Source organism: Streptomyces sp. 1114.5 (assembly GCF_003635085.1).
Taxonomy (GTDB): domain Bacteria; phylum Actinomycetota; class Actinomycetes; order Streptomycetales; family Streptomycetaceae; genus Kitasatospora.
The window spans coordinates 745546-972950 of record NZ_RBXE01000001.1 but is presented as its reverse complement, the minus strand read 5'-3'; the positions used below and the strand labels follow the sequence as shown (position 1 = coordinate 972950).

Below are 227405 nucleotides of genomic sequence, written 5' to 3'. Positions count from 1 at the left end.
CGACCACCTCACCGGCTACGGCGCCCGCCAGGTCCTCGACGGCCACCCGGCCCGGCTCGCCGACCTCATCCGGGCCGGCCGTCCGCGCGAACTCCTGCCCCCCGTCGCTGCGTTGGCCGGCGCCGACCGGGCCGTGGCGGGCGTCCTGACCGGCGCACTGCGCACCCCGCTCACCGTCGTCCGGGCCGCCCACCGGCTCTCCCGGGTCCGCTACGCCGAGGCGCTGGACGAGGCCGCCGCCAAGCTGACCGCCCGCCACGTCCCGGACGGCGGTGGCACGGCGGGGGACCGCTCGGCCGCCGACCTCGCCTGGTGCGTGCCCGGCCCGGCCGCCCGCTGGCTCTCCGACGAGGCGCTCTCCTCGGTGGCCCTGCGGCTGCGTCTGACGGCGCGCAGACCGGCGCCCGAGGAACACCCCGGCGCGCACCGGGCCCGGCACGCCCTCTACCGGCAGGCACGCTCCTTCCGCACGCTCGTGCACGCCGCCGAACAGCCCGGCCAGCGCCTGCACGCCCCCTTCCTCGACAACCAGGTGGTCCGCGCCGCCCGGCTGCTCCCCGACGACGTCCGGCTCCAGCCCGGCGCCCGACACGCCCTCCTGCACGCCGTCCTCACCGGTGCCGGCCGCACCGACCTGCCCCCCGACTGGGGCCGCGGCCCCCGCCCCGACCGCACCGCCCCCGCCCGCGCCGGCCTGCGCCTCGCCGCCGACGGCCTCGCCGAACTCTTCGACGCCCCCCTCCTCGCCGAAGCCGGCCTCATCGACCTCCCCGCCGTCCGCGCCGGCCTCGCCCACTCCGCCGACCCCGCCACCCCCCTCTCCCCGTCCGCCCTCGCCGGCCTCGCCGACCTCGTCTCCACCGAACTCTGGCTCCGCCGCCTCCGCGCTCGCCGCCACGGCGCCTGCTGGACCGGCCTCCCCCACCGCCAACCCCCCGCCCTGACCCCCTGACCCCCAGCGGCCCCGCCCCCGCCGTCTCGGCTTGCGGGGCCGGTGTCCTCCCGTCTCGGCCCCCTGGCCGCCCGGCTGCCCCCCGGCGCGGTTGCGGGGGCGGGGTCCCCCGGGCGGGCCATGATGGCGGGGTTGTGGATCCGGGGCGAGGAGGGTGTGCGGTGGCCGGTGGGAGCGCGGGGCGGGACGTGCCCGTGGTGCTGTCGGTGCTCGGGCGGCCGCCGACGGGGCGGCCCGCAGGGGTGCTGGCGGCGTGCGACGGGTCGGACGGGTCGCTGTGGGCGCTGGACCGGGCGATGACGGAGGCGGAGCTGTTCGGCCTGCCCTTGTACGTGCTGGCCGTGGTGAACCCGGCTCCGGCCGGCTATCCGCCGGGGATGGCGGAGCTGGTGCAGGAGAGCGTGGAGACGCTGGTCGAGAGCACGGCGGACGGGCTGCGCCGTTCGGTGACGGCCGTGCAGCGGCAGCGCCCCACGCCGTACGCGGGCGAGCTCTCGCTGCACGTGGTGCTGGGCAACGTGATCGAGGTGCTGCTGGAGGCGTCGAACCGGCAGCACACGCTGGTGGTCGGCACCCGGGGCAACGGGGGCTTCTCCCGGCTGCTGCTGGGCTCGGTGAGTTCTGCGGTAGTGCACCATGCGGCGTGCCCGGTGCTGGTGGTCCCGGCGCCGCCCGCGGGCTGAACCGGCAGCTCAGGGGGCTGCCGGGAATGTCCCAAGATGGTTCATCGTTCACCCATCTCGTACACATCTGACAAGACGCCCCCCTGGAGTCCCCCGCATGAAGGTCGAGATCTGGTCCGACATCGCCTGCCCTTGGTGCTACATCGGCAAGCGCCGCTTCGAGCAGGCCCTGGCGGACTTCCCGGGCAGGGAGCAGGTCGAGGTCGTCTACCGCCCGTACCAGCTGGTCCCGGACGCCCCCGAGACGGCGAGCCCGCACCGCGCCTGGCTGGCCGAGCGCTACGGCCCGCAGTCCGTGGCGATGGACGCGCACGTGGCGGAGCTGGGCCGCGCCGAGGGCATCACCTACGACTTCGACGCGGCGCTGCACGCCAACACCTTCCTGGGCCACCGCCTGCTGCACCTCGCCGAGGCCGAGTACGGCCCGGCCGTGCAGGGCCGGCTGAAGGAGGCGTTGCTCAAGGCGCACTTCACCGACGGCGTCGACGTCGGCGACCGCGCCGCGCTGACCGACGTCGCCGTGTCGGTCGGCCTGGACCGGGAGCGGGTGGCCGCCTACCTGGCGGGCGACGAGGGCGCCGCCGAGGTCCACGCCCAGCTGGCCGAGGGCCGCGAGCTGGGCATCACCGCCGTGCCGACCTTCGTCTTCGAGGGCAAGTGGGCGGTCCAGGGCGGCCAGGAGGCCGAGACCTTCCGCAAGGTGCTGGACCAGGTCGCCGCCGAGATCGGCGAGCGCCGGCCGGTGCCGCTCCAGGTGGCCCCGGCCGGCGAGGCCTGCGCGGACGGCTCCTGCGCGATCTGACGCAGCACCGCCCGGACCCCGCTACCCCGAGCCCTAACCCCGAGGCCCGTTTCAGTCGCACCTGAAGCGGGCCTCGGCCCAGTCCGCGACGTTCAGCGCCGACCAGATCCCGTGCACCGGGGTGACCACCAGCCGGATCGACTTCTGCCCGGCCAGCGGCACGTGCACCGGCACCGCGTCGTCGCCGGCGGCGAGCGCGCGGGAGCGCCACAGGGTGCTGCCGTCGCCGCCCTCGACGGTGAAGACCACCCCGCCCGGGGAGAGCGTGGCGTCGTCCACCCCGGCGACCGCGTCGAAGGACGTGCAGCTGCGGTTGAGGTCGATCAGGGTGGTCGCCGGGGCGTGCACGGTGATGGCGTGCGGGTGGTAGTCGCCGCCGATCCAGCCGCCCGGGCGCTGCCAGAAGTTGTCGCTGCCCTTCTGCCGGATGCTCGGCCCGGGCGGCGGCACCCGGTGGTGGCCGGGCTTGACCACGGGCAGCGAGTCGCCCCAGAACTCGGCGGGCGCGGGCGGCGTGGGCGGGGTGATGGTCGGGGTCGGCACCGGCGGCAGGGTGGGCGTCGGGACGACGGGTACCTCGGGCGTGGGCACCGGCGGCACGGTGGGGGTGGGGATGACGGGCACCGCGGGGACGGGCTTCGGGGCCGGCGGGCTGCTCGGCACGGGGGCCGTGGTCCTCGGCGCCCGGGTGGCGGCCGGGGGCTGCACGGCCTTGGGAGCCGGCGTGCTGCTGGGGCTCGGTGCCGGCTGCGCCGGGAGGGGCGCGGCGCTGTTCGGCGCCGGGGTGGGTGCGGGCGCGGGGACGACCGGGGCCGGAGCCGGGGGCGCCGGGGCGGCCGGTGCGCTGGTGGCCGGGCGAGCGGCCACCGGGGGCTGCGGCTCGGGCGAGCCGGTGAGCGCGTACGCGGCGACGGCGGCCGCGGCCACCGCGACGGCGGCGGCGATCCCGGCCTTGGCCGCGGTGCCCAGGCCCTCGCCGGCCACGGCAGCGGCCCCGCTCCCGCCCCCACCGGAGGCACCGGCAGCCGTACCGCCCGCCGCACCGGCAGCAGCCCCCGAGGACCCGGCGGTCGCCGCCGCCGTCCCCGCCGCCGCGCCGCCGACCGCGGCGACCCCGCCCACGGCGGCCGCCGCTGCGCCGAACCCGCCGACCCCGATCCAGACGAGCACGCCGCCGGGCAGCAGCGCGCGCAGACCGGTGTTGATCTCGGTCAGTTCCAGGCAGGCGGCCGTGCAGCGGTCGCACTCCCTGAGGTGGCGGCCGACCTCGGCCGAGGCCCGCTTGCGCAGCGAGCCGCGCGCGTACGCCCCGAGCCGGTTGGCGTACGCCTCGCACGCGCTGTCCTGGCTGCCGGAGACGTGCGCCTGCAGGAACGCGGCGGCGAGCCGGTCGCGGGCCCGGTGGGCCTGGACGGCGGTGGCGTTGGCGGTCTTGCCGAGCATCACCGCGACGGTCTTGGGCGACTCCCGCTCGACCTCGGTGTGCCAGAGCACCACCCGGTCGTCCTCGGGGAGTTCGGCGTAGGCCTGCATGACCATCCGCTGGTCGGCCAGCGCCATCGCCCAGGCGTCGGCGCCCGGGTCGGCGAGGTCGAAGTCGACCACGGCGGCCGAGGTCTGGGCGAACACGCTGAAGTCGTCGACGAGTTGTTCGCGCCGCTCGCTGCGGTGCCAGGCAGCGGCGACGTTGCGCACGGCGGTCAGCAGGTACGCGCGGACGGCGAACTCGGGGCCCTTGCCCGCTCTGAGCGCCTGGAGGGTGCGGGCGAAGACCTCGCCGGCGAGGTCCTCGGCGGTGAAGCTGTCCCGGCAGCAGGTGCGCGCGTAGCGGCGCACCGAGTCGGCGTGCCGGCGGTAGATCTCCTCGTACGCGGTGTCGTCGCCGGCCCGCACCCGGGCGGTCAACTCGGCGTCGGAGGCGGGGCGCTCGCCGTCCACCGGGTCGGCGGGGGCGGGCACGGTGGGGCGGGCGGGCACGGTGGGGCGGGCGGGCCGGCTGTCGCCGGTGTACGGCTCGCCGACGAACGCCTCGGGGGCGACGCCGCCCCGGCCCGCCGGGGCCTGGCCGGGCACCCGGCCCGGGGGCAGCGGGGCGGCGGCGGAGAGCGATTCGCGGCTGGGCATCCCGGCCTGGTCGGGGACGTGTCCGGCGGCCGAACCCGGTGCGGCACCCGGTACTTGGGCCGGCCCGACGGAGCCCCCGAGAGAACCCCCGACCGAGCCTCCGACGGAAGCACCGGCACCGCCGACACCACCGGGGGCGGGGTCGGCCCCGTCGGCGGTACTACCGGAGAGGCCTCCGAAGTCGAGGCCGTACCCGTAGTCGTTCTGTTCCTCGGCGCTCACAACGGACCCCAGATTCCACGACAGCCCCCGTAGTGTGGCAGGGCGCGCAGGAGTGCGTAGACGCACGGTTCCCCGGCGAACGGCGCCGACGGCGCGCGAAGGGCGCGCATCGGGACATTGGCTCCAACCACGGGCAAAGGATGGCATAGCGCAGGGACGGGCGGTAGCCGGACCGGCCGTTCCCCACTCTTCCGAGGGGTCGTCGCGGATGTGTTCGCCCAGCGTGCGGCGAAGGGTCGTGCGACGCCCGCACCCGGCGCGCGCGCCCGTTTCGCGCGCCGGTGATCCGTCCAACGCCGTTGCCCGCCGGGCGGGCGGGCCGCACCCCTCGGGGGTCTCAGCGCGCCCGCAGACCGTCCAGCAGGATCTGCAGCAGCCGGTCCGACGGCCCGTCGGCCGGCTGACCGTCCGACTGCGGGGAGACCGGCGAGAAGCCGCTCGCCGCGGGGGTCGAGACCGACGGACGGCTGGCGTGCACCGGCACCGAAGCCGTCAGCACCAGCACCACGTCCGACACCGTGACGCCCGGCCGCAGTTCGCCCGCCGCCCCGGCCCGCGCCACCAGGGCGGCCAGCAGCTGCAGCAGCAGCCGCGGATCGGCGTCGGCGGCCGACGGCTCGGCCGTCGCGCCGGAGCGGGCCTCCTCGCCGCGCAGGTCGAAGCGGACGGCGGCGGGCGGTTGCGGTGCCCGCTGTTCGGGCACCCGGCCCAGCTCCTCCGCGTACCGGAACGCCTCCGGGGGCAGCAGCCGCCCGGCGCCGCTGCTCACCGCCCGGGCCAGGTACCCGGCCAGCGCCTCCCAGGCGCCGTCGCCGCCGTACAGCGACTCCCGCGCCTGCGCGGTCAGCCAGGCCACCTCCTCGGCAGCGATCCGCTGGACCAGCACCTCCTTGCTCGGGAAGCGCCGGTAGACCGTGCCCACCCCGACCCCGGCCCGGCGCGCGACCTCCTCCATCGGTGCGCCGTAACCGAATTCGCCGAACACCTCGCGGGCCGCCCGCAGCACGCTCTCCAGGTTCCGCCGGGCGTCCACCCGCAGCCGGGCCCCGGGCACCGGCACGGCGCCCGGGGCGGGCTCGGTCCGGTACGGGACGGCGGCCCGCGCCACCCCGGCCTGCGCCAGGCCGGCTTGTGCCATTCCCGCCTGTGCCGTGCCCACCGGCGCCAGTCCCACCGGCACAGTTCCTGCCTGCGTCGGCAGGTCCACCGGGCCGCGCTGCTCGGGCACCATGCCCGGTCCGGCCTGCGGTGCACCCGCCCGCCCCAACACCTGGTCCTGTTCCATCATCCCAACTCTCCCCCGCAGGCGTCCGAATCCGGACCCTGTCGTCGCCCGCCCCTGCACCCCCCGGTGCAGCTCAGCCCGTCAGAAATGACCTGATGCCCCATCGCTCGTGCCGCCCGTCCGGTTCCGGTGACCACGGTTCGTGCCGCCGGGCCGGGTCCACGTCCGGCTCGGCGCGTCGGCACCGTCCGGGGCCCTGTCCGGGAACTACCCTTCCCCGGATGACTGCCGCCCAGTCGGGTTCTCACGCCAACGCTGGAACTGGCCGTAGTGGCCGCTCCACGGTGCGTCGCCGCCGATTGTCATGGCGACGGCCGCTCCAGTACACAATCCGACCATAGTTCACGGCTCTTCGCGGCCGAAAGTGCGTCAGAAAGTCGCCTGGCAAGCACAACTGGCCACGACGGTCACTCGCGTCGCAACCCGCACCATACGGACTGTGGACAAGACCACCCCCGCCGGTCCTTCATAGGGGGGCGTGATGGGGGACACCCCCGGCCGCGGGGCCGGGACGAAACGTCACACCGGCAGGAGGTGCACCATCAGGATCCTGATCGTCGGCGGCGGCTGCGCCGGGACGGCCACCGCGCTCCACCTCCAGCGGGGCCTGCGGGAGCGGCTGCGGCGCGGCGAGGTGGAGATCACCGTCGTCGAGCCCCAGGCCTACTTCACCTACCATCCTCTGCTCGCCGAGGTCGCGGCCGGCTCGATCGACCCCAGGCACGTGGTCGTCCCGCTGCGCCGGGTCCTGCCGGCCTGCCGGGTGCTCACCGCCCGGATCACCGCGATCGAGCACGCCGCCCGCCGCGCCCTGGCCGACGCCGCCGGCCCCGGCGAACCGCCCGCACCGGTCGAACTCCCCTACGACATCCTGGTGGTGGCCCCCGGCTCGGTCTCCCGCACGACCCCGGTGCCCGGCCTCGCCGAGCACGGCCTCGGCTTCTCCACCGTCGGCGAGGCGGTGAGCCTGCGCAACCACGTCCTGGAACAGCTCGACCTCGCCTCCGCCACCCGCGACCCCGCGCTGCGCCAGTCCGCGCTCACCTTCGTCTTCGTCGGCGCCGGCTACGCGGGCGTCGGCGCGCTCGCGGAACTGGAGGACATGGCCCGCACCGCCGTACGGGGCTACCACAACGTCCGCGCCGAGGACCTGCGCTGGGTGCTGGTCGAGGCGACCGACCGGATCCTCGCCGAGGAGTCGCCCGAACTCGCCCGGCACACCCTCGGCGAGCTGCGCGAACGCGGCGTCGACATCCGACTGGGCACCACCCTGGAGTCCGCCGTCGACCGGGTCGTCGCACTGTCCGACGGCAGCCGCTTCGGCGCCCGCACCCTGGTCTGGACGGCGGGCATCCGGCCCTCCCCGTTGCTGCGCGACACCGACCTGCCGCTGGACACCGTCGGCCGGGTCCGCTGTCTGGCCACCCTGCAGGCAGTCGGGCCGGACGGGCGCGCCCTGCCCGGCGTCTGGGCGGCCGGCGACTGCGCCGGCGTACCCGACCCGAACGCGGACGGCGCCCCCTGCGCCCCCAACGCCCAGCACGCCTTCGCCCAGGCCGAACTGCTCGCCCGCAACATCGCGGTCGCCCTGGACGGCGGGCCGCACGCGCCGGGCCTGGCCCCGTACCGGCCCGGCCCGGCCGCCTGTTCGACCTCGCTCGGCCCGCGCCGCGCCGTCGCCCACACCCGGAGCGGCGGCACGCTCACCGGTCGGCGGGCCTGGTGGCTGCACCGGGCGCGGCACCTGCGGCGGCTGCCGAGCACCGAGCGGCGGGTGCGGGTGCTGATGGACTGGGTGCTGGGCGGGGTGTTCTCGCGCGAGGCGGTCTCGCTGGGTGCGATGGAGCACCCGCGTTCGGCCTTCGAGGGCGGGTTCGACCCGAAGCCCGGCCGTCCGTCCGACGACCGGCCGGATGCTCCGCGGTGACGCCGGATGCTCCGCGCTGACCACCCCGGCCGAGGCGCGCCGGAGAGCTCTCGGGCGGCCACGCCGGGCGCGCGACTTCCGGAATCGGGCCTCCGCCTGACAGGATCAGCCCGACCTTGTCATTACCCCGTGTGCCGGTGCGTACACAAAAAGTGATGATATGCCTGGAAAACGAGGAAGCAGCCGTCGTTTGAACCTCATGCGCTGGAGCGCCCGGCTCACCGGAGCCCCCTGGCGTGCCGCCCCACCCGACGGGACCGGCACCGACGAGGGCGCGCCCTCCGCCGACGGTGTCGTCGTCCCCAGCCCCCGCGACCCGATCAGCCCCACCACCCCCGCCGCCGAACTCCTCGACCCGCACAGACCGCAGAACCTGCGCGAGGTCCTGAACCGCATCCCGGCCCCGGTCGCCGTCACCTACGGCCCGCTCCACCAGCTCGGCTACGCCAACCGCGCCTACCGCGACCTCTTCGGCGAACGCCCCACCGGCCTGCCCGCCGGCGAGGCCCTGCCGGAACTCGGCACCATGGGCGTCCTGCCCCTGATGGACCAGGTCATTCGCGGCGGCCGCCCGCGCAGCGTCAAGGCCCGGTGCATCCTCGGCCTCACCGGCAACCGCTACTACAACGTCTCCTGCGTCCCGCTCGGTCCCGGCGACACCACCGACACCCCCGCCGAAGGCCCGCCCTCCGGCGTCCTGATCTTCGCCGCCGAGGTGACCGACCAGGTCCTCGCCGCCGCGCGCCTGCGCGAAGCCGAACGCCGCCAGCGCGAAGCCGCCGTCACCCTCCAGCGCAGCCTGCTCCCGCAGAAGCTCGACCAGCCGGCGGACCTGCGGGTCGCCGCGACCTACCAGCCCGGCGGTGCCGAGGCCGCCGTCGGCGGCGACTGGTACGACGTCATCGCCATCGACGGCGGGCGGACGGCCCTGGTGATCGGCGACGTCATGGGCCGCGGTCTGCGGGCCGCCGCCGTGATGGGCCAGCTGCGTACCGCCGTCCGCGCCTACGCCCGCCTCGACCTGCCCCCGCACGAGGTGATGCGCCTGCTCGACGGCCTGGCCATGGAGATCGACGCCAACCAGATCGCCACCTGCACCTACGCCGTCTGGGACCCGCAGCGCCGCACCCTCTCCTACGCCTCCGCCGGCCACCTCCCGATGATGCTGCGCTGCCCCGACGGAACCATCCTGCGCAGCGAGGAGCAGAACGGCCCCCCGCTCGGCACCGGCGACGGCCTGCACGTCTCCCACACCCTGCGCCTGCTCCCCGGCACGACCGGCGTCCTCTATACGGACGGCCTGGTCGAACGCCGGGACGAGGACATCGACCAGGGCCTCGACCTCCTGGCCCGCACCCTCACCGGCGCCGTCGGCGCCCCCGAGGTGATCTGCGCCCGGCTGCTGCGGGCTATGGGGGTGACCTCGGAACACGACGACGACGTCGCCGTCCTGGCCTTCCACCTGCCGGCCGAGGAGAGCCCGGACCCGGGACTTGACTCGGCCATCCCCGAGGTCTAGTGTTCTTCGAGCTGCCTGGCAGGGAGCACCGGACACGCATCGGCGCGGACGGTCCCGGGGCAGCCAATCCTTCGAAACACCACTTCCCGGCTCGGGCTGGGTCGTTCATGCGTTTTTACGCTCAGCGGCTCGGCGCTATTCGGCGTGTTCGTTTTATCGGGTTGCGGCTGGATTCGCTTTTCGAAGCGGGGATCGGCTAGAGTTTGAAACGTCGGACGGGGCGTCAAGCCCCGGAAGACACCGGCGAGTTGGATGAACGAAGCCCCGGAAACGGAGCGGAAATCATCTGATAAGCTGGGAACACGAAAGAACGAAGCCCGGAGGGTCCGCTGGAAGGCGGTCCGAAGGAAGCGTCCGTTCCTTGAGAACTCAACAGCGTGCCAAAAGTCAACGCCAGATATGTTGACATCCCCGGCCTCAGGTTTCCTGGGGTTGGAGATTCCTTTTGAAATAACACTAGCGAGGACGCAGTGCGCGGGATCACCCTATTCCGGTGGTTGCCGTGCCGCTCAACGCGAGTGCCGCCCGATTACGGGTAGACATTCACGGAGAGTTTGATCCTGGCTCAGGACGAACGCTGGCGGCGTGCTTAACACATGCAAGTCGAACGGTGAAGCCCTTCGGGGTGGATCAGTGGCGAACGGGTGAGTAACACGTGGGCAATCTGCCCTGCACTCTGGGACAAGCCCTGGAAACGGGGTCTAATACCGGATATGACCCGGGAGCGCATGCTCTCGGGTGGAAAGCTCCGGCGGTGCAGGATGAGCCCGCGGCCTATCAGCTTGTTGGTGGGGTAATGGCCTACCAAGGCGACGACGGGTAGCCGGCCTGAGAGGGCGACCGGCCACACTGGGACTGAGACACGGCCCAGACTCCTACGGGAGGCAGCAGTGGGGAATATTGCACAATGGGCGAAAGCCTGATGCAGCGACGCCGCGTGAGGGATGACGGCCTTCGGGTTGTAAACCTCTTTCAGCAGGGAAGAAGCGCAAGTGACGGTACCTGCAGAAGAAGCACCGGCTAACTACGTGCCAGCAGCCGCGGTAATACGTAGGGTGCGAGCGTTGTCCGGAATTATTGGGCGTAAAGAGCTCGTAGGCGGCCTGTCGCGTCGGATGTGAAAGCCCGGGGCTTAACCCCGGGTCTGCATTCGATACGGGCAGGCTAGAGTGTGGTAGGGGAGATCGGAATTCCTGGTGTAGCGGTGAAATGCGCAGATATCAGGAGGAACACCGGTGGCGAAGGCGGATCTCTGGGCCATTACTGACGCTGAGGAGCGAAAGCGTGGGGAGCGAACAGGATTAGATACCCTGGTAGTCCACGCCGTAAACGTTGGGAACTAGGTGTTGGCGACATTCCACGTCGTCGGTGCCGCAGCTAACGCATTAAGTTCCCCGCCTGGGGAGTACGGCCGCAAGGCTAAAACTCAAAGGAATTGACGGGGGCCCGCACAAGCAGCGGAGCATGTGGCTTAATTCGACGCAACGCGAAGAACCTTACCAAGGCTTGACATATATCGGAAACGGCTAGAGATAGTCGCCCCCTTGTGGTCGGTATACAGGTGGTGCATGGTTGTCGTCAGCTCGTGTCGTGAGATGTTGGGTTAAGTCCCGCAACGAGCGCAACCCTTGTTCTGTGTTGCCAGCATGCCTTTCGGGGTGATGGGGACTCACAGGAGACTGCCGGGGTCAACTCGGAGGAAGGTGGGGACGACGTCAAATCATCATGCCCCTTATGTCTTGGGCTGCACACGTGCTACAATGGTCGGTACAAAGGGCTGCGATGCCGTGAGGCGGAGCGAATCCCAAAAAGCCGGCCTCAGTTCGGATTGGGGTCTGCAACTCGACCCCATGAAGTTGGAGTTGCTAGTAATCGCAGATCAGCATGCTGCGGTGAATACGTTCCCGGGCCTTGTACACACCGCCCGTCACGTCACGAAAGTCGGTAACACCCGAAGCCGGTGGCCTAACCCGTAAGGGGAGGAGCCGTCGAAGGTGGGACCAGCGATTGGGACGAAGTCGTAACAAGGTAGCCGTACCGGAAGGTGCGGCTGGATCACCTCCTTTCTAAGGAGCACATAGCAGCTTCGGGCGAATGTCCCGGAGTGCTCGCTCATGGGTGGAACGTTGACTATTCGGCACAGGAAGAGATCGGACTGCTAGTACTGCTTCGGCGTGGAACGCTTCCGGGATTGACTGTGTCGGGCACGTTGTTGGGTCCTGAGGGAACGGGTAACCGTTGTCTCAGTGGTTGCCGGCCTCACTTGAGGCAGCCCGGTTCGGGTTGTTGAGGGTGTGTGACTGGTCGTTGTTTGAGAACTGCACAGTGGACGCGAGCATCTGTGGCCAAGTTTTTAAGGGCGCACGGTGGATGCCTTGGCACCAGGAACCGATGAAGGACGTGGGAGGCCACGATAGTCCCCGGGGAGCCGTCAACCAGGCTTTGATCCGGGGGTTTCCGAATGGGGAAACCCGGCAGTCGTCATGGGCTGTCACCCGCTGCTGAACACATAGGCAGTGTGGAGGGAACGCGGGGAAGTGAAACATCTCAGTACCCGCAGGAAGAGAAAACAACCGTGATTCCGGGAGTAGTGGCGAGCGAAACTGGATGAGGCTAAACCGTTTTGGTGTGAGACCCGGCAGGGGTTGCCATTGCGGGGTTGTGGGAATGAGCTTCAGTCGTCTGCCGGCGGCTGGGCGAGTCAGAAACCGTATGGGTAGTCGAAGGACATGCGAAAGGTCCGGCGTAGAGGGTAAGACCCCCGTAGACGAAATCTGTACGGCTTGCTTGCTCATCTCCCAAGTAGCACGGGGCCCGAGAAATCCCGTGTGAATCTGGCGGGACCACCCGCTAAGCCTAAATATTCCCTGGTGACCGATAGCGGATAGTACCGTGAGGGAATGGTGAAAAGTACCGCGGGAGCGGAGTGAAATAGTACCTGAAACCGTGTGCCTACAAGCCGTGGGAGCGTCGTTCATCAGCTTGCTGGTGGGCCGTGACTGCGTGCCTTTTGAAGAATGAGCCTGCGAGTTTGCGGTGTGTAGCGAGGTTAACCCGTGTGGGGTAGCCGTAGCGAAAGCGAGTCCGAATAGGGCGACTCAGTTGCATGCCCAAGACCCGAAGCGGAGTGATCTAGCCATGGGCAGGTTGAAGCGCGGGTAAGACCGTGTGGAGGACCGAACCCACCAGGGTTGAAAACCTGGGGGATGACCTGTGGTTAGGGGTGAAAGGCCAATCAAACTCCGTGATAGCTGGTTCTCCCCGAAATGCATTTAGGTGCAGCGTCACGTGTTTCTTGCCGGAGGTAGAGCACTGGATAGGCGATGGGCCTTACCGGGTTACTGACCTTAGCCAAACTCCGAATGCCGGTAAGTGAGAGCGTGGCAGTGAGACTGTGGGGGATAAGCTCCATGGTCGAGAGGGAAACAGCCCAGAACACCGACTAAGGTCCCTAAGCGTGTGCTAAGTGGGAAAGGATGTGGAGTCGCAGAGACAACCAGGAGGTTGGCTTAGAAGCAGCCACCCTTGAAAGAGTGCGTAATAGCTCACTGGTCAAGTGATTCCGCGCCGACAATGTAGCGGGGCTCAAGCACATCACCGAAGTCGTGTCATTGCAGCATTGAGGGCCAACGCCTGCTGTGATGGGTAGGGGAGCGTCGTGTGCCGGGTGAAGCGGCGGTGGAAACCAGTCGTGGACGGTATACGAGTGAGAATGCAGGCATGAGTAGCGATACAAGAGTGGGAAACTCTTGCGCCGATTGACCAAGGGTTCCTGGGTCAAGCTGATCTGCCCAGGGTAAGTCGGGACCTAAGGCGAGGCCGACAGGCGTAGTCGATGGACAACGGGTTGATATTCCCGTACCCGCTTTGAAGCGCCAACGCTGAACCTCTTGATGCTAAGCCCGTGAAGCCGGCCCGGAGTCTTCGGACAAAGGGACGTGGTGGAGCCGGTGACCCAACGGGGTAGTAGGTGAGCGATGGGGTGACGCAGGAAGGTAGTCCAGCCCGGGCGGTGGTTGTCCCGGGGTAAAGGTGTAGGACGAACGGTAGGCAAATCCGCCGTTCACATAGTCTGAGACCTGATGCCGAGCCGATTGTGGTGAAGTGGATGATCCTATGCTGTCGAGAAAAGCCTCTAGCGAGTTTCATGGCGGCCCGTACCCCAAACCGACTCAGGTGGTCAGGTAGAGAATACCGAGGCGTTCGGGTGAACTATGGTTAAGGAACTCGGCAAAATGCCCCCGTAACTTCGGGAGAAGGGGGGCCATTCCTGGTGACGGGCCTTGCGCCTTGAGCTGGGGGTGGCCGCAGAGACCAGCGAGAAGCGACTGTTTACTAAAAACACAGGTCCGTGCGAAGCCGTAAGGCGATGTATACGGACTGACGCCTGCCCGGTGCTGGAACGTTAAGGGGACCGGTTAGCTCCATTTCGGTGGGGCGAAGCTGAGAACTTAAGCGCCAGTAAACGGCGGTGGTAACTATAACCATCCTAAGGTAGCGAAATTCCTTGTCGGGTAAGTTCCGACCTGCACGAATGGCGTAACGACTTCTCGACTGTCTCAACCATAGGCCCGGTGAAATTGCATTACGAGTAAAGATGCTCGTTTCGCGCAGCAGGACGGAAAGACCCCGGGACCTTTACTATAGCTTGATATTGGTGTTCGGTTCGGCTTGTGTAGGATAGGTGGGAGACTTTGAAGCGGCAACGCCAGTTGTTGTGGAGTCGTCGTTGAAATACCACTCTGGTCGTGCTGGATGTCTAACCTGGGTCCGTGATCCGGATCAGGGACAGTGTCTGGTGGGTAGTTTAACTGGGGCGGTTGCCTCCTAAAGGGTAACGGAGGCGCCCAAAGGTTCCCTCAGCCTGGTTGGCAATCAGGTGTTGAGTGTAAGTGCACAAGGGAGCTTGACTGTGAGACTGACGGGTCGAGCAGGTACGAAAGTAGGGACTAGTGATCCGGCGGTGGCTTGTGGAAGCGCCGTCGCTCAACGGATAAAAGGTACCCCGGGGATAACAGGCTGATCTTCCCCAAGAGTCCATATCGACGGGATGGTTTGGCACCTCGATGTCGGCTCGTCGCATCCTGGGGCTGGAGTAGGTCCCAAGGGTTGGGCTGTTCGCCCATTAAAGCGGTACGCGAGCTGGGTTTAGAACGTCGTGAGACAGTTCGGTCCCTATCCGCTGTGCGCGTAGGAGTGTTGAGAAGGGCTGTCCCTAGTACGAGAGGACCGGGACGGACGAACCTCTGGTGTGCCAGTTGTCCTGCCAAGGGCATGGCTGGTTGGCTACGTTCGGGAGGGATAACCGCTGAAAGCATCTAAGCGGGAAGCCTGCTTCGAGATGAGCACTCCCACCTCCTTGAGAGGGTAAGGCTCCCAGTAGACGACTGGGTTGATAGGCCGGATATGGAAGCCCTGTGAGGGGTGGAGTTGACCGGTACTAATAGGCCGAGGGCTTGTCCTCAGTTGCTCGCGTCCACTGTGTTGTTCTGAAACAACGACCGCCCTGCCGGCGGGTCGATAGTTTCATAGTGTTTCGGTGGTCATAGCGTGAGGGAAACGCCCGGTTACATTCCGAACCCGGAAGCTAAGCCTCACAGCGCCGATGGTACTGCAGGGGGGACCCTGTGGGAGAGTAGGACGCCGCCGAACAATTCTTCTGAAGAACCCCTGATCCATTCGGATCAGGGGTTCTTTGCATTTCCGGTGACGTATCGTCAGTGCATGGACGATCAGACAGCGGTCATTGCGAACGATGTGCTCCGGCCCGAGCAGCGCGACGGTGCTCTGCGTGTTCTGGCGGAGGCGCAGGCGGTGGACGGCCGGGCCGCCGTGTCCGAGCAGGGCCGACTCCGGCTGCGGACCGCGGAGACACCGCGCCCGGGCGTCATCCACCTCGTCGAGACCGAGTCCGGCCCCGCCACCGACTCCACAACCGATTCCGACGCCGTCCTCGGCTACGGCCAGCTCGAAGTCCCGCAGGCCCCGACCGCCAACCCCGCCGCCGAGCTGGTGGTCGACCCGGCCGCCCGCGGCCGGGGCCTGGGCCGTCTGCTGGTGGACGCCGTCCTGGCGGCGGCCCACGGCGCGGGCCGGGACGCGGTGGACTTCTGGGTGCACGGCGGCCACCCGGCGGCCCGGCACCTGGCCGAGTCGTACGGCGCCGAGCTGGTCCGCGAGCTGCGGCAGATGCGTCGCACCGGTCCGCAGACCGAGGAGGTGGTGGTCCCCGAGGGGATCGAGCTCCGCACCTTCCGTCCGGGGGAGGACGATGCCGAGTGGCTTCGGCTGAACGCGCTGGCCTTCGCGCACCACCCGGAGCAGGGGGCCTGGACCGAGCAGGACATGGCCGAGCGGATCGCCGAGCCCTGGTTCGACCCGGCCGGCTTCTTCCTCGCCACCCGCGGCGGCAAGGTGGTCGGATTCCACTGGACCAAGGTGCACCCGGCCACCGCCACCGAGCCGCAGCTCGGCGAGGTGTACGTGGTCGGGGTGGACCCGGCCGAGCAGGGCAGCGGCCTCGGCCGCGCGCTGACCGCCGCGGGCCTGCGCCACCTGACCGGCTCCGGTCCGGGCGAGCGCGGGCTCGGCACCGTACTCCTCTACGTCGACGCCGACAATCCGGCCGCTGTGCGGGTATATGAACGACTGGGATTCACCATTCACGAGGTGGACCTCATGTACCGCGCCCGGTACCAGAGCAACCAGAGCAACCAGACCAACTAGGTCAACCGGGCTAACCAGACCAATCAGGCCAACCACGCGAACGGGGCGCTCTGAAACAGCCCCCGACGGAACCCCGAGCGGACGCGGGCGAGGGACGGGACGGCAGCACCCCTTGCTCCGACCGACTCAGCTTTCCTCCTGGCCATGCGGTGTTTACCGTGGATTCAATTGCTGCCGCGAAGATCACAGGATGAAGTCCGTAGTGTCTCGCTCGTGCAGAGTCGACCGCCACACGCCGGCCGGTCCTGTACGGACCGCGCCCGGCGGATGGGCGCTGTTCCCGGGGTCGGTCCGGGGCGAGGGCGACGGCCCGCAGAGCCACACGCGTCCGGACACCGTCCTGCTGCTGGAGGAGCTGGAGCCCATGAGCATCCCCCGCCCCGTCTCTGCCCCGCTGTCGCCGCCGGCCAGGATGTCCAGTGCGCTGGGGGTCCCGCCGGAGCTGCCGACCGCGGACGAGCAGGAGTTCGAAGCCTTGCCGCAGGGCCGCTTCCTGGACCGCGAGCGCAGTTGGCTCGCGTTCAACGAGCGCGTCCTGGAGCTCGCCGAGGACCCGGGGATACCGCTGCTGGAGCGGGCCAAGTTCCTGGCGATCTTCGCGAGCAACCTGGACGAGTTCTTCATGGTCCGGGTGGCCGGCCTGAAGCGCCGGATCGCCACCGGCGTCGCCCAGCGCAGCTCATCGGGTCTTCAGCCGCGCGAGGTGCTGGACCTGATCTGGACCCGCTCGCGCGAGCTGATGGCCCGGCACGCCGCCGCCTTCCAGCAGGAGGTGCTGCCGGACCTCGCCACCGAGGGCATCGAGGTGGTCCGCTGGCCGGAGCTGGCGGAGAAGGAGCAGGCCCGGCTGCACACGCTGTTCCGGCAGAAGATCTTCCCGGTCCTGACCCCGCTGGCGGTCGACCCGGCGCACCCCTTCCCGTACATATCGGGACTCTCGCTCAACCTGGCCGTCGTGGTGCGAAACCCGGTCTCCGGGCACAAGCACTTCGCCCGGGTGAAGGTGCCGCAGTCGCTGGCCCGTTTCCTGGAGGCCTCGCCCCAGCGGTACGTCCCGCTGGAGGACGTCATGGGCGCGCACTTGGAGGAGCTGTTCCCGGGGATGGAGGTGCTGGCCCACCACGCCTTCCGCGTCACCCGCAACGAGGACCTGGAGGTGGAGGAGGACGACACCGAGAACATCCTCAAGGCCCTGGAGAAGGAGCTGATGCGGCGGCGCTTCGGCCCGCCGGTCCGGCTGGAGGTCGAGGAGTCGATCGACCCCTACATCCTGGACCTGCTGGTGCGGGAGCTGAACATCACCGAGGCGGAGGTCTTCCCGCTGCCCGGGCCGCTGGACCTGACCGGGCTGTTCGGGATCGCCGAGCTGGACCGTCCGGAGCTCAAGTACCCCAAGTTCGTGGCGGGTACGGCCCGCGGGCTGACCGACGTCGAGTCGGCCTCCCAGCCGGACATCTTCGCGGCGATGCGCGAGCGCGACGTCCTGCTGCACCACCCGTACGACAGCTTCTCCACCTCGGTGCAGGCCTTCCTGGAGCAGGCCGCCGCCGACCCGGACGTCCTGGCGATCAAGCAGACGCTGTACCGGACCTCCGGTGACTCGCCGATCGTGGACGCGCTGATCGACGCGGCCGAGTCCGGCAAGCAGGTGCTGGTCCTGGTCGAGATCAAGGCACGCTTCGACGAGCAGGCCAACATCAAGTGGGCCCGCAAGCTGGAGGAAGCCGGCTGCCACGTGGTCTACGGCCTGGTCGGGCTGAAGACGCACTGCAAGCTGTCGCTGGTGGTCCGCGAGGAGGGCGACACCCTGCGGCGCTACTCGCACGTGGGGACGGGCAACTACCACCCGAAGACGGCCCGGCTGTACGAGGACCTGGGCCTGCTCACCTCCGACCCGCAGGTCGGCGCCGACCTCTCGGACCTCTTCAACCGGCTCTCCGGCTACTCGCGCCGCGAGTCCTACCGCCGCCTGCTGACCGCCCCGCGCGGACTGCGCGACGGGCTGGTCTCGCGGATCCACAACGAGATCGCCCACCACCGGGCGGGCCGCCCGGCCTACGTGAAGCTCAAGGTCAACTCGATCGTCGACGAGGCCGTGATCGACGCGCTGTACCGGGCCTCGCAGGCCGGGGTGCCGGTGGACGTCTGGGTGCGCGGGATCTGCGCGATCCGTCCCGGTGTTCCGGGGCTGAGCGAGAACATCCGGGTCCGCAGCATCCTGGGCCGCTTCCTGGAGCACTCCCGGGTGTTCGTGTTCGGCAACAACGGCGATCCGGAGGTCTGGATCGGCAGCGCCGACATGATGCACCGCAACCTGGACCGCCGGATCGAGGCGCTGATGCGGATCACCGATCCGGCCCACCGCGCCGAGCTGTCCGGGCTGATCGACCTCGGGGTGTCGGACGAGACGCAGTCCTGGCACCTGGGGCCGGACGGCGCCTGGACCCGCCGCTCGCAGGACGCCGAGGGCCGGCCGCTGCGGCACGTCCAAGATCTGTTGATCGACTCGCGCCAGCGCCGCCGGGCCGCCACCTCGCGCTGACGCGTCCACTGATGCGAAGCCGCCGGGGCGGCGCGCCTGCCACACTCTCACGGGCAGCCACTCCGGCGGTCGGCCACCAGCTCCGGGGGACGGCCCCGGGGGAACGGGGATCTACCACGCCATGACCGATGCGCCGATGACGGCCCAGGCGGCCTCCACCGCGACCGCCGGGGACATCCTTTCCCGCCACCTCACCGCCCAGGCCGGCGCCTTCCTGCGCGCCCTGCCGCTGGCGGTGGGGGAGGTCGGCGCCAGACCCGGGACGGCCTCGGTCGTCCCGGCGGCGGGCACCTCGGACCTGCTGCGGGCCGTCCGGCGGATCGGTGGGCTGCTGCACACCTTCGGCGCGGTCTTCGAGCCTGTCTGGGCGCAGGAGTCGCGCACCGAGCTGCGCTGGCTGCTGAACCTGCTGGCGCTGGAGCCCGGGTACGTCCGCCGCTCGGCCCGGTTGCTGGGCGCACTGGACTCGCTCAGCGGCACCGACCCGGACGGGGCGGGCATGCTGGCCGGCCACGCGGGCGCGCCCAAGGCGCGGGCGCTGCTGGACCGCCAGCTCACCCTGGCCAGGACCCGGGCGCACTCCACGGTGCTCCAGGAGCTCCGCTCGGCCCGGCTGCACGCGCTGGCGGACCGGATGACGCTGCTCGTCGGCGAGGCGCCGCTGCTGGAATCGGCGGGCGGCCGGGCGCCGGCGGTGCTGCTGCCGCAGGCGGCCGCCGCCTTCGCGGCGCTGTCCGCGACCGCCGCGCAGCTGCCGCTGCACCGGGCCGCGACGCCGTACGGCGGGGACGGGCTGCGCCGGCTGGGCGCGGTGCCGGCGGCCCGCGGCGCAGTGGACGCGGATGCGGCGCTGGCGGCCGACGACGCGCCCTGGTCGCGGCTGCGGATCCTGGTCAAGCGCGCCCGGTACGCGCTGGAGGTGTGCGGCCGTCCGGCGTCCGAGCTGGACGAGCTGGACGCGGTGCTGGCCCGGCAGCAGGAGGCGGCGGACGCCGCGGTCACCGCCGCCACCGCGGCGCGCACCCCGCGGATCACCCCGGCGACGGCGTACGTGCTGGGCGTGGTGCACGCCGACCAGCGGCTGGAGGTGGAGTCGGCACGGTACGCCTTCGGCCGCCGGTGGCCCGACCTCCAGCCCGGCCCGGACGGCTGGCCGGACCTGTCCGCGGCGGAGGGCTGGGGGCACCCCGCCGTCCCGAGGACGGTCTGAGGTGGGCGAGCGCCCGGGCACCACGCCCACGGGCAGCACGCCCACGAGCACCACCACCAGCCCGTCCACGCCCCCGACCGGCCGCGCCCCGGTGATCCTGGCGGCGGGCGCGGTGCTGTGGGTGCCGGGCCGGCTGAAGAAGAGCGGCCGGCTTGGGCGGCCCCGGATCGCGCTGATCCACCGGCCGAAGTACGACGACTGGAGCCTGCCGAAGGGCAAGCTCGACCCCGGTGAGGGCGTGGCCGAGGCGGCGCTGCGCGAGGTGTGGGAGGAGACCGGGTTCCGCTGCCTGCTCGGCCCCGAGCTGCCGGCCCAGCACTACCGGGTGCAGGGCCGTCCGAAGGAGGTCCGGTACTGGGCGGCGGTGCCGTCGACGGGCGCCTTCCGGCCCAACCGCGAGGTGGACCGGCTGGAGTGGCTGCCGGCCGGGAAGGCCCGTGCGCGGCTCACGTACGACCACGACCGGTTGCTGGTCGACGCCCTGCTGGTGATGCTGGGGGCGAAGCCGGTGCGGACGGAGGGGTTCCGCCGGTGAAGGAACGGTGGAAGTGATCCCGCCGCGCTCTCGCCGTGACGCAACCGTTACTACCTGACGTAGTTTCCTGTCATCCTTTCGAGGTTCACTCGCCGTTCACTTGCGACCGGCTGTCGTGTCACTTACTCGGCCTAACTTCGGGACCACCGGAGGGCCGCACGGGCCCCGGACCACAGCAAAACCCGCTCTGCGCCGTACCTCGTACGGCCCCTGCACCGGGCAATGCCACAGAAAGGGACACCCCAGTGAAGCTCCAGCGGAACGGCCGCTCCAAGGCCCTCGCGATCGGTGCCATGGCGCTCGTCAGCTCGCTGTCGCTCGCCGCCTGCGGCTCGGACAACAACAACACCACCACCGCGTCCGGGTCCGGCTCCAGCGGCTCCGCCGCGGCCGGTGCCGCGATCAACTGTGGCAAGTCCGGTTCGCTGATCGCCGCCGGTTCGACCGCCCAGGGCACGGCGATCGACGTCTGGAAGACCAACTTCGGCGCCGCCTGCTCCGGCACCACCATCAACTACCAGGGTGTGGGCTCCGGCGCCGGCATCCAGCAGTTCACCCAGGGCAAGGTCCAGTTCGCCGGCTCCGACTCGGCCCTCAAGCCGGCCGAGGTCGACGCCACCAAGGCGGTCTGCACCGGCGGCCAGGGCATCGACCTGCCGATGGCCGGCGGTCTGATCTCGCTGGTCTACAACGTGGACAACGTCGACAACCTGGTCCTGGACGCCCCGACCGCCGCCAAGATCTTCGACTCGCAGATCACCAAGTGGAACGACCCGGCCATCGCCGCCCTCAACCCGGGCGCCAAGCTGCCGGACGCCGACATCCAGTCGTTCCACCGCTCGGACGACTCCGGCACCACCGACAACCTGACCAAGTACTTCGCCGCCGCCGGCCAGGGCGCCTGGGCCTACCCGTCCAGCAAGACCTGGGCGGCCAAGGGCGGCCAGTCGGCCAACGGCAGCGCCGGTGTCGCGGCCCAGGTGAAGCAGGTCAAGAACTCGATCAGCTACGTCGAGCTGGCCTACGCCCAGACCAACAGCCTGAAGAGCGCCGCCATCAACACCGGTGCCGCCAAGCCGGTCGAGGCCACCGCCGCCAACGCCGCCAACACCTTCGCCAAGGCGCAGGTCGCCGGCACCGGCAGCGACCTGGCGCTGAAGCTCGACTACGCGACCAAGGACGAGGGCTCGTACCCGCTGGTCCTGGTCACCTACGAGATCGTCTGCGACAAGGGCAACAAGGCCGACACCCTGGACACCCTGAAGTCCTTCCTGACCTACACCGCCAGCGACGCGGGTCAGAAGGCGGCCGGCGACAAGGGCTACGTCCCGCTGCCGAAGGAGCTGACCGGCAAGGTCAACGCCGTCATCCCGACCCTGGCCTGATCCGACGGGACCACCGGTGGAGCGGCCCCGTGAGCGAGGGGGGCCGGGGCCGCCCCACCGGAACACACCGAAACCCAGCACCACGTCCGGGGCACCGCCGCCAGGGTGCCGTCCCTCTTCCGGGGCGGCGCCACCAGACCGGAGTAGACCAATGACTTCATCCTCCCCTGCCGCCCCGCGAGGCAGGGAACGCCGACGGCGCGACAGCCGGGTCGGCGACAAGATCTTCATGAACCTCGCCCGTGGCTCGGGCATCCTGCTGCTGGTCATCATGGCCGCGATCGCCGGCTTCCTGGCCTGGCGCTCGGGCCTGGCCCTCAGCAAGAACGAGGGCAACTTCCTGACCTCCTTCGAGTGGGCGCCGGACGCCCCGAAGCCGGTCTTCGGCATCGCGGTGCTGGCCTTCGGCACCATCGTGAGCGCCGTGATCGCCATGGCGATCGCCGTCCCGGTGGCCATCGGGATCGCGCTGTTCATCTCGCACTACGCGCCGCGCCGGATCGCCCAGCCGTTCGCCTACCTGGTGGACCTGCTCGCGGCCGTCCCCAGCATCGTCTACGGCCTCTGGGGCGCGCTCTTCCTGGTGCCGCACATGGACGGCCTGACCAGCTGGCTCAACGAGTACCTGGGCTGGACGTACATCTTCGACCAGACCAAGACCGGCACCCCGCGCAACCTGTTCACCACCGGCATCCTGCTGGCGATCATGGTCCTGCCGATCATCACCGCGGTCTCCCGCGAGGTGTTCCGCCAGGTGCCGCGGATGCACGAGGAGGCGGCGCTCGCGCTCGGCGCGACCCGCTGGGAGATGATCCGCACCGCCGTGCTGCCGTTCGGCCGCCCCGGCATCATCTCGGCCTCGATGCTCGGCCTCGGCCGCGCGCTCGGCGAGACCATCGCGGTCGCGGTGGTGCTCTCCTCCAGCAACATCCTGTCGCTGCACATCCTCGACGCGGGCGGCGGCACCTTCGCGCAGAACATCGCGCTGAAGTTCGCCGAGGCCGGCGACAACGGCCGCAACGCGCTGATGGCCTCCGGCCTCGTCCTGTTCGTCATCACCCTGCTGGTGAACGGTGCCGCGCGACTGATCATCGCCCGCCGCAAGGAGTACTCGGGGGCCAACGCATGACCACCGCCGTCGTCGAGGACGCCCGCCCGCTGGGCCGTCCGCTGACCGCCAACCGCCTGCCCAAGTGGGCCCCGGCCGCCGTGGCCGCCGGCTCGATCGCCCTCGGCTGCGGGATCGGCGCGGTCGCCGGCCTCGCCAGCCACCTCCAGTGGGGCCTGATCTCGGCCGCGCTGTTCCTGCTGATCAGCTACGGCCTCTCGGCCCGGGTCGAGGGCCGCCGTCAGGCCAAGGACCGGTTCGCCACCTCGGTGGTCTGGGTCGCCTTCATCCTGGCCGTCGTCCCGCTGGTCGCCCTGACGGTCTACACCGTCCAGCAGGGCATCGCCGTGGTCGACGGGAACTTCCTGAGCCACTCGATGAAGGGCGTGCTCCAGTCCGGTCCCGGTGGTGGCATCTACCACGCGCTGATCGGCACCCTGGAGCAGGTCGCTCTGGCCACCGCGATCGCCGCCCCGATCGGTCTGCTGACCGCCGTCTACCTGGTCGAGTACGGCCGCGGCAAGCTCGCCAAGACGGTCACCTTCTTCGTCGACGTCATGACGGGCATCCCGTCGATCGTCGCCGGTCTGTTCGTCCTCTCGGTCTGGAACCTCGCGCTGGGCTTCGGCTACTCCGGCTTCTCGGGCAGCCTCGCGCTGGCGATCCTGATGATGCCGGTCGTGGTCCGCTCCACCGAGGAGATGCTCAAGCTCGTCCCGAACGAGCTGCGCGAGGCGTCGTACGCGCTCGGCGTGCCGAAGTGGAAGACCATCCTGCGGATCGTCCTGCCCACCGCGATCGGCGGCATCACCACCGGCGTGATGCTCGCGGTCGCCCGCATCACGGGCGAGACCGCCCCGGTGATGATGCTGGTGTTCGGCGCCGACTACATCAACAACAACCCCTTCGAGGGACCGCAGCAGTCGCTGCCGATGTACATCTGGACGCAGTACTCGCAGGTCAACAACGACTTCGGCTACGCCCGTGCCTGGGGCGCGGCGCTGGTGCTGATCGCCTTCGTGATGGGGCTCAACCTCATCGCGCGGGGCATCGCCCGCTGGCGCTCGCCCAAGGGCGGACGCTGACCGACCGACTGACGTACGAGACAGACGAGAGAAGCAACGATCATGGCCAAGCGCATCGACGTCAGCGGACTGTCGGCCTACTACGGCACCACCAAGGCCATCGAGGACATCTCGATGAGCATCGAGCCCCGCTCGGTGACCGCCTTCATCGGCCCCTCCGGCTGCGGCAAGTCCACCTTCCTGCGGACCCTGAACCGGATGCACGAGGTGATCCCCGGCGCCCGGGTCGAGGGCAAGGTCCTCCTGGACGACGAGAACCTGTACGCCTCCACCGTCGACCCGGTCGCCGTGCGCCGCTCGGTCGGCATGGTCTTCCAGCGCCCGAACCCGTTCCCGACCATGTCGATCTACGACAACGTGATCGCCGGCCTCCGGCTCGCGGGCGTGAAGAAGAAGTCCGTGCTGGACGAGGTCGTGGAGCGCTCGCTGAAGGGCGCCAACCTCTGGAAGGAGGTCCACAACCGGCTGAACAAGCCGGGGGCCGGCCTCTCCGGCGGTCAGCAGCAGCGCCTGTGCATCGCCCGCGCCATCGCGGTCGAACCGCAGGTCCTGCTGATGGACGAGCCCTGCTCCGCGCTCGACCCGATCTCCACCCTCGCCATCGAGGACCTGATCGGTGAGCTCAAGGAGCAGTTCACCATCGTCATCGTGACCCACAACATGCAGCAGGCGGCCCGCGTCAGCGACCGCACCGCCTTCTTCAACCTGGCCGGCGTCGGCCAGCCGGGCAAGCTGGTCGAGCTGGACGACACCCAGCGGATCTTCTCCAACCCGTCGGTCCAGGCGACCGAGGACTACATCTCCGGCCGCTTCGGCTAGACCGGCACCGAGCTGCTCCACGGTGCTGCATGGCGGTGCCGCCGGGGAGCATGAGAAGGGCCCGCCCCCGAGATGTGGGGGCGGGCCCTGTCGCGTGCCGGACCGTCCGGGCTCAGCCCCGGACCACCGCGGCTCAGCCCCAGAACAGGTGGACGAACCAGTACACCAGCGCGGCGACGATCGCGGCCGCCGGCATCGTGATGAACCAGCCGAGCACGATGTTCTTGGCGACGCCCCAGCGCACCGCGCGGATCCGCTTGGTGGCCCCCACGCCCATGATCGCCGAGGTGATCACGTGGGTGGTGGAGATCGGCGCCTTGTAGACGAACGAGGTGATGTACATGACCGCCGAGGCGGTCGTCTCGGCCGCGAAGCCCTGCGGCGGGTCCAACTCGATGATCTTGCGGCCGAGGGTCCGCATGATCCGCCAGCCGCCCGCGTAGGTGCCCAGCGAGAGCATCGCGGCGCAGGAGATCTTCACCCAGACCGGGATGTCGTAGGTGGCCTGCTGGCCGGAGATGACCAGCGCCATCACCACGATGCCCATGGTCTTCTGGGCGTCCTGCAGACCGTGCGCCAGGGCCATCGCGGCGGCCGAGGCGGTCTGGGCGACCCGGAAGCTGCGCTTGGCCCGGTGCGGATTGGCCCGGCGGAAGATCCAGAGGATCGCCAGCATCACCAGGAAGCCGCCCACCAGGCCGACCACGGGCGAGACGACCATCGGGATGACGATCTTGTCGACGACACCGTCCCAGATCACCTCGGTGCCACCGGCCAGCGCCGCGCCCACCAGCCCGCCGAACAGGGCGTGCGAGGAGGAGGACGGCAGGCCGTAGTACCAGGTGACGAGGTTCCAGACGATCGCACCGATCAGGGCGGCGAACAGGATCGCCATCCCCTGGTCCCCCTTGGGGGTCTCGATGATCCCCTTGGAGACGGTGTGCGCCACACCGCTGCCGAGGAAGGCGCCGGCCAGGTTCATCACCGCGGCCATCGCCAGCGCGGCCCGGGGGGTGAGCGCCCGGGTCGACACCGAGGTGGCGATCGCGTTCGCCGAGTCGTGGAAGCCGTTGGTGTAGGTGAAGAAGAACGCAACGCCGATGACGACGATGAGTGCTGCCATGTCCACGGGGGTCAGGACTCCTTGACGGCGATGGTCTCCACCGTGTTGGCGACGTGCTCGAACGCGTCCGCCGCCTCCTCAAGGACGTCCACGACCTGCTTCAGCTTGAGCACCTCGATGGCGTCGTACTGACCGGAGAACAGGTGGGCGAGCAGCTTGCGGTGGATCTGGTCGGCCTGGTTCTCCAGCCGGTTGACCTCGATCCAGTACTCGGTGAGGTTCGACATGCTCCGCAGGTTCGGCATCGCCTCGGCGGTCAGCTCGGCGGCCCGCGCCAGGACCTCGATCTGCTGCTCGATCCCCTTCGGGAGGGTCTGGATGTCGTAGAGGACGACCAGGTCGACGGCCTCCTCCATGAAGTCCATGATGTCGTCCAGCGACGAGGCGAGGCTGTAGATGTCCTCGCGGTCGAAGGGCGTGATGAAGGACGAGTTCAGCTGGTGGAAGACGGCATGGGTGGTGTCGTCCCCGGCGTGCTCGGCGGCGCGCATGCGCTCGACGATCTCCGCACGGGCCGACACGTCTGATCCCAGCAGCTCCAGCAGGAGCTTCGATCCGACGACGAGGTTCTCCGCCGCGGCGGCGAACATGTCGTAGAAGCTCGTCTCCTTCGGGGTCAGGCTAAAACGCACGGAAATCTCCGATGTGCGGGGTAGGGACTGAACGATGCTAGGTGCAACCAAGCGCGATCACGCAAACGGGGGGCCGAGGAAGGAGTCGGAACCTCCCCTTCCGTTCGGCTGCCGCACCGGCCGATTTCCGACCGCACCGCCACGTGCCGACGCGAGCCCCCAGTCTGACGGAACCTCGCCCGGATTGTCCTCGTCGTGCGTGCGCGGGACCGGGGCGCCGCTCAGACGGGTGAACCGCCGGACGTCCCGGGCCGGACGCTTCGGCACATGCCGCGTCGGCCGTCGGAACACCACGTAGCGCCCGGGTGTTGGACACTGGTGGCCGACGCAGCCACCAGGCATCCAGACGAAGGCGGGCCGATGACCACGACGCAAGCGCGCACCGAGCCGGACCACGTGCCGGGCGCCGACCCGCACGCCGGCCACGCCGCCGACCCCGCGGCCGCCGCCGGACACCAGGGCGGGCACGGCCCGCACGGCTACAGCGCGCAGAAGGACGCCCACCTCAAGCGGCTGCGCCGGATCGAGGGCCAGATCCGCGGCCTCCAGCGGATGGTCGACGAGGACGTCTACTGCATCGACGTGCTCACCCAGGTCTCGGCCAGCACCAAGGCGCTGCAGTCCTTCGCGCTCTCCCTGCTGGAGGAGCACCTGCGGCACTGCGTCGCCGCGGCCGCCGAGCAGGGCGGCGCCGAGCTGGACGCCAAGGTGGCGGAGGCCACCGCCGCGATCAGCCGGCTGCTGCGCAGCTGACCCTCCGGCGCGTCGGCTGATCCGGATCCCGCGGACTCCCCCGGCCCGTCGGCTCCTTCGGCCGGGTCAGCCGTCGCCCTCCCGGTCGGCCTGCCCCGGCTCCGCCCGGTCGAGCAGCACCTCGTCGATCCGTTCGGTCGGCAGCCGGTCGCCGGAGCTGGCCGTCGCGGCGATCATCAGCTCGCCGGCCAGCTCGATCTCGTCGAGGGCCGCGTCGTCGTGGCCGCCGCTGCGGCCGCCCGTGGACGACACCACCTGCACCACCCCTTCAGTGCCTCGCCAGCCCGGGCGGCAGCCACCCGACGTCCAGCCTAGGCACTCCGGGGCCCGTCCACATGGCACGGACGGGCCATCTCGGCGCCGCCGAAACGGGTGGCCGCCGCTCCCCGGACGGCCACCCGCTCCGGCTGCGCCCGGTCTCTCCCCGGCGCCGGAGCGCTGCCCCGGCGGCCTACTTGGGACTCTCCGTGGGCTTCATCTGGTAGATGTCCGCAGCCGCCGGCTCGGCCGCCTCGACCGGCTTGCCGAAGTCCGTCAGCGAGACGGTCGAGGTCACCTTCACCTGGTCCTTGGGCTCCTTGGAGCCCGCCACCCCGGCGAAGGTGAACACCTCGACCACCTTGCGCAACCGGCCCTGGTCGTCCAGCCAGGCGTCGTACGGGACCTCCTTGACGGTGAAGGTCTGCGCACCCATCCGCAGGCCGTCCCCGCCCCGGCCGCCGGTCGCGTCGGCCGCCTTGGCCAGGTCCAGGGTGCCGCGGTAGTGGTGCAGCGCGACCCCGTCGGCGGTCTCGGTGCCGACCGCCTCCGCCTTCTGCGCCCCGCGCAGCGCCCCCGCCGCCGAGGCCGGGTCGGTCGCGCCGCTGCTGACCAGGTTGCCGTCCGGCAGCTGCCGCACGTCCAGCTTGACCCACTTGCCCTCGGGCACCTTGGCGCCGCTGTTCTGCAGGTAGACGGTGCCCGGCAGAACCACCTCGACGATCTTCCCGGTGGTCGCCGCGCCCGGCGGCACCTGGACCTCCAACCGGCCGATCCGCTTCACGTAGTCGTAGCCGCCGGTGCCGCTGAACGAGGCCTTCTTCTCGGCGGACTCCGTCACCAGCTCGGTGGCGGTGTGTGCGGAGCCGGTGCGCCCGGTGATGTCGGCTGCGTTACGCACGGCCGTCAACGGGTCCGCGGCGAGCTGGTCGGGGGCGCTCGACTGCTGGTCGGAGGAGCCGCTGCCGGAGCCGCCCGAGCAGCCGGCTGCCCCGGCCGCCAGCGCGGCGGCGAGCAGGGCGGCTCCGGCCGCCGAGCGCAGGTGCGGACCCGGACGGCACGCTGGCCGCCCGGTGCGCTGCTGGTCGGTCATCTTCATCCTCGCGACAACCCCCTCGGGCCCGTACTGCCCCGCCGGACACCGCCGGGTGGGCAGAGCTCTTTCCGGGCAAACGAGTTGGGCGGAGAAGGGTTACGGGTGCCGGCGCCCCGGCGGCGTCGCGCCCCGGCCGCCCGGCGCGTTACGGTGAACCACGTGCACAGTGAGCTGCCGGCCGCGCCCGGCACCCGGATGCCCGAGCACCGCCTCTCGATCAGCGAGCGCGGTTCCTTCGCCTACGCGACCTGCAGCTGCGGCTGGTACGCCCCGGCCCGCCGCTCCCGGGACCTGGCCCGCCGCGAGGGGGCCGACCACCTCGCCGAGAACAGCGTCGAGCCGGACTGACCGGCCGCCGCCTGGACTGACCGGCCGACCGGCGCGGTGGCCGGTCAGGCCGCGAGGTCGGACTCCGGCGGCTGCTCCTCGGCCCGCACCGCCCCGCGCCCGCGCCGCCGGCTGCGCCGGCCGTTCCCGGCCGGGGCCGCCCCGCCGCGCTCCGGCGCCCGGATCAGCGGGGCCACGGCCGTGCGGCTCAGCGCGTGGCAGAACGGGACCAGCACCGCCATCGCGATCGGCGCCAGCAGCAGCACCACAGCGACGGCGAGCGCGAAGCCGCCGATCACGTCGGTCGGGTAGTGCACGCCCATGAACATCCGGCAGAAGCCCTGCAGCAGGGCCAGCCCGCCGGCGATCCAGCCGAGTCGCCGGTTCACCAGGAACAGTGCCACCGCGACGCCCATCGTCATCGTCGAGTGGTCACTGACGAAGGAGTGCGTGCCGGCCTTGCCGTCCACCAGCACCAGCAGCCCCGGGTGGTCGACGAACGGGCGCGGACGGTCCACGATCGCGGCGATCGGCAGGTTGGCCAGCTCGGCGATGGCGACCGAGAGCGGCACCCAGAGCAGCCCGGCGACGGCCACCGGCGCGTCCGGACGGCGTCTGGCCTGCAGCCAGGCCACCAGCCCCAGCATGGCCAGGCCGATCAGGATGCCGTACTCGCCGATCCACGAGACCAGGTGGTCCAGCCACTGCGGGGAGCGTTTGGCCAGGCCGTTGACGGCGTAGAGCAGGCCGAGGTCGGGGTTGCTCGTGTCGGCAAGCGGCGTCGACACGCCGCACCTCCTTCTGGTCCGCTGCACCTGTTCGATACCGCCGGGGCCCACCCGGCGCGGACGGCTGACGAGGGGCCACCGGAAGAAACGTCATTTCCGGGACACAGCGTTCCACGGAAACGCGCAGTTATGGAAACTTGACTCAGCGTCCACACCGCGCACACAGGTCCCGACCGACCCGTCCTACCTGGCCGCCGCGGCCTGCGCCGTCGCGTCCACCGGGGCTGCCGGAGCCGTCGTGGTCGCCGAGCCCGGCCGGCTGGGGGCGTTGACGGCGCCGGCGCTGTTGCGGGTCGGCAGCGCCTGGGCCCCGTCCGTGGTGACCCGGGTCGCGCCGATGTACTCCTTGGTGTCGATCTTGTCGTAGCGGATCACCGCGTTGGTGTGCGGCGCGTTGATCATGTACCCGCCGCCGACGTAGATCCCGACGTGGTGGATGCTCCGCGGATCGCTCAGGTCGGTCGCCCAGAACACCAGGTCCCCCGGCCGCAACTGATCCCGCGACGGGTGCGGACCGGCGTACCACTGGTCGTTGGCCACCCGGGGCAGGCTGATCCCCACGCTCGCGAACGCGGCCACCGTCAGCCCCGAGCAGTCGAACCGCCCGTTCTGCGAGGGCAGCCCGTCACCGCCCCACAGGTACGGGGTGCCCAGCTTGGTCTGCGCGAAGTAGATCGCCCCCGCCGACTGCGGGGACACCTCCACCGGCGCGTTCGGCGTGCTCGGCGCGGTGAAGCTGCGGGCCATCGCCTGGATGTTCCGCACGTAGCCCTGGGTCTCCTTGTACGGCGGGATGCCCCTGTTGCTCGTCACCGCGTACGGGCCGGCGTTGTAGGCGGCCAGCATGTTGGCCTGCGGATCGCCCGGCACGCCCGAGACGTCCTTGGCGAGCGCGCAGTCGTAGACCGCTGCCGAGGCGATCGCGTCGAACGGGTCCCAGGGGTCCTTGCGGCCGTCCCCGTTCCCGTCCGTCCCGTACGTCGCCCAGGTGCCCGGCATGAACTGCGCCATTCCCTCCGCGCCGACACCGGAACGGGCCTTGGGGTCGAAACCGCTTTCCTGGTACAGCTGCGCCGCGAGCATCGGGGGAGAGATCTCCTGGCAGAGCGATCCCCACTTCTGGACCGCGTCCTGGTAGGCCCCGGGGACCGTTCCCGGAGAGAGGGCGGAACGATTCGCCGACTGCTGCGGCGTCCCACTCGCCGCATAAGTCCCCATCGTCACCAGCCCGATGAACCCGAACGCAACAACTCCCGCAGTGGCGGCGGCCATCCCGGCCTTCCGGAGTACCATCAGCACCATCCCGACGAATCGTCAGTCGAAGTGTCCCGGAAGGCGTTGCTCACCGCAATCATCAGAGATACAAAGAGTGAGCGCTATCCTTCGTACGGTGGACATCCTCGCGTACGTGTCCGAAGCCTCACGACCAATCCGCGAGAAGTAGCCAAGTCGACATCAGATCTGGCCAAGAATAGGTACCGACCCTTCGCGCGGGCCGGGTCCGGGCCCTTGAATTTGCCTGATCGGGCGGTGAGATGGAAATGAACCTGAGCAGCGTGCACACCCTTGCGGTCGGCCACCTGGCCGAGGACCCCCCAAAGAAGCCGAATATCGACACCATCATCGGCGGGATCGCCCCGGACTGGGGCCCGTTCGCGAGTCTCGGGTCGGAGGCCCGGGTGATGGTCGAGGTCATCATGGCCGTCGCCATCCTCGTCTGCCTCGGCATCGCCGTCTGGGGCGCGGCCAAGCAGCGGATCGGCGCGACCGCGATGCGCGACAGCTTCGGGGCCGAACAGGGCAAGGGACTGATCGTCGCCGGGCTGACCGGCGTGTTCATCATCGGATCACTCGGCACTCTGTTCACCATTGTCTACGGCATGGCGATCTGACGATCGGACAGCAGTAGTCCGGCTCGTCCGAGACCGGGTCCCCGTCCGGACCCCCTCCAGCGGCCGGCCTGCCAGGAGTCCACCCCCGTTCCCACCCTCCGTCCGCGCCCGCCACCGGCCGGAGGGCCCCCGGAGCCGCCCCCGGCTCCCCGCACCAGGAGGGCCGCCGTGCCGTTGTCCGACGACCAGCCGCACACCCGTACGCGGCTACCGGTCGGCGAACAGCCCTCCCCGCAGCCGAGCCTGCGTCAGTCGAGGCCCCTGCGTACCCTGCTGACCGTCCTCCTCGTGGTCACCCTGCTCGTCGTCGCCATCGCCATCGCCAACCGCGGCAAACCACCCCTCGGCAGCGGCAGCGGCAACTCCGCCGACCACGCCGCCCCCGGCGCGACCTCCGGCGCCGGCCCCGCCCCCAGCGGCGACCAGCCCGTCGGCACCACCGCCAACGGCATCCCGACCGGCTACCCGCACACCGACCCGGGCGCCCAGTCCGCCGCGGCCAACTACGCGGTCGCCATCGGCTCCGCGGACATGTTCCGCACCGACAACCGGCACACCATCGTCGCCACCATCGCTGACCCGGCCGCCGCCCCGGCGCTGCAGAGCCGACTGGACCAGGGGTTCGGCGGCGACACCGTCACCCGCTACGGCCTCGACGCCCAGGGCCGCGCCCCCAAGGGCCTCACCTTCGTCAGCCGCACCGTCCCGGTCGGCACCAAATCGACGGGCTACAGCGACAGCGACACCAAGGTCGAGGTCTGGTGCACCGGCCTCACCGGCCTCGCCGGCGAGCACTCCGTCCAACCGGTGACCGCGAACTGGTTCACCCTCACGCTCTCGCTGCACTGGACGGGCAGCGACTGGAAGCTCACCGACTTCACCCGCAAGTCGGGACCAGCTCCCATGCCGAGTGATCAGCAAGCGGCCACAGCGGATGAGATCGTCGGAACAGCAGAGCAGTTCGGAGGGTTCCGCTATGCGCGTTGACGGCGCGGTCAGGAAACGGCTTCCTCGATTCGGTCGGGTCGCCACGGCTTTCGTCCTCGCGCAGGCCGCAGCCGTGAGCATGGCATCCCGGGCCTTCGCGGATCCGAGTCCGAGCCCATCGGCGAGCAACAACTGCGACGTCCTTCCACTGCCCGGTAGTGACGTCTACTGCGCGTCGAAGCCCGGAGGGTCGGTCCCCGGCGGTGGCACTGTTAGCAACGTGACCGATCCGCTCGGGTCGTTGGCGAAGAGTTGTGCGCAGGCGGCGGCTTGGGTGGTGCGGAACCTGTCGGGGGCGATCGACGGGACGACGCAGGTGGACTTCACCAATGCGTCGTTCCTGCAGCAGTACGCCGTGGTGTTCGCGGTGTCGACGGTGATCACGCTGGTGTTGTGGTTGCTGGCGGTGACGAAGCGGGCGGTGCGGGGGGCGCCGTTGACGTCGGCGTTCTCGGAGGCGATCGGGTTCCTGTGGCTGACGGTGGTGGCGTCGGCGTTCACGCCGTTGATCCTGTACACCGTGGTGAGCGTGACGGACGGGCTGACCAAGGCGATCGCGGTCGGGACGAAGACGGATACCGGGTCGTACCTGGGCGGGTTCGCCGACACCTTGGAGAAGGGGAACGTCGGCGGCGGGCCGTTGATCCTGGTGCTGGTGTCGCTGGTGGCGGTGCTGGCGGCGGCGGTGCTCTGGATCGAGCTGCTGATCCGGGCGGCGATGCTGTACGTGGGTGCGCTGCTGGGGACGGCGGTGTACGCGGGGCTGGTGGACAAGCAGCTGTGGAAGCACGTGCGCCGGTGGGCGGGGGTGATGCTGGCGGTGGACCTGGCGAAGCCGATCATCGTGGTCATCCTCGGCCTGGCGGGCGCGGTGGCGACCGGGGCCGGGGCCAGTGACGACTTCGCCCGGGTGCTGTCGGGGCTGGCGATCCTGTTCCTGTCGATCTTCGCCAGCGCCGCGATCTACCGCTTCGTGCCGGGCTTCGGCGACGAGATCCTGAACATGCGCCAGGCCCGGGCGAACGCGGTGCAGGCGGGTTCGGCGATGATCAACGGCACCGCGAACCTGATGAAGCAGGGCATCACCACCCACGGCGACCGCGGCGCGGGCGCGGGCGGGGGTGGCGGTGGTGGTGCGGGCGGCTCGGTCGCGCCGGGCATCGCCGCTCATGCCGGTCGGACGCCGGCTCCGCCGCCGCAGGCCGGGCCGCCGCAGGCGGCCCCGGTTCCGATCCGCGACAGCAATCCAGCGAAGGGAGGGTGACGGGTAAGTGAGCAGCGAACCGCTCGGCCAGTACGGCGCCCAGTACGCCCAGCCGTACGTGCACCAGCGCCGCACCTACCTGATCGGCAAGGCCCGCCCGAACGCGCCGATCGGCCGGAACCGGGAGTCCGGCGAGATCGTGCTGATCATCTTCGGGGCGTTCCTCGGCATGCTCTGGGGCCTGTTGATGCCCGTCCTGCCGCTGCGGATCGGCGGTCTGGTCGGTCTGCCGGCGCTCGCCATCGCGGCGGTGTACGTGCCGTACCGCAAGCGCACGTTCTACAAGTGGGTGGAGATCAACCGCACCTACCGTCGGACGGTCCGCAGCGGGCGGGCGGTGTGGCGTTCGGACGTGATGGACGCCGGGACGCGGCTGGACGGCCGGGAGGTGGAGGTCGGCCCGCCGCCCGGGGTGGGGCGGCTGCGCTGGCTGACCGCGCCGTTCGGACCGGACGAGGTCGGGGTGCTGATGCACCTGGAGCGGCGGACGGTGACGGCCGCGATCGAGATCGAGGGCCCGGGTGTCGGGCTGCGCGACTCGGAGGACCAGGAGGCGCTGGTCGACCGCTTCGGGACGCTGTTGAAGCACGTCGCCAACGGGGACGGCTTCGTGACCCGGCTGCAGATCCTGGCCCGCACCCTGCCGGCCGACCCCGATGCGCACGCCAAGGACGTGGAGCGCCGCGGCGACCCGGCCTCGCCGCGCTGGCTGCAGGACTCGTACGACCAGCTGCAGTCGATGGTGTCGACCTCCTCCGAGCAGCACCGGGCGTACCTGGTGGCCTGCATGCACTACACCCGTGACCTGGCCGCCGAGGCGCACGCGATGGGTCGCAGTGCCGATGGGCGGAGTGCGACCGGCCGACGGGCGCGGGACGACGAGGGGCTGGCGGCCGTGATGGCGCGCGAGCTGACCGACATCTGCGCCCGGCTGGCCGAGGCGGACATCCGGGTACGCCAGCCTCTGGGCCAGGCCCGGCTCTCCTCGCTGCTGCACTCGATGTACGACCCGGACCACCCGATCGACCACATCCAGGCGATGTCCCGGCGCAACGCCTGGCCGGCCGAGCTGGACGCCACGCACCCGCAGTACCTGCAGGCGAAGACGCGCGAGTCGGCGACCCGTGCGCCGTGGTGCCACGCCACCGCGTGGATCAAGGAGTGGCCGCTCACCCCGGTGGGCGTCAACTTCCTGGCGCCGCTGCTGGTGCACACCCCGGACGTGATCCGGACGGTCGCGGTGACGATGGACCTGGAGCCCACCGACGTCGCGATCGAGCGGATGCTGACCGAGAAGACCAACGACGAGGCGGAGGCCAGCCGCGCGGCCAAGATGAACCGCACGGTCGACCCGCGCGACCTGGCGCACACCGGCCGGGTGGACCAGCGCGGTGACGACCTGGCCTCCGGCGCGGCCGGGGTGAACCTGGTCGGCTACATCACGGTCTCCTCGCGCAGCCCCGACGCGCTGGCCCGCGACAAGCGGACCATCCGGGCCTCGGCCGGCAAGAGCTACCTCAAGCTGGAGTGGTGCGACCGCGAGCACCACCGGGCCTTCGTCAACACCCTTCCGTTCGCGACCGGCATCCGCCGCTGACACCGCTGCGGATCCCCGCACCCCGTCCGACCGTTCCGCCGACTCAGGGAGGCCGCACATGGCGCTCGGCAACCTCACCGACGCCTTCACCAGCCTGATGTTCGGCAAGGTGGAGACCACCCGCCTGCCCGTGCGCACCTCCACCGGCCAGGCGCAGGCGGTCTACCTGCCCACCGCGGCGCCGGGGCTGGGCGATTCGGGCGTGATCATCGGGCGGGAGGTGTACAGCGGCAAGGGGTACGTGTACGACCCCTTCCAGCTGTACGGGCAGCAGCTGCCGGCTCCGCACTGGCTGGTGCTCGGCGAGTCCGGCAACGGCAAGTCGGCGCTGGAGAAGACGTACGTGCTGCGGCAGTTGAGGTTCCGTGACCGTCAGATCGTGGTGCTCGACGCGCAGGGCGAGGACGGCGTCGGCGAGTGGAACCTGATCGCCGACGCGCTGGGCATAAAGCCGATCCGGCTGGACCCGATGGCGGCCCGGGACGGCGGGGTGAAGCTCAATCCGCTGGATCCGGCGATCACCCAGACGGGGCAGCTGTCGCTACTGCGCACCATCATCGAGGTGGCGATGGGGCGCGGCCTGGAGGAGCGGGCCGGCTTCGCGCTGAAGGCTGCGCACGCCCACGTGGTGGCCTCGGTGCAGGACCGCCAGCCGGTGCTGAACGACATCATCGACACCCTGCGCAGCCCCGAGCTGTCCTCGGTGGAGTCGCTGGGCGTGGCGGTGGACGAGGTGCAGTCCTGGGGCCTGGACGTGGCGCTGGTGCTGGACCGGCTGGTCGACGGTGACCTGCGGGGGATGTTCGACGGGCCGACCACCGAGGGCATCGACCTGGACGCGCCGCTGATCGTCTTCGACCTGTCGCACATCGACCGCAACTCGATCGCGATGCCGATCCTGATGGCGATCGTCGGGGTGTGGCTGGAGCACACCTGGATCCGGCCGGACCGGAAGAAGCGGATCTTCCTGGTCGAGGAGGCCTGGCACATCATCAACAGCCCCTTCGTGGCGCAGCTGTTCCAGCGGCTGCTGAAGTTCGGCCGCCGGCTCGGGCTCTCCTTCGTCGCGGTGGTGCACCACCTGTCGGACGTGGTGGACGGCGCGGCGGCGCGGGAGGCGTCGGCGATCCTGAAGATGGCCTCCACCCGGACGATCTACATGCAGAAGGCCGAGGAGGCGCGGGCCACCGGCCGGGTGCTGGGTCTGCCGCGCTGGGCGGTGGAGATCATCCCGACCCTGTCGCCCGGCATCGCGGTCTGGGACGTCAACGGCAACGTCCAGGTGGTCAAGCACATCATCACCGAGGCCGAGCGGCCGCTGGTGTACACCGACCGGGCGATGACCGAGGACGCGGTGGCCGAACGCGTGCGGGCGGAGCGCCAGTTGGCGGCCGAGCCGGGGGTCTGAGCCGGGTTCAAGCCAGGGCCGAGGCGGGGGTCTGCGCAGTCTGCGCACCCCGCGGACGGCGATGGTTCGTCAGGAGGTAATGCTCTCGTTACGTTCGACGTCCTGACAGCTACGCGCGTTGACCCTAGGCTTCACAGGCGCAACACATGCCCGTACGCCGATGCTGTCCGCAGCCCGGTGCTCCTCCGAGGTGCAGGGGACCCCTCTCATGCTCACCGTCAGATCCCGACGGACGGCGCTCGCCGTCGTCGCCGCCGCCGGTCTGCTCGGCACGGTGGCCGTGCCGACGGCCGCCCAGGCCGCCGACGCCAAGCGTCACAAGACCGTCAACCTCCAGCTGCTGGCGATCAACGACTTCCACGGCAACCTGGAGCCCCCGGCCGGCTCTTCCGGCACGGTCAAGGAGATCGACCCGGCCACCGGCAAGGAGGTCTCCACCCCGGCCGGCGGCATCGAGTACCTGGCCACCGAGCTGCGCAAGGCCCGGATCCCGGCCGACGACTCGATCACCGTCGCGGCCGGCGACATCGTCGGTGCCAGCCCGCTGACCTCGGCGCTGTTCCACGACGAGCCGACCATCGAGGCGATGGACAAGCTCGGCCTGGACGTCACCTCCGTGGGCAACCACGAGTTCGACGAGGGCGCGCAGGAGCTGCTGCGGATGCAGGAGGGCGGCTGCCACCCGACCGACGGCTGCTACGAGCCCGGCCGCACCTTCAAGGGCGCCAACTTCAACTACCTGTCGGCGAACGTCACCGACGAGAAGACCGGCAAGAACCTGCTGCCGCCGTACTGGGTGACCAAGTCCCAGGGCGTGAAGATCGGCTTCATCGGCGTCACCCTGGAGGGCACGCCCAACATCGTGACCGCCGAGGGCGTCAAGGGCCTGAAGTTCGCCAACGAGGTCACCACGATCAACAAGTACGCCGCCGAGCTCAAGGCGAAGGGCGTCAACTCGATCGTCGCGCTGATCCACGAGGGCGGCTACCCGGCCTCCAGCGTCTACAACTACGACTGCGGCGCGGCCGGCCAGGGCATCTCCGGCCCGATCGTCGACATCGCGAAGAAGATCGACCCGGCGGTCGGTGCCATCGTCACCGGCCACACCCACAACGCGTACGCCTGCAGCATCCCCGACCCCAACGGCGTCCCGCGCTCGGTGACCAGTGCCGCCTCCTTCGGCCGGCTCTTCACCGAGATCGACATGAAGCTGGACAAGACCACCGGCGAGATCGTCCGCCCCTCGGTCAAGGCCGAGAACCACGTGGTGCGCCGTACGGTCGAGAAGGCGCCCGACATGACGGCGCTGGTCGACCACTACCAGAAGCTGGCCGCCCCGATCGCCAACCGCCCGATCGGCTACATCGGTTCGGACATCAACGGCCGCGGCAGCAGCGACCTGGAGAAGCCGCTCGGTGACGTGATCGCCGACGCGCAGCTCGCGGGGCTGGCCCCGGCGGACAAGGGCGGGGCGCAGCTCGCCTTCATGAACCCGGGCGGCATCCGCTCCGACCTGGTCTACAAGGCCTCCGGCAGCGAGGGCGACGGAGTGGTGACCTACGGCGAGGCGTTCACCGTCCAGCCGTTCACCAACATGATGCAGGTCAAGACGCTGACCGGGGCCCAGCTGGTCCAGCTGCTCCAGCAGCAGGTCAGCGGCCCCAACGGCGCCGCGCCGAAGATCCTCCAGGTGTCGTCGAACCTGCACTACACCCTGGACATGCGCAAGACCGGCGCGGACCGGGTGCTCGTGGACTCGATCCGGCTGAACGGCGCGGCGCTCGACCCGGCCGCCAAGTACCGCGTCGCGGCCAACGAGTTCCTGGCCGGCGGCGGCGACGGCTTCCCGGCCTTCGCGGCCGGCACCGACAAGCTCGTCGGCGGCTCCGACCTGGACGTCTTCACCGCCTACCTGGGTGCCCACAGCTCGGCGGGCGCGCCGCTGCAGGCCCCGGCGCAGGACCGGATCAAGGTCATCGGCCCGGGCAGCGACATCGACTGACCGTGCGCCGGACGGGGCCCTGGGCCCCGGGGACGGGCGGGGCGCTGTCGGGGCGCCCCGCCCGTCCCGTTTCTTCCGGTGCCCTGTCCCGGCTGCTCCTGGGCGGATTACTCCGGGGCGGGCCCGCCGGGCAGCCGGACGGTGGCCAGCGCGCCGGGACCGCCGTCCGTGGCCGGGCCGAGGGTGACCTCCCCGCCCGCGTCCCGGACGCTCTGTGCGACGATCGACAGCCCGAGGCCGGAGCCGGGCAGCTGCCGCGAGGACGGCGAGCGCCAGAACCGGTCGAAGACGTACTGCAGTTCGTCCGGCGGGATGCCGGGGCCGTGATCGCGGACGGTCAGCACGCCCTGTCGCAGCCGGATGTCGATGGTGCCGCCGGGCGGGCTGTACTTGACCGCGTTGTCCAGCAGGTTGATCACCGCCCGCTCCAGCCCGGCCGCGTCGCCGTGCACGTACCAGGGCTCGGTGCTCGTCTCGAAGACCAGCCCCGGGCCGCGCAGCTTCGCCCGTTCCACGGCCCGCCCGGCGATCTCGTGCAGGGCGACCACGGCGAGGTTCGGTCCGGTCTTGGGGGAGTCCGGGCGGGAGAGCTGCAGCAGGTCGCCGATCAGGACGGTGAGCTCCTGCATCTGCGCCTTCATGTTGCCCAGCAGCTTGGTCTTGGTGGCGGCGGGCAGCGGGCGGCCGGTGTCGTTGCTGCGGATCAGCAGGTCGACGTTGGTGCGCAGCGAGGTGAGCGGGGTGCGGAGCTCGTGGCCGGCGTCGGCGATCAGCCGGGTCTGGCGCTCGCGCGAGTTGGCGAGGGCGGTGCTCATGGAGTTGAACGAGGTGGAGAGCCGGGCGATCTCGTCGTCCCCGTGGACGGGGATGGTGGTGCCGACCTCCTCGGTGCGGGCGATGTGCTCGACGGCGTCGGTGAGTTGGTCCACCGGTTTGAGGGAGGAGTGGGCGACCAGGCGGCCGGCGACGGCGGCGAGCAGGATGCCGCCGACGGAAACCGAGCCGAGGAGGATGGCGAGGCCTTGGAGGGAGTCCTCGACGGGCTGGGTGGGGGTCGCGACCATCACGAGGACGGGCCCGAAATTGAAGCTGCGTGCGGTGGAGATCCGGACGATCGCGGGATCCCCGTTGGTGTACTGGCCGTCCCGGATGATCGATTGTCCGGGCTTCAGGCGGAATGCGTCGGTGTCGCCGGACTTGAGCACGATGGCTCTTGTGGCATTCGGTGGCAGACAGACCTGGACGGGATTGGTCAGAACGTACTGCGTGTCCCTGGAGACGGGCCCGTTGGCCTCCTGGCTGCTGGGCGCTTCGGCGAGGGCCGCCTCCGGGGTGGCCGGGCAGGGAATGTTGAGAGTCACTCTGGGAGGCAGCGGTGCGTTCGCCAGGTCCGTCCGGACCTGGTTGTAGAGCTGCTTCTCCACGATGAACCAGCACGCCAGCGCCGACAGTGCGATGGCCACCGCCACCGCCGCCGCGCTCAGGAAGGTGAGGCGGCTGCGCAGGGAGCGGGAGCGGAACCAGTGGACGAGGCGCCGACGGCGGCCGGGGGTGCGGGGCGGGGCCAGCGGCGGGGGCGGGACGCTGGTCACGCGCCGGCGCCGGCGGCCGGGCGCAGGGCGTACCCGACGCCGCGTACGGTCTGGATCAGGCGGGGCATGCCGCCCTGTTCGGTCTTGCGGCGCAGGTACATCACGTACACGTCCAGGGAGTTGGAGGAGGGCTCGAAGTCGAAGCCCCAGACCGCCTTCAGGATCTGTTCGCGGGTGAGGACCTGGCGGGGGTGGGCGAGGAACATCTCCAGCAGCATGAACTCGGTGCGGGTGAGTTCGATCGGCTTGCCGGCCCGGGTGACCTCGCGGGTGGCGGTGTTCATCCGCAGGTCGGCGAAGGCGAGGACCTCGCTCTCGTCCTCGGCGGCGGCGCGGGCGGCGGCCTCGGCGGCGAGGGCGTTGCGGCGCAGCAGGGCGCGGACGCGGGCGAGCAGTTCGTCGAGTTCGAAGGGCTTGGCGAGGTAGTCGTCGGCGCCGACGTCGAGGCCGGTGACGCGGTCGCCGACGGCGTCGCGGGCGGTGAGCATCAGCACCGGGACGGTGTCGCCGCGCGAGCGCATCCGGCGGACGGCGGTGAGGCCGTCCATCCGGGGCATCATGATGTCCAGCAGGACGAGGTCGGGCCGGTCGCGTTCGACGGACTCCAGTGCTTCGTAGCCGTCCGTGGCGGTGGCGACCTCGTAGCCCTCGAAGGCGAGGCTGCTCTCCAGGGCGTCCCGGAGGGCGGGTTCGTCGTCGACCACGAGGAGCCGGGCGGCGGGGTGGCCGGGCTCGGCGGGGGTGCGGTCGTCGGCGGACGGGGTCATGGGCGGGTGCCCTTTCTCGTCGGGTGGAGGGCCTGCTGGGTCTGCTGGGAGCAATTGTCCGTCGTGCGGCTGGTGGCCCGGGCGGTTTGGCCCGGAAGGCGGGCTCTAGAGGTTCTGGCCGGCTTCGAGCTTCGGCAGGACCTGCTTGATGTCGTTGATCGGGATGGCGAATCCGAGGCCGACGCTTCCGGCGGTGCCGCCGCCGGCGGTGGAGCTGGTGCCGTTCGGGGCGTACATGGCCGAGTTGATGCCGATGACCTGGCCGTTGGCGTTGATCAGCGGGCCGCCGGAGTTGCCGGGGTTGAGGGCGGCGTCGGTCTGGAAGGCCTTGTAGGTGGTGGTGCTGCCGCTGTTCGACTGGGGCGTGCTGCCGCGCATGCCGGGCAGGGTGGGGAAGCCGAAGCCGCCGTTGCCGCTGGTGGTGCCCTCGTCGAGCTGGACGGTGACGTCGCGGTTCTCGGCGCTGATGATGCCGGAGGTGACGGTGCCGGTGAGGCCGTCGGGGTTGCCGATGGCGACGACCGGGTCGCCGACGGCCACGGCGGAGGAGTCGCCGAGGACGGCGGGGGTGAGGTCGCGGGCGCCGGTCGCGGTGATCACGGCGACGTCGAGGGCCTTGTCGGTGCCGGTGACGGTGGCCTGGGCGGTGGAGCCGTCCTTGAAGGTGACGGTGATCCGGCCGCCCTTGGTCGCGGTGTCGATCACGTGGTAGTTGGTGAGGATCCGGCCGTCCTTGTCGAGGACGACGCCCGTTCCGGTGGCGGTGCCGTTGCCGTTCTTGACGGTGATCTGGACGACGCTGGGCGAGACGGCGGCAGCGATGGCGGGCACGTTCGCACTGCCGTCGCTGCGGGCGGAGACCGGGCTGGCGACGGCGGCGACCCGGGTGTCGCCGGACTGCCGGTCGGCGGCGACCACTCCGCCGGTGACCCCGCCGATCACGGCGGCGATCGCGGCGACGGCGGTCACCAGGGCGAGCCGGCCGCGCAGCAGGCCGCGCCGGGCCCGGCCGCCGTGGCCGCCGTGGCCCTCGGGGGAGCCGGGGCCGATGAGGGTGGGCGGCTCGGGCGGCATGGGCGGGGGAGGGGGCGGTCCGTCGAAGCCGCCGGCGGAGTGGTCCTCGCGGTAGGCGTACCCGGCCGGGCCGGTGGTGGCGTCGGTGCCGCGGCCGAGCACGGTGCCCTCAATGACCCGGGGCTCGTACGGGCCGTAGTGATCGCCGTGCTGGTTGGGGTGCTGCTGCTGTTCGCTCATGCCGACCAAGCTCCGCCCGGTGGATGAGGAGTGGATGAGAACCGGCTCAGAAGGGGGAGAGAAGCCCGTTGGGTTCTCATAAAGCCTGGTCAGGCGGCCGGTGGAGCGGACTCGGGGATTCCGGATCCGCTCCGTCCGCCGATCCGCTCCGCCCGCGGATCCGCTCCGCCCGCGGCCGGCCGGGTGCTACTCCGCCCCGGAGCGGCCCGGCGGCGGCCCGTCGCAGCCGCAGGAGCGGCGGATGACCAGGCGGGACGGGAACTTGCGGACCCGCTCGGTGTCCGAGCCGGGCACCATCAGGGAATCGTCCAGGACCAGGTCCACGGCGGCCCGGGCCATCGCGTCGCGGTCGGAGGCGACGGTGGTCAGCGGCGGGTCGGCGAGCGCGGCCTCCGGGACGTCGTCGAAGCCGGCCACCGCGAGGTCCTCGGGGACGCGCAGGCCGACCTCGCGGGCGGCCCGCAGCACGCCGATGGCCTGGTCGTCGGTGGAGCAGAAGATCGCCCGCGGCCGGTCCGGCGAGCGCAGCACGCCGAGCGCGACCTCGTACGCGCCGTAGCGGTGGAAGGGCGCGTCGATCAGGTGCGGCTCGGTGGGGACGCCGTGCGCGTCCATGGCGCGCTGCCAGCCCTCGACGTGGTCGATGACCGGGTCGCCGGGGGCGGGGGACTCGACCGGGCCGCCGAAGCAGGCCACGTACGGGTGCCCGTGCACTTCCAGCAGGTGGCGCACGACGGCCTCGGCGCCGCCCACGTCGTCGGTGACCACCGCGACGTCGTCGATCGCCTCGGGACGGCGGTGCAGCAGCACCACCTTGGCCCCCTCCATCGCGGCGAACTCCTCGGCGGCGCGCTGTGAGGGGCCCTGGCTGACCAGGATCAGGCCGGAGACGCGCATCCCGAGGAAGGCGCGGACGTAGTGGACCTCGCGGTCGTCGACGTAGTCGGAGTTGCCGATCAGCACGAGCTTTCCGCGCTCGGAGGCGGCTCGTTCGACGGCGTGCGCCATCTCGGCGAAGAAGGGCTGGCGGGCGTCCGGGACGACCATGCCGATCAGGTTGGTCCGGCGGGAGGCCATCGCCTGGGCGACGCTGTTCGGCCGGTAGCCGAGCTGCTCGATCGCTGCGAGGACCTTCTCCTTGGTCGCGGGCGCGACCGGGCGCGGCCCGTTGTTGATGACATAGCTGACGACCGCGGTCGAGGTCCCAGCCAGTCGGGCTACATCGTCGCGCGTCACTTTGGCCACGGGTGGAGTCTACGCGTGTGGCCTTCGGGGCGGCAGTGGGAGCTGGGGCCGCGGCCCGGTGGACGGCGGGTGACTCCGGGATGAACCGGACAAGCCGGGCGGGGGACGGCCCGCCCGGCCGGCCCGGCTCGTCGGTCAGGCTTCCAGGGGGCTGGCGGGCCGCTGGGCGAGCTCCGGGCGCTCGCCCTTCTCGGGCTTCTCCGGGACGACGAAGCGGTAGCCGACGTTGCGCACGGTGCCGATCAGCTGTTCGTGCTCCACGCCGAGCTTGGCGCGCAGCCGCCGGACGTGCACGTCCACCGTGCGGGTGCCGCCGAAGTAGTCGTAGCCCCAGACCTCCTGCAGCAGCTGCGCCCGGGTGAAGACCCGGCCGGGGTGCTGGGCGAGGTACTTGAGCAGCTCGAACTCCTTGAAGGTGAGGTCGAGCGCCCGGCCCTTGAGCTTCGCGGAGTAGGTGGCCTCGTCGACGGAGAGGTCGCCGTTGCGGATCTCCATCGGGCTGTCGTCGGTGACGACCTGGAGGCGGCCCAGCGCCAGCCGCAGCCGGGCCTCGACCTCGGCCGGGCCGGCGGTGTCCAGCAGGACGTCGTCGATGCCCCACTCGGCGGTGACGGCGGCCAGGCCGCCCTCGGTGACCACCAGGATCAGCGGGCAGCCGATGCCGGTGGAGCGCAGCAGCTGGCAGAGGCTGCGGATCTGCGGCAGATCGCGCCGGCCGTCGACCAGGATGACGTCGGCGCTGGGGGTGTCCACCAGGGCCGAGCCCTCGGCGGGGGCCACCCGGACGTTGTGCAGCAGCAGTCCGAGGGCGGGCAGTACCTCGGCCGACGGTTGCAGCGCGTTGGTGAGCAGGAGGAGAGAACTCATACCCGGTGGTCCCCTTTCCGGGTCGTCGCGGTCGCGTTACGGCTGCCGCCACAGCCGGATGGCGCACGTGCTGAGGGGGAGGAGAGGCGGACGGGCGCCCGGGGCGTACCGAGGGAGCGGACGGCGCGCAGGGCGCGACGGCGGACCCGCCGGGGGTCCCGCAACCCCTGGCGCACCGTTTCTGCCCTGTTCATCACCGTGAACCCTCCGGTCTGGCCCGATGCCGGGTGGCGGCCCGGTGCCGGTGGCGACACCCCGGCCGGCCGGGGCACGTCGTTGTGCCGCGTCGAGCGGGGCGGTTCCCGCGGTACGCCGGGGGTGGGCCGACGAATCGCACGAACGTCCGTACTGGCGTCCTGAAAGCACAAAAGGACCCGGGGGCGACTCTGCCCGGATCCCTCTTGGTGGTCGAGGATAGCCGACCTCCTCGCGCACCGGGAGTGCCCGAATCAGGCGGTTCCCCCATTTCGGGCGTGCGCCGGGTGAGTCTGGACACAGCGTCGGGCGCCGCCGCGCACCGGTCGGGCCGGGCCGATTGCCGGTCGTGGCGGCGGACACGCCATCATGGGACGCACGTCGGCGGCGTTGCGCGGGTCCATCGTTCGGGTGGTCGGGCGGCCGTCGGCGGCGAGCCGGACCGGGGCACCGGGGCCGGGCGAGGACGACGAGAAGGGGTGGCCCCATGGGTGCGACCACCGAGCCCGCGAGCGGCGCCCGGGTGCGCGGGACGATCCGCTACTGGGCGGCGGCGAAGTCCGAGGCCGGGCTGGCCGAGGAGCCGTACGAGGCGGCGACCCTGGCGGAGGCGCTGACGGCGGCCAAGGAGCGGCACGCCGACCGGCCCAAGCTCGTCCAGTTGCTCGGGCACTGCTCGTACCTGGTCGACGGCGCCCAGGTGGGCGGCCGGGACCAAGCGACCGTCGCCCTGACCGAGGGCGGGACGGTCGAGGTCCTCCCGCCGTTCGCGGGAGGGTGAGCGGCGTGACGGACATGAACAACCCGAACCAGGGCGGCGGCTACGGCGAGTGGCCGGCGCAGCAGCCACAGGCACCGCATCAGCCGCAGCAGTCTCATCAGCCGCAGGCGCCGCAGCACGCGCAGTACCCGCAGCACCCGCAGCAGCCGGGGCACCCGGCGGCGCCGTACGGCTACCCGGTGGACGACGCGGCGGCGACCACGCTGATGCCGCCGGTGCCGGCGTTCGACGACGGCCCCGCCACGACGTTGCTGCCGCCGGTGCCCGCGTTCGAGGACGGGCCCGCGACCACGCTGCTGCCGCCGGTGGTGGTCTCCGGCGCGATGCCGGTCGCGCCGCCCGCCGGGCCGCCGCGGCACTCCGGGCCGGCTCCGGCTCCGGTGCAGCAGCAGCACCAGCACCGCCAGCAGCACCAGGCCCAGGCTCCGCGGCCGTCCGAGCAGCAGGCGCCGCAGCAAGCCCCGCAGCAGCCGCGGGCCCGGCACGCGGCCCCGGCGCCGCAGCCCGCCGCTGCGCCGCAGTCGGCGGAGGCTTTCGACTCGCCGACCATGACGCTCAAGCGTCCGGCCGCCCCCGGCCCGGTGGGCGCCCCCGGCGTGCCGCCGTTCGGGGTGGTCCCGGCGCAGCCCGTACCGCCGGCGCAGCCCGTTCCGCCGGCCGGTCCGCGCGGCCGGACCGGTTCACCGATCATCGACCCGGGCCTGCAGCCGGCCCTGATCACGGCCGGCGCGGCCGCGCTGCTGGCCGGCGGCGCCGCGCTCGGGCAGGTGGCGCTGGCCCTGGTGGTGGCGGTGCTGCAGCTGCTGACGGCGGCCGGGTGGTTCCGGCTGAACGGCATGTGGCCGGCCCGGCAGGGCATCCTGCTCGCCGCGCTGTCCGGGTTCACCGCCGACGCGGCGGTGCTGCTGGCGGACTCCGACGGCGGTGTGGCCGCCGTCGTGGGGACGCTGGGCGGGTTCTTCCTGCTGGTCCTGGTGCTGCAGACGTTCCGTCCGTCGGATCCGAAGGAGCGGTTCTACGCGCTGACCGTGCTGGGTTCGGCGACCGTGGTGACGGCGCTGTGCACCACGCTGCTGCTGGCGGAGTGGGTGCCGGCCGGGGTGGGCGCGGTCGCGCTGGCCACCGTGCTGGCGGCGGCTCCGCTGCCCGGGCCGAAGCAGCTGGGCCCGGTCCTGGGCCTGGCGGCGGCCGTGGCGCTGGGGCTGTTGGTCGGCGCGCCGCTCGCGCTGGGTGCGCTCGCCGGGCTGGGCGCGCTGGTCGGCCGAAGGGTCGCGGCGTACGACTTCCCGTCCCGGTTCGTGCACATGACGGCGGGCGTGGCGCTTCCGCTCGCGGTGGCCGCGCCGCTGATCTGGATGGCCACCGACCTGCTGGCCTGACCCCCGCCCCCGTCGGGGCCGCTTCCCGCCGACGTCCCGCCCCGGAACCATGCTCCGGGGCGGGACGTCGTACGGTCGAGCACAGCGACCGACGACTACAGCGACCGACGACCACAGCGACCGACCGACTACGGCGAACGGCGACGACGGGGGACACGATGCGCGGATGGCTGAAGGCCACGATCAGCCTGGCGGTGCTCGGCGGCCTCCTGGTGGGTGCCGACCGGATCGCGGTCGGCGTGGCCGAGGACGAGGCCGCCGACCGGATCGTGAAGAGCGGCCGGATGAGCCAGCGGCCGGACGTGTCGATCGAGGGCTTCCCGTTCCTCACCCAGGTGCTGTCGATGAAGCTGGACGACGTCCGGATCTCCGCCGACGGCCTGACCGTCGGTGACAGCAGCCACCAGGTGGCGCTGCACTCGTTCAAGGCCAAGCTCTCCGGCGTCGCGGTGAGCGACAGCATGAGCAGCGCCACGGTGGACAGCGGCACCGGCAGCGGGGTGATCTCCTACCCGGACCTCGCGCAGCTGCTGCCGCCCGCCTCCCAGCTGCTGCACGGGGCCAAGCTGCCGGTGGGCAGCAGCACCCGGCTGAACCTGGCGTACGGCGGGCCGGGCAAGGTCAAGGCCTCGCTGGGGCCGATCGCGATCGGCGAGGGCACCGTGCACAACGACGGGAACACCGTCACCGTGGACGGCTTCCGGCTGAGCTCGCTGGCCGGGATGGTCGCCGGGATCACCAACCAGCAGATCGAGCCGATGAGCTTCACCCTCGACACGCTGCCGGCCGGGCTGAAGCTGGCCGCCAAGGACGGCGACAAGGACGGGGTGACGCCGCTGCCGGAGGGGCTGCAGCTGACCTTCGACGGCAAGGGCGTCAAGCTCCTGGGCTGAGCCCCGCCACCGGGCACTGCCGGTCCGACCACCGGGCCCGGCCGCCGGGCCTCGCCGCCGGGCTCTGCCGCCGACATCTGCCGAATCGTTCCGCTCCGCGAGACGCGCTGTTCCAGCGCCGACCGCGGAGCGGTGTCGTTTCCGCCCCTGCCGCAGCACCGGACGGCCGCCCGGGCGGGTCCGGCGGGTCGGGTTCAGGCCAAATCCCGCGATACGGTCGATTTGGTCTCATTATTCGATACGCTGATGACAGCGGGCCGCCGGTGTCCCTAGCATCGTCGGCATGAAGCGACAGACGGACCTCACGAAGCGGCGGGCGGTAGACCTGTGCCGCGTGGCCGCCTGTCTGTGTCGAATGCGCTGACTCGGCGTTCCGGCGGGGTAGTTGACACCCGCCGCCGATCTCTCCGGTGACCGTTCCCGGCAGTACTCGCGGGTTGGCGCCGACGTACTCCGCAGTTCCCTGCCCGGCCGCACCGGTCCACCCGCTCCGTCCCATCATTCGGACGGGCATTCGGACCGCACCCGCCCGGCACCCCTGCAGCACCTCCTGAGCAGCACCTTCCGCAAACCGCCCTCGGATGGAGAACACCACCATGAGCCGCAGCGACGTCCTGGTCGACGCCGACTGGGTCCAGGCCCACCTGGACGACCCGAAGGTCGTCATCGTCGAGGTCGACGAGGACACCACCGCGTACGAGAAGAACCACATCCGCAACGCCGTCCGGATCGACTGGAAGCAGGACCTCCAGGACCCGGTCCGCCGTGACTTCATCGACCAGGCCGGCTTCGAGGCGCTGCTCAGCGCCAAGGGCATCGCCAACGACGACACCGTCGTCCTGTACGGCGGCAACAACAACTGGTTCGCCTCGTACGCCTACTGGTACTTCAAGCTGTACGGCCACGGCGACGTCCGCCTGCTGGACGGCGGCCGCAAGAAGTGGGAGCTGGACTCCCGCGACCTGGTCGCCGAGGTGCCGGCCCGCCCCGCCACCGAGTACAAGGCGCAGGCCGCCGACTCCTCGATCCGCGCCTTCCGCGACGACGTGATCGCCGCCATCGGCAACCTCAACCTGGTCGACGTCCGCTCGCCCGACGAGTTCTCGGGCAAGCTGCTCGCCCCGGCGCACCTCCCGCAGGAGCAGTCGCAGCGCCCCGGCCACGTGCCGAGCGCCCGCAACATCCCGTGGGCCAAGAACGCCAACGACGACGGCACCTTCAAGAGCGACGACGAGCTCAAGTCGCTCTACGAGGCCGAGGGCATCGACCTGGCGAAGGACACCATCGCCTACTGCCGCATCGGCGAGCGCTCCGCGCTCACCTGGTTCGTGCTGCACGAGCTGCTCGGCCAGGAGAACGTCAAGAACTACGACGGCTCGTGGACCGAGTACGGCAGCCTGGTCGGCGTGCCGATCGAGCTCGGCAGCAACTGAGCCCCCGGCTCGACCCGTAAGTCAGAAGGGAAGTACAGACATGTGCGGTGCGAAGGCCGGCGGCCCGGACCTGGCAGGAGTTGACGTGGCGAACGAGACGATCATCCAGGGTTCGGTGACCCGCGACGGTGAGCCGGTCAACGGCTACGTCCGTCTGCTCGACGAGGGCGGCGAGTTCACGGCCGAGGTGCCCACCTCGGCGACCGGCCAGTTCCGGTTCTTCGCCCGCCCGGGCAAGTGGACCCTGCGCGCGCTGGTGCCGGGCCAGACCGTGGACCGCCAGGTGGTGGCCTCCCAGGGCACCGCCGTCGAGGTCGCGATCGCGGTCTGAGCGGCACGACGACGTCCACGCGGTGACGCGACGAGCCGAGGGCCCCTGCCGAGCAGGGGCCCTCGGCCGTACCGTGGAGGGGTGCAGGCAAGACGGCGGCGGCGCTACTACTTCGCCATGATGGGCGTGTGCCTGGGCCTGTTCGTCCTGGCCTGGGGCGTGGTGCGGTTCTTCTCGGTCGGCGCGGCGATCGGCATGTGCGTGGTCGCGATGGTCATCCCGCCGGCCGCCGCGGTGTTCGCCAACAAGCGGGACCCGGACGACGACTGGTGGAACGACCCGCGCTGGGACGACCCGAAGTGGGACGAGCCCGGCCACGACCGGGACCTCCCCGACCACGAGCAGCGTGACCGCTAGGGCGCACCTAGTACACGAGCGCCTGGACGCCGTCCGCCATGATCTCGCTGACGAAGACCTGGGCGCCCGCGATCCGGACGCCCTCGACGGTGTCCTTCTGCTCGATCCCGCGCCGGGCCGCGCACTGGGTGCACAGCGTCACCGAGCCGGCCGCCAGGATCGACTCCAGCAGGTCCGGCAGCGGCGCCGCGTGCGGCAGTTCGAACTCCGCCGCCCGGCCCGGCAGCGCGAACCAGGAGGACTCCCCGGTCAGCCAGAGCGAGACCTCGATCCCGCTGGCGACGGCCACCGCCGCCACCGTGAACGCCTGCGAGCACCGCTCCGGCGCGTCCGCCCCGGCAGTGACCTTGATGACGAGCTTCTTCGACATGGCGCCACCTTAGAGGTCCCGCCACCCCCGTCCGCCGTCATCACTGAATCCCGTGGGCAAACCTTGGACGGCGCCCCGACTCCGGCGCGAAACCCGACGTGGTGGGGCTCACCGCGACCGGCGGTAACACGCCGGATAGAGTGAGCGCGAGCAAAATCCACCACTCTCTCTCCGCCTGGGAGTCCCCCGTGACCGGTCTCGAATGGTTCTTCGATGGTCTGCTGGCCCTGATGGCCGTGCTGATCACCTGGTTCGCCATCTTCTCGGTGATGAAGCTGTACCAGGGCCAGCGCTGAGCCTGCCGTACGGTTGAGGCATCCCGAACCGACGACGACAGCGACCAGGAACATGATCGAGATCCCCTCTGACCTCCACAAGGACGTCGTCCCCCTCGCCTTCCTCCTCGGCACCTGGGAGGGCGCGGGCGTCTACGACTTCCCCGGCGCGGAGAAGTGCAACTTCGGCCAGGAGATCGTGATCCGCCACGACGGCCGTCCCTTCCTGGAGTTCCGCTCCCGCACCTGGGTGCTGGACGAGGCGGGCGAGAAGATCCGCCCGCTGGAGAACGAGCACGCGTTCTGGCGGATCACGAGCAACCACGACGGGACCACCGGCGCCCGGGGGATCGAGATCTCCTCCGTCCGCGACGACGGCACGGTCGAGATCTGGTACGGCGAGCTGGCCGACGGCAAGCCCCAGATCGACGTCTCCACCGACGCGGTGGCCCGGATCGAGGGCTCCCCGGAGTACTCGGGCGGCAAGCGGCTGTACGGCTTCGTCAACAGCGAGCTGCTCTGGGTCGGCGAGAAGGCCGCCCCGAACGTGCCGCTGCGCCCGTACATGTCCGCGCAGCTGAAGAAGGTGCTCAGCCCGGCCCAGCTGATCAAGGACATCAACGACCTGCCGGACGACGGCATCGCCTTCTTCAAGTAACCGGCGCAGCACGTAACCAGCACGGTTCGTGCAGAGGTAGGGACCGGCCCCCGGCCGGTCCCTACACTTGCCTCAGGACCCCCGACTTGGCAGGGACAGCAACCGTGGCGGACACCGGCACCACCGACTGGCAGCTCTCCGGCGACTGGAAGGCCGACCTGCGCGAGCGCGGCTACCGCCTCACCCCGCAGCGGCAGCTGGTGCTGGAGGCCGTCGACGTCCTCGACCACGCCACCCCCGACGAGATCCTCTGCCACGTCCGGCAGACCGCCAGCGGCGTCAACATCTCCACCGTCTACCGGACCCTGGAGCTGCTGGAGGAGCTGGGCCTGGTCTCGCACGCCCACCTCGGCCACGGCGCCCCGACCTACCACCTGGCCGGCCGCCACCACCACCTGCACCTGGTCTGCCGGGACTGCGAGAAGGTCACCGAGACGGGCACCGAGATCGCCCAGCCGCTGATCGACAGCCTGCGCGCCCAGCACGGCTTCGACACCGACCTCAAGCATTTCGCCATCTTCGGCCGCTGCGCCGACTGCACCGCCAAGCTCGCCGGGGGCCGGCCGTAAGCTGGCCGGTATGACCGGTGTGAAGAGTCCGCTGCTTGCCCTGCCCGGAGCCGTCCCCGCCGAGGGCGCCGACGAGGGCGTCGCCGCCCACTACGGCGACCTCTTCCGCGAGCAACGCCGCCTCTCGCAGGGCGCCGGCTTCGTCGACCAGTCGCACCGCGGGGTGGTCACCGTCACCGGCCCGGACCGGCTCTCCTGGCTGCACCTGCTGGTCACCCAGCACGTCAGCGAACTCCCGCCGCAGCAGGCCGTCGAGGCGCTGGTGCTCTCCCCGAACGGGCACGTCGAGCACGCGCTCTACCTGGTGGACGACGGCACCACCACCTGGGCGCACGTCGAGCCGGGCACCCAGGGCGCGCTGGTGGCCTACCTGGAGAGCATGAAGTTCTTCTACCGGGTGGAGGTCGCCGACGCGACCGCCGACTACGCCGTGGTGCACCTGCCGGCCGGCTCCACCGCCTCCCTCGACGGCGCCGCCGCCGTCCGCGAACTCCCTTACGGGCGCGACCTGTTCGTGCCGCGCGGTGAGCTGGAGAAGCTCACCGCCGGGTACGGCCCGGCGGCCGGGATCTGGGCCTACGAGGCGCTGCGGATCGAGGACCACCGGCCCCGGCTCGGCTTCGAGACCGACCACCGGACCATCCCGCACGAGGTGGACTGGCTGCGCACCGCCGTCCACCTGCAGAAGGGCTGCTACCGCGGGCAGGAGACCGTCGCCCGGGTGCACAACCTGGGCCGGCCGCCGCGCCGGCTGGTCTTCCTGCACCTGGACGGCACCGAGGAGACGCTGCCCCCGCACGGCACCGAGGTACGGCTGGCCGGTGACCCGGACGGGCGGGCGCTGGGCTTCGTGACCTCCTCGGCCCGGCACCACGAGCTGGGGCCGATCGCGCTGGCGATCGTCAAGCGGAACGTCCCGGTGGACGCGGTGCTGCTGGCCGGGACGGTGCCGGGCACCCAGGACGTGATCGTCCCGCAGTAGCCGGTCCGGCCGCAGCCGGTCCGGTCCCGGCCGCAGCTCCCGGCTCAGACCTCGACGAGGACGGTGAACGGGCCGTCGTTCACCAGCGCCACCTGCATGTCGGCGCCGAACCGGCCCGTCTCCACCTTGGCGCCCAGCGCGCGCAGCTGGGCGACCACCTCGTCCACCAGCGGCTCGGCGACCGGCCCGGGGGCGGCGGCGTTCCAGGTGGGCCGACGGCCCTTGCGGGCGTCGCCGTAGAGCGTGAACTGGCTGATCACCAGCAGCGGGGCGCCGAGGTCCGAGCAACTCTGCTCGACCCCTTCGGCGTTCGCGGGCAGCAGTCGCAAGGTCCAGAGCTTGCAGGCCAGTTGGGCGGCCTTGGCCGGGGTGTCGTCGTGGGTGACACCGACCAGGACGCAGAGTCCGGGCCCCTCGATCGCGCCGACGGTCTCACCGGCCACGGTCACCCGGGCCTCGGTCACTCGCTGCACCACTGCTCGCATGCCGTCATTGTGCCGGAGCTCCGTACGCCCGCCGGAGGGGCCCCGAGGGCCGTGGTGGGGAGGAGGCGGCCGGTGCTGCCGCGTCCCCCACATGCGTCACAGGGGTCGTCCCCAGGCGCACGCGCGGGGCGCGCACAACGGTGGCGCACGCCGTGATGTGCGCGCCTGCGCAGGTTCGGGCGCCACTCTTCCTGCAGAAAGCACTGGTCATATCAGCCACCCCCGTTCGCCAGGGGGCCGTTCGGGTGCACGGGCAGTGCGCGCGCGCCGGGCGGGGTGGCACGCTGGGGGACCGTACGAAGGGTCCGGGGCGCCATGAGGTCCGCCGCGCCGGGCCCGGGGTTCGGCCGGGCGGTCGAGCCGGTGGGTCAGGCGTTCTGGCGGTGTCGCCCCGGCGGGTGGTCGCGGCCGGGGGCGGGAACCGCCGGGGGGCTCCCGGGCGTGCCGACGGACGGGACACCGGACCCGTCGGGGGACGGGTCGGACCGGCGGCAGGGACGGGGTGCCGCGAGCGGGCGGGATCGGACGACGGCAGGTGGTTGGGTGATGGACGCGAGCAGCGCGGCGCGGGACCGGTCCGGACAGGTGGCGCAGGCCCCCGGGGGCCCGAGCGGGCCGGCGGCCGGCGCGCCGGACGAGCCCGATCTGGAGCGGCTGGGCCTGGACCAGCTGCGGGTGCTGCGCCGGGAGACCCTGGAACAGGAGGCCGACCTGTCGTACCTGCGGCGGCTGCTGCACGGGCGGATGGACATCCTGCGCGCCGAGCTCGACCGGCGGCCCGGCGGGGGCCCGGTCCGTACGGCCGGTGCGCCCGGCCCCGAGCCGGTCCCCGGCGACCTGCTGGACCGGCTGCCGGCCATCCTGACCGACGCGCCCTCCACCGTGCGGCGCTCGGCCCGGCACGTCACTCTCCGTCCGCCGCGCACCCAGGAGTCCCAGCTGGAGGCGGACGCGCTGATGGGCGACGTTCAGCTCGCCGACCTGGCCGCGCACCCGGCCGAGGAGCTGCTGGCCGCCCTGGAGCGGCTGCGGGCGCACGAGCGGGAGGTGTCCGGACGTCGCCAGCGGCTGCTTCGCACGGCCGACGGTTGCAATGCCGAGATCACCCGCAGGTACCGTGATGGGGAAGCACGGGTCGACGACCTGCTCGCAGGGGGGCCGCTCTGACCGGGTGAGTCGCTGCGGGCGGGTGAGGCCCGGTGCTCTCCCGGCCCACCCTCGCCCCGGAAGGCTCTCCCCCGATGTCCCAGCTCGCCACCGCGCACGTTCTCGCCGAGGTCATACGCTCCGGCTTCGTCGAGGGCCGTCACCACGGCTCCCTGGTGCTGCTCGCCGCCGACGGCTCGGTCGAGTTCGCGCTCGGCGACCCGGACGCGCCGGTCTTCCCGCGGTCGACGGCCAAGCCGTTCCAGGCGGTGGCCACGCTGCGGGCCGGGCTGGCGATCGAGGGCGAGCTGCTGGCGCTGGCGGCCTCCAGCCACTCCGCAGAATCGTTTCACCTCACTGGTGTGCGGAGCATCCTCGGCTCCGCCGGGCTCGACGAGACGGCCCTGCGCACCCCGGCCGACCTGCCGCTGGACGAGACCGAGGCGGAGCTGCTGCTCTCCGCCGGCGGCCGCCGCGCCCCGATCCTGATGGACTGCTCCGGCAAGCACGCCGGCTGGCTGGCCGCCTGCGTGGCCAACGGCTGGGACACCGCGAGCTACCTCGACCCGGCCCACCCGATCCAGCAGCTCGCCCGGGAGGCCCTGGAGGAGGGCACCGGCGAGACCCCCGGGCACGCCGGGGTGGACGGCTGCGGCGCGCCGCTGCTGGCCGTCACGCTGACCGGCCTGGCCCGCGGCTACCGCAGCCTGGTGCTGGCCGCCGAGGGCACCGCGCCGCGCCTGGTCGCCGACGCGATGCGCACCCACCCCGAGTTCGTGGCCGGCACCCGCCGGGCCGACACCTGGCTGATGCGGGCCGTCCCCGGCGCGCTGTCCAAGATGGGGGCCGAGGCCGTCCAGGTGGTGGCGCTGCCGGACGGCCGGGCGCTCGCCTTCAAGATCGACGACGGTGGCGAGCGGGCGCGCGGCCCGGTGCTGGCCGCCGCGCTGCGCCGGCTCGGGGTGACCGGGGCGGACGAGACCGTCGAGCGGATCGGCGCGGCCCCGCTGCTCGGCGGCGGCGCGCCGGTCGGGCAGGTGCGGGCGGCCTTCTAGCGGCTGTCGGGGGCCTCCAGGGCTTTCCGGGGGCCTCCCGGGTCTCCAGGGGCCTCCAGGCCGGTGCGGACTCCCGGGAGGAGCCCGTCGGGGTGCGGGCGGCGCGGGGCCGGTGCGGACTCCCGGGAGGAGCCCGTCGGGGTGCGGGCGGCGCGGGGCCGGTGCACGGTGGACCGGGGGCCGTCGCAGAGCTGAGGGAGTCCGCCATGACCGACCATGTGTACCGGGTGACCGAGATCGTCGGGTCCTCGACCGAGAGCGTCGACGCCGCGATCCGCAACGGGGTGGAGCGGGCCGCCCGGACGCTGCGCAACCTCGACTGGTTCGAGGTGTCGCAGGTCCGGGGCCATCTGGAGGACGGCCGGATCAAGCACTTCCAGGTCTGCATCAAGGTCGGCTTCCGGCTGGAGGACTGACCGCGCTCCGCAGCACCGGGCGGCCCCGGCGGGCAACCGCCCACCGGGGCCGACGCCGTGCCGCCGCCGTGAAGCCACGGCTACGCGCTCAGCGGGTACCGGGCGTCCAGGTCGCGGAAGACCGCCCCGTTGAGCACGAAGGCCCGCTTGCACTCCTCGACCACCCGGCGCCGCTCGACCTCGTCCATCGCCGCCCCGGCCGCGTCCAGCTTGGCCCGGTACTCGCGCTTGAAGGCGGCCGGGTTGTCGACCTCCTCGAAGACGTAGAACCGCACGCCGTCGCCCTTGCGCTCGAAGCCCCAGGTCCTCTCGGCGATGCCGCGGATGATCTGACCGCCCGACAGGTCGCCCAGGTAGCGGGTGTAGTGGTGGGCGATGTACCCGGCCGGCCACCGCTCGGCCAGCTCCTGGACCCGCGCGACGTACGCGGCGGTGGCGGGCAGCGGCGTCAGTCCGGTGCGCCAGTCGGGCCCGCACAGATGGGCCAGGTCGCGCTCGATGGCGGGGGTGCGCAGCAGCGCCCGGTCGACGAAGGGGCCGGCCAGCGGGTGTTCGGCGAGCTGGTCGGCCCGGCTCTCCAGGGCGCGGTAGACGAACCAGAGTTGGCCGGTGAGGTCGGCGTAGGCCTCGACGCCGAGCCGTCCGTTCAGCAGGTGGCTCATGAACGAGGAGTGCTCGGCGGCCTCGTGCTCCTCGCTGCTGGCGGTGCGGAGCACGGTGGAGAACGGGACGGGCTCGGGCGTGGGCATGCGGCCTCCAGGGATCGGAACCGGACCGGCAATTCTGGTTAGCCTAACCTGAGTTCACCTTTTGCCGACAGGCTGTCGGTAAACCGTCCCACACCCGGCCCGCGATCCGCTCCGGGAACGGCGAAGGCCGGGGCCCGCGGACGAATCCGCGAACCCCGGCCCCAGGCTGTCCCGACCTACCTCGAACCAACCTGATCGAACGAGATCGGAACGACGGCTCAGTGGCCGCCCTGCTCCGCCAGACGCTTGATCGAAGCGGTGACCTCGGCCTCGGCCTCGGCGCGGCCGACCCAGTTGGCGCCCTCGACGGACTTGCCCGGCTCCAGGTCCTTGTAGACCTCGAAGAAGTGCTGGATCTCCAGGCGGTCGAACTCCGACACGTGGTGGATGTCGCGCAGGTGCTCCCAGCGCGGGTCCGTCGCCGGGACGCAGAGCAGCTTGTCGTCGCCGCCGGCCTCGTCGGTCATGTGGAACATGCCGATGGCGCGGCACTTGATGAGGCAACCCGGGAAGGTCGGCTCGTCCAGGATGACCAGGGCGTCCAGCGGGTCGCCGTCCTCGCCGAGCGTGCCCTCGACGTAGCCGTAGTCGGCCGGGTAGCGGGTCGAGGTGAAGAGCATCCGGTCGAGCCGCAGGCGGCCGGTCTCGTGGTCGACCTCGTACTTGTTACGAGAGCCCTTCGGGATTTCGATAAGGACGTCGAACTCCAACGGTTCCTCCAAGGTAGGGACTGACAGAATCCAAGTGTCTCCTACGGGAGTGAGTGCTCGGGAAAGGGGCCGGTCGGTGGGAGCAGGGGGAGGGACGGCGCGCCGCCGCAGGGGGACGGCCGCGGGCCTGGTCGGGGCAGCGCTGCTCGTCGCGAGTACGGTCCTGACCCCGGGTGGTGCGTACGCGCAGCCCTCCCCGCCGCCGGGCGGGCACAGCGCCGGGCCCGGCGAGGACGAGGGCCACGACGGCCAGGGCGACCGCGACGGCCGCAAGGGCGACCACGGCAAGGGCGGCGCCAAGCCCCCGGCCGGCCCGAGCCCGAGCGCCACCACCGGCGCCGCCACCGCGACCCGCCGGGCCGCGCCGCCCGCCGGGTCCTCCTCCGCGCCGGCCACCGGCGGCGACCCGTCCGCCGCCCGCCCGGCCCCCGCACCGGCCGTCGTGCTGGCCGCGGCGGGCCCGGAGGCGGCCGTGCCCACCGCGCCGGGCCTCCAGCAGGCGCTCGCCGCCGCCCTCGCCGACCGCAACCTCGGCGACGTCGGCCTCGCCGTCGCGGACGCCGCGGACGGCCGGCTCCTCTACGGCTCCGCGGAGAACACCGCGGCCACCCCCGCCTCCACCACCAAGCTGGCCACCTCGATCGCGGCGCTGTCCCTGATCCCCGGCGACACCCGGTTGACCACCAGGGTGGTCCGCGGCGCGGAGCCGGGCACGATCACCCTGGTCGGCGGCGGCGACCCGACGCTCACCGCACTGCCCGCCGACCAGGTGCAGATCGGCGGGCAGCCGGTCGACGCCGACACCGCCCCCGCCTCGCTGGACGAGCTCGCCCGGCAGACCGCCGCCGCGCTGACCGCGGCCGGCACCGGCACGGTCCGGCTGGACTACGACCTGTCCCTGTACTCCGGCAACCCGCAGCACAAGAACCACGACGCGCAGAACATCGCCCTGGTCGTCCCGCTGATGGTGGACGAGGCCAAGGCGGACCCGAAGAGCCGGGAGGACGCGCCGGCCCGGGTCGCCGACCCGGCCGGCGCGGCCGCCGAGGCCTTCGCCGCCGCGCTCAAGCTCCGCGGCATCACCGTGGAGGGCAGGGCCAAGCCCGCCGTCGTGCCGGCCGCGGCCGACGCGCCAGTCCTCGGCCGGGTCGCGTCGCCCACCGTCGACCGGCTGGTCGAGCGCCTGCTGACCACCTCCGACAACCAGCTCGCCGAGGCGATCGCCCGTCAGGCCGCCCTCGCCGCCCACCAGCCGGCCGGCTTCGAGGGGGCGGTCACCGCCGTCACCCAGGAGCTCACCAGGCTGGGCGTGCCGATGGCGAACGTGACCCTCAACGACGGCAGCGGCCTGAACCCGAACAACGCGATCCCGCCCGCGGTCCTGGTCCGGCTGCTCTCGCTGGCCGCCTCCGAGCAACACCCGGCCCTGCGCCCGGTGCTCACCGGCCTCCCGGTCGCGGGCTTCACCGGCACCCTCGGCAAGCGGTACGGCTCCGGATCGGGCGCCGCCGACGCGGCCGGCCTGATCCGCGCCAAGACCGGCACCCTCAGCGCCGTCAACACCCTGGCCGGCACCGTCGTCGACGCCGACGGCCGCCTGCTCGCCTTCGCCGTCATGACCCGCACCCCGGCCACGGCCTCCGTCGACGCCACCCGCGCCGCCATGGACCGCGTCGCCGCCCACCTCGCCGCCTGCGGCTGCCACTGACACCGGGGATCCCCGCGGCAGGCGTTCGCCGCGGGTGGCTCCCGCAGGCGGTGGGGAGCACGTACGGTGAGGGCATGACGAGCGCGAGTGGCGGTGCTGACATGGTCGACTGGAACCTCGCGGTCGCGACTGCGACCAGGCTGGTTCGGCCGGGGCCCGAGGTGAGCCGGGCGGAGGCGGCGGCGGTGGTCGCCGAGCTGCGCCGGCACGCCCTGGAGGCGGAGGAGCACGTACGGGCGTTCACCGGCATGCGGTCGTCGAGCCTGGCCCAGGCCACGGCGACGCCGGTGCTGGTGGTGGACCGCCCGGGGTGGGTGCGGGCCAACGTGGCGGGCTTCCGTACGGTGGTCCAGCCGCTGGTGGAGAAGCTCCAGGCGCGGCGGGCGAACAGCGCGACGGCCGGGATGCTCGGCACCGTGGGGGAGAAGGCCACCGGCATCGAGGTCGGGGCGCTGCTGGCCTTCCTGGCGACCAAGGTGCTGGGCCAGTACGAGACCTTCGCCCCGGCGGAGCCCCCGCTGGAGGCCCCGGACTCCCCGGCGGCCCTGTTCGACAAGCCGCGGCTGGGTCCGGACGGCCCCGGTCCCGGCCGGCTGCTGCTGGTGGCGCCGAACATCGTGCACGTCGAGCGGGAGCTGGACGTCGACCCGTCCGACTTCCGGCTCTGGGTCTGCCTGCATGAGGAGACGCACCGGACGCAGTTCACCGCGGTGCCGTGGCTGCGCGACCACATCCAGTCCGAGGTGCAGTCCTTCCTCGCCGAGACGGACGTCGAGCCGGGCGCCCTGCTGGACCGCCTGCGGGACGCGGCGGGTTCGCTCGGCGGCCTGCCGGGCGTCGGCGGCCGGGAGGGCGCCTCCTCCTCGAACCTGCTGGAGATCGTCCAGTCGCCGGCCCAGCGCGAGATCCTCGGCCGGCTGACGGCAGTGATGTCGCTGCTGGAGGGCCACGCGGACGTGGTGATGGACGGTGTCGGCCCGGCCGTCGTGCCGACCGTCGCGGAGATCCGGGAGAAGTTCCAGCAGCGCCGGGACCGCGGCGCGAACCGGCTGGACCTGCTGCTGCGCCGGCTGCTGGGCATGGACGCCAAGCTGCGCCAGTACCAGGACGGCGCGGTGTTCGTGCGCGGCGTGGTGGAGCGGGTCGGCATGGAGGGGTTCAACCGGGTGTGGACCTCCCCGAACACGCTGCCGACCAAGGACGAGATCCACGACCCGGCCGCCTGGGTGGCCCGGGTGGCCCGCTGAGCGCCCCGAGCCTCCCGGGTGGGCCGACCGGGCCGCCGCCGCGCCCGTGAGCCGGGCGGCAAGCGGCGCCCGGCCGGTCAAACCCGCTCGTACGAGTGGTCCAATCGGGCAGATGACGGGTGAAGAAGCGTTTCTTCATTCACCCGAACGTGGGACGGTGGTCGTACCGGTGGCGCGGGTGGCGTAGCGGGTCGCTCCTTTCTGCCACCATCTGTGAGCGCCCGGTAACGCCGCGCTACGCGACTGCGCGGCTCACCGCGTCAGCCGCAGCCCTGTCCCCTCCGTCGAGGAGTCGTCCGCCGTGGGCCCTCACCCCGCCGTCGCCGCGATACGCCTGGCCGTTCGCCGCACGCTCACCGACCTCGCCGCCGAGGCCGGTTCCACCTTCACCGCGCCCGTGCGCGAGCCCCGCGAGCGCCCGGCCGGGGCGCCGCTGGTGGGTGCCGCCGTCGGCACCACCCTGATCGGCAACGCCGCACGCCATCCGTCCGGGCTGCCCCGCACCCCGGCCGCGCCCGGCTCGCCGCTGGTCCTGGTCGCCGTCAGCGGCGGCGCGGACTCGATGGCCCTGGCCATCGCCGCCGCCTTCGAGGCCCCCAAGATCGGCCTGCGGGTCGGCGCGGTCACCGTCGACCACGGTCTGCAGGCCGGCTCCGCCGAGCGCGCCGCCCAGGTGGCCGAGCGGCTGCGCTCGCTCGGTCTCGACCCGGTCGAGGCGATCCCGGTGCGCGTCGGGCGCACCGGCGGCCCGGAGGCCGCCGCCCGGGACGCCCGCTACGCGGCCCTGGACGAGGCCGCCGACCGCCACGGCGCGATCGCCGTCCTGCTCGGCCACACCCGGGACGACCAGGCCGAGACCGTACTGCTGGGCCTGGCCCGCGGTTCGGGCGCCCGCTCGCTGGCCGGGATGCCGGCCCAGAAGGGCCGCTACCGCCGCCCGCTGCTGGAGCTGGACCGGGCCGCCACCCGGCAGGCCTGCTCCGCCCAGTCGATCCCGGTCTGGGACGACCCGCACAACTGTGATCCCGCCTACACCCGCTCCCGGGTCCGGCACGAGGTGCTGCCCGTCCTGGAGAAGCACCTGGGCGGTGGCGTGGTCGAGGCCCTGGCCCGTACCGCCCGGCTGTTCCGCGACGACGCCGACGCCCTCGACCAGTGGGCCTCCCTGGCCGAACGCGACCTCCGTACCGGCGAAGGGGCCCTGGACGCCGTGAAACTGGCCGAACTGCCGCCGGCCGTGCGCCGCCGGGTGCTGCGCCGGGCCGCGCTGCGCGCGGGCTGTCCGGCCGGGGACCTGTTCGCCCGGCACCTGGAGACGATCGACCTGCTGGTCACCGGATGGCGCGGCCAGGGGCCGCTGCACCTACCCGGGGGAGTCGAGGCCACCCGCAGGTGTGGCACGCTGGTCTTTCGGCGGCAGGGCGACTGACGGGCGAGGCATGCCCCGGGGGAGCCGGCCGCCGGCCACACAGACCCCGAACGTTTGAGGACGTATCCCCGGTGGACCAGAACGACATGGGCGCTGACCTCGCGAAGGTGCTCATCAGCAAGGACGAGATCGACGCCAAGCTCCTGGAGCTGGCCGAGCGCATCGACCGGGACTACGCAGGCAAGGACCTGCTGATCGTCGGCGTCCTCAAGGGTGCCGTGATGGTCATGGCCGACCTCGCCCGGGCCCTGCACTCGCAGGTCACCATGGACTGGATGGCCGTCTCCTCGTACGGGATGGGTACCAAGTCCTCCGGCGTGGTGCGGATCCTGAAGGACCTGGACACCGACATCGCCGGCCGTGACGTCCTGATCGTCGAGGACATCATCGACTCCGGTCTGACGCTGTCCTGGCTGCTGGGCAACCTGGGTTCGCGCGGCCCGGCCTCGCTGGAGGTCTGCACCCTGCTGCGCAAGCCGGACGCGGCCAAGGTCGAGATCGACGTGAAGTACGTCGGTTTCGACATCCCGAACGAGTTCGTGGTGGGCTACGGCCTGGACTACGCGGAGAAGCTGCGTAACCTCCCCTTCATCGGCACCCTCGCCCCGCACGTCTACGGCGGCTGAGGGTCCGTTCGGGCTAGGGGCGGGAACAGTAGGTCGTTCCCGCCCGTTGGACCGGGGGACCGAAGAAGCAAGCCGTGTCGCCGCGCTCCCGCCATCGGTGGGTCCGACTGCGGTACGGTCCAATAAACCGCTCTTCACACGAGCACCGACCGGATGCGCCGCGGCCCACAGCCACACGGCGCCGTTGAGTGGCAGGAGGGACGGGGCGGCAACGCCCCGCATGGATGGACGTCAAGCGATACTTCCGTGCGCCGATCATGTGGATCGTGCTGGCCGTCCTCGCCGTCATCGTGTTGATGCAGGTCGTTTCGGATTCGAACGGCTACAAGACGGTGGACACCGGTCAGGTGGTCGCGGCGATCGACGCGCACAATGTCAAGTCGGCGCAGATCACCACCGGTGACTCGAACACGATCAAGATCCAGCTGAAGGACGGCGCAACGCTGCCCAACGCCGGTACGGGCAAGGTCCCGTCCGGCACCAAGTTCCAGGCCTCGTACATCGGCGACCAGGGCGTCGCGATCGCCGACAAGCTGCAGGCCCAGATCAACGACAAGGACGCGAGCACGCTCGCCGAGGGCTACACCGTCAGCCCGGAGAAGCAGAGCACCTTCGTCAGCCTGCTGCTGTCGATGCTCCCGATCGTGATCATCGTCCTGGTCTTCCTGTTCCTGATGAACCAGATGCAGGGCGGCGGCTCCCGGGTCATGCAGTTCGGCAAGTCCAAGGCCAAGCTGCTCACCAAGGACACCCCGAAGACCACCTTCGCCGACGTCGCCGGTGCCGACGAGGCGGTCGAGGAGCTCCACGAGATCAAGGAGTTCCTGCAGGAGCCGGCCAAGTTCCAGGCCGTCGGCGCCAAGATCCCCAAGGGTGTGCTGCTCTACGGCCCGCCCGGAACCGGCAAGACCCTGCTGGCGCGTGCCGTCGCGGGCGAGGCCGGGGTGCCGTTCTACTCGATCTCCGGCTCGGACTTCGTCGAGATGTTCGTCGGTGTCGGCGCCAGCCGCGTCCGCGACCTCTTCGAGCAGGCCAAGGCGAACGCCCCGGCGATCATCTTCGTCGACGAGATCGACGCCGTCGGCCGGCACCGCGGTGCGGGTCTCGGCGGCGGCCACGACGAGCGCGAGCAGACCCTCAACCAGCTGCTGGTCGAGATGGACGGCTTCGACGTCAAGGGCGGCGTGATCCTGATCGCCGCGACCAACCGCCCCGACATCCTGGACCCGGCGCTGCTGCGCCCGGGCCGCTTCGACCGCCAGATCGCGGTTGAGCGCCCCGACCTCCAGGGCCGCCTGGACATCCTCAAGGTGCACCAGAAGGGCAAGCCGATCGCGCCCGACGTCGACCTGTCGGCCGTCGCCAAGCGCACCCCCGGCTTCACCGGTGCCGACCTGTCGAACGTCCTGAACGAGGCGGCGCTGCTGACCGCCCGCTCGGACAAGAAGCTGATCGACAACGGCATCCTGGACGAGGCGATCGACCGCGTCGTGGCGGGTCCGCAGAAGCGCACGCGGATCATGTCCGACAAGGAGAAGAAGATCACCGCGTACCACGAGGGCGGCCACGCCCTGGTCGCGGCGGCCTGCCAGTACAGCGACCCGGTGCACAAGATCACCATCCTGTCCCGCGGCCGGGCCCTCGGCTACACCATGGTGCTGCCGGACGAGGACAAGTACTCCACCACCCGCAACGAGATGCTCGACCAGCTGGCCTACATGCTGGGCGGGCGCGCGGCGGAGGAGCTGGTCTTCCACGACCCGACCACCGGTGCCTCGAACGACATCGAGAAGGCCACCGCCACGGCGCGGGCCATGGTCACCCAGTACGGCATGACCGAGCGCCTGGGTGCGATCAAGTTCGGCAGCGACAACTCGGAGCCGTTCCTCGGCCGCGAGATGGGCCACCAGCGCGACTACTCGGAAGAGGTCGCCGGGCTGGTCGACGAAGAGGTCAAGAAGCTCATCGAGAGCGCGCACAACGAGGCCTGGGAGATCCTGGTCGAGAACCGCGACGTGCTCGACAACCTGGTCCTGGAGCTCCTGGAGAAGGAGACCCTGAACAAGGAGCAGATCGCCGAGATCTTCGCCCCGATCGTCAAGCGCCCGGCCCGGCCGGCCTGGACGGGCTCCGCCCGCCGTACGCCGTCCACCCGGCCGCCGGTTCAGTCGCCGAAGGAGCTGGCGCTCACCAACGGCGCCGCCGCCGCGGGGGACACCGCTCCGGTGGACGTCGTGAAGCTCCCGCCGATGCCGGCCGCCGAGCCGCCGACCGAGAGCTGAGCGCCCGGACCGTAGGGAATGGATGCCGCGTCACCAGGGTTTGTACCCTGGAGGCGCGGCATCCGTGCTGTTCAGCCAGAGTCTTCCCACATGTAAGCGAGGCCCGCATGATCGACCCGGTGACGCTCGACGGTCCGCCCGCCGTCGGTGCCTTCGACCAGAAGCGGGCCGAGAACGCCATCCGCGAGCTGCTGCTCGCCGTCGGGGAGGACCCGGACCGCGAGGGCCTGCTGGAGACCCCGGCCCGGGTGGCTCGTGCCTACAAGGAGATATTCGCGGGCCTCTGGCAGGAGCCGGAGGACGTCCTCACCACGACCTTCGACCTCGGCCACGACGAGATGGTGCTGGTCAAGGACATCGAGCTGACGTCGGTCTGCGAGCACCACCTGGTGCCGTTCCGCGGCGTGGCGCACGTCGGCTACATCCCGTCCACCAGCGGAAAGATCACCGGCCTGTCCAAGCTGGCCCGGCTGGTCGACGTCTACGCCCGCCGGCCGCAGGTGCAGGAACGGCTCACCAGCCAGGTGGCCGACGCGCTGATGCGGATCCTGGAGCCGCGCGGGGCGATCGTCGTGGTCGAGTGCGAGCACATGTGCATGTCGATGCGCGGCATCCGCAAGCCCGGCGCCAAGACCATCACCTCGTGCGTGCGCGGCCAGCTGCGCGACGCGGCCACCCGGGCCGAGGCGATGAGCCTCATCATCGGCCGGTAACGGCACCGGGCGCCGTACTGGCGCCGTGCGGCGGCTCAGAGCAGCTCGTGCTCCGCGTGCGGCGGGGCCGGGGTGCCCAGGGCGTTGCGGCGCTCCGGCATCCGCAGGGTGACCATCCGGCGCCAGCCGTAGGCGAGGTCGTACAGGTAGAGCGCGTGCACCCCGAGGGTGACCACGGCCAGCTGCCAGCGTGGCCAGCGCAGGATCCGCGCCATCCGGGCGGTCACCGCGAGGCCGACGTCCCGGTGGGTGCGGATCTCGCCGCGGGCGCTCGTCTCCAGGGCATGCCGGATGTACGGGCCGTGGCCCTCGGCCTTCAGCCGCAGCAGCTCCTCGTGGCAGTACGCGAGGTGGTTGTCCTCGTCGGCGGAGATCATCCGCATCGCCCGGCCGAGCTCGGGGTTGTCGCCGTACACCTTGACCAGCTGGCGCACCTGCTCGGCGGCGCGCTGCTCGGTGACCCGGCTGTGCGCGAGGTAGGTGATGATCTCGCGCTCGGTCAGCGGGACGTCGCTGTTCAGCCGTTCGTGGGAGAGGCCGACGCCCTGGCGCTCCAGCAGCATGCAGTAGTCGGCCTCGGCCGGGACCGGCACCTTGGGCAGGCCGCGCTTGCTCAGCAGCTGGGTGAAGATCCGGCCGTGCTTGCGTTCGTCGGCGCCGTGCCGGGCGATCTTCGGGGCGAGGACCGGATCGCTGGTGAGCGTGGTGATCCGCTCGTTCTCCCAGCCGCCCTGGTCCTCGCCGCCGGCCGCGATGCTGCAGAACAGCTGGTAGGCCTGGTCGTTCCGGTAGATCTCGTTGAAGAGCGATCGGGTGCTCAGCACGGCGCCTCCTGCGCGGATCCGGGGCGGCGCCCGCCGGGGCGGCGGGCGGACGGCCGCGATACGTTCCCCCCGGGCCGCCGGCCGAGCGGACCGACCGGCGGGTAATCACTCACACGCGCTAGCCGAGGTGGGAGCCCAGCCACTCCAGCGAGGCCGGGAGCTCCTTGGTCCAGCTGTCGAAGTTGTGCCCGCCGTCGTCGAGGTAGAGCGATTCGACCTTGAACTGCGGGTTGGCCGCCATGGCCTGGGTGGCCTGGTCGACGAACTGGACGGTCTGCGGGTAGTCGCCCTCCTTGCGGGTGGAGACCACCAGCAGGTTGAGCGGGGGCACCGGCAGGTTCTGCAGCCGCCAGCCGAGGTCGTGCTGCTGGGTGAGTGCCTTGTCGCCGTTGAAGAGGTCCCCGTTGGTGTAGTTGTCCTGGCGCACGGTGAAGTCGCCGTGCAGGCTCGCCGCGCTGCCGAAGACGGTCGGGAAGCGCATCGCCAGGCGCAGCGCGCAGCTTCCGCCGGTGGAGTAGCCGAAGGTGGCCCAGGAGCCTGCGGTGCGGCCGACCCGATAGGTGCTGCGGACGGCCTCGGGCACGTCCTTGACGAACCAGGCCTCGGTCCGCGGGCCGCCGGGGACGTCCACGCACTCGGTGTCCCGGGACGGGACGACCGCCGGGCGGGCCATCACCAGGACGGTCGGCGGCATCTTGCCGGTGTGCTGCAGCTCGATCGCGGTCTGGGCGAAGGGGAGCTCGTGGAGCAGGTTGAGCGTGGTGCCCGGGTAGCCGGCGATGGCCAGCAGGACGGGGAAGCGGACCAGGGCGAACTTCGGGTCGAAGTACTCGGGCGGCAGGTAGACGAACATCTGGTCGGAGAAGCCCGTCTCCTTGCCGCTGACCCGGACCGACTCGACCTTGCCGACCTCCTCCGGGGTGCCCTTCGGCAGGTTGGTGATGGTCTCCAGGCCGCCCTCGCCGGTGGGCTGGACCAGCGCGTCGGCGACCGGGGTGCCGCCCTTGTGGTTCTCGTTGCTGGTCAGCGCGAGCTTGGCGCCGCCGGGGCTGAGCAGGTCGTCCCAGGACGTGTAGAACCCGAAGGAGTTGTTCACCGACAGCGCGAGCACGGCCAGGACCGAGACTTGAACCACTGTCAGCAGTCCGATCCGGCCGAGCACCGGCAGCGGGCGCTGCCTGGCCAGCCGGGGCCAGATCCACAGGGTTGTGACCAGGGCCGCGGCGCCGAGCGCGAGCAGCGAGTTCACCAGCGCGTCGCTGGTCAGTTCCATGCCGTCGGCCTTCCGGTGGGAGACTGTCGGTGCAGGCTTCATCGTCTGGCGGTCCGTCAGGCCGGGCCACCGCGGCTAGGCTGTCCGGGCGCCCGGGAGGGGGCGGTGGGGCGGGGGAACCCACAGGCAACCGGCGCCCTAGAATGCGGCGTCCACCGTACGTAACGCGTCCCGGAGGGTCCCGTCGCGCCACGCTGCGGCAGCCCTCCGGCTCCCACCGCCGGCTCAACCCGCAGCGCGTCCACGGCCCCGGTTTACCGACCGTTTCCGGGTCCTTGGTATGCGCATTGCCTGATGAAGGAATAGGCATGAAGGTCCATCACGCGTCCTCCCCCGGAGTGACCGGACACCGCCCCGCAGCCTCTACGCTGAGCTTCCATGAGCGTTCCCGTGTCCGTTGAGCCGAGCCCCGAGCAGCCGCCGCGCCGTCGTCGCGGCCTGCAGACGCTGCGTACCCAGGCGGCCGCCGTGCCGAGGGCCTGGCTCCCGGGCGCGGTCGGCTACACCTGCCTCCTGATCGGGCTGGTCGACATCGCCAGCGCGGTGTTCCCCAAGCTCCGGCACACCAAGATGCACACCTTCGCCGGCCAGCTGCCCGGCGGCACCACCAGCCTGGCCGCGGTCGGCACGCTGATGGTCGGGATCCTGCTGGTGCCGCTCGCGCACGCGCTGCGCCGGCGCAAGCGGCGGGCCTGGCGGGCCGTCTGCGTGCTGCTGCCGGTCGGTGCGGCGCTGCACATCGTGCGCTGGCACCAGGTCGGCCCGGCGGTCGTCTCGCTGGCCGTGTTCGCGGTGATGCTGGTGCACCAGCGCGAGTTCTACGCCAAGGCCGACCCGCGCACCCGCTGGCGCGCGGTGGTCAACCTGGTCGTCATGGGCGTCCTCAGCGTGCTGCTCGGCCTGCTGATCGTGAGCACCCGCACCAAGTACGAGTTCGGCCACCCGGGCCTGGGCGAGCGCCTGCAGCACGTCGGGTACGGGCTGTTCGGCTTCGAGGGCCCGATCCGCTACACCAACGAGCGGATGTCCGACCTGGTCGCCTACCTGCTCGGCGGGCTGGGCCTGCTGACCGCCTTCACCACCGCCTACCTGGCGCTGCGCCCGGGCAAGCCCAAGCCCGAGCTCACCGCGGAGGACGAGGAGAAGGTCCGCGCCCTGCTGAGCAAGCACGGCGAGCGCGACTCGCTCGGCTACTTCGCGCTGCGCCGCGACAAGAGCGTGCTGTTCTCGCCCACCGGGAAGGCCGCGATCTCCTACCGGGTGGTCTCCGGCGTGATGCTGGCCTCCGGCGACCCGGTCGGCGACGTCGAGGCCTGGCCGGGCGCGATCAAGGTGTTCATGGCCGAGGCCCGCGAGCACGCCTGGGTGCCGGCCGTGATGGGCTGCAGCGAGGTCGGCGGCGAGGTCTGGACCCGCGAGGCGGGCCTGGACGCGCTGGAGCTGGGCGACGAGGCGATCGTCGACACCGCCACCTTCTCGCTCGCCGGCCGGGCCATGCGCAACGTCCGCCAGATGGTCAAGCGGATCGAGCGCAACGGCTACTCCTGCAAGGTGCGCCGGGTCTCCGAGCTCACCGCGGAGGAGAAGTACCGGATCGCCGACGCCGCCGCCCGCTGGCGCGGCACGGACACCGAGCGCGGCTTCTCGATGGCGCTGGGCCGCTTCGGCGACCCGCTGGACGACGGCTGCGTGGTCGTCACCGCCCACAAGGACCCGGAGGAGGGCGAGAGCGGCGACGACCTGAAGGCCGTGCTGCACTTCGTGCCCTGGGGGCCCGACGGCATCTCGCTGGAGCTGATGCGCCGCGACCGCGCCGCCGACCCGGGCCTGAACGAGCTGCTGATCGTCGCCGCCCTGCAGGCGGTGCCGGCGATGGGCATCCGCCGGGTGTCGCTCAACTTCGCGATGTTCCGCTCGGCGCTGGCCCGCGGCGAGCGGATCGGGGCCGGACCGGTGCTGCGCGCCTGGCGCGGGCTGCTGGTGTTCCTGTCGCGCTGGTTCCAGATCGAGTCGCTGTACAAGTTCAACGCCAAGTTCCAGCCGGAGTGGGAGCCGCGCTTCCTGGTCTTCCCGAACACCCGGGACCTGCCGCGGATCGGCTTCGCCGCGATGCAGGCGGAGGCCTTCATCACCCTCGGCATGCCGCGCTTCGGCCGCAAGCGCCAGCGCGAGGGGCTGATGCCGGTCCCGTCCTCCGGCGAGGTCACCGAGGCCGCCTGAGGCCGGTTGCTGTGAACGGCCGCCGTGAACGGGGCCCCCGCCGAGGATCCTCGGCGGGGGCCCCGTTCGATAATGGGGAGCATGAGCGAAATGCCGTCCTTCTCGTTGCCGGCCGGTCTGCCGCGGCTCGAACGCTGTGCCGTGATGGGCGTGGTCAACGTCACGCCCGACTCCTTCTCGGACGGCGGGCTCTGGCACGACCCCGCCAAGGCGATCGCGCACGGGCTGGCCCTGCGGGCCCGCGGCGCGGACCTGGTCGACGTCGGGGGCGAGTCGACCCGGCCGGGCTCGCAGCGGGTGCCCGAGGACGAGGAGCTGCGCCGGGTGATCCCGGTGGTGCGCGAGCTCGCCGACGCCGGGGTGACGGTGTCGGTGGACACCATGCGCGCCTCGGTCGCCGAGCGGGCCGTCGAGGCCGGTGCCGCGGTCGTCAACGACGTCTCCGGCGGGCTCGCCGACCCGGCGATGGCCCGGGTGGTCGCCGAGACCGGCGCGCCCTTCGTGGTGATGCACTGGCGCGGGCAGTCCGCCGACATGGACAAGCTGGCCGTCTACGGCGACGTGGTGCGCGACGTGGTCGCCGAGCTGACCGACCGGGTGGACGCGCTGCTGGCGGCCGGCGTCAAGGAGGACCAGCTGATCCTCGACCCGGGGCTCGGTTTCGCCAAGACCGCCGAGCACAACTGGGCGCTGCTCGGCCGGCTGGACGCGCTCACCGCGCTCGGCCGTCCCGTCCTCGTGGCGGCTTCGCGCAAGCGGTTCCTGGGTACGCTGCTCGCCGACCCGGCAACCGGGGAACTGCGCCCGCCGCGGGAGCGCGACGACGCGACGGCCGCGGTGTCGGTGCTGTCGGCCCGGGCCGGGGCCTGGGCGGTGCGGGTGCACGACGTGTCCGGCACGGCGGACGCCGTCCGGGTGGTCGCGGCCTGGCAGCGCGCGGCGCGGCTGGGCCACACCTGCCCGACGACGGGCAAGGACGGCGGGGTGAGGGAGGGTCTGTGACAGGTGACGGCAGGTTGAGCGGCGGTACGGCCGGACGGGCCCGCGAGGCGGACCTGGAGGCCGTGCTCGCGGCGAACCGAGGACTCTACGAGGCGTTGGAGCGGGGCGACCTGGAGGCGGTCGAGGACGCCTGGCTCGGCGCCGCGGACGCCGACGACAAGGGCGGCGTGGTGTGCGTGCACCCCGGCTGGCCGGTGCTGCGCGGGCGGGCGCAGGTGACCCGTTCGTACATGTTGATCATGGCGAACACGGAGTACATCCAGTTCTTCCTGACCGATGTCGAGGCCGAGGTCCACGGTGATGTGGCCCTTGTCACGTGCACGGAGAACATCCTCTCCGGCGGTGAGGCGGAGGAAGAGGGCGAACTCGGACCGCTGGTCGGCGGAAAGGTGGTCTCGACGAATCTGTTCCGCCGTACCCCGGCCGGGTGGAAGCTCTGGTCGCACCACGGTTCACCCGTTCTGACCAGCGGTGACGAGGACGACGAGGACTGATTCCGGCGACTGCGGAAATGCCGCGCCGGGAAGCCGCCCGGGAATTCCCGAGTGGTCACCGAACGTTCACGTCAATCGCCATTCCGGTGCGCGTGGCGTCGTTTGCTGCCGGGTAGGACGGTCAGGCGTTGTCCGTGCTCGCGGGTAGATTCGAAACGGAGTGGCGGGCGTGCTGCCCGCCTTCGCCCTGCCCGTCCATGCCTTTTCTCCGGGCGGGGCCCGTCCGACTGGGAGCAGTGATTCGTTTGCTGGACCGCGTCACCCTGCGGGGGCTGCGAGCCCGGGGCCACCACGGCGTCTTCGAGCGCGAGCGCGTCGAGGGCCAGACCTTCGTGGTCGACCTCGTGCTGTACCTGGACACCCGCCCCGCCGCGTCCGGAGACGACCTCACCCGCACGGCGCACTACGGCATCGTGGCCGAGGAGGTCACGGCGATCATCGCCGGGGAGCCGGTCGACCTGATCGAGACCCTGGCCCAGCGCATCGCCGACCAGTGCCTCAAGCACGAAGCGGTCGAGGAGGTCGAGGTCACCGTGCACAAGCCGGACGCCCCGATCACCGTGCCGTTCGACGACGTGACCGTGACCATCCACCGGGGCCGCGCATGACCGCCACCGCGCGCCCGGTATCCGATGCAGAGGACTTGCGATGAGTACCAGCGACCCGACCGCCGCGCCGAACGCGTTCGACCTGGAGAGCCGGGTGGACTCCGCCGACACCACGCTGCACAGCCAGCGCTGCGCGGTCGTCGCGCTCGGCAGCAACCTGGGCAACCGGCTGGACACCCTGCAGGGCGCCGTCGACGCGCTCGCCGACACCCCGGGGCTGAAGATCAAGGCCGTCTCCGCGGTCTACGAGACCGAGGCCGTCGGCGGCCCCGAGGAACAGCCGAACTACTACAACGCGGTCGTGGTGCTGCGCACCTCGCTGCCCCCGCGGGACCTGCTGGAGCGCGGCAACGCGATCGAGGACGCCTTCGGGCGGGTGCGGACCGTCCACTGGGGTCCGCGCACCCTGGACGTCGACATCCTGGCCTACGAGGGCGTGCTCAGCGACGACCCGCAGCTGCTGCTGCCGCACCCGCGCTCGCACGAGCGGGCCTTCGTGCTCGCCCCGTGGCTGGACGCCCAGCCGGAGGCCGAGGTGCCCGGGCACGGGCGGGTCGACGCGCTGCTGGGCGCGCTCGGCGGGGCGGACGCGCAGGGCGTGAAACGCCGCGACGACATCCGGCTGACGCTGCCGGAGTAGCGGACCGGTCTGCCGAACCCCTCCGGGCCGGAGCGGCCCGCAGGCGAGCGGGCGAGTCCCCGCCCCGCCCCGAGCCGGGTTCGAGGGCGAGTGGGCGAGTAAGGGTCCCGGGGAACTCGGCTGGGGGTCCGGCCGTACGAGTAGGTGACCGTCGTACGCGCGGGTGTCCGCCCGGCCGGGCCCGGTACGGTGGCCTGGCGCCGTCGCGTCGGGCCACCGGGCGGGCGGCCGGCTCTGGTACCCCGGGAAGGACCTGCTCCGAGTGAAGCTGCTTCGCCTCCGCCTGCTGATCGGCATCACCGCCGCCACGACGGCGCTGTCCTGGGCAGGCTCCAAGCTCTGGGCCTCCCTGGACACGCTGCCGGCCGTGCCGGGCGCGGCGCCGATCGTGCTGGGGGTGGTGGCGGTGATCCTGCTGGCGACCGGGCTGTCGCTGCGGGCCCGGCTGAAGGCGGTGCGCGAGCGCCAGCCCGGCGCCAAGGGGGTCGACCCGCTGCTCGCGGCCCGGGCGGTGGTGCTGGGGCAGGCCAGTGCGCTGGTCTCGGCCGTGGTCACCGGCATCTACGCGGGCGCGGGGATCTACCTGCTGGGGGAGCTGGACGTGTCGGCCCGCAAGGATCAGGCCGTCACGGCCGGGTTCGCGGTGCTGGCGGGGGCCGCGGTGATCGCCGCGGCGCTCTGGGTCCAGCACGTCTGCAAGCTGCCGGAGAACCACGACGGCCCGAACGGCTCGGGCGGTCCGGCGGCCTCGCACCGCTGAGCAGGGCTTTCTTGGTGATCTTGAGTGAAAACCCGGGCACGTGCGGTAAAAACCGCACCCTGTCAAGGGTGGAACGGGACCCTGGGCTGACAGAGCCCCAATTCGCACGCTAGTTTCTTGGCATGTCTCGCGGACGCCACCGTCATTCCTCCGTCCTCGGCCGGGTGTTTCCCCCCACCGCCGCCGGCGTACTGCTGGTAGCCGCACTGGCCGCTCTGCTTTTCAGTCAGGACACCATCCTGGTGCGCTCGGTGGGGATCGCGGCGGTGATCGCGACGCTCGGCTTCGCGCTGCTGCTGCGCCAGCGGGACAAGGCGGCCCGGGCGGCCGCCGAGATGTCCGCGGCGCAGCGGCTGCGGGCCGAGGAGCGGTTCGAGGAGCAGCTGGCGGAGGCCGAGTACGCGGCGGAGGTCGCCGAGGAGCGGGCCACCCGCTTCGGCCGGCGGCTGACGGCGGAGAAGTCGCGGCTGGCGAAGGCCGAGACCGAGATCGCCCGGCTGCTGCGGGAGCGGGCCGTGTCGGTGGCCGAGCAGGCGCTCAAGGAGGCCGAGGCGGCCCAGCGGGCGCTCGCCGCGAGCCGCCCCAAGTACCCGGCCAGCCCGGCCGCCTACGTGCGCGCCGCGGCCGTGCTGCGGCTGCTGGAGCGCCGGGCGGCGGAGCAGGAGGCGCGGCGGGCGCTGACGGCGGGCTCGGAGGTCGCGCTGCGGGCGCGTACGGCGCCGGCTGCGCCGGTGGGCTCGGCGGCGGCCCCGGCGGTCGCCGCGGTGGCTGCCCCGGCTGTGCAGACGGCCCCGGTGGCCGTGCCCGCTCCGGTGGCGCCCGCGGTGCCCACGCCGGCGCAGGCGCCGGTGGCCGAGCCCGGGATCCGGTCCGCGTCCGTGCAGCCCACGTCCGTACAGCCCGCGCCGGTGCGTCCGGCGCTGACCGCGACGGTCGGTCAGCTGGGCGGGACGCCGGCCGTCCAGGCCGCGGCGCCGGTGCCGACGGAGCGGCAGCGGCCGCGTCCGGTGCAGTCCGGGCAGGTGCGCGGGCAGGGCTTCAGCTTCTTCGGTCGTGGCCAGGGCGCAGCGGTGCGTCCGGCGGCCCCGGCGCCGGCGGTGGGCAGCGTCGCCGAGCTGGGCGAGCGGGCCGACCTGGCGGACGTGGTGGGCGACGAGGCGGTGGCCGCCAAGGCCGAGGCCGAGGCCCGGGCCGCCGCGGCGGGCGCGCCGGTGGACGGCGCGCGGGCCGTGGAGTCGGCGGAGCTGCCGGCCGAGCTGCCGGAGCAGGGCGAGCCGACCGTGGTGGACCTGACGCCGGAGGACGAGACCGAGCTGATCCAGCTGCCGGAGCTGCGCGCCTCGCGCTGAGGGACCTGGACGAACGCCGCGGCGCGGGAAGCCGGACGGACCGGCTTCCCGCGCCGCGGCGTCATCAGAGGGGGCGGCGGTGCCTCAGAGCTGGACGCCGAAGTCCTGGGCGATGCCCGCCAGGCCGGAGGCGTAGCCCTGGCCGACGGCGCGGAACTTCCACTCGCCGCCGTTGCGGTAGAGCTCGCCGAAGATCATCGCGGTCTCGGTGGCGGCGTCCTCGGAGAGGTCGTAGCGGGCGATCTCGGCGCCGCCGGCGGCGTTCACCACGCGGATGTAGGCGTTGCGGACCTGGCCGAAGTTCTGGCCGCGGGCGATGCCGTCGTAGATGGTGACCGGGAAGGTGATCTTGGCGGCCTCGGCCGGGAGGCCGGACAGGTTGATGTTGATCGACTCGTCGTCGCCCGCGCCCTCGCCGGTGCGGTTGTCACCGGTGTGCACGACGGTGTTGTCCGGCGTGCTGGTGTTGTTGAAGAAGACGAAGTGGGCGTTGGACAGCACCTTGCCGTCCGCGTTCAGCACGATCGCGCTGGCGTCGAGGTCGAACTCGGCGCCGGTCGTGGTGCGGACGTCCCAGCCCAGGCCGACGGTGACCGCGGACAGGCCGGGGGCCTCCTTGGTCAGCGAGACGTTGCCACCCTTGGAGAGGCTCACTGGCATGGCGATTGCAGTCCCTTCGTTCGCTTCGTGCGCTTTTCCCCGGGACAACGCAATACTCCGGCGGCTTGGTTCCACGGGGACCGTGAATTCTTCGCGCAGGCCAAATGGCAGGGCAAAGCCCGGGCAAAGACGGGGCTCAGATTCGGCGGAACCGGCCTTGCAGCGACCAGATGTTCGGGTTGTCGGCCAGATCGGGGTGCATGTCGAAGAGGTCGGCGAGGGTGTCCTGGAGGAAGTCCCGGGCCTCGCGGCGCAGGTCGCTGTGCCGGATCACGGCCGGCGGCTCGTCGGGCAGCCAGGTCGCGGTGACCTCGACCCAGTTGAAGCGGCGGGCGAAGCGCAGCAGCTCGGTGTTCTGGGTGAAGTCGAGGTCGGCGGTCTGCACCCGGGCGGCCCGGCTGCCGTCCGGGTCGCGGTCGAGCTGCTCGGCGATGTCGCACAGGGCCCAGGCGAAGTCGAGCACCGGCACCCAGCCCCAGGCGGTGGACAGCTCCGCGCCCTCGGCGTCCAGGTAGACGTCGCCGCAGAACAGGTCGTACCGCAGGGCGTGCACCGACGCGGAGCGGTAGTCCGTCTGCGGGGGGTCGGGGAAGCGGTTGGAGAGGGAGTAGCCGAGCTCGATCACGTAGGCCATTGTCGGGGGTCGGGCGAGTCCCCGATAACCGGGTGACCGGGCGGGGTGGGCGCGGGATGATGGGCGCATGCCTGAGCCCATCCGCGTACGGGGGTCGGTGGTCGTCCCCGACGCCGAGCTCGTCTGGCGCTTCTCCCGTTCTTCCGGCCCCGGTGGCCAGCACGTCAACACCTCGGACTCCAAGGTCGAGCTGCGGTTCGACCTGGCGGCCACCAGGGCGCTGCCCGAGGTGTGGCGCGAGCGCGCCCTGGAGCGGCTGGCCGGGCGGCTGGCGGACGGCCGGGTGCTGGTGGTCCACGCCTCGGAGTTCCGCTCGCAGTGGCGCAACCGGGAGGCGGCCGCGGCCCGGCTGTCGGCGCTGCTGACCGAGGCCTGCGCGCCGCCGCCGAAGGCCCGGCGGGCGACCCGGCCGAGCCGGGGGATGGTCGAGCGCCGGCTGTTCAACAAGCGGCACCGCTCCGAGCTGAAGCAGGGCCGCCAGGCGCCGCGGGGCGGCGAGTAGGGCGCGCCGGCGGCTCAGCCCAGGGCGCGGTAGCCGCCGCGGAAGTAGAGCAGCGGGCGGCCGCCCGGGTCGGGTACGGCGGCCTCCAGGACGCGGCCGATCAGCAGGGTGTGGTCGCCCGCGGGTATCCGCTGTTCGGTGCGGCACTCGACGGTGGCCAGGGCGCCCTCGATCAGCGGGGCGCCGGTGCGCGGGCCGCGGTGGTGCGCGGTGTCGGCGAACAGCAGCCGGTCGCTGAGCCGGCCCTTCATGGCGAACCGCGAGCCGATCGTCTTCTGCCCCTCGGTCAGCACCGAGACCGCCCAGGTGTCGACCCGGGAGAGCGCCTCGTCCATCCGGGAGTCCTCGCGCACCGAGACCAGCACCAGCGGCGGCTCCAGCGACACGGAGAGGAAGGACGTGGCGGTCATGCCGATGTCCTCGCCGTCCTCCGGGTCGTGGACGGTCACCAGGCTCACGCCGGCGGCGAGCTGGGAGAGTGCTGCCCGGAACTCGTCGGGCGTGGCTTGGGAGGCAGCTTCGGGCTGCGGTGACGGGTACACGTACCGCACGGTAGTCGTCACCCGCGGGAAACGGCATCGGGCCTTGGTCGTAGGACCGGCGGCGCAGCCTGGGAGTTGCGGCCGGCGGCCGGACTCACTCCCGGGAGTGAAGTGGGAGGACGGGCGGAGGCAGTCGGCTTCAGCTGGTGGCCGGGGTGGTCGACCACGGGAAATGGTCCGATAGCGCTTGATGTCCCGTTTGGGGCGGATGAACTGATTAAGGGCGCATTAGTGTCGTGTGATTTAAGTCACAAGTGGCGGCCTATTGCTGACCGAGCGTGCCGAACGCTGTGCTCCCTGTGATTCAGTTCTTCTGGCAATCGGACGATAACCAATCAAGAACTATCCGAAGCAGCCGGGGAGCCCCCGCATGGAAGCCGAGTCGGAGCCGTACGTCCGTCTCGCGACCCTCCGCACCTTGCACCGGGTCGTGGCGGACCTCAACGCTGCCCGCAGCCTCGCGGGCACGCTGCAGGCCGTCGTCGAGGGCGCGGTGCACGGGCTCGGCTTCGACGCCGCCGCGGTCAGCCTGGTCCGGCCGGACGGCGACCTCGTGGTGGCGGCCGTCTGGGAACTGGAGGAGAGCCCGATGGGCGGGCCCTCCGTCCTGCTCGGGCAGGTCGGCTCCCGGGAGTCCTGGGACCGGCTGCTCGGCGTCAGCGACCACTGGGGCACCCTGCGCTTCCTGCCGTACGACCGCGGCTGGGCCGTCGCCAGCGACATCCCGCGCTGGATCGGGGACGGCGCGCTGCCCGTGTACGCCAACGACTGGCACCCCGCCGACGGGCTGCTCGCGCCGATGTACAGCGCCGGCGGCGACCTGCTCGGGGTGCTCTCGGTGGATCGCCCGCGCAGCGGCAAACGACCCGGGGCCTGGACCCGCGAAGCGCTGGAGATGTTCTCCCTGCAGGCCTCGATCGCGATCGGCAACGCCCGGCTGCGGGCCGAGATGCAGCGCGCGCTGGCCCGCCTGGAGAAGGAGCAACAGGCGCTGCGGGCCAGCGAGGAAAGCTTCCGCCAGGCCTTCGAGTACGCCCCCAGCGGGATGGCCATCACCGAACTGCACGGCGCCGGGCGCGGCCAGTTGACCAGGGTCAACGACGCGCTGTGTCGGTTGCTCGGCCGCCCCCGGGCGGTGCTGCGCCAGCAGAGCTTCGCCGACCTCGTCCACCCCGAGGACCGTGCCCTGCTGGAGCGCACCAGCGCCGAGAGCGGCCGGGCGGAACTGCGGCTGTCCCGGCGGGACGGCGGCTACCAGTGGGTCTGTCTGCGCAACTCGATCGTGGCGGACGCGGCCGAGGGGCCGAGCTTCCTGCTCACCCACGTCGAGGACATCGAGGACCGCAAGCGGCACGAGTTCCAGCTCGCCCACCGGGCCAGCCACGACGCCCTCACCGGCCTGCCCAACGGCGCCGAGCTGAAGGCCAGGCTGGCCCGTCGGCTCTGCGCCCAGCCGCAGCCGGTCGGCGCGGCCGCCGTGCCGGCCGAGGCGGCCTACCCGCCGCCGTACGGCTACCCGGGCGACTCCTACAGCGCCCACACCGCCCACGACGCGCTGGAGGGCGCGGACCCGTACGCCGGGCCGGTGCACGGCTACGGGCTGCCCGAGGGCGGACTGCCGCCCGGCCTCGGCCCGGGCTACGGGGAGCACGTGCACGCGGTGGTCCCGGCCGACCACGGGCCCGGCGGCGAGGCCTGGTCCGCGCCGTTCCGCTCCGGCGGCGCGGCCGCGGCGGAGAAGGGGCTCGCGGTGCTCTTCTGCGACCTGGACGGCTTCAAGTCGATCAACGACCGCTTCGGCCACAACGCGGGTGACGCGGTGCTGGTCGAGGTCGCCCGGCGGCTGAGCCAGGCCGTCCGGGACGGCGACACGGTGGCCCGGCTCGGCGGCGACGAGTTCGTGGTGCTGGCCGACGGCATCGGCCGGGAGGAGGCGAAGGACCTCGCCCACCGGCTGCGCAACGCGATCATCCCGCCGATGCGGATCGACGGGCGGGCGATGCGGGTGGGGGTCAGCCTCGGGATCGGCTGGGCCGGCTGCGGGATGAGCATCGAGGAGGTGCTGCACACCGCGGACGAGCGGATGTACGACGAGAAGCGGGCCCGGGGAGGGGCGGTGCGCGGGGCGCGGGGCGAGCGTTCGCACCGGCGGGCGGGCTGAGGCCGGGCGGGCCGGGGCGATGCCGGGCTCGGCGCTGCGGGGCTCGGTGGCCTGAGGTCCGACGAGGTTACCCGTGAGTTGTCAAGGGTTCTTTTCCAGCCGTCACACGGGACAGGTAGGGTGCCCGGTACGACAGCGTCCATGATCTGCGCAGCCCACAGTCCGGCGGCGCGCAACGGATGGGGGAGCAGACCACCGTGACGACCGACGGCAGCAACGGAGTGCCCGAGGGCCAGGGGGGCGGTGCCCCGCAGGACGACGACCCGTTCGGCTACCTCTACCGCCCGGCCGACGGCTCCACCGGGCAGCCGGCCGAGCCGCAGCAGGGGGTCCCCCGCACGCCGTACAGCCGTCCCATGGAGGTCGGGCGGGCGCAGTACGGCCAGCACTACCCGCAGGCGGGGCCGCCGCGGGCGCAGCAGCCGTACGGTCAGCCGGCGGCGCCGCAGGGTTACCCGGGCGGCCAGCCGCAGGGCCCGTACGGTCAGCCGGTCGGCGTGCCGCAGCAGGCCGAGTACGGTGCCGCGCCCACCCAGCAGGCCCGCTACGCCGAGCACTCCCGGCCGCAGCCGGGGGAGGAGCCGAGCAGCAGCGGCCGGAGCAAGGGCGCGGTGATCGGTGCGGTCGCCGTGGTCGCGGCCATCGCGATCGGCGCCGGGATCGCGCTCTCCAAGGGCGATCCGGACGGTGGCAAGGAGGCCAAGGGCGGTACCGCGACCACCGCCGCGCCGGGGCCCGCCACCCCGGGGCCGACCGGCACCGCCGCGGGTGCCTCCCCGTCGGCCAGCGCCACCCCGGTGTCCGGCCCGTCGACCGTGGACGCGGGCCAGCTGCAGGGGCAGAACGCGCCCTCCGGCAACAGCGTCAAGGGCGCCAAGTCGGCGGACGGCAGCTACCTGACCCTCCAGCCGGGCGGCTCGGTGACCTGGACCGGCGAGATCGCCACGGCCGGGACGTACAAGATGTACGTGCACTACAACTACGCGGGGAGCGCGGCGATCGCGGGCGCGGTGGCGGTGAACGGCAAGGACTGGCCGAGCGGTGTGTCCTACAAGATCTACGGGCCCGCCCCCAAGGACCAGACCGCCGCCTGGTACACCACCTGGATACTGCCGCAGTTCCAGGCCGGGTCGAACTCGGTGACCCTCACAGTGCCCTCCGGGGCGGTCCTGATCGACCAGATCTCCTTCGAGCCGTACGGCGGCTGAGCCGCCCGGAGCCGAACCGCGGCCGCCCGTCCCCGTGGGGGAGGGCGGCCGTCGGCGTCTCCGGTGCTCGGTCAGGCGGGTTTGACGGTGGAGAAGACGTCGCCGCCGAGCACCCAGCGGCCGTGGCGCATGACGGCGACCAGGTCGTAGCCGGTGGAGTCGAGCACGACGAGGTCGGCGAGTTTGCCGGTCTCCAGGGAGCCGACGGTGTCGGCGAGGCCGAGCAGGCGCGCGGGGGTGGCGGAGAGCGACTCGACGGCCTGGCTCAGGCTCAGCCCGTTGACGGTCACCGAGCGCTTGAACGCCACGTCCAGGGTGAGGGTGGAACCGGCGATCGCGCCGCCCTCGACCAGCCGGGCCACGCCGTCCTTGACCTGGACTTGGAGGGGGCCGAGGGGGTAGAGGCCGTCGCCCATGCCGGCGGCGCCCATGGCGTCGGTGATGAGGGCGACGCGGGTGGGGCCGGCGGTGTTGTAGGCGAGGTCGAGGACGGAGGGGTGGAGGTGGATGCCGTCGTTGATGAGTTCGACGGTGACGCGTTCGTCTTCGAGGAGGGCGACGATGGGGCCGGGGGCGCGGTGGGCGATGCCGGGCATGGCGTTGAAGAGGTGGGTGGCGACGGTGGCGCCGGCGTCGATGGCCTGGAGGGTGGTGGTGTAGTCGGAGTCGGTGTGGCCGACGGCGGCGATGATGCCGAGGTCGGTGAGCATGCGGACGGAGTCGAGGCCGCCGGGGAGTTCGGGGGCGAGGGTGACCATTTTGGCGTGGCCGCGGGCGGCGTCGAGGAGTTTGCGGACGAGGGCGGGGTCGGGGTCGCGCAGCAGGTCGGGGCGGTGGGCGCCGCAGCGGTTGTGGGAGATGAAGGGGCCCTCGAAGTGGATGCCGGCGAGGGTGCCGTCCTCGACGAGTTCGGAGAGGACGGCGGCTTGGCGGGCGATGTCGTCGATCTCGCCGGTGACGGTGGAGGCGATGGTGGTGGTGGTGCCGTGGTGGAGGTGGGTGCGGGCGGCGTGGAGGGCTTCTTCGGCGAGGCCGGAGGCGTAGGAGGCGCCGCCGCCGCCGTGGACGTGGAGGTCGACGAAGCCGGGGACGACGGTGTGTCCGGTGAGGTCGAGGTCGCCGGGTTCGGTGTCGCCGCCGAGGGCCGCGATGCGGGTGCCCTCGATCGCGAGCCGGTCGCCCTCGACGACGCCGCCGGGCAGGACCAGGCGGGCGCCGGCCAGGACGGTACGGTCACGGTCCGCGGTGGTCACGCGGTCACCTCCAAGGTGAGCAGGTCCCAGGCGAGCAGGCCCGCGCCCAGGGATGCGGCGGTGTCTTTGAGCATGGCGGGTACGACCTTCGGGGGCATCTGGAAGGTCAAGCGCTCGGTGACCGCCGTGCGCAGCGGGGTGAAGAGCGTGTCGCCGGCCTCGGCCAGCCCGCCGCCGACGATCACCGTGGACGGGTCGAGCAGGCTCTGGGCGAGGATGATGCCGTCCGCCAGGGCGTCGACCGCCCGCTGCCAGACGGCGATCGCGCGGTCGTCCCCGGCGTCCACCGCGGCGGCGCAGGATGCCGCGTCGGCGTCGGGGTCACCGCCGGCCTCGGCCCAGGCGCGGGAGACGGCGGAGGCGGAGGCCAGCGTCTCCAGGCAGCCGCGGGCGCCGCAGCCGCACGGCGGGCCGCCCGGGCGGACCACGACGTGGCCGATCTCGCCGCCGTAGCCGTGCGCGCCGGCCTCGATCCGGCCGTCGATGCCGATGGCGCCGGCGATGCCGGTGCCGAGCGCGACGAACAGGAAGCGGTCGACACCGCGGCCGGCGCCGAGCCGGCCCTCGGCCAGGCCGCCCGAGCGCACGTCGTGGCCGAGGGCGACCGGGATCGCGGTGCCGTCGGGCCCGGCCAGGCGTTCGCCGAGGAGCTTGCGCAGGGGGAGGTCCCGCCAGCCGAGGTTGGCGGAGAAGACCGCGATGCCGTTCTTCTCGTCGATCGTCCCCGGGACGGCGACGCCGGCCGCGAGCGGGGCGACGCCGAAGCGGCTGCGGCCCTCGTCCGCCAGGTCGGTGGCGAAGTCGAGGATGGCGGCGACGACGGCGTCCGTGCCGTGCTCCCGCCCGGTCGGTCGGCGGGCCTCGAACAGCACGGAGCCGTCCTGGGCGAGCAGCGCGGCCTTCATGCCGGTGCCGCCTACATCGAGTGCGATGACGTGCTTCACGGAGGACAGTTTCCCTTGGGTGGTGGAAGAGGTCTAGTCCAGTTGTCGGATTGGTCTGGTCCACGTGGGGTGAGCTGTGTCGCAGCCGTGCGGACGGGGGGCTTCGGGGTGGATGGGTCCCGGGGCGGATGCGGATGCCGGTGTTGCGCATCGTGCAACGACCTCGGGCACTTCGATAACTACTGGGGCGGGGTGGGCCAGTGGTGTGGACCAGTGGTCGGCGCTTTTGACAGTGTGGCGCCTCTCCCCTGCCGGTATCCCTCGTTCCGGCGGTAGTTCTTCCCCTAAGGCGGTACCCGCGTTGAACAGGCGCGTCCACGTTCCCACCCGTGTGCTCGGCAGTGTGCTGGCCGGAGCACTGGCACTCACCGCGGTCGGCGCGTGCAGCGGGCAGGGCGACGGGACCGTCACCCTGAGACTGGTCGCCGCGGACTACGGCGAGAGCCCGGAGACCAACTCCCGGCACTACTGGGACGGCATCGCCAAGGCCTTCGAGGCCGCCAACCCGGGGATCAAGGTCAGCGTCGAGGTGGACAGCTGGACCGAGATCGGCAAGAAGGTCGAGGACATGATCGCGGCCGGGAAGTCGCCCGACCTGCTGCAGACCGGCGGCTTCGCCGACCAGGTCGCCGCGGACCGGCTCTACCCCGCGTCGGACGTCCTCTCGGTGGACACCCAGGCCGAATTCCTGGACACCTTTGCACACGCCGGGCAGGTGCTCGGGAAGCAGTACGGCATCCCGTTCGTCTCCTCGTCGCGGGTGCTCTTCTACAACAAGGCGATGTTCCGGCAGGCGGGGATCGCCCAGCCGCCGGCCACCTGGAGCGAGCTGCGGCAGGACGCCGAGAAGATCAAGGCCAAGGTGCCGGGAGTGACCCCGTACGGGCTCCCGCTGGGGCCGGAGGAGGCGCCGGCGGAATCCATGCTGTGGACGCTGAGCGGCGGCGGGAGCATCTCCGACGACGTGGGCAACTACACCATCGACAGCGCCCAGAACCAGGCCACGTTCGGCTGGCTCAAGGCCAACCTGGTGAGCACCGGGCTGACGTACCCGGACCCCGGAAAGATGAACCGCACGCCGGTGTTCCAGGACTTCGCGGCCGGGAAGGTCGCGATGCTGAACGGGCACCCGACACTGCTGCGGATGGCTGCCGCGGGGAACGTCGACTTCGGGACGGCGCCGATCCCGAAGAAGGACGGGGTCGGGCGGACCGGGAGCCTCGGGGTCGCGGACTGGATGATGGCGTTCAAGGCGAACGGGCACAAGAACGAGATCAAGAGGTTCCTGGCGTTCGTCTACGGCAAGGACAACCAGCTGAAGTTCGACGAGCAGTACAACCTGCTGCCCGTCACCCAGGACGCGTTCGACCAGATGTCGACGGACCCGAAGCACGCGGACCTCAAGCAGTTCGCGGTCGGGCTGACCAACGCGAGCTTCTACCCGTTCGGGGACCCGGCGTGGGGGCAGGTCAGCAGCCGGATCAAGGCGGGGATCGGGCAGGCGGTGACGGGGGATCCCAAGCAGGTGCTCGGGGGGTTGCAGGACGGTGCGGTGAAGGACGCGGCGCAGGTCCGTAAGTAGGGCTGCGCCGCGCGGGTTCTTCGCGGCTCAGGGGAGGGTGATCGCGTAGGCCTTGCGGAGGGTTTCGTGGACCGTCCAGGTGGTGCGGTCGCCCTCGCGCAGGACTGCGCAGTCGCCGGGGCCGACCTCCAGGGTCGGGCCGTCCTCGATCTCGATGGTGGCCCGGCCGCTGAGGACCACGAACATCTCGTCGGCCTCCACGTCGGTGACCACGCCCGGGGTGATCTGCCAGATGCCGCGCAGGTGGCGGCCGTCGGGGCTCTCGGAGAGGACCTTGCCGGTGACCTCGGGGGTGCCGGAGCGGATCTGGGACGGGTCGAGCGGGTCGGGTTCGAGCTCGGCATCGGGGATGTGCAGGGCGAAGCTGGGCTCGGGCGTGCGCGCGGTCATGGGGGTGACGTTAGCGGGGGCGCGGCGGGGGTGGGACGAGCAGTGTGTGTCGGGGTTGCGCGGGAGAATGACACTCCGTAGTGGCGGGCGGAGGGTGTCTTCGGTGGGCGAGCTGAGTGAGCGGGACCGGGCGGTGCTGGCGTTGGAGGGGCGGCAGTGGCGTACGGCGGGGGCCAAGGAACGGGCGATCCGGGAGGAGCTGGGGCTCTCCTCGACGCGGTACTACCAGCTGCTGAACGCCTTGTTGGACCGGGAGGAGGCGTTGGCACACGCGCCGGTGCTGGTGAACCGGTTGCGGCGGGTGCGGGAGGCTCGGCGGGAGGCTCGCTGAGCCGGGCGTTCCCGGGTGGGGCCGGGGGTATGGGGTCGGGTATGGGATTCGAAGAGATGTGGGTGCCGACGACCGTTGCCGGGCGGGAGGGGGTGCGGGCGATTCTGGGGGCGCCCCGGGGGGCGGTGATCGCCTTGGACTTCGACGGGACGTTGGCGCCGATCGTGGCGGATCCGGCTCGGGCCAGGGCGCATCCGGGGGTGGTGGGGGCGTTGCGGGTGCTGGCGCCGGTGGTGGGGGCTGTGGTGGTGGTGACCGGGCGGCCTGCGGCGGTGGCGGTGGAGTACGGGGGGCTGGCGGGGGTGCCGGGGGTCGTGGTGCTGGGGCACTACGGGGCCGAGCGGTGGGAGGACGGGGAGGTGACGGCGCCGGAGGTGCACCCGGGGGTGGCGGGGGCGCGGGAGGCGCTGCCGGAGGTGTTGGCGCGGGTGGGGGCGCCGGAGGGGGTGTGGGTGGAGGACAAGGGGCGCTCGGTGGCGGTGCACACGCGGCGGACGGCGGCGCCGGAGGAGGCCCTGGAGCTGTTGCGGGCGCCGGTGGCGGAGTTGGCGGCCGGGTACGGGCTGGTGGTGGAGCCCGGGCGGTTGGTGCTGGAGTTGCGGCCGCCGGGGGTGGACAAGGGGGCGGCGCTGACCGGGTTCCTGCGGGAGCGGGGGGCGCGGTCGGTGCTCTATGCGGGGGACGACCTGGGGGACGTGGCGGCGTTCGCGGCGGTGGAGGAGCTGCGGGGCGAGGGCGTGGCGGGGTTGTTGGTGTGCAGCGGGGCGGTGGGGGACGCGCCGGTGAAGGAGTTGGCCGACCGCGCGGACCTGGTGGTCGCGGGGCCGGCCGGGGTGGTGGAGCTGTTGGGGGCGCTGGGGGAGGCACTCACTCCACGTTGAGCTGGGCCAGCGCGTTGAGCTGGTCGAGGAACCACTGCTGCGGGGGGAGGGCGGTGGCCGCCGCGGCGAGGCGCTTGGTGCGGTCGGTGCGCTCGGCCTCGGGCATGGTGAGGGCGGTGTGGAGGGCGTCGGCGGTGGCGATGACGTCGTACGGGTTGACCGTCAGGGCGTCGCCGGCGAGCTCGGCGTGGGCGCCGGCCTCCCGGGAGAGGACCAGGGCGCAGCCGCGGTCGGAGACCACGGGGACTTCCTTGGCCACCAGGTTCATGCCGTCCCGGATGGGGTTGACCAGGGCCACGTCGGCGAGGCGGTAGGCGGCGAGGGAGCGCGGGAAGTCGTCGTTGACGTGCAGGATCAGCGGCTGCCAGGTGGGGGTGGCGAACTCGGCGTTGATGTCGGCGGCGAGGTGTTCGACCGCGGCCGTGTAGTCGCGGTACTCGGCCAGGTCGGTGCGGGACGGGTAGGCGAAGGCGATGTGGACCACCCGGTCGTGCCACTCGGGGCGGGTGCGGAGCAGGTGCCGGTAGGCCTGGAGGCCGCGGACGATGTTCTTGCTCAGCTCGGTGCGGTCGACCCGGACGATGGTGCGGCGGTCGCCGACGGCTGCCCGGAGGGCGGCGAGGCGTTCGTCCACGTCGGGGCGGTGGGAGCGCTCGCGCAGGAAGTCGGCGTCGGCGCCGAGGGCGTGCACGCCGAGGTGGGTGGTGCGGCCTTCGTGGGTGACGGTGAGTGCGTCGTGGTCGACGGCGGCGCCGAGGAGGTCCGCGCAGCAGGCGGCGAAGGCGCGCGCCCAGCGCTCGGTGAGGAAGCCGGCCCGGTCGGCGCCGAGGATGCCGGTGAGGACGGATGCGGCGACGTCGTCGGGCAGCAGCCGGTAGTACTCGGGCGGGGCCCAGGGGGTGTGGGAGAAGTGGCCGATCCGCAGGTCGGGGCGGGCTTCGCGGAGCAGGGCAGGGGCGAGGGAGAGGTGGTAGTCCTGGACCAGGACGGCGGCGTTCGGGGCGGCTTCGGCGGCCAGGGCGTTCGCGAAGGCGGCGTTGTAGGCCTGGTAGGCGGCCCATTCGGTGCGGAAGCCGGCGTCGAAGGACGGTGCGGTGGGGGTCGCGTAGAGCAGGTGGTGGACGAACCAGAGGGTGGAGTTGGCGACGCCGTTGTAGGCGCGGGCGAAGGTCTCGGGGTCGATGTCCAGCATCCGGACGGCCTGTCCGCCGACGTCGTGGCCGGCCAGGTCGAGGCGGCCGTCGGGGGCCTCCCGGGCGGCTCTGCGGTCCGCGTCGTTCAGGCCCGCGCAGACCCAGACGGCGTTCGGGTCGTCGATCGCGGAGAGGCCGGAGACCAGGCCTCCGCCGCCGCGCCGGAGGGTCAGCGTGCCGTCGGCGGCGGTGCTGAACGACACCGGTCCCCGGTTGGAGGCCACCAGGATGGGGGCGGTGCCGGTCGCACTCGAACGTTCGGTCGTGAGATCGCCCATGATGGGGATGTTGCCGGGGGGTCGGGACGGCAAACCCTTCAGTGCCGGGTCGCGTACTCGGGGAGGGTGTGCATCGGGGGGCGTTCCAGGGCCGTCACCGGGTGGGTGTGGGCGGTGAAGGCGCGGGTGTCCGGGTCGCGGGCGAACTGGGTGAGGTAGGGGTGGACCAGGTCGGCGGAGGCTTTCAGGCGGTGGGTGCGGGCCAGGCGTTCGAGGGCGGTGCGGTAGATGGTGGCGGCCATCCGGCCGAGGGCCTGACCGTCCTGGTGGCGGTGGTGCCGGACCCCGACGTCCACCTGGGCCAGGGCGTCCAGCCCGGCCAGTTCCAACGCATCGACCAGCAGGCCGAGTTCGACGCCGTAGCCGGTGGGGAAGGGCAGTCGTTCGAGCAGTGAGCGGCGGGCCGCGTACTCGCCGCCGAGGGGCTGGACGAAACCGGCGAGTTCCGGCCAGTGGAGGTTGAGCAGGGGACGGGCGACGAGTTCGGTGACGCGGCCGCCGCCGGCCGGGACGACGGCGCCGCTCTCGGTCTCCAGCGGGCGGTCGTACATGGCCTTGACCAGCTGGATGGACTCGTCGGTCAGCAGCGGGCCGACGATGCCGGAGACGAAGGCCGGGTCGAACTCGCGCAGGTCGGCGTCGACGAAGCAGACGATGTCGCCGTGGGTGACCAGCAGCGAGCGCCAGAGCACCTCGCCCTTGCCGGGGGCGGCGGGCAGCCGGGGCAGGATGGCGTCCCGGTGTTCCACCCGGGCGCCGGCCTCGGCGGCGACGGCGGCGGTGGCGTCGGTGGAGCCGGAGTCGACCACGACGAGCTCGTCGACCAACGGGAGGCGTTCCATCAGCTCCCGGCGGACGGTGCGGACGATGTCGCCGACGGTGGCCTCCTCGTCCAGGGCGGGGAGCACCACGCTGACGGTGCGGCCGGTGCGTTCCTTGGCCGCGAGGAGGGCGTCGACCGGCCGGTCGGCCGCGCTCCAGGAGCGGCGGCGCAGCCAGGACGCCGCCTGCGGGAGGAGCTCGGGAGTCGGTTCGGCGGGCACGGAAGTCTCCTCGGCGGGGTCGGGTGGGACGGGCCATCTCGCGTGGCGGACGGTCCCGTTCAGGGTTGACGCCTTCGGATACAGTCTTCGTACAGCGGTCGGACCTTCGCACGCCGGGGTCGCCGTTGAGCAGCAACACAATTTCACAAGCTCATCCAGAGGGACTGAGGGAACGGCCCGTTGACGTCCCGGCAACCTTCTCGCTCGGCTGTCGTCGACAGGCCCCGGCGGGACAGGTGCCAATTCCGGCCTGTGGCGCGACCGCGCCGCGGGGAAGATGAGGAGAGAGGCCTCCGCCATCATGGCTATCGACCTTGCCGCACCTGTTTCCGTCGACCTGGGCCCGGCCACCGCGCTGTCCTGTCGGGAGTGCGGAACGCGTTTCCCCCTCGGCCCCAGCTTCGCGTGCCTGGAGTGCTTCGGCCCGCTGGAGATCGCCTACGAGTTCGGCGGCGAGGACGCCGAGGAGCTGCGCAAGCGGATCGAGGCCGGTCCGGCGTCCGTCTGGCGTTACGCCCCGCTGCTGCCGGTGCCGGCCGACGTGGCGTCCAAGCCCAACCTGAACCCGGGGTGGACCCCGCTGGTGAAGGCGGACAACCTGGGCCGGGAGCTCGGCTTCACCGCCCAGCTGCACATCAAGGACGACTCCGGGAACCCGACGCACTCCTTCAAGGACCGGGTGGTGGCCTGCGCGATCGAGGCGGCCCGGGCGTTCGGGTACACCACGCTGTCCTGCTCCTCGACCGGCAACCTGGCCGGTGCGGTGGGTGCGGCGGCCGCTCGCGCCGGGTTCCGCTCCTGCGTGTTCATCCCGCACGACCTGGAGCAGGGCAAGGTCGTCATGGCCGGGGTGTACGGCGGCGAGCTGGTCGGCATCGAGGGCAACTACGACGACGTGAACCGCTTCTGCTCGGAGCTGATCGGCGACGCGGCCGGTGAGGGCTGGGGCTTCGTCAACGTCAACCTGCGCCCCTACTACGGCGAGGGCTCCAAGACGCTGGCGTACGAGATCTGCGAGCAGCTCGGCTGGCGGCTGCCGGAGCAGATCGTGATCCCGATCGCCTCGGGCTCGCAGCTGACGAAGATCGACAAGGGGCTGCAGGAGCTGATCAAGCTCGGCCTGGTCGAGGACCGGCCGTACCGGATCTTCGGCGCCCAGGCCGAGGGGTGCTCGCCGGTGTCGGCCGCCTTCAAGGCCGGGCGGGACGTGATCAGGCCGGTCAAGCCGAACACCATCGCCAAGTCGCTGGCGATCGGCAACCCGGCCGACGGGCCGTACGTGCTGGACATCGCGCGGCGGACCGGTGGTGCGGTGGAGGATGTGACGGACGCCGAGGTCGTGGCGGCGATCCGGCTGCTGGCGCGGACCGAGGGCATCTTCGCCGAGACCGCGGGCGGGGTGACCGTCGGCGTGCTGAAGAAGCTGGTCGAGACCGGGCAGCTGGACCCGGCCAAGGAGACCGTCGCGATCAACACCGGCGACGGCCTGAAGACCCTGGACGCCGTCTCCGACGCGGGCATGACCGCCGTCATCCGCCCGACGCTGGAGTCCTTCCGCGCCGCCGGCCTCGCGTCCGCCTGACCACCTCCACCCCGCAAGGCCCCGCCCCCCCGCAAGGCCCCACCCCGCAAGGAGAGCCATGAGCGCCACCGTCCGCATCCCCACCATCCTGCGCACCTACACCGACGGCGCCGCCGAGGTCACCGCCGAGGGCGCCACCCTGGCCGAGGTCATCGCCGACCTGGAGAAGAACCACGCGGGCATCTCCGCCCGCATCCTGGACGACACCGGCAAGCTGCGCCGCTTCGTGAACGTCTACGTGAACGACGACGACGTGCGCTTCGCCGAGGGCCTGGCGACCGAGATCAAGGACGGCGCCGGCGTCTCGATCATCCCGGCGGTGGCCGGCGGCTGCTGACCCGCCGCGGCCCCGTTTCCGGCCGCCCGCCCGTACGGAATTCCGCTCTCCGTACGGGCGGGCGGCCGCGTGAATTTCGGCGGGAATATTTCCCGGTCGAGTCGGAGTAGAGTGTGGCTCGGCTGGGAACAGGGCCTCCCTTTCGGCCTTCCGCGGTGTTCCACCGGAGGGCGTCCGGCCGGTGAGACCGGCGCGGGAAACATGTCAGGCCGATGTCAGAATTCGCGCGGGCATTTGAGTAATTCGTCCGCTATGTCCGGCGTGAAATGCGGAGATTTTCCCGGTTCACCCTGTCCTGTCCCTTGACAGTGCAGCGGAATTCCCGGCGGCTGACCCTGTTGCAGAGGGCTTCGGTCCGGATACATTCAGCGGCGGTCGACGCAATCAGCCGCCCACCGGAAGCCGTTCGGCATCCCGTGCGGGGGATTGCGGCGTGCACGGCTGCGCTCAGGGGGGGTTCCCCGGGCCGGCCTACACAACCAACCCGGGCCCGTGACCTGCGGGCGCGTGAAGGGCCAGCACAGCACTAGGGGAGTTCGGAATGGCTCAGGGCACCGTCAAGTGGTTCAACGCGGAGAAGGGCTACGGCTTCATCGCGGTCGACGGTGGTGCGGACGTCTTCGTCCACTACAGCGCGATCCAGATGGACGGCTACCGCACCCTCGAGGAGGGCCAGCGGGTCGAGTTCGAGATCTCCCAGGGACAGAAGGGCCCGCAGGCGGACATGGTCCGCGCCGCGGGCTGACGCCTTCCGACCCCAGGAGCTCGGCGCGGCCCTACGGCTGGTGACCTCTCGCTTCTCGGCGGGCCCGTACGACACGCGTCGTGCGGGCCCGTCGGCGTTCCCCGGCGGGGGCCGTGTGGCGGGGTGGTCGGCGGGCCGCCTGGTGGGCCGGGTGCGGGCTCCGCGGCGGCTCGCGGATCGGTGATTGGGCTTGCACTCGACCACCGTGAGTGCTAATCATTGGCGTTAGCACTCACAGCGTGAGAGTGACAGCGGACCGGGTCGGTGAGGCCCCCGGGAGCGGTAGGGGAAAAGACCCCCGCACACCAGGGCCGTCCGTCGCGGGCACCCCTTGGTCCGAGCAGTCGACCGTGTCCCGGAGGACCACTTCTGATGGCCAAGATCATCGCCTTTGATGAGGAAGCTCGCCGCGGCCTTGAGCGTGGCATGAACCAGCTCGCCGACGCAGTGAAGGTCACGCTCGGCCCCAAGGGCCGCAACGTCGTGCTGGAGAAGAAGTGGGGCGCCCCCACGATCACCAACGACGGTGTCTCCATCGCCAAGGAGATCGAGCTCGAAGACCCCTACGAGAAGATCGGCGCGGAGCTCGTCAAGGAGGTCGCCAAGAAGACCGACGACGTCGCGGGTGACGGCACCACCACCGCCACCGTGCTGGCCCAGGCCCTGGTTCGCGAGGGTCTGCGCAACGTCGCCGCCGGCGCCAACCCGATGGCCCTGAAGCGCGGCATCGAGAAGGCCGTCGCCGCCGTCTCCGACCAGCTGCTGGCCCAGGCCAAGGACGTGGAGACCAAGGAGCAGATCGCCTCCACCGCCTCCATCTCGGCCGCCGACACCCAGATCGGCGAGCTGATCGCCGAGGCCATGGACAAGGTCGGCAAGGAAGGCGTCATCACCGTCGAGGAGAGCAACACCTTCGGTCTGGAGCTGGAGCTCACCGAGGGCATGCGCTTCGACAAGGGCTACATCTCGGCCTACTTCGCCACCGACCTGGAGCGGATGGAGGCGACCTTCGAGGACCCGTACATCCTCATCGCCAACTCCAAGATCGGCTCGGTCAAGGACCTGCTCCCGCTGCTGGAGAAGGTCATGCAGAGCGGCAAGCCGCTCGTCATCATCGCCGAGGACGTCGAGGGCGAGGCCCTGTCGACCCTGGTCGTGAACAAGATCCGCGGCACCTTCAAGTCCGTCGCCGTCAAGGCCCCGGGCTTCGGCGACCGCCGCAAGGCCATGCTCGGCGACATCGCCATCCTCACCGGTGGCACCGTGATCTCCGAGGAGGTCGGCCTCAAGCTGGAGAACGCCGGCATCGACCTGCTGGGCACCGCCCGCAAGGTGGTCATCACCAAGGACGAGACCACCATCGTCGACGGTGGCGGCGACAGCGAGCAGGTCGCGGGCCGCGTGAACCAGATCCGCGCCGAGATCGAGAACAGCGACTCGGACTACGACCGCGAGAAGCTCCAGGAGCGCCTCGCCAAGCTGGCCGGCGGCGTGGCCGTCATCAAGGCCGGCGCGGCCACCGAGGTGGAGCTCAAGGAGCGCAAGCACCGCATCGAGGACGCCGTCCGCAACGCCAAGGCCGCCGTCGAGGAGGGCATCGTCGCCGGTGGTGGCGTCGCGCTGCTGCAGGCCGGTGTCGCCTTCGACAAGCTGGAGCTGGAGGGCGACGAGGCCACCGGTGCCAACATCGTCAAGGTCGCGCTGGAGGCCCCGATCAAGCAGATCGCGACCAACGCCGGCCTGGAGGGTGGCGTCGTGGTGGAGAAGGTGCGCAACCTCCCCGCCGGTCACGGCCTGAACGCCGCCACCAACGAGTACGTCGACCTGGTCGCCGAGGGCATCATCGACCCGGCCAAGGTCACCCGCTCCGCGCTGCAGAACGCCGCCTCCATCGCGGCGCTGTTCCTCACCACCGAGGCCGTCATCGCCGACAAGCCGGAGAAGGCCGCCGCGGCCGCCGGCGGCGGCATGCCGGGCGGTGACATGGACTTCTGATCCTGATCGGTCTACCGGTCGGATCGGCTGATCCTCGTCCGTGTGGGCGGTTCCCTTCGGGGGGCCGCCCACGCGGCGTTGTGCCGGACAATGGGGGGATGGCTTCCGACGACATCGAGACCGCCCTGCACAACGCGCGCGCCCTGATCCTGGCCGACCTCACCGCACGGGACGTGGCCGACGCCGCCGTCGTCTCGCTGGTGGAGCAGGCCGTCACCCACCGCCGGTGGTGGCTGGAGCAGTGGCCGGACGGCACCGAGTACGTGCTCGGACTGGTCGCGCAGGACGTCCAGGACGCGCTGCTGGAGGCGTACGGGCGCTGGCCGCTGTGTACCGTCTGCGCGGCCGACGGGGATCCGCACGCGCTGGGCGTGGAGCCGGAGCTGGGGCCGGAGCCGCACTGGGTGTGCGGCAAGCAGGGCGCGGTGGTGGCGCCGGTCGGCGAGCTGCGCTAGAGACTTTCGAGTTCGGTCGTCAGGTTGGTGCGGGCGGCGGCGGTGAAGCGCTCGCGGGCGGCGGGGGTGCGGTAGAGCGCCGGGAGCGCCAGGAGCCGGCGCAGCACGGCGGCCCGGCCCGCGCGGAAGTCCGGCTCCGGGACGAAGCCGTACTCCTCCCGGACGGCGGCCGCGTACGCCGCGTACGCCCCGGGGGTGCCGCCGAGGACGGCGAGGTCCGCGTCGCAGAGCACCTCGCCGTCGCGGTCGCCCGGCGCCGGGTCGTGGGCGACGGTGAGCAGCACCAGCCGCTCGACCTCGGCGGTGCGGGCGGCGGGCAGGCCGGCGGCGGTCAGGGCGCGGACGGCCAGGGCGGCGCTGCGTTCTTCGTTCTCGCTGCGGTCGGGGCGGTAGACGGCGTCGTGGAACCAGGCGGCGAGGCGGACGGTGTCCGGGTCGGCGGCGTGCCCGGCGAGGTCGTCGACGTGGCGCAGGACCGCGCGCAGGTGCTCGGGGGTGTGGTAGCGGCGCTGCGGCTCGGACCAGCGGCGCAGCAGCTCGCGGCCGTACGGCCCGGGGTCGGTGGTGGCGCCGCAGCGGTGCAGCAGGGCGGTCCAGGCGGCGAGCAGGTCGTCGGTCGTGGTGGGCGGTGTGTCGGGCATGGTCTCGGGCGTCGTCTCGGGCATGCGGGCCATTGTGGCGGCTCGGCCGGGCGCTGGACCTATAGGTAGGTTGACGATATATGTAGGCGTATGACGGAACGCTCGATGCAGGAGCCCACGCTGCTCCTGCTCACCGCACTGGCCGACGCGCCGAGACACGGCTACGCCCTCATCCAGGAGGTCGCCGCGATCTCCGACGGCCGGGTCAGGATGCGCACCGGCACGCTCTACGGCGCCCTCGACCGGCTGCTCGGCCAGGGCCTGATCGAGGTCGCCGCCGAGGAGGTGGTCGACGGCCGCGCCCGGCGCACCTACGCGCTGACCGACGCCGGCCGGGGCGCGCTGGCCGCCGAGGCCGAGCGGCTGCTGGCCGTCGCCACCGAGGCGGAGCGCCGGCTCTCGAAAGTCCGGTCGATGCTGACGGGGAAGGCGGGGCCGGACAGGCGGCCCGCGACGGGGGGAGGCCTCACATGACCACGCCGACGATCGGAGCGCCCTGGCTGTCGCCCGCGCTGCGGGCCGCGCTCCAGCTCTACCCGGCGCACTACCGCCGCGAGCGCGGCGAGGAGCTGGCGGAGGTCTTCGCCGAGACGACGGCGCAGGCCGGCCGCTGCGCCGTCGCCCGGGAGATCCTCGACCTGGCGCTGTACGGGCTGCGGGTGCGGCTCGGGCTGACCGGCGCCTCGATGCCCGGCCGGGTGCTGGCGATGGCCGCCCCGATGGCCGTCGGCGCCGTGATCGGTGCCGTGCTGGCGCCCTGGGTCGCCGACGCGGACCGGGTGGCCTGGAAGCTCACCTGGGACGACTCGCTGCGCACCTACGTCGGGATCCTGGCCGAGCCGGTCACGGCGATGCTGCTCCTGGTGGCGGCGCTGCTCGGCCGGTGGACGGCGGGACGGGGCCTGTCGCTGGCCCTGGGCGCGATGGGCCTGCTCGAACTGGGGCAGGAGGCCCACCGCTCGTACTTCTCCGTGTGGTGGTCCGGGTACGTCGGGATGGCGACCCTGCCGCTGGCGCTCTGCGCGCTGGTGCTGGCCGGCGCCCCGACCGACCTGCTGCCCCGGGCTACCTGGCGGACCCGGGGGCTGGTCCTGGCCTCGGCGGTGACGGGCGGGCTGCTGGCGGCGGGGCAGCGCTGGGACGACACGACGTTCCCGGTGGACCAGGGGTGGTTCGTGGCGATGCTGGTGGTGCCGGCGCTGCTGGCCTTCACCGCGCTGCGCAGCCGGGTGGCGCCCGCCGCCCTGGGGATCGTGGTGCTGGCGCTGACCGGGCCGGCCAGCCTGTTCAACATCTGGCGGGAGTCCCGGGGGGTCTCGCACCTGCTGCCCACGGTGGTGCCGGTGCTGGTGCTGCTGGCGGTGACGGCCGTGGCGGTGCACCGGGTCGGCCGGGGTGGGGCCGGGCGTGGCGGGGCGGCGCGCGCCGGGGTGGGACGCAGTCCGGTGTGACGCGGGGTGCCCGGAACGGCTGGCTGGTGGCCCCGAACGGCTGGCTGGTGGCGCGGAACGGCGGGGTGGCCGGAACGGTGGTGTGGTCTCGCCGGGTTCGGCGGGATGTGGCAGGCTGTCGAATATGTCTAGACCAATTTTCGAAGTCATCGCGCTGACGCCCCAGGACGCCCAGGCCGCCGAGTCGGGCGGCGCCGACCGGCTCGAACTGGTCACCGACATGGCCGCCGACGGGCTCACCCCGTCCGTCGAGGACTTCGCCCGGATCCGGGCCGCCGTCGGCATCCCGCTGCGCGTCATGCTCCGGATCCGGGACGGCTTCGCCCCCGGCGACCTGGACGAGCTGTGCGCCCGGGCCGCCGCCCTGCGCGCCGAGGGCGCCGAGGAGTTCGTCCTCGGCTTCCTCGACGCCGGCGGCGCCGTCGACCTGGCCGCCACCACGGTCGTCGCCGAGGCGGTGGCCGGCTGCCGCTGGACCTTCCACCGGGCGATCGACCACAGCGCCGACCGGGCCGCCCTGCGGGCCGCCGTCGGTGCCCTGCCCGGGCTGGACACCTTCCTCACCTCCGGCGCGGCCGCCGGGGTGGACGCCGGCCGCGAGGTGCTGTCGGCCGAGCTCGCCCGCGCCGGGGAGCCCGGCTACCGGCAGCGGATCCTGATCGGCGGCGGCCTGCGGGCCGAGCACCTGAAGGAGCTGCGGGCGGACGGCTTCGACGCCTTCCACGTCGGCGGTGCGGTGCGGGCCGGCGGCTGGCAGACGCCGGTGGACGCGGCCAAGGTCGCCGAGTGGCGGGCGCTGATCGACGCCTGAGCGGGTTTGCACGAGGGGCCGGCCGTCACGGGCCGGCCCCTCGAAGCGTGTCAGCGCAGCTGCTCGGGCAGCGGAGCCTCGTGCAGCACGGTCAGGCCGGAGACGGCGCGGGTCAGTGCGACGTACAGCCGCCGCAGGCCGGTCCGTTCGTCCGGCTCGCCGGCGATCACCGCGGCCGGTTCGTCCAGCACCACGTAGTCGTACTCCAGGCCCTTGGCCAGCGAGGCCGGGACGAGGGTGAGCCGGGCCTCGGCGGTGGTCTCGGTGCCGGGGGTGAGGTGCGGCAGGCCGGCCGCGGCCAGCGCCTCGGCGAGCTGCGGGATCCGGGCGTCGGCGGCGATCAGGCCGGTCGAGCCCTCGCGCGCCAGTGCCTCCCGGCAGGCGGCGACCACGGCCTCCGGCAGGCCGCCGTCGGCGATGTGGCGGATCGTCAGCGAGCCGGGCGCCTCGCGGACCGAGCCGGCCGGGGCCAGGCCGGGGGCGATCGCCGGGAGCAGCCGGGAGGCGTACGCGATGACCTCCTCCGGCACCCGGAAGCCCTTGGTCAGCTCCTCGATGTGCGCGTCCGGCTTGCCCAGGTGGTGCAGCGCGTCCGGCCAACTCGCCGTCGCCCACGGGGTGGTGCCCTGGGCGAGGTCGCCGAGGACCGTCGCCGAGCCGGTGGTGCAGCGGCGGCCGACCGCCCGGTACTGCATCGGGGAGAGGTCCTGCGCCTCGTCCAGCACCACGTGCCCGAGCGAGGGCGTGCGCTGCACCAGGTCCGTCGCCTCGTCCACCAGGACGGCGTCGGCCGGCGTCCAGCGGGCGGTCTTCACCGAGCGGCCGGGCTTGGGCCAGAGCACCGCTGCCTGCTCCTCGGGCGTCAGCACGCCCTCGGCGCACTCGGCCAGGAACCCGGGGTCGGAGAGCAGCCGCAGGACCAGCTTCGCCGGGTCCACGGCCGGCCAGCACTCCTTGACCACCGCCTTGACCGCGCTGTTGCGGGCCACTGCGTCCTGCACCCGGTCGTCCGGGGCCTCGCCGCCCTGCTCCATCTTCAGCAGCACGGCGTGCGCGATGCGCTGCGGCAGGGCGTCCCTGGCGGCGCCGTAGCGGATCTCGCGGCCCCTCAACTCCTCGATGATCTCCACCAGTTCGTACACCGGGACGCGCCAGCGGCGGGAGCCGCGGATCACCACGCAGGGCTCGGTGGGCAGCGTGATGCCGGCCTGCACGGCCCGGCGCAGCACCTCGGCCATCCGGGCGTCGCCCTTCAGCCGGGCCGCCTCCGGGTCGTCCTCGCCCCGGACCTCGACGTGCCCGACCAGCTGCTGCACGGTGGCCTGGGCGACGTCCAGCTCGCCGAGGGCCGGGAGCACCTGCTCGATGTACGAGAGGAAGGCGTTGTTCGGCCCGATCACCAGGGTGCCGGTGCGGGCCAGCCGGTCGCGGTGCGCGTACAGCAGGTACGCGACGCGGTGCAGGCCGACGGCCGTCTTCCCGGTGCCCGGGGCCCCCTGGACGCAGATGGTGCCCGTCACGTCGGAGCGGACGATCTCGTCCTGCTCGGGCTGGATGGTGGCCACGATGTCGCGCATCGGGCCGACGCGGGGCTTCTCGATCTCGGCGGCGAGCAGGGCGGAGGCGGTGTCCGTCTCGGCCGGGTCGGTGAGGTGCTCGTCCTCGTAGGCGGTGAGTTCGCCGCCGGTGTAGCCGAAGCGGCGGCGGCGCTCGACGTCCATCGGCTCGGTGCGGCTGGCCCGGTAGAACGGCTGGGAGACCGGCGCGCGCCAGTCGATCACCATCGGGTCGCCGGCGGCGTCGTGGACGTGGCGGCGGCCGATGTAGAAGTTCTCTCCCCCTCCGCCCTCGGACAGGCCCTCCTCGCCCGCCTTCGGGCTGGAGGGGCCCGCCTCGCTGACCGCGTGCAGGTAGTCGAGGCGGCCGAAGAAGAGCGGGGTGTGGGAGAGGTCGGCCAGGGCGGCGATCCTGGCCTCGATCTGGTTCTGCAGGACGACGGCGGACACCCAGGTGCCGGTCACGTCGCGCAGGTCGAGCGACTCGACGTCCTCGCGCATCGCTCGCAGCGCGGCCCGGGACGCGGCCAGGTGCTCGCGTTCGCGCTGGAGGGGGTCGGTGGTGGGGGTGGCGGGCACAGCGAACCTTCCCGGCTGCCCCGGTGGCGGGCGCAGCGGATCGATGGAGCTCACGGTGGGGTACAGCCGACCGGTTGCCGTGCGGTCGGCGCCTCCCCCGGCTGCCTGCGGGACTTCAGCAGGTACCACGGTTCGGGAGGGGGCAGACGGACGATCTTAGACCCGTCCGTCTCCGGGTTCCAGCCCCGCAGGTCTCAGGGGCGTGCGTACACCTGGAGGAGGACGGGTGCCTCGCTGGATGCGGCCTTCGGAGTGATGCCCGCGGCCGTCCGGGTGCCTACCGTTGAAGACATGAGCACCGAAACCCCCACCCCCCGTTCGGGCCCGGCCGGCGCGACCGCCGTCCAGGGCCGCCACCGCAACCCGCTGAGCACCGTGGTGCGCAACGTCGGCATCGTGCTGGACACCGCCGCGCGCGTGATCTTCCTCGGGCGCGACGGTGTCCGGTACTGACCTCCGCTAGAGCACGTCGTCGGCGTCGATGATGCGGTACGCGTAGCCCTGCTCGGCCAGGAAGCGCTGCCGGTGGGCGGCGAAGTCCTGGTCCACGGTGTCCCGGGCGACCACCGAGTAGAAGTGGGCCGCATGGCCGTCCGCCTTGGGGCGCAGCACGCGGCCGAGGCGCTGGGCCTCCTCCTGGCGGGAGCCGAAGGTCCCGGAGACCTGGATGGCCACCGTGGCCTCGGGCAGGTCGATCGAGAAGTTCGCGACCTTGGAGACCACCAGGACGCTGATCTCCTTGTTGCGGAACGCGTCGAAGAGCTTCTCGCGCTGGGCGTTGCTGGTCTCGCCCTTGATCACCGGGGCGTCCAGGACCTCCCCGAGCTCGTCCAGCTGGTCGATGTACTGGCCGATGATCAGCGTCTGGTCCTTCTCGTGCTTCCTGACCAGCGCCTCCACCACCCGCCGCTTGGTCGCCGTGGTGGCGCAGTAGCGGTAGCGCTCCTCCGGCTCGGCGGTCGCGTAGGCGAGCCGCTCGGAGTCGGTCAGGGTGACCCGCACCTCGCAGCAGTCGGCGGGCGCGATGTAGCCCTGCGCCTCGATCTCCTTCCACGGCGCGTCGAAGCGCTTGGGGCCGATCAGGCTGAACACGTCGCCCTCGCGGCCGTCCTCGCGCACCAGCGTGGCGGTCAGGCCGAGCCGGCGGCGGGCCTGCAGGTCGGCGGTGAACTTGAACACCGGGGCCGGCAGCAGGTGCACCTCGTCGTAGACCACCAGGCCCCAGTTGCGGGCGTCGAACAGCTCCAGGTGCGCGTAGACGCCCTTCCGCTTGGTGGTCATCACCTGGTAGGTGGCGATGGTGACCGGGCGGATCTCCTTCCTGGTGCCGCTGTACTCGCCGATCTCGTCCTCGGTGAGCGAGGTGCGCTTGACCAGCTCGTGCTTCCACTGGCGGGCCGAGACGGTGTTGGTGACCAGGATCAGCGTGGTCGACTTGGCGTGCGCCATCGCGGCCGCGCCGACCAGCGTCTTGCCGGCGCCGCAGGGCAGCACCACGACGCCCGAGCCGCCGTGCCAGAAGCCCTCGACGGCCTGTGCCTGGTACGGGCGCAGCTGCCAGCCGTCCTCGTCCAGGTCGATCGGGTGCGCCTCGCCGTCCACGTACCCGGCGAAGTCCTCGGCGGGCCAGCCGAGCTTGAGCAGCACCTGCTTGATCTGCCCGCGCTCGGAGGGGTGCACCACCACGGTGTCCGGGTCGACCCGGGCGCCGACCAGCGGGGCGATCTTCTTGGAGCGCAGCACCTCCTCCAGCACCGGCCGGTCGGTGGTGGTGAGCACCAGCCCGTGCGTCGGGTGCTTGAGCAGCTGGAGCCGGCCGTACCGGCCCATGGTGTCGGCCACGTCCACCAGCAGCGCGTGCGGCACCGGGTAGCGCGAGTACGTCACCAGGGCGTCCACCACCTGCTCGGCGTCGTGCCCGGCCGCCCGCGCGTTCCACAGCCCGAGCGGGGTCACCCGGTACGTGTGCACGTGCTCGGGCGCCCGCTCCAGCTCGGCGAACGGCGCGATGGCGCGGCGGCAGTCGCCGGCCTTGGGGTGGTCGATCTCCAGGAGGAGAGTTTTGTCGCTCTGGACGATGAGCGGTCCGTCGTTCACGCGGGGAAGTCCTCCACTGGCTGACAGGGTGGTCTGACGCAGACCCTCCAGTGTCGCGCATTCCGCGGAGAACCGGGACGGGCTACTTCCACTCGTACAGCTTGCCGGTGGACGTGCCGTCCGGGGCGGCGTCGAACTCGAAGACGCCGACGGCGGAGTCGAGCCGTTCCAGCTGCGGGGCGGCGGTGGAGAAGAAGATCGCACCGCGGTACTTGACGACGCCTCCCTCGGCGAAGTGGCCGATGCCGCTGCCGTGCCAGGTGACGGTCTGGCCGTCGGCGGTCATGTCGACACCCTGGCCCTCGCCGAACAGCGTGCCGTCGGCGCGGAGCTCGGTCTCGTACGTGCCGAAGCCGGAGACCTCGACGCCGAAGTAGGTGGCGGTGCCCGCGAACGACACCTCGACGACCGCGTGTCCGTCACCGGCCGCGATGACCCGTCGGCCGGTGTCCTTGCCGTTGACCTCACCGATCAGTTCACCGAGCATGATGCCTCCTCTGCGGAACCCCCTGTCCTTCCGGACTACGCCGCGTCCCGGGGCGGCGCAACCGCATGCCGGTGACCGGCGGGGGGCCTGGCTCGTTGAGCCGGTCATGAAGAAGTCGAAGCGCGTTCTCACCGCACTCGCCCTGATGGGCACGGCCTTCGCCGCCACCGCCTCCTCGGCCGGTTCCGCCCACGCCCTGGCGGGCATCGGGGAGGGGCCGGGCGGCCTGCTGGCGGCGCCCGGATTCCTGCTCGCGGACACCGTGACCGGCGGTGAACTTCCGGTCGGGCAGGGGGAGATCGGCAGCCTGGCGGACAAGGCGGTCAAGGAGAAGATGAAGGAGTCGCAGGGGCACTGACGCCCTGCGGCCTGCGTTATTCGTCCAGCTCGGCGACGCCGGTGATGCGGTGGAGGGCGAAGGTCCGGAGTTCGTCGGCGTGGTGGTCGAAGGCGGTGACGAAGCCGCCTTCGACCTTGACCGGGTCGATGATGCGCTGGCTGGCGATGCCCTCGGCGTTGAGGTAGCCGATCCACATCCGCTCGCCGAGGAGGACGGCCGTCTGGAGGGCGGCCAGGGTCTCGGCGGCGGCGGTGCGGGGCAGGTGGCGCGGGTCGGGGGTGGGCTCGCGGCGGGTGGCGGTGGCGGCCCGGTCGCCGGCCCGGATGGCCTTGATGGCGGCGGCGAGCAGGGTGTCGTCGGGGGTGGGCGGGCCGTCGGGGACGGGGGTGGGGGCCGTCCGGGGCGGGGTGCGGTGGCTGTCCGGGCGGGTGATCAGCACGTCGCCCTCGGCGGATTCGGCGGCCGGGGCGTAGCCCATCGTGCGCAGCGTGGCGAGCAGGACGTCCGGGGCGGCCTGGGCGGCGAGGACGGTGGGGGCGAGCAGCCGCAGCCGCAGGTCGGCGGAGCGGCGGTCGGCCAGGACCTCGTTCAGCAGCGACGGGTCGTCGCAGCGCAGGTAGGAGGAGGCGGCGCCGACCCGCAGGATGCCGTGCCGGCGGGCGACGTCGTCGATCAGGTAGGTGAGCGGCTGCGGGACGGGCGTACGGCTGTGCTGCTCCAGGAAGGTCCGCAGGTCGGCGGCGGTGCGTCCGGCGTCGAGGGCGCGGCGGACGGAGGCCGGGGTGAAGCGGTAGACGGTGGCGCCGCCCTTGGACTCGATGTCGGCGCAGAGCGCGAGGGCGTGGGCGAGCGGGGTGAGCAGCGGGCCGGGGGCGACGGCGGTGAGGTCCGGCTGGAGGATCACGTGGTCGAGCGGCCGGGGGAGCAGCGGGGCGAGCACCTCGGCCGGGTCGGCCTCGCCGGTGAGCAGGGCGCGGGCGTGGGAGGCGAGGGCGCCGCGGCCGGTGACGCCGAGGAGTTCGGCCTCGTGGAGGGTCCAGGTGGTGAGCTCGTCGCGCAGGTCGCGGCCGTCCGGGCCGGTCGGGCCGCCGCGCAGCGGGCGCTGCCAGCGCAGGGTGGGGAGCAGTTCCTCGGCGGTGGCCGGGGTGCCGGGCGGCAGTTCGGCGAGCAGGGCGAGGGTGGCGCGGCGCACGGACGGGGCGAGGGTGCGGTCGAGTTCGGGGCCGAGCGCGGCGCGCGGCTTGCCCTTGCCGTCCGGGGTGCCGGCGAGGGCGGGGACGCGGGTGGCGGCGAGCCAGGCGGTGGCGAGCACGGACCAGCGTTCGGCGGTGTCCAGCTGGAGCCAGCTGTCGTACCCGGGGGTGGGGGCCCAGCGTTCGTCCACCTCGCCGTCGGGGGCCAGCAGGCCGGCGGTGTAGGCGAGTTCGAGCCAGAAGGCGGCCTGCTGCTCGGTGGTCTCCAGGGCCTGGGCGGCGCGCTTGAGGTCGCGGACGCCGAGGCCGCCGGCGCGCAGGGTGAGCGGCGGGGTGAGGCCCCAGCCGTCCAGCAGCTCCTCGACGGTCTTGACGGCGGTGTGGGCCTGGCCGGCCGCGGCGCCGTCCACAGCCTGTGGATCGCGCGGGGCGGTGGCGGGTACGGGCTCGGGCTGCAGCGGTTCGACGGTGCGGTGGCTGCGGCCGCCGCGCAGGTGCAGGGCGAGTTCGCGGGGCAGGACGACGCTGCCGGGGCTGGTGGGCAGCAGCAGACCGCGGGCGAGCAGCCACTCGACGGGGCTCTGCGCGTCCTCGGCGGTGACCGGGCGGGTGGCGTCCGGGACGGTGCCGGTGGGCGGGCCCCAGACCAGCCGGTCCAGCAGCCGCAGCGCCGGCTCGGGGGCGGTGTCGAGCAGCGCGGCGCAGCGGGCGCGGTCGGTGAGCAGGTCGGTGAGCGCGGCGACGGCGGTGACCGGGTCCGGGGTGGCGGCCTGGCCGGCCGAGGCGAGCAGCTGCTGCAGCCGGGCCGGGGACATGCCGACGGTGGCGTCGGCGAGGGTCGGGCCGAGACCGGTTCGGCCGGGGTTGGCGGCGGTCGGGGCGAGTGCTTCGCGGACCGCGAGGACCAGCCGCAGGCCGTTGTCGGGGCCCCAGAGCAGCGCCCGGTCACGCAGGGTGGCGAGCGCGCGGGGCAGTGCGGAGGCGACGGCGGAGCGGTCGGCCGGGGTCAGCGGGGTGGCGCCGGGGTGCGGCTTGACCTTGGCCGGGCCGGTCAGCAGGGTGCGGACGGTGGCCGCGGAGGTGCCGTCCGGGGCGGTGGCCAGGGCCTCGGCGACCTGCAGGGTGAACCGGTCGAGCCGTTCCAGTGCGCGCAGGGCGGAGGCCCGCGAGGAGAGCCGGGCGGACAGCTGGGTGAGGTCCCCGGGCACGGGGTTCAGCAGGTCGGGGCGGGACCGGAGCAGGGTGGCGAGCGCGTCGTCGGGACGGGCGCGCAGCTCCTCGGCGAGCGTGCGCGGGCCGGTGGCGGACCTGGCCCGGCGTTGGGGGCCCTGCTGTGTGGTCATTCGACCTAGGTTAGTCGGGCGGGCCGACGGTGGGGTGTCCCTCGGGCTGCTCCGACCCGGGCCGATGGACTCGCGTGCGCGGGGGCCGGGTGGGTAGCGTCACGCCGAGGGCGGTTCGGTGGGCGGCCGTCGCACTCTCAGCAGGCGGCGCGGGCGAGGCGGGGTGTCGGTGATGACGGACGGCGAGTGGTGGCGCAAGAGCGGGCCGTGGAGCGAGCGCTCGGCGGGCGCCCGGGAGGGCGGCGCTGCGCCGGGGGACGCCGCAGGGGCTGCGGCATCGGCTCCGGGGCCGGGAGCGGCGGACGCTCCGGCCGTACCCACCGTGGACCCTGACAGCGTGTACGGCCCGTCGGCGCCGGGTGCGGCCGGGATCCCGTCCGTACCGCTGGACCCGCCGGACGCCGTCGCCGCGGGGGAGCGGGACTCGGTGATCCCGCCGCCGATGGTGAGCAGCACGGGGCCGTGGACCATGACCGTGTTCGACTTCTCCGACGGGCCGGAGCCCGCGCCGGGGTCGATCCCCGAGCAGCGGGCGGTGGAGGAGGAGGCGGCCCGGGCGGCCGCACAGGCTGCGGCTCAGGCGGCCGCGCAGCCCGGGGCGGACACGGCGAAGCCGAAGACGTCGATGTGGTCGATCCTGGGGAAGGCCAAGGGGAAGGCCGGGGGCGCGACCGGGGACCAGGCGGGGGGCGGGGCGGCCTCCGCGGCTCCGCCCGGCCCGCCGGTCCCGGCCGCCCCGGCCGGGGGCAGGGCTGCCGCCGCAGGGAAGGGCGGCAAGGGCAAGGGCGCGGGAGGGGACGTCCGCAGACCGTCCCCGCTGATCCTGCTCTCCAGCACGCTGCTGGTCGGCGGCGCCGTCACGGGGTTCTTCCCGGCCATGCTGGCGGGCTGGGGCCTCGGCTACCTCTCCCGCCAACTCTCCGACCTGATGCGCAAGTTCGTGATCCTCGGGATCCCACTGATCACCATGAGCGCGACCACCCTGTACGCCATGCAGCAGGCCAAGCAGGGCGGCGCCGCCCAGGGCGGCGGCGGGGGCGGCGGCGGTCTGCAGTCCGGCAGTCCGCTGGGCCAGATCAGCTGGTCCTCGGCGCCGAACGTGCTGCGGGTGTCGGCGGTGATCTCCGCGGTCGTACTGCTGCTGATCGGCCTGCGCCGCCGCCCGCCTCAGCAGGGCTGAGCCGGGCGGCGGAAGGCTGCCGTGCCGGAGCCGTCGCCCGTTCATGAGTGGATTCCTCCGAGGGGAGCGGCCCGGGACGGGCGTCGTGGGCGACCGCCGAGGTCGCGCGGGAGGAATCCTGTCGGACCGCTGTCGAACTGTCACGCGGGTACCGGACGGGGTGGGCGGATGGTGCGTGACGTCACTTTCGGGCCGGTGCCCGGCCCGAGCCCTCAGGCCCGGGTCGGCGGGGCAGCGGCCCCGGACGCGGCGAAGCCGGCGCAGAGCAGGCGGACGCTCCGGTGGAACTTCTCGTCCTGGCCGATCCGCGGGATCAGCTCGCCCATGACCAGCGGGAAGCGCTCGCGCAGCGCGTGGTACTGCTCCGGGCCGAGCGACGGCGGTGGGGCCGGCTGGTTCTGCTCCTGGAGGACGAACCCGGTGACGTGGCTGAGCAGGGTGTCGGCGGCGATCCCGCAGGACTCGGCGGGTACGGCGGCGTCGAGGAGGGTGCGCAGGAGTCGCTCCATCAGGGAGAGGCCGCCGGGGCTGAGCACGCCGGGGCTCTCGGCGAGGAGCTGGGCGCCGCCGGGGTGCTGTTTGATGCTCAGGCGAAGGGTGGCGGCCTGGGCGTCGACGCGGTCCTGCCAGGTGGCGTCGGCCGGGAGGGCGGCCAGGGCCTCGGTGCCCGCGGCGTAGGCCTGGCGGCAGACCCGGTCGGCCATCAGGGCGAGCAACTCGTCCTTGCCGCGGACGTGGTAGTAGAGGCTGCCGGCATGGGCGTCGAGTCGGTCGGCGACCTGGCGCATGGACAGGTTCTGGTACCCGACCTCGGCGAAGACGGCCATGCCCGCGTCGACGATGCGCTCCTTGGTGAGCTTCATGCGTTTCACCGTACCTGATTTTTCCAACACCGTTCGAAACTGTGCTAGCTTTCTCTCGTCCGGTTTTCAAACGGTGTTGGAAAAGCGAAGGGGGAGGGCGATGGGGGCGATCCTGTTCAACGTGACCACGGCCGCACTGATGGTCATGATGGTGAACTCCGGTCTCGGCGTGGTCGGCCGGGACACCCTGCGGAGCCGGCCGCTCCCGTGGGCGGCGATCGCGCTCACCGCGGTCGCGGTCGGCGGTGTGCTGCTCCAGCTCGTCTGGTCCGGCGCGATGGACGCGCTCGACGCGGACCCCGCCAAGTCCGGCTGGTGGCGCGAGTTCACCTCGGTGTTCATGCAGAACGGCGGCCTCTTCGGCGGCCTGTGGAACCTCGTCACCCTCGCCGCCGTCGCGGCCCTCGCCCAGTGGTACTGGGGCGGACCGCTCACCCTCGGCTTCTTCCTCGCCGGCATCCTCCTGCCCGGCCGGATCGACACCCTGCTCGGCTTCGGCGGCGGCCCCAGCACCGACCCGCGCAACTTCGCCGGGAGCTCCGGCGCGACCTACTTCCTCGGCGCCACCCTCGCGCTCGCCTTCCTCACCCGCACCCGCCTCCCCAAGGAGATCGCGCTGGCGGCCGGCGTCCCGGCGCTGGGCCTGGCGATGTGGATCGCCCAGGAGAACGGCCACGGCCTGGTCTCGGTGTACGGCTTCGTGCTGGGCGCGGCGGTCTGGGCGGTCCGCCGCCGGGTGGTGCGGCCGGCCGAAGCCTGACCGGAGTGCTGCGGCGGCCCGGGGTTCCGACCCCGGGCCGCCGCAGCGGCATTTCTGCACGGAGGGTGACCACGGCGGGGTCGGCCCCCCTGCCCGTGCGGGGGATAACACCCGTACGGCAAGGGTGCTTTCCCCGTTCTTCGGGCCGCCCCGCCGCAGCAGACTCGGGGCATGCCCACACAGCCCGTGACGATGACCGCGCCCCCCGCCCCGAAGACGGCCGGCGGCGGCAGCGACTTCGCCCAGTTGAGCCGCCGGATCGCCGCCGAGGGACTGCTCGACCGGCGCCCCGGCTACTACGCCGCCCGTACGGCCCTGGTGCTCGCCGCGTTCCTCGGCGGCTGGTGGGCCCTGTTCGCGCTCGGAGACACCTGGTGGCAGCTCGGCCTGGCGGCGGCGATGTCCGTGGTCTCCGCCCAGATCGGTCTGCTCTCGCACGATCTGGCGCACCGTCAGGTCTTCGACCGGCGCCTGCCGAGCGAGATCGGCGGCCGGATCGCCGCCAACCTGCTGATGGGCATGAGCTACGGCTGGTGGATGAACAAGCACACCCGCCACCACGCCAACCCGAACCACGAGGAGCGCGACCCGGACGTCTCCCCGGACCTCGTCGTCTGGTCGAAGCGGCAGGCCCGGCAGGCGAGCGGCCTCGCCCGGTTCATCGGCCGCCGGCAGGCGTACCTGTTCTTCCCGCTGCTCCTGCTGGAGGGCCTCAACCTCAGCTTCAACAGCTTCCGTGCGCTGCGCAGCCCCATGATGAAGCGCCCGCTGCTGGAGGGCGTCCTGCTGGTCGTCCACTTCGCGGCCTACCTCGGGCTCGTCCTCGCCGCGCTTCCGCCGGGCAAGGCGGCCGCCTTCCTCGCCGTGCACCAGGCGCTGCTCGGGGTCTACCTGGGCTGCGTCTTCGCCCCGAACCACAAGGGGATGCTGATGGTGACGCCGGAGATGAAGCTGGACTTCCTGCGCCGGCAGGTGCTCACCTCGCGCAACGTCCGCGGCGGCCCGGTCGTCGACGCGGTGATGGGCGGTCTCAACTACCAGGTGGAGCACTACCTGTTCCCCAGCATGCCGACGCCCGCGCTCGGGCGGGCGGCCCGGATCACCCGGGAGTTCTGCGCGGAGAAGGGCATCCCGTACTACGAGACGGGCCTGTTCCGCTCGTACCGCGAGATCCTGGCCCACCTGCACCGGACGGGCGAGCCGATCCGCTCCGGCGGCTGATCAGGGCGGAAGGCGGGTGCCCGTGACTCCCCTGTGGTCACGGGCACCCGCGTTCCGCCCTGATCGGCCCGTCTCCTCGGCGTCAGGTCGTCTCCTGGGCGTCAGGCCTTCTTCTCGAACCCCGCCAGCAGGCCGCGCGGGTCGAAGGTGACCCGGATCCGGGCGATCTTCCCGTTCTCCACGTGCATCCAGTTCGCCGTGGGCGCGGGCGGGGCGACGCTGGTGTGCAGCTCGAACCAGGTGATCACCTCGTCGCCCTCGGCGACCCGGGTCTTCACGTCGATCTTCTCCAGCACCTGCCCGAGCCCCCGCAGTCCGCCCAGGGCCTCGTCGATCCCGGAGGCCGTGCCCAGGGCGCCGACGAAGTCCACGTCGTCGGCCAGCAGGCGCCGGAGGGTTTCGAAGTCGCCCGCCTCCCAGGCGGTGAAGTAGGTCTCGGCAAGCTCACGTGCGGTCTTCGTCGTCGTCATGCCTCCATCCTCCCGGCGCGCTTTCCATACGTCCAACAGATGGATCGGATTCCAGTTATCATCCTGAGTTATGGAGATGCATCAGCTGCGCTACTTCGCGGCCGTCGTGGACGAGGGCTCCTTCACCGCCGCGGCCGGGCGCCTGCACGTCAGCCAGTCCGGCATCAGCACCCAGATCGCCAAGCTGGAGCGGGAGTTGGGGCAGCAGCTGCTCGACCGTACCGGCCGGCGGGTGCGGCTCACCCCGGCGGGCGAGGCCGTCCTCCCGCTGGCGAAGAGCGCACTGACCACCCTGGACGCCATCCGGCACACCGCGGCCGAGTTCGCCGACGCGGTCCGCGGCCGGGTCCGGCTCGGCATGATCATGGGCTGCTCGATCCCGCCCTTCCTCGACGTCGTCGCCGACCTCGGCCGCACCCACCCCGGCATCGAACTCAGCCTGCACGAGGGCCACTCCGACCTCCTCCAGGCGCAGGTCCTCTCCGGAGACCTGGACCTGGCCCTGATCGGCTTCGCCGGCGAGGCGGTCCCCGGCCTGGACGTCGACATCGTCGTGGACGAGCGGATCGTCGCCGTCGTCCCGGCCGGGCACCCGCTCGACCGCGAGACGCTGAACCTCGCCGACCTGCGGACCGAGAAGATCCTCTGCCTCTCCCCGGGCACCGGCCTCCGGGCCGCCTACGAGGACTCCTGCCGCCGGCTCGGCCTCGACCCGCGCGTGGACATTGCCGCCAGCTCCCCGCTCGCCGTGCTCCGCCTCGCCGAACGCGGCGCCGGGGTCGCCGTCCTCAGCGCCTCCTCCGTCGAGGGCGCCGGCCTGCGGGCCGTCCCGCTCGCCGACGCCGCGACGGACGCCCGCCTCGGCCTGGTCGCCCGGCCCGACCAGCACTCCCCGGCGGTGCGCCTGCTGCGGGCCGAGCTCAGGGCCGCGATGCAATCCGACTGATCGTCATGCGGCGCCACGCGGAGCTGTGATTGGGTGGCCCTCGCTACTCCGAGTCCAGGGAGGTCAGGCCGTCATGTCCCGAACGCCGCAGGAGATCTTCGAGAGCTACGTCCACGCCGGCGCCATGACCCGGAACGCCGACGCCCTCGCCGAGAACTTCACCGAGGACGGTGTCTTCGAGGCGCCGCTCATGCCCGCCGACGCCACCTTCCCCAGGAGGCTGGTGGGCCGCGAGGAGATCCGTGCCGCCATGGCGGCGTACTACGAGCGCCAGGCGAAGGGCGACGGGCGCAGGCCCAACATCGCGAAGTCCGGGTACGTGCTGCACACCACCGCCGATCCCGAGGTGTTCATCGCCGAGATCGACACGGTCTTCGACGGGGACGGGGACAGCGGCGGCGAGGACGTGGTGGTCTCCCTGGTGCAGATCTTCCGGGTCCGCGACGGGAAGATCGCCCGACTGCGGGACTACTTCGCGCCCGCGCTGATGAGCTGAGGAGCAGCAGCTTCGGCAGCGGCCCTACCCCGGGCACCGGCCCGCTTGGCGTAGGCGATGGTGAAGTAGACCAGCCCGCCGAGCACCGCGTACGGAAGGACGTTGTTGACCGTCACCACCGTCCCGTGCGACAGGGTGTAGACCAGGACGATCCGCAGCACGGCCTCCAGGACGAACGCCGCGCCCCAGACGATGGTCAGGTTGCGCTGCACCCGGCGGAAGCCCGGGTACTGCCACATGGAGTTCCACCAGGAGACCATCTCCGGCGTGCCGTCCGTGGCGAACTTGCGCCCGAAGTAGAACATGATCGGCTTTGGCGCCGCGAGCGACGCCAGGTAGAACACGCCGAGCAGGCCCGAGACGAAGGAGTCCTTGGCCAGCAGCATCTTCGGGTCCTGCGGCCCGATCAGCGCGACGACCAGGGTCAGCGCGACGAAGACCAGGGAGACCACCGCGAACTCGTCGATCCGGCGGTGCCAGACCAGGTAGATGAGGGTGTCGACCACCGGGCCCAGGCCGGAGAGCAGGATGGCGGTGGATTCGCTGTAGCCGTGGTCGTGCAGCTGGTTGTAGATCAGGATCGGCGCGACGACGTTGAAGCCGATGCTGATCAGCCAGCCGAGCGCGGCGGCCTTCCCCTTGCGGGCAGGAGCCTGTGGAGCGGCGGAAGTTGACACGGTGTTGTCCCCCGAGTGAGCTGGATTTGCCGGCTCATTCTGACGGACCAGCAGGTCAAGCGCCTAACGCCGGCACCGAATCGTGATCGATCGTGCCCGAGCGGGCCCCGGCCCTCCCGCCTGCACCCCCGCTCCGGGAACCCGGCTCACGCCCCGAGGAAGCGCTGCAGTTCGGCCAGCACGTAGTTGGCCCCCGTGTAGCCGATCCCCTGGAACCACAGCTGGTCGTCCACCGGGAACGCCCGGTGCGCCCTGACCGCCCCCAGCGCCTGCCAGCCCGGGCTCGCCAGCGTCGCCTCGGTGCCGGCCCGCCCGGGATCGCCGTACGTCGCGTACAGCAGCAGATCGCCGTCGGCCTTGCCGAGCTGGTCCGGCGGGATCTCGAAGTCCGACTGGTCGACGCTCTGCGCGTCCGGCCGCCCCACCCCCGCGTCGGAGAGCACCGTCCCGGGGAAGCTCTGCCGACCGGACAGCCGGATCCCGCCGCCCTCGACGAACCGCACCAGGCTCACCTTGCGCCCCGACAGCTTCGCCGCGGACAGCGCCTGCGCCACCTGCCCGGCGTGCTTCTGGTACGAGCCGACGAAGGCCTCCGCGGCCGCCTCCCGGTTCAACGCCTGGGCGTGCAGCTGGAAGTTGGCCTTCCACGGCGCCCCGGTGGTCTGGGTGAGCACGGTCGGGGCGAGCTCCCGCAGCTGGTCGTACCGGTCGCCGTCGCGGGCCTGGTTGGAGAGGATCAGGTCCGGCCGCAGCGCCCGTACGGTCGGCAGGTCCGGCGCGCCGGCCGGGCCGACCAGCCGGATCCCGGTGGTGCGGCCGGTCGGCCAGTAGTCGGGGTAGCGGGTGTCGCGGGCCGGCAGTGCGGCGCCGACCGGGGTGATGCCCAGGGTGAGCGCGGAGTCGAGCACGTCGGTGTCCAGCACGACCACCCGCATCGGCTCGCCCGGCACCAGCACCGGCCCGGTGGCGGCGGTGACGGTCACCGGGGGCACCGGGACGGCGGACGGGGATCCGTTCGCGCCGGTCACCTCGACCGGACGCGGCGTGGCGCCGCCGGTGCACGCCACGAGCGCGGCTCCGCCGAGGCCGGCGAGCAGGGTACGGCGGGCGATCCGGGGCATCGGCGGTCCTCTGGAGGCGAGGCGGGGGTCGGGGCGCCGTCGATTATGTCCGAAATAGTGCCTGAAGTGCCGTCAAACGGGCCGCCGTGCGTGCCGTTGAGGCTGCCCGCCCTGCGTGCCGTCGTGCCTTCCGTCCTGCGTGCCGTCAGGCGTCCAGTGCGTCCACCGCCGCCGGCGCGGCCGCCCAGGGCGCGCCCGGCACGACCAGCGGGGTGCCCGTCACCGGGTCCGGCACGACCACCGAGTCCAGCCCGAACACCTCCCGCACCAGCTCCGCCGTCACCACCTCCCCGGGCGGGCCCTGCGCGACGACCCGGCCGTCCCGCATCGCCACCAGGTGGTCCGCGTACCGGGCCGCCTGGTTGAGGTCGTGCAGCACGGCGACGACCGTCCGCCCGCGCTCGACGTTCAGCCGGCGGACCAGGTCCAGCACCTCCACCTGGTGCGCGATGTCCAGATAGGTGGTCGGCTCGTCCAGCAGCAGGATGTCGGTGCCCTGGGCGAGCGCCATCGCGATCCAGGCGCGCTGGCGCTGGCCACCCGACAGCTCGTCCATGCTCCGCTCGGCCAGCTCCGCCGTCGAGGTCCGCTCCAGCGCCTCCGCGACCGCCGTCTCGTCCTGCGGCGACCACTGCTGCCACCAGCTCTGGTGCGGCTGGCGGCCGCGCGCGACCAGGTCGGCCACCGAGATGCCCTCCGGGGCGGTCGGCGACTGCGGCAGCAGGCCGAGCCGCTGGGCGATCCGCTTGGTGGGGATCCGCGCCAGCTCCTCGCCGTCCAGCAGCACCGCGCCCCGGACGGGCTTGAGCAACCGGCCGAGGGCCCGCAGCAGCGTCGACTTCCCGCAGGCGTTCGGGCCGACGATCACCGTCACCCGCCCGTCCGGGATGCCGACGTCCAGGCCCTCGACGACCGTGCGCGCCTCGTAGGCCAGGGTGAGGCCCCGGGCCTCCAGACGGTGTCCGGAGTGCTGGTGTGCGGTCATCGGGAGCCTCCACGGCGGGATCGGATCAGCAGCCACATCAGGTACGGCGCGCCGACCAGGCCGGTCACCACGCCCACCGGCAGCTCGGTCGGTGCCAGCAGCCGTCGGGCGACCAGGTCGGCGAGGACCACCACCAGCGCGCCGGTCAGCGCCGAGCAGAACAGCGGGACCTGCGCCGAGCGGGCCAGCCGCAGCGCGATCTGCGGGGCCATCAGCGCGACGAAGTCCACCGGCCCGGCGGCCCCGGCCGCGCAGGAGGCCAGCACGATGCCCAGCAGGGACATGCCCAGCCGGATCCGGTCCAGCCGCAGGCCCAGGCCCACGGCGGTCGCGTCGTCGAAGGAGATCGACCGCTGGGCGCGGGCCGCCCACAGCGCGACCGGCAGCGCGGCCAGCAGCACCCAGGCGAGCCGGCCGGCCTGCTCGTAGCCGGCGCCGTTCAGGCTGCCCGTCATCCAGACCTTGGCGGCCTGGGCCTGGAAGCCGTCGCCCTTGGTCAGGAAGACGGAGGTGAGGGAGGACAGGGCGACGCTGATCCCGATGCCGATCAGCACGAAGCGCTGCGCGTGCAGCCCGCGCCGCCAGGCCAGCGCGTACACCAGCAGGCCGGCCACCAGCCCGCCGGCCACCGCCGCGTACGGCGCCTGGCCGGTCGAGCCGACCACGCCGTACGCCGTCAGTCCGACCACGGTCGCGGTCGCGCCCCAGGTCACGCCGACCACGTCGGGGCTGGCCAGCGGATTGCGGGCGACGGTCTGGATCAGCGCCCCGGCCAGTCCGAGCGCGGCGCCGACCAGCAGCCCGACCACCACCCGGGGCAGCCGGAACTCGCCGACCACCAGCTCGTCCGGGCTCGGCTGCCCGAGCACCACCTTCACCACCTCGGCCGGCGAGACGGTGGACTCGCCCAGGCAGAGCGAGGCCACCACCGTCCCGGCGAGCGCCACCAGCAGCCCGAGGGCGACCAGCGCCGACCGCCGGTGCAGCAGGAAGGAGGACGGCCCGGCCCGCAGCACCGAGTACCCGGGAAGCGCGAGGCCGCTCCTGCCCGAGGAGAGCGGGTTCATGCGGCGACCACCTTCCGACGCCGGACCAGCGCCACCAGCACCGGGACGCCGACCAGGGCGATCATCACGCCCGCCGGCACCTCGGACGGCGGGAACAGCACCCGGCCGAGGGTGTCGGCGAGCAGCAGCAGCGCCGGGCCGAGGACGGCCGAGAAGGCGAGGATCCAGCGGTGGTCGGCGCCCGCGACGGCGCGGGCCGCGTGCGGGACGGCGAGGCCGACGAAGGCGATCGGGCCGGCCGCCGCGACCGCCGACCCGGTCAGCACGGTGGCGCCGAGCGCGCCGACCGCCCGGACCAGGCCGGTCCTGGCACCCAGCCCCTTCGCGGTGTCCTCGCCGAGGGCCAGCGCGTCCAGCCCGCGCGCCACCGCGACGACCAGCGCCGTGCCGACGGCCAGGAACGGCAGCAGCTGCCAGGCCACGTCCGAGTTCCGCCCGGAGAGCGAGCCGACGTGCCAGAAGCGGAACCGGTCCATGGTGGCCGCGTCCGTGGTCAGCACCAGGGTGTTGAGCGAGGCGATGAAGGCGGACGCCGCCGAGCCGGCCAGCGCCAGCTTGATCGGCGTCGCCCCGCCCCGGCCGCGCCCGGCGAGCCCGTACACCAGCACGGTGGCGATCACCGCGCCCGCGAAGCCGAACCAGACGTACCCGGTGAGGGTGGAGACGCCGAAGCCGGAGATGGCGACCACCACACCGGCCGCCGCGCCCTGGGAGACGCCGAGGATGCCGGGGTCGGCGATCGGGTTGCGGGTCAGGCCCTGCATGACGGCCCCGGCCAGGCCGAGCGCCGCGCCCACGGCCAGGCCGACGACCGTGCGCGGCACCCGCAGCTCGCGGACCACCACGGCGTCGGCGGTGTCGCCGCCGTGCAGCAGGGCGTCGAGGGTGGTACCGACCGGGATGGTCCGGCTGCCGACCGCCAGGCTCAGCAGCACCGCGGCCGCCAGGACGGCCAGCGCGGCGGCGAGCCACGGTATTCGGCGCCGCGGCGTGCGGTCCGGCGTGCCGGGCGGGGCGGTGGTGTCGTCGCTCATGGGCCCTCTCCGCAGACAACTCAGGTAAACCTAAGTTCCGCCGCGGAGCCGGGGCAAATCGCCTCGTGGGCCGGGCCGCCCGTTGGATAGCCTGGCGGCATGCCCGTGACCTCACCCGCCCCGCTCACCGTCGGCTTCGACCTCGACATGACGCTGCTGGACACCCGGCCGGGTATCCACGCCACCTTCCTGGCGCTCTCCGCCGAGACCGGCGTCCGCATCGACGCCGACCTGGTCGTCACTCGGCTCGGCCCGCCGCTGCTGGACGAGATCAGCAACTGGTTCCCGGCGGAGGAGGCCGAGCGGGCCGTCACGCGCTACCGCGAGCTGTACCGCGAGCTCGCCTTCGCCCCGACCGTGGCCCTGCCGGGCGCGCACGACGCCGTCGCGGCGGTCCGCGCCCACGGCGGCCGGGTCGCCGTGATCACCGGCAAGTACGAGCCGAACGCCGTCCTGCACCTGGAGCACGCCGGGATGACGGCGGACACCGTGATCGGCGACCTCTGGGCGGAGACCAAGGGCGAGGCGCTGCGCGCGCACGGCGCGAGCATCTACGTCGGCGACCACCTCGGCGACATCCGGGGCGCCCGGCACGCCGACGCCGTCGCGGTCGCCGTGGCCACCGGCCCGTACGACGCGGACGAGCTGCGCGAGGCCGGCGCGGACGTGGTCCTGGCGGACCTCACCGCCTTCCCGGCCTGGCTCGCCGGCCACCTGGCCGGTCAGGCCGGCTGACCGGCCGTAGGGCCGGTCCTAAGCCGCGCTGCGGCGGCGCTGGGCCCGGGCGTTCAGCAGCAGCCCGGTCAGCGCGGCCAGGAAACCGGCCGGCATCAGCATGCTCAGCCAGTACGCGGCCGTCGGCAGCGGCGTCAGGTGCAGGAACAGCGGGACGAAGGTGGCCAGCGTGGCGAGCGCACCGAGGCCGAAGACGATCGCCCCGGCCTTGACGTACACGTCGCCGGGATCGGCGCTCTGGCTGCTCACGTCTGCTCACTCCTCGGGGCGGGGTCGGGCCGCCCCCAGTCTGGCAGAGCGCCCCCTGAGGCCGCCCACCGGAGCAGGCCGGTCACGTTGCGCAGTTTCCCGGCAGCTCAACGTTTTGATCCCTGCTGGGCGGGGGTATGCAGGGGGTGCCGAGGGGCGCTACAGGTGCGTCCCGTGTCCGCAGACCCGGGGGTGTGAGCCGATGGACAGCGCAGGGACTCGACCCGGCCGTGCCAGTACCGGGTCGCCCGTGGCCGCGAGATCCCCTCGCTCCACCGCCCGGAACGGGCAGTGGACCGCGGATCCTTCGCGGAGCGCGGATGAGGCAGTCACGGACCGTTAGTCTGCTCCTGGCAACGTGCTGACCATGAGCGCCCGCGGGCGCCGAGCCGAGGTCGGCAGCGTTCTCCACCACCCAGCGATCCCCGGCCAGGGCCGGGGTCCCTCACACCCATTCGAGGACTGTTCGAGATGCCCACCGGCCAGGTCAAGTGGTTCAACGAGACGAAGGGCTTCGGCTTCCTGTCGCGCGACGACGGCGGCGACGTCTTCGTCCACACCAAGGCGCTGCCCGCCGGTGTCACCGTGCTGAAGCCGGGCCAGCGGGTCGAGTTCGGCGTGGTCGCCGGCCACCGGGGGGACCAGGCGATGGGCGTGCAGCTGCTGGACGCGCTGCCCTCGGTGGCCGCCGCCCAGCGCCGGAGCGCGGACGACATGGCGCCGATCGTCCAGGACCTGATCACCACCCTGGACGCGGTGCTGCCGGGCCTCCAGCGCGGTCGCTACCCGGCCAAGCCGACCGGCCAGAAGCTGGCCGGCCTGCTGCGCGCGGTGGCCGACCAGTTCGACGTGTAGGTCCCGTCCGGGGTGGTCCGGGCAGGGACTACCCGAACGCGAGCGCACCCGGGTCGAGCGGGGGCACCAGCCCCTCCGCGGCGGCCCGGGTGAGCAGCGCGCGGACGGCTGCGTAGCCCTCCTCACCGAGGTCGTCGGTGAACTCGGTGACGTACAGCCCGATGTGCTGGTTCGCGACGTCCAGGTCCATCTCCTGGGCGTGCTCCAGCACGTACGCGCGGCTCGCCTCCGGGCTCGCCCAGGCCTGCCGGACGGAGGCCCGGACCGCGTCGGTGATCGCCCGCAGCCGCTCGGCGCCGAGCGAGCGCTTGGCGACGATCGCGCCCAGCGGGATCGGCAGGCCGGTCTCCTGCTCCCAGGCCTCGCCCATGTCGGCCAGGCTGTGCAGCCCGTACTTCCCGTACGTGAAGCGGGCCTCGTGGATCACCAGGCCGGCGTCCACCCGGCCGTCCCGGACGGCGGGCATGATCTCGTGGAACGGCAGGACGACGATCTCGCCGAAGCCGCCGGGCACCGCCTTCGCCGCCCAGAGCCGGAACAGCAGGTAGGCGGTGGAGCGCTCGGAGGGCACCGCGACGGTCTTCCCGGCGAGGTCCGCGGGGGACGCCACTCCGGGCAGGGTGAGCACCAGCGGGCCGCAGCCGCGCCCGAGCGCGCCGCCGCAGGGCAGCAGGGTGTACTCGTCCAGGACCCACGGCAGCGCGCCGTAGCTGATCTTCAGGACGTCCAGCTCGCCGCGCTCGGCCAGGCCGTTGGTGATGTCGATGTCGGCGAAGGTCACCTCGGGCGCGTCCGCGCCGGGCACCAGGCCGTGCGCCCAGGCGTGGAAGACGAAGGTGTCGTTCGGGCAGGGCGAGTACGCGATGCTCAGCCGTTCAGCCACGGCCGGCCTCCTCGATCAGTTCGTGGACGGGCAGGGCCGCGAAGGCCCGCTCCAGGGCGGCCAGCGCCTCGCCGATCCGCCAGGCGGCGCGGTCGCGCGGGCCCACCGGGTTGGAGACGGTGCGCAGTTCGAGGGCCGGCACGCCGTACCGGGCGGCGGCCTCGGCCACGCCGAAGCCCTCCATCGCCTCGGCGGCGGCGCCCGGGTGGCGGGCGGCCAGCTCGGCGGCCCGCTCGGCGCTGCCGGTGACGGTGGAGACGGTCAGCACCGGGCCGGTGACGGCGCCCCGGTCATCCGGGCCGGCGGGCCCGCCCAGGGCCTTCGCGAGCAGCGCGACGCAGGCCGGGGGCGGGGTGTGCCGGACGCTGCCGAAGCCCAGTTCGGTGACGTCGGCGAAGCCCTCGGGGGTCTGCGCGCCGAGGTCCGCGACCACGATCGCGTCGGCCACCACCGTGGCGCCGACCGGGGCGTGCGGGGCGAAGCCGCCGGCGATCCCGGCCGAGACGGCCAGGGCGTACGGGTGGGCGGCCAGCGCGGCGGAGGCGCCGGCCGCGGCGGCGGCCGGGCCGACCCCGGCGGCCAGCACGTCCACCGGAGCGCCCTCGGCGCGGTGCAGGGTGCCACCGGGCAGGGGCAGGGCGGTGGCCCCGCCGGGCAGGCCGCGCAGGACGGCCTCGGCCTCGGCGGCCACCGCGACGACGACGAGCAGCCGGGCCCGTGCGGGGCCCGACTGCTCGCCGGAGCCGTCGGTGACGGCGTGCGCGGTCATCGCAGGACCGTCAGCTGTCCTGGGTGTTCAGCTGGAAGTACCAGACGGCGATCGGGTTGTCCGAGTTCTTGTCGCCCTCGACCACGGTGATCAGCGTCTTGCCGCTGGCGTTCAGCAGCTTGTTCGCCTGCTGGGCGCCGGACCAGGTCGGGCCCTTGGCGTACGAGGCCAGGCTGAAGCGCCCGCCACCGCTGGTGGAGCCGCCGTTGGTGAAGGCCCACCAGCCCGACTCGGCGACGTTCGGGGAGACGCCGACGCCCACGCTGTCGCTCGACACCACGTCCTTGGTCGGCAGGGAGCCGTCCGCCAGGGCCTTGGTGGCCTTGTCCTGGCACTGCTGCTGGAGGTCCTCGGTGATCGGGCTCCCGTTGTTCCAGCACAGCGGCTGGGCGACGATCGAGGAGTTGCCGACCTTGAGCGTGGCCTGGTGCGAGATGTGCTCGGTCTGGCCGGAGGCGATGGCGACGGAGGTGCCCACCGTGGCGGCGCCGACCACGACGACGGCGCCGAGGGCGGCGATGGCACGGGAATTGAGGCTCATGCGTCAGAATCTACCGGGCCTGGCCGATCACGCTACGCGGGGGTCGGCCACCGCGTGTTGCCGTACCGCTTCTCAGGCCACCCGGGGCGCCGCCGGGTGCCGCCGCAGGCCCACCCGGAAGAGCGAGTGGAAGGTCCACAGCAGCACCAGGCCGACCACCGCGGCGGCGACCGACAGGCCCAGCTTCCCGTTCAGCGGCAGCACGATGCCCACCGCGCCGCCGGCCACCCAGGACAGTTGCATCAGCGTCTCCGAACGGGCGAAGGCCGAGGTCCGCACCGCCTCCGGGACGTCCCGCTGGATCAGCGCGTCCAGCGCCAGCTTGCCCAGCGAGGCTGCCATCCCGGCGATGCCGGCCACCAGAATCACCGTCACCACGCCGTACCAGAGCGCGGCCGCCGCCGTCACGCAGGTCGCCAGCAGCAGCATCGCGGTGACCGTGGCCTCCGGGCCCCGGGTGCGCAGCCAGGAGCCGAACACCGAGCCGAGCGCATTGCCCGTCCCCGCCGCCAGCGCCACCAGGCCCAGCGCCAGCGTCGGCCGCAGGCCGCCGATCGGCTCCTCCCGCAGCAGGAAGGCCAGGAACATCACCAGGAAGCCGACCAGCCACTTCATCGCCGACATCGCCCGCAGCGCCAGGATCACCGACGGGCCGACGGTGCGCAGCGAGGCCTTGACCGGCGGCGGCCTGTGGTGGATCAGGTGCGAGCCCTCGCCGTGCACCTCGGCGTGCAGGACGGCGCGTTGCTCGCCCTTGGCGGAGTCCACGGTGTGCGGCAGGTGGAAGGCCATCAGGGTGCCGATCACGAACACCAGGAAGGCGCCGCGCAGCGGCCAGCCCGGGCCGATCAGGTGCAGCAGCCCGCCCACCGCGGCCGCCACGCCGGTGGCCAGCAGCCCGGCCAGGGTGACCCGGGAGTTCGCCTTCACCAGGGACAGCCGGCTCGGCAGCAGCCGGGGCACCACGACGCTGCGCACCACCCCGTACGCCTTGGACGCGACCAGCACGCCGAGCGCCGCCGGGTAGAGCGCCAGGCCGCCGCCGGAGATCACCCCGGCCATCGTCCAGGCGAGCACCGCCCGGGCCAGCATCGCCATCGCCATGGCCGCCCGGCGGCCGTGCGGCAGGCGGTCCAGCAGCGGGCCGATCACCGGGGCCAGGACGGCGAACGGGGCCATCGTGATCAGCAGGTAGAGCGCGACCCGGCCGCGGGCCTCGCCGGTGGGCACCGAGAAGAAGATGGTGGAGGCCAGCGCGATGGTGATCAGCATGTCGCCGAAGGAGTTGAGCGCGTGCAGCTCGATCAGCTTGGCGAGGCCGGACTCGCCCGCGCCCTCGGCGGAGGTGGCCCGGCGGATCCGGCGGCCGGTGCCGTGCACCACCTTGCCGGTGCGGGCGCCGGCGGCGGAGGCGGTGCGGATCAGGAAGGGGCGGCGGGGCTCGGGGATCTCGTCCGTGAGGTCCCCGGCGAGGTCGTCGGTCGGGTCGTCGGCCAGGTCCTCGTCGAGGGCGGCGAGGTGGCGGGTGTGGGCGTCGCCGGGCTCGGGGGAGGCGTGCTTGACGAGGCTGACGCGGGCGGTGGGCGTCTCGGGACGGTCCGCCGGCGGCGGTTCTCCCGCGCCGGGGACCGAGGACTGCAGTCGCGGCACGGACTCCGCCTGGTCGGGGCCGCCGGCCTGCGGGGAGCGCAGTGCGTGCTGCGACGGGTTGTGGTCCGCCACAAGCCCATCCTGCCCCAGATTTGCCGCGCCGACGCGGGATTGCACCCCACTCGGCGCGGCCTCCGGAACCGTCGGGTCCGCCCCGGACTGTGCCGGGGCGCCGACCGGCGGGTAGCCTGCCCCAGGGTCCGCCCGCTGGGCGCCCGGGCGCCGGCAGGCCGGTCGAGCGGCGCGGTCGGTACCCGAGGCGGCCGCCGGTCGCGCAGAATGGATGAGGGACTACCGAGCCGCGACGGAATGGGCAACACGCCGTGGGCGACAGAAGAACTGGGAGAGAATCGACGCCGTGAGTGCTGCGATGCGAAGCCGTACCCCCGACCGGCTCTGTGCCGAGGCCGTCGAACTCGCCCGCCAGGCAGCGGAGGAGGCCGTCGGAGCGGAGGCCGTCGGGCCGCACATCGGCGCCCAGGCGGATGCCGACCGCGTCGTCACCCACACCTTCGAGTGCCTGGACGCCGCCTACCGCGGCTGGCACTGGGCGGTCACCGTCGCCCGCGCCCCGCGCGCCAAGAACGTCACCCTGGACGAGGTCGTCCTGCTGCCCGGCGCCGACGCCATCCTCGCCCCCGAGTGGGTGCCGTGGAGCGAGCGGCTGCGGCCCGGCGACATGGGCCCCGGCGACCTGCTGCCCACCGGCGCCGACGACCCGCGGCTGGAGCCCGGCTGGACCGGCGAGGACGAGCCGGCGCCGAACTCCGCCGTCGCCCTCGCGGAGGCCGAGGACCTGGTCGTCACCGACCCGCACGTCCAGCCCGCGCCGGCCCGCGCCCGGATCAACGCCGTGGCCGAGGAGCTCGGCCTGGGCCGCAGCCGGGTGCTCTCCCGGCTCGGCCTGCACCTGGCCGCCGAGCGCTGGGAGAAGGTGCACGGCGCGCAGACCGCGATGGCGCAGGCCGCCCCGGCCTCCTGCGGGAGCTGCGGCTTCCTGATCCCGATCGGCGGCTCGCTGGGCCAGGCCTTCGGCGTGTGCGGCAACGAGTTCGGGCCGGCCGACGGCCAGATCGTCTCCTTCACGTACGGCTGCGGCGGGCACTCCGAGGCGGCCGTCATCCCGGCTCCGCCGGCGCCGTCCGAGCTGATCCTGGACGAGCTGGTGGTCGAGCCCCTGCAGCTCCACCCGGACCGCGCCTCCGGCTCGGTCGAGCCGGACGCCCCGGCCGAGGAGCTCGGCCACTCCTGAGCAGGCACGTCCGGCGGCCCGCCCACTCGCCGAGTGGTGCGGGCCGTCGGCGTTTCCCGGGCGGGGCGGCGGTGATCCCGGGCCGTGGTCGGGAGCAGTCGGTGGGGCAGGGAAGAATGCCCTACGACGTACAGGGCGGCGGAAGGTGGCAGGTCCAGTGGAACCTCGGATCATCGGCAGCAGCACGGACGAGCACCTCGCGGACCCCTTCGGGAGCGCCGCGCTGCGCCGGCGGGTGCTGGACGCCTGGGCCGCCTCGCCGGCCCGGTTCCGGGAGGACGCCAACGCCGAGGAGGAGCTGGCGCTCGGCGGCTACCGGGACCGCCTGGTGGTCGAGTTGGCGCAGAACGCGGCCGACGCGGCGGTCCGCGCCGGGCACGGCCCCGGGCGGCTGCGGCTGACCCTCGCCGACGGCGTGCTGGCCGCCGCCAACACCGGCGCCGCGCTGGACGCGACCGCCGTCGAGTCGCTGTCCACCCTGCGGGCCTCCTCCAAGCGCGGCGAGGAGCCCGTCGTCGGCCGTTTCGGGGTCGGGTTCGCCGCCGTCCTCGCGGTCACCGACGAGCCGGCCGTGCTCAGCGCCGCCGGCGGGGTGCGCTGGTCGCTCGGCGAGGCCCGGGCGCTGGCCGAGGCGCAGCCCGCACTGGCTGACGAGCTGCGCCGCCGGGACGGCCACGTGCCGCTGCTGCGGCTGCCGTTCGCCGCCGAGGGCCCGGCCCCCGAGGGCTACGACACGGTGGTGGTGCTGCCGCTGCGGGACGCCGCCGCCGAGGACCTGACCCGCCGCCTGTTGGCCGGGATCGACGACGCGCTGCTGCTCACCCTGCCCGGCCTCGCCGAGGTCGTGGTGGAGACCCCGGAGGGCACCCGGACGCTCACCCGGGCCGCCGCCGAGCCCCGCCCGGACGGCGTCACCGAGGTCACCGTCACCGACGACGCGGGCGGACGGCTGCGGCGGACGCTCTGGCAGACCGCCGGCGCCTCCGGCGCCCTGGCCGCCGACCTGCTCGCCGACCGGCCCACCGAGGAGCGCGCCCGCCCGTACTGGACGGTGACCTGGGCCGTCCCGGTCGCCGCGGACGGCACCCCGCAGCAGCCCGGCATCGCCTCCGTGCTGCACGCGCCCACCCCCAGCGACGAGCCGATCGGCCTGCCCGCGCTGCTGATCGCCTCCTACCCGCTGGACTCCACCCGCCGGCACGTCGCGCCCGGCCCGCTGGCCGACTTCCTCACCGAGCGCGCCGCCGACAGCTACGCCGATCTGCTGCGCGCCCGCGGCGCCGACCTCGGCTCGCTGGGGCTCGTCCCCGGTCCGCTCGGCCAGGGCGCGCTGGACAACGCGCTGCGCGCGGCCGTGCTGTCCCGGCTGCCCGGCACGCCGTTCCTGCCGCACCCGGCGCCGGTCGAGGAGGGCACGCCCGCGCTGCGGCCCCGGGACGCGACGCTGCTGGAGGGCGCCGACGGCTCGGTGGTCGAGGCGCTGGCGCCGATCTTCCCCGGGCTGCTGCCGGCCGGCCTGGAGCGCCGCTCCGAGCTGCGGGTGCTGAACGTGCGCCGGGTGCCGCTGGCGGACGTGGTCGACCAGCTCGGCGGCCTGGACCGTGAGCCCGCCTGGTGGCGCAACCTGTACGCGGCGCTCGGCGGGGCCGACCCGGAGGCGCTGGGCGCGCTGCCCGTACCGCTGGCCGACGGCCGGACGGTGACCGGGCCGCGGCGCGTCCTGCTGCCCTCCGAGGACGCCGACTGGGCGGCCTTCCCGGGCTACCCCGAGTCGCTGGCCGGCGCGCTCGCCGCGCTCGACCTGCGGCTGGCCCACCCCGAGGCCGCCCACCCGCTGCTGGCCAAGCTCGGCGCCGGCACCGCCACCCCGGCCGGGGTGCTGGACACCCCCGAGGTGCGGGCCGCCGTCGCCCGTTCGTTCGAGTTGGCCGAGGACGACCTGGACGCCGCGCTCGAACTCGCCGACGCCGTCCTGGCCCTGGTGAAGGCCGCCGCCCCGGAGCCGGGCGAGCACCCCTGGCTGGCCCGGCTGGCGCTGCTCGACGACGAGGGCGAGCCGGCCCGCGCGGGCGAACTGGTGTTGCCCGGAAGCCCGTTCGCCGCGCTCGCGCGCGAGGAGGACGCCGGCTGGGTGGACGACGAGCTGCTGGAGCGCTGGGGCCCCGAGGTGCTGGCGGCCGTCGGCGTGCTGGCCGACTTCGTGCTGGTGCGCGCCGAGGACGTGGTGCTCGACCCGGACGACCTGGAGCGGCTGGACCCCACCGTCCCGGCCGACCGGGCGGCCGGCGGCCACCCCACCGGCCTGCTGGACGAGGCGCCGGACGGGCTCGCCGACTGGGCCGAGGACGCCCTGGAGGCGCTGCAGGCGGACGAGGCGGTCGGCGTCCCGCCGGTGGCCGCCGAACTACTGGCGGTGCGCGACCTCGACCTGGTGGACGACGACGCCTGGCCCGAGGCGCTGGCCGCGCTGGCCCGCCCGCCGTACCGGGACGCCGTGGTCGCCCCGGTGCGCACGCTGCTGCCGGACGGCACGTACGCCGACCTGCCGCCGTACACCGCGTGGTGGCTGCGCGACCACCCGGTGCTGGACGGCCGCGAGCCCGCCGGTCTGCGGGCCGCCGGCGCCGACCCGCTGCTGCGCGGCCTCTACGACGAGGCGCGCACCACCCTGGACGAGCAGTTCCTGCACGCCCTCGGGGTGCGCACCACGCTGGCCGCGCTGCTCGCCGAGCTGCACGGCCCGGACGAGCTGCTGGACCGGCTGACCGACCCGGCCGCCGAGGTCGGCCACCGCCAACTGCACGGCATCCACAGCGCGTTGGCCCGGGTGGACCGCGAGCGGATCGAACCGCTGGACGTGGTACGGGCGTTGCCGCCGCTGGACCCGGACACCGGGCGCCGGCCGGACCACACCGTGGTGGTGGACGCCACCGAGGCGGTCGTCGCGGACGCCCCCGACCTGGTCCAACTGCTGCACCTGTACCCGCTGTTGCCGGTCGCCCCGGCGCTCGCGGCCGACCTCGCCGAGCGGCTGCACGTGTCGCTGGCCAGCGAGGTGGCCGGCGGCCGGGTGCTCTCCGAGGGCGTGCTGCACCGCGTCCCGGCCGTGGTGCGGGAGCTGCTGCCCGGCTGCCCGGTCGCCTACGAGGAGCACGAGGAGCTGCTGGTCGTCGGGCCGGACGGCGCCGAGGCGGCGGTCGACTGGCGGTGGGACCCCGGGGCGGACGCCCCGGAGCCGCCGTACGACCCGGAGCTGGCCGAGGCCGACGACGAGGACGACGAGTTCGAGGTCCCGCCGGTGCCCGGGCTGCTGCACGCGGCCACCCCGGAGGGCCTGGCGGCCGGGCTCGCCTGGTCGGTCGGGCAGTGGCACCGGCGTTTCGAGGTGCTGGCCGCGCTCAGCGAGCCGGACCGGGCGTACGAGCTGTCGGCGGCCCGGGACTTCGAGGGCTGACCCTCAGGCCGGCCCCCGCCGACGACGCTTGAGCCGGAGGTAGACGAGGACGGTGGTGGCCGGCCAGACGGCCGCCACCAGGGCCTTCAGGGCCGTCGGGATCCACGGCCGCGAGGGCGCGGTCAGCTCGCCGGCGTTCATCAGCCAGCTGCCGCCCAGCAGCACCAGCACCGTCAGCCCGGCCGCCAGCAGGCCGGCCAGGAAGGCGGCGAAGGCCTCCACCTGCCCGGTCTCGCGCTCGGAATCTTCGTGTGTGTCCGCCATGTGTGGCACCCCCTCCGTGGCCACGCTACCCGTACTCGGGCCCGCACCCGGGCCGCTCGCGCCGGGCCGCTCACTCCAGGCCGCGGCGCTTCAGGACGAGCCAGGTGACCTCCAGGGCGATGCCGCAGACCACCGCGATGCAGACGCCCACCCAGGGGTCGCGGGTGCCGACCAGGGAGAGCTGGAAGAAGTCGGACAGCGCGGGCACCAGCAGGACCAGCGAGAACGCTCCGCCCATGGCGCCGATCAGCAGCAGCCGCCACCAGCTGTACGGGCGGGCGACGATGGCCAGGACCCAGATGGCGATCAGGAAGAGCGTCAGGGTGGCCACGCTGGTGTCGGCCTTGAGGTCGGTCGTGTGGTTGGCGCGGGCGAGCGCGTAGGCGACGAAGGTGCCCGTCCCGGCGATGGCGCCGCCGGGGATCGCCAGGCGCAGCACCCGCTTCACGAAGCCGGTGCGGGCCCGCTCGTTGTTGGGCGCGAGGGCCAGGAAGAAAGCCGGCACGCCGATGGTGAGCGAGGACAGCACGGTGGAGTGCCGGGGCAGGAACGGGTACGGGGAGTGGGTGAAGATCACCAGCAGCGCCAGGAGCACCGAGTAGACCGTCTTCACCAGGAACAGCGACGCGACCCGCTCGATGTTGCCGATCACCCGGCGGCCCTCGGCGACCACCGAGGGCAGCGTCGCGAAGGAGTCGTTCAGCAGCACGATCTGGGCGACCGCCTTGGTCGCGTCGGAGCCGGTGCCCATCGCCACGCCGATGTCGGCGTCCTTGAGCGCGAGCACGTCGTTGACGCCGTCGCCGGTCATCGCCACGGTGTGGCCGCGGGACTGCAGCGCCCCGACCAGTTGGCGCTTCTGCTGTGGGGTGACCCGGCCGAAGACGCTGGTCCGGTCGGCGGTCTCGGCCAGCTCCTCGGGGTCGGTGGGCAGGGTGCGGGCGTCCAGCGGCCGGTCGGCGCCGGGCAGGCCCAGGTGGGAGGCGACCGCGCCGACCGAGACCGCCGCGTCGCCGGAGATGACCTTGGCCCGGACCCGCTGCCCCTCGAAGTACCGCAGGGTGTCGGCGGCGTCGCCGCGCAGCCGCTGCTGCAGCACCACCAGCGCGAGCGGGGTGAGGCCGGCGGCCGGGTCGGGGGAGTCCAGCGGGTCGGGCGTACGGCCCAGCAGCAGCACCCGCAGGCCCTTGGCGCCCAGTTCGTCCACCTCGGCCAGCGCCGGGTGCCCGGCGGGTAGCAGCACGTCGGGGGCGCCGAGCAGCCAGCTGGCCTCGCCGCCCTGCGGCTCCAGCAGCTGCACGCCGCTCCACTTGCGGGCGGAGGAGAAGGGCATCGCCTCGATCACCCGCCAGCCGTTGCGGCCGCGCGCGTCGTCGCCGTCGCCGCGCCCGTACGCGTCGATGACCGCCTGCATGGACGGGTTGGGGCGGGCGTCGGCGCCGGCCATCACGGCGAGCGCGTGCTTGATGGTGTCCGGGTCGAGGACGGCGGGCTCCCCGTTCGAGAGCACCCGCAGGTCGATCACGTCCATGCCGCCCTCGGTGAGGGTGCCGGTCTTGTCCAGGCAGACGGTGTCCACCCGGGCCAGGCCCTCGATCGCCGGCAGCTCCTGGACCAGGCACTGCTTGCGGCCGAGCCGGATCACGCCGATCGCGAAGGCCACCGAGGTCAGCAGCACCAGGCCCTCGGGGACCATCGGGACGATGCCGGCCACCATGCGGCGCACGGCCTCGCGCCAGTCCCGGCCCTCGACGGCCAGCTGGCTGATGATCAGACCGATCGCGGTGGGGATCAGCAGGTAGGTGATGAACCGCAGGATGCTGTCGATGCCGCTGCGCAGCTCCGACTTCACCAGGGTGAACTTGCTGGCCTCCTCGGCGAGCTGCGCCGCGTAGGCCTCGCGGCCGACCCTGGTCGCGGTGAACGCGCCCGCGCCGGCCACCACGAAGCTGCCGGACATCACCTGGGCGCCGGGCTGCTTGAGGACCGGGTCGGGTTCGCCGGTGAGCAGCGACTCGTCGATCTCCAGGCCCTCCGCCTCGGTGACCTCGCCGTCCACGATCACCTTGTCGCCGATGCCGAGCAGCACGGTGTCGTCGAGGACGATCTCGGAGACGCCGATCTGCTGGACGGTGCCGTCCCGGCGGACCTGCGGGCGGGCCTCGCCGATCAGGGCCAGGCTGTCCAGGGTCTTCTTGGCGCGCAGCTCCTGGATGATGCCGATCGCCGTGTTGGCGACGATGACCAGGCCGAACAGGCCGTCCTGGATCGGTCCGACGACCAGGATGATCCCGAACATCACGCCGATGATCGCGTTGAAGCGGGTGAAGACGTTGGCCCGGACGATCTCCTTGGTGGAGCGGCTGGACCGTACCGGGACGTCGTTGACCTGCCCCTTCGTGACCCGCTCGGCCACCTCGGCGGTGGTCAGGCCGCCGCGCCGGCCGGGCAGCAGCCCGAGGGGGTGGGCTCCGTCGGGGTGCTCGCCGTCCGTCGGCCGCTCTTCCGCTGGCTGGGCAGGCTGCGTCATGGCACCGACTCTACGGGCGCCTTTTGTCCGATGCGTGCTACTAAAGGACTATTCAGTCCGACTGGGTGGCCGGGTCCTGACCGTTGCCCTCCGCCGCGCTCCCGGCCGTCCGGGCCGCCTCGGCGGCGCGGCTGCGAGCGATCGCGTCCCGGCGGGCGCGGCAGTACCAGAGGCCGATCAGACCGAGCAGGCCGCCGGAGAGGCAGATCCACGGCCAGGTGCCGTGACCGTGCTCGGAGAGGGTGCCCTGGAAGGGGAGCAGGGCGAGGAAGGCGACGAACCACACCACCGTGCCGCCGCCGACGATGGCGACGTCGTTGGCCTCCAGCGGAGGGGGCGAGGGGTGCAGCGGCGTCTTGGGCATGGGGCCTAGCGTACGGGGCGGCGGGGGGCCTGTCGGATTTTCCCGAGGCCTGCCGGACTTTGGCAGGCCTCGCCGGAGCTTTCCCGGCCCGGCCGCGGACTTTCCCGGGCCCTGCCTGGCTCTACGCGCGAAGATAGCGCGTGTGCGACCGGGAAACCATACTGAATGCTCTGAGCCCGGCCACCGTCGCCCCGGGCGTTCACCACCCTCTCCTCAGCTCCCCCACAGAGGACGCACGCATGCCTGTGGTCCAGCCGACCACCGAGTCGCCCGAACCCGCCGACGCCGCGCCCCAGCCCCCCACCGGCGCCGTCGACCGCTACTTCCGGATCAGCGAGCGCGGCTCCACGCTGCCGCGTGAGATCCGCGGCGGCATCGCCACCTTCTTCACCATGGCGTACATCCTGGTACTGAACCCGATCATCCTGGCCAGCGCCACGGACATGACCGGGGCCCACCTGGACAGCGCCCAGCTGGTCACCGCCACCGCTCTCACCGCCGGGCTCACCACCCTGCTGATGGGAGTCATCGGCAACGTCCCGATCGGCCTGGCCGCCGGACTCGGCGTCAACACCATCGTGGCGCTCCAGCTCGCCCCCAAGATGACCTGGCCGGACGCCATGGGCATGGTCGTCCTGGCCGGCTTCGCGATCATGCTGCTGGTCGCCACCGGGCTGCGCGAGCGGGTCATGAACGCCGTCCCGCTCGGACTGCGCAAGGCCATCGCGATCGGCATCGGCCTGTTCATCACCCTGGTCGGCCTGGTCGACTCCGGCTTCGTCAGCCGCATCCCGGACGCCGCGCACACCACCGTCCCGCTGCAGCTCGGCGGCAACGGGCACCTGCTCGGCTTCCCCGTCCTGGTCTTCGTCGTCGGCCTGCTGCTCACCCTGATCCTGGTGATCCGCAAGGTGCCCGGCGCGATCCTGATCAGCATCGCGGTCTCCACCGCGCTCGCCGTGGTGATCGACAAGCTGGTCGACATCCCGGCGCTCAAGTGGGGCCTGACCGTCCCGACCTGGCCGGGCAACCCGGTCGCCGCGCCGGACTTCGGACTGGTCGGCAAGGTCAGCCTGTTCGGCGGCTTCGAGAAGGTCGGCGTGCTGACCGGCTGCCTCTTCGTCTTCACCGTGCTGATGTCGTGCTTCTTCGACGCGATGGGCACCATCCTCGGCGTGGCCGACGAGGCCCACCTGCTGGACGAGAAGGGCGACCTGCCCGGCATCAACCGGATCCTGATGGTCGACGGCATCGCCACCGCGGCCGGCGGCGCCACCTCCTCCTCCGCCAACACCTGCTTCGTGGAGTCGACCGCGGGCGTCGGCGAGGGCGCCCGGACGGGCTTCGCCTCGATCGTCACCGGCCTGCTCTTCGTGGTGGCGCTCTTCCTGACCCCGCTCGCCACCATGGTCCCCGCCCAGGCCGCCACCCCGGCCCTGGTCACCGTCGGCTTCCTGATCCTGGCCAACTCGGTCAAGGAGATCGACTGGGCCGACTACACGATCGCGATCCCGGCCTTCCTGACCATCGTGATGATGCCGTTCACCTACAGCATCACCAACGGCATCGGCTTCGGCTTCATCGCCTTCTGCGTCCTGCGCCTGGCCGTCGGCCGCGGCCGCACCGTGCCGGTCCCGCTGTACGTGGTGGCCGGGGTGTTCGCCTTCTACTACCTGATGCCGGCCTTCGGCCTGCTCTGACCCGCACCCGGCCCGACCCGGCCCCGCACCCGTTCGGGTGCGGGGCCGGGGTGGTTTTCGGGGGCGGGGCGGGGTGGTTTTCGGCCGGTCAGTGGACGCAGAACTCGTTGCCCTCGGGGTCCTGCATGACGGTCCAGGCGCCGCCGGGCTGGTCGACGTGGTGCAGGACGGTGGCGCCGAGGGCTTCGAGGCGGGTGACGGTCGCCGTGCGCTCGCCGGGGCCGGGGTGGACGTCGAGGTGCAGGCGGTTCTTGGCCTGCTTGGGCTCGGGGACGGCCTGGAAGAGGATGCGCCGGCCCAGGCCGGTGTCCGAGGCGGGGTCGAAGGGGTCCTCGGGGTGGCGGACGGCGGCGAGGGTGCGCCAGGCGGGGCGGCCGTCCACCTCGGTGGTGGCGTCCGGGCCGACGGCGCCGGCCGCGAGCAGGCGGGTGACCAGCGGGCCGTGGTCCTCCAGCATGTACTCCAGGGCGGCGGCCCAGAAGGCGGCCTGGCGGTGCGGGTCGGTGCAGTCGATGACGAGCTTCCAGTGCAGCGGCATGTAACCGTTTATATCGGTTACAAGATCGGCAAGGCAAGGGGCGCGCCGCCGGGAAGGTGTCAAAAAGGCGCCTGTGTAGGCCAGTTGGCGGAGGGAATACTGGCTGGACGGAGAAGGGGGAGGGACTCGACCGATGGTGCAACAGGATCCGCCCGGGGGAGTCGAGGCGCAGCTGCTGCCGGAGCTGTTCCGGACGGCGGACAAGGCCTCGCTGGACGGTCAGCGCGAGACGCTGCGCTGGTACCGCGGACTGATCGCGATGCTGGTGATCGCCGCGCTGATCGGGTCGTTCCCCGGCCCGGAGCACGACGGCGACCCCGACGTCTGGCCGCTGTTCTCGGTGGCCGCCTTCCTGGTGGCCGGCTACTTCTGGTCCCGGCTGCGCCGCAGCAACCCGCAGGGGCGCTGGTACGAGGCCCGGGCGGCGGCCGAGTCGGTCAAGACGCTGGCCTGGAAGTACACCGTCCGGGCCCGGCCGTTCGACGGCGAGGCCGAGTCCGCGGACGTGGACCGCGGCTACCTGCTCCAGGTCGAGGACGTGCTGCGGGCCTTCGAGGACCCGGAGATCGTGCCGCCCGAGACCGTCGCCGAGATCACCCCGGAGATGCGGCGCCTGCGCGCCGAGGGCCTGACCGCCCGGCGCACCCTCTACCTGCGCACCCGGGTCGAGGGCCAGCGCACCTGGTACCGCTCCCGGGCCGAGGCCTGCGACTCGCAGGCGGTCTCCTGGGGGCTCGGCATCGCGGCGCTGATCATCATCGGCGCGGCGGCGGCCGTCGCCCAGGCCACCGGCGCGCTGCAGGTGCACGTCTTCGGGGTCAGCTCCGCCGCGGCGGCCTCGATCATCGCCTGGACGCAGCTCAAGCAGCTCCGTCCGCTGGCCACCGCCTACCAGCTGGCCGCGCGCGAGCTGGAGAACGTCGGCAACCAGCTCTCCGACCTGGACGTCCGGGCGCCCGACGCCGAGGCGCGCTGGGCCCGGCTGGCCGCGGAGGCGGAGGACGCCGTCTCCCGCGAGCACACCACCTGGCGGGCCCGCCGGGCGTTCCCCAAGTAGGTCGCCGAGCAGCCCGGCGCGGGTCGGGCGGGTGCCGGGAGGCCCGCGCGGTGCGCGTCGGTGTGTCCGGCGCCAGTCCAACTCGGGGAAGAGGCTGGGGAGATACCGCGAAGCGCGGACCACGCCGGCATCACAGGTGTGCGGGGTGCGTGAGGGTAGAGCGCCGAGGTACGGACCGTAATCGTTACGTGTCCATGCCCTGGTTTCATCGCCTCCGCGCGACCCCTGTACCGCCGGAGGCCCCCCTTGCGCATTCTCCTGATCGCCAGTGCGTTCAACAGCCTGACCCAGCGCGTCCACACCGAGCTGCGCGAGCGCGGCCACCAGGTCGCCGTCCAACTCGCCCTCGGCGACGAACAGATGAGGGCGGCGGTGGAACGCACCGACCCCGAACTGATCGTCTGCCCGATGCTCACCAAGGCCGTGCCGCGGGACATCTGGTCCACCCGTACCGTCCTGATCGTGCACCCGGGCCCCAAGGGCGACCGCGGCCCCTCCTCGCTCGACTGGGCGATCACCGAGGGGGCGGAGCGCTGGGGCGTGACCGTGCTGCAGGCCGTCGAGGAGATGGACGCCGGCGACATCTGGGCGTCCGTCGAGTTCCCCGTCCCCGACTGCGGCAAGAGCGAGCTGTACCGCGGCGAGGTCGCCGACGCCGCCGTGGAGGCCGTCCTGCTGGCCGTCCAGCGCTTCGAGGGCGGACTGTTCACCCCCGAGCCGCTGGACTACGACCGGCCCGACGTGCACGGCGAACTGCGGCCCTTCCTGCGCCAGGAGGTCCGGCGGATCGACTGGGAGCAGGACGACACCGCCACCGTGCTGCGCAAGCTGCGCGCCGCCGACTCCCAGCCCGGCGTGCTGGACGAGCTGTACGGGCGGGAGTTCTTCCTGCACGGCGGCCACCCCGAGGACCGGCTGCGCGGCCCGGTGCCCGGCGCCGTGCTGGCCACCCGGGACGGCGCGATCTGCCGGGCCACCGTGGACGGCGCGGTGTGGATCCCGCAGCTGCGCCCGCGCCGCATCCCCGGCGGGCCCGCCACCTTCAAGCTGCCGGCGGCGACGGTCCTCGCCGAGGAGCTGTACCGGGTCCGCGAGGTGCCGGTGACCGCGGAGGCGGCCGCCCGCCGCGACACCTGGTCGGAGCTGCGCTACCGCGAGGAGGGCGACGTCGGCTACCTCGAATTCGCCCACGCGGGCGGGGCGGTGAGCACCGAGCAGTGCCGTCGGCTGCTCGCCGCCTACCGCGAGGCGGCCGACCGGCCGACCTCGGTGCTGGTGCTCGGAGCGCCCCGGGACTTCTACTCCAACGGGATCCAGCTCAACGTCATCGAGGGCGCGGCCTTCCCGGCGCTGGAGTCCTGGGAGAACATCAACGCGATGGACGACTTCGTCGAGGCCGTCCTGACCACCACGGACAAGGTCACCGTCGCCGCCCTGGCCGGGAACGCGGCGGCCGGCGGGCTGATGGCGGCGCTCGCCGCCGACGAGGTGTGGTGCCGCGACTCGGCGGTGCTCAACCCGCACTACCGCCTGATGGGCCTGTACGGCTCCGAGTACTGGACGTACACCCTGCCGCGCCGGGTCGGCGCGGAGCAGGCCGAGCGGCTCACCACCGAGGCGCTGCCGATCGGCGCCGAACACGCCCGCCGGATCGGCCTGGTGGACCGTACGGCCGGCGGCGACGCGGCGGAGTTCCGTCGCTGGGTGGCCCGCGAGGCGGCCCGGATCGCCGCCTCGCCGGAGCTCACCGGGCGGCTGGTGGACAAGAAGCGGAGCCGGGCCGCCGACGAGGAGGAGAAGCCGCTGGCCGCCTACCGGGAGGCGGAGCTGCGGCGGATGCACGCCAACTTCTACCGGGCGGACGAGCCGTACCACGCGCTGCGGCGGGACTTCGTGCACAAGGTCTGCCCGGTGGCCACGCCGGAGCACCTGACCGGGTTGCTGGGGCGGCCCGAGTGACGGAACGGGGGCGGGGACGGTCGTTCCGTCCCCGCCCCCGCTTGCACCCGCGCTCCCCCGCTCGGGTGCTCCCGTGTTCCCCCGCTCCGATGCTCAGCGCCGGGCGCCGGCCTCGTCCAGCCGCGGCCGCCGCTGCGCCTGTCCCTGCCGCCGCTGCCGCTGCTCCGGGACGCGGGGCGCCCGCGGGGGCAGCGGGGCGGCCGGACCGGCCAGCAGGGGCTGCGAGTCGGGGCGGCTCGGGGAGACGGCGAAGGCCAGCGAGCCGAAGAAGACGTAGCAGCCGAGCCCGACCCCGAGCGGGAAGATGAACTGCAGCGCCATCACACCGCCCGCGGTGGAGTGCGAGAGGTCGAGCCGGACGGAGAGCGCCGCCATGCCCGTGTAGTGCATCGCGCAGACCGCCACGCCCATCACCGGCGCCGCCGCCAGCACGGCGAGCGTGCCGCGGATGTTCAGCGCGGCCCAGAGCGCGGCCGTCGCCGCGAACACGGCGATGCCGACCGAGAGGGCCACCGTGACGTGGTCGTAGCCGAGGTGCCCGGGCAGGACCATCGCGGCCATGCCCAGGTAGTGCATCGCGGCGACCCCGAGGCCGGTGGTCAGCCCGCCGGCCAGCAGCGCCAGGACGGGCCGCCGGCGCCAGTACCCGACGGTGAAGAGCCCGACGCCGACCACGGCGACGGCGACCAGCAGGCTGAGCACGGTCAGCCCGGGCTGGTAGCTGATCTCGACGCCGGTCACCGAGAAGCCGAGCATCGCGATGAAGTGCATGGACCAGATCCCGGCGCCGAGCGAGGTCGACGCGAAGAGCAGCCAGACGGCCCGGGTGCGGCCCGTGGAGATGAGCGCCCAGCGGGCGCTGCGCAGGGCCACGAAGGAGCCGAGGCAGGCGACGAAGTACGAGACCGCCGGTGTCACCCAGCCGTGGTCGGCATGGTGGATCGCACCCAATGGAACTCCCTGGACGGGGGGTTGAGGGCGCCAGGGCTGGGACGGACGCGGTCGGCCGAGAGCGGCCGGGGAAGGGCGTGCGGCAACGGGCACGGAACGGGGGCGCGGTCCGCCGAGGGGAGCCTGGCGTGTGGTGCCCCTGACAACGGGGGAGAGTAGCCACAACCCGGCGCTCGCACAATGTTCGTGGTTTTGGTGAACTCCCAGGTCAGGGAGGGCCTTTACGGGGTCTGCATGATCTTGGCACCAAGCCCTGACATCGCCTGCGCATGCCCCACCGGTCCCTTTGTGCCTTACTCCAACGGAGCCAGCCCGAACGGGTGGCCGGCCGGGTCGATCAGCACCCTGAGCGTGCGGCCGTGCTGGTAGGCGGGCTCGGTCGCGCCGAGCGCGAGCGCCTTCGCGGTGGACTCCTCCAGGTCGTCCACGTAGAAGTCCAGGTGGAAGTGCTTGCTGCCGTCCGGCTGCGTCCACGGCTCCGGCCGGTACCCGTTCACCCGCCCGAAGCCCAGCGGGCTGCCGCCCTCCGGGTTGTCGAGGATCGCGAAGTTCTCGTCCGTGTGCCGGGTCTCCCACCCCAGCAGCTCGCCGTAGAACGCGGCCAGCGCGACCGGGTCGGCGCAGTCGATGGTGACCATGGCGAGCCGGGCGAAGCCGGTGTCGCCCTGTGCGTCCCGGTCGGCCGATGCGGACGGCGTGGCCTGCGAGGACGGCGCGGACTGCTCGGAGGCGAGGTCGGACATGGCTGGTCGGCCCTTCTGGGAGTCGAGACCTGAGGCCGGGAGTCGAGACCTGAGTCCCATGACCAATATGGCACCGGGTCGATGCTCCGGCGCGGCGGGATCCCATTTTCCTTAGCGAGAGTAATGACGTAGGCTAAAGAGATGCCCGAGATGTCCGAGCAGGACCTCGCAGCGATCAGTCAGCTGCGGTCGTCCACGATGCGCCTCTCCCGACGACTCAAACACCAGCGGGTGGAGGAGTCGCTCAGTCCCACCGAGATGGGAGTGCTGGGCACCCTCGCCCGGTGCGGGAAGGCGACGCCGGGTGAGCTCGCCCGGAAGGAGCACGTGCAGCCTCCTTCGATGACCAGGATCGTCGCGATGCTGGAGGAGAAGGGGCTGGTGCGGCGCGAGCCGCATCCCGAGGACCGCCGACAGGTGGTCGTCAGCAGCACCGAGCAGGCCGAGACGATCCTCGCGGAGAGTCGTCGACGCCGGAACGTCTGGCTCGCCGAGCTCGCCCAAGGGCTCGACGAGGAGGAATGGGCCGTCCTCCGGGAGGCCGCGCCCGTGCTCTACAAGCTCGCACACCTGTAGCTCGTACACCTGCAGCTCGTACACCTCAGGGGCACACCGAACCCGGCCGGCCGCCGGGAGGAGAAGGAGCCAGCATCACCGCAGGACCGACCACCGACACCAGGAGCGCGACGGCCACCGCCATGGCCGTCGCGCCACGAGGGGAGACCACCGTGACACCGCCGGCCGCAGCCAGCGCCGCCGCCATCCGTACCGACGATCCGACCACCGACCCCGCCGCGGCGAGCACCGCGGCCGCCGACGCCCAGGCACCCGCCCCCACGGGGCTGCCCGGCAGCGGCGACGACGACCCCGACGAACGCACCGCGGCGGACTCCGCCGCTCAGGGCCGCACCAACGCGTCCCGCCCGTCGCCCGCCACCACCCGTCTGGCGACGATCCCCCAGTCTCCGGCCGGGGGGACCCCCATCGCTCGACCCCTCCCGTCTCCCACAGGCGCCCGTTTCACCAGGCCCGGGGGGATGTTCTCCTCCCTGCGCGTTCGCAACTACCGCTACTACTTCGCCGGCCAGGTGGTGTCCAACACCGGGACCTGGATGCAGCGGATCGCCCAGGACTGGCTGGTGCTGAGCCTCACCGGCAGCCCGCTCGCGGTCGGCATCACCACCGCCATGCAGTTCCTGCCGATGCTGCTGCTCGGTCTCTTCGGCGGCGTGCTCGCCGACCGGATGCCCAAGCGCCGGCTGCTGATTTACACCCAGGGCGCGATGGGCCTGCTCGCCGCGGGCCTGGCCGTGCTGACCATCGGCGACGTGGTGACGCCGTACTACGTGTACGCCTTCGCGCTGCTGCTCGGTCTGGTCACCGTGGTGGACAACCCGACCCGGCAGGCCTTCGTCTCCGAGATGGTCGGGCCCAAGGACCTCGCCAACGCGGTCAGCCTGAACGCCGCCAACTTCCAGACCGCCCGGCTGGTCGGCCCCGCCGTCGCCGGCCTGCTGATCGCCGCGGTCGGCAGCGGCTGGGCCTTCGCCGTCAACGCGCTGTCCTTCGCCGCCGTGATCGGCGGCCTGCTGGCAATGCGGGAGAGCGAGCTGCGCCCGACCGAGCCGATCGCCCGCGAGAAGGGCCAGCTGCGGGAGGGCCTGCGCTACGTCAGGGAACGGCCCGAACTGCTCTGGCCGATGGTGCTGGCCGGGTTCATCGGGACCTTCGGGTTCAACTTCCCGACGCTGCTCTCCGGCTTCGCGTACGACACCTTCAAGGTCGGCGCCGGCCAGTACGGCCTGCTGAACACCGCGATGGCGGTCGGCTCGCTGGCCGGTGCGCTGCTCGCCGCCCGCCGGGGCGCGCCGAGGCTGCGCCGGCTGGTCGGCGCGGCGCTGGCCTTCGGCGCGCTGGAGGTGGTCGCGGCGTTCGCGCCCGACTACTGGACCTTCGCGCTGCTGCTGATGCTGATCGGGGTGTTCGGGCTGACCTTCAACACCTCGGTCAACTCCATGCTGCAGCTGGCCACCGACCCCGAGATGCGCGGCCGGGTGATGGGCCTGCTGGTGCTGGTCTTCACCGGCGGCACGCCGATCGGCGCCCCGATCGTCGGCTGGGTGACCGCCTCGTACGGGCCCCGGCTCGGCCTGCTGGCCTGCGGGCTGGTGTCCGCGCTGGCGGCCGGAGCGGTCGGCCTGGTGCTGGCCCGCAGCGCGGACCTGCGGGTGCGCTTCGACCTGCACCCGGGCCGCGGCGGCCGGGTGGTGGCCTTCGTGCCGCGGACGCGTACGGCCGTCAAGTCCGAACTGGCGCCTGCCTGCTGATGGCTCGTCGGGTTTCCCCGGAGGTCGACGGGACCTCCGGGGAACCCGGAACGGGGCTCAGAGCCGGATCGCGAGGACCTGGCCGGGCCAGACGCCGTTCGGCTGCTCGACCTCGAAGCTCTCGGTCTCGGTGAAGCCCAGCGCCCGGTACTGCGCGACCAGCTCGCGGTCGCCGCCGGCGTAGCAGTCCACCCGCAGCAGGCCGATGCCGCGGCGGCGGGTCTCCTCGACGGCGTCGGCGATCAGCGCGGCGCCGATGCCCGCGCCCTTGCGGGTGCGGTCGGTGACCAGGAGGCGGACGAACAGCTCGGGCTCGTCCACCGCCGGGATGTACTTCCCGCGCTGCTCGGACAGCACGCAGGCGCCGACCGTACGGCCCTCGTCGTCCACGGCGAGGCGGACCAGGAACGGCTCGCGGCCGTACCCTTCGATCTGCTCGACCCGGGCGGGCGTGGTGCTGAACGGCTGGTCGCCCCACTGGCCGGTGCGGCCCCGGCCGACCAACCAGGCCACGGCGCCGTCGAGCAGGGCGAGGAGGTCGGGGACGGACTCGGGGCCTCCGGTGCGGATCCGCAGGGTGCCGGACGGGGTGCCGGACGGGGTGCCGGGCGGCGTGCTGGACGAGGCCTTGGAATCGATCATGGACCTTGTTCTATCCCGATCCGGGTCGTGCGGGAAGAGCGGAAAATGGGGCCATGAGGCTTTTCGTCGCGGTGATTCCGCCGGTCGTGGCGTTGCAGGGGCTCTCCGACGCGGTCGCGCCGGTGCGCAGGCTGCCCGGGGCGGACCGGCTGCGCTGGACCACCGTCGAGGGCTGGCACCTGACCCTGGCCTTCCTCGGCGAGGTGCCCGCCGAGCGGCTACCGGACCTGGAGGCGGGCCTGGCCGACGTCGCCGAGGTCCACCCGGTGCACCGGCTGCGGATCGCGGGTGCCGGGCGGTTCGGCGACCGGGTGCTCTGGGCCGGCGTCGAGGGCCAGTCCTGGGCGCTGCGCCGGCTGGCCGAGGCCGTCACCGAGGCCACCGCCGAGGTGACCGCGGAGACCGCCGACACCTTCGCCTTCCACGCGCACCTCACGCTGGCCCGGGCCGGCTCCTCGCGCGGCCACCGACGGGCCGTCCAGCGGGTCGCCGCGGCCGAGTTGGAGGGCCTGGCAGCGGCGCTGGCGGACTACCGGGGGCCGGAGTGGGACGCCGCCGAGCTGCACCTGATGAGGAGCGACCCGGGCGGCGGGCACCCGCACTACGCGTCGGTGCGCTCCTGGGCGCTCGCGGACTGGAGCTGACACGCGGAGCCCGGGGAGCGGGTGCTCGCCGCTCCCCGGGCGGGGCCGGGCGGGTCAGTTGGTGTAGTAACCCTGGACGTCGGCCACCAGGTCCACGGTGCCGTGCGGGTTGTACAGCTCGATGAAGCCGTCGGCGCTGACCGGGACGATGGTCATGGCGGCGGTGTCCTGCCGGGCGGCGTAGTTGAGGTTGGACGTCCCCGGGACGGGGTCGCCGGCCTTGAGGGCGGTGATGTGGCCGTCCTGGTCGGCGTTGGTACCGGTCAGGTTGATCACCACGGCGGCGACGCCCTCGGGCACGCCGTTGAGGCCGGTGACCTTCACCCGGGTGGTGGAGCCGGGGCCGGGCTTGGCCTGCGGGGCGCCGAGGCCCTTGCGGGTGTCGAGCACCCGGGTCGGGTTGGCCGGGACGAACAGGCCGTGGGTGCCGGCGTCGCCGCTGAGGCCGTGGTTCTGGAACTGGCCGATGTAGTCGATCACCACGTGCGTCGCACCGGAGTTGGTGTAGAGCGCGAGGCCGTCCCGCCCGGCGTAGACGTAGGAGAGGTTGGTGACCGTCTGCCCGGCGTCGAAGTTGACGTCGGAGGTCCTCCACGGGGCCTGGAGCGCCGGGTACATGGTGAGGTGGGCCGACTGGGTCGGCTCGGTGACGGTGGCCTGGACGACCAGGTCGCCGCCGCCGGGCGCGACGGAGGAGACGTCCATCTGGAAGACGCCGTCCTCGCCGCCGGTGAGCTTGCCCGGGTGGCCGCCGACCTCGGTGCGGGTGTCCAGCAGGCGGGCGGGGGTGCCCAGGGTGAAGGTCGCGCCCGGGTAGCCGTTGGCGCCCTTGGCGGTGTAGAAGCCCTGGAGGTCGACGACCAGGTGCACGTTGCCGACGTGGTTGTAGAGGTCGACGAAGCCGTCGGTGCCGACCTGGACGGTCACGCGGTTGGTGGTGACCTGGTGCGCCGGGGAGACGTTCAGGTTGGACACCGTCGGGAGGGCGCCGCCGTCGGGGTAGGCGGTGACGAAGCTCTCGTCGGTCGCGCCGACGGCCGTCACGTTCATGACGACGGCGGTGGGCGTGGCGCCGCTGGTGAGCCCGAGGATCTTCCGGATGTCGAGCTTGACGACGCCGTCGGGGCCGACCTTGCCGCTCGGGGCGCCGTTGCCGACGCGGGTGTCCAGGATGCGGTAGTTCGACACCGGGAACCAGGTGCTGTCGACGCCGACCTGGGGGCCTTCGGCGGCAGAGGCGGTGGCGGCCGAGGGCAGGACGGTGCCCGCGGCGAGGACGAGGGCCGCCAGGGCGGCCGCACGGGATGCGCGCATGAGAGTTTCCCCCTGATTTTGTGAAGATCACATGATGGTGATGGGGGTCATGGTAGCGGTGGCCCTCGGAGCGCCGGTCAACGGGATAACTACCGTGCGGCCGTTGCTGGTTCGGGTGCGGACGAGGCGCTCGCCGCCGTCCCCGTCCGCCGCTGCGGGGCGGCCTCGCCGACCGGCCGGGGGTGAGCCGCAGGTACGCTCGTTGACTGTGGATCCCAAGACTCGAATGCGCATCGTCTCCGGCACCCTGGTGCTGCTGCTGGTCGTCGTGCTGATCAGCTCATTGGCCGGCCGGTAGCCCGTGAACGGCCGGTACGCCCTGAACGGCCGGTAGCCCCTGAACGGCGGGAGGGCCACCACCCGGCGGGTGGTGGCCCTCACACATGCCTCGGAGAGTACTCAGAGCTGCTCGACCACGTAGTCGATGCAGTGGGTGAGCGCCTCGACGTCCGCCGGGTCGATCGCCGGGAACATCGCGATCCGCAGCTGGTTGCGGCCCAGCTTGCGGTACGGCTCGGTGTCCACGATGCCGTTGGCACGCAGTGCCTTGGCGACGGCCGCGGCGTCCACCGACTCGTCGAAGTCGATGGTGCCGACCACCTGGGAGCGCTCCGCCGGGTTCGCCACGAAGGGGGTGGCGAAGGCGGACTTCTCGGCCCAGGAGTACAGCCGGGACGAGGAGTCGGCCGTACGGGCGACCGCCCAGTCCAGCCCGCCGTTGCCGTTCAGCCACTCCAGCTGGTCGGCCAGCAGGAAGAGGGTGGCGATCGACGGGGTGTTGTACGTCTGGTCCTTCGACGAGTTGTCGATGGCCGTCGGCAGCGAGAAGAACGGCGGGATGTAGCGGCCGGAGCCGGCGATCTCGGCGGCGCGCTCCAGGGCGGCCGGGGAGAACGTGGCCAGCCAGAGGCCGCCCTCGGAGGCGAAGGACTTCTGCGGGGCGAAGTAGTAGACGTCCGTCTCGGTGATGTCCACCGGCAGGCCGCCGGCGCCCGAGGTGGCGTCCACCAGGACCAGCGAGCCCTCGTCCGCGCCGGCCGGGCGACGGATCGGCATCGCGACGCCGGTCGAGGTCTCGTTGTGGGTCAGCCCGTAGACGTCCACACCGGCCTCGGCGACCGGCAGCGGGTGGGTGCCCGGGGCGGTCTTGATCACGCTCGGCTCGGCCAGCCACGGGGCGGCCTTGACCGAGGAGGCGAACTTCGAGGAGAACTCGCCGAAGTCCAGGTGCTGGGACTTCTCCCGCACCAGGCCGAAGGCGGCGATGTCCCAGAAGGCGGTGGAGCCGCCGTTGCCGAGGACGACTTCGTAGCCCTCCGGCAGCGAGAACAGGCTGCTCACGCCCTCGCGCACGCGCTTGACCACGTTCTTGACCGGGGCCTGGCGGTGCGAGGTGCCGAGCAGGGAGGTCTGGGTGGCGGCGAGGGCACTCAGGGCCTCGGGGCGCACCTTGGACGGTCCGCAGCCGAAACGGCCGTCTGCGGGCTTGATGTCAGCGGGGATCTGGATCTGAGCCACCCGCGCAGCCTACCGGCGCAGGGCTGCGCCGGGGTACGGTCGTCCGCCCGCTGAGACTGTGATCTTCATTGCCGGTTCGCATGGCGATCCCCCTTGCCGGAACGCCGACAGCGGGCCCGGCTCGGAGCCGGACCCGCTGGTCAGGGGCGGTGTGGCGGACGACCGTCCGGGGTCGGTCAGCGGGCGATGGCGTCCCAGCCCTCGATCTCCTCGGGGCGGCGCGGGCCGGGGCCGATGTAGCGCGCGGCGGGGCGCACGAGCCGGCCCGTGCGCTTCTGCTCCAGGATGTGCGCCGACCAGCCGGCGGTACGGGCGCAGGTGAACATCGAGGTGAACATGTGGGCCGGGACCTCGGCGAAGTCCAGCATGATGGCGGCCCAGAACTCGACGTTGGTGGCCAGCACGCGGTCGGGGCGGCGGTTGTGCAGCTCCTCCAGCGCGGCCTTCTCCAGCGCCTCGGCGACCTCGAAGCGCGGCGCGCCGAGCTCCTTGGCGGTGCGGCGCAGCACGCGGGCGCGCGGGTCCTCGGCGCGGTAGACGCGGTGGCCGAAGCCCATCAGGCGCTCGCCCTTGTCCAGGGCGTTCTTGACCCAGGCCGTCGCGTCGCCGGTGCGCTCGATCTCCTCGATCATGCCGAGCACGCGGGAGGGGGCGCCGCCGTGCAGCGGGCCGGACATCGCGCCGACCGCGCCGGACAGGGCGGCCGCGACGTCGGCGCCGGTGGAGGCGATGACGCGGGCGGTGAAGGTGGAGGCGTTCATGCCGTGCTCGGCGGCCGAGGTCCAGTAGGCGTCGATGGCCTTGACGTGCTTCGGGTCCGGCTCGCCCCGCCAGCGGATCATGAAGCGCTCGACGACCGTCTCGGCCTTGTCGATCTCGCTCTGCGGGACCATCGGCAGGCCCTGGCCGCGGGCGGACTGGGCGACGTAGGACAGCGCCATCACGGCGGCGCGCGCGAGGTCGTCGCGGGCCTGCTCGGCGGAGATGTCCAGCAGCGGCTTGAGGCCCCAGACCGGGGCGAGCATGGCTAGCGCGGACTGCACGTCGACGCGGATGTCGCCGGAGTGCACCGGGATCGGGAACGGCTCGGCGGCCGGCAGGCCCGGGTTGAACTTGCCGTCCACCAGCAGGCCCCAGACGTGGCCGAAGGAGACGTTGCCGACCAGGTCGTCGATGTCGACACCGCGGTACCGCAGGGCGCCGCCTTCACGGTCGGGCTCGGCGATCTCGCTCTCGAACGCGACGACTCCCTCAAGCCCGGGTACGAAATCGGACATGCGACGGCTCCTTCAGTTCTTTGATCGGCGCTCCGCCGTGGTGGGGCGGCGCGCCAGTGACCGAATCGTGGTTGGCACTCGGTGCCAGGGTGACAGGCACGGGGTGCATTGCGCCATACACCGCCGTGGTGATGTTTGCCGTGGGCCCGCTTGATTTTTCCGTCGAGGGTCGGTCGTGCCCGGGAAAATCCACGGAACCGAACACCCGGTTCCGGACGATTCCCCGTACGACGGGCGGCCAAGCGGTGGCGAGTCACCTTATCTCCCACCGGGGTTTGTCCGGAGGTAGCCGGGGTTTGTCCGGAGGTAGCGGTGCCGGTTGCTTGTCGTACGGGATGATGTTGGCGTGCAGACCCCGGAACGCGCCCAGTCGACACCCCCGAGCCCCGCCACCCGGGCCCTGGCCGAGGAGGCCCGCCCCGGCCCGGACCTCACCGTGATGCGCAAGCACTACACCCACGAGGGCCTGGTCGAGGAGCAGCTCGCGCCCGAGCCCGTCGGCCAGTTCGCCCGCTGGTTCCACGAGGCGGACGACGCCGGGGTGGTGGAACCCAACGCGATGGTGCTCTCCACCGCTGACGCCGAGGGGCGGCCCAGCTCGCGCACCGTCCTGCTCAAGGGCTTCGACGCGCGCGGCTTCGTCTTCTTCACCAACTACGGCTCCCGCAAGGGCGCCGAGCTCGCCGCCAACCCGCACGCCGCCCTGCTGTTCCCGTGGATCGCCCTGGCCCGCCAGGTCATCGTCCAGGGCCGGGTGGAGAAGGTCGGCCGCGACGAGACCGCCGCGTACTTCCGCACCCGCCCGCACGGCTCCCAGCTCGGCGCCTGGGCCAGCGAACAGTCCAGCCCCGTCGACGGGCGCGAGGTCCTCGAACAGCGCTACGCCGAACTGGAACGCCGCTACCCGGAGGGCGAGGGCGTCCCCGTCCCGCCGTTCTGGGGCGGCTACCGGGTGATCCCGGAGAGCGTCGAGTTCTGGCAGGGGCGCGAGAACCGGCTCCACGACCGCCTCCGCTACCTCGCCGACCCGGCGAGCCCGACGGGGTGGCGGGTGGAGCGGCTCTGCCCGTGACCGGGGGGTGGCGTCGGTGGTACCGGTGGGGTTGGGGAGGCCGCCGGGGGCCGTGGGCCGACCGGGTCGACCCGGTCGCGGCGTCCACGCCGAACTGATGGGCCGTCATGCCTCGGGTGTAGGATGCCCGTCGCGGACCTGGGTCGATGCACTTGACGGCCAGCAACGCGCTGTGCCGGCACGATCGAGTGAGGGACTGATGGGCGTCACCGGTGCGGAAACCGCCACTGGACTCGGCTCTGACCTGGTCGACGTCGCCGCCCTGCCGCTCGACGAACTCGACGCCCTGCCCGACACCGTTCTCGGCGACCTGCTGCGCCGGGTGGTCGCGGACGCCCTGACCCCCGGCGCGGAGCCGCTCGCGGCCTTCCAGTCGTCGCTCGACCGGTAGCGCTTCCGCGCTCCTGCGCCGCCGCGCTCCTGCGCTTCCGCACCTCTTCAGTGCTCCCGCGCTCCCGCTGGGGCGCTCCCGGGCGCCGGAGCGCCCCCGGTCGCGGGCGTGCGCCCACCACCGGCTAAACCTCCCGAGGCGACCGAAACCGCCAACTCGCCTTCCCTGTCGGTGGAGTTCACGACGCGCCGGGGTATGACACCATCGCGTCGCGGTACCGTCGGGCACGGGGGGAACAGGTGATGGATCAGGAACACCAACGTCCGTACTTCTTCTTCAGCTACGCGCGTCGTGACTACGAGGCCGAGGACGCCTTCGTCAACCAGTTCTTCAACGACCTGCGGGACGAACTCGGCCGGCTCGTCGGGATGGGCGTGCGCGTCGAGGAGCTCGCCTACCGCGACACCGAGCAGCTGCGGCTCGGCGACGACTGGGCCGAGAAGCTGGCGGCGATGCTGGCCCGCAGCCGGACGATGGTCGCGCTCTACTCCCCGGCCTACTTCGCCAGCCTGTACTGCGGCAAGGAGTGGACCGCCTTCCGCGGCCGGGTCCGGCGCCACCACGAGCACACCGGGGAGCTCATCTCGGCACTGGTCCCGGTGCTCTGGGAGCCCGTCGTGCCCGGCGAACTGGCCGACGAGGTCAGCAAGATCCAGTGGGCCCAGCCGGACATGGGCGAGGCCTACGCCCGGTACGGCCTGCGTGCCCTGCTGCGCACCGCGCAGGGCGAGGCGTACGAACAGGTCGTCCGGGTCGTCGCCGAGCGCGTCCGGGAGGCGGCCGCGCGGCGGCTCGGCGAGCTGCCCGAGTTCGACCTCGGTGCGGTGCGCGGCTACTTCCCGCCCCCGGCGGCCCCGGAGGCCGTCTCCGCACCCGGGATGGTGCGGCTGTTCATCGCAGCAGGACGCGCCTCGGAGGCCGCCGCCGAGGGCGGCTCGCAGACCGGCGGCTGGTACGGCGCCAAGCCCTGGCACTGGGCGCCCTACCACCCGCCCATCCAGCCGTCGTTGGCGGCGCGCGCCCAGCAGGTGATCACCGCGGCCGGGCACACCACCACGCTGGAGGAGGTCGACAGCGGGCTCGGCGGCAAGCTCGACCAGGCCCGCGAGGACAGCCAGGTCAGCGTCCTGCTGGTGGACCCGTGGGTGGCCGGGGCCGAGCGCTACAGCTCCGCGCTGCGCGAGTACGACGACCAGAACCACCCGGTCACCGGCGTGATGGTGCCCAGCGGCAGCGCCGACCCGCCCGACGGACCGGGGCGCGACGCGCTGTGGGCCGGCGTGCGCGATGTGTTCCGGCGCAACTGGCTGCGCCGGAGCGACATGGAGCACTTGTTCCGGGTCAAAGTGAGCCGGGAGAGCTTCGACAACGAACTCACCATCATGGTGACGGTCGCCCAGAACAAGCTCATGGACGACAACCTGGATTGGGGGGACGATGGCGGCGACGCCTTCGGACTCGGCCCCGGGGGAGCCCCGGCCATGCCCGGGCTGTCCATCCCGGCCGGCCCGCCGGGACCCCGCCAGGGCCCGCCCGCGCGCCTCGATCCGGGCCGGGGCCGTACGCACCTCCCGCACCAGAGTCGTGGCAAGGACAACGCTGTCCCGCTGAGGGGAGACACGGACGATGACCACTGAACCCGGCACGGAGCCGGAGCGCGGGGGACCGGGCTCGGTCGTCACGTTCTACTCCTTCAAGGGCGGCACCGGCCGGACCATGGCCCTCGCCAACGTCGGCTGGATCCTCGCCAGTCGGGGCCTGCGCGTCCTGGTCGTCGACTGGGACCTCGAAGCCCCGGGCCTCCACCGCTACTACCACCCGCTCCTGGTCGACCCCGAACTCCACTCCACCGAGGGCCTGATCGACCTGCTGCGCTCCTACGTCAAACAGGCACTGCCCTCCGCCACCGGGCCGGTCGGTCTCTCCCCGGCGGCCTGGCTGGACGAACCCGGACGTCTCGACGGCTACGTCTGCGGCCTCGCCCTCGACCTGCCGCCCGGCGGCCGGCTCGACTTCCTGCCCGCCGGCCGCCAGAACGCCGCCTACGCCGCCGCCGTCACCAGCTTCAACTGGCGCAGCTTCTACCACGGACGGGACATCCGCGGCGGCGAGTTCCTGCGCGAGCTGCGCGAACGCTGGGCCGACCGGTACGACTACGTGCTCATCGACAGCCGTACCGGCGTCAGCGACACCTCGGGGATCTGCACCGTCCTGATGCCCGACACCGTCGTCGACTGCTTCACCTTCAGTGCCCAGAACATCCGTGGCGGCGTCGACGCCGCCCGCGCCATCGCCGAGGCCGAGGAGCGGGCGATCCGCGTCCTGCCGGTGCCGATGCGGGTCGAGGACGCCGAACAGGAACGCCTGGAAGCCGGCCGGGACTACGCCCGCGAGGCCTTCGCCCCCTACCTCGGCCGCTGGCTGGCCGGCGACCGCAGGGCCGGCTACTGGGCCGACGTCGAGGTGCCGTACAAGCCGTTCTACGCGTACGAGGAGGTGCCGGCCACCGTCGCAGACCGGCCGCAGGAGGCCCGCAGCCTGCTCAATGCCTTCGAACGGCTCGCCGGGTGGATCACCGACGGCCGGGTCCGCACTCTGCGCCCGCTCACCGCGGACACCCGCCGCCGGCTCTACGGCGCCTACCTGCGCTCGGCCCGCGCGGTGCCGCGCCAGGTCTTCGTCAGCTACGCGCCGGAGGACCGGATGTGGGCCGAGTGGGCCGCGGGGACGCTCACCCGCTTCGGCTACCAGACCTCCCTGCACAACGCGGCCGAGCCGTACGCCGGTCCGCGGCCGGTGGAGGTCGCCGGGCCGCTCGACGGTCAGGGCCGGCTGCTCGCGCTGCTCTCGCCCGAGTACACCGCACTGCCCCGCGCCGCCGAGGTCTGGCAGCTCCTGCAGGGCCGCGAACTCAGCTCGGGCTCACCGGCGTTGGTCGCCCTGCGGCTCCAGGACTCGGACGAGCCCGTGCCCCGCCCGTTCGCCGGACAGGCCGCCCCCGACCTGGTCCGCTCCTCCGCGGTCGGTGCCGAGGCCCAGCTCTACGGCGAACTCGGCCCGCCGCCCGGCAGCAACCGCCAACTCGACAACGACAGCGGCGAGTTCGCCGCACCCGCGCGCTTCCCCGGAACGGCCCCGCAGGTCCAGGAGGCGCCCTCGCGCAACGCCGCCTTCATCGGCCGCGGCAAGCTGCTCGAACTGCTCCGCAACCGCTTCACCGGCGGCCCCGCCGCTGTGCTCAGCCAGGTGCTCTACGGCTTCGGCGGCGCCGGCAAGTCCCAGATCGCCGCCGAGTACGCGCACCGATTCAAGGCCGCGTACGACGTGGTCTGGTGGGTGCCCGCCGAGGAGCCCGCCAACATCCCGCAGAAGCTCGCCGAACTCGCCCCCCGGCTCGGCGTGCCCACCAGCGACGACGTCGCGCACACCGCCGCCGCCGTGCTCGACGCACTGCGCCGCGGCCAGCCGTACCGCCGCTGGCTGCTGGTCTTCGACAACGCCGGCACCCCCGAGGAACTCGCCCCCTGGCAGCCGGCCGGTTCCTCCGGCGGGCACGTGCTGATCACCTCCCGCAACCAGGGCTGGGCCCGGCACGCCGGCCTGGTGGAGGTCGACGTCTTCCTCCGGGAGGAGAGCATCCGGCTGCTGCGCCGCTTCAACAGCGGCCTCTCGCCGGAGGACGCCGAACAGGTCGCCCACCGCCTCGGCGACCTGCCGCTCGCCGTCGGCCAGGCCGCCGTCTGGCTCCAGGAGACGTCGATGCCGATCGCCACCTACCTCGAACTGCTCGACGAAGAGCTCACCGAGATGCTGGAACGCACCCGGCTGCGCACGGCCGACTACCCGCACTCGGCCGCCGCGACCTGGCGCATCTCGGTCGAGGAACTGCGCCGGATGAACGCCCCGGCCGCGCAGATCCTGGAGATCTGCGCCTTCTTCGGCCCCGACGCCATCCCGATGCGGCTGCTCTACAGCCGCGCCGTCACCCGCGCCCTGCGGCTGCCTCCGCGCGCCCCCCGTGACAAACTTGCGATCGGCGAATTCCTGCGCGCCATCAACCGGTTCGGGCTCGCCCGCACCGACCAGGGCAGCGAGACCATCACCGTGCACCGGCTGGTCCAGGCCGTGCTGCGGGACCAGGTCGAGGAGGAACGGCGGGCCGAGCTGCGCGGTGTCGTCCACGCCGCCCTCGCCACTGCCAACCCCGGCGACCCGGACGTGCCCGCCAACTGGGCCGAGTACGCCGAACTCCTGCCCCACCTCTGGCCGTCCGGGGCCGTCGACAGCGCCGACGAGGACGTCCGCCAGTGGATCATCGACTCGGTCCGTTACCAGTGGAAGCGCAGCCTGCACGAATCCGGCCGGGAACTGGCCGAGCGGACCCTGGAGCACTGGCGCCAGGACGGCTACGGCGGGCCCGGCTTCGACGCCGACAACGACGCCCAGACGCTCATGCTGCGCACCCAGCTGAGCAACATCCGGCGGTCCCAGGGCGCCCTCCAGGAGGCGTACGAGATGGACCGGGACATCCTGGAGCGCTTCACCGCGACCTTGGGCCCCGAGCACTCGCACACCCTCGCCGTCGCCAACAGCCTCGGCGCCGACCTGCGCTTCCTCGGCCGCTACGACGAGGCCCGGGCGCTCGACCGCCGCACCCTGGACGCGGCCCGGCGCACCCTCGGCCCGGACCACCCGCGCACCCTGATGATCACCAACAACCTGGCCGTCTCCGACTACCTGGCCGGCGACCGCAGGGCCGCCCTGGAACGGCACCGCAGCAACTACCTCCAGCAGCGCGACGCGCTCGGCGCGCACAGCCTCTACGCGCTGTCCTCCGCCTCCAACTACGCCCGCGACCTGCGCGAGACCGGGCGGCTGCGGGAGGCCCTGGACCTGCTGGAGGACACCGTCCGGATCTACCAGCAGACCATCGGCGACAGCCACACCGACACCCTGCGCGCCCGCAAGAACCTCGCCGTGGCGCTGCGCCGGGCCGGCCGCTACCACGAGGCCCTGGAGATCGACGAGGACATCTACCAGCGCTACCTCGACATCATCGGCCCCGAACACCCCGACACCCTGGCCGCCGCCACCAACCTGGCCAGCGACCTCAGCGCCCTGGGCGACACCGGCCGGGCGATCCCGCTGGCCGAACGGGCGTTGGCGCGGTACCGCGACTACCTGGGCGAGAACCACCCGGTGACGCTGGCCGGGGCCAACAACCTGTCCGTCTACCTGCGGCTGGCGGGGCGCACCACGGAGGCGCTGGAGCTGTCCGGGCGCACGCTGTCGCAGTTCCGGACCGTCCTCGGCGCCCACCACCTGTACATCCCGATCGCGATGATGAACCACGCCAACGACCTCGCGCTGTCCGGGCAGACACAGGCCGCGCTCGACCTGGAGGAGGAGGCCGCGCCGCTGATGACCGAGGCCCTCGGCCCGGACCACTACGACTCCATCGGCATCAACTCCAACCTCTCGCTCTCGCTGGCCACCGCCGGGCAGGCCGAACGGGCCGCCGAGCTGCGGGCGGACTGCATCCGGCGGGCGCGGGTCACCCTGGGGGAGGAACACCCGACAACGAAGGCGGTGCGGGCGGGAACGCGGCTGGACTCGGACGTGGAGCCGCCGCACGTGTGAGGGCGGGTGACGGCGGCTCAGGAAACGCCTCGGCTCGGAGCGGCGATGGGCCGGGGGCGGCGGTGCTAGGTTCGGCCGCATGGTGGCGTTCCGGCAGTTCCTGCTGAAGATCCACAGTCGGTGCAATCTGGCTTGCGACTACTGCTACGTGTACGAGGGTGCGGACCGGAGTTGGCGTGGGCGGCCGCGGCGGATGGAGCTCGCGACCGTCCGCCGTACGGCTCGGCGGATCGCTGCGCACGCGGCCGAGCACGGGCTGGACGAGGTGTCGGTGGTGTTGCACGGCGGGGAGCCGTTGCTGGTCGGGGCGGCTCATCTGGAGGCGCTGCTCGGCGAGTTGGCCGGAGTGTCGGAGGCGGGCGGGCCGCGGGTGCGGTTCGGGCTGCAGACCAACGGGCTGCGGCTGCTGGAGGAGTCGGCGCTGCTCGACGTGCTGCACCGGTACCGGGTCGCGGTCGGGGTCTCGCTGGACGGCACCCGGGCCGACCACGACCGGCACCGCAGGTTGCCCTCCGGTGCGGGGAGTTGGGCGCGCACGGCGGAGGCGGTGGGGCTGCTCGGCTCGCAGCGGCACCGGGAGCTGTTCGCCGGCCTGCTGTGCGTGGTCGACCTCGCGGCCGACCCGGTGGGGACGTACGAGGCGCTGCTGGAGTTCGCGCCGCCCCGGATCGACCTGCTGCTGCCGCACGCCACCTGGCTGGCCCAGCCGGCGGGCGTCCATCGGGTGCTCCCCGTGGCGTCGCCGGTCGGCTCCGGGCCCGGTTCGGCTTCGGGTGGAGAGCCCGCGCCGTACGGGGAGTGGCTGATCGCCGCCTTCGACCGCTGGTTCGACGCGCCGCGGCGGGAGACCGGGGTGCGGCTGTTCGAGGAGCTGGCCGTGCTGCTGCTCGGCGGACGAGCGGCCAGCGAGGCGGTGGGGCTGGCGCCGGTCGACCTGGTGGTGGTCGAGGCGGACGGCACCATCGAGCAGGCGGACAGCCTCAAGGTGGCGTACGACGGCGCCCCCGGGACGGGCCTGGACGTGTGGCGGCACGACTTCGCGGCCGCCGCCGCGCACCCGGCCTTCCGGGCCCGCCAGCGCGGCCTCGCCGGGCTGGGGCCGGTCTGTGCCGCCTGCCCGCTGGCCCCGGTCTGCGGGGGCGGCCTCTACGCGCACCGGTGGGCGGGGGACGGGTTCGGGTACCCGTCGGTGTACTGCGCGGACCTGGACCGGCTGATCCGGCACATCGCGGAGCGGCTGCGGGCGGGGGTGGCCGGGCTGGGGGTCGGTGCGGCGGGCGGGGTGCCGGTCGAGGCGGCGGGGCTTGCGGGTCTGGTCGGGGTCGGGCGTGTGAGGTGACGGCGTTCGGCTCACTCGTCCGGGTCATGCCCGGGCCCGGCGCGGCTGACCCGTACCGGCTCGGGGAAGGTGCGGCGGCGGATGCGGTCGGTGCGGCGGATGCGGCCGGTACGCCAGTGCGGTCGGCCGTACCGGCAGGAGGAGGAGCGGTGGCGGATTCGGGCGAGGCCGTGGCGGACGGGCTGCCCCGGCACGGTATGGACCGGGCGACGTTCCGGGCGATCGCGGCGGCGCGCGGCGGGCCGGAGGCCGTTCGGCTGCTGCGCGCAGGGCAGTTGAGCAAACGCGCCCTGCTGCTGCTCGCGTTGCGCAGGGCGGCACCCGGGCACGAGGGCTACCGAGAGGCGTACGCGCGGGTGCGGACGCTGCAGCGGGACGACCGGGCGCGATGGGAGGAGGTACTGCTGCGGCCGGAGCTGGACGCCTGGGCGGCGGACTCTCTGCGCGCCGTCGCCGGAGGTGAGGACGTTCGGCTGGGCGGGCTGAGCGAGTTCATCCCCGAAGGGGCAGGGGTGCGCGTTCGGGCGGGCCGGGTGGTGGAGCTGGAGTGCGACGGGCTGCGCTGGGCGCCGTCGATCGACCATGCCGGGCCACGCCGGGTGGACTACGGCCGCCCTCCGGCCGGGCCGCTCGGCGACGCCGAACTCGCCGCCTGGGAGCAGCGCTTGGCGGAGGCCTGGCGGGTTCTGGTGCGCCGCCATCGCCACCATGCGGAGGCGGTCGCGGCCTGCGTCGCCACGATCGTCCCGTTGCACCCCGCCCCCGGCGGGGAGGCGGTCAGTGCCGCCGCGCGGCGGGCCTACGGTGCGGTGGCGGCCTCGCTGCCGGCCGATCCGGTGCTGTTGGCGCTGGCGTTGGTGCACGAGTTCCTGCACGTCCAGCTCGGCGCCCTGCTCGACCTGGTGCCCCTGCACCGCCCCAACGGGCCAGCCGTCTACCACGCGCCCTGGCGGCCCGATCTGCGTCCGGCCGGTGCGCTGCTGCAGGGGGCGTACGCCCACCTGGGCGTCGCGGACTTCTGGGGTGGGGAGGTGGCCGCCGGTTCTGGTGAACGGGCGCGGGCGGAGCGGGAATTCGTGCACTGGCGGACGAACACCCTGACGGCGGGCCGGACTTTGCTGGAGTGCGGTGAACTGACGCCTTACGGGCTGGAGTTCACCGAGGAGTTGGTGGCCGCCGTGCGGGGCCTGCGGGTACCGGCCGGGCGGGCCTGAGCGGTCGGCGGGGTGGGGCGCGGCCGGTGGGGGCGGCGTGCTCCGGGGGTGGGTGCGGACGGCGGGAATCAACCGGCGGATTCGTACGCTTAGCCAGGTGTCGGGCCTGGCAACGCGCTTCGGCGTGCGCCAGGGCGAAGTGCGCGACCGCTGAACGGGTGAATTCCACGGGTTCTGGGCGCCGTCGTACGACGTCGGCCGCTCGGTGAGCCCAACGTGAGTCCGCAAGGTGCCGCGTGAAGTCGTCGCTGGCACTACGATCTGGTCTCAACCAGGTGGGCCTACCCCTCCGCGGATGGTCCTAACCGCGTCTAAGGACACGAATATGACACCGGTAACCAGCATCAGGCCGGCCGGCGAGCTCACTGACACTCAGGAGACGCCGGAACGCCCGTCCCTCGCCGATCTCGCCGCACTGGGTGCGGAGGAAATCGCCGCCCGACTCCAGCGCGCGCTCCCCGGCGCGGAATCCGGCCTCGTGCCGGTGGCGGCCTTCAACTCCTCGATCTGACCGGCCCGGTACACCGGGCAGGTCCCAGGCCGAGCCGATCCGAACGGATCTCCGAACAGTTCCATGACGACGTCGATCCCGGTGCCGTTGACGCAGTTCGTGGTCAAGATGCACAGCAGGTGCGACCTGGCCTGCGACCACTGCTACGTCTACGAGCACGCGGACAGCAGCTGGAGCTCCCGGCCGAAGGTGATCTCGGACGGGATCCTGGCCAAGGCCGCCGAACGCATCGGCGAGCACGCGGCCGCCCACCGGCTGCCCGCCGTCCGGGTCGTCCTGCACGGGGGAGAACCCCTGCTCGCCGGCCCGGACCGCTTGCGCCGCGCCGCCGAAGCGCTCCGCTCGGCGCTCCCGCCCGGCTGCGCGCTCGACCTGCGCATCCACACCAACGGGGTGCTGCTCAGTCGCGCCTTCTGCACGCTGTTCGCGGAGCTGGACGTCAAGGTCGGCATCTCGCTGGACGGCGACAAGGCCGCCAACGACCGCCACCGGCGCTACGCCGACGGACGCAGCAGCCACCCCCAGGTGCTGCGGGCGGTCGCCCTGCTCGACGAGCCCGAGTTCCGGCACCTCTTCGCCGGGCTGCTCTGCACGATGGACGTCGAGAACGACCCGGTCGCCGTGTACCGGGCACTGGCCGAACTCCAGCCCCCCGCAGTCGACTTCCTGCTCCCGCACGCCACCTGGGACGAGCCGCCCAAGCGCCCCGCCGCCCTCGGCACCACCCCGTACGCCGACTGGCTCCTGACCGTCCACGGGCTGTGGGAGGCGGACGGGCGCCCGTTCGCCGTACGGACCTTCGAATCCGTTCACCGGACCCTGCGCGGATTCTCCAGCCTCACCGAATCGCTCGGCCTGGAACCCTCCGACCTGGCGGTCCTGGAGACGGACGGCACCTTCGAGCAGGCCGACAGCCTGAAGACCGCGTACGACGGCGCTCCCGCCACCGGGATGAACGTCTTCGCGCACAGCCTCGACGACCTCGCCCGCCACCCCGGCATCGCCGCCCGCCAGTCCGGCCTGGCCGGACTGTGCGAGGCCTGCCGCGCCTGCTCCGTGGTCCGCTCCTGTGGTGGCGGGCTGTACGCCCACCGTTATCGGAGCGACGATGGAGGAGGCAGCTTCGACCATCCGTCCGTCTACTGCGGTGATCTCATGACCTTCATCAAGGATGTTGCGGGGAGCGGGAGTTCTGCCGCTGCCGCCGCCGTGCCGTCTCCGGCGGGGGAGCCCGTCCCCACGGAGGGCGCGGAACCGCTGCTGCCCGGCGCGCTCACCCCGGCGCAGCTCGACGAACTCGCCCGGGGATACGGGAGCGCCGACACCGTCGCCGCCCTCGGACGCTCCCAACTCGCCCTCACCCGAGCCATGTTGGCCGCCGCCTGGGACGCCTCCGGACAGGGCCGGGCCGAGGCGTGGGCGCTGCTGTCGGCGCTCGACCTCGCCGCCCCCGCCGCCGTCGACGCCGTCCTCGCCCACCCGTACGCCCGTGCCTGGGCGGCCCGCCGGCTCGCCGGCGACCTCTCCGTCGGCCTCGGCCCGCTGGCCGCGCTGGCCGCCGCCGCGGCGGTCCGGGCCGGCCGGGGCGATGCGGTGGCCGTACCCGTACGGGGCCGCCGGCTGTACCTGCCGACGCTCGGGAGCCTCGCCGTACCCGACGGGGAAGCGGTGGTCACCGGACGGCCGGACGGCTTCGAGGTGCGGGCCGCCGACGGCTCGGTCCGCACGGCGCTGGACGAGCCGCTGCGGCGGGTGCGGCCGGGCGGCGGCTGGACGGTCGCCCTGGAGGACGTCGACCCGCTGCGCGGCTGCCACGACCACCCCGTCGCGGACCGGCTCGGCGACGGCGAACTGCTCGACTGGACGGGCGCGTTGCGCGAAGCCTGGGAACTCCTCGGCCGGGACCTGCCCGGCTACGCGGAGGGCATCCGGGCCGGCCTGACGACGATCACCCCGCTGCGGCCCGGCCCGGCCGGCCGGGACGTCAGCTCGGCGGCCCGCCAGGCGTACGGCGCCGTCGGCATCGCCCGCCCCGCCACCGCGCCGACCCTCGCCCTGCTGCTCGCGCACGAGTTCCAGCACGTCAAACTCGGCGCCGTGCTCGACCTGACCGACCTGTACGACCGCACCGATTCCGCCCTGTACTTCGCGCCCTGGCGGCCCGACCCCCGGCCGCTCGAAGGGCTCCTCCAAGGCACGTACGCCCACCTGGCCGTCACCGAGTACTGGGGCACCCGCACCCTGACGTACGACGGACTGCCGGGCGAAGCCGCCGACCGGGCGCGCGCACAGTTCGCGCTCTGGCGGCGGTACACCGCCGAAGCCGTCGAACGGCTGGCCGAATCCGGGGCCCTGACCGGCACCGGGCTGCGCTTCACCGACGGCATGCGCACCACCGTGGCACCCTGGCTCGCCCAACCGCTGCCCGCCGCCGCCGAACAGGCAGCCGACCGGGCACGGCGGGAACGGGCCAGGGCCTGACCTCCCACCCAGGGCCTGACACCCAGGGCCTGCCCCTCACCCGCCCCGCTCCGGGAGCTCCCTCGCCCGGGGCCCTCCACCCCCGGGGAGCCGTCATCCTCATCGAATCCCGCGCCGGCCGCGTCGCCGTCGCTGACGACGTCCGCTCTCCCGAGCGCTCCCCCGAGCGCTCCCCCGACCGCTCTCCTGCCCGCCCCCTCGTCCGTCCGCTCCGCCGTGAGCTCGCCGACCTCGGCGTCCGCGCCGGCACGGTGCTGCACGTCCAGGCGTCCCTGCACGCCCTCGGCCCGGTGCCGGGCGGGGCCGCCGGTGTGATCGACGCCCTGCTCGACACCCTCGGCCCCGACGGCACCCTCGTCGCCTACACGGCCACCCCCGAGAACTCCGCGACCTCGCGCATCCACCAAGCCGCGACCGCCGGTCTCTCCCCGGCGGAAGCAGCCGACTACCAGGCCCGAATGCCCCCCTTCGACCCGGCCACCACCCCGGCCTCCCCCACCATGGGGGCCCTGTCGGAGGCCATCCGCACCCTCCCCGGCGCTCACCGCAGCCGCCACCCGCAGACCTCCTGGGCGGCGGTGGGCCGGCTCGCCGGGGAGATCACCCGCCGCCACCCCGACGACTCCCACCTGGGCGCCGACTCCCCGCTGGGCCGGCTCTACGACCTGGATGCCCGAGTCCTGATGATCGGCGTTCCGATGGACCGCTTCACCGCCTTCCACCTCGCCGACCTGCGGATGCCCGACGTGCGGCTACGCGAATACCGCTGCGTCGGGGAGCACGGCTGGACCTCCTTCCGAGCACCCGACCTGGACGACCTCCACTTCGGCGCCCTCGGAGAGGAGGTCCTGCGGGCGGCCCGGGGGATCACCACCGGCCGCATCGGCGGCGCGGACTGCCGCCTCGTGCCGGTTCGCGAGGCGGTCGACCTGGCGGAGCAGTTCCTGCGGAAGTCCCGCTTCCGCACCTGAGACCCGGGCTTCCCCCGGAGCGGGCACGGTTGGAGTCGGACGGCCTGGCGTGAACGTCAGGTGCGCCTGCGGGTCAGCCGAGCTCGCGGACGGCGGCGGCGACGGCGGCGTAGTCCTTGCGCAGGATCTTGGAGTGGTTGCTCGGGACCTTCGCGCTGAGCTTGATGTTGGGGTTGCGGGCGAGTACGGGGGCGAGGCCGGCGCGGATCTGTTCCATCACCTTGGGGTCGCCGCCCAGGTTTCCGCCGGTGGCGAGGACGTACCGGGTCGGGACGGTGACGCGGTCGAAGACCGGGTCGAGGGCGGCGGGTGCGCAGAGCTCGTTGAGCTCGATGTTGATCTCCGCGTGCTGGGTGGCACTCATCCGGGCGGCCAGGCCCAGGCGGCGGCAGAGGGGGAAGAGTGGGCTCAGGCGGCGGAAGAGCGTGCGGATCCGGTCCTTGGTGGCGTCGTTCAGCCATTCGTGGGACATCGCGCCGTCCACGGAGACCGCCCCCAGCACGCGGTCCGGGTTCCGGGCGGCCCAGTGGATGGCGAGCATGGCGCCGTAGGACCAGCCGACCAGGATCGGCCGTTCGACTCCTCGTGCGGTGAGGACGGCGTCGAGGCTGCGGACGGAGGACTCGAAGGAGTAGTCGGCGGAGGTCCCGGACTTGCCGCGGGCGCGCTCGTCGTAGCTGATGTGCCGGTAGCCGTCGCCGAGTTCGGCGATGACGCGCTTCCAGTGGGACTGGTCGGCGTAGGAGCCGTTGAGGTAGACGACGGGCCGGCCGGGGCCGCCGGTGTCGGTGACGGCCAGGGTGGTGTCGTCGACCGGGACCCGGCCGGTCCACGTCGGGGTGTTCATTGGGTGCCTTTCCGTGGCGGCTGGGTGAGGGGGCTCAGAGGCTTCGGGCGGTGATGTCGCCCTGGTGGGTGGTGGCGCGGATGTGGAGGGTGGTGGTGCCGTCGTTGCGCAGGGCGTTGCTGATGCGGCCGTGGCCGGTGGCGGCGTCGAGGGCGGCGGAGGTACCGGGGGCGGCGCCGACGGTGATGTTGCCGGACTGGGTGGTGAGGGCGAGGGTGCCGCGGTCCGCCTGGGTGATGCGGATGTCGCCGCGGGCGGTGGTGAGGGTGGCGGGGCCGGTGAGGCGGCCGATCTCGATGTCGCCGTCGACGGCGGTCAGGCGGACGTTCGCGGCTTCGTCGATCTTGGTGTGGCGGTGGGCGCCGGTGAAGGCGAGGTCGCCGAGGCGGCCGACGACGCGCAGTTCGCAGGCTTCGGCGGTGGCTTCGACGGCGGAGCCGGCCGGGAGCTGGACGGTGATCTCCAGGCAGCCGGCGCCGAAGAGGGGGCTGCTGCCGGCCTTGGCGGTGCGGATGGTCAGCAGGCCGTCGGTGTAGTCGGCGGTGGTCTGCTCGGCGGTGCGCACGTCGCGGTTCTTGCCCGGGTCGGCGGGGCGGATCTCGACGGTGGTGTCGACGCGGTCGGCGGCGATGAACCGGACGTTGCCGGCCGGGACGTCCAGGACGGCGGTGATCGGGGCGGGGGTGGCGAACTGCTGCATGGTGCTCTCCATCGGTGAGGTGCGCGTCCGTGGTGCGCGCTCGTCGTTTCTGACGATGGAAAAGCTACGTTGCATTCATGGATGCGGCAACGAGCTTGTTGCTTCAAGTCGCCATCCCTGCAGGTGAAAGCTGGGAAATCGTTGCGGTGGGCGCAGCCTTAACGCAACAACCCCCACTCCCGGTGTTGCAATGGAGTGGGGGTGAACGCTACTGGGCGAGGGGGCGGGCGAGGGTTGGGCGAGGGTCAGGCGACGAAGTGGTCGAACTCGCCGGCCTTGGCGCCGCGGACCCAGGCGTTGAACTTGATGCGGGTGGTGGTGACGATGTGGGTGGGGTCGTCGGACTGGCGGATGTACACGAGGTCGCCGTCGGAGGCGATCTCGATGTACTCCGCCTTGTCCCCGCTGAGGCTGGACTTCTGCCACTTGAGGTGTTCCACGGGCGGTGCCCCTTCTGATCGTGTGCGGCGGCCGGATCGAGGGTACTGCTCCCGCGAAAGAGGCGGCGGCATCGTTTCGGTCATGTCAATTCGTGCGAGTCGTTGTGCTATTCCATTGGGGTGTCAGTCGTTCCTACACTGAAGCCCCGCCGCACGGGGGCTGCGGGAGGCAGGTTGCCGACGGGCCCGGGGGAGGCACGTGTGACTGACCGGGGCTGGGACGAGGACGACACCCGGCCGTACTTCTTCCTCTCCTACGCGCACACCCCGAAAGCCGGTGCGCGGGGCGCCGGCGACCCCAACCACTGGGTCCGGCAGTTGTACCGGGACCTCTGCGAGGCGGTGCTGCAGATCACCACCGTCCCCGACGGGGTGCCGGTGGGCTTCATGGACGAGTCCATGCACCAGGGCGAGTTGTGGGCCGATCGGCTGTCCGACGAGCTGGCCTCCTGCCGGGTGTTCGTCCCGCTGTACTCCCCGCGGTACTTCAACAGCGTGCCGTGCGGCCAGGAGTGGCACGCCTTCACCCGCCGCCCGGTGTACCCGGCGAACCTCGACTCCGAGCGCACCAGCGGCATCGTCCCGGTGCTGTGGGCGCCGATGAGCCGCTACCGGCTGCCGAAGGTGGCCAGCGAACTCCAGTTCAACCACGCGAGTTTCGGGCCCGACTACGCCACCGAGGGCCTGTACGCGCTGATGAAGCTCAGCTACTTCCGTTCCGCGTACGAGCTGGCCGTGCACCGGCTTGCGGCGCGGATCGTGCAGGTCGCCGAGGAGACGGTGATCCCGGTCGGGCGGCGCCTGGAGTTCAACGGGCTCCCCAGCGCGTTCAACGTCACCGCCCCGACCAAGCAGCTGCGGATCTCCGTCCTCGCCTACCACCAGGGGGAGTTGCCCGCCGACCGCAACCCCGACTACTACGGCGAGCGGCGCACCGACTGGCACCCGTACCGGCCGGTCGGCTCGCCCATCGCGCAACACGCGGTCCGGCTGGCCCGGCAGTTGGGGTTCCAGCCGACCGTGCACGAGTTCGACGACGAGGCCGAGTCGATCATCGAGGGCACCGCCGAGGCCCCCGGCCTGCTGCTGCTCGACCGCTGGGCGCTGCGCGACCCGCACCGCCGCGAGCTGGTCCGGCGCTTCGACCGCTCGGACACCACCTGGGTCAGCGTCCTGGAGCCGTGGAACGCCGACGACCCGGAGTGCGAGGAACGCGCCGGTGAGATGGGGGAGTTGAGCGACGAAGCGCTGCGCACCACCCGGCGCGCGGGCCGTCCGAGCTTCCTCGGTGCGACCGGCCCGACCGGGCTGCACACCCTGGAGGACTTCGACGACGCGCTGCCCCGGGCGGCGATGAAGGCCAAGTACGCCTTCGAGGGCCGCGCCAGGGCCGAGCCGGAGGAACCACCGCCGCCCCGGCCGAGCCTGCGGGACGCGTTCCGCCGCCCGGGCGGCGGAACGCCCGCGGGCAACGGCGACGGCCACGGCGACGCCCCTGGCAACGGCGACGCCCCTGGCAACGGCAACGTCCATGGCAACGGCAACGGCAACGGCAACGCCAACAGCCACGGCAACGGCAGCGGCCACGACGACGGCACCCACCACGACCCGTACCGCGAGCACGACCCGTACCGCGACGACGGCGATGACCCCGATGACGGGATGGCGCCCCTGGGAGGACGAGGAAACCGATGAGCGAGAACCGCACCAGGAACCTCCGCCTCGGCGGCCTCACCGCCGCCGAGCTGGTCGCCCAGCGGGAGGCCGAGCGGCAGGCCGCGGATCAGGACCGCGACGGCCGGATCATCACCTTCTACTCCTACAAGGGCGGCACCGGCCGCACCATGGCCCTCGCCAACACGGCCTGGATCCTGGCCGCCAACGGCTTCCGGGTGCTCACCGTGGACTGGGACCTGGAGGCGCCGGGCCTCGCCAAGTTCTTCCACCCCTTCCTCGACCCGGCCTCCCTGGCCGGCACCACCGGGATGATGGACCTGATCGCCGAGTACCGGGAGGAGGCGCTGCGCCCGGTCGAGCACGCCGAGGGCTGGCACCTGGACTTCGCCCGGGTGTCCCCGCACGCGATCTCGCTCGCCTGGCCGCACTTCCCGGCCGGCGGCAGCCTGGACTTCCTCTCCGCGGGCCAGTTCAACCGGGACTACTCCGAGGCCGTCACCCACCTCGACTGGGACATCTTCTACGACCGCTTCGACGGCGGGCAGTTCTTCGACGCCCTCAAGGCCGACATGGCCAAGCGCTACGACTACGTGCTGATCGACTCCCGCACCGGTCTGTCCGACATCGCCGAGATCTGCACCGTCCAGATGCCCGACGACCTGGTGGTCTGCTTCACCCTGAGCGACCAGTCCATCGACGGCGCCTCCCGGATCGCCCAGCACATCCACGACCGCTACCGCGACCGCGGCATCCGCATCCTGCCCGTCCCGATGCGCATCGACGAGGGCGAGAAGGAGAAGGCGGACGCCGGCCGCGCCCTGGCCCGGGTCCGCTTCGACGGCCTGCCCGCCGGCCTGGGCAGCGAGGAACTCGCCCAGTACTGGGGCTCGGTGGAGATCCCGTACCGGCCGTTCTACGCCTACGAGGAGATCCTGGCCACCTTCGGCGACCAGACCGGCAGCCCCACCTCGATGCTGGCCGCCTGCGAGCGGCTGACCTCGATGATCACCGAGGGCCGGGTCTCCGGCCTGCCGACGGTGGACGAGGAGGTACGGCTGCGCTACGTGGACGCGTTCACCCGACGCCGCCCGTCCGTCCCCGCCGACCTCTACCTCTCCTACGTCCCCGAGGACCGGATGTGGGCGGACTGGATAGAGTCCGTCCTCACCCGGGCCGGGTTCCGGGTGCTGCCCCGCGACCTCAGCGCCGGCACCGACCCGCGCGAGGAGACCGAGCGCGGCATCGATTCCGCCTACCGGACGGTCGCCGTGCTCTCGCCCGCCTACCAGCGCTCCCCGCAGGCCCGGGCGCTGTGGGAGTCGGTGGTCAGCTCCGACCCGTCCGGCACCCGGCGCCAGCTGCTGCCCGTCCGGGTCGGCGACGTGCGCCTCACCGCGCCGTTCAGCAACCGCAACCCGGTCGACCTGGTCGGCCGCGACGAGACCCAGTCGATCCAGAGCCTGCTGCGCGCGCTCGGCCGCGGCGACGTGGCGCTCGACGACGCGCCCAGCGGCGGGCCGCGCTTCCCCGGCAGCAAGCCCTCGGTGTGGGACGTCCCGCCGCGCAACCCCTCCTTCACCGGCCGCGCCGCCGTCCTGGAGCAGCTGCGCAACCAGCTGCGCGGCGGCATGGCGGCCGTCCTGCCGACCCCGCAGACCCTGTACGGGCTCGGCGGCGTCGGCAAGACCCAGGTGGCGCTGGAGTACGCCCACCGCTTCATGTCCGACTACGACCTGGTCTGGTGGATCGACGCCGAGCAGACCGAGCTGGTCGCCCCGGCGCTCGCCGAACTCGCCCGCCGGCTGGGCCTGCGGGTCGGCGACTCGGTGACCGAGGCCGCCGAGGCCGCCCGGGAGGCGCTGCGCCGCGGCGTGCCGACCCCGCGCTGGCTGCTGATCTTCGACAACGCCGACGAGCCCGCCGAGATCCGCCGCTTCTTCCCCGGCGGCTCGGGCCACATCCTGGTCACCTCCCGCAACCAGGCCTGGACCGGGCACGCGGAGGCGCTGGAGGTCGACGTCTTCACCCGAGGCGAGAGCGTCGAGCACCTGTGCCGGCGCGCCCGCAGCCTCTCCCGGCCGGACGCCGACCGGGTCGCCGAGGCGGTCGGTGACCTGCCGCTGGCCGTCGAGGTGGCTGCCGCCTGGCTGGACACCACCGGCACCCCGGTGGAGACCTACGTCGCCCAACTGCACGCCGAGGCGGCCCGCGCACTGGCCGTCGGCCGGCCGGCGGACTACCCGACCCCGGTCGCGGCGACCTGGAACGTCTCCATCGGACGGCTGCGCCAGCAGTCCCCGGCGGCGGTGCGGCTGCTGCAGCTGTGCGCGTTCTTCGCGCCCGAGCCGATCTCGATGAACCTCTTCTACAGCGACCAGATGATCCGGGCGCTGGTGCGGTTCGACGCCGACCTCAGCGACAAGTTCATGCTGGGCAAGGTGATCCAGGCGATCGGCCGGTACGCGCTGGCCAAGGTCGACGCCGGCAGCAACAGCTTCCAGGTGCACCGCCTCGTCCAGGCGGTGATCCGGGCCGGGATGACCGCCGACGAGCAGGAGATCGCCGTCCACGAGGTGCACCGCATCCTCACCGGCGCCCGGCCCGTCCTCGGCGACACCGACGACCCGGCCAACTGGCCGGCCTTCGACGAGATCTGGCCGCACCTGTCGCCGTCCAAGGCGCACAACTGCGACGAGGCCGACACCCGCCAGCTGCTCATCGACCGGGTCCGCTACCTGTGGAAGCGCGGCGAGCTCGACCGCGCCCGCGACCTCGGCCACGCGCTCGACGCGGAGTGGACCAGCAAGCTCGGCGAGGACGACCGGCAGACCCTGCTGCTGCGCTTCCAGCTCGCCAACGTGCTGCGCTCCCAGGGCAATTACGCCGAGGCACTGGCCCTGGACGAGGCCACCCTGGAGCGCCAGCGGGCGCTGCTCGGCGAGCACCACCCGTACACCCTGATGACGGCCGGCTCGCTCGGCGCCGATCGCAGGGCGCTCGGCCGGTTCCAGGCCGCACTCGACCTGGACCGCGAAATCCTCGACCAGTTCCGTGAGTTGTTCGGCGACGACAACCCGCGCACGCTCTCCATGGCGAACAACCTGGCGATCGACTACCGGCTGGTCGGCGACAGCGAGGCCGCCCGCGAACTCGACCAGGAGACCCTCGACCGGCGCACCGCGGTGCTCGGCCCCAAGCACCCCTACACCCTGTCCACCAAGTCCAACCTGGCCCGCGACCTGCGCGAACTCGGCGACTACCGCGGCTCGGTGGACCTGCTCCAGGAGGTCACCTCCGACCTCGGCGACGTGCTCGACCCCGACCTGCCGGAGAACCTGCGCAACGCCAAGTCGCTGGCCGTCTCGCTGCGCCGGATCGGCCAGCTCGCCGAGGCCCGCCGGATCACCAAGGAGACCTACGAGCGCTACCTGGAGCGCTACGGCGCCGACGCCCCCGACGCGCTCGCCTGCGCGCTCAACCTGGCCGCCGACCACAGCGCCTCCGGCGACAAGGAGGCCGCCCGCGACCTCTGTGCCACCGTCTTCGAGGGCCACCGGCGGCTGTTCGGCGACGAGCACCCGTTCACCCTGGCCTGCGCCAACAACCTCGGCATCTACCTGCGCGGCAGCGGCGACGTCCCGGGCGCCATCGAGCGCGGCCGGCTCACCGTCGAGGGGCTGACCAGCTCGGTCGGCCCGGAGCACCCGTACACCCTCAACGCGATGATCAACCTGGCCAACGCCTACGGGGACGACGGGCAGCTTGCCCTCGCCGAACAGCTCGGCCGGGCCGCCTACCAGGGCCTGTGCGCGCGCTACTCGCCGCAGCACCCGGACGCGGTCGCCTGCGAGGCCAACCTGGCGGTCACCCTGCGGACGGCCAACCGGCACACCCAGGCCGCCGAACTGCGCGCGCGGGCCATCGCCGAGCTGATCCGGCAGTTCGGCGAGGAACACCCCAACACGGTCTCGGCGCGCGGCTGGAAGCGGATCAACCGCGACCTGGAGCCGCAGCCGGTGTGAGCCGTCGGTCCGGCCGCCAGGGGGCGGGGGGTACGCTGCGGCACCATGAGCGAGCGCAGCGAGCGAACGATCCACGGGCGCACCCCGCCCCCGGTCCTGGTCACCCGGCGCCTCGCGCCCGGCGTCATCGAACGGCTCACCGCCCGGCACGCCGTCACCTGCCACGACTCCGACCTGGCGATGGACCGGGCCGAACTGCTCGCCGCCGTCCGCGGCCGGCGGGCCGTGCTCACCACCCTGGACGACCGGGTGGACGCCGAGTTCCTGGACGCGGCCGGCCCCGGGCTGCGGATCGTTGCCAACCACGCGGTCGGCTACCACAACGTCGACCTCGCCGCCTGCGCCGAGCGCGGCGTGCTGGTCTCCCACACCCCCGGAGTGCTCACCACCGCCACCGCCGACATGGCCTGGGCACTGCTGCTGGCGGCCACCCGCCGGCTCGGCGAGGGCGAGCGGCTGCTGCGCTCCGGAACGCCCTGGACCTGGGCGCCGAACTTCCTGCTCGGCCTGGAGCTGTCCGGCACCCCGCTGGGCGTGCTCGGCATGGGCCGGATCGGGCAGGCGGTGGCCCGCCGGGCCCGCGCCTTCGAGATGCCCGTCGGCTACCACAACCGCCGCGCCCTGCCGCCCGAGCAGGCCGAGGGCGCCGAGTGGAAGCCGCTGGAGGAACTGCTCGCCACCTCCACCGTGCTGGTCGTCACCTGCCCGCTCAGCGACGCCACCCGGCACCTGCTGGACGCCCGCCGGCTGGCGCTGCTGCCGCGCGGCGCGGTGGTGGTCAGCATGACCGCCGGGGTGGTGGACGAGGAGGCGCTGGCCGCCGCGCTGGAGTCCGGGGCGTTGTTCGCCGCGGCCGTGGACAACTTCGAGCACGAGCCGGCCGTCCCGTCCGCGCTGCTCGCCCAGGAACGCGCGGTGCTGGCCCCGCACCTGGGCAGCGCCACCGTCGCCACCCGGCAGGCGATGGGCGGCCTGGCGGTGGACAACGTCCTGGCGGTGCTCGGCGGGGGCGAGCCGGTGACGCCGGTCCGGGCCTGAGCCGGCCGGCCCGGGGCGGGCCCGACCCCGGACGGACTACCCCGCGGCCCAGGCCAGGGCGGTGGTCATCACCCGGAACGCCCCGAAGTGCGCGGCGCCGGGCTCCAGGAACAGTTCGGCGCCCGGGATGTGGTCGGCCAGCCAGCGGGAGTGGTCGACCGGTGAGAACTGGTCGTCCGCGCCGTGCCAGAGCCAGGTCGGCACCCGGATCGTCCCGACCTCGAAGCCCCAGTCGGCGGTGAAGGCCAGCACGTCGTCGATCCAGCCGTCCGCGCCGTGCCGGAACGCCTCCCGGTAGTTGCTCTGCAGCATCCGCCGCAGCCCGCTGTCGGCCACCACCTCCCGGTCGGCGGGGGAGAGTTCGGTGCGCAGCCCGTTCAGCAGCCGGACCGGGTCGTCCTTGATCTGCCGGGAGCGGAACTCCATCGCGTCGGCGATCCGGCCGTGCCCGCGCTCGGCCTCCTTGTAGGCGCGGACGTTGGACGGGGTCATCCCCGCGTACCAGTCCAGGCCGGTCGCGGTGCGCGGCGCGAGGCCCACCAGCACGGCCACCCGGCTGACCCGCTCGGGCAGCAGCGCGGCGCAGGCCAGCGCGTGCGGGCCGCCGCCGGAGCGGCCGAGCACCGCGAAGCTGTCCAGTCCGAACTCGTCGGCGATGGTCCGCACGTCGGCCGCCGCCGCGCTCACCCGGCGGCCGAACAGCCGGGTCGAGTCGCCGTAGCCGGGCCGGTCGTACGAGATCAGCCGCACGCCGAGCCGGTACAGCACGGTGCTGCGCGGGTGCGGGCCGACCCGGCTGCCGGGCATCCCGTGCAGCAGGAACACCGGACGGCCGCGCGGGTCGCCGAGGGACTCCACCGCGAGCGCGCGGTCGTCCGCCGTCTTGACCATCCGTAACGACACCTGCGGCCTCCTCAGTGCTCCGGGTGGGTTCCGTGCTCCGGGCCCGTGTCGTGCTCCCGGTCGGTGGTGGTGCGGACCTCCCGGCGGGCCTGCCAGGTGGTGTGCTCGCGGGAGATCGCGTCCTCGGCGTCCCGGGCCAGCCTGGCCCAGACCTCCTCGGCGTCCGGCGAGTCCAGGTCCAGCCGGGCGAGTTGGCGCTGGATCTGCCCCAGCTCCACGGCGGCCAGCCCGTACGCGGCGGCCAGCGGGCGGTACTGGCGCAGCTGCGCCCAGGCGGTGACCGAGGCGGCCACCGCCGAGACGGTGCCCAGCGCGTCGTAGGTGAACGCGCCGAGCGCCCGCAGCACCGCCAGCACCAGCCCGAGTGCGGGCAGCAGCACGCCCAGCACCCCGGCCCAGTACCCGGCCCGGGCGCAGTAGCGGGCCTTGGCGCGGTACCAGTCGTGCTGCACCTGGATCCGCTCGCCCAGGTACACCTCGCGGCGCACCGCCAGCGGCTGCTCGCGCAGGTCGTGCATCGCCGCGGTGACCTCGACCCCGCTGCCGGGGACGGCGGCCGGGCCGTCCCGGAAGGCGCCGAGCACCCGACCGAGCTGGAAGCGGTACAGGCCCTCGGCGTCCGGCAGGGCGCGCGGCGGCGGCTGGTAGGCGTCGGCCCGGACGGCGTACTTCCAGGCCAGGGTCTTGACCGACTCGGCGGCGGCCCGCCCCTCGTACCAGAGGCCCTGCGGGTTCTGCCGGCTGATCACCACGGCCAGCGCGATCGCGCCGAGGTAGGCGCCGGCCGCGGGCCAGGCCCAGGGCTCGCCGTCGGCCGAGCCGGTCGCGGCGGCCAGCACCAGCAGGACCAGCTCCCAGGCGCAGAGCAGCACCGAGCGCTGCTGCCCGCGCAGCGAGGCCGCGTCGGCGGCCCAGAAGAACTCGGGCAGCAGGTCCCGCTCGCGCACCCACCCGGTCCGTCCCGCACCAGACGCCATGTTCGGCCCCCACCTGTCGCTCCGGTCGCACCGCTCTCCTGCCCCGGGGGCCTTCCCGGTACGCCTGGGGACGGCCGGGGCGGCCCGCAATGGCCGGGAAGGCGCGGTGGATTGTCCGGTACGCCCCGTGTTCGATCCGGCACCGAGCGTGTCCGGCTCCGGGGGAGCAGTGGGCGGCGGCGGGCGGGTCAGTAGGTGTAGAAGACCCGGTCGGCGTTGTCGGCCATCTGCTTGGCGTTCCACTCGGTGCCGCCGGGGACGTTGCCGGAGCGGAACAGCGGCGGGGCGGGGGCGTCCCCGGCGGCCGCCCGGTCGGCGAGCCGGCCGACCGCGGAGGCGACCACGGCCTGCATCAGTGCACTGGTCACGACGGTGGAGACGGGGCCGAAGGTGGTCTCGGCGCCCGGGTGGGTCAGCTCCCCGTCGCCGACCGCGATCTTGCTGTCCAGCACCACGTCGCAGTGGTCCTTCAGGTAGGTGCCGGACGGGTGCGCCGAGGGCACCTCCTCCGGATAGGCCAGCGAGGTCACCCCGATCACCTTCAGCCCGCGGTCCCGGGCGTGCCGGGCGAGTTCGACCGGCATGGTCTGGCGGCCGGAGAGCGAGATCACGAACAGCAGGTCGCCGGTGGTCGCGGGGGTCAGGTCCAGGGTCGCGGTGGCCAGCCCGGAGACCCGCTCCAGTGCGCTCGACAGCGGCGCGGGCATCACCGTCACCCCGGTCGTCCCCGGCACGTTCAGCAGGTTCACCGGGACCAGCCCGCCGGCCCGGTAGACCACGTCCTGGGCCGGCAGTGCGGAGTGTCCGGCACCGAAGGTGAACACCCGGCGACCTTCGGTGACCGCCTCCGCCAGCAGCGCGGCGGCGGCCTCGATGGTCTCGGCCTCCTCCTCGCGGACCCGCCGGAGGTGGGCGATCGCAGCATCGAAGTAGCTGCCGACCAGGTCGTTCATCCGGTGCCTTACTCTCTGCCGGTGGGGGAGCCGGCCGGGCGGGGCGGTCGCAGTGGTCCGGACCGCCGGTGGAGAAAGCTACGGCGAGCACCGTCGCGTCCCGGTGCCACCGCTGTCAACAGCGACGAAAACCGGCATCCGACGCCCCTGGGCGGGCCCGGTTGCGGCCCGGGTACGTCAGAATTGGCGGTGAGGACACCGAAGAACGGAGCCAGCGGCGATGTCTGGGCTGATCGACACCACTGAGATGTACCTTCGCACCATCCTGGAGCTGGAGGAGGAGGGCATCGTCCCGATGCGTGCCCGCATCGCCGAGCGCCTGGAACAGAGCGGTCCCACGGTCAGCCAGACTGTCGGCCGGATGGAGCGCGACGGGCTGCTCCAGGTCGCCGGGGACCGGCACCTCGAACTCACCGAGGACGGCCGTCGGCTCGCGGTGCGCGTCATGCGCAAGCACCGCATCGCCGAGTGCCTGCTGGTCGACGTGATCGGCCTGGAGTGGGACCAGGTGCACGAGGAGGCCTGTCGCTGGGAGCACGTGATGAGCGAGACGGTCGAGCGCAAGGTGCTCGCCATGCTCGGCCACCCCACGCAGTCCCCGTACGGCAACCCGATCCCGGGCCTGGACGAGCTGGGGGACACCAAGGCCGAGGGTGAGGGCTTCGACGCCGGGCTCGTCCCGCTGGACACCGTCAAGCCGGGCGAGGCCGGGGCCGACGTGGTGGTCCGCCGGATCGGCGAGCCGATCCAGACCGACAGCGTGCTGATGAGCACCCTGCGCCGGGCCGGCGTCCGGCCGGGCTCGACGGTCAAGGTGACCGCAGGCGTCGGCGGCGTGCTGGTCGGCACCGGGGACAACGCGGCGGAGCTGGGCAAGGACATCGCCCAGCACGTCTTCGTCGCCCAGGCCTGACCGGCACCGCAGACGTCGGAGTGGGGCCCGCTGCTTCCCGTGCAGCGGGCCCCGCTCGTCCTCCCCGTCCCTCCCTGCTCCCCTCCTTTTCCCTCCCGTCCCCTCCGTCCCCTCCGTCCCTCCCTGCTCCCCTCCGGCGCCTCGCCCGGCTTCCCCGTCCGAGCTCCCCTTGCGGCGCCCCCTCGCACCGCAATTCCTCCCCTCGGCCGATCATGGCAATCCTTGAGTGCTGTCACCCGTACGGGGGGCTTTTCCGGTTGACCAGCGGGTACATGGAAGCCTTATCCGGACATGCGTATGACGGGCCCCGTCTCCGGTGGGAGACAAGGCCCGTCACTCGTGCGCGTTGTGTCGCGCGGTGCGCGCCCTCGCCCGATAGGCGTAGGGCGGCCGTTCGGGGGAGGGTGAACCCGCCGGGCGGCCCCGGTCAGCCCACCGGCGCCGGCTGGGCGGCCTGGGCGGTGTGGTGGGCGGGCGCCTCGCGGCCGCAGGCGTAGGCGAGCGGGCTGATCAGCTCGGCGGCGTCGGGCAGCCAGCGGTTGAGCGCGGAGGGGGAGCGGGCCCACTGGGCGTAGCCGGTGGAGCCGATCCGGGACGGCGGGGCGACCGTCCAGTCCCCCTCGCCGCGGGCGACCAGGTCCAGCCGCCCGGGCGGCCAGCCGAGCTTGCGCAGCATCTCCGGGAGCTTGGCCGCGACCCCGGGCAGCACCAGGAAGTGCAGCCGCCGGCCGACCCGCCCCGGCGCGGCGGGCAGCACCGCCACCGGGCCGAGCTGGAGGTCCATCCGCTCCATCCGGGCCAGCGCCAGGCAGCCGGCCGTCTCCGGCACGTCCAGGACGTCGAAGGACCGGCCGGTGGGCAGCAGGATCGAGGCCTGCGGGCGTTCGGTCCACCAGCGCCGCACCGCGCCCGGCCCGGCGCTCGCCTTGCGGGCCCAGTCCGCGTCGAGCGGGTGGGCGCCCGGGAGCGCGCAGCGCGGGTCGCCGCAGGAGCAGTGCGCGGGCCCGTCGCCGTCGACCAGCCAGGCGCCCGGGGCCACCTCCCAGTGGCGGTTCTCGGCGTAGCCGACGGCTTCGATGAGCAGCGGGGGCAGACCGGCGTTCTTGTCCTGGCCGGAGGCGTCGGGGATGTCTTCCACGCGCTGCTCAACTACCGTGCGTGAGGCGGGTTACGGCTCGACGGTGCCCGGTTGGGCGCATCCCGGCAATGTCACCCGTTCCGGTTACTCATCCGTGTTGGTGCGGTCGGGAGCGGGCGCAGCGGGGGCGCACGGGAGCATTTCCCAGGGCGCAGGGGGGGTGCGGATCGTCACCGTGGGTATCCCGCTGGCGTCGCTGATCGCTAACCTGGTGTCAGATTCCTTGGACGGTCGGACAGTCGGCAACAGATCAGCAGAATCGTCGCCCGCCGGCCGGGACCGGAGGGTGTGGGGAGGCGAAGCCCAATGGCCGCGAGACCACTCGTCGCACGACAGCCCAACGAGCGTCTGCAGCAACTGATCCAGGAGGCCAGCTGCTCCAACGCCGGCCTGGCCCGGAGGGTCAACCTCTGCGGCGCCGAGCACGGTCTGGACCTTCGGTACGACAAGACCTCCGTCGCCCGCTGGCTGCGCGGGCAGCAGCCGCGCGGGCAGGCGCCGGCCGTGATCGCCGAGGCCCTGGGGCGCAAGCTCGGCCGCAGCGTGTCGGTCGAGGAGATCGGCATGGCGGACGGCAAGAACCTCAGCTCCGGCATCGGGCTGCAGTTCGCGCCCACCATCAACGCGGCCCTGGAGCAGGTCTGCGAGCTGTGGCGCAGCGACGTCGGCAGGCGGGACTTCCTGACCGGGGCGACGGTCGCCGCCTCCGCGCTGGTGGAGCCCAGCCGGGACTGGCTGATCACCCCGCCGGACCCGGTGGTGGCGCGCGCCGGCGGCCCGCGGGTCGGTCCGACCGACGTGGCCGCGATCAAGGCGACCACCGTGATGCTGGTCGACCTGGACCACCGCTTCGGCAGCGGCCACGTCCGCCCGGTCGTCGTGCACTACCTCAACTCGGTGGTCTCCGGCCTGCTCGGCGGAGCGTACCGGGAGGAGACCGGGCGCCAACTCTTCGCCGCCGTGGCCCGGTTGACCGAACTGGCCGGCTACATGGCGGTGGACACCGGCCAGCCCGGGCTCGCCCAGCGCTACTACATCCAGGCGCTGCGGCTCGCCCAGGCGGCCGACGACCGCGGCTACGGCGGCTACGTGCTGGCCGCCTCGATGAGCCACCTGGCGGCCACCCTGGGCAACCCGAGGGAGATCGCCCAACTCGCCCGCGCCGCCCAGGAGGGCGCCCGCTCCGTGGCCACCCCGACGGCGATGGCGATGTTCTACGCCGCCGAGGCCCGCGGCCACGCCCTGCTCGGCGACGCCCGCTCCTGCGAGGCGGTTTCGGCCAAGGCACTGGAGATGATGGAGAAACGCCGCCCGGAGGACGACCCGGACTGGATCGCCCACTTCGACGACGCCTACCTCGCCGACGAACTGGCCCACTGCCACCGGGACCTGGAACAGGCCGGCCAGGCCGAGCACTACGCCCGCCGGGCCCTCGACCTGCACCCGCCGACCCGGGTACGGCGCCGCGCGGTCGACCTCGTGCTGCTGGCCACCGCGCAGTTGCAGCAGCGGGACCTGGAACGGGCCTGCGAGACGGGCACCCAGGCCGTCCGGCTGCTGAGCGGGCTGCGCTCCAACCGGGGCGTGGAGTACCTGGACGAGTTCCGGCGCCGGCTGGAGCCCTACCGGGAGCAGCGGGTGGTCCGCGAGTTCCACGCGCGGGCGGACGCGGAGGCGGCCTGACCACGGGAGCGGCCTGACCCGGGAGCGGCCTGACCGGGAGCGGCCCGTGACCGTCCGGACAGGGAGCGTGACGGATGTCCCGCCCACGTGGTCACCCGGTGAGGCGAACCGGTAGCGTGGGCGCGACGTCCAAGGAACTGTGATGCTCCCAAGAACCGACGAGATGTGGTCCGCCGTCAGCGCGCGGTCCTGCACAGGTGAGGAATCGCGTTGAGTCAGCGCCGCTCGTACCCCAACTCGGGTGACTTCAACCTGGACGACCTGTTCCGCCCCGAGCCCGGTCAGCCGCAGGGCCAGCCGGGCCAGCCGCAGTTCCCGGGCCAGCCGCCGTACCAGGGGCAGCCGGGCCAGCCGGGCCAGCCGCAGGGCCACTCGGCCGTGCCGCCGGTGGGGCAGCCGTCCGGTCAGCCGGAGTACCTCGGGGAGGGCGGGCACGCGCTGCCGACCCAGGCGATGCCCGCGCAGCCGATGCCGGGCCAGCCGATGCCCGCGCACGGTGCCCCGTGGGGCGGGCCGCAGCAGGGGTACGGCGGCCCGCAGGCGGAGCAGCCCGCTCCGGAGACCCAGCACCTGCCGCCCTACCCGGTCGCCGACCCGCAGTCCGGCGGCTACCCGCAGCAGCAGGTCGCGCCCGGGTACCAGGCGTACCCGCCGGCCGCGCAGCCCCAGCCGGCCTACCCGGCGCAGGACTACGGCCAGGGCTACGCCCCGGACCACGGCCAGGGCTACGCCCCGGACCACGGGCAGGGCTTCGACGCGACCCAGGCCGGTGGCTCCGCCCGGCGCGGCCGCCCCTCCAGCAAGCTGATCATCGGCGGGGTGGTGGCGGGCTGTGCGGCGGCCGGCATCCTGGTCGCCGTCCTGATGAGCGGCGGGGGCACCCCCAAGGACGACAGGAAGACCACCCCGGTGGCCGCCACCGGCAGCAGCTCCGTCCCCGGCGCGGGGGGCACCAGCGGCTCCGGCGCCGCCGTCGACCCGGAGGTCAAGGCGCAGGCGCAGCCGCTGTCGGACCTGCTGGGCACCGCGAGCGACAGCCGCAATTCGGTGGTCTCCGCGGTCGCCTCGGTGCAGAAGTGCGACAAGCTCCCCGACTCCCAGCAGGCCCTCACGGCCGCGGCCGGCAAGCGGCGCGAGCTGCAGACCAAGCTCGGCCAGCTGAAGACCGACAAGCTGCCGGGCGGCCAGCAGCTGGTCGAGCAGCTGAACGCGGCCTGGACGGCCTCGGCCCAGGCCGACGACGAGTACGCGGCCTGGGCGCAGGACGCGCAGGGCTCCTGCGACCCGAAGAAGCAGGACAACCAGCACTACAAGAACGCGGTCCAGGCCAGCGGCACCGCGACCACCGCGAAGAAGCAGGCCTCCACGCTGTGGAACGCGATCGCCGTCCAGACCGGCCTGCCCAGCCGCAGCGACGGCGACCTGTAGCGGTGGGGCGGCGCCGAGGCGGCGCCACCCCACCGCGTCACGCCGGCGGGCGGCCCCCGGTGAGCACCCAGCGGACGTCCACGAAGCCCGGCTGCTGCAGGGTCATCCGCCCGTTCTTGACCACCTGGTAGGTGACCCAGGTGTTCACCAGCCGGGGTGAGGCGGTGCTGGGCAACATGTTGGTGGCGCCCCAGTTCAGCGGCGGGGTGAGGCCGACGTCGATGCCCTCGCCGCTGTCCAGCAGCCCGGCGATCGACTTCGCGGTGACCGGCTTGCCGGCCTCCGACAGCTTCTGCGTCACCATCTTGAACACCTCGTACGCGACCCAGGTGGTCTGCACCCCGGGGTCGGAGACGTCGATGGTGCTCCCGCCGGTGGTGTCGGCGCGGACCACCCCGCGCAGCCCGTCCCAGATCTTCGCCGACTCCGGCGGGTACCAGCTGGTGACGTAGGCGCCGTTGAGCGGGCCGGAGTCGCCGCCGGTGGAGTCGACCACCGACTGCTGCACGCTGCCGATCACCGAGGCGATCCGGGTGTTCTTCGGGGTCAGCCGCCGGTAGGAGTCCAGCAGGTTGCCGGTGGGCTCGGCGGCCAGCGCGCTGGTGACGCAGTTGCCCGGCTCGTCCTTGCCGATCGCCTTGCGGGCCACCGGGGCGTAGTCGGAGGACTGCTCGGGCGCCTTGACGTCCTGCAGCCTGATCCCGGCGGGGCGCAGCGCGGTGCCCAGGTAGCCGATCAGGTTGTCGCCGGCCGGGGTGTCCGGGCGGACCAGCGACACGGTCTTGCAGCCGGCGTCCACCAGCTGCCGTCCGTTGCCCGCGATCAGGGCGGGCAGGCCGCCGTCCACCGGGTAGGACAGCGGGCTGGAGAACTCGGGCTGGGAGAGGCCGTAGCCGCCGATCAGCGGGATCCCGGCGCGTTCCAGGACGGGCATGAAGGCCTCGCCCCACTGGCTGTAGGAGCCGATCACGGCGGCGGCCCCGGCGTCCACGGCCTGCTGGGCGCAGGCGCGGGCGCCGTCGGCGGAGTTGTGCTCGTTGCAGGTGATCACCCGCAGCCGGCGGCCGTTCAGTCCGCCCTTGATGTTGACGTCCTGGCCGATGGCGGAGGCGAGCGCGGTCATGCCCGGCCGGTCGGCGGAGCCGGTGCCGGACGGCGCCCAGGTCATCACGGTCAGGTCGTTGCCGCCGGAGGCGTCGGCAGCTCCGCCGCACGCGGACGCCGAGAAGAGGGTGGGGAGCAGCGCCGCGGCGGTGACGGCGGCGGCGACGGGGCGTCGGCGGCGGCGCCGCGCGACGGGGGGACGGCCCTGGAACGAGTCCCTTCGGCTGGTCATCGGTCTTCCCTCTCTGGGGCGCACTCCGGCGCACCGGAACCAGCCAAGCCCCGGCGCCACAAGCCGAGAGGGCAGAAATGCGAACGGTCGGCAAACGGCAGCTGAAATCCGGCGGGGGACGCGTGTAGATCGCGAGTGGAGTACGAACAGAAGGGGAACGTACGATCGTTCACCATGTCCGTCAGCACAGATTCTTCGCACCGGTCCGCCCGAAACCCTTCTCGTCCGGGCCACCGCTCCAGCACGATGGGCGGCATGCCGCTCAACGACCTGCCCTGGTGGCGCTGGCGAGCCCGACTGCGCTCGGCGCTGCACATGCTGTCCGACCCCGCCTTCCAGCAGGAGGCCTGGCTGACCGGCCGGGAGGGGTACGGGGACGTGACCGACGCCGTCTACCGGCTGGTCGAGGACACCTGGCTGGACCGCTGGTCGGCCGAGAAGTACGTGGGCACGATCCTCCGGGACTCCGCCGAGGCCGCGCTGGTCGACGTCGCGGTGCTGCGGGCCGTGCAGATGCTGCACGAGGTGGGCGCGGACGCCCCGGCCTCCGCCTACCTCGGCCACCCCGGCTGGCCGGAGACCGTCCGGGCCGCCCGCGAGGCGCACGTCGCGCTGGCCACGGGCGACGGGGACGACCCGGACGCGGCCCCCAAGTCGCTGGACGTGCTGCGCATCCTCACCCAGGTCTGACGCACGCGGGTCCGGACGGTGCCGTCCCGCAGTACGGGCAGCGGGGCGGCGGATGTCCAGGATGTGACACGCTGGACCGTCCACGCACGTCACGAGCTCAGAACGGGATACCCCCAGTGGAACAGCAGTCGGCCGGCGCCCAGTACGTCCTCACGCTGTCCTGCCCCGACAAGCAGGGCATCGTCCACGCGGTCTCCAGCTACCTCTTCATGACCGGCTGCAACATCATCGACAGCCAGCAGTTCGGGGACGGCGACAGCGGACTCTTCTTCATGCGGGTGCACTTCTCCGCCCCCGAGCCGGTCACCGCCGACAAGCTGCGGGCCAGCTTCGCCGCGATCGGCGCCTCCTTCGCGATGGACTGGCAGATCCACCCGACCGAGCAGCGGATGCGGATCATCCTCATGGTCAGCAAGTTCGGGCACTGCCTGAACGACCTGCTCTACCGCACCCGGATCGGCGCCCTGCCGGTGGAGATCGCCGCGGTGGTCTCCAACCACACCGACCTGCAGGACCTGACCGAGAGCTACGGGATCCCCTTCCACCACATCCCGGTCACCAGGGACACCAAGGCGGAGGCCGAGCAGCAGCTGCTGGACCTGGTCGCCAAGGAGCAGGTCGAACTGGTCGTGCTGGCCCGCTACATGCAGGTCCTCTCCGACCAGCTGTGCACCGAGCTGTCCGGCCGGGTGATCAACATCCACCACTCCTTCCTGCCGAGCTTCAAGGGCGCCAAGCCGTACCACCAGGCGCACGCCCGGGGTGTGAAGCTGATCGGGGCCACCGCGCACTACGTCACCGCCGACCTGGACGAGGGCCCGATCATCGAGCAGGAGGTGGCCCGGGTCACCCACGACGTCAGCCCCGACCAGCTGGTCGCGCTCGGCCGGGACGTCGAGTGCCAGGCGCTGGCCCGCGCGGTGAAGTGGCACAGCGAGCACCGGGTGCTGCTCGACGGCACCCGTACGGTCGTCTTCGCCTGAGCGGGGCGAGCGGGCGCTGACAGCCGCTGCCGGCCTCACGGCCGCGACAGCAGCGGGAGCGCGTGCAGCACCTCGCGGATCGCGGCCCGGTCACCGTGCTCGCCGACCGGCAGCCGGTCCGGGTCGCGGTGCGCGGCGGCCAACTGGCAGAGCTCCAGGCCGTCCACCGCCATCGAGGCCACCGGCTCCCCGCCGGGCGGGCCCGACTCCGGGCCCACTGTGCCGACCGTGCCGCCCGGGCCGGCCGTGACGTCCCCGCCGTCCAGCGGGACCAGCCACTCGCCGCCGCCCGGGCCGTCGACCACCAGCCGCAGCCGCCGGGCGGTCGGACCGTTCCCGGCCGGTGCCCCCACCGGTTGGGGCTGCGCCGCGCGCAGGCCGGCCAGCGCCCGGGGCAGCAGCCGGACCACCAGCTCCACCATCTGCCGCAGGTGTTGCGGCGCCGGCGGGTCGTACGGGTAGGCGACCGCCCGGGCCACGTCCTCGCCGTGCACGTAGCACTCGAAGGCGCGGTCCACGAAGGCGTCGCGCAACGGCAGCACGGTGAAGCCGTAGTCGACCGGGGTGTTGCCCTGCGGGGCGAGCGCGGCGCTGCGCACCAGGTCGTGGCTCTGCTGCCGCCACCGGGCGCGCACCGACTGCGGCGGCAGGGCGCTCTGCCCGGCGATCATCCGGGCGGTGCGGTCGGAGATCGCGGCGTACGGGCCGCCCTGCGGCGGCACCCGGCGTTCGGCCGGCACGGCGGGTGCGCCCGGAGTGCGCGAGGCGACCGGTGTGCCCGGTGCACCCGGAGCGGCCGGCACCGGGTCGGGCAGACCGAGGGCGAGCGCCAGGAAGCCGTCCACGGCGGTCAGGTGACCGAGCACCTCGGCCGGGCGCAGCCGGCCGGAGCCGCCGTGCCACGGCAGTTCGGCCACCTCCTGCCACTCCTCCGGGCCGAGGTCGCGCAGCAGCGCGTCGAGCTTGGCGGTCTCCGCCGTGTACGGCATGCCCCAGGCGGGGACGGGCAGTTCCGCCGGGCGGCGGGCCAGGCACCAGTCGAGCACCTGCTGGCGCAGCGAGCCGGGCTGGTCCAGCGGTTCGTCCAGGGAGAGCCAGCCGGCCGCCTCGTGCAGCCGGGCCGCCTCCTCGGCGCACTCCGGGCAGCCGCGCATGTGCAGCTCCAACTCGGCGGCCTCGCGGGTCGGGCAGGCGCCGAGGGCCCAGGCGCCGAGCAGTGAGCGCAGGGCGTCGTGCTGCTCCTCCGTGCTGCTCACGTCTCCCCGTCCCCGGCGTCGTCACCCGTTGGTTCGTCGAGCGGCCCGTCGAGCGGCCCGTTGACCGGCTGCTGGACCGGTTCGTCGGCCAACTCGGTCGCCAGCAGGGCCAGGCCGAGCCGCATCCGCTGCTTGGCGGCCTGCTCGCTGATGCCGAGCAGCCGGGCCGTCTCCCGGTAGGTGCGGCCGTCGTAGTACGTCACCGCGATGGTCTCACGCAGGGATCGGGGCAGGGAGTCGACCACGTACTGCATGCGCGCGGCGGTGGCCACGGCGCGGATCTCCGCCTCGGCGCCCAGGAGGTCACCGCCCGGCGGTCGTTCGGCGGCACGCCGCGCCCGCAGCCGCTCGACGGCGCGGCGGTGGGTGAGCGTGCCCAGCCAGGAGCGCAGCGTGCCGCGGGCGGGGTCGAAGTCCTCGGGGTGCTCCCAGGCGTGGGCGAAGATCTCCCGGGTGAGCTGCGCGGCGGCGGCCTGGTCGGCGAGTATCCGCCCGGCCAGGCCGTGCACCATCGGTGCGAGCTGGTCGTAGAGTTCGCCGAGCGCGGTCTCCTCGCCGCGGGCGAGGCGGCGCTGCAACTGCTCGTCCCAGCGCGGGGTCCGCTCCGGGGTGGCCATCGGGAACCACCCTCCTGCCCGGGTTCGCTGGCTTACCCAACGGTATCTTGCGGTCGGCGCGCGGCGGAGGGATTCGGGCAAGAACGGAATCCTTCCGCACGGATTCGCCGGTGCGGCAACGGGCCGTCAGGCAGCCGCTGTTCGAGCGCCGCTGGACATATGTCGCACGGGTGGTTCGTGAGTGGCGGGCGGGGCTCCCGGGGTGTCCGGCGGTAGGTTCCCGACTGCGGAACCGCGGCGGGCCGTCGCCGGTCGCCCCAGGCCGGCCGGGTCGTTCCGGGTCGTTCCGGGTCGTCCCGGGTCGGACGAGCGCCGGTGCGAGGCTCGCGAGAGTGAGCGGGACAGTATGCACTGCGCTGTCCCCCGATCGCCGGAATATGCCCGAAGCGCTTGCTGCGGTCCGCCGGCCCGCCCATCCTGAGGCGTATTCGTGTCGCGGCCGGTGCGCGACCGACGAGTCGGCGCGGACGAGTGGGCGCGGACGAGTGGGCGCGGGTGGACGGACCGGGCGGACGCCCGGGTGCGGCTCGGGTGGCGCCGGGCGGAGTGCGAGGGCCCGCCGGCCGGTCGATCCGGCACGATCGGGACTTAGGCCGAACTGCGAGTGCAGGTGGTGGAGCGGTGCAGGTTCTTCAGGTACAGCTGGCGGTGCAGGCGGACCCCGCCGAGGTCGGCCGGGCCCGTCGGTGGGTGCGCTCGCGGCTGTTGAACCACGGGGTGGACCCGGATGCGCCGATGGCCGAGACGGTGGTGCTGGTGGTGTCGGAGCTGGTGACCAACGCCGTGGTGCACACCGGCTGTCCGGCCGTGCTGCGGCTCTGCCTACCGATGGCCGAGGACGCGCCGCAGGGCTGCCCGGCCGTCCCGCTGCGGGTGGAGGTCGCCGACGCGAGCGAGACGGCCCCGGCCCCGCGGCACGCCGGGGCGGACCAGGAGGCGACCAACGGGCGCGGCCTGGAGCTGGTCGAACTGCTCTGCGAGCGCTGGGGCTGGTACCCGGACGGCTCGGGCAAGCGGGTCTGGTGCGAGATCGGCGCGGACGCCCGCCCGGCCGACCCGCTGGCAGACGTGGACTGGGCGGCTTTGGCGCAATAGCGGCTTCCGCGGCGGCCGGTGGCCCCTGGCGATCACCGGCCGAAAGGTGACGCAACCATTCCGAATTTCGGACTACCCATTGACGTGACGTATCCGACTGATCACGCTTGGGTGCGGCTCTCCGTCGCGAGGGGACGCCGAGGGGACGTCCGTCCACCGCCGCGGTGCCGCTGTCCAGGGGGATCGTGTCAGCGAAGGGGCCGCGGACGGTCGGTCGCGGACCGCTCCTCGGCGAGTGCGGAGGCCGCGGCGCGGGGTCAGGGCCCGCGCGTCGCGGTTGGATGGCGGCCTGCCGTGCCGTGCTCGGGGTGCACACGGTGTGCCGCCATCCACTGCGCCGCCCGGCGCGCCGCCGGGCCACGGCGATATCCGGCCACCGGTGGCCGGCGTTTCGGCGTTCGGCGCCGCTGAGCAGGTACGGACCTACTGCGGGACGGTGCGGAAGGTGCGCCGGTAGGCGCTCGGCGCCACGTCGAGCCGGCCGCGCAGCTGCAGCCGCAGTGAGGCGGCGGTGCCGAAGCCGGACTCCCGGGCGACCTGGTCGATCGTCAGATCGGTCCGTTCCAGCAGCTGGCGGGCCCGTTCGGTGCGCTGGGTGGTGATCCACTGGCCCGGGCTGGCGCCGGTCTCCTCGCGGAAGCGCCGGGTGAAGGTCCGTACGCTCATGCCGGCCCGGTCGGCGAGCCGGCGCAGCGCGAGCGGCTGGTCCAGGTGCTCCACCGCCCAGGCGCGCACCGCGGCGGTGCCGGTGCCTTCGGCGTCCACCGGGCTCGGGGCCTCCACGTACTGCTTCTGGCCGCCCTCGCGCCACGGCGGCACCAGGCAGTTGCGGGCCACCGCGTTGGCCACCGCGCTGCCGTGGTCGCGCCGTACCACGTGCAGGCAGAGGTCCACCCCGGCGGCCACCCCGCCGGAGGTGAGGATGTCGCCGTCGTCGGTGTAGAGCACGTCGGGGTCGAGCAGCACCCGGGGGAACAGCCGGGCGAAGCGCTCGGTGTAGCGCCAGTGGGTGGTGGCCGGGCGGCCGTCCAGCAGGCCGGCGGCGGCCAGGATGAAGGAGCCGGTGCAGATCGACAGCAGCCGGGTGCCGGGCCGGATCCGGGCCAGCGCGGCGGCCAGCTCCGGGGTGAAGCAGGCGTCGGCGACGGCCGGGCCGGAGTCGGCGGAGGCCGGGATCACCACCGTGTCGGCCCGTTCCAGCAGTTCGGGCCCGTGGTCGACCATGACCCTGAAGTCGGCGCTGGTGGCGACCGGTTGGCCGTCCAGAGTGCAGGTGGCCACCTCGTAGAGGGGTTGCCCGGCCGGGCCCTTGGCGCCGCCGAAGATGCGGGCGGGGATGCCGAGTTCGAAGGCGATCACGCCGTCCAGGGCGAGTACCGCGACCAGGTGTGCCATGGGCTCCCCTCGGGTGTCGGTGGGTCCGGGCCAGCGTACGCCCGGTTGTGGCCCGAATCTTGCGAAAGCTGTCATTCAGGCCACTCGTCGGGGCCCCGGTCGCCCGGAACACTCGTTCGCGTGACCGAACGCAGCGCCCTCACCCCCACACCCGTCCCCGATCCGACCGGCCCCGACCAGAACGGCTCCGACTCGAACGGCTCGGCCCCGACCGACTCCGAGCGGCCCGCCGCGGCCGGGCGTGCCCGGGTGCACTACGCCTGGGTGGTGGCCGGGGTCTCCCTGCTCGTCCTGCTCGGCTCGGCCGGCTTCCGCTCCACGCCGAGCCTGATGATGGACGCCCTGCACAACGAGTTCGGCTGGTCGCTCGGGACGATCTCCAGCGCCACCTCCGTCAACCTGACCCTCTACGGCCTCACCGCCCCCTTCGCCGCCGCCCTGATGGACAGGTTCGGGGTGCGCCTGGTGGTGGTCTGCGCGCTGCTGACCATCTCGGTCGGCTCCGGGCTCACCATGCTGATGCGCGAGCCCTGGCAACTGGTGCTCTGCTGGGGCGTGTTGGTCGGCCTCGGCAGCGGCTCGATGGCCGGCGCGTTCGCCACCACCATCACCGGGCGCTGGTTCCGGGCCCGCCAGGGCCTGGTCACCGGGGTGCTCACCGCCGCCGGCGCGGCGGGCAACCTGGTCTTCCTCCCGGTCGGCGCCTGGCTGGTGGAGCAGCACGGCTGGCGCTCGGCCGTGGTCGTGGTCTCGCTCGCCGCCAGCGCCGTCGCCGTCCCCGTCCTGCTGCTGATGCGCGAGCGGCCCGCCGACATCGGCCTGCTCCCGTACGGTGCGACCGAGGAGCCTCCCGCCCCCGCCGCCGACGGCCGCGCCCTGGCCCGCTCGCTGCGGGTGCTGCGCGACGCCGCCCGCAGCCGGGCGTTCTGGCTACTGGCAGGCTCCTTCGCGATCTGCGGCGCCACCACCGCCGGCCTCGTCGGCACCCACTTCATCCCGGCCGCGCACGACCACGGCATGCCGGTCACCACCGCCGCGAGCCTGCTCGCCCTGATCGGCGTCTTCGACGTGCTCGGCACCATCTTCAGCGGTTGGCTCACCGACCGGGTCGACTCCCGGCTGCTGCTGACCGTCTACTACGGACTGCGCGGCCTGTCCCTGCTCCTGCTGCCGCAGCTGCTGGCCGGCTCGCTGCAGCCGCCGATCCTCGCCTTCGTGATCTTCTACGGCCTGGACTGGGTGGCCACCGTGCCGCCGACCGTCGCGCTGTGCCGCCGGCACTTCGGCGAGGACGCCCCGATCGTCTTCGGCTGGGTGCTGGCCAGCCACCAGATCGGCGCGGCCGTCGTCGCCGGGCTGGCGGGCCTGGCCCGCGACGCGCTCGGGAACTACGACCTGACCTGGTACGGCGCCGGCGCGCTCTGCGTGGTCGCGGTCGGGCTCTGCCTGGCGCTGCGCAGCGACCGGCCGGGTGGCGCCGGTACCGCGGTGAAGGCTGTCGGTGCGGAGGCCTAGGGCCTGTCCGGCGGATCTTGTCGGATCAGCGCGCGGCGTCGGGCGCCCGTCTGGGCGTGCGCCCGAATCGCCCTCGTACTGGGTGTACTTGGACGATTCGGGCGTGCGTCCAGGCGGGATGATCCGGCGTCGTGCGCCCGGCAAGATCCGCCGGACAGGCCCTAGGCTCCACCCCATGGTGCTCACCTTCACCCTGGACCCGAAGCTCGACCCCGACCTGCGGACGGAGATCGTCCGGCTCTGGGCTGACGTCACCAATGCCGGCGGGGCGGTCGGCTTCGTGGCGCCGGTCACCGAGGACGAGGTGTGGGACACCGCCGACCGTCAGTTCGCCGGGGTCGGGCCGGACGGCCCGAACCGGCTGCTGACCGCCCACGACGACACCGGCCGGCTGGTCGGCGTGCTGTTCTTCGAGTCCATGCGGTTCGAACCCATGGAGCACTGGCGGATGCTCAAGCGGGTCATGGTGCATCCGGACTTCCAGGGCTTCGGCCACGGCGCCCGGCTGCTCGCCGAGGCCGAGCGGGTGGCCCGGGAGTGGGGGCTGGAGGCGCTGCGGCTCACCGCGCGCGGCGGCCTGGGGCTGGAGCACTTCTACGCCCGCAGCGGCTACCGCGAGGTCGGCCGGGTGCCGGCCGCGATACGGGTCGCCCCCGGGGACGACCGCGACGACATCACCATGTGGCTCGACCTGCGCTGACCCCGGACGGGGCGGACGGGTGACCGGGCGGGAGCGGCCGGGGCGGGCGACCCGTCCCCCTTGCCCGACTTCGGGCAGGAGGGGGGACGGTCCGCGCCGCCCGTCAGGCATGCTTGACTGGAGCACCCACCCCCGCGCCAGGACCCGCCCCGCGCAACGAGAAGGATGTGTTCCAGTGAGCAGCAACGGCCCGGATAAGTCGCACGCCACGCTCCGCTACACCTCCCTGCGGGTCAGCATCTTCCTCGGCTGCCTGCTGGTGGCCCTGCTGCTCGGGCACTTCCAGGTCATCCCGGTCAGCGGCGAGGCCGGCGTGATCTTCCTCTTCCTGCTGGCCGCGGTCGCCTCCGCGCCGATCAGCTACGCCTTGCTGGGCAGGCAGCGCGACGAGATGTCGGCCCAGATCAGCGGCAAGGTCTCCGGGCTGCGCAGCCGTACCGCCGAGCGGATCGCCGCGCAGAACGCCGAGGAGGACGCCGCCGACGACGCCGCCCGCGCGGCGGCCGCCGGGCAGAACTGATCCCGGCCCCACCCCCCGCCCGCCGAGTCCCCGCCGCAGCCGCCGTGCCCGCCACCCGAGACTCCGTGCCGCCGCCCGAGGCGCCTCGTGAGCAGACGCCCGAGCTGTTGCCCGAGCCGCCGCCCGCCGAGAGTGCGCTCGGCACCTGGCCGGCCCCCGTGCGCCGGCCCACCGGGCGGGACGTGGCCCGGCTCGCCGGGGTCTCCCAGGCCACCGTCTCCCTGGTCTTCTCCGGTGCCGAGGCCGGCCGCCGGGTCTCCGAGGCCACCCGCCAGCGGGTCCGGGAGGCCGCCCGCAGCCTGGGATACCGCCCGCAGGCGGCCGGCCGACAGCTGCGGCTCGGCCGCAGCGGGATGATCCTGCTCGCCGTGCCCAATCTCCAGGGCCCGTTCTTCGGCCGGGTGCTGGAGGGCGTCCACGAGGAGGCCGGCCGGCACGGCCTGGCGGTCGTGGTCAGCTCCGGCTGGGGCAGCGCCACCCTCGCCGAGGCCGCCACCGCCGGCCGCTTCGACGGCCTGCTGATCTGCTCCCCGGACGACAGCCAGCTCGGCGAACTGCCCGCCGACACCCCCGCCGTCTTCCTCGACGCCGACCCGGGCACCGACCGCACCCGCCCGACCGTGGAGCTCGACGTGGCCGGCGGGATGCGCGCCGCCGTCGAGCACCTGGCCGCCCTCGGCCACCGCCGGATCGGGCGGCTGCGCTCCAGCCACGCCGCGTACACGTTCCGGGTGCGGCAGGCCGCCTTCGAGCGGGTCGTCCGGGAACTCGGCCTGGAAGTCGTGGAGTTGGGCGTGAGCCTGAACGACGGTCACCGGGCCGCACGAGCCGTCGCGGACCGGCTGCTGTCCCGGGCGGACCGGCCGCGTGCGGTGATCTGCGACGACGACGTGGTCGCCTCCGGGGTCTACCAGGCCGCCGCCGAGCGGGGGTTGCGGGTGCCGGAGGACCTGTCCGTGGTCGGCATGGACAACGTGGCGGTGGCCGCGCTGCTCGCTCCGCCGCTGACCACCGTCGACCTGCCGGGCGAGGAGCTGGGCCGGGCGGGCGCGGCCGCGCTGGCGGGCCTGCTGCGCGGGGAGCGGGTGGAGCCGGTGGCGCCGCTGGCCACTTCGCTGGTGCTGCGCTCCTCCACCGCGTCGGCGTAGCGCGTTCGACGCCGCCAAGACCACCATCGCCGGAGTACGCGGTGCGCTTCGACCTGCCCACGATTCCGGCGGGGGCGTGCTGCCGGCCGCGCTCGGCATCGCCGTCCTCGGCTGCGGCGTGCTGTTGACCGTGATCGCCTGGGGCTGCCGGGGCCGCCACAGCTGATCACCCGTAGGAAGGAATGACTGCGCCCGCCGGCCAGACCCCCGGCGGGCGCAGTCGTCTGTGGGGCCGGGCTCAGCCCACCGGGACGGGCTGGGCCAGGCGGGGCGCGACGGGCGCCGCGCGGAACCAGCGCCGGGCGCCGAAGAGCAGCAGCCCGCCGAGCGCGATCCCGCCGGCCGCGCACAGCGCGACCGCGCGCAGCGAGCCCTCGGCGAGGTTGCCGGAGACGGCGTAGCCGAGCGAGTTGCCGGTGGCGAACAGGGTCACCAGCCAGGCGAATGCTTCGGTGACCGTCCCGGTCGGCGCCAGTTCGGCGACCAGCACGAAGGCCGCCGCCAGCAGTGGAGCCAGCATGACGCCGGACAGGAAGGCCAGTGCGGCCATCGGGTACGGCCCGGGCAGAGTGACCAGCGGCAGGTAGGAGGCGGCCATCGCAAGCGCCATCACCCAGGTGCGGGTGGCGGTGGTCTGCCGCCACTTGACCGCCCCGTAGGCGAGTGCGCCGAGCAGGCCGCCGAGCGCCGCCAGCGCCAGCAGGGTGCCCGCGCCGCCCGGGAGCGCACCGGTGTGGTGCTCCGCGTAGGCGATGAACAGCACGTTCTGCGCGCCGACCGCCCAGCCGGCCCCGGCCAGCCCGACCAGCAGCAGCACCAGGCCGGGGGAGCGCAGCGGCCCGAGCAGTCCGGCGGACTCCGCGCGGACCGGGGCGCGCCAGGCCTGGGCCGGTGCGGCGGTGGCCACGATCAGTGCCCCGGCCAGGCCGAGTCCGGCGGCCACCCAGAGCGCGGCGACCGGGCTGAAGAGGCCGGCGATCCCGGCGACGGCCAGCGGCCCGGCGACGTAGAGGATCTGCTGGGAGGCGGAGTCGAAGGCGTACGCGGTGTCGAGCTGCTCCTCCTCGACGACGTCCGGCCAGAGCGAGCGCAGGCAGGGCTCCAGGGGCGGCATCGCCAGGCCGGCGATCGCGGCGCCGACCGGGGCGGCGAGCGGGGAGCCGGGGGCGAGGGCGAGCAGCGCGTACCCGCCGCCGGCCACCACGGCCGAGGCGAGCAGGACGCGGGGCTGCCCGGTGCGGTCCACGATCCGCCCGAGCACCGGGCCGCCGACGGCCGCCGAGATCGCGTACGCGGCGGTGGCCAGCCCGATCCGTCCGTACGGCGTGCCGGCCTCGCGCAGGGCGAGGGCGATCACCAGGGCGGTCATGCCGGCGGGCAGGCGGCCGAGCAGGGTGCCGAGGAGCAGGCGGGTGACGTGCGGGGCGCGGAGCAGGGCGAGGTAGCCCATCGGCGTCTTCTCCGGTCTGGGCAGGCGGGGGCGGGGACGTCGTCAAAGTTATACGTATAACTGCTCGCCGGTCAATCGGACCGGTCGGTGCGAACTGATGGGGCGTCAGCCTGGTTCGTGTCCGGATCTCGCCTTGACCTCAAACAAGTACTTTGAACATCTCAAACCTTTACTGCTAACGTGTCGGCCATGACCACCTCAGACGCACTGCGGATGCACGGCCCGGGCCAGCTGCCCGGCGCCGCCCGCCCGTGCGCTCTGACCGGTGCTGTGGACAGCCCGCGCCGTTGTCGCGCCCTGCGCTGTACTGCCCCGAGCTGTATTGCGGCGGCACGCCCCTGACCGGGGGCCGACCTCTCCTGTCCGGCCCGCGCGCCGTGCCGCCTTCTCCGCCCCGCTCGCCCCACCGTCAGCAACGCCCTCCCCGGGAGCCGCACCCCCATGTCCACAGCGCCCGAGGCGACCTCGTCGCCCTCCGTGCTCGCCCGTATCCGCAAGACGCCGTTCTGGGTGCAGATCGTCGCCGGCCTCGTGCTCGGCGTCGGCCTCGGCTACCTGGCCCGGACCGCCGACATCTCCTGGCTGGCCACCACCCTGGAGACCATCGGCAAGATCTTCGTCCAGCTGCTGAAGCTGGCCGTCCCGCCGCTGGTGTTCACCGCGATCGTGGTGAGCGTCGCCAACCTGCGCAACGTCACCAACGCGGCCCGCCTGGCCACCCGGACGCTGCTCTGGTTCATGATCACCTCGCTGATCGCGGTCGCCATCGGCCTGGGCCTGGGCCTGCTGACCAATCCCGGCCAGGGCACCAACCTCAAGACCGACGGCCTCAAGGCGCTCGACTCCAAGGGCACCTGGATCGACTTCCTGACCGGGATCTTCCCGACCAACATCGTCGACGCCTTCGCCAAGGTGAACGTGCTGCAGATCGTCTTCATGGCGGTCGTGGTCGGCGCGGCCATCATCAAGCTCGGCGCCAAGGCCGAGCCGGTCCTCAAGCTCAGCGAGTCCGTGCTGGAGCTGACCCAGACCGTGCTGTGGTGGGTCATCCGGCTCTCCCCGCTCGGCACCCTCGGCCTGATCGGCAAGTCCGTCGCCAAGTACGGCTGGGACCTGCTCAAGCCCTTCGCCACGCTGACCCTCGACATCTACGTCGGCTGCGCGCTGGTCCTCTTCGTCGTCTACTCGCTGCTGCTGCGCTTCGCCGCCGGCCTCAACCCGCTGCACTTCTTCAAGGGCGCCTGGCCCGCGATCCAGCTGGCCTTCGTCTCGCGCTCCTCGGTCGGCACCCTGCCGGTCACCCGCCGTGTCACCGAGAAGCTCGGCGTCCCCAGCGAGTACGCGTCCTTCTCGGTGCCCTTCGGCGCCACCACCAAGATGGACGGCTGCGCCGCGATCTACCCGGCGATCGCCGCGATCTTCGTCGCCCAGGTCTACAACATCGAGCTCGGCATCAAGGACTACATCCTGATCGCCTTCGTCTCGGTGGTCGGCTCGGCCGCCACCGCGGGCCTCACCGGTGCGATCGTCATGCTGACGCTGACCCTGTCCACCCTTGGCCTGCCGCTGGAGGGCGTCGGCCTGCTGCTCGCCATCGACCCGATCCTGGACATGATGCGCACCGCGACCAACGTCGCCGGGCAGGTGCTGGTGCCGGTCGTGGTCGCCGCGCGGGAGAGGATCCTCGACCGCGCCGCGTACGACAACCCCTCGGGCGACCTGTACGACGCGGACGTCCCGTCGGCTGCCGTCCGGGAGCCGGCCGCGGCCTGATCGCCGCCCGAGGACGACGGAAGGGCCCTTCCCCGGCACCGGGGAAGGGCCCTTCCGTGTTCTCCGTCCGAATCTGCGCCGGGCTCGGGGCAGGGCTCGGCCGGGAGGAGAAAAGGCAGGGGGCCCACCACACGGGCGGGCCCCCTTGGGTACTGCTCTTGTGCTCATGGTGACGGCTGTCGGGAGCCGCCGGTGGACCCGTCGGGGTCCCGAGCGATCAGATCATCAGAGGATGGTCAGACAGCGGTGACGTTCTCCGCCTGCGGGCCCTTCGGGCCCTGGGTGACGTCGAAGGTGACCGTCTGGTTCTCCTCCAGCGAACGGAAACCGTTCGCATTGATGGCGGAGTAGTGAACGAAGACGTCCGGGCCGCCGCCCTCCTGGGCGATGAAGCCGAAGCCCTTCTCAGCGTTGAACCACTTGACGGTTCCCGTGGCCATGCCGTTCTCCTTGCGATGCGTGTCGGGGACCACACCGTGTGGCTCCCAGTCCGCTGCGCTGATCGCCCTGCCTCCGGACGAGTCCGAAGTTTTTCGATATTGCTGAAAAACTACAAAAAGCCTGCGGTTACATGCTCCGCAGGCTTCAAGTACTGCAAGGGGAATCAAACTGCAACTGAGGGCAACGCTAGCATGCGGCAGCTGTGACGACCAGAGGTCACTTGCGGCTCCCAAGGCGCGTGTCGTAAGCGCGGGAGCGGGCGTGGAAAGGCGTGTTGGGGGCGCGTGAGGGCGTGTCGGGTGGCCGGTGCGAGCCGTCGTGACCAGCGGGCATACCCTGCGGAGGAAGCGCACGAACAGCAAGGGAGCGGCGCAGTGGCAGCACCGGACGCACAAACACCGGACGCGCGAACGCGGGAGCCCCGGAACGCCCCGGCCGCAGAGAACCCGCCGGTCAGGCCGAGGGTCGGCCATATTCAGTTCCTGAACTGCGTCCCCCTCTACTGGGGACTCGCCAGGACCGGCAATCTGCTCGATCTGGACCTCACCAAGGACACCCCCGAGAAGCTGAGCGACCAGCTCGTCGGCGGCGCCCTGGACATCGGCCCGATCACCTGCGTGGAGTACCTGCGCAACGCCGACGACCTGCTGGTCCTGCCCGACATCGCGGTCGGCAGCGACGGCCCGGTGATGTCCTGCCTGATCGTGAGCAAGGTGCCGCTCGCCGACCTCGACGGCCGCCGGGTCGCCCTCGGCTCCACCAGCCGCACCTCGGTCCGGCTCGCCCGGCTGCTCCTGGAGGAGCGCGAGGGCGTGCACCCGGAGTACTTCAGCTGCCCGCCGGACCTCAGCGCGATGCTCGCCGAGGCCGACGCCGCCGTGCTGATCGGCGACCCCGCGCTGCGCGCCTACCTCGGACAGGCCGCCGAACTCGGGCTGACCGTCCACGACCTCGGCGAGATGTGGAAGGAGTGGACCGGCCTGCCGTTCGTCTTCGCGGTCTGGGCGGTGCGCCGCGAGTTCGCCGAGCGCTGCCCCGAGCTGACCGCGGCCGTGCACCGGGCCTTCCTGGAGTCCCGCGACCTGTCGCTGGTGGAGGCCGCCAAGGTCGCCGAGCAGGCCGCCCGCTGGGAGGCCTTCGGCGCGGACGTGCTGGAGCGGTACTTCAGCGAGGCGCTCGACTTCTCGCTCGGCGAGCGGCAGTTGGCCGGCGTCGCCGAGTTCGCCCGGCGGGTCGCGCACGACAGCGGCTTCGCGTCGGACGTGGCGGTGCGGCTGCTGGAGCCGGCGGAGCTGCCGTTGCTTCCGGCGGACTCGCCGCTGGTGTCGGCGGAGTCGACGCTCGGCTGAGCGGGGCGGGGACCGGGGCGGACCGGACCGGGGCGGGGCGGGGCGGGGCGGGGCGGTCGCGGCAGGGGCCGGGGCCGTGGGCAGCGGTGGCCGGGTGCGGTGGGACGCGGCCTGCCGCGGGCGGCGGAATGTGCTGGCGTAGGCTGGTTCGGCCGTACCCGGACGCCCCGTTGTCCGGGCCGGCGGCGCAGACAGCAGCAACACCCGAGAGAGAGAAGGCCGCCAGGTGACCGAGCTCGCAGCGACCACCCTCGATGCGTCCAGCACCGATCTGCAGGCCGTGCTCGACCGGGCCGCCACCGGCGGCCGGATCACTCCGGAGGAGGCGCTGGAGCTCTACCGCTCGGCGCCGCTGCACGCGCTCGGCTCCGCCGCCGACGCGGTGCGCCGCCGCCGTTACGCCGGTACCGAGCACATCGCGACGTACATCATCGAGCGCAACATCAACTACACCAACGTCTGCGTGACGGCGTGCAAGTTCTGCGCCTTCTACGTGCCGCCGAAGAGCGACAAGGGCTGGTCCCGCGAGCTCGACGAGATCCTGCGCCGCTGCGCCGAGACCGTCGAACTGGGCGGCACCCAGATCATGTTCCAGGGCGGCCACCACCCGGACTACGGCGTGGAGTACTACGAGCGCGCGTTCTCGGCGATCAAGGCCGACTTCCCGCAGCTGGTGATCCACTCGCTGGGCGCCTCCGAGGTCGAGCACATGGCCCGGATCTCCGGCGTCTCCATCGAGGAGGCGATCACCCGGATCCACAAGGCGGGCCTGGACTCCTTCGCCGGCGCCGGCGCCGAACTGCTGCCGGAGCGCCCGCGCAAGGCGATCGCCCCGCTGAAGGAGTCCGGCGAGCGCTGGCTGGAGATCATGGAGGCCGCGCACGGCCTCGGCGTGGAGTCCACCTCCACCATGCTGATGGGCACCGGCGAGACCAACGCCGAGCGGATCGAGCACCTGCGGATGATCCGCGAGGTGCAGGACCGCACCGGCGGCTTCCGGGCCTTCATCCCCTACACCTACCAGCCGCAGAACAACCACCTGAAGGGCTCGACCCAGGCCACCGTCTTCGAGTACCTGCGGATGATCGCGATCGCCCGCCTGTTCCTCGACAACGTCGCCCACATCCAGGGCTCCTGGCTCACCACCGGCAAGGAGGCGGGCCAGCTGTCGCTGCACTACGGCGCGGACGACCTCGGCTCGGTCATGCTGGAGGAGAACGTCGTCTCGGCCGCCGGTGCCAAGCACCGCTCCAACCTCACCGAGCTGATCCACCTGATCCGGGCCGCCGACCGCGTCCCGGCCCAGCGCTCGACCACGTACGAGCACCTGCGGGTGCTGGACGACCCGGCCAACGACCCGGTCGACCCGCGGGTCGCCTCGCACATCGCCTCCACGGCGATCGAGGGCGGCACGGCGCACCCCGAGCTGAAGATCCTGGACAACTGAGGCCGGCCGTTCTGCCGTCCTTCTTCGTTCTGTCGTCGCTCTTCGTGAAGGCGCTTTCGTGCTGACCCTGCACCGGGCGGCTTTCGTGCTGCCCGACCCGGCCGATCCCACCGCCCCGTCCCACCCGGACGGGGCGGTGGTGGTGCGTGGCGAACGCGTCGAGGCGGTCGGGCCGTACGGCGCGCTGGCGGCGGCACACCCGGGCGCGCGGGTGCGGGACTGGGGCTCGACCGCCGTGCTGGCGCCCGGGCTGCGCAATCCGTACGGGCACTGGCTGTTGGAACGTGCCTACCACCCGGATCCGCGGGAGGAGATCGGCGTCGAGCCGGTCGTGGACGGGCTGGTCGGGTCGACGGACGAGGCGCGGTGCGGGGCGAGTGCGCGGCGGGGGCTGCAGCGGATGCTCGGGTTCGGGGTGACGGCGGTGGCCGGGCCGTTCGAGCGGGCCTCGGTGCGGACGGCGGTGGCGCGGTCGGGGCTGGTGGCGTCGGCGGGTGCGGGTGCGGGTGCGGGGTCGGACGGGGAGGGTGGCGGGGCGTTGGACCCGCTGGCCGTGCTGCCGTTCGCGGAGGCCGTGTACGGGCGGCTGACGGTCGGGGGTCGGGCGGACTTCGCGGTGTTCGGGGCCGCGGGGGAGGGGAGCGCCGAGCCGGCGGCGGGCGGGTGCCTGGCCACCGTGCTGGGCGGACGGTTGGTGTACCGGCGGCGCTGAGTGTGACGTACTCGTCAGTAGCCGGAATTCCTTGCGGCGCACGGGACTTCCTTCGTGTGCACCCGAACTCCGGTTCCGATGACGGGGGGTGATTGTCCCTTCGCCGTGACCTGAGGGCCCGCCAGCGGATACGATCCCGGACAGCTCACTCCGTACCCTCACCACACCACCGTCCGTGCCCGCGGGCGGCGGGGCCGGCAACCGGGCCCCGACGGCAAGCCAGGACAGGAACCATGCGAACCGCGACCGTTCCCCCACCGCGCACCCCGCGGATGGGCCGTGGTTGGTACCTCGCCGCCGTGCTCAGCGCCGTGCTGGCCGTCGGCATGTGCCTGCTCGGTTGGCGCCAGGCCGACCAGGCCGACCGGATCGAGGCGCACCCGGTGAGAGTCGAGGGAGTCGTCACCCAGCTCCCGACCGGCGGCGGCACCTACAGCGCCGTCAGCTACCGGGCCGACGGACAGGCGCACACCGCGGCCGCGCTGCCGCTCTCGGACAGCGCCAAGGTCGGCGACAAGGTCTGCCTGGAGCACGCCGCCGACGACGCGGGAGCGGTTCGGATCTGCGGCGACACCTACCCGCAGCCGGTCGGCGTGGGCCTGGCCCGGTTCAGCGTGCCGGTCGCCGTGGTGCTCTTCGTGATCTGCCTGCTGCGCATCCGGCAGTACCGCAAGGCCGTCGCGATCCGCGACGGGCAGGGGCGGCTGGCCGCCAACCTCGCGCTGGCCACCGAGGCCCTGGCGGACGGGATGCCCGCGATAACGCACGGCAAGCGCTCCCGCCGCAAGCGGCGCGCGGGCGGGCGGCGCGGGCAGCACTGAGCGCAGCGGTGACGGGGGCGCTGAGGGCAGCACCGACGATGGCGTGCTCCGCCGTGGTCCTCCGGTCCGGGGCCGGCCCGGTGTGCCCCGTTGGTCGGGGTGTCCGTGCGAGGGTGAACAATGGGTGCGTGACCCGAGCCTCTCTGGACAAGCAGCCACACGAAGTCGCCGCCATGTTCGACGACGTCGCGGCCAAGTACGACCGCACCAACGACGTGCTCTCCCTCGGCCAGGCCCGCGCCTGGCGCCGGGCGGTGGCCGAGGCGGTGTCCGCCGGACCGGGGGACCTCGTGCTCGACCTCGGGGCCGGCACCGGCACCTCCTCGCTGCCCTTCGTCGAGGCCGGGGCCCAGGTCGTCCCGTGCGACTTCTCGGTCGGCATGCTCGCCGAGGGCAAGCGCCGACACCCCGAGCTGGCGCTCACCGCCGGGGACGCCACCAGGCTCCCGTTCGCGGACGACACCTTCGACTCGGTGACGATCTCCTTCGCGCTGCGCAACGTCCAGGACACCGACGCGGCGCTGCGCGAGATGCTGCGGGTCACCAAGCCCGGCGGCAAGCTGGTGATCTGCGAGTTCTCCACGCCGACCTGGACGCCGTTCCGGACGGTCTACACCGAGTACCTGATGCGTGCGCTGCCGCCCGTCGCCACCGCCGTCAGCAGCAACCCGGACGCGTACGTCTACCTCGCCGAGTCCATCCGCGCCTGGCCGGACCAGCCCGGGCTGGCCGCCAAGCTGCAGGAGAACGGCTGGTCGAAGGCCGCCTGGCGGAACCTCACGGGCGGGATCGTCGCGCTGCACCGGGCGTACAAGGTCGCGTAGCCGCGTGGCCGGGCCGGCTGTGCGTGGGGTGGGGCGCGGGCGCCTGCGGTGGCGTGAGCGGAACTAGACTGCCGGAGACAAAAGCCGCCGTCCCCCGCCGCAGCTCCAGGAGTGTGTCCACGTGTCCGAGACCGCAGCCGATCTGACGAAGCCGGACAGCCCGGTGGAGAGCACGGCCGACGTCATCGTGGTCGGTGCGGGCCCGGCCGGCTCCACCACCGCGTACTACCTGGCCCGGGCCGGGCTGGACGTGCTGCTGCTGGAGAAGACCGCCTTCCCGCGCGAGAAGGTCTGCGGCGACGGCCTGACCCCGCGCGCCACCAAGCAGCTGGTGGACATGGGCATCGACGTCTCCACCGAGAACGGCTGGCTGCACAACAAGGGCCTGCGCATCATCGGCGGCGGCGTCCGGCTGGAGCTGGACTGGCCCGAGCTGTCCTCCTTCCCCGACTACGGCCTGGTCCGCAAGCGCGCCGACTTCGACGAGCTGCTGGCCCGTCAGGCCGAGAAGGCCGGTGCGCGGCTCTACGAGCGCTGCAACGTCAGCGGGCCCGTCCTGGACGACCGCACCGGCCGGATCGTCGGCGTCACCGCCAAGCTGGGCGACGAGAAGCGGCCGGTCACCTTCCGGGCCCCGCTGGTGGTCGCCGCCGACGGCAACTCGACCCGGCTCTCGCTCGCCATGGGCCTGCACCGGCGCGAGGACCGCCCGATGGGCGTCGCCTACCGCACCTACTTCACCTCGCCGCGCCACGACGACGACTACCTGGAGTCCTGGCTGGAGCTGTGGGACACCCGTGGCAGCCAGCGCAAGCTGCTGCCCGGCTACGGCTGGGTCTTCGGCATGGGCGACGGCACCTCCAACGTCGGCCTCGGCATCCTCAACTCCTCGCCGGCCTTCGGCGAGCTGGACTGGCGCGAGGTGCTCAAGGCCTGGTGCGCCGGCATGCCGGAGGAGTGGGGCTACACCCCCGAGAACATGACCGAGCCGATCCGCGGCGCCGCGCTGCCGATGGCCTTCAACCGGCAGCCGCACTACACCCGCGGTCTGCTGCTCGTCGGCGACGCGGGCGGAATGGTCAACCCGTTCAACGGCGAGGGCATCGCCTACGCGATGGAATCCGGCCAGATCGCCGCAGGCGTCATCGTGCAGGCCCTCGCGCGGGTCACCGACGGCGGGCGGGAGCGCGCCCTGCAGGCCTACCCGCGCGTCCTCAAGGACGTGTACGGCGGCTACTACACCCTGGGCCGCGCCTTCGTGAAGCTCATCGGCAACCCGAAGGTGATGCAGATCGCCACCCAGCGCGGCCTCACCCACCCGATGCTGATGCGCTTCACCCTCAAGCTGCTCGCCAACCTGACCGACCCGCAGGGCGGTGACGCGATGGACCGCGTCATCAACGGCCTCGCCAGGGTCGCGCCGAACGCCTAGGCCTCTTCCGGGCTCTTGTCGGGGGCCCGGTCCGGAGCCTCCTCCGGGCTCTTCGCCGCCGTCTCCCGGGGTCCGTCGATCGGGCGCCGGGAGGCGGCGGAGCGCTGTTCGACGTAGGCGAGGCGGTCGGCGAAGACCCGGGCCGCGTCGGGGGTGAGCGTCCGCAGGGCGACGAGCGCGGAGAAGACCACGTCGCAGAGCTCGTGCTGGACGTCCTCCCAGGTGTGGGTGACCCCCTTGCGCGGGTTCTGGCCGGTGGCACCGATCACGGCCGCGCCGACCTCGCCGACCTCCTCGGACAGCTTGAGCAGCCGCAGTAGCCGCTCCTCCCGGGGAGACTGCGTGCTCTGCTCGTCCAGCCATGCGACCAGGTGGTCGACGCTCTCCCAGATCCGGCTGTCCATGCGGTGCTGCTCCCCTGCGTGTCGTTGGTGCTGCCACCGTACGGGAGCGGGGAGGGGCCCGGTCGGTGCGATCGGGCCGGGGACGGGGAGGGGGCTCGGGTTGGGGTCGGGGTCGGGGAGGGGGCTCGGGTTGGGGTCGGGGTCGGGGAGGGGGGCTCGGGTTGGGACCGGGGTCGGGGAGGGGTTCGGTCAGTGGGTGCTGATCTTCACGTGGCGGATGTTCACGGGGAGCGTGGGGAATCCGTCGCCGGGGTTGTTCTGGTCGTCCTCGCCGCCGGCGGCGATCTTCTGCAGCACGTCCAGGCCGGCCGTGATCCGGCCGAACGGGGTGTAGGCGGGGGAGAGCTTGGTGTCCTTCCAGACGAAGAAGAACTGGCTGCCGTTGGTGTTCGGGCCGGCGTTGGCCATGGCCACCGTGCCGGCCGGGTAGGTGGCGCCGGTCAGGTTCTCGTCCGGGAAGGAGTAACCGGGCCCGCCGCTGCCCGTACCGGTCGGGTCGCCGCACTGCAGGACGTAGATCCGCTGGGTGGTGAGGCGGTGGCAGTGGCTGCGGTCGAAGTAGTCGTGCTCGGCGAGGAAGCGGAACGAGAAGGTGGTGCAGGGCGCCTTGTCGGTCAGCGCCTCGAAGGTGATCTGGCCCTGACTGGTGCGCAGCGTCGCGCGGTAGGGCTGGGCCGCCTTCTTGGCGTCGAAGACCGGGATGCCCTTGAAGTTGTCGGCCGGTACGGCCGGTGTGTAGGTGCAGCCGGCGGCGGGGGTGGCCGCTGCAGGGGCGGAGGTGTCCGCGACGGCGGTGCCGGTGCTCGCCACGAGCGGGAGAACGGTGGCGGCGGTGACCAACGCCCAGTGGGTGCGCTTCACGTGACGGGCCTTCCGGGGGGTGGTGGACGGCTGGATTGTCATGGAGGCATCATCCACGGCCGGGTGGGGATGCGGTAGGGGGCGGGCAGGGCGGGCAGGGCGGGCAGGGCGGGACGGTGCCTCCCTTGTGACGGATGGTGCTGGTGCTCGGTCAGGCGGGGGTCTCGGGGGCGGCCGGAGCTTCCGGGCTGGTCGGGCTGGTCGGGCTGGTCGGGGCTTCCGGGCTGGTCGGGCTGGTCGGGGTTTCCGGGGCGGGGGCGAAGAGTCCGGCGCGGGCGGCCAGGGTGGCGGCGTCGGCGGCCCGCTCGGCGGTGCGGGCATCCAGCGGCTCACCGGAGACGAACAGGCGGTAGTAGAGCGGAGCGGTGGCGGCCCGGACCACCTCGGCCCCGTCCGTTCCGGTCGGCAACTCACCGCGGGCGGCGGCTCGTTCGGCAACCTCGGCGGCCTGCCGGTGGCGGGCCGAGAAGAAGGCGCGCAGGGCGGCCGCGCCGATGTCGGAGCGCTGGGCGGCGGAGATCAGCGCGATGGGCGTGAGGCCGAGGTCGGGGTCGGTGAAGACGTCGAACACCTCCTGGGTGATCCGGCGGAGGTCCTGCTGGAGGTCGCCGGTGTCGGGCAGCGGCCAGGGCTGGTCGGCGGAGGCGGTCAGGGCGTCGGCGATCAGACCGTCCACCCCGCTCCACCGCCGGTAGAGCGTTGCCTTGTGGACGCCGGAGCGGGTGGCGACCGCTTCGACGGTGAGGCGGTCGTACCCCTTTTCGGTGACCTCGGCGAGCGTGGCGGCGACCACGTTCGCCCGCACCCGGGCGCTGCGGCCGCCCGGCCGAGGGGTGGGCGTGCGGGGTGGCTGCTCCGGGCGGGCGGCTCCGGACGCAGGGCTGGCTCCGGTCAAAGTCGACTCCAGTCGCATTAAGGCTTGCCGTGAGGTGGCGATCATGCCATGCTCATCGTAATGCGACTTGAGTCGCATTACGAGAGGAGCCTGTGTGACCACCACTGCCATCCCCGACCCCACCCTGCTCCACCCGCTCGCGGGCCACGACCGGGTCGTCCTGCTGCGACCGCTCGTCACCGATCCGCGGATCGAGGTCGGCGAGTACACCTATTTCGACGATCCCGACGGCGCCACCCGCTTCGAGGAGCGCAACGTCCTCTACGCGTACGGCCCCGAGCGGCTGGTGATCGGGAAGTACTGCGCGATCGCCACGGGAACCCGCTTCCTGATGGCCGGCGCCGCCCACCCGGCCATCGGCGTCTCCACCTTCCCCTTCACGATGTTCGGCGGCAGCTGGACCGAGCGGACCCTCGACATCGTCACAGGCCTGCCCAGCCGGGGCGACACCGTGATCGGCAACGACGTCTGGTTCGGCTTCGGGGCCACCGTCCTGCCCGGGGTCAGGATCGGAGACGGTGCGATCATCGCGGCCGGCGCGGTGGTCACCTCCGATGTCGAGCCCTACACCATCGTCGGGGGCAACCCCGGCCGTCCGATCCGCCGACGCTTCGACGAGGCCGACATCGAGCGCCTGCTGCGCGCCGCCTGGTGGGACTGGCCGGTCGAGCTGGTGACCGAGCACGTCCGCGCCGTCATGTCCGGAACTCCGGCCGACATCGAGGCGATCGCGGCGGCGAACGGCCTGATCGCCACCTGAGCGTTCGCCACCTGGGCGTTCGCCGGCTGGCCGTTCGCGACCTGATCATCCGCGGCCAGGCCATCCGGTGTTCGGACGGGCATTGATCATCAGCGCGCCGGTTTGCGAAGATGGCGCACCCCGCGCTCCGCTCCACGCTGCGCCCCGCTCCATGCTTCGCCCCGTTCGCCGCCGGGCCTTCCGTCCGGCTCCGGGTCCGTCCGACGCCGTACGGTCCTCGTGCCCGTCGGTTCCGTTCGCTCGGAGGGATCCTCCTCATGCCTGCCTCGTGGTCCAAGGGCCCCTCCTCGTCAATCCTTCGCGATCTTCCGGTGCTGCTCGTGGCCGTGGTGTGGGGGTCGAGCTTCCTCGCCGTCCAGCGGGTGGCGGAGCCGGGGACGGTCGTGGCGATGCTGGTGTTGCGGTTCGGGCTGGTGCTGCCGCTGCTCGGGGCGGTCGCCTGGCGGGCCCTGCGGAGGCTGAGCCGCGCCGAGTGGATAGGCGGCGCCGCACTCGGAGCGGTGCTCAGCGGGATCTTCCTGCTGGAGACCTACGGCGCCGTGCACACCTCTGCGACCAATGCCGGGCTGATCATCAGCCTCGCGATGGTGCTCACCCCGCTCGGCGAGAGCGCCCTCGGCCGGGCCGCACCGCCGCGGGCCTTCCTGGCGGCCGCGGGGCTGGCCGTCCTCGGCGTCGCCCTGCTCACCGGCGACGGAGGGCTGCGCGCTCCCTCGCTCGGCGACCTGCTGGTGCTGGGCGCCGCCCTCGTCCGCTCCGGGTACGTCCTCGCCATGGCCCGCACCCGGGCGCTGCGCGACACCGACATGCTCGCCGTGACCTGGGTCCAACTCGCGGTGGCCACCGGCGTATTCGCCGTCGTCGCGCCGGCCGTGGGGCCGTCGCCGTGGACCGTCGCCCGCTCGTACGGGGCCGGCCAGTGGGCCTGGCTGCTGCATCTGTCCTTGTTCTGCACGCTGTTCGCCTTCTTCGTCCAGATGTGGGCGGTGCGGGCCACCTCGCCCTCCCGGGTGAGCCTGCTGCTCGGCACCGAGCCGCTGTGGGCCGCCGTCTTCGGCATCACGGTGGCCGGGAACCGGATGGGCCCGCTCGCCCTGCTCGGCGGAGCCCTGGTGCTGGTGGCGACCGAGTGGGGCCGCCGTACCGCGCCCGCGCCCGCGCCCGCGCCCGCGCCCGCACCGGCTCCCGCTCCCGCGCCATGCCCGGCCGAGGACGACGGCGGCGGTGTGTCCGACGCGGTGGGGCCGAGCCCGGAGCCGGCCTCGGTGTGACCGCCGCCCTCATGACCGGCGCCGCCGCAAGGTCCGGCGGGCGTAGTCGACGGTGACCGCGCCGAGCAGCGGGCCCCAGGCGACCAGGGGCAGGTAGGCCAGCGTCATCACGACGGCGGCGAGGCCGTGCGGCGAATCCGGCTCGGCCAGGTTGTCGGCCCAGCGGCCGAACAGGCCTTCCATGCCGAGGACGGTGAGCACCACCGAGCCCAGCAGCGCCGGGACGATCGCGGCGAGCGGCCGGACCCGGCGGCCACCTATCAGCGGGATCCACTGGGGCACCACCAGCCCCCAGGGGCGGACCAGGCCGAGGGTCAGGAAGGCCAGGGCCTCGGCCAGCAGGCTCAGCACCACGCAGTAGACAGTGCCCCAGCCCGGCTGGTGCTCGGCGTACGCCGCGGCCGTCGCTCCGGTGAAGCCCATCGGGATGCCGAAACCGAAGGCGATCCGCCACAGCCCCGAGGGGACGGTGGTGAGGACGGCGGCCTTGGCGGCGAGCCGCGCCCAGCGCGGGGCGGGCGGGACGGCCGGGGCCGACAGGACGGCCGGGGGCGCCGCCTCCGCGCGGCGGGTGGTGCTGCGGGCGTTGATCACGAGCTTCGACATGGTGGTGGGCTCCCTTCGGCTCCGGCCTCCGTGGCCGGTGCGGTGACTCAAGACTGGAGGTCCGCCAGGGGGTCGCGGCAGTGCCGATCGGGCTGTTCCTCCTGCTCAACCGGCCTTTGAAATATGCCGATCGGCACAGGCGGGTGGCCTGGGCGGCGTCGTAATGTGACGGCAGTCGAAGAGTCGAGGAGAGGCGGTGACGATGACTCGGATCCTGTCGCTGGTCGTTCCGGTCCTGCTGCTGCCGGCCTGGAAGTTCCGCGGGCGCCACGGGGCGGCTGCCATGACGACCGCGCTCGGCGCGGTGTCGGTGGCGGTCTCGGCTGCCGTCTGGTTCGCCGGCCCCTGGACGGAGTCGGCCCGCTGGACGGGGCTGGTCGGTCTGGTCGAACTGGCCGCCCTGCTCCTGGCGGTGGTCCTCACCCTGCGCGCCGGGGACGGCCCGCGAACCGCGGTGGCGGCCTGGACGGCGTGCGGAGCGGTCGCGCTCTGGCCGTCCCGGTTCGACGGGCCCGCGGACGTGCTCACGCTCTTCGGGTTCGGCTCGATGCTGTCCCTGCCGACGGTGCTGATAGGGCTCTACCTGCGGGGCCTGGACGAGGGGCGCCACAAGGCGGTGGTCGAGGCCAGGCGCGCACAGCGGCTCGAACTGGCCCATGACCTGCACGACTTCGTGGCACACGATGTGAGCGGCATGGTCGCCCAGGCCCAGGCAGGGGCGTACCTGGCCGGGATCGATCCGGCTCGGGCGGCCGAGATGTTCCAGCGAATAGAGCAGGCCGGGCAGCGAGCGCTGGCCTCGCTGGACCGGACGGTACAGCTGCTGCGAAGCGAGGAGGGCGGCAGTCGGGATCCGCAGCCCGGGCTGGCTGAACTCGCCGAAGTGGCCCGGCAGTTCACTGCCACCGGCGGCGCCGAGGTCCGGTTGGAGCTGCCGCAGGGGCCGGTGCCGCGCGAGGTGGAGGGCACCGTCCACCGGATCGTGGTGGAGTCCCTGACCAATGTCCGGAGGCACGCTCCGGCCGCGCGGGCGGTCGAGGTCCGAGCCCGTCGCAGTGGAGGGCGGTTGGAGCTGACGGTGACCAACGACGGTCGGGCGCAGGGGCCGGCGGGGCGGCCGCGCCGGGGTGGCGGCAGCGGACTGCCGGGGCTGGCGGCCCGGGTGGAGGCCCTCGGTGGTTCGCTGGAGGCGGGCCCGTACGAGCGTGAGGCCTGGCGGTTGACGGCGGTGCTGCCGTTGGAGGAGTCCGGCGCGGAGCCGGCGTGATCGTAGCGACCGACGCGGGTCGGTGACGGGGAGGTGCAGGGCATGGGCAGTGGCACGGGGCCGGTTCGGATCCTGATCGCGGACGACCAGGCGGACGTCCGCAGTGCGTTCCGGATGATCCTGGACGCCCAGCCGGACATGGTCGTGGTCGCGGAGGCGGCGGACGGCGCCGCGGCGGTGGCGGAGGCGAGGAGGCTGCGGCCGGACGTGGTGCTGGCGGACATCCGGATGCCGAAGCTCGACGGCCTGGAGGTCACCCGGCAACTGGCCGACGCGTACAAGGTGATCGTGGTGACCACCTTCGACCTGGACGAGTACGTGCACACGGCGCTGCGGCACGGTGCGGCCGGGTTCCTGCTGAAGCGCTCGGGGCCGGTGCTGCTGATCGAGGCGATCCGGGCGGCGATGGCCGGGGACGCGTTGATCAGTCCGCAGGTGACCGTGCGGCTGCTGCGACACATGGCCCTTCCCGGAGCGACCCTCCCGGGAGCGGAGCCGAAGCACGGGCCGAAGCCGGGACCGGGCAGCGGTGCGGGCCCCCGCGCGGGCTCCGGTGCGTCGGCGGCGGGCCCGCTGATAGCCGGGCCGGTGGAGGAACTGACCGCACGGGAACGGGAGATCGCCGAGCAGGTGGCGGACGGGGCGACCAACGCCGAGATCGGTGCGGGGCTGTTCATCTCGCCGGGGACGGTGAAGAACCACCTCGCCAGCATCCAGCGCAAGCTCGGCGCCCGTAACCGGGTGGGCATCGCGGCCTGGGTGTGGGAGCAGGCGGCCGGCAAGCGGTAACCGACGCTGGTCCGCAGGGCGGTTTCCGAGGGCGGAGGTTCGAGCGGCGAGCGGTTGCCGGTGCGCTTGTGAACGAAGGGTCAAGCGAGCGTTCGGGCCCCCGCCACCCCTGCGAGTGAGCCGCTATAACACGTCAACATGACGCCGCTAAATTTGCCTCCGGCGACGCATAGTTGATATAGGAATGCGCCCCTGACCAGCCGCTTCACAAGTGAATGCGACTACTTGTGATCATTTGACTCCTTTGCGTCGACATATCTGGGCATGTTCACATTCGCCACCATTCACATGGTGTCGTAGATCACAAAGATCGCGGTGAACTGCGTGTCGCAGATCACAAGCCGACAGGCATAGGATGCGCTCGTTCCAGGGTTTGTGAACTGCCTCACATGAGGTGGATCTCGGGAACTGGGACGCGGGTTCACCTCAGCGTGACCCGCCGGTTCCGATCTGCAGTCAAGGACGACTGGACGGAGGGAGCGGGGGCTATGAATGCCTACGCGCCGATCCTCGTACTCGGTGCCATCGCGGCGGCGTTCGCGGTCGGCTCCGTCGTGATGGCCTCACTGACCGGCCCCAAACGCTACAACCGGGCCAAGTTGGAGGCGTACGAGTGCGGCATCGAGCCGACCCCGCAGCCCGTGGGCGGCGGTCGGTTCCCGATCAAGTACTACCTGACGGCGATGCTCTTCATCGTCTTCGACATCGAGATCGTCTTCCTCTACCCCTGGGCGGTGACCTTCGACGCCCTGGGGATCTTCGGGCTCGTCGAGATGCTGCTCTTCATCGCCACCGTCTTCGTCGCGTACGCGTACGTGTGGCGCCGCGGCGGCTTGGAGTGGGACTGACCCCGGGGTGGGGCTGAGCCCGGACGCGGGGTGACCGCCGTCGGCCTTGTGAACGAGCGGACAAGCGAACGAAGCCCCGGACGGGTCGGACGTACCAGAGGACTTGAGGGCATTGAGAGGGATCTGATGGGAATCGAGGAGAAGCTGCCGAGCGGCTTTCTGCTCACGACCGTGGAGACGGCCGCCGGCTGGGTGCGCAAGGCGTCACTCTTCCCGGCCACCTTCGGTCTGGCCTGCTGCGCGATCGAGATGATGACCACCGGTGCCGGCCGCTACGACCTGGCCCGGTTCGGTATGGAGGTCTTCCGGGGCTCACCCCGGCAGGCCGATCTGATGATCGTGGCGGGTCGGGTGAGCCAGAAGATGGCCCCGGTGCTGCGCCAGGTGTACGACCAGATGCCCAATCCCAAGTGGGTCATCTCGATGGGCGTCTGCGCCTCCTCCGGCGGGATGTTCAACAACTACGCGATCGTGCAGGGCGTCGACCACATCGTCCCGGTGGACATCTACCTGCCCGGTTGTCCGCCCCGTCCGGAGATGCTGATGGACGCCATCCTGAAGCTGCACGACAAGATCCGGCACGAGCCGCTGGGAGCGAACCGGCGCCGGGCCGAGGAACTCGGCGAGGCGCTGGCCCTCCAGGCCACCCCGATCAGCGAGATGCGGGGGCAGCTGCGATGAACGAGCAGGTGCCCGAGACCCGCCGCGAGCGGCCGGTCCGCGAGATCCCGGTCGAGGTGGTCGGCCGCCGCCAGGGCATGTTCGGCGCCCAGGGCAGCGGCGACACCTCCGGGTTCGGCGGCCTGGCCGCCCCGATCGTGCTGCCCGGCGCGAGCGAACGCCCGTACGGCGGTTGGTTCGACGAGGTCGCCGACGAGCTGGAGGGCGCCCTGGAGGAGCAGGGGCTGGACCCGGCCGAGGTGATCGAGAAGACCGTGGTCGACCGGGGCGAGCTCACCTTCCACGTCGACCGCGCCCACCTCCTGCAGACCGTCCGCGTCCTTCGTGACGACCCGGCGCTGCGCTTCGAACTCTGCCTGGGCGTGAGCGGCGTGCACTACCCCGGCGACAAGGGCCGTGAGCTGCACGCGGTCTACCACCTGCGCTCGATCACCCACGGCCGGCTGGTCCGGCTGGAGGTCACCGCGCCCGACGCCGATCCGCGCGTCCCCTCCGTGGTGAGCGTCTACCCGACCAACGACTGGCACGAGCGCGAGGTCTACGACTTCTTCGGCCTGGTCTTCGACGGCCACCCGGCGCTCACCCGGATCATGATGCCGGACGACTGGCTGGGCCACCCACAGCGCAAGGACTACCCGCTCGGCGGCATCCCCGTCGAGTACAAGGGCGCCCAGATCCCGGCTCCCGACCAGCGGAGGTCGTACAGCTGATGAACACCCGGCACTACGAACAGGCTGAGGAAGCGGACGCCCGCGAGACCACCGAGGGCCGGGTCTTCACCGTCACCGGTGGCGACTGGGGAGAGGTGGTCGAGGCGGTCGGCCGGGCCGACGACGAGCGCATCATCGTCAACATGGGCCCCCAGCACCCGTCCACCCACGGCGTGCTGCGGCTGATCCTGGAGATCGACGGCGAGACGGTGAAGGAGGCCCGCTGCGGCATCGGCTACCTCCACACCGGCATCGAGAAGAACATGGAGTTCCGCAGCTGGGTCCAGGGCACCACCTTCGTGACCCGCATGGACTACCTGACCCCGCTGTTCAACGAGACCGCCTACTGCCTGGCGGTCGAGAAGCTGCTCGGCATCACCGACGACGTCCCGGACCGGGCCAACGTCATCCGCGTCATGATGATGGAGCTCAACCGGATCTCCTCGCACCTGGTCTGCCTGGCCACCGGCGGCATGGAGATCGGCTCCACCACGCTGATGATCTACGGTTTCCGGGACCGCGAACTGATCCTGGACGTCTTCGAGTTGGTCACCGGCCTGCGCATGAACCACGCGTACGTGCGCCCCGGCGGCCTCGCCCAGGACCTGCCGCCCGGCGCCGTCGACCAGATCCGCGAGGCGGTCAAGGTCTTCCGCTCCCGGATGCACGAGTACGACAAACTCGCCACCGGCAACCCGGTGTTCAAGGCCCGCCTGGTCGACGTCGGCTTCCTGGACCTGCCCGGCTGCCTGGCCCTCGGCGCCACCGGCCCGATCCTGCGCGCCACCGGCCTGCCGCACGACCTGCGCAAGACCGACCCGTACTGCGGGTACGAGGACTACGACTTCGAGGTCGCGATCGCCGACAGCGCCGACTCCTACGGCCGCTTCCTGATCCGCCTGGAGGAGATGAAGCAGTCCCTGCGGATCGTCGAGCAGTGCCTGGACCGGCTGCGCCCGGGCCCGGTCATGGTGGCGGACAAGAAGATCGCCTGGCCCGCCCAACTTGCCGTCGGCCCGGACGGGATGGGCAACTCGCTCGACCACATCCGCAAGATCATGGGCACCTCGATGGAGGCCCTGATCCACCACTTCAAGCTGGTCACCGAGGGCTTCCGGGTCCCGGTCGGCCAGGCGTACGCGGCGGTCGAGTCGCCCAAGGGCGAACTGGGCGTGCACGTGGTCAGCGACGGCGGGACGCGCCCGTACCGGGTCCACTTCCGGGATCCGTCGTTCACCAATCTGCAGACGATGGCGGCGATGTGCGAGGGCGGCCAGGTCGCCGACGTGATCGTCGCGGTGGCCGGGATCGACCCGGTGATGGGAGGCGTGGACCGGTGACCAACGTCGAACTCGGACTGCCGGCGCTGCCGGCCGCACCCTACCCCGAGGAGGTGCACGCCCGGCTGGCCGCCGACGCCGCCGAGCTGATCGCCCGCTACCCCCAGGCCCGTTCGGCGCTGCTGCCGCTGCTGCACCTGGTGCAGGCCGAGGAGGGCTTCGTCAGCCCGACCGGGATCCGGTTCTGCGCCGGGCAGTTGGACCTCACCACCGCCGAGGTCACCGCCGTCGCGACCTTCTACACCATGTACCGGCGCCGCCCGGCCGGGAAGTACCACGTCGGGGTCTGCACCAACACCCTGTGCGCGGTGCTCGGCGGCGACCAGATCTTCGACGAGCTCCAGGAGCACCTGGGCGTCCGCAACAACGAGACCACCGAGGACGGTGCGATCTCGATCGAGCACATCGAGTGCAACGCGGCCTGCGACTACGCGCCCGTGGTGATGGTCAACTGGGAGTTCTTCGACAACCAGACCCCGGAGAGCGCCCGGCAGCTGGTCGACGACCTGCGGGCCGGCCGGGAGGTCAGGCCCACCCGCGGCGCCCGGCTGTGCGGCTTCAAGGAGACCGCCCGGATCCTGGCCGGCTTCCCCGACGAACGCCCCGGCGCCAACGACGAGTCCGGCGCCGGCGGCGCGCCCTCCCTGGCCGGCCTGCGGCTGGCCCGCGGCGAGGCGCTGCCCGGCACAGCCAGGGTTGTCTCACCCCGCAACGAGCCGCCCCGCAGCGACCAGCCCCGCAACGATCAGCCCCGCCCCGAGGGCACGGGCACCGGCCAGGAAGGGAGCGAGGCGTGATGACCGCCGCCGAGCCGGCCGAGAAGCTGCTCACCCCCGTCCTGTCCGACTCCTGGGACGACAGCCGCCCCTGGACGCTGGACACCTACCGCCGCCACCACGGCTACGAGGGCCTCAAGGCGGCCCTGGCCATGCCCCCGGACGACGTGATCGCCCTGGTCAAGGACGCCGGCCTGCGCGGCCGCGGCGGCGCCGGCTTCCCCACCGGGATGAAGTGGCAGTTCATCCCGCAGAACGACGGCAAGCCGCACTACCTGGTGGTGAACGCGGACGAGTCCGAGCCGGGCACCTGCAAGGACATCCCGCTGCTGTTCGCCAACCCGCACTCGCTCATCGAGGGCATGGTCATCGCCTCCTACGCGATCCGCTGCGACCACGCGTTCATCTACCTGCGGGGCGAGGTCGTCCCGGTGCTGCGGCGGCTGCACGAGGCCGTCGCCGAGGCGTACCGGGCGGGCCTGCTCGGCCGGAACATCCTCGGCTCCGGCATCGACCTCGACATCACCGTGCACGCCGGCGCCGGCGCGTACATCTGCGGCGAGGAGACGGCGCTGCTGGATTCGCTGGAGGGCCGCCGGGGCCAGCCCAGGCTGCGGCCGCCGTTCCCGGCGATCGCCGGCCTCTACGCCTGCCCGACGGTGGTCAACAACGTCGAGTCGATCGCCTCGGTGCCGCCGATCCTGGCCCGTGGCAAGGAGTGGTTCAAGGGCCTGGGCACCGAGAAGTCGCCCGGCTTCACGCTCTACTCGCTCTCCGGCCACGTCACCAACCCCGGCCAGTACGAGGCCCCGCTGGGCATCACCCTGCGCCAGCTGCTCGACCTCAGCGGCGGCATCCGCCCCGGGCACCGGCTGAAGTTCTGGACCCCGGGCGGCTCCTCCACCCCGATGTTCACCGAGGAGCACCTCGACGTCCCGCTGGACTACGAGGGCGTCGGCGCGGCCGGCTCGATGCTCGGCACCAAGGCTCTGCAGGTCTTCGACGAGACCACCTGCGTGGTGCGGGCCGTCACCCGCTGGACGGAGTTCTACGCCCACGAGTCCTGCGGCAAGTGCACCCCCTGCCGGGAGGGCACCTACTGGCTGGTCCAGCTGCTCAAGCGGATCGAGGCGGGCGGCGGCGTCGAGGGGGACCTGGAGAAGCTCCTTGACATCGCCGACAACATCAACGGCAAGTCCTTCTGCGCGCTGGGCGACGGCGCGGCGAGCCCGATCGTCTCCTCGCTCCAGCACTTCCGGGCCGAGTACGAGCAGCACCTGGCCGAGCGCCGCTGCCCGTTCGACCCGGCCGCCTCCACCGTCTGGGCCGACGGCCCCCGCCCCGGTCACCAGTCCGCCACCGAAAGGGAGGTGCACGCGTGACGATCACAGAGCCCACCGCCTCCACGGGAGACAAGCCCGCGGTCGAACTGGTCACGCTCACCATCGACGGCGTCGAAGTGCAGGTCCCCAAGGGGACGTTGGTGATCCGGGCGGCCGAGACCATCGGCACCCAGATCCCGCGCTTCTGCGACCACCCGCTGCTCGACCCGGCCGGCGCCTGCCGCCAGTGCATCGTGGAGATCGAGGGCCAGCGCAAGCCGGTCGCCTCCTGCACCATCCCGGTCGCCGAGGGCATGGTGGTGCGCACCCAGCTCAGCTCGCCGGTGGCCGAGAAGGCCCAGCGCGGCGTGATGGAGCTGCTGCTGATCAACCACCCGCTGGACTGCCCGGTCTGCGACAAGGGCGGCGAGTGCCCGCTGCAGAACCAGGCGATGTCCAGCGGCGCCGCCGACTCCCGCTTCGAGGGCATGAAGCGCACCTTCGAGAAGCCGCTGCCGATCAGCAGCCAGGTGCTGCTGGACCGCGAGCGCTGCGTGCTGTGCGCGCGCTGCACCCGCTTCTCGCAGCAGATCGCCGGCGACCCGTTCATCGACCTGGTGGAGCGCGGGGCGCTGCAGCAGGTCGGCACCGGCGAGGGGGACGACTTCGAGTCCTACTTCTCCGGGAACACCATCCAGATCTGCCCGGTGGGCGCGCTGACCTCGGCGGCCTACCGGTTCCGCTCGCGCCCCTTCGACCTGGTCTCCTCGCCCAGCGTGTGCGAGCACTGCTCGGCGGGCTGCGCCCAACGCACCGACCACCGGCGCGGCAAGGTGCTGCGCCGGCTGGCGGGCGAGGACCCGGCGGTGAACGAGGAGTGGAACTGCGACAAGGGCCGCTTCGCCTTCCGCTACGCCCAGCAGCGGGACCGGCTGACCACCCCGCTGGTGCGGGTGGACGGCGAACTGGTCCCGGCCTCCTGGCCGGAGGCGCTGGCCCGGGCCGCCGAGGGCCTGCGCGGCGCTCGGACGGGCGTGCTGGCGGGCGGCCGGGTGACGGTCGAGGACGCGTACGCGTACGCCAAGTTCGCCCGGGTGGTGCTGGGCACCAACGACGTGGACTTCCGGGCCCGCCCGCACAGTGGCGAGGAGGCGGACTTCCTGGCCGCGGCCGTGGCCGGGCGGGGCGTCGACGTGGACGGCGACGGCCTGACGTACGAGCTGCTGGAGCAGGCGCCGGCGGTGCTGCTGGCGGGCTTCGAGCCGGAGGAGGAATCGCCGATCGTCTTCCTGCGGCTGCGCAAGGCGGTCCGCGGCCGCGGTCAGCGGGTGTTCTCGGTGGCGGCGTTCGGTTCCCGGGGCCTGGCCAAGCTGCGCGGAGCGCTGTTGCCGGCCGCGCCGGGCACCGAGCCGGAGTGGTTCGGGGCGCTGGCGGCGGACGAGCCGCTGAACGACGACGCGGGTCGGGCGGCGGAGCTGCTGCGCACGCCGGGCGCGGTGATCCTGGTGGGCGAGCGGCTGGCCGCGGTGCCGGGCGCGCTGACGGCGGTGCTGCGGCTGGCGCACGCGACCGGTGCCCGGCTGGCGTGGGTGCCGCGCCGGGCGGGTGAGCGCGGTGCCGTGGAGGCCGGCGCGCTGCCGGGCCTGCTGCCCGGCGGCCGTCCGGTGGCCGCTCCGGCGGCGCGGGCGGAGGCGGCAGCGGCGTGGGGCGTGGCGGAGCTGCCGTCCCGGCCGGGCCGGGACACCGACCGGATCCTGGCGGCCGCGGCGAGCGGCGAGCTGGACGCGCTGCTGGTCGGCGGCGTGGACCTCGACGACCTGCCGGACCCTGCGCTGGCCGACGAGGCGCTGGCCGCAGTGCCGTTCGTGGTCTCGCTGGAGCTGCGGCCCTCCGCGGTGACGGCGCGCGCGGACGTGGTGCTGCCGGTGGCGGCGGTGGCGGAGAAGGCCGGCACCTTCCTGGACTGGGAGGGCCGGGTGCGGATGTTCGAGTCGGCGCTCAAGCCGGACCAGCAGATGGGCCGTCACGTGCAGTCGGACCTGCGGGTGCTGACCATGCTGGCGGACGCGCTGGGGCACCGGCTGGGCCTGCCGGACGTCCGGGCGGCCCGGCTGGAGCTGGACGCCTTCACCCCCTGGGAGGGGGACCGCGCGGCCGACCCGGCGGCGCACCCGGGCGTGCTGGCCCGTCCGGCCACAGGCCAGGCGGTGCTGGCGGGTTGGCGTCAGCTGCTGGACAACGGCGTGCTGCAGCAGGGCGATCCGCACCTGGCGGGCACCCGGCACCGGGCGGTGGCGCGGATCTCGGCCGAGACGGCCAAGGAGATCGGCGCCGAGGCGGCCACCGCGCTGCGGGTGACCGGCCCGGCCGGCTCGCTGACCCTGCCGCTGGAGGTCACCGGCTCGATCCCGGACCGCACGGTCTGGATCCCGCTCAACTCCACGCCGGGCGGCGCCCACCGCACGCTCGGCACCACCGTCGGCCACCTGGTGACGATCGCCGCGGCCGAGGTCGAGGCAGCCGTCGAGCCGACAGGGCAGGCCCCGGCGGCACAAACTCCGACGGCACAGGCCTCGGCGGCACAGGCCTCGGCGGCGCAGGCCCCGGCCGGGTCGACCGCGGGTGAAGGGGAGGACCGATGACAACTCCGCAGCCGTACGAGACGCTCCACTTCTTCGGCCAGGACCCTTGGTGGCTGGTCCTGTTGAAGGCGGTCTTCTGCTTCGCCTTCCTGGTCCTGACGGTGCTGGTGGCGATCGTCTGGGAGCGCAAGGTGGTGGCCTGGATGCAGCTGCGCATCGGGCCGAACCGGCACGGCCCGTGGGGCATGCTGCAGTCGCTGGCGGACGGCGTGAAGCTGGCGCTGAAGGAAGACCTGGTGGTCAAGGGCGCGGACAAGGTGGTCTACATCCTGGCCCCGATCGTCTGCGCCATCCCCGCGTTCATGGCCTTCGCGGTGATCCCCTTCGGTCCGGCCGGCAACGAGGTGTCGATCTTCGGCACCCGGACGGCGATGCAGTTGACCGACTTCCCGGTCGCGCTGCTGTACATCCTGGCCACCGCCTCGATCGGCATCTACGGCATCGTGCTGGCGGGCTGGTCCTCCGGGTCGACGTACCCGCTGCTGGGCGGGCTGCGGTCGGCCGCGCAGATGATCAGCTACGAGATCGCGATGGGCCTGTCCTTCGCGGCGGTGTTCATCTACTCGGGGTCGATGTCGACCTCGGAGATCGTGGCGCACCAGCAGCCGACCTGGTTCGCGGCGCTGCTGCCGGTGTCCTTCATCGTGTACGTCATCGCGATGGTCGGCGAGACAAACCGGGCGCCGTTCGACCTGCCCGAGGCCGAGGGCGAGCTGGTCGGCGGCTTCAACACCGAGTACTCCTCGCTGAAGTTCGCGATGTTCATGCTGGCCGAGTACGTGAACATGGTGACGGTCTCGGCGGTGGCCTCGACCCTCTTCCTGGGCGGCTGGCGGGCGCCGTGGCCGGTGTCGACCTTCTGGGAGGGCGCCAACCACGGCTGGTGGCCGCTGCTGTGGATCACGCTGAAGATCCAGCTGCTGCTGTTCTTCTTCATCTGGCTGCGCGGCACGCTGCCCCGGTTCCGCTACGACCAGTTCATGAAGCTGGGCTGGAAGGTGCTGATCCCGGTCTCGCTGGTGTGGCTGGTGCTGATCGCGAGCGTGCGGGCGCTGCGCAACGAGGGCTACGGCTTCGGCGAGGTGGTGCTGTACGTGGGCGCCCCGGTCGGGGTGGTGCTGCTGCTGGTGCTGCTGCGGGACTTCCTGCGCAAGCAGCCCGAGGTCGAGGAGGCGCCCCCGCAGGGCGAGTTCGACCCGATGGCCGGCGGCTACCCGGTCCCGCCGCTGCCCGGCCAGGAGCTCCCGCCGGTGCCCCGCCGGCGCAGCCGCGCCCCGAAGCAACTCCAGGACGCCCTCAACGGGGCCGACCATTCCGAAGGGAGCTGAACCGAGATGTCGTCCGACCAGTCCGACCAGTCCGACCAGTCCGACCGCACGAGCCTCACCGGCCGTGGCGGCCGCACCGGCCGTACCGACCGCACGGACCGGCCCGAGCGGCCCGAGCGGGCCGACCGGCCGTCGGTGCTCGGCCCGGCCGCCGGCTTCGGCGTGACCTTCAAGGCCATGTTCAAGAAGCGGCTCACCGAGCAGTACCCGGAGCAGAAGAAGCCCACCGCTCCGCGCTTCCACGGCCGCCACCAGCTGAACCGGCACCCGGACGGCCTGGAGAAGTGCGTCGGCTGCGAGCTGTGCGCCTGGGCGTGCCCGGCCGACGCCATCTACGTGGAGGGCGCGGACAACCGGGACGACGAGCGTTACTCGCCCGGCGAGCGCTACGGCGCGGTGTACCAGATCAACTACGCCCGCTGCATCCTGTGCGGGCTGTGCATCGAGGCCTGCCCGACCCGCGCGCTGACCATGACCAACGAGTACGAGCTGGCCGACTCCTCCCGGCGGGACCTCATCTTCACCAAGGAGCAGCTGCTGGTGGGCCTGTCCGAGGGCATGGTCGACACCCCGCACGCGATCTTCCCGGGTGCGGACGAGGGCGCGTACTACCGGGGCGAGATCACCGCGGCGGAGCCGGGGACGGTCCAGCAGGAGCGCACCGACCGGGAGAAGGAGGCGCGACCGTGACCTCGTACCTGGCGGAAGCGACCGGGACGACCTCCACGGGTGAGGCCGTCCAGTTCTGGGTGCTCGCGGTGATCGCGGTCGGCGGCGCGCTCGGCATGGTGCTGATGCGCCGGGCCGTGCACAGCGCGCTCTGCCTGGCGGCCACCATGCTGGCGCTGGCGGTCTGTTACATGGCGCAGGGTGCGGTGTTCCTGGGCGTGGTGCAGATCGTGGTCTACACCGGCGCGATCATGATGCTCTTCCTGTTCGTGGTGATGCTGGTCGGCGTCACCAGCGAGGATTCCCTCAAGGAGCAGTTGAAGGGCCAGCGGGTCGCTGCGGCCCTGTGCGGGCTGGGCTTCGGCGTGCTGCTGATCGCCGGGATCGCCAACGCGAAGCTCAACCACTTCACCGGGCTGTCCGAGGCGAACGCCGAGGGCAACGTGCCGGGCCTGGCCAGGCTGATCTTCACCCGCTACGTGTGGGCCTTCGAGGTCACCGGCGCGCTGCTGATCACCGCGGCGATCGGCGCGATGGTGCTGACCCACCGCGAGCACGTGAAGCCGCCGAAGACCCAGCGCGAGCTGGCCGCCCAGCGGGTCAAGGACAACATCCAGCTGCCGCCGCTGCCGGCGCCGGGCGTGTACGCGCGGCACAACGCGGTGGACGTGCCGGCGCTGCTGCCGGACGGCACCGTCGCCGAGGACTCGGTGATGGCGACGCTGCGCGAGCGCGGCCAGATCCGGGACGTCAGCCAGGCGATGCTGCAACGGATGGCGGAGCTGGAGAACAGCACCGCGGACTGGCTGGGCCGTCCGTCCTCGGAGCGGCCGGCGGTGACCGGTCCGCGCAAGTCGCTGGAGCCGGTCCCGAACCACGAGGCCGAGGAGGGCGAGCAGTGAATCCGGTCAACTACCTCTATCTCGCAGCCCTGTTGTTCACCATCGGGGCGGCCGGGGTGCTGATCCGGCGCAACGCGATCGTTCTGTTCATGTGCGTGGAGCTGATGCTCAACGCCTCGAACCTGGCGCTGGTGACCTTCTCGCGGCTGCACGGGACGCTGGACGGCCAGATCATCGCGTTCTTCACGATGGTGGTCGCGGCGGCCGAGGTCGTGGTCGGCCTCGCCATCATCGTCTCGATCTTCCGGACCAGGCACTCCGCTTCGGTCGACGACAGCAACCTGATGAAGCTGTAGGCGGAGGGCCTTCGGTGAACTCTCTCATTCCGCTGCTGGTGGCGGCTCCACTGGCCGGCGCCGCCCTGCTCCTGCTCGGCGGCCGGGCGCTGGACCGGTACGGCCACTGGCTGGCCACCGCGCTCGCTGCGCTCTCGTTCGGCTTCGGCCTGGCGCTGTTCTCGGACATGCTCGGCCGCGACGCCGAGCACCGGGCGGCCACCGAGCACCTGTTCAGCTGGATCCCGGTGAACGGCTTCCAGGCCGACTTCACCTTCCGGCTCGATCAGCTGTCGATGACCTTCGTCCTGCTGATCACCGGCGTCGGCACGCTGATCCACCTCTACTCGGTCGGCTACATGGCGCACGACGAGCGCCGCCGCCGCTTCTTCGCGTACCTGAACCTGTTCCTGGCCGCCATGCTGCTGCTGGTGATCGCCGACAACTACCTGCTGCTGTACTTCGGTTGGGAGGGCGTGGGCCTGGCCTCGTACCTCCTGATCGGCTTCTGGCAGCACAAGCCGAGTGCGGCGACGGCGGCGAAGAAGGCGTTCATCGTCAACCGGGTCGGCGACATGGGCCTGTCGATCGCGATCATGCTGATGTTCGCCGAGTTCGGCTCCTTCGCCTTCGACCCGGTCTTCGGCGGCGCCCACCAGGCGAGCGAGGGCAAGCTGACGGCGATCGGCCTGATGCTGCTGCTGGCGGCCTGCGGCAAGTCGGCGCAGGTGCCGCTGCAGTCCTGGCTCGGGGACGCCATGGAGGGCCCGACCCCGGTGTCGGCGCTGATCCACGCCGCCACCATGGTGACCGCCGGCGTCTACCTGATCACCCGCTCCGCGGCGATCTTCGATCTGGCGCCGGACGCGCAGACCGCCGTGGTGGTGGTCGGTACGGTCACGCTGCTGTTCGGTGCGATCGTCGGTTGCGCCAAGGACGACATCAAGAAGGCGCTGGCCGGCTCGACCATGTCGCAGATCGGCTACATGGTGCTGGCGGCCGGGCTCGGCCCGATCGGCTACGCCTTCGCGATCATGCACCTGGTGACCCACGGCTTCTTCAAGGCCGGGCTGTTCCTCGGTGCCGGGTCGGTCATGCACGGCATGAACGACGAGGTGAACATGCGTCACTACGGCGGCCTGCGCAGGTACATGCCGGTCACCTTCGCCACCTTCGGCCTCGGCTACCTGGCGATCATCGGCTTCCCCGGCCTGTCCGGCTTCTTCTCCAAGGACAAGATCATCGAGGCGGCCTTCGCCAAGGGCGGCACCGAGGGCTGGATCCTCGGCCTGTGCGCGCTGGTCGGCGCCGCCGTCACCGCGTTCTACATGACGCGGGTGATGGTGCTGACCTTCTTCGGCGAGAAGCGCTGGAGGCCGGACGAGGAGGGGAACGCCCCGCACCCGCACGAGTCGCCGAAGACGATGACCGTCCCGATGGTCCTGCTGGCCTTCGGCTCGGTCTTCGCCGGCGGGCTGTTCGCCTTCAACGACTCCTTCCTGAAGTGGCTGGAGCCGGTCACCGGGCACGAGGAGGGCAGTTCACCGCTCGCCCCGCTGACCGTCACCCTGCTGACCACGGCCTGCATGCTGGCCGGCGTCGCCCTGGCGTACCTGATGTACGGGCGCTCGCCCGTCCCGGTGGTGCCGCCGGTCGGCTCCCCGCTCACCCGGGCCGCCCGCCGCGACCTGCTGCAGGACGACTTCAACCACGCCGTGCTGGTCCGGCCGGGCTCGGCGCTCACCGCGACGCTGGTCTTCTTCGACAGCCGCGGCCTGGACGGCTTCGTCAACGGACTGGCCGCCGCGATCGGGGGCCTGTCCGGCCGGCTGCGACGGGTCCAGAACGGCTTCGTCCGCTCGTACGCGCTCTCCATGTTCGGCGGCACGCTGGTGCTGGTCGCCACGACTCTCCTGATGAGGTCCGTGTGATGACTGTTGTTCGCCCTCGTCGCGGGGAATCCACGACCGGCAGGGGAGGAAGGCCATGAGCGCCCTGCTGAGCGTCACCTGTGCCGTCCCGGCGGCCGGTGCGGTGCTGACCGCCGCCCTGCCGGCCGGGTCGTCCGAGTCCCGGCGCCGCACCACCAAGGCCGTCGCCCTGGGCGTCTCGGCCGTCACGCTGGTGCTGGCCGCCGTGGTGGCGGCGCGGTTCGACCCGCACGGCGCCCGCTACCAGCTGACCGAGTCGTACAGCTGGATCCGCTCCTTCGGGATCACCTTCTCGCTCGGCGTGGACGGCATCGGCGCCGTCCTCGCCCTGCTCACCGCCGTCCTGGTGCCGATGGTGATGCTCGCCTCCTGGCACGACGCCGACCCGAGTCCGGCCGACCCGGGCCCGGCCGACCCGGACGGCACCCTCGCCGCTGACACCTTCGAGCGGCGCCGGCGCACCCAGGGCTTCTTCGCCCTGATCCTGGCGGTGGAGGCGATGGTGATCGTCTCCTTCTACGCCACCGACGTCTTCCTGTTCTACGTGTTCTTCGAAGCCATGCTGATCCCGATGTACTTCCTGATCGGCGGCTTCGGGGACCGGGCCGGCGGCCCCGAGTCGGCGCGGCAACGTTCCTACGCGGCCGTGAAGTTCCTGCTCTACAACCTGCTCGGCGGCCTGGTGATGCTGGCCGCCGTGATCGGCCTGTACGTGCTTGCGCAGGACCAGGGCCTCGGCACCTTCGACCTGCCGACCCTGGCCTCGGCCGTCGCCGACGGGAAGCTGCAGCTGAGCGGCACCGCCGAGAAGGCGCTGTTCCTCGGCTTCTTCTTCGCCTTCGCGGTCAAGGCCCCGCTGTGGCCGCTGCACACCTGGCTGCCGAACGCGATGGGCGAGGCCACCGCCGGCACCGCGGTGCTGATCACCGCCGTGGTGGACAAGGTCGGCACCTTCGCGATGCTGCGCTTCTGCCTCGGACTGTTCCCGCACGCCTCGAAGACCTTCGCCCCGGCGATCCTGGTCCTGGCGCTGATCGGGATCGTCTACGGCGCGCTGCTGGCGATCGGCCAGAAGGACATCAAGCGGCTGGTCGCCTACGCCTCGATCTCGCACTTCGGCTTCATCATCATGGGCATCTTCGCCCTGACCAGCCAGGGGCAGAGCGGCGCGACCCTCTACATGGTCAACCACGGCCTCTCCACCGCCGCGTGGATGCTGGTGGCCGGCTTCCTGATCTCCCGCCGCGGTTCGCGGCTGATCGCCGACTACGGCGGCGTGCAGAAGGTCGCCCCGGTGCTCGCCGGGACGTTCCTGATCGGCAGCCTGGCGACCCTGTCGCTGCCCGGCCTCGCCCCCTTCGTCAGCGAGTTCCTGGTGCTGGTGGGCACCTTCACCCGCTACCCGGCGATCGGGATCGTGGCGACCTTCGGCATCGTGCTGGCCGCGCTGTACGCCCTGCTGCTGTACCAGCGCACCATGACCGGCCCGGTGAAGGACGGGGTCCGGACGATGCCCGACCTCAAGGCCCGCGAACTCGCCGTGGTCGCCCCGCTGGTGGCGCTGACCATCCTGCTCGGCGTCTACCCCAAGCCGCTCACCGACCTGGTCAACCCCTCGGTGAACGCGACGCTGTCGCAGGTCCACGAGACCGACCCGGCGCCGGCCCACCCGGTCGCCGCCACCTCAGGAGGTGAGCAGAAGTGAGCGCGACCGCAGTGCTCGCCGCCGCCGGCGGCAACACCCCCAGCATCCCGGCGCCGCACATCGAGTACGGCCAACTCTCCCCGATGCTCGTGGTGTTCGGCGCCGCCGTGGCCGGCATCCTGGTGGAGGCCTTCGTGCCCCGCCGGTTCCGGCACTGGACACAGGTGACGCTCGCCCTGGCCGGGCTGGTCGGCGCCTTCGCGGCGGTGGTGGTGCTGGCCGTGCAGAGCCACGGCTTCACCAGGATCGACCTGCTGGCCATGGAGTCGGTGGCGCTGGACGGCCCGGCGCTGTTCCTGCAGGGCGTGATCCTGCTGGCCGCGGTGGTCGCGGTGCTCACCTACGCCGAGCGGAAGCTGGAGCCCAGGGCCGGTGGACGGCCGGCCGACGCCTTCGCCGCCCAGGCCGCCGCCACCCCCGGCGGCGAGCAGGAGCGGGCCGCGCTCCGGGCCGGCTTCGCCACCAGCGAGGTCTTCCCGCTCACCATGTTCGCGGTCGGCGGGATGCTGCTGTTCCCCGCCGCCAACGACCTGCTGACGATGTTCGTGGCGCTGGAGGTCTTCTCGCTGCCGCTGTACCTGCTGTGCGCGCTGGCCCGGCGCCGCCGGCTGCTCTCCCAGGAGGCGGCCGTCAAGTACTTCCTGCTCGGTGCCTTCGCCTCGGCGTTCTTCCTGTTCGGCACCGCGCTGCTGTACGGCTACGCGGGCAGCGTGAAGCTCGGCGACATCGGGGACGTCATCTCCGGCAAGGCGATGACCACCCCCGCGCAGCTGAGCACCACCCAGAGCGACGTGCTGGTGCTGACCGGCCTGGCGATGCTGGCGGTCGGCCTGCTGTTCAAGGTCGCCGCGGTGCCCTTCCACTCCTGGACCCCGGACGTCTACCAGGGCGCGCCCACCCCGGTGACCGGTTTCATGGCGGCGGCCACCAAGGTCGCGGCCTTCGGCGCCTTCCTGCGGCTGTTCTACGTGGCCTTCCCCGGCCTGCGGCTGGACTGGCGGCCGGTGATGTGGGGGGTTGCGATCCTCACCATGGTGGTGGGCGCGGTGCTGGCGGTGACGCAGCAGGACGTGAAGCGGCTGCTGGCCTACTCGTCGATCGCGCACGCCGGGTTCATCCTGACCGGCGTGATCGCCGTCAACAAGCAGGGCATCTCCTCGGTGTTGTTCTACCTGCTGGCGTACTCCTTCGTGACGCTCGGCGCGTTCGCCGTGGTCACCCTGGTGCGCGACTCCAAGGGCGAGGCCACCCACTTGTCCAGCTGGGCCGGGCTCGGGCGGCGCTCGCCGCTGGTGGCGGCGGTGTTCGCACTCTTCCTGCTGGCCTTCGCCGGGATCCCGCTGACCTCAGGCTTCACCGGGAAGTTCGCGGTCTTCCAGGCGGCGGCGAGCGGCGGGGCGATCCCGCTGGTGATCGTCGGTGTGCTCAGTTCGGCGGTGGCCGCGTTCTTCTACATCCGGGTCATCGTGCTGATGTTCTTCTCGGACCCGCAGCCGGGCGGGCCGACGGTGGCGATCCCGAGCGCCTTCACGGCGACCGCGATCGGGGTCGGGGTGCTGGTGACGCTCGGTCTCGGTCTGCTGCCGCAGTACTTCCTCGACCTGGCCTCCAAGGCCTCGCTGTTCGTGCGCTGACCCTTTCCGAGGAGCCGGGGCGGGGGAGTTCGGAAGGCTCCCCCGCCCTTATATCCGTCCGGATCGGCCCGCACCGCCGGACGACCCGCGCAGCTGCCCTGACCAGGGCGTCCGGCCCGATCATGACAGGATCCGCACGCCCGTGCAGTGATCCACTCGCGACCGGATACCCTGCCTGTATGGCCAGCGGCGGCACTCAGGGACCAGGCCGCTAGATCGACCAGGGACAGAGGAGTGGTCTTCGTGACCGTCGTGGAACCCTTCGGGCTCAGCGTGCAGGACCGCGACCTGACCCGGGACGTCCAGGCCGGACTTGAAGCGGTGGAGGCGGCGCTCGGCGAGGCCGTCAAGAGCGACGTCCCGTTCATCACCGTCACCGCCAGTCACCTCCTCGAAGCCGGCGGCAAGCGCTTCCGTCCGCTGCTCCTGCTGCTCGCCGCCCAGTTCGGCGACCCGGGGGCGCCCGGCGTGGTGCCGGCCGCGGTGGTCGTCGAGCTGACCCACCTGGCCACGCTGTACCACGACGACGTCATGGACGAGGCCCCGGTGCGCCGCGGAACCCCGAGCGCCAACTCCCGCTGGGACAACTCGGTCGCCATCCTCACCGGCGACTTCCTGTTCTCCCGCGCCTCCCAGGTGCTGGCCGACCTCGGCCCGGAGGCCGTGCGGATGCAGGCCGAGGCCTTCGAGCGGCTGGTCACCGGCCAGATCCTGGAGACCCGCGGCCCCGGCCCGGAGATGGACCCGCTCCTGCACTACCTGGACGTCCTGGAGGGCAAGACCGGCTCGCTGATCGCCGTCTCCTGCCGGATGGGAGCGCTGACGGCCGGCGCCGGGCCCGAGCTGGTGGACACCCTCGGCGAGTTCGGCGAGCGGATCGGCATCGCCTTCCAGCTGGCCGACGACGTGCTCGACATCTCCAGCGACGGCCACGAGTCCGGCAAGACCCCCGGCACCGACCTGCGCGAGGGCGTGCCGACCCTGCCGACCCTGCTGCTGCAGCAGATGCCGGCCGACCCGGCGGACCCGGACGACGCCCGCCTGCGCGAACTGCTCTCCCAGGACCTCTCGGACGATGCGCTGCACGCCGAGGCGCTGCGCCTGATGCGCGCCCACCCGGCGCTGGAGCGCGCCCGCGCCGAGACCCTGCGCCGGGCCGAGGAGGCCCGGGCGCTGCTCGCCCCGCTGCCGGACTGCCCGGCGAAGGCCGCCCTGGAAGGGCTCTGCGACGCGGTGGCGATCCGCACCGTCTGACGGCCGGGCCGCCCGCCGCGGGTGCCGCGGCGGGCGTCCGGCCGGTTCGGATGGGGGAGACTGGCTCCCGTCAGCTCGCCGGAGCTCACCCGAGCTCGCCACAGCCGGAAGGTCGCCATGCGTCGCGTCGTCATCGCCGAGGACTCCGTACTGCTGCGGGAGGGACTGACCCGGCTGCTCACCGATCGCGGCCTGGAGGTCGTCGCGGGCGTCGGGGACGGCGAGGCCCTGGTGAAGACCATCCACGACCTGGCCGCGGCCGACGCGCTGCCCGACGTCGTGGTCTCCGACGTGCGGATGCCGCCGACCCACACCGACGAGGGCCTGCGCGCCTGCGTCGAGCTGCGCGGCCGCTACCCGCAGCTGAACGTGTTGGTGCTGTCGCAGTTCGTGGAGGAACGTTACGCCTCGGAGCTGCTGGCCGGATCCACCCGGGGCGTCGGCTACCTGCTCAAGGACCGGGTCGCCGAGGTGCGCGAGTTCGCCGACGCGGTCGTCCGGGTCGCCGACGGCGGTACGGCGCTGGACCCGGAGGTGGTGCAGCAGTTGCTCAGCCGCAGCCGCAAGGGTGATGTTCTGGCCAATCTCACGCCGCGGGAGCGCGAGGTGCTCGGGCTGATGGCCGAGGGCCGCACCAACGCCGCGGTGGCCAAGCAGCTGGTGGTCTCCGACGGCGCGGTGGAGAAGCACGTCAGCAACATCTTCCTCAAGTTGGGCCTGGCCCAGAGCCCGGAGGACCACCGGCGGGTGCTGGCCGTGCTGACCTACCTCAACTCCTAGCACCTGTCCCAGCCGTCCCACCCGGCCCCCGGCCGCGGAATGATCTCCGGCGGACGGACGTTCTCCCTCACGTGCGGTACGGACGCAGGCCGGTGATTTCCCGCCGCATGCGGGAGTTCCGTCCCAGGCCGACTCCACCCGCATAGGATGCGGGAGGTGCACCAGGCGGACGGGGCACGGGGCCGCGCCCGCGGTGGTGTGCCGTCGAGGAGGTCCGCGGCAGTGACCAGTCAGGTCGATCAGTCAGAGGCAGTGGACGGCTCGGACGGCCAGGACGGCGCCCAGGTCCGGGCCGGGGGCGGCGAACCGCGCCCCGGTCCGACCACACCCGCCGACCCGCCCGCCCCGGGCGGCGCGCCACCCGGGCGCGCCAAGCCGATCCGCAGACTCGACCGGGTCATCATCCGTTTCGCCGGGGACTCCGGTGACGGCATGCAGCTCACCGGTGACCGGTTCACCTCGGAGACGGCGTCCTTCGGCAACGACCTGTCCACGCTGCCGAACTTCCCCGCCGAGATCCGGGCCCCCGCCGGCACCCTGCCGGGCGTGTCGTCCTTCCAGCTGCACTTCGCCGACCATGACATCCTGACCCCGGGTGACGCGCCGAACGTGCTGGTCGCGATGAACCCGGCCGCACTGAAGGCGAACGTGCCGGACCTGCCGCGCGGCGCCGAGATCATCGTCAACACCGACGAGTTCACCAAGCGCGCGCTGGCCAAGGTCGGCTACCCGGCGGACCCGCTGGGCGACGGCTCGCTGGACGGCTTCCACCTGCACAAGGTGCCGCTGACCACGCTGACCCTGGAGGCGCTCAAGGACAGCGGCCTGGCGCGCAAGGACGCGGAGCGGGCGAAGAACATGTTCGCCCTGGGCCTGCTGTCCTGGATGTACCACCGGCCCACGCACGGAACGGAGTCGTTCCTGCGCAGCAAGTTCGCGAAGAAGCCGCAGATCGCCGAGGCGAACATCCAGGCGTTCCGGGCGGGCTGGAACTTCGGCGAGACCACCGAGTCCTTCGCGGTCTCCTACGAGGTGCCGCCGGCCAAGCTCCCGGCCGGCCGCTACCGCAACATCTCCGGCAACCTCGCCCTCTCCTACGGGCTGATCGCCGCCGCGCAGCGCTCCGGACTGCCGTTGTACCTGGGCTCGTACCCGATCACCCCGGCCTCGGACATCCTGCACGAGCTGAGCAAGCACAAGAACTTCGGCGTGCGCACCTTCCAGGCCGAGGACGAGATCGCCGGCATCGGCGCGGCGCTCGGCGCGGCCTTCGGCGGGGCGCTCGGCGTCACCACCACCTCCGGGCCCGGCGTCGCGCTCAAGAGCGAGACGATCGGCCTGGCGGTCTCGCTCGAACTGCCGCTGCTGGTCGTGGACATCCAGCGCGGCGGCCCCTCCACCGGCCTGCCGACCAAGACCGAGCAGGCGGACCTGCTGCAGGCGATGTTCGGCCGCAACGGCGAGGCGCCGGTGCCGATCGTCGCCCCGGCCACGCCCGCGGAGTGCTTCGACGCGGCACTGGAGGCGGCCCGGATCGCGGTTACCTACCGCACCCCGGTCTTCCTGCTCTCCGACGGGTACCTGGCCAACGGCTCGGAGCCCTGGCGGATCCCCGGCGTCGACGAACTCCCCGAGATCGACCCGCAGTTCGCCACCGGACCGAACCGCGAGGACGGCGCCTTCTGGCCGTACCTGCGGGATCCGCGGACGCTGGCCAGGCCCTGGGCGCTGCCCGGCACGCCCGGTCTGGAACACCGGATCGGCGGCATCGAGAAGCAGGACGGCACCGGGAACATCTCCTACGACCCGGCCAACCACGACTTCATGGTCCGCACCCGGCAGGCCAAGGTCGACGGCATCACCGTGAAGCCGGTCGAGGTGGACGACCCGACCGGGGACGCCCGCGTGCTGGTCCTCGGCTGGGGCTCGACGTACGGGCCGATCACCGCGGCGGTGCGCCGGGTGCGCGCGGACGGCGGCGAGGTCGCCCAGGCGCACCTGCGCAACCTCAACCCCTTCCCGGCCAACCTGGGTGCGGTGCTGAGGAGTTACGAGAAGGTCATCGTGCCCGAGATGAACCTGGGGCAGCTCGCCCTGCTGCTCCGGGCGAAGTACCTGGTGGACGCCGAGTCCTACAACCAGGTGCGCGGACTGCCGTTCAAGGCGGCGCAGTTGGCGGACGTGCTGTGGGCCGCGATCGGCACCCTGGACGAGGAGGACCACCGATGAGTGAGAACGGCTTCCCGTCCCTGCGGCTGGTGCCGAAGGCCGAAGCGCCGCAGAGCGCACGGGATTTCAAGACCGACCAGGAGGTGCGCTGGTGCCCCGGCTGCGGGGACTACGCGATCCTGGCGGCGGTGCAGTCCTTCATGCCGGAGCTGGGCATCAAGCGCGAGAACACGGTGTTCGTCTCGGGCATCGGCTGTTCCTCGCGCTTCCCGTACTACATGAACACCTATGGAGTGCACTCGATCCACGGGCGGGCGCCGGCGATCGCGACCGGGCTGGCGAGTTCGCGCCAGGACCTCAGCGTGTGGGTGGTGACCGGTGACGGCGACGCACTGTCGATCGGCGGCAACCATCTGATCCACGCCCTGCGGCGGAACGTCAATCTCAAGATCCTGTTGTTCAACAACCGTATCTACGGCCTCACCAAGGGCCAGTACTCACCGACCAGTGAACTCGGCAAGATCACCAAGTCCACGCCGATGGGCTCGCTGGACGCGCCGTTCAACCCGCTCTCACTGGCGATCGGCGCCGAGGCCACCTTCGTCGCGCGCACCATCGACTCCGACCGCCAGCACCTGCAGTCGGTGCTGCGGGCGGCGGCCGAGCACCAGGGCACGGCGCTGGTGGAGATCTACCAGAACTGCAACATCTTCAACGACGGCGCCTTCGAGGTGCTGAAGGAGCCCGGCACCCGCGACGAGGCGCTGATCCGGCTGGAGCACGGGCAGCCGATCCGCTACGGCGCGGACGGCTCCGGCGGCGTCTTCCGCGGCCCGGACGGCGAACTGTTCACCGCACCGGTCACCCCGGAGAACGAGGCGGACCTGCTCGTCCACGACGCCCATGCGGCCGGCCCGGCCGCCGCCTTCGCGCTCACCCGGATCGCCGACGCGGACACCCTGCACCACACGCCGATCGGCGTGCTGCGCAGCGTGGAGCGGCCCGTCTACGACGAGCTGATGGCGAGCCAGCTGGCCACCGCCACCGCCCACCGCGGCCCGGGCGACCTGGCCACGCTGCTCGCCGGCAACGACACCTGGACGGTCGACTGACCGCCGGGTCGGCACACGGCGGAGCGCCCCTCGTCCAGGTCCGGACGAGGGGCGCTCGGCCGTTGCGGCTGCTGTCCGTCCTTGCAGCTACTGCTCGTCGTCGAGGCTACGGCCCGTCGACTGGTGTCACTGCTCGACCCACTCGACCAGTTCGATCACGACCCCGTTCGGGTCGGCGACCTGGAACAGCTTCTCGCCCCAGGGCTCCTCGCGCAGTGGCAGGGTGACGGCCACCCCCTCGCCGCGCAGCCGTCGCTCCTCGGCGGCGATGTCCGCCACGACGAACGCCAGCAGCACCCCGTCCGCGGTGCGGTGCCGCTGCTCCTCGGGCAGCACCTCCAGCCCGCGCCGCAGGTAGACGACGTTCACCCCGCCGCCCGGGTGCCCGAGCGAGACGAAGCCGTCGGCCGACATCTCCTCGCGGTAGCCGAAGTGCCGCTTGAGGAAGGCGGCGGAGGCGGTGACGTCCTCGACGGTCAGGGCGACGGTGGTCTTGGTGATCTGCAAGGTGAGAGCCCTCTCGTCGGCAGCCGGGACAGCCGGGTGGTTATCCCGTACGCAGTACACTATACATAGTACGGAGAATCTTGCCAGGGGAATCCGGCGGCCGATCGCGCCCGTGTTCGAGAAAGTCCGGCGGCGAACCGCACGGCGCGGCTAGGGTCGGGGCATCGCATCGAGCATTGGGGGGTCGATCCGATGTCGGACGCCGGATTCGAGGTCTCGCCCGAGCAGTTGAGGGCCTCGGCGGCAAACGCCTCGTCTATCGCCACCGGTCTGGCCGCGCCCGTCCAGACCGCCGGTACCGCCTCGGGGACCGCCGGGACGGCCCTGGGGGGCTGGCAGGTGGCCGGGCAGCTGGCCGCCGTGGTGACGGCGTGGACACAAGGGGTGGAGAAGATCCGCACCGCCCTCGGAACGGACGAGGAGTCGCTCCGCAAGGCCGCCGAGAACTACGGCAGGACCGAGAGCGGGAACGCCGGGGCCCTCCAGTAGCGCAACAGGGGAAGGGGGCTCCCGTGGTGGACTTCGCGCGCCTGCGCGACGTGAAACTGGAGTCGGTGACGGAGGCCGGCAAGGACTGGCAGGCCGTCGCCAAAGCGCTCGACCAAGCGCGGCAGCACATCGAGGAGTCGGTGCTGAAACCGCTCGGCACCTGGACCGGCCCCGCCGCGACCGGCGCCCGGCACTCCTTCGGTCAGCAGGAACTGCAGCTGCAGGTCGCCGCACTGGAACTCCAGGCGGTCGAGCAGGTGTTGGCCGGCTTCGTCCTGGCGGTGACCACCGCCCAACAGGAGCTGCAGTACGCGCTGACGGAGGCGAGCAGGCACGGTCTCACGGTCGACGCGAACGGCACGGTCACCGCGACGCCGACGCCGGTCGACCAACTGCCCAAGAACGCGGCCCTGCGCCAGGAGGCCGCGGACTCCTACCGAGCCGAGGCCGCCTACGCCGCGACCCTCACCGCCGACATCGCCGCCGCCGTCCAGGCCGCCACCCAGGCCGACGCCACGTGCGCGGCCGAACTCGGCAAGCTGGCCGAGGAGTCCAAACTCCTCGACGGATCCGGGCGTACGGGCCTGGCGGGCGCGCTCCAACTCGCCGCCAAGGACCTCGGCGAGGCCACCCGGCTCGCCGGGACGGTCGAAGGCGACACCATCCCCACCGACCCGGCCGCCCGGGCGGCCTGGTGGGGAGCCCTGACCCCGGACCAGCGGAACCAGTTCCTGGACGCGGCGCCGTGGAAGGTCCAGGGTCTGCCCGGCGTGCCGAAACTGCAGGACTACTACAAGCAACTCGCCCTGAAGAAGGCCGGGATCGACCCGTCGAAGTGGGACCCGGAGAAGGGCCTGGACTTCAACGACGAGACCGTGCAGAAGGTCTACGCCTGGTACCAGAAGCTGTGGGACGAGAACCGGGACTTCCAGTGGGCCGGAATGGCCAAGCTGGCCGGCGCACCGGTGTACGGGGGGCTCCACGACCTCAACGAGGTGATCAAGGGTGCGGACATCGCCGGGTTGGCCGTACCCATCCCCGGCGGGCTGCTGAGCAGCCTCAGCACGGACGAGGTGCAGTGGTTCCAGAACAAGTTCCTGCACATGCAGAAGGACATCTTCGATGATGTCGGTGCCATGCACGCCGCGTACCAGCAGTACGGCATCGCCGGAATCGAGGCGTTGCAGAAGCAGAACCCGGACAATTACCCGAAGGAACTGACAGATGCCTGGCGGGACATCGACTCGGGCGACCCGAAGCGGGTGGCAGCCGGCAATGCCGCTCTGCTGGAGCGGGAGCAGACCAAGGTGCTGCCGGGCTCCTACCGGGAGGTGGAGAAGTACCACGGCCCGGTCGGGGACACGTTCGCCCAGGTGTTGTCGGCCATGACCGAGTCACCGATCCCGGGCGGCAAGTCCTTCAACGGCTACTACGGCGGTGAGTGGTCCACCTGGTGGGACGACCGCTACGTGACCGACACGAACGACCGGATGGACTGGATCCGCAAGGACATGCTGCCCAAGTACCAGCAGCTCCTGGCGAATCCGGTGCAGGCGAAGGCGCTCATCGACACTCCACTGCTCGATCGGGCCGACGAGTACGAGGTCGTGCCGTGACGCGGTCCTGGCGGATCCGGATCCTCGGGGCTCTGCTCAGCCTGGTTCTGGTGGCGGCCGGGTGCTACCTGGTGGGCGGGAGGACGCGTGCCGTCCACTGGGACCTCCGGAACTCGCACCGGGGCGCCGATCTCGGGGTCAAGCTGAATCCGCACAGTGGTCACGACTTCGAGGACCTGGGCCCCCTGGACATCGACCTGCCCGGTGGTCAGCGATTCCACGCAGACAAGATGAGCCTCGTCGTGGCGGCCACCCACGATGACGCCGAGAACATCGACGAACTCATCTGTTGGTACCCCGAGATGTCGCTCGACGAGGCGTATCGGAAAGCCATGGAACTCACCCGGCAGTTCGGTCTGAAGTCCGACGGAATCGTCGACTTCCGGCAGACCGTCCTCGATGACCTGGCGAAGGGCAACCGGCAGCATCTCGACGGGCAGGACGGCGGCTCGGACTTTCCTTTGCTGACCCCGGCCGGACCGCTCTTCGGGGTCGGCCTCAAGTACGCGACCGTCAACAGCGGACAGCCTGTGACTCTGAAGGTCAACATCGCCTGGGGCGACAACCTCAGGCTCACCCTGCAGGACCAGGCCACCGCGTCCGCCACCCCGACCGCCCCCTGATCCGGAGGCCCCGTTGTCGTACGAGCAGCCCGTCCAGCCGACGGCCGTCACCTGGAACCTCCGCAGCAGCCACGCCCGCAGCGATGTCGGCTGGCCGGAGGGTGTCCGCCGGCACTGGCGCTTCCCTGCAGTCGCCGCGACGATCGCGTTGCCGGGCGGGCGCTGGTTCACCGGGCGGGTGGAGCTGTCGGTCGCGGCCGAGGGGGAGGCGATCGACCTGGTCAGCGCCATCTTCCCGGCCGCCACGGTGGAGGACGCCTACCGGTTGTCGGGAGAGCTGGCTGCGTACTGGGAGCTGCCGGCCGAGCCGCTGGCGGCCTGGTACCGCGAGGTCCGGGCGGGGCTGGCGGCGGGGCGGCGGATCAACGAGTTCGGGTTGAGCATCCGCGGTCCGCGGCTGGAGGAGCCGTTC

204 protein-coding genes, 3 rRNA genes, 1 pseudogene and 1 riboswitch (2 of these 209 only partly in view) are annotated in these 227405 nt (G+C 72.5%); of the genes and pseudogenes, 136 read left to right on the top strand and 72 right to left on the bottom strand.

Annotation, left to right across the window (positions count from 1 at the left end; all coding sequences use genetic code 11):
* The 3 genes from BX285_RS04205 to BX285_RS04195 form a co-directional block, all read left to right on the top strand.
* Positions 1-952, top strand: the 3' portion of a protein-coding gene (locus BX285_RS04205) for an asparagine synthase-related protein (RefSeq protein ID WP_183106998.1). It extends 1073 nt beyond the left edge of the window; the window shows 952 of its 2025 coding nt (coding positions 1074-2025); its start codon lies beyond the left edge, outside the window; the stop codon is at positions 950-952.
* Positions 953-1113: 161 nt separating this feature from the next.
* Positions 1114-1635 carry a universal stress protein gene (locus BX285_RS04200; RefSeq protein ID WP_179852795.1) on the top strand — a complete coding sequence of 174 codons (522 nt, stop codon included), beginning with the start codon at positions 1114-1116 and terminating at the stop codon, positions 1633-1635.
* Between the two features lie 97 nt (positions 1636-1732).
* Entirely contained in the window at positions 1733-2437 is a 705-nt protein-coding gene (locus BX285_RS04195) for a DsbA family protein (RefSeq protein WP_121174490.1), read from the top strand.
* 51 nt (positions 2438-2488) lie between these two features.
* Here BX285_RS04195 and BX285_RS04190 read toward each other — a convergent pair whose 3' ends face one another.
* Both BX285_RS04190 and BX285_RS04185 read right to left on the bottom strand, forming a co-directional pair.
* The gene (locus tag BX285_RS04190) at positions 2489-4561 is read right to left on the bottom strand and encodes a sigma-70 family RNA polymerase sigma factor (protein WP_259470426.1); all 2073 of its coding nucleotides are present in this window, start codon (positions 4559-4561) and stop codon (positions 2489-2491) included.
* Positions 4562-5120: 559 nt separating this feature from the next.
* Positions 5121-6071, bottom strand: a complete 951-nt coding sequence (locus BX285_RS04185) for a TetR/AcrR family transcriptional regulator (protein ID WP_306458861.1) — start codon at positions 6069-6071, stop codon at positions 5121-5123.
* Between the two features lie 478 nt (positions 6072-6549).
* On the opposite strand from BX285_RS04185, the gene BX285_RS04180 reads away from it, so the two are divergent.
* From BX285_RS04180 to pstB, 13 genes and pseudogenes are all read left to right on the top strand, one after another.
* Entirely contained in the window at positions 6550-7995 is a 1446-nt protein-coding gene (locus BX285_RS04180; RefSeq protein WP_121177229.1) for an NAD(P)/FAD-dependent oxidoreductase, read from the top strand.
* Positions 7996-8185: 190 nt separating this feature from the next.
* Positions 8186-9490 (top strand): annotated as a pseudogene (locus BX285_RS04175) (SpoIIE family protein phosphatase); the annotation flags it as partial.
* Between the two features lie 566 nt (positions 9491-10056).
* A 16S ribosomal RNA gene (locus BX285_RS04165) occupies positions 10057-11580 on the top strand.
* Between the two features lie 277 nt (positions 11581-11857).
* Positions 11858-14978 (top strand): 23S ribosomal RNA (locus tag BX285_RS04160).
* A 71-nt stretch (positions 14979-15049) separates the two neighbouring features.
* Positions 15050-15166, top strand: a 5S ribosomal RNA gene (gene rrf / locus BX285_RS04155).
* Together the 16S, 23S and 5S rRNA genes form the textbook arrangement of a ribosomal RNA operon.
* Positions 15167-15238: 72 nt before the next feature.
* Positions 15239-16240 carry a mycothiol synthase gene (mshD, locus tag BX285_RS04150; protein ID WP_121174486.1) on the top strand — a complete coding sequence of 334 codons (1002 nt, stop codon included), beginning with the start codon at positions 15239-15241 and terminating at the stop codon, positions 16238-16240.
* 364 nt (positions 16241-16604) lie between these two features.
* On the top strand, positions 16605-18782 hold the full coding sequence (locus BX285_RS04145) for an RNA degradosome polyphosphate kinase (RefSeq protein WP_097236713.1): 2178 nt from the start codon (positions 16605-16607) through the stop codon (positions 18780-18782).
* Between the two features lie 121 nt (positions 18783-18903).
* Positions 18904-19992 carry a CHAD domain-containing protein gene (locus tag BX285_RS04140; RefSeq protein WP_121174485.1) on the top strand — a complete coding sequence of 363 codons (1089 nt, stop codon included), beginning with the start codon at positions 18904-18906 and terminating at the stop codon, positions 19990-19992.
* A 91-nt stretch (positions 19993-20083) separates the two neighbouring features.
* Positions 20084-20527 (top strand): NUDIX hydrolase, encoded by a 444-nt coding sequence (locus BX285_RS04135; RefSeq protein WP_398900905.1) that lies wholly within the window; start codon positions 20084-20086, stop codon positions 20525-20527.
* Between the two features lie 245 nt (positions 20528-20772).
* Positions 20773-21912, top strand: a complete 1140-nt coding sequence (gene pstS / locus BX285_RS04130; RefSeq protein WP_179852794.1) for a phosphate ABC transporter substrate-binding protein PstS — start codon at positions 20773-20775, stop codon at positions 21910-21912.
* A 151-nt stretch (positions 21913-22063) separates the two neighbouring features.
* Positions 22064-23041, top strand: a complete 978-nt coding sequence (pstC, locus tag BX285_RS04125; protein ID WP_097236711.1) for a phosphate ABC transporter permease subunit PstC — start codon at positions 22064-22066, stop codon at positions 23039-23041.
* Positions 23038-24105: a phosphate ABC transporter permease PstA gene (gene pstA / locus BX285_RS04120; RefSeq protein WP_097236710.1), complete on the top strand. Its 1068-nt coding sequence runs from the start codon at positions 23038-23040 to the stop codon at positions 24103-24105. Before pstC ends, pstA begins: the two co-directional genes overlap by 4 nt.
* 42 nt (positions 24106-24147) lie before the next feature.
* Complete coding sequence (pstB, locus tag BX285_RS04115; protein ID WP_097236709.1) at positions 24148-24924, top strand: phosphate ABC transporter ATP-binding protein PstB; 777 nt, start codon at positions 24148-24150, stop codon at positions 24922-24924.
* Between the two features lie 133 nt (positions 24925-25057).
* Here pstB and BX285_RS04110 read toward each other — a convergent pair whose 3' ends face one another.
* Together BX285_RS04110 and BX285_RS04105 are read right to left on the bottom strand one after the other, a co-directional pair.
* Positions 25058-26053, bottom strand: a complete 996-nt coding sequence (locus BX285_RS04110; RefSeq protein ID WP_097236708.1) for an inorganic phosphate transporter — start codon at positions 26051-26053, stop codon at positions 25058-25060.
* A 5-nt stretch (positions 26054-26058) separates the two neighbouring features.
* A complete protein-coding gene (locus BX285_RS04105) occupies positions 26059-26679 on the bottom strand; it encodes a DUF47 domain-containing protein (protein WP_030059626.1) in 621 nt (206 codons plus the stop codon).
* A gap of 360 nt (positions 26680-27039) precedes the next feature.
* On the opposite strand from BX285_RS04105, the gene BX285_RS04100 reads away from it, so the two are divergent.
* Entirely contained in the window at positions 27040-27432 is a 393-nt protein-coding gene (locus tag BX285_RS04100) for a metal-sensitive transcriptional regulator (RefSeq protein WP_097236707.1), read from the top strand.
* A 66-nt stretch (positions 27433-27498) separates the two neighbouring features.
* Here BX285_RS04100 and BX285_RS04095 read toward each other — a convergent pair whose 3' ends face one another.
* On the bottom strand, positions 27499-27687 hold the full coding sequence (locus tag BX285_RS04095; protein WP_373560490.1) for a hypothetical protein: 189 nt from the start codon (positions 27685-27687) through the stop codon (positions 27499-27501).
* 196 nt (positions 27688-27883) lie between these two features.
* Positions 27884-28783 carry a hypothetical protein gene (locus BX285_RS04090; RefSeq protein ID WP_097236705.1) on the bottom strand — a complete coding sequence of 300 codons (900 nt, stop codon included), beginning with the start codon at positions 28781-28783 and terminating at the stop codon, positions 27884-27886.
* 162 nt (positions 28784-28945) lie between these two features.
* On the opposite strand from BX285_RS04090, the gene BX285_RS04085 reads away from it, so the two are divergent.
* On the top strand, positions 28946-29134 hold the full coding sequence (locus BX285_RS04085; RefSeq protein ID WP_179852623.1) for a hypothetical protein: 189 nt from the start codon (positions 28946-28948) through the stop codon (positions 29132-29134).
* Between the two features lie 44 nt (positions 29135-29178).
* Here BX285_RS04085 and BX285_RS04080 read toward each other — a convergent pair whose 3' ends face one another.
* Together BX285_RS04080 and BX285_RS04075 are read right to left on the bottom strand one after the other, a co-directional pair.
* Positions 29179-29901, bottom strand: a complete 723-nt coding sequence (locus tag BX285_RS04080; RefSeq protein ID WP_121174483.1) for a phosphatase PAP2 family protein — start codon at positions 29899-29901, stop codon at positions 29179-29181.
* A 183-nt stretch (positions 29902-30084) separates the two neighbouring features.
* Entirely contained in the window at positions 30085-31194 is a 1110-nt protein-coding gene (locus BX285_RS04075) for a bifunctional lytic transglycosylase/C40 family peptidase (protein ID WP_097240075.1), read from the bottom strand.
* A 248-nt stretch (positions 31195-31442) separates the two neighbouring features.
* Between BX285_RS04075 and BX285_RS04070 the strand changes: the two genes are divergently transcribed.
* The 6 genes from BX285_RS04070 (at position 31443) to BX285_RS04045 (ending at position 39051) form a co-directional block, all read left to right on the top strand.
* Complete coding sequence (locus tag BX285_RS04070) at positions 31443-31793, top strand: hypothetical protein (RefSeq protein WP_257032468.1); 351 nt, start codon at positions 31443-31445, stop codon at positions 31791-31793.
* Positions 31794-31961: 168 nt separating this feature from the next.
* On the top strand, positions 31962-32780 hold the full coding sequence (locus BX285_RS04065; RefSeq protein ID WP_121174482.1) for a hypothetical protein: 819 nt from the start codon (positions 31962-31964) through the stop codon (positions 32778-32780).
* A complete protein-coding gene (locus BX285_RS04060) occupies positions 32770-34044 on the top strand; it encodes a hypothetical protein (RefSeq protein WP_121174481.1) in 1275 nt (424 codons plus the stop codon). Before BX285_RS04065 ends, BX285_RS04060 begins: the two co-directional genes overlap by 11 nt.
* 7 nt (positions 34045-34051) lie before the next feature.
* Positions 34052-35641 (top strand): SCO6880 family protein, encoded by a 1590-nt coding sequence (locus BX285_RS04055; RefSeq protein ID WP_259470425.1) that lies wholly within the window; start codon positions 34052-34054, stop codon positions 35639-35641.
* A 58-nt stretch (positions 35642-35699) separates the two neighbouring features.
* Positions 35700-37049: an ATP-binding protein gene (locus tag BX285_RS04050; protein ID WP_097236703.1), complete on the top strand. Its 1350-nt coding sequence runs from the start codon at positions 35700-35702 to the stop codon at positions 37047-37049.
* 208 nt (positions 37050-37257) lie between these two features.
* Positions 37258-39051, top strand: coding sequence for a bifunctional UDP-sugar hydrolase/5'-nucleotidase (locus tag BX285_RS04045; RefSeq protein ID WP_121174480.1), 1794 nt, complete (start codon positions 37258-37260; stop codon positions 39049-39051).
* Positions 39052-39158: 107 nt separating this feature from the next.
* On the opposite strand, the gene BX285_RS04040 is transcribed toward BX285_RS04045, so the two are convergent.
* The 5 genes from BX285_RS04040 to BX285_RS04020 form a co-directional block, all read right to left on the bottom strand.
* The gene (locus BX285_RS04040) at positions 39159-40643 is read right to left on the bottom strand and encodes a HAMP domain-containing sensor histidine kinase (protein WP_257032466.1); all 1485 of its coding nucleotides are present in this window, start codon (positions 40641-40643) and stop codon (positions 39159-39161) included.
* A complete protein-coding gene (locus tag BX285_RS04035) occupies positions 40640-41410 on the bottom strand; it encodes a response regulator transcription factor (protein ID WP_097236701.1) in 771 nt (256 codons plus the stop codon). Before BX285_RS04035 ends, BX285_RS04040 begins: the two co-directional genes overlap by 4 nt.
* A 105-nt stretch (positions 41411-41515) precedes the next feature.
* Complete coding sequence (locus tag BX285_RS04030; protein WP_310794177.1) at positions 41516-42664, bottom strand: S1C family serine protease; 1149 nt, start codon at positions 42662-42664, stop codon at positions 41516-41518.
* 186 nt (positions 42665-42850) lie between these two features.
* On the bottom strand, positions 42851-43909 hold the full coding sequence (locus tag BX285_RS04025) for a LacI family DNA-binding transcriptional regulator (protein ID WP_097236700.1): 1059 nt from the start codon (positions 43907-43909) through the stop codon (positions 42851-42853).
* A 135-nt stretch (positions 43910-44044) separates the two neighbouring features.
* Positions 44045-44776, bottom strand: a complete 732-nt coding sequence (locus BX285_RS04020) for a response regulator transcription factor (RefSeq protein WP_097236699.1) — start codon at positions 44774-44776, stop codon at positions 44045-44047.
* A 682-nt stretch (positions 44777-45458) separates the two neighbouring features.
* Here BX285_RS04020 and BX285_RS04015 point away from each other — a divergent pair.
* From BX285_RS04015 to BX285_RS03990, 7 genes are all read left to right on the top strand, one after another.
* Positions 45459-45752, top strand: a complete 294-nt coding sequence (locus BX285_RS04015) for a MoaD/ThiS family protein (RefSeq protein WP_121174479.1) — start codon at positions 45459-45461, stop codon at positions 45750-45752.
* 5 nt (positions 45753-45757) lie between these two features.
* Positions 45758-47131: a hypothetical protein gene (locus tag BX285_RS04010; protein ID WP_121174478.1), complete on the top strand. Its 1374-nt coding sequence runs from the start codon at positions 45758-45760 to the stop codon at positions 47129-47131.
* Between the two features lie 158 nt (positions 47132-47289).
* Positions 47290-48024, top strand: coding sequence for a DUF2993 domain-containing protein (locus BX285_RS04005; protein ID WP_097236696.1), 735 nt, complete (start codon positions 47290-47292; stop codon positions 48022-48024).
* A gap of 283 nt (positions 48025-48307) precedes the next feature.
* Positions 48308-48388: an Ms5788A family Cys-rich leader peptide gene (locus BX285_RS39445; protein WP_350517234.1), complete on the top strand. Its 81-nt coding sequence runs from the start codon at positions 48308-48310 to the stop codon at positions 48386-48388.
* A 232-nt stretch (positions 48389-48620) separates the two neighbouring features.
* The gene (locus BX285_RS04000; RefSeq protein ID WP_121177220.1) at positions 48621-49457 is read left to right on the top strand and encodes a sulfurtransferase; all 837 of its coding nucleotides are present in this window, start codon (positions 48621-48623) and stop codon (positions 49455-49457) included.
* 40 nt (positions 49458-49497) lie between these two features.
* Positions 49498-49788 carry a DUF1416 domain-containing protein gene (locus tag BX285_RS03995; protein WP_030059605.1) on the top strand — a complete coding sequence of 97 codons (291 nt, stop codon included), beginning with the start codon at positions 49498-49500 and terminating at the stop codon, positions 49786-49788.
* 81 nt (positions 49789-49869) lie between these two features.
* Positions 49870-50145, top strand: coding sequence for a DUF3099 domain-containing protein (locus BX285_RS03990; protein ID WP_097236695.1), 276 nt, complete (start codon positions 49870-49872; stop codon positions 50143-50145).
* Between the two features lie 7 nt (positions 50146-50152).
* On the opposite strand, the gene BX285_RS03985 is transcribed toward BX285_RS03990, so the two are convergent.
* Entirely contained in the window at positions 50153-50515 is a 363-nt protein-coding gene (locus BX285_RS03985) for a DsrE family protein (protein ID WP_030059603.1), read from the bottom strand.
* Between the two features lie 348 nt (positions 50516-50863).
* On the opposite strand from BX285_RS03985, the gene BX285_RS03980 reads away from it, so the two are divergent.
* The 3 genes from BX285_RS03980 to BX285_RS03970 all read left to right on the top strand — a co-directional run bounded on the left by BX285_RS03980 (position 50864) and on the right by BX285_RS03970 (position 52999).
* Complete coding sequence (locus BX285_RS03980; RefSeq protein WP_097236694.1) at positions 50864-51448, top strand: FABP family protein; 585 nt, start codon at positions 50864-50866, stop codon at positions 51446-51448.
* An 86-nt stretch (positions 51449-51534) separates the two neighbouring features.
* The gene (locus BX285_RS03975) at positions 51535-52017 is read left to right on the top strand and encodes a Fur family transcriptional regulator (RefSeq protein WP_257032465.1); all 483 of its coding nucleotides are present in this window, start codon (positions 51535-51537) and stop codon (positions 52015-52017) included.
* 19 nt (positions 52018-52036) lie between these two features.
* A complete protein-coding gene (locus BX285_RS03970) occupies positions 52037-52999 on the top strand; it encodes a folate-binding protein YgfZ (protein ID WP_121177217.1) in 963 nt (320 codons plus the stop codon).
* A 44-nt stretch (positions 53000-53043) separates the two neighbouring features.
* On the opposite strand, the gene dtd is transcribed toward BX285_RS03970, so the two are convergent.
* Positions 53044-53484, bottom strand: a complete 441-nt coding sequence (gene dtd / locus BX285_RS03965) for a D-aminoacyl-tRNA deacylase (protein ID WP_121174477.1) — start codon at positions 53482-53484, stop codon at positions 53044-53046.
* Positions 53485-54030: 546 nt separating this feature from the next.
* On the opposite strand from dtd, the gene BX285_RS03960 reads away from it, so the two are divergent.
* From BX285_RS03960 to BX285_RS03950, 3 genes are all read left to right on the top strand, one after another.
* Entirely contained in the window at positions 54031-54651 is a 621-nt protein-coding gene (locus BX285_RS03960; RefSeq protein ID WP_259470424.1) for an ABC transporter substrate-binding protein, read from the top strand.
* Positions 54652-54725: 74 nt separating this feature from the next.
* Positions 54726-55685, top strand: a complete 960-nt coding sequence (locus BX285_RS03955) for an asparaginase (protein ID WP_097236691.1) — start codon at positions 54726-54728, stop codon at positions 55683-55685.
* Between the two features lie 206 nt (positions 55686-55891).
* Positions 55892-56101 (top strand): dodecin, encoded by a 210-nt coding sequence (locus BX285_RS03950; protein ID WP_097236690.1) that lies wholly within the window; start codon positions 55892-55894, stop codon positions 56099-56101.
* An 80-nt stretch (positions 56102-56181) separates the two neighbouring features.
* Here BX285_RS03950 and BX285_RS03945 read toward each other — a convergent pair whose 3' ends face one another.
* Positions 56182-56850 carry a heme oxygenase (biliverdin-producing) gene (locus tag BX285_RS03945; RefSeq protein WP_121174476.1) on the bottom strand — a complete coding sequence of 223 codons (669 nt, stop codon included), beginning with the start codon at positions 56848-56850 and terminating at the stop codon, positions 56182-56184.
* A gap of 218 nt (positions 56851-57068) precedes the next feature.
* Positions 57069-57560 carry an inorganic diphosphatase gene (locus tag BX285_RS03940; RefSeq protein ID WP_030059594.1) on the bottom strand — a complete coding sequence of 164 codons (492 nt, stop codon included), beginning with the start codon at positions 57558-57560 and terminating at the stop codon, positions 57069-57071.
* Between the two features lie 76 nt (positions 57561-57636).
* On the opposite strand from BX285_RS03940, the gene dacB reads away from it, so the two are divergent.
* The 6 genes from dacB (at position 57637) to folE (ending at position 65565) form a co-directional block, all read left to right on the top strand.
* Entirely contained in the window at positions 57637-59268 is a 1632-nt protein-coding gene (gene dacB, locus BX285_RS03935; RefSeq protein ID WP_183106997.1) for a D-alanyl-D-alanine carboxypeptidase/D-alanyl-D-alanine-endopeptidase, read from the top strand.
* A 74-nt stretch (positions 59269-59342) separates the two neighbouring features.
* Entirely contained in the window at positions 59343-60515 is a 1173-nt protein-coding gene (locus BX285_RS03930) for a zinc-dependent metalloprotease (protein WP_097236687.1), read from the top strand.
* A 301-nt stretch (positions 60516-60816) separates the two neighbouring features.
* Positions 60817-61944 carry a tRNA lysidine(34) synthetase TilS gene (gene tilS / locus BX285_RS03925; RefSeq protein ID WP_030059590.1) on the top strand — a complete coding sequence of 376 codons (1128 nt, stop codon included), beginning with the start codon at positions 60817-60819 and terminating at the stop codon, positions 61942-61944.
* Positions 61945-62015: 71 nt separating this feature from the next.
* Entirely contained in the window at positions 62016-62570 is a 555-nt protein-coding gene (gene hpt / locus BX285_RS03920) for a hypoxanthine phosphoribosyltransferase (protein WP_030059589.1), read from the top strand.
* 224 nt (positions 62571-62794) lie between these two features.
* Positions 62795-64852 (top strand): ATP-dependent zinc metalloprotease FtsH, encoded by a 2058-nt coding sequence (ftsH, locus tag BX285_RS03915; RefSeq protein WP_218893087.1) that lies wholly within the window; start codon positions 62795-62797, stop codon positions 64850-64852.
* Between the two features lie 107 nt (positions 64853-64959).
* Positions 64960-65565: a GTP cyclohydrolase I FolE gene (folE, locus tag BX285_RS03910; protein ID WP_097236686.1), complete on the top strand. Its 606-nt coding sequence runs from the start codon at positions 64960-64962 to the stop codon at positions 65563-65565.
* Between the two features lie 35 nt (positions 65566-65600).
* Here folE and BX285_RS03905 read toward each other — a convergent pair whose 3' ends face one another.
* On the bottom strand, positions 65601-66389 hold the full coding sequence (locus BX285_RS03905) for a ferritin-like domain-containing protein (protein WP_121174474.1): 789 nt from the start codon (positions 66387-66389) through the stop codon (positions 65601-65603).
* A 118-nt stretch (positions 66390-66507) separates the two neighbouring features.
* Positions 66508-67662, bottom strand: a complete 1155-nt coding sequence (locus tag BX285_RS03900) for an esterase family protein (RefSeq protein ID WP_183106996.1) — start codon at positions 67660-67662, stop codon at positions 66508-66510.
* 378 nt (positions 67663-68040) lie between these two features.
* Here BX285_RS03900 and BX285_RS03895 point away from each other — a divergent pair, with 378 nt between their 5' ends.
* From BX285_RS03895 to BX285_RS03865, 7 genes are all read left to right on the top strand, one after another.
* Positions 68041-69882: a phosphatidylglycerol lysyltransferase domain-containing protein gene (locus BX285_RS03895; protein ID WP_121174472.1), complete on the top strand. Its 1842-nt coding sequence runs from the start codon at positions 68041-68043 to the stop codon at positions 69880-69882.
* An 81-nt stretch (positions 69883-69963) separates the two neighbouring features.
* Complete coding sequence (gene folP, locus BX285_RS03890) at positions 69964-70884, top strand: dihydropteroate synthase (RefSeq protein ID WP_373560489.1); 921 nt, start codon at positions 69964-69966, stop codon at positions 70882-70884.
* A 14-nt stretch (positions 70885-70898) separates the two neighbouring features.
* Positions 70899-71378 carry a nuclear transport factor 2 family protein gene (locus BX285_RS03885; RefSeq protein ID WP_097236682.1) on the top strand — a complete coding sequence of 160 codons (480 nt, stop codon included), beginning with the start codon at positions 70899-70901 and terminating at the stop codon, positions 71376-71378.
* Positions 71379-71626: 248 nt separating this feature from the next.
* The gene (gene folB / locus BX285_RS03880) at positions 71627-71986 is read left to right on the top strand and encodes a dihydroneopterin aldolase (protein ID WP_030059580.1); all 360 of its coding nucleotides are present in this window, start codon (positions 71627-71629) and stop codon (positions 71984-71986) included.
* A 40-nt stretch (positions 71987-72026) separates the two neighbouring features.
* Positions 72027-72626, top strand: coding sequence for a 2-amino-4-hydroxy-6-hydroxymethyldihydropteridine diphosphokinase (gene folK / locus BX285_RS03875; RefSeq protein ID WP_097236681.1), 600 nt, complete (start codon positions 72027-72029; stop codon positions 72624-72626).
* Between the two features lie 262 nt (positions 72627-72888).
* Entirely contained in the window at positions 72889-73386 is a 498-nt protein-coding gene (locus BX285_RS03870) for a DUF3180 domain-containing protein (protein ID WP_097236680.1), read from the top strand.
* A gap of 122 nt (positions 73387-73508) precedes the next feature.
* Positions 73509-74735 (top strand): hypothetical protein, encoded by a 1227-nt coding sequence (locus BX285_RS03865; protein ID WP_147465104.1) that lies wholly within the window; start codon positions 73509-73511, stop codon positions 74733-74735.
* 84 nt (positions 74736-74819) lie between these two features.
* Here BX285_RS03865 and BX285_RS03860 read toward each other — a convergent pair whose 3' ends face one another.
* Both BX285_RS03860 and BX285_RS03855 read right to left on the bottom strand, forming a co-directional pair.
* Positions 74820-75395 (bottom strand): TerD family protein, encoded by a 576-nt coding sequence (locus tag BX285_RS03860; protein ID WP_097236678.1) that lies wholly within the window; start codon positions 75393-75395, stop codon positions 74820-74822.
* A gap of 136 nt (positions 75396-75531) precedes the next feature.
* Positions 75532-76029, bottom strand: coding sequence for a hypothetical protein (locus BX285_RS03855; protein WP_373560488.1), 498 nt, complete (start codon positions 76027-76029; stop codon positions 75532-75534).
* Positions 76030-76096: 67 nt separating this feature from the next.
* Here BX285_RS03855 and arfB point away from each other — a divergent pair, with 67 nt between their 5' ends.
* Positions 76097-76531 carry an alternative ribosome rescue aminoacyl-tRNA hydrolase ArfB gene (gene arfB, locus BX285_RS03850; protein WP_097236677.1) on the top strand — a complete coding sequence of 145 codons (435 nt, stop codon included), beginning with the start codon at positions 76097-76099 and terminating at the stop codon, positions 76529-76531.
* A gap of 14 nt (positions 76532-76545) precedes the next feature.
* Here arfB and BX285_RS03845 read toward each other — a convergent pair whose 3' ends face one another.
* Positions 76546-77082, bottom strand: a complete 537-nt coding sequence (locus BX285_RS03845; RefSeq protein ID WP_373560558.1) for a flavin reductase family protein — start codon at positions 77080-77082, stop codon at positions 76546-76548.
* 361 nt (positions 77083-77443) lie between these two features.
* On the opposite strand from BX285_RS03845, the gene BX285_RS03840 reads away from it, so the two are divergent.
* On the top strand, positions 77444-79234 hold the full coding sequence (locus BX285_RS03840; protein WP_097236675.1) for a diguanylate cyclase: 1791 nt from the start codon (positions 77444-77446) through the stop codon (positions 79232-79234).
* 197 nt (positions 79235-79431) lie between these two features.
* Positions 79432-80442: a hypothetical protein gene (locus BX285_RS03835; protein WP_143685735.1), complete on the top strand. Its 1011-nt coding sequence runs from the start codon at positions 79432-79434 to the stop codon at positions 80440-80442.
* Positions 80443-80513: 71 nt separating this feature from the next.
* On the opposite strand, the gene nagA is transcribed toward BX285_RS03835, so the two are convergent.
* The gene (gene nagA, locus BX285_RS03830) at positions 80514-81695 is read right to left on the bottom strand and encodes an N-acetylglucosamine-6-phosphate deacetylase (protein WP_121174470.1); all 1182 of its coding nucleotides are present in this window, start codon (positions 81693-81695) and stop codon (positions 80514-80516) included.
* Positions 81692-82639, bottom strand: a complete 948-nt coding sequence (locus BX285_RS03825) for an ROK family protein (RefSeq protein WP_097236672.1) — start codon at positions 82637-82639, stop codon at positions 81692-81694. The genes nagA and BX285_RS03825 overlap by 4 nt, the downstream gene beginning before the upstream one ends.
* A gap of 301 nt (positions 82640-82940) precedes the next feature.
* On the opposite strand from BX285_RS03825, the gene BX285_RS03820 reads away from it, so the two are divergent.
* Positions 82941-84221 (top strand): extracellular solute-binding protein, encoded by a 1281-nt coding sequence (locus tag BX285_RS03820; protein ID WP_257032462.1) that lies wholly within the window; start codon positions 82941-82943, stop codon positions 84219-84221.
* Between the two features lie 27 nt (positions 84222-84248).
* Here BX285_RS03820 and BX285_RS03815 read toward each other — a convergent pair whose 3' ends face one another.
* Positions 84249-84611, bottom strand: coding sequence for a cupin domain-containing protein (locus tag BX285_RS03815; protein WP_097236670.1), 363 nt, complete (start codon positions 84609-84611; stop codon positions 84249-84251).
* A gap of 67 nt (positions 84612-84678) precedes the next feature.
* Between BX285_RS03815 and BX285_RS03810 the strand changes: the two genes are divergently transcribed.
* Entirely contained in the window at positions 84679-84942 is a 264-nt protein-coding gene (locus BX285_RS03810) for a DUF3263 domain-containing protein (RefSeq protein ID WP_097240064.1), read from the top strand.
* 41 nt (positions 84943-84983) lie between these two features.
* Positions 84984-85823: a trehalose-phosphatase gene (gene otsB / locus BX285_RS03805; protein ID WP_310794176.1), complete on the top strand. Its 840-nt coding sequence runs from the start codon at positions 84984-84986 to the stop codon at positions 85821-85823.
* Here otsB and BX285_RS03800 read toward each other — a convergent pair.
* Together BX285_RS03800 and BX285_RS03795 are read right to left on the bottom strand one after the other, a co-directional pair.
* Positions 85810-87294 carry a trehalose-6-phosphate synthase gene (locus BX285_RS03800; RefSeq protein WP_121174467.1) on the bottom strand — a complete coding sequence of 495 codons (1485 nt, stop codon included), beginning with the start codon at positions 87292-87294 and terminating at the stop codon, positions 85810-85812. The genes otsB and BX285_RS03800 overlap by 14 nt on opposite strands.
* A gap of 38 nt (positions 87295-87332) precedes the next feature.
* A complete protein-coding gene (locus tag BX285_RS03795) occupies positions 87333-88337 on the bottom strand; it encodes a glucosyl-3-phosphoglycerate synthase (protein WP_097236667.1) in 1005 nt (334 codons plus the stop codon).
* A 148-nt stretch (positions 88338-88485) separates the two neighbouring features.
* Positions 88486-88621, top strand: a riboswitch (SAM riboswitch).
* Positions 88622-88638: 17 nt separating this feature from the next.
* Between BX285_RS03795 and thrC the strand changes: the two genes are divergently transcribed.
* The 5 genes from thrC to BX285_RS03770 all read left to right on the top strand — a co-directional run bounded on the left by thrC (position 88639) and on the right by BX285_RS03770 (position 93451).
* Entirely contained in the window at positions 88639-89919 is a 1281-nt protein-coding gene (thrC, locus tag BX285_RS03790) for a threonine synthase (RefSeq protein WP_097236666.1), read from the top strand.
* A 58-nt stretch (positions 89920-89977) separates the two neighbouring features.
* Complete coding sequence (locus tag BX285_RS03785; RefSeq protein WP_097236665.1) at positions 89978-90256, top strand: MoaD/ThiS family protein; 279 nt, start codon at positions 89978-89980, stop codon at positions 90254-90256.
* Between the two features lie 541 nt (positions 90257-90797).
* Positions 90798-91001 (top strand): cold-shock protein, encoded by a 204-nt coding sequence (locus BX285_RS03780; protein ID WP_030057071.1) that lies wholly within the window; start codon positions 90798-90800, stop codon positions 90999-91001.
* A gap of 372 nt (positions 91002-91373) precedes the next feature.
* A complete protein-coding gene (groL, locus tag BX285_RS03775; RefSeq protein WP_097236664.1) occupies positions 91374-92996 on the top strand; it encodes a chaperonin GroEL in 1623 nt (540 codons plus the stop codon).
* 98 nt (positions 92997-93094) lie between these two features.
* Positions 93095-93451: a hypothetical protein gene (locus BX285_RS03770; RefSeq protein ID WP_097236663.1), complete on the top strand. Its 357-nt coding sequence runs from the start codon at positions 93095-93097 to the stop codon at positions 93449-93451.
* Here the strand turns inward: BX285_RS03770 and BX285_RS03765 are convergent.
* Positions 93448-94116, bottom strand: a complete 669-nt coding sequence (locus BX285_RS03765; protein ID WP_257032461.1) for a hypothetical protein — start codon at positions 94114-94116, stop codon at positions 93448-93450. The two genes, BX285_RS03770 and BX285_RS03765, sit on opposite strands and share 4 nt — an antisense overlap.
* Positions 94117-94182: 66 nt before the next feature.
* On the opposite strand from BX285_RS03765, the gene BX285_RS03760 reads away from it, so the two are divergent.
* The 3 genes from BX285_RS03760 to BX285_RS03750 all read left to right on the top strand — a co-directional run bounded on the left by BX285_RS03760 (position 94183) and on the right by BX285_RS03750 (position 96354).
* Positions 94183-94566 carry a PadR family transcriptional regulator gene (locus BX285_RS03760; protein WP_121174466.1) on the top strand — a complete coding sequence of 128 codons (384 nt, stop codon included), beginning with the start codon at positions 94183-94185 and terminating at the stop codon, positions 94564-94566.
* Positions 94563-95543: a hypothetical protein gene (locus BX285_RS03755; RefSeq protein WP_121174465.1), complete on the top strand. Its 981-nt coding sequence runs from the start codon at positions 94563-94565 to the stop codon at positions 95541-95543. Before BX285_RS03760 ends, BX285_RS03755 begins: the two co-directional genes overlap by 4 nt.
* A gap of 124 nt (positions 95544-95667) precedes the next feature.
* The gene (locus tag BX285_RS03750) at positions 95668-96354 is read left to right on the top strand and encodes a copper homeostasis protein CutC (RefSeq protein ID WP_097236662.1); all 687 of its coding nucleotides are present in this window, start codon (positions 95668-95670) and stop codon (positions 96352-96354) included.
* 50 nt (positions 96355-96404) lie between these two features.
* Here BX285_RS03750 and BX285_RS03745 read toward each other — a convergent pair whose 3' ends face one another.
* Entirely contained in the window at positions 96405-98489 is a 2085-nt protein-coding gene (locus tag BX285_RS03745; protein WP_259470423.1) for an AAA family ATPase, read from the bottom strand.
* Positions 98490-98780: 291 nt separating this feature from the next.
* Here BX285_RS03745 and BX285_RS37090 point away from each other — a divergent pair, with 291 nt between their 5' ends.
* The gene (locus BX285_RS37090; RefSeq protein ID WP_179852790.1) at positions 98781-98942 is read left to right on the top strand and encodes a hypothetical protein; all 162 of its coding nucleotides are present in this window, start codon (positions 98781-98783) and stop codon (positions 98940-98942) included.
* 6 nt (positions 98943-98948) lie between these two features.
* Here BX285_RS37090 and BX285_RS03740 read toward each other — a convergent pair whose 3' ends face one another.
* Positions 98949-100586 carry a DNA repair helicase XPB gene (locus BX285_RS03740; RefSeq protein ID WP_097236661.1) on the bottom strand — a complete coding sequence of 546 codons (1638 nt, stop codon included), beginning with the start codon at positions 100584-100586 and terminating at the stop codon, positions 98949-98951.
* An 82-nt stretch (positions 100587-100668) separates the two neighbouring features.
* Positions 100669-101073, bottom strand: coding sequence for a hypothetical protein (locus tag BX285_RS03735; RefSeq protein ID WP_097236660.1), 405 nt, complete (start codon positions 101071-101073; stop codon positions 100669-100671).
* Positions 101074-101179: 106 nt separating this feature from the next.
* Between BX285_RS03735 and BX285_RS03730 the strand changes: the two genes are divergently transcribed.
* Complete coding sequence (locus tag BX285_RS03730) at positions 101180-101431, top strand: hypothetical protein (protein ID WP_097236659.1); 252 nt, start codon at positions 101180-101182, stop codon at positions 101429-101431.
* Positions 101432-101447: 16 nt separating this feature from the next.
* Here the strand turns inward: BX285_RS03730 and BX285_RS03725 are convergent, their stop codons facing one another.
* Positions 101448-103949 (bottom strand): helicase C-terminal domain-containing protein, encoded by a 2502-nt coding sequence (locus BX285_RS03725; RefSeq protein WP_121174464.1) that lies wholly within the window; start codon positions 103947-103949, stop codon positions 101448-101450.
* A 172-nt stretch (positions 103950-104121) separates the two neighbouring features.
* Here BX285_RS03725 and BX285_RS37085 point away from each other — a divergent pair, with 172 nt between their 5' ends.
* A complete protein-coding gene (locus BX285_RS37085; RefSeq protein WP_183106995.1) occupies positions 104122-105129 on the top strand; it encodes a hypothetical protein in 1008 nt (335 codons plus the stop codon).
* A 212-nt stretch (positions 105130-105341) separates the two neighbouring features.
* On the opposite strand, the gene BX285_RS03710 is transcribed toward BX285_RS37085, so the two are convergent.
* Positions 105342-105992 carry a TetR/AcrR family transcriptional regulator gene (locus tag BX285_RS03710; protein ID WP_121174461.1) on the bottom strand — a complete coding sequence of 217 codons (651 nt, stop codon included), beginning with the start codon at positions 105990-105992 and terminating at the stop codon, positions 105342-105344.
* 100 nt (positions 105993-106092) lie between these two features.
* On the opposite strand from BX285_RS03710, the gene BX285_RS03705 reads away from it, so the two are divergent.
* Positions 106093-106752, top strand: coding sequence for a hypothetical protein (locus BX285_RS03705; RefSeq protein WP_121174460.1), 660 nt, complete (start codon positions 106093-106095; stop codon positions 106750-106752).
* A gap of 171 nt (positions 106753-106923) precedes the next feature.
* Positions 106924-107973 carry an acyl-CoA desaturase gene (locus BX285_RS03700; RefSeq protein WP_183106994.1) on the top strand — a complete coding sequence of 350 codons (1050 nt, stop codon included), beginning with the start codon at positions 106924-106926 and terminating at the stop codon, positions 107971-107973.
* A 101-nt stretch (positions 107974-108074) separates the two neighbouring features.
* Here the strand turns inward: BX285_RS03700 and BX285_RS03695 are convergent, their stop codons facing one another.
* Positions 108075-108443, bottom strand: coding sequence for a nuclear transport factor 2 family protein (locus BX285_RS03695; protein WP_121174458.1), 369 nt, complete (start codon positions 108441-108443; stop codon positions 108075-108077).
* Positions 108444-108513: 70 nt separating this feature from the next.
* Here BX285_RS03695 and BX285_RS03690 point away from each other — a divergent pair, with 70 nt between their 5' ends.
* Positions 108514-109389 (top strand): LysR family transcriptional regulator, encoded by an 876-nt coding sequence (locus tag BX285_RS03690; RefSeq protein ID WP_097236652.1) that lies wholly within the window; start codon positions 108514-108516, stop codon positions 109387-109389.
* Between the two features lie 73 nt (positions 109390-109462).
* A complete protein-coding gene (locus tag BX285_RS03685) occupies positions 109463-109885 on the top strand; it encodes a nuclear transport factor 2 family protein (RefSeq protein ID WP_121174457.1) in 423 nt (140 codons plus the stop codon).
* Here BX285_RS03685 and BX285_RS03680 read toward each other — a convergent pair.
* The 5 genes from BX285_RS03680 to BX285_RS03660 form a co-directional block, all read right to left on the bottom strand.
* Entirely contained in the window at positions 109858-110562 is a 705-nt protein-coding gene (locus BX285_RS03680) for a VC0807 family protein (protein ID WP_097236650.1), read from the bottom strand. The genes BX285_RS03685 and BX285_RS03680 overlap by 28 nt on opposite strands.
* Before the next feature lie 146 nt (positions 110563-110708).
* Positions 110709-111683, bottom strand: a complete 975-nt coding sequence (locus tag BX285_RS03675; protein ID WP_121174456.1) for an iron-siderophore ABC transporter substrate-binding protein — start codon at positions 111681-111683, stop codon at positions 110709-110711.
* A 145-nt stretch (positions 111684-111828) separates the two neighbouring features.
* Positions 111829-112668: an ABC transporter ATP-binding protein gene (locus BX285_RS03670; RefSeq protein WP_097236648.1), complete on the bottom strand. Its 840-nt coding sequence runs from the start codon at positions 112666-112668 to the stop codon at positions 111829-111831.
* Entirely contained in the window at positions 112665-113735 is a 1071-nt protein-coding gene (locus BX285_RS03665) for an iron chelate uptake ABC transporter family permease subunit (protein ID WP_121174455.1), read from the bottom strand. Before BX285_RS03665 ends, BX285_RS03670 begins: the two co-directional genes overlap by 4 nt.
* The gene (locus BX285_RS03660) at positions 113732-114769 is read right to left on the bottom strand and encodes an iron ABC transporter permease (protein WP_097236646.1); all 1038 of its coding nucleotides are present in this window, start codon (positions 114767-114769) and stop codon (positions 113732-113734) included. Before BX285_RS03660 ends, BX285_RS03665 begins: the two co-directional genes overlap by 4 nt.
* A gap of 99 nt (positions 114770-114868) precedes the next feature.
* Between BX285_RS03660 and BX285_RS03655 the strand changes: the two genes are divergently transcribed.
* On the top strand, positions 114869-115504 hold the full coding sequence (locus BX285_RS03655; protein WP_097236645.1) for an HAD family hydrolase: 636 nt from the start codon (positions 114869-114871) through the stop codon (positions 115502-115504).
* 18 nt (positions 115505-115522) lie between these two features.
* On the opposite strand, the gene BX285_RS03650 is transcribed toward BX285_RS03655, so the two are convergent.
* On the bottom strand, positions 115523-115753 hold the full coding sequence (locus BX285_RS03650; protein ID WP_097236644.1) for a hypothetical protein: 231 nt from the start codon (positions 115751-115753) through the stop codon (positions 115523-115525).
* Positions 115754-116224: 471 nt separating this feature from the next.
* On the opposite strand from BX285_RS03650, the gene BX285_RS39110 reads away from it, so the two are divergent.
* The gene (locus tag BX285_RS39110; protein ID WP_030057101.1) at positions 116225-116608 is read left to right on the top strand and encodes a cold-shock protein; all 384 of its coding nucleotides are present in this window, start codon (positions 116225-116227) and stop codon (positions 116606-116608) included.
* A 28-nt stretch (positions 116609-116636) separates the two neighbouring features.
* On the opposite strand, the gene BX285_RS03640 is transcribed toward BX285_RS39110, so the two are convergent.
* The 4 genes from BX285_RS03640 to BX285_RS03625 form a co-directional block, all read right to left on the bottom strand.
* Positions 116637-117491 carry a 1,4-dihydroxy-6-naphthoate synthase gene (locus tag BX285_RS03640; RefSeq protein WP_121174454.1) on the bottom strand — a complete coding sequence of 285 codons (855 nt, stop codon included), beginning with the start codon at positions 117489-117491 and terminating at the stop codon, positions 116637-116639.
* On the bottom strand, positions 117484-118260 hold the full coding sequence (locus BX285_RS03635; protein ID WP_121174453.1) for a futalosine hydrolase: 777 nt from the start codon (positions 118258-118260) through the stop codon (positions 117484-117486). The genes BX285_RS03640 and BX285_RS03635 overlap by 8 nt, the downstream gene beginning before the upstream one ends.
* A 10-nt stretch (positions 118261-118270) precedes the next feature.
* A complete protein-coding gene (locus BX285_RS03630; RefSeq protein WP_121174452.1) occupies positions 118271-118801 on the bottom strand; it encodes a hypothetical protein in 531 nt (176 codons plus the stop codon).
* Between the two features lie 72 nt (positions 118802-118873).
* Positions 118874-120223 carry an MFS transporter gene (locus BX285_RS03625; RefSeq protein WP_398900901.1) on the bottom strand — a complete coding sequence of 450 codons (1350 nt, stop codon included), beginning with the start codon at positions 120221-120223 and terminating at the stop codon, positions 118874-118876.
* A 598-nt stretch (positions 120224-120821) separates the two neighbouring features.
* Between BX285_RS03625 and BX285_RS03620 the strand changes: the two genes are divergently transcribed.
* Both BX285_RS03620 and BX285_RS03615 read left to right on the top strand, forming a co-directional pair.
* Positions 120822-121703: a DUF3027 domain-containing protein gene (locus BX285_RS03620; RefSeq protein WP_121174451.1), complete on the top strand. Its 882-nt coding sequence runs from the start codon at positions 120822-120824 to the stop codon at positions 121701-121703.
* Between the two features lie 157 nt (positions 121704-121860).
* Positions 121861-125157: a sacsin N-terminal ATP-binding-like domain-containing protein gene (locus tag BX285_RS03615; protein ID WP_121174450.1), complete on the top strand. Its 3297-nt coding sequence runs from the start codon at positions 121861-121863 to the stop codon at positions 125155-125157.
* A 3-nt stretch (positions 125158-125160) separates the two neighbouring features.
* On the opposite strand, the gene BX285_RS03610 is transcribed toward BX285_RS03615, so the two are convergent.
* The 3 genes from BX285_RS03610 to BX285_RS03600 all read right to left on the bottom strand — a co-directional run bounded on the left by BX285_RS03610 (position 125161) and on the right by BX285_RS03600 (position 128315).
* Positions 125161-125421, bottom strand: coding sequence for a hypothetical protein (locus tag BX285_RS03610; protein WP_121174449.1), 261 nt, complete (start codon positions 125419-125421; stop codon positions 125161-125163).
* A 70-nt stretch (positions 125422-125491) separates the two neighbouring features.
* Positions 125492-127951, bottom strand: coding sequence for an HAD-IC family P-type ATPase (locus tag BX285_RS03605; protein ID WP_121174448.1), 2460 nt, complete (start codon positions 127949-127951; stop codon positions 125492-125494).
* A 52-nt stretch (positions 127952-128003) separates the two neighbouring features.
* Positions 128004-128315 carry a DUF2530 domain-containing protein gene (locus BX285_RS03600; RefSeq protein WP_097236636.1) on the bottom strand — a complete coding sequence of 104 codons (312 nt, stop codon included), beginning with the start codon at positions 128313-128315 and terminating at the stop codon, positions 128004-128006.
* Between the two features lie 239 nt (positions 128316-128554).
* Here BX285_RS03600 and BX285_RS03595 point away from each other — a divergent pair, with 239 nt between their 5' ends.
* Entirely contained in the window at positions 128555-130015 is a 1461-nt protein-coding gene (locus BX285_RS03595; RefSeq protein ID WP_121174447.1) for an NCS2 family permease, read from the top strand.
* Between the two features lie 88 nt (positions 130016-130103).
* Here BX285_RS03595 and BX285_RS03590 read toward each other — a convergent pair whose 3' ends face one another.
* A complete protein-coding gene (locus BX285_RS03590) occupies positions 130104-130553 on the bottom strand; it encodes a VOC family protein (RefSeq protein ID WP_121174446.1) in 450 nt (149 codons plus the stop codon).
* Between the two features lie 133 nt (positions 130554-130686).
* On the opposite strand from BX285_RS03590, the gene BX285_RS03585 reads away from it, so the two are divergent.
* Together BX285_RS03585 and BX285_RS03580 are read left to right on the top strand one after the other, a co-directional pair.
* On the top strand, positions 130687-131610 hold the full coding sequence (locus BX285_RS03585) for a DUF4231 domain-containing protein (RefSeq protein ID WP_097236633.1): 924 nt from the start codon (positions 130687-130689) through the stop codon (positions 131608-131610).
* Between the two features lie 246 nt (positions 131611-131856).
* Complete coding sequence (locus tag BX285_RS03580; RefSeq protein WP_097236632.1) at positions 131857-133569, top strand: hydrogenase maturation protein; 1713 nt, start codon at positions 131857-131859, stop codon at positions 133567-133569.
* Positions 133570-133662: 93 nt separating this feature from the next.
* On the opposite strand, the gene BX285_RS03575 is transcribed toward BX285_RS03580, so the two are convergent.
* Both BX285_RS03575 and BX285_RS03570 read right to left on the bottom strand, forming a co-directional pair.
* Complete coding sequence (locus tag BX285_RS03575; RefSeq protein ID WP_097236631.1) at positions 133663-134520, bottom strand: MHYT domain-containing protein; 858 nt, start codon at positions 134518-134520, stop codon at positions 133663-133665.
* A gap of 293 nt (positions 134521-134813) precedes the next feature.
* On the bottom strand, positions 134814-135263 hold the full coding sequence (locus BX285_RS03570; protein WP_179852788.1) for a VOC family protein: 450 nt from the start codon (positions 135261-135263) through the stop codon (positions 134814-134816).
* A 141-nt stretch (positions 135264-135404) separates the two neighbouring features.
* On the opposite strand from BX285_RS03570, the gene BX285_RS03565 reads away from it, so the two are divergent.
* Both BX285_RS03565 and BX285_RS03560 read left to right on the top strand, forming a co-directional pair.
* On the top strand, positions 135405-135839 hold the full coding sequence (locus BX285_RS03565; protein WP_030235202.1) for a MarR family winged helix-turn-helix transcriptional regulator: 435 nt from the start codon (positions 135405-135407) through the stop codon (positions 135837-135839).
* Positions 135840-135961: 122 nt separating this feature from the next.
* On the top strand, positions 135962-137590 hold the full coding sequence (locus BX285_RS03560; RefSeq protein WP_398899532.1) for an MFS transporter: 1629 nt from the start codon (positions 135962-135964) through the stop codon (positions 137588-137590).
* A gap of 57 nt (positions 137591-137647) precedes the next feature.
* Here BX285_RS03560 and BX285_RS03555 read toward each other — a convergent pair whose 3' ends face one another.
* On the bottom strand, positions 137648-138232 hold the full coding sequence (locus tag BX285_RS03555; protein ID WP_183106993.1) for a GNAT family N-acetyltransferase: 585 nt from the start codon (positions 138230-138232) through the stop codon (positions 137648-137650).
* A 53-nt stretch (positions 138233-138285) separates the two neighbouring features.
* On the opposite strand from BX285_RS03555, the gene thpR reads away from it, so the two are divergent.
* Positions 138286-138876: an RNA 2',3'-cyclic phosphodiesterase gene (thpR, locus tag BX285_RS03550; RefSeq protein ID WP_097236630.1), complete on the top strand. Its 591-nt coding sequence runs from the start codon at positions 138286-138288 to the stop codon at positions 138874-138876.
* A gap of 54 nt (positions 138877-138930) precedes the next feature.
* Here thpR and BX285_RS03545 read toward each other — a convergent pair whose 3' ends face one another.
* The 3 genes from BX285_RS03545 to BX285_RS03535 all read right to left on the bottom strand — a co-directional run bounded on the left by BX285_RS03545 (position 138931) and on the right by BX285_RS03535 (position 142985).
* Positions 138931-140190, bottom strand: a complete 1260-nt coding sequence (locus BX285_RS03545; protein WP_121174445.1) for a hypothetical protein — start codon at positions 140188-140190, stop codon at positions 138931-138933.
* A 399-nt stretch (positions 140191-140589) separates the two neighbouring features.
* Positions 140590-141708, bottom strand: coding sequence for a phosphoserine transaminase (serC, locus tag BX285_RS03540; RefSeq protein WP_121174444.1), 1119 nt, complete (start codon positions 141706-141708; stop codon positions 140590-140592).
* Between the two features lie 176 nt (positions 141709-141884).
* Positions 141885-142985 carry a citrate synthase 2 gene (locus BX285_RS03535; RefSeq protein WP_097236627.1) on the bottom strand — a complete coding sequence of 367 codons (1101 nt, stop codon included), beginning with the start codon at positions 142983-142985 and terminating at the stop codon, positions 141885-141887.
* A gap of 439 nt (positions 142986-143424) precedes the next feature.
* Between BX285_RS03535 and pdxH the strand changes: the two genes are divergently transcribed.
* From pdxH to BX285_RS03490, 9 genes are all read left to right on the top strand, one after another.
* The gene (gene pdxH / locus BX285_RS03530; protein ID WP_097240057.1) at positions 143425-144057 is read left to right on the top strand and encodes a pyridoxamine 5'-phosphate oxidase; all 633 of its coding nucleotides are present in this window, start codon (positions 143425-143427) and stop codon (positions 144055-144057) included.
* Between the two features lie 199 nt (positions 144058-144256).
* On the top strand, positions 144257-144448 hold the full coding sequence (gene fxsA / locus BX285_RS03525; RefSeq protein WP_030057125.1) for an FxSxx-COOH cyclophane-containing RiPP peptide: 192 nt from the start codon (positions 144257-144259) through the stop codon (positions 144446-144448).
* A gap of 242 nt (positions 144449-144690) precedes the next feature.
* On the top strand, positions 144691-146085 hold the full coding sequence (locus tag BX285_RS03520; protein ID WP_121174443.1) for a TIR-like protein FxsC: 1395 nt from the start codon (positions 144691-144693) through the stop codon (positions 146083-146085).
* A complete protein-coding gene (gene fxsT, locus BX285_RS03515; protein ID WP_097236624.1) occupies positions 146075-150088 on the top strand; it encodes an FxSxx-COOH system tetratricopeptide repeat protein in 4014 nt (1337 codons plus the stop codon). The genes BX285_RS03520 and fxsT (BX285_RS03515) overlap by 11 nt, the downstream gene beginning before the upstream one ends.
* Before the next feature lie 79 nt (positions 150089-150167).
* The gene (locus tag BX285_RS03510; RefSeq protein WP_121174442.1) at positions 150168-151427 is read left to right on the top strand and encodes an FxsB family cyclophane-forming radical SAM/SPASM peptide maturase; all 1260 of its coding nucleotides are present in this window, start codon (positions 150168-150170) and stop codon (positions 151425-151427) included.
* Positions 151428-151576: 149 nt separating this feature from the next.
* Positions 151577-152641: an aKG-HExxH-type peptide beta-hydroxylase gene (locus BX285_RS03505; protein ID WP_179852786.1), complete on the top strand. Its 1065-nt coding sequence runs from the start codon at positions 151577-151579 to the stop codon at positions 152639-152641.
* 325 nt (positions 152642-152966) lie between these two features.
* Positions 152967-153152: a hypothetical protein gene (locus tag BX285_RS03500; protein ID WP_097236621.1), complete on the top strand. Its 186-nt coding sequence runs from the start codon at positions 152967-152969 to the stop codon at positions 153150-153152.
* 63 nt (positions 153153-153215) lie between these two features.
* Positions 153216-155633: an FxsB family cyclophane-forming radical SAM/SPASM peptide maturase gene (locus BX285_RS03495; protein ID WP_121174441.1), complete on the top strand. Its 2418-nt coding sequence runs from the start codon at positions 153216-153218 to the stop codon at positions 155631-155633.
* 251 nt (positions 155634-155884) lie between these two features.
* Positions 155885-156604 (top strand): aminoglycoside N(3)-acetyltransferase, encoded by a 720-nt coding sequence (locus BX285_RS03490; RefSeq protein WP_257032458.1) that lies wholly within the window; start codon positions 155885-155887, stop codon positions 156602-156604.
* 73 nt (positions 156605-156677) lie between these two features.
* Here the strand turns inward: BX285_RS03490 and BX285_RS03485 are convergent, their stop codons facing one another.
* From BX285_RS03485 to BX285_RS03475, 3 genes are all read right to left on the bottom strand, one after another.
* On the bottom strand, positions 156678-157451 hold the full coding sequence (locus BX285_RS03485; protein WP_097236618.1) for an alpha/beta fold hydrolase: 774 nt from the start codon (positions 157449-157451) through the stop codon (positions 156678-156680).
* A 34-nt stretch (positions 157452-157485) separates the two neighbouring features.
* Entirely contained in the window at positions 157486-158151 is a 666-nt protein-coding gene (locus BX285_RS03480; RefSeq protein ID WP_121177209.1) for a DUF4097 family beta strand repeat-containing protein, read from the bottom strand.
* A gap of 245 nt (positions 158152-158396) precedes the next feature.
* Positions 158397-158591, bottom strand: coding sequence for a DUF397 domain-containing protein (locus BX285_RS03475; RefSeq protein ID WP_257032457.1), 195 nt, complete (start codon positions 158589-158591; stop codon positions 158397-158399).
* 201 nt (positions 158592-158792) lie between these two features.
* Here BX285_RS03475 and BX285_RS03470 point away from each other — a divergent pair, with 201 nt between their 5' ends.
* The 3 genes from BX285_RS03470 to BX285_RS03460 are packed head-to-tail and all read left to right on the top strand — an operon-like array spanning position 158793 to position 165328.
* Entirely contained in the window at positions 158793-160286 is a 1494-nt protein-coding gene (locus BX285_RS03470) for a TIR-like protein FxsC (protein WP_147465102.1), read from the top strand.
* Positions 160283-164290 (top strand): FxSxx-COOH system tetratricopeptide repeat protein, encoded by a 4008-nt coding sequence (gene fxsT, locus BX285_RS03465; RefSeq protein WP_097236616.1) that lies wholly within the window; start codon positions 160283-160285, stop codon positions 164288-164290. Before BX285_RS03470 ends, fxsT (BX285_RS03465) begins: the two co-directional genes overlap by 4 nt.
* Positions 164291-164335: 45 nt before the next feature.
* Positions 164336-165328 (top strand): D-glycerate dehydrogenase, encoded by a 993-nt coding sequence (locus BX285_RS03460; RefSeq protein WP_097236615.1) that lies wholly within the window; start codon positions 164336-164338, stop codon positions 165326-165328.
* Between the two features lie 36 nt (positions 165329-165364).
* On the opposite strand, the gene BX285_RS03455 is transcribed toward BX285_RS03460, so the two are convergent.
* From BX285_RS03455 to BX285_RS03445, 3 genes are all read right to left on the bottom strand, one after another.
* Positions 165365-166219: an alpha/beta fold hydrolase gene (locus BX285_RS03455; RefSeq protein WP_097236614.1), complete on the bottom strand. Its 855-nt coding sequence runs from the start codon at positions 166217-166219 to the stop codon at positions 165365-165367.
* Positions 166220-166242: 23 nt separating this feature from the next.
* A complete protein-coding gene (locus BX285_RS03450) occupies positions 166243-167208 on the bottom strand; it encodes a DUF4231 domain-containing protein (RefSeq protein WP_097236613.1) in 966 nt (321 codons plus the stop codon).
* Between the two features lie 188 nt (positions 167209-167396).
* The gene (locus tag BX285_RS03445) at positions 167397-168161 is read right to left on the bottom strand and encodes a sugar isomerase domain-containing protein (RefSeq protein ID WP_097236612.1); all 765 of its coding nucleotides are present in this window, start codon (positions 168159-168161) and stop codon (positions 167397-167399) included.
* Positions 168162-168381: 220 nt separating this feature from the next.
* Between BX285_RS03445 and BX285_RS03440 the strand changes: the two genes are divergently transcribed.
* A complete protein-coding gene (locus BX285_RS03440) occupies positions 168382-169074 on the top strand; it encodes a metal-dependent transcriptional regulator (RefSeq protein WP_097236611.1) in 693 nt (230 codons plus the stop codon).
* Positions 169075-169501: 427 nt separating this feature from the next.
* Here the strand turns inward: BX285_RS03440 and BX285_RS03435 are convergent, their stop codons facing one another.
* Positions 169502-170212: a bifunctional DNA primase/polymerase gene (locus tag BX285_RS03435; protein ID WP_097236610.1), complete on the bottom strand. Its 711-nt coding sequence runs from the start codon at positions 170210-170212 to the stop codon at positions 169502-169504.
* 306 nt (positions 170213-170518) lie between these two features.
* Here BX285_RS03435 and BX285_RS03430 point away from each other — a divergent pair, with 306 nt between their 5' ends.
* Entirely contained in the window at positions 170519-171895 is a 1377-nt protein-coding gene (locus BX285_RS03430; protein WP_097236609.1) for a transcriptional regulator, read from the top strand.
* 210 nt (positions 171896-172105) lie between these two features.
* Positions 172106-173323, top strand: coding sequence for a hypothetical protein (locus tag BX285_RS37080; protein WP_183106992.1), 1218 nt, complete (start codon positions 172106-172108; stop codon positions 173321-173323).
* 37 nt (positions 173324-173360) lie between these two features.
* On the opposite strand, the gene BX285_RS03420 is transcribed toward BX285_RS37080, so the two are convergent.
* Entirely contained in the window at positions 173361-174659 is a 1299-nt protein-coding gene (locus BX285_RS03420) for an ABC transporter substrate-binding protein (RefSeq protein ID WP_097236607.1), read from the bottom strand.
* A gap of 255 nt (positions 174660-174914) precedes the next feature.
* Here BX285_RS03420 and BX285_RS03415 point away from each other — a divergent pair, with 255 nt between their 5' ends.
* Positions 174915-175349 (top strand): SCO4402 family protein, encoded by a 435-nt coding sequence (locus BX285_RS03415; protein WP_257032456.1) that lies wholly within the window; start codon positions 174915-174917, stop codon positions 175347-175349.
* Positions 175350-175465: 116 nt separating this feature from the next.
* Positions 175466-176332: a formyltetrahydrofolate deformylase gene (purU, locus tag BX285_RS03410; protein ID WP_257032455.1), complete on the top strand. Its 867-nt coding sequence runs from the start codon at positions 175466-175468 to the stop codon at positions 176330-176332.
* A 35-nt stretch (positions 176333-176367) separates the two neighbouring features.
* Here the strand turns inward: purU and BX285_RS39105 are convergent, their stop codons facing one another.
* Positions 176368-177588 carry a zf-HC2 domain-containing protein gene (locus BX285_RS39105; protein ID WP_121174439.1) on the bottom strand — a complete coding sequence of 407 codons (1221 nt, stop codon included), beginning with the start codon at positions 177586-177588 and terminating at the stop codon, positions 176368-176370.
* Positions 177585-178205 (bottom strand): sigma-70 family RNA polymerase sigma factor, encoded by a 621-nt coding sequence (locus BX285_RS03400; RefSeq protein WP_121174438.1) that lies wholly within the window; start codon positions 178203-178205, stop codon positions 177585-177587. The genes BX285_RS39105 and BX285_RS03400 overlap by 4 nt, the downstream gene beginning before the upstream one ends.
* Before the next feature lie 621 nt (positions 178206-178826).
* Here BX285_RS03400 and BX285_RS03395 point away from each other — a divergent pair.
* A complete protein-coding gene (locus BX285_RS03395; protein WP_097236603.1) occupies positions 178827-179300 on the top strand; it encodes an ATP-binding protein in 474 nt (157 codons plus the stop codon).
* 423 nt (positions 179301-179723) lie between these two features.
* On the opposite strand, the gene BX285_RS03390 is transcribed toward BX285_RS03395, so the two are convergent.
* Positions 179724-180695 (bottom strand): GlxA family transcriptional regulator, encoded by a 972-nt coding sequence (locus BX285_RS03390; protein WP_097236602.1) that lies wholly within the window; start codon positions 180693-180695, stop codon positions 179724-179726.
* A 120-nt stretch (positions 180696-180815) separates the two neighbouring features.
* On the opposite strand from BX285_RS03390, the gene BX285_RS03385 reads away from it, so the two are divergent.
* The 4 genes from BX285_RS03385 to BX285_RS03370 all read left to right on the top strand — a co-directional run bounded on the left by BX285_RS03385 (position 180816) and on the right by BX285_RS03370 (position 184578).
* The gene (locus tag BX285_RS03385) at positions 180816-182210 is read left to right on the top strand and encodes an MFS transporter (protein ID WP_097236601.1); all 1395 of its coding nucleotides are present in this window, start codon (positions 180816-180818) and stop codon (positions 182208-182210) included.
* Positions 182211-182385: 175 nt separating this feature from the next.
* Positions 182386-182910 carry a GNAT family N-acetyltransferase gene (locus BX285_RS03380; protein ID WP_121174437.1) on the top strand — a complete coding sequence of 175 codons (525 nt, stop codon included), beginning with the start codon at positions 182386-182388 and terminating at the stop codon, positions 182908-182910.
* Between the two features lie 175 nt (positions 182911-183085).
* Positions 183086-183430 (top strand): DUF4229 domain-containing protein, encoded by a 345-nt coding sequence (locus tag BX285_RS03375; RefSeq protein ID WP_257032454.1) that lies wholly within the window; start codon positions 183086-183088, stop codon positions 183428-183430.
* 44 nt (positions 183431-183474) lie between these two features.
* Positions 183475-184578 carry a LacI family DNA-binding transcriptional regulator gene (locus BX285_RS03370; RefSeq protein WP_097236598.1) on the top strand — a complete coding sequence of 368 codons (1104 nt, stop codon included), beginning with the start codon at positions 183475-183477 and terminating at the stop codon, positions 184576-184578.
* A 238-nt stretch (positions 184579-184816) separates the two neighbouring features.
* Here the strand turns inward: BX285_RS03370 and BX285_RS03365 are convergent, their stop codons facing one another.
* Entirely contained in the window at positions 184817-186028 is a 1212-nt protein-coding gene (locus BX285_RS03365; RefSeq protein WP_121174436.1) for an MFS transporter, read from the bottom strand.
* Between the two features lie 441 nt (positions 186029-186469).
* On the opposite strand from BX285_RS03365, the gene BX285_RS03360 reads away from it, so the two are divergent.
* Positions 186470-187801: a dicarboxylate/amino acid:cation symporter gene (locus tag BX285_RS03360; RefSeq protein ID WP_121174435.1), complete on the top strand. Its 1332-nt coding sequence runs from the start codon at positions 186470-186472 to the stop codon at positions 187799-187801.
* A gap of 236 nt (positions 187802-188037) precedes the next feature.
* Here BX285_RS03360 and BX285_RS03355 read toward each other — a convergent pair whose 3' ends face one another.
* Positions 188038-188241, bottom strand: coding sequence for a cold-shock protein (locus tag BX285_RS03355; protein ID WP_097236595.1), 204 nt, complete (start codon positions 188239-188241; stop codon positions 188038-188040).
* 375 nt (positions 188242-188616) lie between these two features.
* Between BX285_RS03355 and BX285_RS03350 the strand changes: the two genes are divergently transcribed.
* The 6 genes from BX285_RS03350 to BX285_RS03325 all read left to right on the top strand — a co-directional run bounded on the left by BX285_RS03350 (position 188617) and on the right by BX285_RS03325 (position 194827).
* Positions 188617-189591, top strand: coding sequence for a menaquinone biosynthetic enzyme MqnA/MqnD family protein (locus BX285_RS03350; RefSeq protein WP_121174434.1), 975 nt, complete (start codon positions 188617-188619; stop codon positions 189589-189591).
* 226 nt (positions 189592-189817) lie between these two features.
* Positions 189818-191038, top strand: a complete 1221-nt coding sequence (mqnC, locus tag BX285_RS03345) for a cyclic dehypoxanthinyl futalosine synthase (protein ID WP_097236593.1) — start codon at positions 189818-189820, stop codon at positions 191036-191038.
* 58 nt (positions 191039-191096) lie between these two features.
* Complete coding sequence (locus tag BX285_RS03340; RefSeq protein ID WP_121174433.1) at positions 191097-191750, top strand: imidazolonepropionase-like domain-containing protein; 654 nt, start codon at positions 191097-191099, stop codon at positions 191748-191750.
* Between the two features lie 233 nt (positions 191751-191983).
* Positions 191984-192571, top strand: a complete 588-nt coding sequence (locus tag BX285_RS03335; protein ID WP_097236591.1) for a hypothetical protein — start codon at positions 191984-191986, stop codon at positions 192569-192571.
* A gap of 128 nt (positions 192572-192699) precedes the next feature.
* On the top strand, positions 192700-193395 hold the full coding sequence (locus BX285_RS03330) for a demethylmenaquinone methyltransferase (protein WP_121174432.1): 696 nt from the start codon (positions 192700-192702) through the stop codon (positions 193393-193395).
* A gap of 121 nt (positions 193396-193516) precedes the next feature.
* On the top strand, positions 193517-194827 hold the full coding sequence (locus BX285_RS03325; protein WP_121174431.1) for a geranylgeranyl reductase family protein: 1311 nt from the start codon (positions 193517-193519) through the stop codon (positions 194825-194827).
* Here BX285_RS03325 and BX285_RS03320 read toward each other — a convergent pair.
* The 3 genes from BX285_RS03320 to BX285_RS03310 form a co-directional block, all read right to left on the bottom strand.
* A complete protein-coding gene (locus BX285_RS03320; RefSeq protein ID WP_259470422.1) occupies positions 194824-195231 on the bottom strand; it encodes a MazG-like family protein in 408 nt (135 codons plus the stop codon). The genes BX285_RS03325 and BX285_RS03320 overlap by 4 nt on opposite strands.
* A gap of 189 nt (positions 195232-195420) precedes the next feature.
* A complete protein-coding gene (locus tag BX285_RS03315; RefSeq protein WP_259470421.1) occupies positions 195421-196134 on the bottom strand; it encodes a peptidylprolyl isomerase in 714 nt (237 codons plus the stop codon).
* Positions 196135-196243: 109 nt separating this feature from the next.
* The gene (locus tag BX285_RS03310; protein WP_259470420.1) at positions 196244-196987 is read right to left on the bottom strand and encodes a TetR/AcrR family transcriptional regulator; all 744 of its coding nucleotides are present in this window, start codon (positions 196985-196987) and stop codon (positions 196244-196246) included.
* A gap of 94 nt (positions 196988-197081) precedes the next feature.
* On the opposite strand from BX285_RS03310, the gene BX285_RS03305 reads away from it, so the two are divergent.
* Positions 197082-197747: a CatB-related O-acetyltransferase gene (locus BX285_RS03305; protein ID WP_220783896.1), complete on the top strand. Its 666-nt coding sequence runs from the start codon at positions 197082-197084 to the stop codon at positions 197745-197747.
* A 257-nt stretch (positions 197748-198004) separates the two neighbouring features.
* Positions 198005-199018 carry a DMT family transporter gene (locus tag BX285_RS03300; RefSeq protein WP_121174428.1) on the top strand — a complete coding sequence of 338 codons (1014 nt, stop codon included), beginning with the start codon at positions 198005-198007 and terminating at the stop codon, positions 199016-199018.
* Between the two features lie 9 nt (positions 199019-199027).
* Here BX285_RS03300 and BX285_RS03295 read toward each other — a convergent pair whose 3' ends face one another.
* Positions 199028-199624: a hypothetical protein gene (locus BX285_RS03295; protein ID WP_257032450.1), complete on the bottom strand. Its 597-nt coding sequence runs from the start codon at positions 199622-199624 to the stop codon at positions 199028-199030.
* Positions 199625-199826: 202 nt separating this feature from the next.
* Between BX285_RS03295 and BX285_RS03290 the strand changes: the two genes are divergently transcribed.
* From BX285_RS03290 to BX285_RS03195, 20 genes are all read left to right on the top strand, one after another.
* Complete coding sequence (locus BX285_RS03290; protein WP_143685727.1) at positions 199827-200891, top strand: sensor histidine kinase; 1065 nt, start codon at positions 199827-199829, stop codon at positions 200889-200891.
* Positions 200892-200933: 42 nt separating this feature from the next.
* The gene (locus BX285_RS03285; RefSeq protein ID WP_121174427.1) at positions 200934-201680 is read left to right on the top strand and encodes a response regulator transcription factor; all 747 of its coding nucleotides are present in this window, start codon (positions 200934-200936) and stop codon (positions 201678-201680) included.
* A 488-nt stretch (positions 201681-202168) separates the two neighbouring features.
* A complete protein-coding gene (locus BX285_RS03280) occupies positions 202169-202528 on the top strand; it encodes an NADH-quinone oxidoreductase subunit A (RefSeq protein WP_030060100.1) in 360 nt (119 codons plus the stop codon).
* Positions 202529-202654: 126 nt separating this feature from the next.
* Positions 202655-203209: an NADH-quinone oxidoreductase subunit B family protein gene (locus tag BX285_RS03275; RefSeq protein WP_097236584.1), complete on the top strand. Its 555-nt coding sequence runs from the start codon at positions 202655-202657 to the stop codon at positions 203207-203209.
* Positions 203206-203919, top strand: coding sequence for an NADH-quinone oxidoreductase subunit C (locus tag BX285_RS03270; protein WP_121174426.1), 714 nt, complete (start codon positions 203206-203208; stop codon positions 203917-203919). The genes BX285_RS03275 and BX285_RS03270 overlap by 4 nt, the downstream gene beginning before the upstream one ends.
* Positions 203919-205259, top strand: coding sequence for an NADH-quinone oxidoreductase subunit D (locus BX285_RS03265; protein WP_121174425.1), 1341 nt, complete (start codon positions 203919-203921; stop codon positions 205257-205259). Before BX285_RS03270 ends, BX285_RS03265 begins: the two co-directional genes overlap by 1 nt.
* Positions 205260-205276: 17 nt before the next feature.
* A complete protein-coding gene (nuoE, locus tag BX285_RS03260) occupies positions 205277-206056 on the top strand; it encodes an NADH-quinone oxidoreductase subunit NuoE (protein ID WP_121177204.1) in 780 nt (259 codons plus the stop codon).
* Positions 206056-207417 (top strand): NADH-quinone oxidoreductase subunit NuoF, encoded by a 1362-nt coding sequence (gene nuoF / locus BX285_RS03255; protein ID WP_097236581.1) that lies wholly within the window; start codon positions 206056-206058, stop codon positions 207415-207417. The genes nuoE and nuoF overlap by 1 nt, the downstream gene beginning before the upstream one ends.
* Positions 207414-209999 carry an NADH-quinone oxidoreductase subunit G gene (locus tag BX285_RS03250; RefSeq protein ID WP_121174424.1) on the top strand — a complete coding sequence of 862 codons (2586 nt, stop codon included), beginning with the start codon at positions 207414-207416 and terminating at the stop codon, positions 209997-209999. Before nuoF ends, BX285_RS03250 begins: the two co-directional genes overlap by 4 nt.
* The gene (gene nuoH / locus BX285_RS03245) at positions 209996-211327 is read left to right on the top strand and encodes an NADH-quinone oxidoreductase subunit NuoH (protein WP_097236579.1); all 1332 of its coding nucleotides are present in this window, start codon (positions 209996-209998) and stop codon (positions 211325-211327) included. Before BX285_RS03250 ends, nuoH begins: the two co-directional genes overlap by 4 nt.
* Before the next feature lie 6 nt (positions 211328-211333).
* Positions 211334-212017: an NADH-quinone oxidoreductase subunit NuoI gene (nuoI, locus tag BX285_RS03240; RefSeq protein ID WP_259470419.1), complete on the top strand. Its 684-nt coding sequence runs from the start codon at positions 211334-211336 to the stop codon at positions 212015-212017.
* Entirely contained in the window at positions 212014-212898 is an 885-nt protein-coding gene (locus BX285_RS03235) for an NADH-quinone oxidoreductase subunit J (RefSeq protein ID WP_097236578.1), read from the top strand. Before nuoI ends, BX285_RS03235 begins: the two co-directional genes overlap by 4 nt.
* Complete coding sequence (nuoK, locus tag BX285_RS03230; protein ID WP_030060110.1) at positions 212895-213194, top strand: NADH-quinone oxidoreductase subunit NuoK; 300 nt, start codon at positions 212895-212897, stop codon at positions 213192-213194. The genes BX285_RS03235 and nuoK overlap by 4 nt, the downstream gene beginning before the upstream one ends.
* Positions 213195-213208: 14 nt before the next feature.
* Positions 213209-215104 carry an NADH-quinone oxidoreductase subunit L gene (nuoL, locus tag BX285_RS03225; RefSeq protein ID WP_121174423.1) on the top strand — a complete coding sequence of 632 codons (1896 nt, stop codon included), beginning with the start codon at positions 213209-213211 and terminating at the stop codon, positions 215102-215104.
* Positions 215105-215159: 55 nt separating this feature from the next.
* Complete coding sequence (locus BX285_RS03220) at positions 215160-216809, top strand: NADH-quinone oxidoreductase subunit M (RefSeq protein WP_121174422.1); 1650 nt, start codon at positions 215160-215162, stop codon at positions 216807-216809.
* Entirely contained in the window at positions 216806-218443 is a 1638-nt protein-coding gene (gene nuoN, locus BX285_RS03215; protein ID WP_097236575.1) for an NADH-quinone oxidoreductase subunit NuoN, read from the top strand. Before BX285_RS03220 ends, nuoN begins: the two co-directional genes overlap by 4 nt.
* Positions 218444-218686: 243 nt before the next feature.
* Complete coding sequence (locus tag BX285_RS03210) at positions 218687-219697, top strand: polyprenyl synthetase family protein (protein ID WP_097240049.1); 1011 nt, start codon at positions 218687-218689, stop codon at positions 219695-219697.
* Positions 219698-219814: 117 nt separating this feature from the next.
* Positions 219815-220477, top strand: a complete 663-nt coding sequence (locus BX285_RS03205; RefSeq protein ID WP_030060117.1) for a response regulator transcription factor — start codon at positions 219815-219817, stop codon at positions 220475-220477.
* Between the two features lie 222 nt (positions 220478-220699).
* Entirely contained in the window at positions 220700-222706 is a 2007-nt protein-coding gene (locus tag BX285_RS03200; protein ID WP_097236574.1) for a 2-oxoacid:acceptor oxidoreductase subunit alpha, read from the top strand.
* Entirely contained in the window at positions 222703-223758 is a 1056-nt protein-coding gene (locus BX285_RS03195; protein ID WP_097236573.1) for a 2-oxoacid:ferredoxin oxidoreductase subunit beta, read from the top strand. Before BX285_RS03200 ends, BX285_RS03195 begins: the two co-directional genes overlap by 4 nt.
* 126 nt (positions 223759-223884) lie before the next feature.
* Here the strand turns inward: BX285_RS03195 and BX285_RS03190 are convergent, their stop codons facing one another.
* Entirely contained in the window at positions 223885-224265 is a 381-nt protein-coding gene (locus BX285_RS03190; protein ID WP_121174421.1) for a VOC family protein, read from the bottom strand.
* Positions 224266-224457: 192 nt separating this feature from the next.
* On the opposite strand from BX285_RS03190, the gene BX285_RS03185 reads away from it, so the two are divergent.
* The 4 genes in view from BX285_RS03185 to BX285_RS03170 are tightly spaced (at most 23 nt apart) and all read left to right on the top strand, a layout consistent with a single transcriptional unit that may run on beyond the window.
* Positions 224458-224754, top strand: a complete 297-nt coding sequence (locus BX285_RS03185) for a type VII secretion target (protein WP_097236571.1) — start codon at positions 224458-224460, stop codon at positions 224752-224754.
* A gap of 23 nt (positions 224755-224777) precedes the next feature.
* Positions 224778-226370 carry a DUF2515 family protein gene (locus BX285_RS03180; RefSeq protein WP_121174420.1) on the top strand — a complete coding sequence of 531 codons (1593 nt, stop codon included), beginning with the start codon at positions 224778-224780 and terminating at the stop codon, positions 226368-226370.
* A complete protein-coding gene (locus BX285_RS03175; protein ID WP_121174419.1) occupies positions 226367-226993 on the top strand; it encodes a hypothetical protein in 627 nt (208 codons plus the stop codon). Before BX285_RS03180 ends, BX285_RS03175 begins: the two co-directional genes overlap by 4 nt.
* Positions 226994-227006: 13 nt before the next feature.
* Positions 227007-227405, top strand: partial view of a hypothetical protein gene (locus BX285_RS03170; protein WP_121174418.1) — the 5' portion only. It continues 84 nt past the right edge of the window; the window shows 399 of its 483 coding nt (coding positions 1-399); the start codon lies at positions 227007-227009; the stop codon falls past the right edge of the window.

Excerpts from the sequence above, each read along its gene's own strand:
- BX285_RS04075 (WP_097240075.1), bottom strand. The coding sequence starts at position 31,194 with ATGGTACTCCGGAAGGCCGGGATGGCCGCCGCCACTGCGGGAGTTGTT.
- BX285_RS03205 (WP_030060117.1), top strand. The coding sequence starts at position 219,815 with ATGCGTCGCGTCGTCATCGCCGAGGACTCCGTACTGCTGCGGGAGGGA.
- BX285_RS03685 (WP_121174457.1), top strand. The coding sequence starts at position 109,463 with ATGTCCCGAACGCCGCAGGAGATCTTCGAGAGCTACGTCCACGCCGGC.
- BX285_RS03785 (WP_097236665.1), top strand. The coding sequence starts at position 89,978 with ATGAGCGCCACCGTCCGCATCCCCACCATCCTGCGCACCTACACCGAC.
- BX285_RS04185 (WP_306458861.1), bottom strand. The coding sequence starts at position 6,071 with ATGATGGAACAGGACCAGGTGTTGGGGCGGGCGGGTGCACCGCAGGCC.
- dtd (WP_121174477.1), bottom strand. The coding sequence starts at position 53,484 with ATGCGAGCAGTGGTGCAGCGAGTGACCGAGGCCCGGGTGACCGTGGCC.
- BX285_RS03365 (WP_121174436.1), bottom strand. The coding sequence starts at position 186,028 with ATGGGCTACCTCGCCCTGCTCCGCGCCCCGCACGTCACCCGCCTGCTC.
- BX285_RS03390 (WP_097236602.1), bottom strand. The coding sequence starts at position 180,695 with ATGGCACACCTGGTCGCGGTACTCGCCCTGGACGGCGTGATCGCCTTC.
- BX285_RS04005 (WP_097236696.1), top strand. The coding sequence starts at position 47,290 with ATGCGCGGATGGCTGAAGGCCACGATCAGCCTGGCGGTGCTCGGCGGC.
- BX285_RS03755 (WP_121174465.1), top strand. The coding sequence starts at position 94,563 with ATGACCACGCCGACGATCGGAGCGCCCTGGCTGTCGCCCGCGCTGCGG.
- BX285_RS03270 (WP_121174426.1), top strand. The coding sequence starts at position 203,206 with ATGAACGAGCAGGTGCCCGAGACCCGCCGCGAGCGGCCGGTCCGCGAG.
- BX285_RS03290 (WP_143685727.1), top strand. The coding sequence starts at position 199,827 with ATGACTCGGATCCTGTCGCTGGTCGTTCCGGTCCTGCTGCTGCCGGCC.
- BX285_RS03555 (WP_183106993.1), bottom strand. The coding sequence starts at position 138,232 with ATGATCGATTCCAAGGCCTCGTCCAGCACGCCGCCCGGCACCCCGTCC.
- folK (WP_097236681.1), top strand. The coding sequence starts at position 72,027 with ATGAGTACCAGCGACCCGACCGCCGCGCCGAACGCGTTCGACCTGGAG.
- BX285_RS03865 (WP_147465104.1), top strand. The coding sequence starts at position 73,509 with ATGTCTCGCGGACGCCACCGTCATTCCTCCGTCCTCGGCCGGGTGTTT.
- BX285_RS03980 (WP_097236694.1), top strand. The coding sequence starts at position 50,864 with ATGATCGAGATCCCCTCTGACCTCCACAAGGACGTCGTCCCCCTCGCC.
- BX285_RS03380 (WP_121174437.1), top strand. The coding sequence starts at position 182,386 with ATGGTGCTCACCTTCACCCTGGACCCGAAGCTCGACCCCGACCTGCGG.
- BX285_RS03635 (WP_121174453.1), bottom strand. The coding sequence starts at position 118,260 with ATGACCGCGCACGCCGTCACCGACGGCTCCGGCGAGCAGTCGGGCCCC.
- BX285_RS03335 (WP_097236591.1), top strand. The coding sequence starts at position 191,984 with ATGCGAACCGCGACCGTTCCCCCACCGCGCACCCCGCGGATGGGCCGT.
- BX285_RS04050 (WP_097236703.1), top strand. The coding sequence starts at position 35,700 with ATGGCGCTCGGCAACCTCACCGACGCCTTCACCAGCCTGATGTTCGGC.
- BX285_RS03420 (WP_097236607.1), bottom strand. The coding sequence starts at position 174,659 with ATGACCAGCCGAAGGGACTCGTTCCAGGGCCGTCCCCCCGTCGCGCGG.
- BX285_RS03895 (WP_121174472.1), top strand. The coding sequence starts at position 68,041 with ATGAGCGTTCCCGTGTCCGTTGAGCCGAGCCCCGAGCAGCCGCCGCGC.
- BX285_RS04195 (WP_121174490.1), top strand. The coding sequence starts at position 1,733 with ATGAAGGTCGAGATCTGGTCCGACATCGCCTGCCCTTGGTGCTACATC.
- BX285_RS03950 (WP_097236690.1), top strand. The coding sequence starts at position 55,892 with ATGACCGACCATGTGTACCGGGTGACCGAGATCGTCGGGTCCTCGACC.
- BX285_RS03900 (WP_183106996.1), bottom strand. The coding sequence starts at position 67,662 with ATGGAACTGACCAGCGACGCGCTGGTGAACTCGCTGCTCGCGCTCGGC.
- BX285_RS03930 (WP_097236687.1), top strand. The coding sequence starts at position 59,343 with ATGACGAGCGCGAGTGGCGGTGCTGACATGGTCGACTGGAACCTCGCG.
- BX285_RS03620 (WP_121174451.1), top strand. The coding sequence starts at position 120,822 with ATGCGAAGCCGTACCCCCGACCGGCTCTGTGCCGAGGCCGTCGAACTC.
- BX285_RS03565 (WP_030235202.1), top strand. The coding sequence starts at position 135,405 with ATGCCCGAGATGTCCGAGCAGGACCTCGCAGCGATCAGTCAGCTGCGG.
- BX285_RS03495 (WP_121174441.1), top strand. The coding sequence starts at position 153,216 with ATGACGACGTCGATCCCGGTGCCGTTGACGCAGTTCGTGGTCAAGATG.
- otsB (WP_310794176.1), top strand. The coding sequence starts at position 84,984 with ATGGGATTCGAAGAGATGTGGGTGCCGACGACCGTTGCCGGGCGGGAG.
- BX285_RS03945 (WP_121174476.1), bottom strand. The coding sequence starts at position 56,850 with ATGCCCACGCCCGAGCCCGTCCCGTTCTCCACCGTGCTCCGCACCGCC.
- fxsT (WP_097236624.1), top strand. The coding sequence starts at position 146,075 with ATGACCACTGAACCCGGCACGGAGCCGGAGCGCGGGGGACCGGGCTCG.
- BX285_RS03400 (WP_121174438.1), bottom strand. The coding sequence starts at position 178,205 with ATGGCCACCCCGGAGCGGACCCCGCGCTGGGACGAGCAGTTGCAGCGC.
- BX285_RS03810 (WP_097240064.1), top strand. The coding sequence starts at position 84,679 with ATGACACTCCGTAGTGGCGGGCGGAGGGTGTCTTCGGTGGGCGAGCTG.
- BX285_RS04060 (WP_121174481.1), top strand. The coding sequence starts at position 32,770 with ATGCGCGTTGACGGCGCGGTCAGGAAACGGCTTCCTCGATTCGGTCGG.
- BX285_RS03535 (WP_097236627.1), bottom strand. The coding sequence starts at position 142,985 with ATGTCCGATTTCGTACCCGGGCTTGAGGGAGTCGTCGCGTTCGAGAGC.
- BX285_RS04145 (WP_097236713.1), top strand. The coding sequence starts at position 16,605 with ATGAGCATCCCCCGCCCCGTCTCTGCCCCGCTGTCGCCGCCGGCCAGG.
- BX285_RS03695 (WP_121174458.1), bottom strand. The coding sequence starts at position 108,443 with ATGACGACGACGAAGACCGCACGTGAGCTTGCCGAGACCTACTTCACC.
- BX285_RS04190 (WP_259470426.1), bottom strand. The coding sequence starts at position 4,561 with ATGCCCAGCCGCGAATCGCTCTCCGCCGCCGCCCCGCTGCCCCCGGGC.
- BX285_RS03955 (WP_097236691.1), top strand. The coding sequence starts at position 54,726 with ATGTCCCAGCTCGCCACCGCGCACGTTCTCGCCGAGGTCATACGCTCC.
- folE (WP_097236686.1), top strand. The coding sequence starts at position 64,960 with ATGATCGACCCGGTGACGCTCGACGGTCCGCCCGCCGTCGGTGCCTTC.
- BX285_RS03655 (WP_097236645.1), top strand. The coding sequence starts at position 114,869 with ATGCCCGTGACCTCACCCGCCCCGCTCACCGTCGGCTTCGACCTCGAC.
- BX285_RS03320 (WP_259470422.1), bottom strand. The coding sequence starts at position 195,231 with ATGGACAGCCGGATCTGGGAGAGCGTCGACCACCTGGTCGCATGGCTG.
- fxsT (WP_097236616.1), top strand. The coding sequence starts at position 160,283 with ATGAGCGAGAACCGCACCAGGAACCTCCGCCTCGGCGGCCTCACCGCC.
- BX285_RS04140 (WP_121174485.1), top strand. The coding sequence starts at position 18,904 with ATGACCGATGCGCCGATGACGGCCCAGGCGGCCTCCACCGCGACCGCC.
- BX285_RS03455 (WP_097236614.1), bottom strand. The coding sequence starts at position 166,219 with ATGGTCAAGACGGCGGACGACCGCGCGCTCGCGGTGGAGTCCCTCGGC.
- BX285_RS04045 (WP_121174480.1), top strand. The coding sequence starts at position 37,258 with ATGCTCACCGTCAGATCCCGACGGACGGCGCTCGCCGTCGTCGCCGCC.
- BX285_RS03560 (WP_398899532.1), top strand. The coding sequence starts at position 135,962 with ATGGCCGTCGCGCCACGAGGGGAGACCACCGTGACACCGCCGGCCGCA.
- BX285_RS37090 (WP_179852790.1), top strand. The coding sequence starts at position 98,781 with ATGAGCACCGAAACCCCCACCCCCCGTTCGGGCCCGGCCGGCGCGACC.
- BX285_RS03545 (WP_121174445.1), bottom strand. The coding sequence starts at position 140,190 with ATGCGCGCATCCCGTGCGGCCGCCCTGGCGGCCCTCGTCCTCGCCGCG.
- folP (WP_373560489.1), top strand. The coding sequence starts at position 69,964 with ATGAGCGAAATGCCGTCCTTCTCGTTGCCGGCCGGTCTGCCGCGGCTC.
- BX285_RS03730 (WP_097236659.1), top strand. The coding sequence starts at position 101,180 with ATGAAGAAGTCGAAGCGCGTTCTCACCGCACTCGCCCTGATGGGCACG.
- BX285_RS03840 (WP_097236675.1), top strand. The coding sequence starts at position 77,444 with ATGGAAGCCGAGTCGGAGCCGTACGTCCGTCTCGCGACCCTCCGCACC.
- BX285_RS03520 (WP_121174443.1), top strand. The coding sequence starts at position 144,691 with ATGGATCAGGAACACCAACGTCCGTACTTCTTCTTCAGCTACGCGCGT.
- BX285_RS39110 (WP_030057101.1), top strand. The coding sequence starts at position 116,225 with ATGCCCACCGGCCAGGTCAAGTGGTTCAACGAGACGAAGGGCTTCGGC.
- BX285_RS03440 (WP_097236611.1), top strand. The coding sequence starts at position 168,382 with ATGTCTGGGCTGATCGACACCACTGAGATGTACCTTCGCACCATCCTG.
- BX285_RS03315 (WP_259470421.1), bottom strand. The coding sequence starts at position 196,134 with ATGACAATCCAGCCGTCCACCACCCCCCGGAAGGCCCGTCACGTGAAG.
- nuoF (WP_097236581.1), top strand. The coding sequence starts at position 206,056 with ATGACCGCCGCCGAGCCGGCCGAGAAGCTGCTCACCCCCGTCCTGTCC.
- BX285_RS37085 (WP_183106995.1), top strand. The coding sequence starts at position 104,122 with ATGACGGACGGCGAGTGGTGGCGCAAGAGCGGGCCGTGGAGCGAGCGC.
- BX285_RS03480 (WP_121177209.1), bottom strand. The coding sequence starts at position 158,151 with ATGCAGCAGTTCGCCACCCCCGCCCCGATCACCGCCGTCCTGGACGTC.
- pstB (WP_097236709.1), top strand. The coding sequence starts at position 24,148 with ATGGCCAAGCGCATCGACGTCAGCGGACTGTCGGCCTACTACGGCACC.
- BX285_RS04015 (WP_121174479.1), top strand. The coding sequence starts at position 45,459 with ATGGGTGCGACCACCGAGCCCGCGAGCGGCGCCCGGGTGCGCGGGACG.
- BX285_RS03460 (WP_097236615.1), top strand. The coding sequence starts at position 164,336 with ATGAGCGAGCGCAGCGAGCGAACGATCCACGGGCGCACCCCGCCCCCG.
- BX285_RS03415 (WP_257032456.1), top strand. The coding sequence starts at position 174,915 with ATGCCGCTCAACGACCTGCCCTGGTGGCGCTGGCGAGCCCGACTGCGC.
- BX285_RS03300 (WP_121174428.1), top strand. The coding sequence starts at position 198,005 with ATGCCTGCCTCGTGGTCCAAGGGCCCCTCCTCGTCAATCCTTCGCGAT.
- BX285_RS03295 (WP_257032450.1), bottom strand. The coding sequence starts at position 199,624 with ATGTCGAAGCTCGTGATCAACGCCCGCAGCACCACCCGCCGCGCGGAG.
- BX285_RS03510 (WP_121174442.1), top strand. The coding sequence starts at position 150,168 with ATGGTGGCGTTCCGGCAGTTCCTGCTGAAGATCCACAGTCGGTGCAAT.
- BX285_RS03430 (WP_097236609.1), top strand. The coding sequence starts at position 170,519 with ATGGCCGCGAGACCACTCGTCGCACGACAGCCCAACGAGCGTCTGCAG.
- BX285_RS03760 (WP_121174466.1), top strand. The coding sequence starts at position 94,183 with ATGACGGAACGCTCGATGCAGGAGCCCACGCTGCTCCTGCTCACCGCA.
- BX285_RS39445 (WP_350517234.1), top strand. The coding sequence starts at position 48,308 with ATGAAGCGACAGACGGACCTCACGAAGCGGCGGGCGGTAGACCTGTGC.
- BX285_RS03670 (WP_097236648.1), bottom strand. The coding sequence starts at position 112,668 with ATGACCGCACACCAGCACTCCGGACACCGTCTGGAGGCCCGGGGCCTC.
- groL (WP_097236664.1), top strand. The coding sequence starts at position 91,374 with ATGGCCAAGATCATCGCCTTTGATGAGGAAGCTCGCCGCGGCCTTGAG.
- BX285_RS03705 (WP_121174460.1), top strand. The coding sequence starts at position 106,093 with ATGGGGGCGATCCTGTTCAACGTGACCACGGCCGCACTGATGGTCATG.
- pdxH (WP_097240057.1), top strand. The coding sequence starts at position 143,425 with ATGCGCAAGCACTACACCCACGAGGGCCTGGTCGAGGAGCAGCTCGCG.
- BX285_RS04090 (WP_097236705.1), bottom strand. The coding sequence starts at position 28,783 with ATGACCGACCAGCAGCGCACCGGGCGGCCAGCGTGCCGTCCGGGTCCG.
- BX285_RS03275 (WP_097236584.1), top strand. The coding sequence starts at position 202,655 with ATGGGAATCGAGGAGAAGCTGCCGAGCGGCTTTCTGCTCACGACCGTG.
- BX285_RS03195 (WP_097236573.1), top strand. The coding sequence starts at position 222,703 with ATGAGTGAGAACGGCTTCCCGTCCCTGCGGCTGGTGCCGAAGGCCGAA.
- BX285_RS03765 (WP_257032461.1), bottom strand. The coding sequence starts at position 94,116 with ATGCCCGAGACGACGCCCGAGACCATGCCCGACACACCGCCCACCACG.
- BX285_RS03590 (WP_121174446.1), bottom strand. The coding sequence starts at position 130,553 with ATGCCGCTGCACTGGAAGCTCGTCATCGACTGCACCGACCCGCACCGC.
- nuoI (WP_259470419.1), top strand. The coding sequence starts at position 211,334 with ATGTCGTCCGACCAGTCCGACCAGTCCGACCAGTCCGACCGCACGAGC.
- BX285_RS03660 (WP_097236646.1), bottom strand. The coding sequence starts at position 114,769 with ATGAGCGACGACACCACCGCCCCGCCCGGCACGCCGGACCGCACGCCG.
- BX285_RS04000 (WP_121177220.1), top strand. The coding sequence starts at position 48,621 with ATGAGCCGCAGCGACGTCCTGGTCGACGCCGACTGGGTCCAGGCCCAC.
- BX285_RS03500 (WP_097236621.1), top strand. The coding sequence starts at position 152,967 with ATGACACCGGTAACCAGCATCAGGCCGGCCGGCGAGCTCACTGACACT.
- BX285_RS03185 (WP_097236571.1), top strand. The coding sequence starts at position 224,458 with ATGTCGGACGCCGGATTCGAGGTCTCGCCCGAGCAGTTGAGGGCCTCG.
- BX285_RS03725 (WP_121174464.1), bottom strand. The coding sequence starts at position 103,949 with ATGACCACACAGCAGGGCCCCCAACGCCGGGCCAGGTCCGCCACCGGC.
- BX285_RS03750 (WP_097236662.1), top strand. The coding sequence starts at position 95,668 with ATGTCTAGACCAATTTTCGAAGTCATCGCGCTGACGCCCCAGGACGCC.
- BX285_RS03855 (WP_373560488.1), bottom strand. The coding sequence starts at position 76,029 with ATGGCCTACGTGATCGAGCTCGGCTACTCCCTCTCCAACCGCTTCCCC.
- BX285_RS04035 (WP_097236701.1), bottom strand. The coding sequence starts at position 41,410 with ATGACCCCGTCCGCCGACGACCGCACCCCCGCCGAGCCCGGCCACCCC.
- BX285_RS04030 (WP_310794177.1), bottom strand. The coding sequence starts at position 42,664 with ATGAGCGAACAGCAGCAGCACCCCAACCAGCACGGCGATCACTACGGC.
- pstA (WP_097236710.1), top strand. The coding sequence starts at position 23,038 with ATGACCACCGCCGTCGTCGAGGACGCCCGCCCGCTGGGCCGTCCGCTG.
- BX285_RS03710 (WP_121174461.1), bottom strand. The coding sequence starts at position 105,992 with ATGAAGCTCACCAAGGAGCGCATCGTCGACGCGGGCATGGCCGTCTTC.
- BX285_RS03665 (WP_121174455.1), bottom strand. The coding sequence starts at position 113,735 with ATGAACCCGCTCTCCTCGGGCAGGAGCGGCCTCGCGCTTCCCGGGTAC.
- mshD (WP_121174486.1), top strand. The coding sequence starts at position 15,239 with ATGGACGATCAGACAGCGGTCATTGCGAACGATGTGCTCCGGCCCGAG.
- BX285_RS03735 (WP_097236660.1), bottom strand. The coding sequence starts at position 101,073 with ATGCTCGGTGAACTGATCGGTGAGGTCAACGGCAAGGACACCGGCCGA.
- BX285_RS03860 (WP_097236678.1), bottom strand. The coding sequence starts at position 75,395 with ATGCCAGTGAGCCTCTCCAAGGGTGGCAACGTCTCGCTGACCAAGGAG.
- BX285_RS03700 (WP_183106994.1), top strand. The coding sequence starts at position 106,924 with ATGCCCACACAGCCCGTGACGATGACCGCGCCCCCCGCCCCGAAGACG.
- BX285_RS03690 (WP_097236652.1), top strand. The coding sequence starts at position 108,514 with ATGGAGATGCATCAGCTGCGCTACTTCGCGGCCGTCGTGGACGAGGGC.
- BX285_RS03265 (WP_121174425.1), top strand. The coding sequence starts at position 203,919 with ATGAACACCCGGCACTACGAACAGGCTGAGGAAGCGGACGCCCGCGAG.
- nuoH (WP_097236579.1), top strand. The coding sequence starts at position 209,996 with ATGACAACTCCGCAGCCGTACGAGACGCTCCACTTCTTCGGCCAGGAC.
- BX285_RS03445 (WP_097236612.1), bottom strand. The coding sequence starts at position 168,161 with ATGAACGACCTGGTCGGCAGCTACTTCGATGCTGCGATCGCCCACCTC.
- BX285_RS03570 (WP_179852788.1), bottom strand. The coding sequence starts at position 135,263 with ATGTCCGACCTCGCCTCCGAGCAGTCCGCGCCGTCCTCGCAGGCCACG.
- BX285_RS03960 (WP_259470424.1), top strand. The coding sequence starts at position 54,031 with ATGGACGCGAGCAGCGCGGCGCGGGACCGGTCCGGACAGGTGGCGCAG.
- BX285_RS04070 (WP_257032468.1), top strand. The coding sequence starts at position 31,443 with ATGAACCTGAGCAGCGTGCACACCCTTGCGGTCGGCCACCTGGCCGAG.
- BX285_RS03675 (WP_121174456.1), bottom strand. The coding sequence starts at position 111,683 with ATGCCCCGGATCGCCCGCCGTACCCTGCTCGCCGGCCTCGGCGGAGCC.
- BX285_RS03595 (WP_121174447.1), top strand. The coding sequence starts at position 128,555 with ATGCCTGTGGTCCAGCCGACCACCGAGTCGCCCGAACCCGCCGACGCC.
- BX285_RS03780 (WP_030057071.1), top strand. The coding sequence starts at position 90,798 with ATGGCTCAGGGCACCGTCAAGTGGTTCAACGCGGAGAAGGGCTACGGC.
- BX285_RS03605 (WP_121174448.1), bottom strand. The coding sequence starts at position 127,951 with ATGACGCAGCCTGCCCAGCCAGCGGAAGAGCGGCCGACGGACGGCGAG.
- fxsA (WP_030057125.1), top strand. The coding sequence starts at position 144,257 with ATGGGCGTCACCGGTGCGGAAACCGCCACTGGACTCGGCTCTGACCTG.
- thpR (WP_097236630.1), top strand. The coding sequence starts at position 138,286 with ATGAGGCTTTTCGTCGCGGTGATTCCGCCGGTCGTGGCGTTGCAGGGG.
- BX285_RS03220 (WP_121174422.1), top strand. The coding sequence starts at position 215,160 with ATGAGCGCCCTGCTGAGCGTCACCTGTGCCGTCCCGGCGGCCGGTGCG.
- BX285_RS03585 (WP_097236633.1), top strand. The coding sequence starts at position 130,687 with ATGGTGCAACAGGATCCGCCCGGGGGAGTCGAGGCGCAGCTGCTGCCG.
- BX285_RS03600 (WP_097236636.1), bottom strand. The coding sequence starts at position 128,315 with ATGCCCAAGACGCCGCTGCACCCCTCGCCCCCTCCGCTGGAGGCCAAC.
- BX285_RS03800 (WP_121174467.1), bottom strand. The coding sequence starts at position 87,294 with ATGGGCGATCTCACGACCGAACGTTCGAGTGCGACCGGCACCGCCCCC.
- BX285_RS03285 (WP_121174427.1), top strand. The coding sequence starts at position 200,934 with ATGGGCAGTGGCACGGGGCCGGTTCGGATCCTGATCGCGGACGACCAG.
- BX285_RS04020 (WP_097236699.1), bottom strand. The coding sequence starts at position 44,776 with ATGAGTTCTCTCCTCCTGCTCACCAACGCGCTGCAACCGTCGGCCGAG.
- BX285_RS03450 (WP_097236613.1), bottom strand. The coding sequence starts at position 167,208 with ATGGCGTCTGGTGCGGGACGGACCGGGTGGGTGCGCGAGCGGGACCTG.
- BX285_RS03985 (WP_030059603.1), bottom strand. The coding sequence starts at position 50,515 with ATGTCGAAGAAGCTCGTCATCAAGGTCACTGCCGGGGCGGACGCGCCG.
- BX285_RS03360 (WP_121174435.1), top strand. The coding sequence starts at position 186,470 with ATGTCCACAGCGCCCGAGGCGACCTCGTCGCCCTCCGTGCTCGCCCGT.
- BX285_RS04180 (WP_121177229.1), top strand. The coding sequence starts at position 6,550 with ATGGGGGACACCCCCGGCCGCGGGGCCGGGACGAAACGTCACACCGGC.
- pstC (WP_097236711.1), top strand. The coding sequence starts at position 22,064 with ATGACTTCATCCTCCCCTGCCGCCCCGCGAGGCAGGGAACGCCGACGG.
- ftsH (WP_218893087.1), top strand. The coding sequence starts at position 62,795 with ATGGACGTCAAGCGATACTTCCGTGCGCCGATCATGTGGATCGTGCTG.
- BX285_RS03485 (WP_097236618.1), bottom strand. The coding sequence starts at position 157,451 with ATGAACACCCCGACGTGGACCGGCCGGGTCCCGGTCGACGACACCACC.
- BX285_RS03770 (WP_097236663.1), top strand. The coding sequence starts at position 93,095 with ATGGCTTCCGACGACATCGAGACCGCCCTGCACAACGCGCGCGCCCTG.
- BX285_RS04100 (WP_097236707.1), top strand. The coding sequence starts at position 27,040 with ATGACCACGACGCAAGCGCGCACCGAGCCGGACCACGTGCCGGGCGCC.
- BX285_RS03815 (WP_097236670.1), bottom strand. The coding sequence starts at position 84,611 with ATGACCGCGCGCACGCCCGAGCCCAGCTTCGCCCTGCACATCCCCGAT.
- BX285_RS03630 (WP_121174452.1), bottom strand. The coding sequence starts at position 118,801 with ATGAGCCTCAATTCCCGTGCCATCGCCGCCCTCGGCGCCGTCGTCGTG.
- BX285_RS03280 (WP_030060100.1), top strand. The coding sequence starts at position 202,169 with ATGAATGCCTACGCGCCGATCCTCGTACTCGGTGCCATCGCGGCGGCG.
- BX285_RS03610 (WP_121174449.1), bottom strand. The coding sequence starts at position 125,421 with ATGGCGGACACACACGAAGATTCCGAGCGCGAGACCGGGCAGGTGGAG.
- arfB (WP_097236677.1), top strand. The coding sequence starts at position 76,097 with ATGCCTGAGCCCATCCGCGTACGGGGGTCGGTGGTCGTCCCCGACGCC.
- BX285_RS03995 (WP_030059605.1), top strand. The coding sequence starts at position 49,498 with ATGTGCGGTGCGAAGGCCGGCGGCCCGGACCTGGCAGGAGTTGACGTG.
- BX285_RS03355 (WP_097236595.1), bottom strand. The coding sequence starts at position 188,241 with ATGGCCACGGGAACCGTCAAGTGGTTCAACGCTGAGAAGGGCTTCGGC.
- thrC (WP_097236666.1), top strand. The coding sequence starts at position 88,639 with ATGGCTATCGACCTTGCCGCACCTGTTTCCGTCGACCTGGGCCCGGCC.